216 protein-coding genes, 3 tRNA genes and 1 other RNA gene (2 of these 220 running past the window's edge) are annotated in these 227602 nt (G+C 57.2%); 100 read left to right on the forward strand and 120 right to left on the reverse strand.

Annotated elements, in window-relative coordinates; translation table 11 throughout:
• Positions 1–579 carry the 3' end of a glycoside hydrolase family 28 protein gene (locus IEX44_RS02205; RefSeq protein ID WP_188688262.1) on the forward strand. It extends 1218 nt beyond the left edge of the window, so the window shows 579 of its 1797 coding nt (coding positions 1219–1797); the start codon falls outside the window, past its left edge; it ends in the stop codon at positions 577–579.
• A 328-nt stretch (positions 580–907) separates the two neighbouring features.
• Positions 908–1636 (forward strand): helix-turn-helix domain-containing protein, encoded by a 729-nt coding sequence (locus IEX44_RS02210; protein ID WP_229678690.1) that lies wholly within the window; start codon positions 908–910, stop codon positions 1634–1636.
• Between the two features lie 118 nt (positions 1637–1754).
• On the opposite strand, the gene IEX44_RS02215 is transcribed toward IEX44_RS02210, so the two are convergent.
• From IEX44_RS02215 to IEX44_RS02275, 13 genes are all read right to left on the reverse strand, one after another.
• Positions 1755–3371, reverse strand: a complete 1617-nt coding sequence (locus IEX44_RS02215) for a methyl-accepting chemotaxis protein (protein WP_229678691.1) — start codon at positions 3369–3371, stop codon at positions 1755–1757.
• A gap of 40 nt (positions 3372–3411) precedes the next feature.
• Positions 3412–4203 (reverse strand): GntR family transcriptional regulator, encoded by a 792-nt coding sequence (locus IEX44_RS02220; protein WP_188688266.1) that lies wholly within the window; start codon positions 4201–4203, stop codon positions 3412–3414.
• A gap of 41 nt (positions 4204–4244) precedes the next feature.
• Complete coding sequence (kdgK, locus tag IEX44_RS02225; protein ID WP_188688268.1) at positions 4245–5183, reverse strand: 2-dehydro-3-deoxygluconokinase; 939 nt, start codon at positions 5181–5183, stop codon at positions 4245–4247.
• Positions 5183–6232 carry a class II fructose-bisphosphate aldolase gene (gene fba / locus IEX44_RS02230; RefSeq protein ID WP_188688270.1) on the reverse strand — a complete coding sequence of 350 codons (1050 nt, stop codon included), beginning with the start codon at positions 6230–6232 and terminating at the stop codon, positions 5183–5185. The genes kdgK and fba overlap by 1 nt, the downstream gene beginning before the upstream one ends.
• 49 nt (positions 6233–6281) lie before the next feature.
• The gene (locus IEX44_RS02235; protein WP_188688272.1) at positions 6282–7337 is read right to left on the reverse strand and encodes a class 1 fructose-bisphosphatase; all 1056 of its coding nucleotides are present in this window, start codon (positions 7335–7337) and stop codon (positions 6282–6284) included.
• A 30-nt stretch (positions 7338–7367) separates the two neighbouring features.
• Positions 7368–8192, reverse strand: coding sequence for a triose-phosphate isomerase (gene tpiA, locus IEX44_RS02240; protein WP_229678692.1), 825 nt, complete (start codon positions 8190–8192; stop codon positions 7368–7370).
• A gap of 204 nt (positions 8193–8396) precedes the next feature.
• On the reverse strand, positions 8397–10718 hold the full coding sequence (locus tag IEX44_RS02245; RefSeq protein WP_229678693.1) for a glycoside hydrolase family 28 protein: 2322 nt from the start codon (positions 10716–10718) through the stop codon (positions 8397–8399).
• Between the two features lie 170 nt (positions 10719–10888).
• Entirely contained in the window at positions 10889–12172 is a 1284-nt protein-coding gene (locus tag IEX44_RS02250) for a porin (protein WP_188688275.1), read from the reverse strand.
• Positions 12173–12413: 241 nt separating this feature from the next.
• Positions 12414–13703 (reverse strand): MFS transporter, encoded by a 1290-nt coding sequence (locus IEX44_RS02255; RefSeq protein ID WP_188688277.1) that lies wholly within the window; start codon positions 13701–13703, stop codon positions 12414–12416.
• A 622-nt stretch (positions 13704–14325) separates the two neighbouring features.
• A complete protein-coding gene (gene glcF / locus IEX44_RS02260) occupies positions 14326–15564 on the reverse strand; it encodes a glycolate oxidase subunit GlcF (protein ID WP_188688278.1) in 1239 nt (412 codons plus the stop codon).
• Positions 15565–15582: 18 nt separating this feature from the next.
• The gene (gene glcE / locus IEX44_RS02265; protein ID WP_188688280.1) at positions 15583–16695 is read right to left on the reverse strand and encodes a glycolate oxidase subunit GlcE; all 1113 of its coding nucleotides are present in this window, start codon (positions 16693–16695) and stop codon (positions 15583–15585) included.
• On the reverse strand, positions 16695–18197 hold the full coding sequence (locus IEX44_RS02270) for an FAD-linked oxidase C-terminal domain-containing protein (RefSeq protein ID WP_188690349.1): 1503 nt from the start codon (positions 18195–18197) through the stop codon (positions 16695–16697). The genes glcE and IEX44_RS02270 overlap by 1 nt, the downstream gene beginning before the upstream one ends.
• 18 nt (positions 18198–18215) lie before the next feature.
• Positions 18216–18797, reverse strand: coding sequence for a DJ-1/PfpI family protein (locus tag IEX44_RS02275; protein WP_188688282.1), 582 nt, complete (start codon positions 18795–18797; stop codon positions 18216–18218).
• Between the two features lie 263 nt (positions 18798–19060).
• Here IEX44_RS02275 and IEX44_RS02280 point away from each other — a divergent pair, with 263 nt between their 5' ends.
• The 7 genes from IEX44_RS02280 to IEX44_RS02310 all read left to right on the forward strand — a co-directional run bounded on the left by IEX44_RS02280 (position 19061) and on the right by IEX44_RS02310 (position 23925).
• Entirely contained in the window at positions 19061–20200 is a 1140-nt protein-coding gene (locus IEX44_RS02280) for a metallophosphoesterase (RefSeq protein WP_188688284.1), read from the forward strand.
• Positions 20201–20463: 263 nt separating this feature from the next.
• Positions 20464–21258: a transporter substrate-binding domain-containing protein gene (locus tag IEX44_RS02285; protein WP_188688285.1), complete on the forward strand. Its 795-nt coding sequence runs from the start codon at positions 20464–20466 to the stop codon at positions 21256–21258.
• A gap of 145 nt (positions 21259–21403) precedes the next feature.
• Positions 21404–21823, forward strand: a complete 420-nt coding sequence (locus tag IEX44_RS02290) for a DUF805 domain-containing protein (RefSeq protein ID WP_188688287.1) — start codon at positions 21404–21406, stop codon at positions 21821–21823.
• Between the two features lie 108 nt (positions 21824–21931).
• Positions 21932–22246 (forward strand): ArsR/SmtB family transcription factor, encoded by a 315-nt coding sequence (locus IEX44_RS02295; protein WP_188688289.1) that lies wholly within the window; start codon positions 21932–21934, stop codon positions 22244–22246.
• Between the two features lie 15 nt (positions 22247–22261).
• Positions 22262–22696 (forward strand): YeeE/YedE family protein, encoded by a 435-nt coding sequence (locus IEX44_RS02300; RefSeq protein ID WP_188688291.1) that lies wholly within the window; start codon positions 22262–22264, stop codon positions 22694–22696.
• A gap of 15 nt (positions 22697–22711) precedes the next feature.
• Positions 22712–23134: a DUF6691 family protein gene (locus tag IEX44_RS02305; protein ID WP_188688293.1), complete on the forward strand. Its 423-nt coding sequence runs from the start codon at positions 22712–22714 to the stop codon at positions 23132–23134.
• Positions 23131–23925: a sulfite exporter TauE/SafE family protein gene (locus tag IEX44_RS02310; RefSeq protein ID WP_188688295.1), complete on the forward strand. Its 795-nt coding sequence runs from the start codon at positions 23131–23133 to the stop codon at positions 23923–23925. The genes IEX44_RS02305 and IEX44_RS02310 overlap by 4 nt, the downstream gene beginning before the upstream one ends.
• 14 nt (positions 23926–23939) lie before the next feature.
• On the opposite strand, the gene IEX44_RS02315 is transcribed toward IEX44_RS02310, so the two are convergent.
• Together IEX44_RS02315 and IEX44_RS02320 are read right to left on the reverse strand one after the other, a co-directional pair.
• Positions 23940–24509 (reverse strand): lipid-binding SYLF domain-containing protein, encoded by a 570-nt coding sequence (locus IEX44_RS02315; protein ID WP_229678694.1) that lies wholly within the window; start codon positions 24507–24509, stop codon positions 23940–23942.
• Positions 24510–24605: 96 nt separating this feature from the next.
• Complete coding sequence (locus IEX44_RS02320) at positions 24606–25193, reverse strand: hypothetical protein (RefSeq protein ID WP_188688299.1); 588 nt, start codon at positions 25191–25193, stop codon at positions 24606–24608.
• A 457-nt stretch (positions 25194–25650) separates the two neighbouring features.
• Between IEX44_RS02320 and IEX44_RS02325 the strand changes: the two genes are divergently transcribed.
• Complete coding sequence (locus tag IEX44_RS02325; RefSeq protein WP_188688300.1) at positions 25651–26229, forward strand: GNAT family N-acetyltransferase; 579 nt, start codon at positions 25651–25653, stop codon at positions 26227–26229.
• Positions 26230–26312: 83 nt separating this feature from the next.
• Here IEX44_RS02325 and IEX44_RS02330 read toward each other — a convergent pair whose 3' ends face one another.
• Positions 26313–27116: a MipA/OmpV family protein gene (locus IEX44_RS02330; protein ID WP_229678695.1), complete on the reverse strand. Its 804-nt coding sequence runs from the start codon at positions 27114–27116 to the stop codon at positions 26313–26315.
• 158 nt (positions 27117–27274) lie between these two features.
• Between IEX44_RS02330 and IEX44_RS02335 the strand changes: the two genes are divergently transcribed.
• A complete protein-coding gene (locus IEX44_RS02335) occupies positions 27275–28552 on the forward strand; it encodes a DUF1615 domain-containing protein (protein WP_229678696.1) in 1278 nt (425 codons plus the stop codon).
• Between the two features lie 11 nt (positions 28553–28563).
• Here the strand turns inward: IEX44_RS02335 and IEX44_RS02340 are convergent, their stop codons facing one another.
• Positions 28564–29802, reverse strand: a complete 1239-nt coding sequence (locus IEX44_RS02340) for a D-amino acid dehydrogenase (protein ID WP_229678697.1) — start codon at positions 29800–29802, stop codon at positions 28564–28566.
• Between the two features lie 281 nt (positions 29803–30083).
• On the opposite strand from IEX44_RS02340, the gene recA reads away from it, so the two are divergent.
• Together recA and recX are read left to right on the forward strand one after the other, a co-directional pair.
• Positions 30084–31136, forward strand: coding sequence for a recombinase RecA (gene recA / locus IEX44_RS02345; RefSeq protein ID WP_188688306.1), 1053 nt, complete (start codon positions 30084–30086; stop codon positions 31134–31136).
• Positions 31137–31160: 24 nt separating this feature from the next.
• Positions 31161–31688, forward strand: a complete 528-nt coding sequence (gene recX / locus IEX44_RS02350) for a recombination regulator RecX (protein WP_188688308.1) — start codon at positions 31161–31163, stop codon at positions 31686–31688.
• Here recX and IEX44_RS02355 read toward each other — a convergent pair.
• Positions 31685–32605, reverse strand: a complete 921-nt coding sequence (locus tag IEX44_RS02355) for a LysR family transcriptional regulator (RefSeq protein WP_188688309.1) — start codon at positions 32603–32605, stop codon at positions 31685–31687. The two genes, recX and IEX44_RS02355, sit on opposite strands and share 4 nt — an antisense overlap.
• Before the next feature lie 105 nt (positions 32606–32710).
• On the opposite strand from IEX44_RS02355, the gene IEX44_RS02360 reads away from it, so the two are divergent.
• Together IEX44_RS02360 and IEX44_RS02365 are read left to right on the forward strand one after the other, a co-directional pair.
• The gene (locus tag IEX44_RS02360) at positions 32711–33361 is read left to right on the forward strand and encodes a DsbA family protein (RefSeq protein ID WP_188688311.1); all 651 of its coding nucleotides are present in this window, start codon (positions 32711–32713) and stop codon (positions 33359–33361) included.
• Between the two features lie 45 nt (positions 33362–33406).
• Positions 33407–34051, forward strand: a complete 645-nt coding sequence (locus tag IEX44_RS02365; protein WP_188688313.1) for an NAD(P)-dependent oxidoreductase — start codon at positions 33407–33409, stop codon at positions 34049–34051.
• A 48-nt stretch (positions 34052–34099) separates the two neighbouring features.
• Here the strand turns inward: IEX44_RS02365 and IEX44_RS02370 are convergent, their stop codons facing one another.
• The gene (locus IEX44_RS02370) at positions 34100–35050 is read right to left on the reverse strand and encodes a LysR family transcriptional regulator (protein ID WP_188688315.1); all 951 of its coding nucleotides are present in this window, start codon (positions 35048–35050) and stop codon (positions 34100–34102) included.
• Positions 35051–35291: 241 nt separating this feature from the next.
• On the opposite strand from IEX44_RS02370, the gene IEX44_RS02375 reads away from it, so the two are divergent.
• The 5 genes from IEX44_RS02375 (at position 35292) to IEX44_RS02395 (ending at position 41678) form a co-directional block, all read left to right on the forward strand.
• A complete protein-coding gene (locus tag IEX44_RS02375; protein ID WP_188688317.1) occupies positions 35292–36491 on the forward strand; it encodes a Bcr/CflA family multidrug efflux MFS transporter in 1200 nt (399 codons plus the stop codon).
• Between the two features lie 80 nt (positions 36492–36571).
• Complete coding sequence (alaS, locus tag IEX44_RS02380; protein ID WP_188688319.1) at positions 36572–39199, forward strand: alanine--tRNA ligase; 2628 nt, start codon at positions 36572–36574, stop codon at positions 39197–39199.
• A 137-nt stretch (positions 39200–39336) separates the two neighbouring features.
• The gene (locus IEX44_RS02385; protein WP_188688321.1) at positions 39337–39723 is read left to right on the forward strand and encodes a hypothetical protein; all 387 of its coding nucleotides are present in this window, start codon (positions 39337–39339) and stop codon (positions 39721–39723) included.
• A 113-nt stretch (positions 39724–39836) separates the two neighbouring features.
• A complete protein-coding gene (lysA, locus tag IEX44_RS02390) occupies positions 39837–41078 on the forward strand; it encodes a diaminopimelate decarboxylase (RefSeq protein ID WP_188688323.1) in 1242 nt (413 codons plus the stop codon).
• 105 nt (positions 41079–41183) lie between these two features.
• Positions 41184–41678 carry a GNAT family N-acetyltransferase gene (locus IEX44_RS02395; RefSeq protein WP_188688325.1) on the forward strand — a complete coding sequence of 165 codons (495 nt, stop codon included), beginning with the start codon at positions 41184–41186 and terminating at the stop codon, positions 41676–41678.
• 40 nt (positions 41679–41718) lie between these two features.
• On the opposite strand, the gene IEX44_RS02400 is transcribed toward IEX44_RS02395, so the two are convergent.
• Entirely contained in the window at positions 41719–42675 is a 957-nt protein-coding gene (locus IEX44_RS02400; protein WP_188688326.1) for a D-2-hydroxyacid dehydrogenase, read from the reverse strand.
• A gap of 89 nt (positions 42676–42764) precedes the next feature.
• Between IEX44_RS02400 and mdtD the strand changes: the two genes are divergently transcribed.
• Together mdtD and IEX44_RS02410 are read left to right on the forward strand one after the other, a co-directional pair.
• Positions 42765–44192 carry a multidrug transporter subunit MdtD gene (gene mdtD, locus IEX44_RS02405; RefSeq protein ID WP_188688328.1) on the forward strand — a complete coding sequence of 476 codons (1428 nt, stop codon included), beginning with the start codon at positions 42765–42767 and terminating at the stop codon, positions 44190–44192.
• Positions 44193–44223: 31 nt separating this feature from the next.
• Entirely contained in the window at positions 44224–44778 is a 555-nt protein-coding gene (locus IEX44_RS02410; protein ID WP_188688330.1) for a DJ-1 family glyoxalase III, read from the forward strand.
• 3 nt (positions 44779–44781) lie between these two features.
• Here the strand turns inward: IEX44_RS02410 and IEX44_RS02415 are convergent, their stop codons facing one another.
• The 5 genes from IEX44_RS02415 to IEX44_RS02435 form a co-directional block, all read right to left on the reverse strand.
• The gene (locus tag IEX44_RS02415) at positions 44782–45648 is read right to left on the reverse strand and encodes a CheR family methyltransferase (RefSeq protein WP_188688332.1); all 867 of its coding nucleotides are present in this window, start codon (positions 45646–45648) and stop codon (positions 44782–44784) included.
• A gap of 35 nt (positions 45649–45683) precedes the next feature.
• Positions 45684–46049 carry a DnaJ family domain-containing protein gene (locus IEX44_RS02420; RefSeq protein ID WP_188688334.1) on the reverse strand — a complete coding sequence of 122 codons (366 nt, stop codon included), beginning with the start codon at positions 46047–46049 and terminating at the stop codon, positions 45684–45686.
• Positions 46050–46086: 37 nt separating this feature from the next.
• On the reverse strand, positions 46087–47571 hold the full coding sequence (gene ubiD / locus IEX44_RS02425) for a 4-hydroxy-3-polyprenylbenzoate decarboxylase (RefSeq protein WP_188688336.1): 1485 nt from the start codon (positions 47569–47571) through the stop codon (positions 46087–46089).
• Between the two features lie 85 nt (positions 47572–47656).
• Positions 47657–48565 (reverse strand): D-hexose-6-phosphate mutarotase, encoded by a 909-nt coding sequence (locus IEX44_RS02430; protein WP_188688338.1) that lies wholly within the window; start codon positions 48563–48565, stop codon positions 47657–47659.
• Between the two features lie 185 nt (positions 48566–48750).
• Positions 48751–49647 carry a dienelactone hydrolase family protein gene (locus tag IEX44_RS02435; protein WP_229678698.1) on the reverse strand — a complete coding sequence of 299 codons (897 nt, stop codon included), beginning with the start codon at positions 49645–49647 and terminating at the stop codon, positions 48751–48753.
• A gap of 280 nt (positions 49648–49927) precedes the next feature.
• Between IEX44_RS02435 and IEX44_RS02440 the strand changes: the two genes are divergently transcribed.
• On the forward strand, positions 49928–50725 hold the full coding sequence (locus IEX44_RS02440) for an enoyl-CoA hydratase-related protein (RefSeq protein ID WP_188688342.1): 798 nt from the start codon (positions 49928–49930) through the stop codon (positions 50723–50725).
• Positions 50726–50751: 26 nt separating this feature from the next.
• On the opposite strand, the gene IEX44_RS02445 is transcribed toward IEX44_RS02440, so the two are convergent.
• The 10 genes from IEX44_RS02445 to IEX44_RS02490 form a co-directional block, all read right to left on the reverse strand.
• Complete coding sequence (locus IEX44_RS02445; RefSeq protein WP_188688344.1) at positions 50752–50949, reverse strand: hypothetical protein; 198 nt, start codon at positions 50947–50949, stop codon at positions 50752–50754.
• Positions 50950–51225: 276 nt separating this feature from the next.
• Positions 51226–53076: a peptidylprolyl isomerase gene (locus IEX44_RS02450; RefSeq protein WP_188688346.1), complete on the reverse strand. Its 1851-nt coding sequence runs from the start codon at positions 53074–53076 to the stop codon at positions 51226–51228.
• Between the two features lie 139 nt (positions 53077–53215).
• Positions 53216–53292: transfer RNA gene (locus IEX44_RS02455), tRNA-Asp, on the reverse strand.
• 64 nt (positions 53293–53356) lie between these two features.
• A tRNA-Val gene (locus tag IEX44_RS02460) sits at positions 53357–53433 on the reverse strand.
• A 45-nt stretch (positions 53434–53478) separates the two neighbouring features.
• Positions 53479–53751, reverse strand: coding sequence for an HU family DNA-binding protein (locus IEX44_RS02465; RefSeq protein WP_184097309.1), 273 nt, complete (start codon positions 53749–53751; stop codon positions 53479–53481).
• An 85-nt stretch (positions 53752–53836) separates the two neighbouring features.
• The gene (lon, locus tag IEX44_RS02470; protein ID WP_188688347.1) at positions 53837–56266 is read right to left on the reverse strand and encodes an endopeptidase La; all 2430 of its coding nucleotides are present in this window, start codon (positions 56264–56266) and stop codon (positions 53837–53839) included.
• 223 nt (positions 56267–56489) lie between these two features.
• Entirely contained in the window at positions 56490–57785 is a 1296-nt protein-coding gene (gene clpX, locus IEX44_RS02475) for an ATP-dependent Clp protease ATP-binding subunit ClpX (protein WP_188688349.1), read from the reverse strand.
• A gap of 84 nt (positions 57786–57869) precedes the next feature.
• A complete protein-coding gene (gene clpP, locus IEX44_RS02480; RefSeq protein ID WP_188688351.1) occupies positions 57870–58496 on the reverse strand; it encodes an ATP-dependent Clp endopeptidase proteolytic subunit ClpP in 627 nt (208 codons plus the stop codon).
• A gap of 67 nt (positions 58497–58563) precedes the next feature.
• Complete coding sequence (gene tig, locus IEX44_RS02485; RefSeq protein WP_188688353.1) at positions 58564–59877, reverse strand: trigger factor; 1314 nt, start codon at positions 59875–59877, stop codon at positions 58564–58566.
• A 99-nt stretch (positions 59878–59976) separates the two neighbouring features.
• A tRNA-Leu gene (locus tag IEX44_RS02490) sits at positions 59977–60061 on the reverse strand.
• A 261-nt stretch (positions 60062–60322) separates the two neighbouring features.
• On the opposite strand from IEX44_RS02490, the gene gspL reads away from it, so the two are divergent.
• The 4 genes from gspL (at position 60323) to IEX44_RS02510 (ending at position 63020) form a co-directional block, all read left to right on the forward strand.
• On the forward strand, positions 60323–61414 hold the full coding sequence (gene gspL, locus IEX44_RS02495; RefSeq protein WP_188688355.1) for a type II secretion system protein GspL: 1092 nt from the start codon (positions 60323–60325) through the stop codon (positions 61412–61414).
• Entirely contained in the window at positions 61411–61884 is a 474-nt protein-coding gene (locus IEX44_RS02500) for a type II secretion system protein M (RefSeq protein WP_188688357.1), read from the forward strand. Before gspL ends, IEX44_RS02500 begins: the two co-directional genes overlap by 4 nt.
• On the forward strand, positions 61881–62600 hold the full coding sequence (gspN, locus tag IEX44_RS02505; RefSeq protein ID WP_188688360.1) for a type II secretion system protein N: 720 nt from the start codon (positions 61881–61883) through the stop codon (positions 62598–62600). Before IEX44_RS02500 ends, gspN begins: the two co-directional genes overlap by 4 nt.
• Before the next feature lie 81 nt (positions 62601–62681).
• Positions 62682–63020: a P-II family nitrogen regulator gene (locus IEX44_RS02510; RefSeq protein WP_184097295.1), complete on the forward strand. Its 339-nt coding sequence runs from the start codon at positions 62682–62684 to the stop codon at positions 63018–63020.
• A gap of 68 nt (positions 63021–63088) precedes the next feature.
• On the opposite strand, the gene IEX44_RS02515 is transcribed toward IEX44_RS02510, so the two are convergent.
• The 4 genes from IEX44_RS02515 to IEX44_RS02530 form a co-directional block, all read right to left on the reverse strand.
• Positions 63089–65275 (reverse strand): primosomal protein N', encoded by a 2187-nt coding sequence (locus IEX44_RS02515; RefSeq protein ID WP_188688361.1) that lies wholly within the window; start codon positions 65273–65275, stop codon positions 63089–63091.
• Positions 65276–65599: 324 nt separating this feature from the next.
• Positions 65600–66667 (reverse strand): uroporphyrinogen decarboxylase, encoded by a 1068-nt coding sequence (gene hemE / locus IEX44_RS02520; RefSeq protein ID WP_188688363.1) that lies wholly within the window; start codon positions 66665–66667, stop codon positions 65600–65602.
• A 218-nt stretch (positions 66668–66885) separates the two neighbouring features.
• Positions 66886–67368, reverse strand: coding sequence for a hypothetical protein (locus tag IEX44_RS02525; protein WP_188688365.1), 483 nt, complete (start codon positions 67366–67368; stop codon positions 66886–66888).
• Positions 67369–67499: 131 nt separating this feature from the next.
• Positions 67500–69188 carry a glutamine--tRNA ligase/YqeY domain fusion protein gene (locus IEX44_RS02530; RefSeq protein WP_188688368.1) on the reverse strand — a complete coding sequence of 563 codons (1689 nt, stop codon included), beginning with the start codon at positions 69186–69188 and terminating at the stop codon, positions 67500–67502.
• 243 nt (positions 69189–69431) lie between these two features.
• On the opposite strand from IEX44_RS02530, the gene IEX44_RS02535 reads away from it, so the two are divergent.
• From IEX44_RS02535 to IEX44_RS02545, 3 genes are all read left to right on the forward strand, one after another.
• Positions 69432–70004, forward strand: a complete 573-nt coding sequence (locus IEX44_RS02535; protein ID WP_229678699.1) for a Yip1 family protein — start codon at positions 69432–69434, stop codon at positions 70002–70004.
• An 87-nt stretch (positions 70005–70091) separates the two neighbouring features.
• A complete protein-coding gene (locus IEX44_RS02540) occupies positions 70092–71009 on the forward strand; it encodes a LysR family transcriptional regulator (RefSeq protein WP_188688371.1) in 918 nt (305 codons plus the stop codon).
• Between the two features lie 97 nt (positions 71010–71106).
• Positions 71107–71889, forward strand: a complete 783-nt coding sequence (locus IEX44_RS02545) for a class I SAM-dependent methyltransferase (RefSeq protein WP_188688373.1) — start codon at positions 71107–71109, stop codon at positions 71887–71889.
• Positions 71890–72565: 676 nt separating this feature from the next.
• Here the strand turns inward: IEX44_RS02545 and IEX44_RS02550 are convergent.
• A complete protein-coding gene (locus IEX44_RS02550) occupies positions 72566–72976 on the reverse strand; it encodes a bleomycin resistance protein (protein WP_188688375.1) in 411 nt (136 codons plus the stop codon).
• A 180-nt stretch (positions 72977–73156) separates the two neighbouring features.
• On the opposite strand from IEX44_RS02550, the gene IEX44_RS02555 reads away from it, so the two are divergent.
• The 6 genes from IEX44_RS02555 to IEX44_RS02580 all read left to right on the forward strand — a co-directional run bounded on the left by IEX44_RS02555 (position 73157) and on the right by IEX44_RS02580 (position 78618).
• Positions 73157–73894: a dienelactone hydrolase family protein gene (locus IEX44_RS02555; protein ID WP_188688377.1), complete on the forward strand. Its 738-nt coding sequence runs from the start codon at positions 73157–73159 to the stop codon at positions 73892–73894.
• Positions 73895–74031: 137 nt separating this feature from the next.
• Positions 74032–74910: a ZIP family metal transporter gene (locus IEX44_RS02560; RefSeq protein WP_188688379.1), complete on the forward strand. Its 879-nt coding sequence runs from the start codon at positions 74032–74034 to the stop codon at positions 74908–74910.
• Positions 74911–75172: 262 nt separating this feature from the next.
• Complete coding sequence (locus IEX44_RS02565; protein WP_188688381.1) at positions 75173–75784, forward strand: paraquat-inducible protein A; 612 nt, start codon at positions 75173–75175, stop codon at positions 75782–75784.
• The gene (locus IEX44_RS02570) at positions 75781–76410 is read left to right on the forward strand and encodes a paraquat-inducible protein A (RefSeq protein ID WP_188688383.1); all 630 of its coding nucleotides are present in this window, start codon (positions 75781–75783) and stop codon (positions 76408–76410) included. The genes IEX44_RS02565 and IEX44_RS02570 overlap by 4 nt, the downstream gene beginning before the upstream one ends.
• On the forward strand, positions 76403–78046 hold the full coding sequence (locus tag IEX44_RS02575; protein ID WP_188688385.1) for a PqiB family protein: 1644 nt from the start codon (positions 76403–76405) through the stop codon (positions 78044–78046). Before IEX44_RS02570 ends, IEX44_RS02575 begins: the two co-directional genes overlap by 8 nt.
• Positions 78043–78618, forward strand: a complete 576-nt coding sequence (locus tag IEX44_RS02580) for a PqiC family protein (protein ID WP_188688387.1) — start codon at positions 78043–78045, stop codon at positions 78616–78618. The genes IEX44_RS02575 and IEX44_RS02580 overlap by 4 nt, the downstream gene beginning before the upstream one ends.
• Positions 78619–78751: 133 nt before the next feature.
• On the opposite strand, the gene IEX44_RS02585 is transcribed toward IEX44_RS02580, so the two are convergent.
• Positions 78752–79357, reverse strand: coding sequence for a hypothetical protein (locus IEX44_RS02585; protein WP_188688388.1), 606 nt, complete (start codon positions 79355–79357; stop codon positions 78752–78754).
• A gap of 105 nt (positions 79358–79462) precedes the next feature.
• Positions 79463–81733, reverse strand: a complete 2271-nt coding sequence (locus IEX44_RS02590) for a mechanosensitive ion channel family protein (RefSeq protein ID WP_188688390.1) — start codon at positions 81731–81733, stop codon at positions 79463–79465.
• A 258-nt stretch (positions 81734–81991) separates the two neighbouring features.
• Here IEX44_RS02590 and IEX44_RS02595 point away from each other — a divergent pair, with 258 nt between their 5' ends.
• Both IEX44_RS02595 and IEX44_RS02600 read left to right on the forward strand, forming a co-directional pair.
• Positions 81992–82870: a tetratricopeptide repeat protein gene (locus tag IEX44_RS02595; RefSeq protein WP_188688392.1), complete on the forward strand. Its 879-nt coding sequence runs from the start codon at positions 81992–81994 to the stop codon at positions 82868–82870.
• A 180-nt stretch (positions 82871–83050) separates the two neighbouring features.
• The gene (locus tag IEX44_RS02600; protein WP_188688394.1) at positions 83051–83554 is read left to right on the forward strand and encodes a GNAT family N-acetyltransferase; all 504 of its coding nucleotides are present in this window, start codon (positions 83051–83053) and stop codon (positions 83552–83554) included.
• Between the two features lie 205 nt (positions 83555–83759).
• On the opposite strand, the gene IEX44_RS02605 is transcribed toward IEX44_RS02600, so the two are convergent.
• Genes IEX44_RS02605 through IEX44_RS02615 form a run of 3 tightly spaced genes read right to left on the reverse strand, consistent with a single transcriptional unit; the run spans position 83760 to position 86502 of the window.
• Entirely contained in the window at positions 83760–84347 is a 588-nt protein-coding gene (locus IEX44_RS02605; protein ID WP_188688396.1) for a LutC/YkgG family protein, read from the reverse strand.
• Positions 84344–85756 (reverse strand): lactate utilization protein B, encoded by a 1413-nt coding sequence (locus IEX44_RS02610; RefSeq protein WP_188688398.1) that lies wholly within the window; start codon positions 85754–85756, stop codon positions 84344–84346. Before IEX44_RS02610 ends, IEX44_RS02605 begins: the two co-directional genes overlap by 4 nt.
• A gap of 2 nt (positions 85757–85758) precedes the next feature.
• Positions 85759–86502, reverse strand: coding sequence for a (Fe-S)-binding protein (locus IEX44_RS02615; protein ID WP_188688400.1), 744 nt, complete (start codon positions 86500–86502; stop codon positions 85759–85761).
• 155 nt (positions 86503–86657) lie between these two features.
• Here IEX44_RS02615 and IEX44_RS02620 point away from each other — a divergent pair, with 155 nt between their 5' ends.
• Positions 86658–87446, forward strand: a complete 789-nt coding sequence (locus IEX44_RS02620) for a mechanosensitive ion channel family protein (protein ID WP_188688403.1) — start codon at positions 86658–86660, stop codon at positions 87444–87446.
• Positions 87447–87528: 82 nt separating this feature from the next.
• Here the strand turns inward: IEX44_RS02620 and rhaS are convergent, their stop codons facing one another.
• The 10 genes from rhaS to IEX44_RS02670 form a co-directional block, all read right to left on the reverse strand.
• Complete coding sequence (rhaS, locus tag IEX44_RS02625; RefSeq protein WP_188688405.1) at positions 87529–88530, reverse strand: rhamnose ABC transporter substrate-binding protein; 1002 nt, start codon at positions 88528–88530, stop codon at positions 87529–87531.
• Positions 88531–88632: 102 nt separating this feature from the next.
• Complete coding sequence (locus IEX44_RS02630) at positions 88633–89634, reverse strand: ABC transporter permease (protein WP_188688407.1); 1002 nt, start codon at positions 89632–89634, stop codon at positions 88633–88635.
• Between the two features lie 67 nt (positions 89635–89701).
• Positions 89702–90757, reverse strand: a complete 1056-nt coding sequence (locus IEX44_RS02635) for an ABC transporter permease (protein ID WP_229678700.1) — start codon at positions 90755–90757, stop codon at positions 89702–89704.
• A complete protein-coding gene (locus IEX44_RS02640) occupies positions 90754–92280 on the reverse strand; it encodes a sugar ABC transporter ATP-binding protein (RefSeq protein WP_188688408.1) in 1527 nt (508 codons plus the stop codon). The genes IEX44_RS02635 and IEX44_RS02640 overlap by 4 nt, the downstream gene beginning before the upstream one ends.
• 28 nt (positions 92281–92308) lie before the next feature.
• Entirely contained in the window at positions 92309–93202 is an 894-nt protein-coding gene (locus IEX44_RS02645) for an amidohydrolase family protein (protein ID WP_229678701.1), read from the reverse strand.
• A gap of 9 nt (positions 93203–93211) precedes the next feature.
• Positions 93212–93526: an L-rhamnose mutarotase gene (gene rhaM / locus IEX44_RS02650; protein WP_188688410.1), complete on the reverse strand. Its 315-nt coding sequence runs from the start codon at positions 93524–93526 to the stop codon at positions 93212–93214.
• A 21-nt stretch (positions 93527–93547) separates the two neighbouring features.
• The gene (gene lra1 / locus IEX44_RS02655) at positions 93548–94300 is read right to left on the reverse strand and encodes an L-rhamnose 1-dehydrogenase Lra1 (protein ID WP_188688412.1); all 753 of its coding nucleotides are present in this window, start codon (positions 94298–94300) and stop codon (positions 93548–93550) included.
• Between the two features lie 32 nt (positions 94301–94332).
• Complete coding sequence (gene rhmD, locus IEX44_RS02660; RefSeq protein ID WP_188688414.1) at positions 94333–95517, reverse strand: L-rhamnonate dehydratase; 1185 nt, start codon at positions 95515–95517, stop codon at positions 94333–94335.
• A 16-nt stretch (positions 95518–95533) separates the two neighbouring features.
• Positions 95534–96286 (reverse strand): SDR family NAD(P)-dependent oxidoreductase, encoded by a 753-nt coding sequence (locus IEX44_RS02665; protein WP_188688416.1) that lies wholly within the window; start codon positions 96284–96286, stop codon positions 95534–95536.
• An 18-nt stretch (positions 96287–96304) separates the two neighbouring features.
• The gene (locus tag IEX44_RS02670; protein ID WP_188688418.1) at positions 96305–97162 is read right to left on the reverse strand and encodes a fumarylacetoacetate hydrolase family protein; all 858 of its coding nucleotides are present in this window, start codon (positions 97160–97162) and stop codon (positions 96305–96307) included.
• Between the two features lie 229 nt (positions 97163–97391).
• On the opposite strand from IEX44_RS02670, the gene IEX44_RS02675 reads away from it, so the two are divergent.
• Complete coding sequence (locus tag IEX44_RS02675; RefSeq protein ID WP_188688420.1) at positions 97392–98345, forward strand: LysR family transcriptional regulator; 954 nt, start codon at positions 97392–97394, stop codon at positions 98343–98345.
• A gap of 33 nt (positions 98346–98378) precedes the next feature.
• Here the strand turns inward: IEX44_RS02675 and IEX44_RS02680 are convergent, their stop codons facing one another.
• From IEX44_RS02680 to IEX44_RS02690, 3 genes are all read right to left on the reverse strand, one after another.
• Positions 98379–98837: a DUF2214 family protein gene (locus tag IEX44_RS02680; protein ID WP_188688422.1), complete on the reverse strand. Its 459-nt coding sequence runs from the start codon at positions 98835–98837 to the stop codon at positions 98379–98381.
• Positions 98838–98903: 66 nt separating this feature from the next.
• Positions 98904–99803: an alpha/beta hydrolase gene (locus IEX44_RS02685; protein ID WP_188688424.1), complete on the reverse strand. Its 900-nt coding sequence runs from the start codon at positions 99801–99803 to the stop codon at positions 98904–98906.
• A 46-nt stretch (positions 99804–99849) separates the two neighbouring features.
• On the reverse strand, positions 99850–100467 hold the full coding sequence (locus IEX44_RS02690) for a TetR/AcrR family transcriptional regulator (RefSeq protein ID WP_188688426.1): 618 nt from the start codon (positions 100465–100467) through the stop codon (positions 99850–99852).
• Between the two features lie 196 nt (positions 100468–100663).
• On the opposite strand from IEX44_RS02690, the gene IEX44_RS02695 reads away from it, so the two are divergent.
• Positions 100664–101509: a DMT family transporter gene (locus tag IEX44_RS02695; RefSeq protein ID WP_188688428.1), complete on the forward strand. Its 846-nt coding sequence runs from the start codon at positions 100664–100666 to the stop codon at positions 101507–101509.
• 3 nt (positions 101510–101512) lie between these two features.
• On the opposite strand, the gene IEX44_RS02700 is transcribed toward IEX44_RS02695, so the two are convergent.
• Complete coding sequence (locus IEX44_RS02700) at positions 101513–102427, reverse strand: LysR family transcriptional regulator (RefSeq protein WP_188688430.1); 915 nt, start codon at positions 102425–102427, stop codon at positions 101513–101515.
• Positions 102428–102547: 120 nt separating this feature from the next.
• Here IEX44_RS02700 and IEX44_RS02705 point away from each other — a divergent pair, with 120 nt between their 5' ends.
• Positions 102548–103660: an aldo/keto reductase gene (locus IEX44_RS02705; protein ID WP_188688432.1), complete on the forward strand. Its 1113-nt coding sequence runs from the start codon at positions 102548–102550 to the stop codon at positions 103658–103660.
• 164 nt (positions 103661–103824) lie between these two features.
• Here IEX44_RS02705 and IEX44_RS02710 read toward each other — a convergent pair whose 3' ends face one another.
• Positions 103825–104625 (reverse strand): anti-sigma factor family protein, encoded by an 801-nt coding sequence (locus IEX44_RS02710; protein WP_188688435.1) that lies wholly within the window; start codon positions 104623–104625, stop codon positions 103825–103827.
• Entirely contained in the window at positions 104622–105158 is a 537-nt protein-coding gene (locus tag IEX44_RS02715; RefSeq protein WP_229678702.1) for a sigma-70 family RNA polymerase sigma factor, read from the reverse strand. Before IEX44_RS02715 ends, IEX44_RS02710 begins: the two co-directional genes overlap by 4 nt.
• Positions 105159–105275: 117 nt before the next feature.
• Here IEX44_RS02715 and IEX44_RS02720 point away from each other — a divergent pair, with 117 nt between their 5' ends.
• Entirely contained in the window at positions 105276–106175 is a 900-nt protein-coding gene (locus IEX44_RS02720; RefSeq protein ID WP_188688441.1) for a metallophosphoesterase family protein, read from the forward strand.
• Positions 106172–106528, forward strand: coding sequence for a cupredoxin domain-containing protein (locus IEX44_RS02725; protein WP_188688444.1), 357 nt, complete (start codon positions 106172–106174; stop codon positions 106526–106528). The genes IEX44_RS02720 and IEX44_RS02725 overlap by 4 nt, the downstream gene beginning before the upstream one ends.
• A 109-nt stretch (positions 106529–106637) precedes the next feature.
• Here the strand turns inward: IEX44_RS02725 and IEX44_RS02730 are convergent, their stop codons facing one another.
• From IEX44_RS02730 to acpA, 8 genes are all read right to left on the reverse strand, one after another.
• The gene (locus IEX44_RS02730) at positions 106638–108005 is read right to left on the reverse strand and encodes an efflux transporter outer membrane subunit (RefSeq protein ID WP_229678703.1); all 1368 of its coding nucleotides are present in this window, start codon (positions 108003–108005) and stop codon (positions 106638–106640) included.
• 20 nt (positions 108006–108025) lie between these two features.
• Positions 108026–109996 carry a macrolide ABC transporter ATP-binding protein/permease MacB gene (gene macB, locus IEX44_RS02735; protein WP_188688446.1) on the reverse strand — a complete coding sequence of 657 codons (1971 nt, stop codon included), beginning with the start codon at positions 109994–109996 and terminating at the stop codon, positions 108026–108028.
• 2 nt (positions 109997–109998) lie between these two features.
• A complete protein-coding gene (locus tag IEX44_RS02740) occupies positions 109999–111192 on the reverse strand; it encodes an efflux RND transporter periplasmic adaptor subunit (protein ID WP_188688450.1) in 1194 nt (397 codons plus the stop codon).
• A gap of 160 nt (positions 111193–111352) precedes the next feature.
• Positions 111353–111745, reverse strand: coding sequence for an SRPBCC family protein (locus tag IEX44_RS02745; protein WP_188688453.1), 393 nt, complete (start codon positions 111743–111745; stop codon positions 111353–111355).
• A gap of 19 nt (positions 111746–111764) precedes the next feature.
• The gene (gene yfcF / locus IEX44_RS02750) at positions 111765–112400 is read right to left on the reverse strand and encodes a glutathione transferase (RefSeq protein WP_188688456.1); all 636 of its coding nucleotides are present in this window, start codon (positions 112398–112400) and stop codon (positions 111765–111767) included.
• A gap of 27 nt (positions 112401–112427) precedes the next feature.
• Positions 112428–112880 carry a GNAT family N-acetyltransferase gene (locus tag IEX44_RS02755; RefSeq protein ID WP_188688459.1) on the reverse strand — a complete coding sequence of 151 codons (453 nt, stop codon included), beginning with the start codon at positions 112878–112880 and terminating at the stop codon, positions 112428–112430.
• Between the two features lie 5 nt (positions 112881–112885).
• Entirely contained in the window at positions 112886–113263 is a 378-nt protein-coding gene (locus IEX44_RS02760; RefSeq protein ID WP_188688462.1) for a 50S ribosome-binding protein YggL, read from the reverse strand.
• Between the two features lie 133 nt (positions 113264–113396).
• Positions 113397–115529, reverse strand: a complete 2133-nt coding sequence (gene acpA / locus IEX44_RS02765) for an acid phosphatase (protein ID WP_188688465.1) — start codon at positions 115527–115529, stop codon at positions 113397–113399.
• 233 nt (positions 115530–115762) lie between these two features.
• Between acpA and IEX44_RS02770 the strand changes: the two genes are divergently transcribed.
• The 3 genes from IEX44_RS02770 to IEX44_RS02780 all read left to right on the forward strand — a co-directional run bounded on the left by IEX44_RS02770 (position 115763) and on the right by IEX44_RS02780 (position 119138).
• Positions 115763–117121: a cytochrome-c peroxidase gene (locus IEX44_RS02770; protein ID WP_188688468.1), complete on the forward strand. Its 1359-nt coding sequence runs from the start codon at positions 115763–115765 to the stop codon at positions 117119–117121.
• A 278-nt stretch (positions 117122–117399) separates the two neighbouring features.
• Positions 117400–117825 carry an ANTAR domain-containing response regulator gene (locus tag IEX44_RS02775; protein ID WP_188688471.1) on the forward strand — a complete coding sequence of 142 codons (426 nt, stop codon included), beginning with the start codon at positions 117400–117402 and terminating at the stop codon, positions 117823–117825.
• 134 nt (positions 117826–117959) lie between these two features.
• Positions 117960–119138, forward strand: a complete 1179-nt coding sequence (locus tag IEX44_RS02780) for a CmpA/NrtA family ABC transporter substrate-binding protein (RefSeq protein WP_188688473.1) — start codon at positions 117960–117962, stop codon at positions 119136–119138.
• Here IEX44_RS02780 and IEX44_RS02785 read toward each other — a convergent pair whose 3' ends face one another.
• The 3 genes from IEX44_RS02785 to IEX44_RS02795 form a co-directional block, all read right to left on the reverse strand.
• A complete protein-coding gene (locus IEX44_RS02785) occupies positions 119139–120134 on the reverse strand; it encodes a 2-hydroxyacid dehydrogenase (protein ID WP_188688476.1) in 996 nt (331 codons plus the stop codon). It abuts the gene before it with no gap.
• Positions 120135–120260: 126 nt separating this feature from the next.
• On the reverse strand, positions 120261–121184 hold the full coding sequence (locus tag IEX44_RS02790; protein ID WP_188688480.1) for a 2-hydroxyacid dehydrogenase: 924 nt from the start codon (positions 121182–121184) through the stop codon (positions 120261–120263).
• Positions 121185–121371: 187 nt separating this feature from the next.
• Positions 121372–123969, reverse strand: a complete 2598-nt coding sequence (locus IEX44_RS02795) for a hypothetical protein (protein ID WP_188688482.1) — start codon at positions 123967–123969, stop codon at positions 121372–121374.
• Between the two features lie 331 nt (positions 123970–124300).
• Between IEX44_RS02795 and IEX44_RS02800 the strand changes: the two genes are divergently transcribed.
• Both IEX44_RS02800 and IEX44_RS21270 read left to right on the forward strand, forming a co-directional pair.
• Entirely contained in the window at positions 124301–124993 is a 693-nt protein-coding gene (locus IEX44_RS02800; protein WP_229678704.1) for a PadR family transcriptional regulator, read from the forward strand.
• A gap of 188 nt (positions 124994–125181) precedes the next feature.
• Positions 125182–125475 carry a helix-turn-helix domain-containing protein gene (locus IEX44_RS21270; protein WP_373287766.1) on the forward strand — a complete coding sequence of 98 codons (294 nt, stop codon included), beginning with the start codon at positions 125182–125184 and terminating at the stop codon, positions 125473–125475.
• Positions 125476–125834: 359 nt separating this feature from the next.
• Here IEX44_RS21270 and IEX44_RS02810 read toward each other — a convergent pair whose 3' ends face one another.
• Positions 125835–126599: an SDR family oxidoreductase gene (locus IEX44_RS02810; RefSeq protein ID WP_188688488.1), complete on the reverse strand. Its 765-nt coding sequence runs from the start codon at positions 126597–126599 to the stop codon at positions 125835–125837.
• 162 nt (positions 126600–126761) lie between these two features.
• Here IEX44_RS02810 and IEX44_RS02815 point away from each other — a divergent pair, with 162 nt between their 5' ends.
• Complete coding sequence (locus tag IEX44_RS02815) at positions 126762–127679, forward strand: LysR family transcriptional regulator (protein ID WP_229678705.1); 918 nt, start codon at positions 126762–126764, stop codon at positions 127677–127679.
• A 125-nt stretch (positions 127680–127804) separates the two neighbouring features.
• On the opposite strand, the gene IEX44_RS02820 is transcribed toward IEX44_RS02815, so the two are convergent.
• Positions 127805–128503 (reverse strand): siderophore-interacting protein, encoded by a 699-nt coding sequence (locus tag IEX44_RS02820; RefSeq protein ID WP_188688491.1) that lies wholly within the window; start codon positions 128501–128503, stop codon positions 127805–127807.
• 316 nt (positions 128504–128819) lie between these two features.
• Here IEX44_RS02820 and IEX44_RS02825 point away from each other — a divergent pair, with 316 nt between their 5' ends.
• Positions 128820–129494 (forward strand): TetR/AcrR family transcriptional regulator, encoded by a 675-nt coding sequence (locus IEX44_RS02825; protein ID WP_188688496.1) that lies wholly within the window; start codon positions 128820–128822, stop codon positions 129492–129494.
• 115 nt (positions 129495–129609) lie between these two features.
• On the forward strand, positions 129610–130224 hold the full coding sequence (locus IEX44_RS02830; protein WP_188688499.1) for an NAD(P)-dependent oxidoreductase: 615 nt from the start codon (positions 129610–129612) through the stop codon (positions 130222–130224).
• 65 nt (positions 130225–130289) lie between these two features.
• Here IEX44_RS02830 and IEX44_RS02835 read toward each other — a convergent pair whose 3' ends face one another.
• From IEX44_RS02835 to imuA, 9 genes are all read right to left on the reverse strand, one after another.
• Positions 130290–132428, reverse strand: coding sequence for a TonB-dependent siderophore receptor (locus IEX44_RS02835; protein ID WP_188688501.1), 2139 nt, complete (start codon positions 132426–132428; stop codon positions 130290–130292).
• A gap of 117 nt (positions 132429–132545) precedes the next feature.
• Positions 132546–134147 (reverse strand): PepSY-associated TM helix domain-containing protein, encoded by a 1602-nt coding sequence (locus IEX44_RS02840; protein WP_188688504.1) that lies wholly within the window; start codon positions 134145–134147, stop codon positions 132546–132548.
• Positions 134134–134391: a hypothetical protein gene (locus IEX44_RS02845; protein WP_188688507.1), complete on the reverse strand. Its 258-nt coding sequence runs from the start codon at positions 134389–134391 to the stop codon at positions 134134–134136. The genes IEX44_RS02840 and IEX44_RS02845 overlap by 14 nt, the downstream gene beginning before the upstream one ends.
• On the reverse strand, positions 134391–134663 hold the full coding sequence (locus tag IEX44_RS02850) for a hypothetical protein (RefSeq protein WP_188688509.1): 273 nt from the start codon (positions 134661–134663) through the stop codon (positions 134391–134393). Before IEX44_RS02850 ends, IEX44_RS02845 begins: the two co-directional genes overlap by 1 nt.
• A gap of 443 nt (positions 134664–135106) precedes the next feature.
• Positions 135107–136348 carry a uracil-xanthine permease family protein gene (locus IEX44_RS02855; protein ID WP_188688512.1) on the reverse strand — a complete coding sequence of 414 codons (1242 nt, stop codon included), beginning with the start codon at positions 136346–136348 and terminating at the stop codon, positions 135107–135109.
• Between the two features lie 123 nt (positions 136349–136471).
• Positions 136472–137107 (reverse strand): uracil phosphoribosyltransferase, encoded by a 636-nt coding sequence (gene upp / locus IEX44_RS02860; RefSeq protein WP_188688514.1) that lies wholly within the window; start codon positions 137105–137107, stop codon positions 136472–136474.
• Positions 137108–137265: 158 nt separating this feature from the next.
• The gene (locus IEX44_RS02865) at positions 137266–140397 is read right to left on the reverse strand and encodes an error-prone DNA polymerase (protein WP_229678706.1); all 3132 of its coding nucleotides are present in this window, start codon (positions 140395–140397) and stop codon (positions 137266–137268) included.
• Entirely contained in the window at positions 140384–141835 is a 1452-nt protein-coding gene (locus IEX44_RS02870; RefSeq protein ID WP_188688517.1) for a Y-family DNA polymerase, read from the reverse strand. The genes IEX44_RS02865 and IEX44_RS02870 overlap by 14 nt, the downstream gene beginning before the upstream one ends.
• Positions 141759–142466 carry a translesion DNA synthesis-associated protein ImuA gene (imuA, locus tag IEX44_RS02875; protein ID WP_188688519.1) on the reverse strand — a complete coding sequence of 236 codons (708 nt, stop codon included), beginning with the start codon at positions 142464–142466 and terminating at the stop codon, positions 141759–141761. Before imuA ends, IEX44_RS02870 begins: the two co-directional genes overlap by 77 nt.
• Positions 142467–142814: 348 nt before the next feature.
• Between imuA and IEX44_RS02880 the strand changes: the two genes are divergently transcribed.
• Both IEX44_RS02880 and IEX44_RS02885 read left to right on the forward strand, forming a co-directional pair.
• Positions 142815–143885 carry a nuclear transport factor 2 family protein gene (locus tag IEX44_RS02880; protein WP_229678707.1) on the forward strand — a complete coding sequence of 357 codons (1071 nt, stop codon included), beginning with the start codon at positions 142815–142817 and terminating at the stop codon, positions 143883–143885.
• A gap of 13 nt (positions 143886–143898) precedes the next feature.
• Positions 143899–145173: a L,D-transpeptidase family protein gene (locus IEX44_RS02885; protein ID WP_188688525.1), complete on the forward strand. Its 1275-nt coding sequence runs from the start codon at positions 143899–143901 to the stop codon at positions 145171–145173.
• A 68-nt stretch (positions 145174–145241) separates the two neighbouring features.
• On the opposite strand, the gene fabG is transcribed toward IEX44_RS02885, so the two are convergent.
• A complete protein-coding gene (fabG, locus tag IEX44_RS02890) occupies positions 145242–145982 on the reverse strand; it encodes a 3-oxoacyl-ACP reductase FabG (RefSeq protein ID WP_188688530.1) in 741 nt (246 codons plus the stop codon).
• Between the two features lie 178 nt (positions 145983–146160).
• Positions 146161–146490 (reverse strand): DUF3579 domain-containing protein, encoded by a 330-nt coding sequence (locus IEX44_RS02895; RefSeq protein WP_188688533.1) that lies wholly within the window; start codon positions 146488–146490, stop codon positions 146161–146163.
• Between the two features lie 376 nt (positions 146491–146866).
• Between IEX44_RS02895 and argF the strand changes: the two genes are divergently transcribed.
• The 9 genes from argF (at position 146867) to IEX44_RS02940 (ending at position 152390) form a co-directional block, all read left to right on the forward strand.
• Positions 146867–147781, forward strand: coding sequence for an ornithine carbamoyltransferase (argF, locus tag IEX44_RS02900; RefSeq protein WP_188688536.1), 915 nt, complete (start codon positions 146867–146869; stop codon positions 147779–147781).
• A 2-nt stretch (positions 147782–147783) separates the two neighbouring features.
• Positions 147784–148407 (forward strand): leucine efflux protein LeuE, encoded by a 624-nt coding sequence (gene leuE / locus IEX44_RS02905; protein ID WP_188688538.1) that lies wholly within the window; start codon positions 147784–147786, stop codon positions 148405–148407.
• Positions 148408–148521: 114 nt separating this feature from the next.
• Positions 148522–149739: an argininosuccinate synthase gene (locus IEX44_RS02910; RefSeq protein ID WP_188688540.1), complete on the forward strand. Its 1218-nt coding sequence runs from the start codon at positions 148522–148524 to the stop codon at positions 149737–149739.
• An 85-nt stretch (positions 149740–149824) separates the two neighbouring features.
• Complete coding sequence (locus tag IEX44_RS02915) at positions 149825–150052, forward strand: DUF2788 domain-containing protein (protein WP_229678708.1); 228 nt, start codon at positions 149825–149827, stop codon at positions 150050–150052.
• Positions 150053–150085: 33 nt separating this feature from the next.
• The gene (gene ppnP, locus IEX44_RS02920; RefSeq protein WP_188688543.1) at positions 150086–150400 is read left to right on the forward strand and encodes a pyrimidine/purine nucleoside phosphorylase; all 315 of its coding nucleotides are present in this window, start codon (positions 150086–150088) and stop codon (positions 150398–150400) included.
• A gap of 73 nt (positions 150401–150473) precedes the next feature.
• Entirely contained in the window at positions 150474–151001 is a 528-nt protein-coding gene (locus IEX44_RS02925; protein WP_188688547.1) for a metal-dependent hydrolase, read from the forward strand.
• Between the two features lie 33 nt (positions 151002–151034).
• Positions 151035–151553, forward strand: a complete 519-nt coding sequence (locus tag IEX44_RS02930; protein ID WP_188688550.1) for a DinB family protein — start codon at positions 151035–151037, stop codon at positions 151551–151553.
• A 40-nt stretch (positions 151554–151593) separates the two neighbouring features.
• A complete protein-coding gene (locus IEX44_RS02935; RefSeq protein WP_188688554.1) occupies positions 151594–152079 on the forward strand; it encodes a YajQ family cyclic di-GMP-binding protein in 486 nt (161 codons plus the stop codon).
• Positions 152080–152207: 128 nt separating this feature from the next.
• A complete protein-coding gene (locus IEX44_RS02940) occupies positions 152208–152390 on the forward strand; it encodes a DUF3149 domain-containing protein (RefSeq protein ID WP_188688557.1) in 183 nt (60 codons plus the stop codon).
• A gap of 66 nt (positions 152391–152456) precedes the next feature.
• On the opposite strand, the gene IEX44_RS02945 is transcribed toward IEX44_RS02940, so the two are convergent.
• The 16 genes from IEX44_RS02945 to flgB form a co-directional block, all read right to left on the reverse strand.
• Positions 152457–154106: an ArnT family glycosyltransferase gene (locus tag IEX44_RS02945; RefSeq protein ID WP_188688560.1), complete on the reverse strand. Its 1650-nt coding sequence runs from the start codon at positions 154104–154106 to the stop codon at positions 152457–152459.
• 97 nt (positions 154107–154203) lie between these two features.
• Positions 154204–154470: a type B 50S ribosomal protein L31 gene (locus IEX44_RS02950; RefSeq protein WP_188688563.1), complete on the reverse strand. Its 267-nt coding sequence runs from the start codon at positions 154468–154470 to the stop codon at positions 154204–154206.
• A 256-nt stretch (positions 154471–154726) separates the two neighbouring features.
• Complete coding sequence (gene rho, locus IEX44_RS02955) at positions 154727–155983, reverse strand: transcription termination factor Rho (protein ID WP_188688566.1); 1257 nt, start codon at positions 155981–155983, stop codon at positions 154727–154729.
• Positions 155984–156217: 234 nt separating this feature from the next.
• The gene (gene trxA / locus IEX44_RS02960; RefSeq protein WP_188688569.1) at positions 156218–156544 is read right to left on the reverse strand and encodes a thioredoxin TrxA; all 327 of its coding nucleotides are present in this window, start codon (positions 156542–156544) and stop codon (positions 156218–156220) included.
• A gap of 213 nt (positions 156545–156757) precedes the next feature.
• The gene (radA, locus tag IEX44_RS02965) at positions 156758–158110 is read right to left on the reverse strand and encodes a DNA repair protein RadA (protein WP_188688573.1); all 1353 of its coding nucleotides are present in this window, start codon (positions 158108–158110) and stop codon (positions 156758–156760) included.
• 115 nt (positions 158111–158225) lie between these two features.
• The gene (gene flgL, locus IEX44_RS02970; protein WP_188688575.1) at positions 158226–159605 is read right to left on the reverse strand and encodes a flagellar hook-associated protein FlgL; all 1380 of its coding nucleotides are present in this window, start codon (positions 159603–159605) and stop codon (positions 158226–158228) included.
• 136 nt (positions 159606–159741) lie between these two features.
• The gene (gene flgK, locus IEX44_RS02975) at positions 159742–161934 is read right to left on the reverse strand and encodes a flagellar hook-associated protein FlgK (RefSeq protein WP_188688578.1); all 2193 of its coding nucleotides are present in this window, start codon (positions 161932–161934) and stop codon (positions 159742–159744) included.
• Between the two features lie 134 nt (positions 161935–162068).
• Positions 162069–162950 (reverse strand): flagellar assembly peptidoglycan hydrolase FlgJ, encoded by an 882-nt coding sequence (gene flgJ, locus IEX44_RS02980; protein WP_229678709.1) that lies wholly within the window; start codon positions 162948–162950, stop codon positions 162069–162071.
• A 328-nt stretch (positions 162951–163278) separates the two neighbouring features.
• Positions 163279–164388 carry a flagellar basal body P-ring protein FlgI gene (locus IEX44_RS02985; RefSeq protein ID WP_188688584.1) on the reverse strand — a complete coding sequence of 370 codons (1110 nt, stop codon included), beginning with the start codon at positions 164386–164388 and terminating at the stop codon, positions 163279–163281.
• A 16-nt stretch (positions 164389–164404) separates the two neighbouring features.
• Positions 164405–165097 carry a flagellar basal body L-ring protein FlgH gene (locus IEX44_RS02990; RefSeq protein WP_188688589.1) on the reverse strand — a complete coding sequence of 231 codons (693 nt, stop codon included), beginning with the start codon at positions 165095–165097 and terminating at the stop codon, positions 164405–164407.
• Between the two features lie 93 nt (positions 165098–165190).
• On the reverse strand, positions 165191–165976 hold the full coding sequence (gene flgG / locus IEX44_RS02995; protein WP_188688593.1) for a flagellar basal-body rod protein FlgG: 786 nt from the start codon (positions 165974–165976) through the stop codon (positions 165191–165193).
• An 82-nt stretch (positions 165977–166058) separates the two neighbouring features.
• Positions 166059–166796, reverse strand: a complete 738-nt coding sequence (gene flgF, locus IEX44_RS03000) for a flagellar basal-body rod protein FlgF (RefSeq protein WP_188688597.1) — start codon at positions 166794–166796, stop codon at positions 166059–166061.
• Positions 166797–166852: 56 nt separating this feature from the next.
• Positions 166853–168181 carry a flagellar hook protein FlgE gene (flgE, locus tag IEX44_RS03005; RefSeq protein ID WP_188688601.1) on the reverse strand — a complete coding sequence of 443 codons (1329 nt, stop codon included), beginning with the start codon at positions 168179–168181 and terminating at the stop codon, positions 166853–166855.
• A 106-nt stretch (positions 168182–168287) separates the two neighbouring features.
• Positions 168288–169007 carry a flagellar hook assembly protein FlgD gene (locus tag IEX44_RS03010; RefSeq protein ID WP_188688604.1) on the reverse strand — a complete coding sequence of 240 codons (720 nt, stop codon included), beginning with the start codon at positions 169005–169007 and terminating at the stop codon, positions 168288–168290.
• A gap of 29 nt (positions 169008–169036) precedes the next feature.
• Complete coding sequence (gene flgC / locus IEX44_RS03015; RefSeq protein ID WP_188688607.1) at positions 169037–169444, reverse strand: flagellar basal body rod protein FlgC; 408 nt, start codon at positions 169442–169444, stop codon at positions 169037–169039.
• A gap of 18 nt (positions 169445–169462) precedes the next feature.
• Positions 169463–169885, reverse strand: a complete 423-nt coding sequence (flgB, locus tag IEX44_RS03020) for a flagellar basal body rod protein FlgB (RefSeq protein ID WP_229678710.1) — start codon at positions 169883–169885, stop codon at positions 169463–169465.
• Between the two features lie 24 nt (positions 169886–169909).
• Here flgB and IEX44_RS03025 point away from each other — a divergent pair, with 24 nt between their 5' ends.
• Positions 169910–170278, forward strand: coding sequence for a hypothetical protein (locus IEX44_RS03025; RefSeq protein ID WP_188688613.1), 369 nt, complete (start codon positions 169910–169912; stop codon positions 170276–170278).
• 24 nt (positions 170279–170302) lie between these two features.
• A complete protein-coding gene (locus IEX44_RS03030; protein ID WP_188688616.1) occupies positions 170303–170893 on the forward strand; it encodes a bactofilin family protein in 591 nt (196 codons plus the stop codon).
• A gap of 206 nt (positions 170894–171099) precedes the next feature.
• On the opposite strand, the gene IEX44_RS03035 is transcribed toward IEX44_RS03030, so the two are convergent.
• From IEX44_RS03035 to IEX44_RS03055, 5 genes are all read right to left on the reverse strand, one after another.
• Positions 171100–171789 carry a DUF1345 domain-containing protein gene (locus IEX44_RS03035; RefSeq protein ID WP_229678711.1) on the reverse strand — a complete coding sequence of 230 codons (690 nt, stop codon included), beginning with the start codon at positions 171787–171789 and terminating at the stop codon, positions 171100–171102.
• 38 nt (positions 171790–171827) lie between these two features.
• Positions 171828–172160 carry a DUF2185 domain-containing protein gene (locus IEX44_RS03040; protein ID WP_188688621.1) on the reverse strand — a complete coding sequence of 111 codons (333 nt, stop codon included), beginning with the start codon at positions 172158–172160 and terminating at the stop codon, positions 171828–171830.
• Positions 172161–172228: 68 nt separating this feature from the next.
• Positions 172229–172876 (reverse strand): DUF4142 domain-containing protein, encoded by a 648-nt coding sequence (locus tag IEX44_RS03045; RefSeq protein WP_188688624.1) that lies wholly within the window; start codon positions 172874–172876, stop codon positions 172229–172231.
• Positions 172877–172887: 11 nt separating this feature from the next.
• On the reverse strand, positions 172888–173193 hold the full coding sequence (locus IEX44_RS20860; protein ID WP_229678796.1) for a hypothetical protein: 306 nt from the start codon (positions 173191–173193) through the stop codon (positions 172888–172890).
• Positions 173194–173279: 86 nt separating this feature from the next.
• The gene (locus IEX44_RS03055) at positions 173280–174494 is read right to left on the reverse strand and encodes an ROK family transcriptional regulator (protein ID WP_188688626.1); all 1215 of its coding nucleotides are present in this window, start codon (positions 174492–174494) and stop codon (positions 173280–173282) included.
• 178 nt (positions 174495–174672) lie between these two features.
• Here IEX44_RS03055 and IEX44_RS03060 point away from each other — a divergent pair, with 178 nt between their 5' ends.
• The 4 genes from IEX44_RS03060 to IEX44_RS03075 all read left to right on the forward strand — a co-directional run bounded on the left by IEX44_RS03060 (position 174673) and on the right by IEX44_RS03075 (position 177646).
• On the forward strand, positions 174673–175554 hold the full coding sequence (locus IEX44_RS03060) for a sugar phosphate isomerase/epimerase family protein (RefSeq protein ID WP_188688629.1): 882 nt from the start codon (positions 174673–174675) through the stop codon (positions 175552–175554).
• Positions 175555–175593: 39 nt separating this feature from the next.
• Complete coding sequence (locus IEX44_RS03065) at positions 175594–176256, forward strand: nucleoside/nucleotide kinase family protein (RefSeq protein WP_268238857.1); 663 nt, start codon at positions 175594–175596, stop codon at positions 176254–176256.
• Between the two features lie 230 nt (positions 176257–176486).
• A complete protein-coding gene (locus tag IEX44_RS03070; protein WP_188688635.1) occupies positions 176487–177098 on the forward strand; it encodes a hypothetical protein in 612 nt (203 codons plus the stop codon).
• 143 nt (positions 177099–177241) lie between these two features.
• A complete protein-coding gene (locus IEX44_RS03075; protein WP_188688637.1) occupies positions 177242–177646 on the forward strand; it encodes a DUF3224 domain-containing protein in 405 nt (134 codons plus the stop codon).
• Here IEX44_RS03075 and IEX44_RS03080 read toward each other — a convergent pair.
• Positions 177640–178860: an ROK family transcriptional regulator gene (locus tag IEX44_RS03080; protein WP_188688640.1), complete on the reverse strand. Its 1221-nt coding sequence runs from the start codon at positions 178858–178860 to the stop codon at positions 177640–177642. The two genes, IEX44_RS03075 and IEX44_RS03080, sit on opposite strands and share 7 nt — an antisense overlap.
• Positions 178861–179156: 296 nt before the next feature.
• Here IEX44_RS03080 and IEX44_RS03085 point away from each other — a divergent pair, with 296 nt between their 5' ends.
• The 8 genes from IEX44_RS03085 (at position 179157) to IEX44_RS03120 (ending at position 187942) form a co-directional block, all read left to right on the forward strand.
• Complete coding sequence (locus IEX44_RS03085; RefSeq protein ID WP_229678712.1) at positions 179157–180284, forward strand: Gfo/Idh/MocA family protein; 1128 nt, start codon at positions 179157–179159, stop codon at positions 180282–180284.
• A gap of 126 nt (positions 180285–180410) precedes the next feature.
• Positions 180411–181355 carry a D-allose transporter substrate-binding protein gene (alsB, locus tag IEX44_RS03090; protein ID WP_188688643.1) on the forward strand — a complete coding sequence of 315 codons (945 nt, stop codon included), beginning with the start codon at positions 180411–180413 and terminating at the stop codon, positions 181353–181355.
• A 74-nt stretch (positions 181356–181429) separates the two neighbouring features.
• Entirely contained in the window at positions 181430–182938 is a 1509-nt protein-coding gene (locus IEX44_RS03095) for a sugar ABC transporter ATP-binding protein (protein WP_188688646.1), read from the forward strand.
• A 63-nt stretch (positions 182939–183001) separates the two neighbouring features.
• Positions 183002–183997, forward strand: a complete 996-nt coding sequence (gene alsC, locus IEX44_RS03100; protein ID WP_188688649.1) for a D-allose ABC transporter permease — start codon at positions 183002–183004, stop codon at positions 183995–183997.
• A 90-nt stretch (positions 183998–184087) separates the two neighbouring features.
• Positions 184088–184711: an HAD family hydrolase gene (locus tag IEX44_RS03105; protein ID WP_188688653.1), complete on the forward strand. Its 624-nt coding sequence runs from the start codon at positions 184088–184090 to the stop codon at positions 184709–184711.
• Between the two features lie 54 nt (positions 184712–184765).
• Positions 184766–185797, forward strand: a complete 1032-nt coding sequence (locus tag IEX44_RS03110; protein ID WP_188688656.1) for a hydroxyacid dehydrogenase — start codon at positions 184766–184768, stop codon at positions 185795–185797.
• Positions 185798–186035: 238 nt separating this feature from the next.
• Complete coding sequence (locus IEX44_RS03115) at positions 186036–186962, forward strand: hypothetical protein (protein WP_188688659.1); 927 nt, start codon at positions 186036–186038, stop codon at positions 186960–186962.
• The gene (locus IEX44_RS03120; RefSeq protein ID WP_188688662.1) at positions 186950–187942 is read left to right on the forward strand and encodes an aldose epimerase family protein; all 993 of its coding nucleotides are present in this window, start codon (positions 186950–186952) and stop codon (positions 187940–187942) included. Before IEX44_RS03115 ends, IEX44_RS03120 begins: the two co-directional genes overlap by 13 nt.
• A gap of 89 nt (positions 187943–188031) precedes the next feature.
• Here IEX44_RS03120 and IEX44_RS03125 read toward each other — a convergent pair whose 3' ends face one another.
• Entirely contained in the window at positions 188032–188817 is a 786-nt protein-coding gene (locus IEX44_RS03125) for a hypothetical protein (RefSeq protein ID WP_188688665.1), read from the reverse strand.
• A 239-nt stretch (positions 188818–189056) separates the two neighbouring features.
• Positions 189057–190943, reverse strand: a complete 1887-nt coding sequence (gene pepF, locus IEX44_RS03130; protein WP_188688667.1) for an oligoendopeptidase F — start codon at positions 190941–190943, stop codon at positions 189057–189059.
• Between the two features lie 319 nt (positions 190944–191262).
• On the opposite strand from pepF, the gene IEX44_RS03135 reads away from it, so the two are divergent.
• From IEX44_RS03135 to IEX44_RS03150, 4 genes are all read left to right on the forward strand, one after another.
• Positions 191263–191694: a hypothetical protein gene (locus IEX44_RS03135; protein ID WP_229678713.1), complete on the forward strand. Its 432-nt coding sequence runs from the start codon at positions 191263–191265 to the stop codon at positions 191692–191694.
• Positions 191695–191815: 121 nt separating this feature from the next.
• Positions 191816–193033 (forward strand): exonuclease subunit SbcD, encoded by a 1218-nt coding sequence (sbcD, locus tag IEX44_RS03140; RefSeq protein WP_188688671.1) that lies wholly within the window; start codon positions 191816–191818, stop codon positions 193031–193033.
• A complete protein-coding gene (locus IEX44_RS03145) occupies positions 193030–196458 on the forward strand; it encodes an AAA family ATPase (protein WP_188688673.1) in 3429 nt (1142 codons plus the stop codon). Before sbcD ends, IEX44_RS03145 begins: the two co-directional genes overlap by 4 nt.
• Before the next feature lie 64 nt (positions 196459–196522).
• On the forward strand, positions 196523–196849 hold the full coding sequence (locus IEX44_RS03150; protein WP_188688677.1) for a hypothetical protein: 327 nt from the start codon (positions 196523–196525) through the stop codon (positions 196847–196849).
• A 14-nt stretch (positions 196850–196863) separates the two neighbouring features.
• Here the strand turns inward: IEX44_RS03150 and IEX44_RS03155 are convergent, their stop codons facing one another.
• A complete protein-coding gene (locus IEX44_RS03155; protein WP_188688679.1) occupies positions 196864–197229 on the reverse strand; it encodes a hypothetical protein in 366 nt (121 codons plus the stop codon).
• 176 nt (positions 197230–197405) lie between these two features.
• On the opposite strand from IEX44_RS03155, the gene IEX44_RS03160 reads away from it, so the two are divergent.
• Entirely contained in the window at positions 197406–198035 is a 630-nt protein-coding gene (locus tag IEX44_RS03160; RefSeq protein ID WP_188688682.1) for a hypothetical protein, read from the forward strand.
• A gap of 194 nt (positions 198036–198229) precedes the next feature.
• Here IEX44_RS03160 and IEX44_RS03165 read toward each other — a convergent pair whose 3' ends face one another.
• From IEX44_RS03165 to IEX44_RS03185, 5 genes are all read right to left on the reverse strand, one after another.
• On the reverse strand, positions 198230–199342 hold the full coding sequence (locus IEX44_RS03165) for a ribonucleotide-diphosphate reductase subunit beta (RefSeq protein ID WP_188688684.1): 1113 nt from the start codon (positions 199340–199342) through the stop codon (positions 198230–198232).
• Between the two features lie 113 nt (positions 199343–199455).
• Positions 199456–200040 carry a hypothetical protein gene (locus tag IEX44_RS03170; protein WP_188688687.1) on the reverse strand — a complete coding sequence of 195 codons (585 nt, stop codon included), beginning with the start codon at positions 200038–200040 and terminating at the stop codon, positions 199456–199458.
• 120 nt (positions 200041–200160) lie between these two features.
• Positions 200161–203055: a ribonucleoside-diphosphate reductase subunit alpha gene (locus IEX44_RS03175; protein ID WP_229678714.1), complete on the reverse strand. Its 2895-nt coding sequence runs from the start codon at positions 203053–203055 to the stop codon at positions 200161–200163.
• A gap of 620 nt (positions 203056–203675) precedes the next feature.
• Entirely contained in the window at positions 203676–204155 is a 480-nt protein-coding gene (locus tag IEX44_RS03180) for an FKBP-type peptidyl-prolyl cis-trans isomerase (RefSeq protein WP_188688694.1), read from the reverse strand.
• Between the two features lie 5 nt (positions 204156–204160).
• Positions 204161–204628 carry a peroxiredoxin gene (locus IEX44_RS03185; protein ID WP_188688697.1) on the reverse strand — a complete coding sequence of 156 codons (468 nt, stop codon included), beginning with the start codon at positions 204626–204628 and terminating at the stop codon, positions 204161–204163.
• A gap of 62 nt (positions 204629–204690) precedes the next feature.
• Between IEX44_RS03185 and IEX44_RS03190 the strand changes: the two genes are divergently transcribed.
• The 6 genes from IEX44_RS03190 to IEX44_RS03215 all read left to right on the forward strand — a co-directional run bounded on the left by IEX44_RS03190 (position 204691) and on the right by IEX44_RS03215 (position 209621).
• Entirely contained in the window at positions 204691–205812 is a 1122-nt protein-coding gene (locus IEX44_RS03190) for a cupin domain-containing protein (protein ID WP_188688699.1), read from the forward strand.
• Positions 205796–206266 carry a DUF7931 domain-containing protein gene (locus IEX44_RS03195; protein WP_229678715.1) on the forward strand — a complete coding sequence of 157 codons (471 nt, stop codon included), beginning with the start codon at positions 205796–205798 and terminating at the stop codon, positions 206264–206266. The genes IEX44_RS03190 and IEX44_RS03195 overlap by 17 nt, the downstream gene beginning before the upstream one ends.
• Positions 206267–206474: 208 nt before the next feature.
• Positions 206475–206705 (forward strand): hypothetical protein, encoded by a 231-nt coding sequence (locus tag IEX44_RS03200; protein ID WP_188688704.1) that lies wholly within the window; start codon positions 206475–206477, stop codon positions 206703–206705.
• A gap of 157 nt (positions 206706–206862) precedes the next feature.
• Positions 206863–208179, forward strand: coding sequence for a TRZ/ATZ family hydrolase (locus tag IEX44_RS03205; protein ID WP_188688706.1), 1317 nt, complete (start codon positions 206863–206865; stop codon positions 208177–208179).
• On the forward strand, positions 208176–208922 hold the full coding sequence (gene ubiG / locus IEX44_RS03210) for a bifunctional 2-polyprenyl-6-hydroxyphenol methylase/3-demethylubiquinol 3-O-methyltransferase UbiG (protein WP_188688710.1): 747 nt from the start codon (positions 208176–208178) through the stop codon (positions 208920–208922). The genes IEX44_RS03205 and ubiG overlap by 4 nt, the downstream gene beginning before the upstream one ends.
• Positions 208923–208955: 33 nt before the next feature.
• Positions 208956–209621: an HAD family hydrolase gene (locus IEX44_RS03215; protein ID WP_188688713.1), complete on the forward strand. Its 666-nt coding sequence runs from the start codon at positions 208956–208958 to the stop codon at positions 209619–209621.
• Between the two features lie 82 nt (positions 209622–209703).
• On the opposite strand, the gene acuI is transcribed toward IEX44_RS03215, so the two are convergent.
• Positions 209704–210687, reverse strand: coding sequence for an acrylyl-CoA reductase (NADPH) (acuI, locus tag IEX44_RS03220; protein WP_188688716.1), 984 nt, complete (start codon positions 210685–210687; stop codon positions 209704–209706).
• Between the two features lie 186 nt (positions 210688–210873).
• Here acuI and IEX44_RS03225 point away from each other — a divergent pair, with 186 nt between their 5' ends.
• The 9 genes from IEX44_RS03225 (at position 210874) to IEX44_RS03265 (ending at position 218763) form a co-directional block, all read left to right on the forward strand.
• Complete coding sequence (locus IEX44_RS03225; RefSeq protein WP_188688719.1) at positions 210874–211392, forward strand: acyl-CoA thioesterase; 519 nt, start codon at positions 210874–210876, stop codon at positions 211390–211392.
• 58 nt (positions 211393–211450) lie between these two features.
• Positions 211451–211810, forward strand: a transfer-messenger RNA (tmRNA) gene (ssrA, locus tag IEX44_RS03230).
• A 171-nt stretch (positions 211811–211981) separates the two neighbouring features.
• The gene (locus IEX44_RS03235; RefSeq protein ID WP_188688722.1) at positions 211982–213217 is read left to right on the forward strand and encodes a tyrosine-type recombinase/integrase; all 1236 of its coding nucleotides are present in this window, start codon (positions 211982–211984) and stop codon (positions 213215–213217) included.
• Positions 213218–213300: 83 nt separating this feature from the next.
• Positions 213301–213930 carry a hypothetical protein gene (locus IEX44_RS03240; RefSeq protein ID WP_188688724.1) on the forward strand — a complete coding sequence of 210 codons (630 nt, stop codon included), beginning with the start codon at positions 213301–213303 and terminating at the stop codon, positions 213928–213930.
• Between the two features lie 102 nt (positions 213931–214032).
• Complete coding sequence (locus IEX44_RS03245; protein ID WP_188688727.1) at positions 214033–214296, forward strand: helix-turn-helix transcriptional regulator; 264 nt, start codon at positions 214033–214035, stop codon at positions 214294–214296.
• Positions 214297–214307: 11 nt separating this feature from the next.
• Positions 214308–215789, forward strand: coding sequence for a DUF3631 domain-containing protein (locus IEX44_RS03250; RefSeq protein WP_188688730.1), 1482 nt, complete (start codon positions 214308–214310; stop codon positions 215787–215789).
• Positions 215786–216211 carry a hypothetical protein gene (locus tag IEX44_RS03255; RefSeq protein ID WP_188688734.1) on the forward strand — a complete coding sequence of 142 codons (426 nt, stop codon included), beginning with the start codon at positions 215786–215788 and terminating at the stop codon, positions 216209–216211. The genes IEX44_RS03250 and IEX44_RS03255 overlap by 4 nt, the downstream gene beginning before the upstream one ends.
• 219 nt (positions 216212–216430) lie before the next feature.
• On the forward strand, positions 216431–218050 hold the full coding sequence (locus IEX44_RS03260; protein ID WP_188688737.1) for a P-loop ATPase, Sll1717 family: 1620 nt from the start codon (positions 216431–216433) through the stop codon (positions 218048–218050).
• A 149-nt stretch (positions 218051–218199) separates the two neighbouring features.
• A complete protein-coding gene (locus IEX44_RS03265) occupies positions 218200–218763 on the forward strand; it encodes a hypothetical protein (RefSeq protein WP_188688739.1) in 564 nt (187 codons plus the stop codon).
• A 722-nt stretch (positions 218764–219485) separates the two neighbouring features.
• Here the strand turns inward: IEX44_RS03265 and IEX44_RS03270 are convergent.
• Together IEX44_RS03270 and IEX44_RS03275 are read right to left on the reverse strand one after the other, a co-directional pair.
• Positions 219486–220136 (reverse strand): hypothetical protein, encoded by a 651-nt coding sequence (locus IEX44_RS03270; RefSeq protein ID WP_188688742.1) that lies wholly within the window; start codon positions 220134–220136, stop codon positions 219486–219488.
• Between the two features lie 294 nt (positions 220137–220430).
• On the reverse strand, positions 220431–221084 hold the full coding sequence (locus IEX44_RS03275; RefSeq protein ID WP_229678716.1) for a PEP-CTERM sorting domain-containing protein: 654 nt from the start codon (positions 221082–221084) through the stop codon (positions 220431–220433).
• Positions 221085–221668: 584 nt separating this feature from the next.
• Between IEX44_RS03275 and IEX44_RS03280 the strand changes: the two genes are divergently transcribed.
• A complete protein-coding gene (locus IEX44_RS03280; RefSeq protein WP_188688748.1) occupies positions 221669–222808 on the forward strand; it encodes a helix-turn-helix transcriptional regulator in 1140 nt (379 codons plus the stop codon).
• A gap of 222 nt (positions 222809–223030) precedes the next feature.
• Positions 223031–223558, forward strand: a complete 528-nt coding sequence (locus IEX44_RS03285; RefSeq protein ID WP_188688751.1) for a hypothetical protein — start codon at positions 223031–223033, stop codon at positions 223556–223558.
• A 146-nt stretch (positions 223559–223704) separates the two neighbouring features.
• Here IEX44_RS03285 and IEX44_RS03290 read toward each other — a convergent pair whose 3' ends face one another.
• The gene (locus tag IEX44_RS03290; protein ID WP_188688754.1) at positions 223705–224622 is read right to left on the reverse strand and encodes a LysR family transcriptional regulator; all 918 of its coding nucleotides are present in this window, start codon (positions 224620–224622) and stop codon (positions 223705–223707) included.
• A 119-nt stretch (positions 224623–224741) separates the two neighbouring features.
• On the opposite strand from IEX44_RS03290, the gene IEX44_RS03295 reads away from it, so the two are divergent.
• Positions 224742–225491 carry an SDR family NAD(P)-dependent oxidoreductase gene (locus IEX44_RS03295; RefSeq protein WP_188688757.1) on the forward strand — a complete coding sequence of 250 codons (750 nt, stop codon included), beginning with the start codon at positions 224742–224744 and terminating at the stop codon, positions 225489–225491.
• Positions 225492–225561: 70 nt separating this feature from the next.
• On the opposite strand, the gene IEX44_RS03300 is transcribed toward IEX44_RS03295, so the two are convergent.
• Positions 225562–227602, reverse strand: partial view of a beta-glucosidase family protein gene (locus IEX44_RS03300; protein ID WP_188688762.1) — the 3' portion only. It continues 233 nt past the right edge of the window; 2041 of the gene's 2274 nt are visible here — the last part of the coding sequence; its start codon lies beyond the right edge, outside the window; it ends in the stop codon at positions 225562–225564.

Consider the following 227602-nt stretch of genomic DNA (forward strand, 5'->3'; position numbering starts at 1 on the left):
GTCAACAACGTCACGATCAGTGACTTGACGGTTGATGGTTACGATGTGGGCGCCACCAGCGGCTTCCGCATCAAGACCGATGACAGCCGCGGTGGCGAGGTCAAGAACGTTACGGTCAACGGTGTATGCGTACGGCGCGTCGCGCAACCACTGGCCATCGACACCTACTATGGTGATGCCTATGGCTCCAGCAATGCGCTCTACCCTAACGTACATGACATCACGGTGCGCAATTTCCGCTATCTGGATACCACCGGTTCTAGCCGTAACGGGACCAACGCGGCCATTGACCTGCGCGGATATCAGTCGCTTGGCCAAACGTTGCCGGCGTCCAACATCACGCTTGATAACGTGGTTTTCGACAGCACGCCGTCCTGGGTCACCACGAAGACGTCTTATGCCATTCCTTCTTATGCCAGCGTCATCATGGGGCCGGGTCCGGTTTCGTTTGCCAGCATGCTGACCAGCGCTTCAGGCATCAACAACTTCAGCGTGATAGATAACCGCAGTACCAGCGCGACTGCCTACGATTGCAGCGCGGCATTTGTGAGTTTCCCATCCAGCAACTCGCCGATCTAAGGGACTTTTCTGCAGGTAAAAAGAGCCACGAAAGTGGCTCTTTTTTTTGGCAACAACCGTTCATCCGCCCTGATACAAATCAGGCTGTAGTATTCAGGCCACTTGCTACAAATTACTTGCCATTCAATGTTTTATGCCGTCATAATTCTGATATATCAGAATGAAAACAGAATACGGGCCGCTTTACTGGTCAGGCTATTTATTGCCACTGTTTTCTGAAGCCGGCGCATGTTTTGATTGACCTCGGATGCGCCATTTGCAATACCAGACCGACACAGGCAGGATAAGTCAGATGGTTACTGCGATCAGCATACCCGTTAAAAGAACATTGCCTCAGCGGCAATGCACCAATTGCAATGTGCGTGATATTTGCCTGCTGGCCAATGTCGCTCAACAACGCAACGAATCCACCGATACCACACAACCGGTATTAAACATGCGGACCATTTCCATCCGCCGTGGAGACCGTCTCTTTTCACAAGGCCAAACCGGGGCAATCTATGCGGTTAGGCTCGGTTTTTTCAAAACCCGTATCCTTAACTCTCACCTGCGTGAGCAAGTCACCGGGTTTTATATGCCGGGCGCCCTGATGGGTGCGGATGCGCTTGCACTAGGCCAGCACGGAGATGACGCCGTTGCTCTGGAAGATGGCGAAGCCTGTGAGATATCCTGCAATACACTGGTCGGCCAGGCCCAGAAAAACGGTGAGGCCCGCCAGCAATTGCAACGAATCCTGGGGCAAGAGATCAGCCGTTTACATCACACCACGCAGCGCCTGCGCGATACGGTCGCGGTACAGCGCGTGGTGGGGTTGTTGCTTGATTTGTCTGATGCCTTTGCCCTGCGTGGTTACTCTGCGCGCAGCTTTCTGCTGCGCATGACCCGGAATGAAATGGCCAGTTATCTGGGACTATCCATTGAAACGGTCAGTCGCATATTATCGCGGTTGCAAAATCATGGTCTTTTGCAGATTCAAGGAAAACTGGTCAATTTGACTGATACAAAAGCTTTGCATGGGATTCTGGAACAAACAGGCAATACGGTAGAGCTTGAATAAAGATATTGATACAAATCAAGCGTAAATAAAAAAGGCGAATTTCCGAAAGAATTCGCCTTTTTTTCAATCAATGATTAACGTTTCATAAATAAGTAATCGCTAATTATTGGCCCAATACTTACAACTGAAAACGTGAAACGGATTGGCGCAGTCCAGTGGCCAATTGCTGCAATTCTTGCACGTTCTGCGTTGCAATCTGAACTGATGCAGCAGAGCCTTCCACCATCTGCGAAATTCGCTCTACATTCACCGCAACACTATTACTGGCCATGCTTTGTTCTGATGCCGCATTTGCCACATCGCGCACGCGTTCCAGGTTGGCATTGGCATCAGCACTGATCGCTTGCAATGCGTGTGCGGCCTCCCCCGCCATATGCACACTACCAGATACACGCGGCGTCACCGCATGCATGCTGTTAACCACCTCGTCCGTATCCGTCCGGATCGCATCGACCATCTGCCCGATGCGGCCAGTCGCCTGGGAAGTCCGCTCTGCCAGTTTACGAACCTCATCGGCCACCACCGCAAAACCGCGGCCATGTTCACCTGCACGCGCAGCTTCAATGGCTGCATTCAACGCCAGCAAGTTGGTCTGATCTGCAATCTCTTTGATCTCTCCCGATACACCGCCAATTTCGCGTGAGCGCTCGACCAGTCCGGCGATGAGATCAGAGGCGGCATTCACCTCAGTCAGCAGACCATTGATTTCCATCGACACCTTGCCAACCAGTTCCTCACCCTCGCCGGCCAGTACCGTTGTACGGGTAGAGTTTTTTTCCGTTTCGCGCGCGGAATGGGATATCTGGTCGATGCTGACTGACATCTGCTCAATCGCGGCCGCCGTTGAGGCCGTTGCATCGGAGGATTGCCGGGACGCATTGCGGATTTGTTCAATCTGGTTGGTCAGGTTGCCCGCTGCCTGAGCCAAAGCCTGAGCACCTTGCTGAATGCCTTCGATCATGCCCCGTAGACTTTGCTGCATGGTCGCCATGGAACCCAGCAATGAGTCGGGGCGGCTACGGCTGAACTGGCCCAGCGAACGGGTCAGATCACCCGCTGCGATCGCTCGGGCGACTTGCGCGGCATAGTCTGGCTCACCACCCAACTGACGATAAATATGCCGCGACATCACAAAAGCCAGCGCGCTCACCACCAGCAGCCCCAGTACACCAATCAATACAAAATGCCAGACCAGCTGCCAGTAAGCGTGCTCGATGTCATCCACAAACACGCCAAAACCAACCAGCCAGTTCCAGCCGTCAATGCGGGTCACCCCATTGATTTTTGGTACCAGCACATCAGTACCCGGGCGCTTGGTCATGTCATCAAAAAACGCGTAGTCGGTATCACGCAGACGAAAGAGGTATTCCTCGAAATTACTGCGGCCACTGGCTACTTTGGCCCCCCAGTCCACTTTGCCAATCACCGCCGGATTGGGGTGAACCAGACCGAGGGCATCCGTGGTGCGTGCCCAAAGATAGTTCTTGCCATCCCGCAGCCCGGAGAGTGCGGCGATCGCCTGATCTTGCGCGGTTTTATGGTCCAGCTTGCCGCTTTGTTCCAGCGACTGGTAATACGCCACCTGATGCCGCGCCAGGCTAAGCACTGTCTGGATCTCGTCGCGACGGTCGGCCAGCATGTTGGCATGCAAGGTATGCAAAGCCACAAAAGCCACGACAATCAGGCCAAGGATGGCGCTGGCCACAATCAATCCCAGCCGGGTGGAAAGTTTCACGATAACAGCTCCATGAGTGGATAAAATCTGGCCTGGTGTCTTACCAGTACGGGCCTGCCTGCTGGTTGTCGGGCAAGTGCGCGATGAAATATTCGGGGCGATGGGTACGGGCGATTTCCAGCACCGGCAGTACTTGATCCAGGTGCTCTCGCATGGCTGCAGCCGCTTGTTCGATCTCTCCGGCTTCCAGCATGGCCACAACCTGACCGTGTTCAGCGACGACCACTTCCATACGGCCGGGCATGGGCAAAGTAAGCCGGCGGTACCGGTCAATCTGCGTCTTGGCTTGCTGAATCATCCGCCACACGCCGGGAAACCCGGCGATCTCCGCCAGCGCTTCGTGAAACTCTTCGTCTGCCCGGTGAAATCCGACGATATCTGAAGCCGCAATACAGGCCAGTTGCCCGGATAACAGGCGCCGCAAGCAGGCAATATCTTCGGCCTTGATCCGCATGGCTGCACGTTGTACGACAGCGACTTCCAGCGCAGTGCGTACCAGCATCGCCTCGCCGAGCCTATCGAGCGGAATACGTGAGACATAGGTGCCCACGCGTTGCGTCACCTCAACCAGACCTTCCTCCGCCAGACGTCGTACTGCTTCATGCACGGGCGTTCGGCTGGTGCCGTGGGTAAAGGCGATTTCCTTCTCGTTAATCCGTGCGCCGGGCAACATCACCATATCAACAATTTGCTGGCGCAAGCTGAGATAAACCCGCAAGGCCGCACTGGGCCGATTTGCATCAGGCGCGCCACTGGCCGCCTGAAACAAGCTAACACTGATGTCCTCGGCCGCTTCAGTTTGCAGAGCCGAGCCGGTTTGCGCTTCGTGCATGGGATATTCCCGTTATTTTTATTGGGTTTCGTGCGGGTCGATTACGGCATGGCGCTGGCGGGAATGATCGCCCCGCGGTGCTGAATCACCGCACCGGCCAGTTTGTGCGCAGTTTGCATGGCAGCGCCGGGCCCTTGCCCGGTGAGCCGCGCAGCCAGATAACCCGCGGCAAACGAATCGCCCGCTGCCGTGGTATCGACAACAGGCGTTACCGGTACGGGTGCCACTTCCAGCCGCAAGGCATCGGTCGCGACCACGCTGGCTGAACCACCCCGCTTGATCACGACTTCAGCCACACCCAGCGCGCGGGTCCGAGCGATCACGGTCTCGACGTCAGCCTCGCCGTATAACGCTACTTCGTCATCCAGCGTCAGCAGTGCCAGACTTGAGAGCGACAGCATGCGTCGATAACACGCCGCGGCCACCGCCTGACTTTCCCATAAGCGCGCCCGATAGTTGTTATCGAACACGATCATGCCGCCACGTGCCTTGCACTGAGTCAGCGCATCAAACAGGGTGTTGCGATCGTCCGGCGTCAAAATAGCCAGAGAGATACCAGACAAATACACGACGTCTGTACGTGCCAATGCGACCAGCACGCGTTGTGTATCCGGCCCATGAAGCCAGTAGCGCGCGGCGGCGTCTTTACGCCAGTAATGAAAAGTGCGCTCACCAGCCTCGTCCGTTTCGATCAGGTAAATGCCGGGCAACCGATCCGCCAGACGTTGAACCCAGCGCGTCACAATGCCTTCAGCTTGCCAACTGGCAATCATTTCTTCCGAGAGACTATCGGTGCCCAATGCACTGACATAGGCCACCTCGAACGGCGCCTGTTTGAGTTGTCGTGCCAGATACACGGCGGTATTGAGCGTATCACCGCCAAAGCGGTACGCCAGCCCGCCCGTTTGGCGTTGTAGTTCAACCATGCACTCACCAATCACGGCAATGGTGCGTTGCGCGTCAGAGCGGGCGGCGTTCATCAGACGTTTCCTTTTGCGTAGCGGGCGGCCATGGCATCCAGACTTACCGGTTTGATCCGGCTGGCCTTCCCTGCGGCGCCGAACGCTTCATAACGCGCAATACAAATATCGCGCATCGCGTCTGTCGCCTTGCCCAGATATTTACGCGGGTCGAACTCATCACGATGCGTGGCAAAGGCACGGCGGATAGCGCCCGTGGCAGCCAGACGCAAGTCTGTGTCGATATTGATCTTGCGCACACCATGGCGAATGCCCTCAACGATTTCCGGCACCGGCACACCCCAGGTTTCTGCGATATCGCCGCCGTGATCATTGATGGTTTTCAGCCAGTCCTGGGGTACTGAGGAACTGCCGTGCATCACCAGGTGTGTATTGGGTAAACGTGCGTGAATCTGCCGGATACGATCAATGGCCAGCGTGTCCCCGGTGGGTGGTTTGCTGAATTTATAGGCGCCGTGGCTGGTACCAATGGCAATGGCCAAAGCATCAACGCCCGTGGCCGCGACAAAGGCAGCGGCTTCTTCCGGATCGGTCAACATCTGGCTGTGATCAAGCGTACCTTCAGCGCCGACCCCATCTTCCTCACCGGCAGATCCAGTCTCCAGGCTGCCAAGGCACCCCAGTTCACCCTCAACCGAAACACCACATGCGTGGGCAAAATCCGTCACGGTACGGGTGACATGCACGTTGTAGTCGTAATCAGCTGGCGTCTTGCCGTTATCCAGCAAAGAGCCATCCATCATCACTGAGGAAAAACCCAGCTGGATAGCGCGTTGGCAGACTGCTGGGCTCGTACCATGGTCCTGATGCATGACAATAGGTAAATGCGGGAATTCTTCGATCGCAGCCAGAATCAGGTGGCGCAGGAACGGTGCCCCGGCATAGGCACGTGCGCCGGCGGAAGCTTGCACAATCACCGGGCTATCGGTGCGGTCTGCGGCGAGCATGATGGCGCGCATCTGCTCCAGATTATTGACGTTGAAGGCCGGCAAACCGTATTGGTAATCCGCGGCATGATCCAGCAACTGGCGCATGGATACGAGAGGCATGACAAAACTCCTTATGTCCGGCTGCGCGTGGCAACCGGGGCAAATCTGATCAGTATTCGGTCCAGAGATTACGCAGCGCGTCAACAAGATCTGGCAGTGGGCGGCGTGCGTGCTGGTGGTAGTTTTCAAGGCGCTCCACTTCGTCACGCGAGCCCAGCATGACGGGCGTGCGCTGATGCAGCGTGTGCGGCTGAATATCCATGACACGCTCGTGGCCGGTACTGCTTTTGCCACCGGCTTGTTCCACCAGCATGGACATAGGGTTGGCTTCATACAGCAGGCGCAACTTGCCAAAACGACTGACTTCCCGCCCGTCTTGCGGGTACAGGAACACGCCGCCGCGCAATAGAATCCGGTGAACGTCAGCGACCATGGCGGCTACCCAGCGCATGTTGAAATCCTGCTGGCGCGGGCCATGTGTGCCGGCCATGCATTCCTGCACGTAGCGCTTGACCGGGCTCTCCCAATGACGGGTGTTGGCGGTGTTGATGGCAAATTCGCGCGTCTGGCACGGGATAGACATGCGCGGATGCGTGAGGATGAATTCACCACTCCCCCGCTCGAGGGTAAAACCATGCGTGCCCTCGCCCGTGGTCAGTACCAGCATGGTGGCCGGGCCATAAATGGCGTAACCGGCGCAAACTTGTTCAGAACCAGGCTGAAGGAAGTCTGCCTCTGTGGCCGGAACACGCGCGCCAGGGCATCTGAGGATCGAAAAAATGGTCCCGACCGGGGCATTGATATCGACGTTGGATGAGCCATCCAGCGGATCAAACAGCAGCAGATATTGCCCGGCGGTGCGTTCCTGGCTGGTGCGGCTGATGCGCGCCATTTCTTCGGAAGCCAGGGCTGCCAGCGCAGCATGCTCGCGCGTCCCCTCCAGCAAAATATCGTTGGCGATAATGTCGAGCTTTTTCTGTTCTTCGCCCTGAACGTTATCAACACCGGCGCTGCCGGTGGTACCGGCCAGTGCACTGCGATCCACTGCCGCGGCAATGGTGCGGCAGCACATGGCGACCTGATGGATCAACTGATAAAGCGCAACTGGATGACGATCATCCGATGCACATTCAGTTGCGATGAAAGTAGATAGATTAATACTCATGATTCACCTGTCTGACATGACCATCCGCGCTCAAGAGCGCACTGCGGCTTTGTAAATCCTCGACAGCGCTTGCGGCGAGAGCGAGGCGCGCCCCACCAGGGCACCATCGACATCCGGCATCGCAAACAGCGCTGCGGCGTTGTGCTCGCTGACGCTGCCGCCGTACAGCACGCTGATGTCGCCAGCTGCCACGGGGTCAGTTTCTGCGAGGCAAGCCCGGATAAACGCGTGTGCTGCCTGGGCCTCATCCGGCGTCGCGGCCGTACCGGTACCAATGGCCCAAACCGGCTCATAAGCCACCACCACATCACGCCAGCCCGGTATCTGAACCAGATGCCGCAATTGCCGGGAGAGAATGTGTTCGGTCAGTTGGTTGTCACGCTCTAGCCGGCTTTCACCAATGCACACTACCGGCGTGATACCGGCATCCAGGCATGCTTGCGCCTTGGCCGCCGTTAACTGATCGCATTCCAGATGATGCCGGCGCCGTTCTGAATGCCCGACGATGGCATAAGAACAACCGATCTCCGCCAGCATGCGTGCGGACCATTCGCCCGTCCGTTCGCCACCAGAAAGTTCGGCCACGTTCTGTGCACTCGTCGCCAGCTGCGTACCTTGTGCAAGTCGCCGTATTTCCCCGAGATAAGGCGCGGGTGGGCACAACACCAGCGCAACCTGAGGCACTACGACATCCGCCAGCACACTGACTGTTTCCAGACATAAATCCAGATCGCCATGCATCTTCCAGTTACCGACAACCAGCCGCTGGCGTGCGGGCTGGACCGGTAGCACATTGGCCGCCTTGTTCGGGCTTCTTGTGAAAGCCGACAGCGGTCCTTTTTTCATTTCAGCCATTTCCCTGTCCTGTTAGGGCCGTTAAAACGCTGCAAATGTCTATGCGATTGGCATACAAGCCAGCATCGCTGACCGGATCAGGCTGACGGTTGCGCAGGCAAACCGGATCGGGTCAACAAGCTGTAGTCGGGAAGAACAACCTCCCGGCCAGGCCGGGAGGTTGGGAGTGCGCCACCGCCACGGGGCAGCGCGAGTCGCTCTGAATTACTGGGAAGCCCAGGTAGAGCCGAACAGGTTGGATTGACCAATTGCCGGGAAGTCAACGAACGCGTTGCTGCAATCGACAACCTTGGATGGATCAACAGCCTGTGTAACCTGGCCATTCACCGTCACGTTGCTGGAGGTGCTGCCAAAGATCGGCAGGTTGACACCCTTGATGGTCAGGTTGGCATCCGACATGGCGCTCATGGTGACGGCCGTTGCATTGTCAGCGACCACGTTGTTCAACGTCATGGTCAGCGGCAGTTGTGCGTTGCCCGAGCCACCGGTGTTAGCGGCAAAACCTTGCAGCTTGGCGTTCGAGGTACCCATGATGCGCACGTTGTTCAGTGTGATGTCATGGAAGTTCGGGTCAAGGTACTTGGTGTACGTCACGCCATTCTGCAAGATGGTTGGCAGTGCCTTGGTGCTGTAGTACGGGGTAAACAGCAAGGCGTTTTGCGCGTTCTTGATACAAATATTGGTGTAGGTGATGTTGCTGACCTCACCGCCACGTGCATAGTCGGACTTGATACGCAGACCTTCTTCAGAACCCTCGAACGAGTTGTCATACACCTGTACGTTGGTTACGCCGGAGTTGGTTTCACTACCGATCGAAATGCCGTGACCCCAGTAGATGTGGTTGTGGGCGATGATGATGCCCCACTTGCGATCAGAACGAACGTCACGGTTACCATCGATGGCAAACAGGCTGTTACCCAGCGGGCCAACGTAAGTCGAACCTGGCGTCGGGTTGTTGCTGCCCTTCAGTGCAATGTCATCGTCGCCGGTGCTGACGTGGTTGAACACAAACACAAAGTTCTTCAGGTAGCCGTCAAAAGAGATCTTGCCGGTGCTGGAGGATGTGGCGGTCGAGGCGATGGTCGACGTGCCGCCACCGGTCGGTGTGGTCACCGTGTTGCTGCCGCCAGTCACCAGAGCGACTTGCGTTGCCTTGCTGGCCGAACCCGGATCAAACGCGTCGGTGTTCTTGACGTTGTCTTCAGTAAAGGTGGCACCGGTATACAGCGGGTTACCGTTACCAGCCGGGTTGGCAAAAGCAGCCAGCGTCGGGGTTTGTACCTTCACGCCCCAGATGGTCAGACCATCAATACCGCTCGGTACCACGTGGAAGTTGGCGCTGTTGTTCAGGGTAATGCGATACAGCGTCAGGTTCTTGGCGTAGTTGAACACCATCATGCGGAAGTTGGACTGCGAGCCCGCACCGGTCGTGCCGTTTTGCACCATGTTGCCGAGGTAAGCCAGATCCCACCAGGTCATGTTGCGGGCGGAGGACTTGGAATCCACGACCGTGCCGCCATTATCGCAAGAAGTGCCATCAACAGCCTGGCCGCCGGTGGCGTACTTGGCGTAGGTGTTGGAACACGTCATGTCTACTTTCATCAGCGGGTAAAGCTTGTTGGACGTGACGATTTCCGAGTAAGCACGACTATCAATACGACCATCACCCATCACGGCGGAGTTCACCATGTTGTTGCCGTTGATCAGGGCCAGACAGTTGCTGGAGCTACCGGCCTTGGTCGCGCTGACTGCGGTGTTGGCGCAATAGGTGCTCGTGCCGCCCAGATAGGTCATGACATCGCGTGAGGCGTAGAGCGTCACACCCTTGTCAATCCACAAGGTCACGCCCGACGGCAGAGTCAGCGGGCCGCTGATAAAGCCATTGGAGCCATCAGCCCCCTGGCTGACCACGAGGCGCACAGCAAACTTGGAAGCCTTGTAGGTCGGTTTGGCCAGTTCTTCACCGCTCGCACCGGCAATGTTCTGTGCCATTTGCGTGGTGGTATAGGCTTGCTTGGCGTAATCGTACTGACGCAGGGTCACTTGCGCATTGGCCAGGGTTTGCGCTGCAGTCGCTGCTGCATCGGCGGCCTGGATCTTGGCACCGACTTCTGCATCAACCGAGGCACCGCAAGCATTCAGTGCCGCCTGAATACGCGCCTGGTCAGGGTTGGAAGTAGTCGTTGCAACGCCAGCGCCCGAGCTGGACGGATCTGCTTCGGGTGGCAGCGAGCCATCAGGACGGCTGACAACCGGCACCTGCGCGGTACCCACGGTATTGGGCTGAGCGTACAACGTGGCACACACCTGGGCATCTGTCGGGAGCGTAGGCTCTGCCGGCAGATTGGCGTCATAGCTGACTGTGCCGACCTGGAACGGCTTGTCGGACGAATAGCTGTTGGCGTTGGCGTTATCACTGCCGCCACCACACGCGGTCATGGCAATAGCGGCCGCGGCCATTGCACAAGTCAGGGCCGCCGCCCCTTTCCAGCGCTGCATCAGCGCTCTGGATGCGTTCATTTTCATGATTTGACTTCTCCGGAACCGGGCTTTCGCTATCCGCAAATGCCCGTGGTTTCATCGTTGTTTTGGCCAAACACCGGCTGGCGAGCGGCAAGCCGCTCCCTGCGGTACGGAAAAACCGTACCGAGGGGTGTGCCACGGTGATTGCTTTCTGGCGCGTATGCGCCGGGAAATCAGAAGTGCGCGATCAGGCCGATACCAAATGCGCGCGGGCTATCACCCGGAGCCAGAAATGCGCTGGATGTACCCGAGTTATTGCTGTAAATCGGCGCCTGCCCCAGATTCACGCTTTGTTGGGATTTGTTATTGATATCGGTGTAATAAACGTAAGTGGACAAGTAATCATTAAACTTGTACATCGCACCCACCGACCATTGCGTGGCTTCGTAATCTTCCGGATTGGCAAAAGTGGCGTCATCCAGCTTGCCCAGCTTTGCGTAGCCAGCCATGAAAGAAATGTTTTCGCCAATATCCTGCGCAGCGGAAATCATCCAGCCATTCTGCTTCATTTTTCCAACGGTGGTGGACGGATACAGATTGGTGCCACTGGCCGGAGTGAATTGCGAATAACCATAATTGGCTACTTCATAGCCAACACCCACATAGGTTTTGGTCGGGAATTTGTATGAAGCAACAACTTTATAAAAATAGGTATCGGCGTTATTTACGGCACCGGTCTGAAAACCATAACCTGCGCTCAGATTATCCGTCAGCACACCAGTATTGGCCTGGCGATCATAACCCGCGCCAATTTCAAAACCGCCAATGCCGTATTTGGCCGCCAGCGAGTAGCGACCACGATTGCCACCACTGCTTTCGTTCTCGTCAAACCCGTACGATGCGGCAGCCTGAAAACCTGCCCACACTGGTGTGGTGTAATGCACAGAGTTCTTGTAACGGGCTTCGCCACGACTGAAGATACTGTTAGCGTTACCGGTCATCTGGGCTGAAGTATTGTTCAGCACATCAAGCCCGTGCGCGGTCAAACCCAGATTACCACCCAGTTCACCACCAGAGCCGACAAGGCTGCGATACGCCGAATCATTGTTACCGGCAATGAAACGACCAAAACGGGTGTCATCAATACCAACAAATGTATTGCGGGATTCCAGCGTAGCAGAGCTACCCTGGTCATTCACGCCACCATTTTCGAAGTTATTCAGACCGCCTTCCAGTTGCCAAATCCCCCTGGCGTATTGGTTAATACCAATGGACCCGGAAAATCCAAGACGGGAATTACCATCTGAAACACGACCGCGAGAGGAATAAGGTGTAACGCCACCTTCTGCCTGAACCGATTCAACCTGTCCATTCAAAAAACCATAAATCGTAGTTTGAATATCCAGATCTTTCATTGCCTGGCTCACATCGGCAAATGCCGGAGCACAGATGCAACTGAAAACCGATGCGCCAGCCAGCAGCATGGCTTTCATTCTGAAATTGCCACTTCTTTCCATAGTGAGACTCCCCGTTTTAAAACGCCGACTTGTTCGGCCTTGTAGTACTGCAATTCATCTGCAATTGTTTTTATCTGATTGCAGAATGCGGGCGAAAAAGGTCCCCTTCCGCCACGTTGGCGGAAAAAAGCAATACCAGGTATTCGTTTGGTTCAGACAGTCAGGCGCTTGGCTTATTACCTGCTTTCTGTCTACCGGGCCACGGGGCGACACCACCCGGACCCGGCTTCTGGCAAATCAATCAGGCAGTGGCGACGGCCCCAACCGGAGACTGCGTCACAATCACACGTTCGCGGGCCAGCAAGCAGACAATGATGGCTGCAACGATGTCAAAGAACGCCAACACCACAAACAGCGGGCTATAACCGATTTGCGTTACCAGCACACCAAACACCAGGGTGAACAATGTGGCACCGAGGTAACCGAACATGCCGCCCAGACCGGTCGCCGTAGCCACTTCGTTCTTGCCAAATACGTCAGAGGTAATGGCATACAGCGCGCCCGACAGAGTCTGGTGAGCAAAACCGCCAACACACAGCAGCGCGATCGCTGCGTAAGGACTGGCAACCAGGCCCACACAAGCCGGCCCGACCATGCACAGTGAGCCAGTCACCATGACCATCTTGCGGGAGGTGAACAGCGAAACTTTGCAGTACTTGTGATAGAGCGGGCTCAGATAACCACCCAGCACGCAGCCAATGTCAGCAGCCAGGAACGGCAGCCAGGCAAACAGGGCAATTTCTTTCAGGTTCATGTGGCGCTCAGTGGCCATGTACAGCGGAATCCAGGCATTGAAGGTTTGCCATGCCGGTTCAGACAGGAAACGCGGGATACCAATGGACCAGAAGTCACGGTTGCGCAGGATTTCTTTCCACGATGCCTTTTTGGTGCTGGCTTCGTTGTATTTGGCTTCCTGGCCGGCCAGGATGTAATCGCGCTCTTCGCCAGACAGCTTGTTCTGGTCTTTGGGGTGCTTGTACAGCCACATCCACAGACCAGTCCACACGAGGCCCAGACCACCGACGATCAGAAAGCCCCACTCCCAGCTACCGTGCAGGATGGACCAGACCACCAGCGGCGGCGCACACAATGCACCAATGGAAGAACCAATGTTGAACCAGCCAATGGCAACCGAGCGCTCTTTGGCCGGGAACCATTCCGTGGTGGCTTTGACGCCGGCAGGAATACCGGCCGCTTCACTTAGCCCCAACAGGCCACGCATGAAAGCCAGGCTTTGCCAGCCGGTAGCCATGGCAGCGCCAGCGCAGGCAACAGACCAGGCCAGAGCAAAAATGGCGAAGCCCATTTTTGTGCCGATGGTATCGAGCACGTAACCAGCAACCGGCTGCATGAAGGCATAACAGATCTGCCAGGAAACCACGATCCAGGAGTATTCCTTGGCGGTGAAATGCATCTCCTCCATCATGGTTGGCGCAGCAACGGAAAGCGTATTGCGCGCCAGGTAATTCACGATCAGCCCCGCGGTGACCAGACCCACCATCCACCAGCGCATGCCTTTGATTTTATTCATGACGTATCCTTCAACCACTTGATTGATAAGCCAGCCACTCCGTTCTGGCTTAATGGCCAGTTCCGGACTCCAGCGCGGCTGGATTTAACCGGGTCGTTCGGGTGATGACGTTCTGCCGCCAAAACCATCGACCTCTGCAAATTGAATTCAAACCATCAACATCAGATACGGCAGTATTTACTGCCCGTATACACCAACCATTCAAGATGAACTTGCCCCTTTGTATTGCAATCCGGGTTGGGTCCTGTCAGCGCATGGCACTGTTCTTTCACGGCTTTTTTGTGCAACGCACCAGATTCGTGCGGTTTTGCACTGCATTGGTGATATATCAGAATGCTGCGCCTAATATATCAGTGTGACAAGCGCTTTGTAGGTACCCTGGATCAAACTACATTTACCCTGAAAGTGGCTAAAAATGGGGAAACCCAAGGCGGATGCGGGTCTGCAGGAAGAAATTGCCAAGTGAGCTGTTACAGTTTTTTTGCGATATATCAAAAAATGGACTGCAACCTTTAGGCGACACCCCAGTCGACCAGACGGCCGGCTATACGGTGGTAGACGGTCGGCATTTGAAGCCGTTGCGGGCGGCTCAATCATGCTAAAACGGATGCAGCACAGCGCTTTATATTGCGGTGCCGCAAATCATGCTGTCGATGATCTCAATCCAGTGCACAACGGGTATTGCCGTACCGTTCTGCAAGTGCGTCAGACAGCCAATATTGGCCGTGGCGACACAAGCTGCACCGGTTTTGACGAGCGCACGACATTTATCGTCACGCAGCGTACGAGCCAGCTCAGGTTGAAACAGGGAGTACGTCCCCGCTGAGCCACAACACAAATGCGCGTCCGCGGGCTGCCTGGCACTGATGCCAAATGCAGCCAGAATGCCCTCCACCTTGCCGCGAAGTTGAAGCCCATGTTGTAGCGTGCAGGGCGGATGAAACGCCACGCTGGCAGGGGGCGGATAGTGCGCATCCCTTGCCAGACGCTGGGCCAGCGGTTCAATCACTTCAGAAATATCCAGGCTCAGGGCAGAGACACGCTCAGCTTTTTGCGCATACCGCACGTCACTGCGCAAACGATGCCCGTATTCTTTCAGTGCCACGCCACAGCCGGAGGCGTTGCTGACTATGGCTTCTGCGCCCTCTTCAATCAGTGGCCACCAGGCGTCAATATTGCGGCGCGCATCATCCAGCGATAGTGCGTCAAAATCCATGTGCTGCCGCAGCGCTCCGCAGCAACGTGCGCCAGACGAGCGCATGGTCTGAATGCCTGCTTTATCCAGCACGCGCGCCGTGGCCCGATTGATATTGGGTGCCAGGGCCGGTTGCACACAGCCTTGCAACAGAATGATCTTGCGGGGATGCCGGGTACGCGGCCATACCCCGCCGGCGGGACGCCGGGCCGGAATATGATCAGCCAATGCTGCCGGCAGCGCGGGCTGCAAGGCCTGCCCCAGACGCAGCACAGGTGTAAACAGAATACCGTTGTGCAAAAACGCGGCTAGCGCCCTGCGCATTGCGTGCTCTGTCAACGTACGTGGATTGCGCTTGAGCACCATGCGCCGTCCGGTTTCCAGCAAACGCCCGTATTGCACGCCTGCCGGGCAGGTGGTCTCGCAATTGCGGCAAGTTAAACAGCGATCCAGATGCGTGCGGGTATCTGCGCTGGTAGCGTGACCTTCCAGCATTTGTTTGATCAGATAGATGCGTCCGCGCGGGCCATCCAGTTCGTCCCCCAAGATTTGATAGGTGGGGCATGTAGCATTGCAAAAGCCGCAATGCACACATTTGCGCAAAATGGCCTCGGCTTCCTCGCCTTCTGGCGTATCGCGCACGATTTGTTGCAGACGAGTTTGCATGATGGGCGAGTGTTCCCGTCAGCACCGGGGATCAATGCGGTGTGGGTTAAAGATGCCGGAGGGATCGAACACCGCTTTAAGCCGCCGCTGCAGTGTGGCCATCGGGCCAGGGAGTGACGAAAAGGCACACACGCCCTCTTCTGCGTCTACCGCATGCCGGAACAACGTGGCATGCCCGCCAGCCAGATCGGCGATCCGGCGGATCTCGGTTGCTGGCTCGTGTGTTCGCCACCAGCGCTGGCCGCCACCCCATTCCAGCCATTGCGCCCCTTCCAGCGCCAGCGCCGGCGTCGTTGGGGGAACAGCGACACGCCAAAGCGCGGCACCGTACTCATCCTGGGTTTGTGACGTAAAGAAAGCATGCGTGTGCTCTCGCAGGGCGTGCCAATAAGCTTGCGCCGTATCGTCTGCGACAAAATCGCCCCCCAGTTGCGCCACGGCCGCTTCAACACCCGCATGACTACCGGACAACCGCAACATCAGTTCGCCCTCGTGCCAGGCAGAGGCACTCATCGGAATCGCTTTTCCGGCCCAGTGATTCAGTGTTTCGATGGCCTGGTTTTCATCCATCACAAAACGTAGTGAGCGCGTGGTCACTGCCACGGGCAGCAAGCGCAACGAGACCTCCAGCACCAGCCCCAGAGTACCGAGGGAACCGGCCATCAAGCGCGCCACATCGTAACCGGCTACATTCTTCATGACCTGGCCACCAAAACGCATGATTTCGCCGCGCCCGTTCATCACCGTGACACCCAGTACAAAATCGCGGATCGCCCCCGCATACGCGCGGCGTGGCCCGGCTAGCCCAGCTACCACACAGCCACCCAGTGTCGCATCGGGGCCAAAATGCGGCGGTTCGAAAGGCAGCATCTGCCCGCATTCCGCTACCGTGGACTCAATTTCGGCCAACGGCGTACCGCAACAGGCAGTGATAACCAGCTCCGCTGGATCGTAAGCCACCACGCCTGCATATTCACGGGTATCCAGCACCTGCCCGGCTACAGGATTGCCATACCAGCTTTTGGTATCGCCGCCGCGGATGCGCAACGCCGTGCCACTGGCAGCGGACATCAAAACCTGATCACGCAGGCGGTCAAGGACAGGCGTGGATGGCGCCGGATTTACCCCCATCAGAACCTCTCGATCCCGGGAAACGGCAAACGCCCGCCGCTGACGTGCATGTGGCCATATTCTGCGCAGCGCGCATGCGTCGGAATGCCCTTGTCGGCATTCAGCAAACCAGCAGGGTCAAAAGCGCGCTTGATCGCGAGAAATGTATCCCGTTCAGCTGGCGTGAATTGCACACACATTGAATCCAGCTTCTCAATACCTACGCCATGTTCGCCGGTAATGGTGCCGCCAAGCTCCACACAGCGCTCCAGAATATCGGCACCAAAGTCCTCAGCACGGTGAAATTGCTCGGGATCATTCCCGTCAAACAAGATCAGCGGGTGCAGGTTGCCATCGCCGGCATGAAATACATTCAGGCATTGCAGGCCGTAGACGTCTTCCATGCCCTGAATGCGTTTGAGCAGCTTGCCAATGGCCCGGCGCGGAATACTGCCATCCATGCAAAAGTAATCTGGTGCAAGCCGCCCCGCCGCTGGCAAAGCATTCTTGCGCCCCGACCACCACTTGAGTCGCTCGGCTTCGTTGGCAGACACCCGGACATCACGAACGTCATGCTGCTGCAGCACAGTGCAGATACGTGCCACCTCTTCGGCAACTTCCTCACGGTTACCATCCGCCTCACACAGCAGGATGGCGGCAGCCTCAAGATCATAGCCAGCGTGGACAAACGACTCGACCGCAGCAATAGCTGCTTTGTCCATCATCTCCAGCCCGGCTGGAATAATGCCCTCGCCGATGATGGCCGCGACCGCATCGCCAGCGGTTTCGACATCGTCAAACGAAGCCAGCACCAGTCGTGCCATGGCTGGTTTTGGAATCAACCGCACAGTAATTTCGGTCACGACGGCAAACATGCCCTCACTGCCGATCAGTAGCGCCAGCAAATCCAGCCCGGGCATATCTGGCGCCAGCGACCCGAACTCCAGCATTTCGCCGTCCATACTCAGCGCACGCACCCGCTGGATGTTGTGCACGGTCAGCCCGTATTTCAGGCAATGCAACCCGCCCGCGTTTTCAGCGACGTTGCCACCGATAGTGCAGGCAATTTGCGAAGATGGGTCAGGCGCATAGCACAAATCAAACGGTGCAGCCGCTTCTGAAATGCGGATATTGCGCACACCGGGCTGCACCGTGGCTGTACGCGCCAGCGGATCAATGTTGATGATCTGGTTCAATCGTGCCAGTGATAGCACCAGGCTGTTGGGCATGGGCGTCGCCCCTCCGGACAAACTGGTGCCGCCACCGCGCGGCACCACCGGTACGCCGAGACGGCGGCACACGCGTAACACGCCTTGAACCTGCGACGCGTCCACAGGCAATGCCACCACCAGCGGCAATTGCCGGTATACCGGCAGCGCGTCTGTTTCATAAGGCGCCAGACTCTCATCGCTGGTCAGTAGCTGACACGCAGGCACAGCAGCGCGCAGCGCTTCAATAAGGCGCTCTTTTAACTGCCCGCTCGCCGTAGTGGGCGTGCCGTCGTGCTTGCCACTTTCCAACATCACAAGGCCGCTTGATAGTTAGAGCGTAATACGCGTACCCAGGACATCCAGAAACTGCGCCAGCCACGCAGGGTGTGCAGGCCAGGCGGGCGCGGTTACAAGGTTGCGATCCCGGTGCGCAGCCGTGATCTCGACCTCTTCATATTTGCCCCCCGCCAGCCGTACTTCAGGTGCGCAGGCCGGATACGCAGAACAGCTGCGTCCTTCGAGTACCCCGGCTGCGGCCAGCAGTTGTGCGCCGTGGCAGATTGCCGCGATGGGTTTGTCGGTTTTGGCAAAATGGCGCACGGCCTCCAGCACCGCCTGATTCAGCCGGATATATTCGGGCGCGCGCCCACCGGGAATCAACAAGGCATCATACGAAGCCGCATTGATTTCACTGAAAGTGGCGTTGAGGGTGAAATTGTGACCCCGCTTCTCGCTGTATGTCTGATCACCTTCAAAATCATGGATAGCGGTACGGATCTGCTCGCCGGATTTCTTGCCCGGGCATACCACGTCAAGCGTGTGACCCACCATCGATAGCGCTTGAAATGGCACCATCAGCTCATAGTCTTCAACGTAGTCGCCCGCCAGAACCAGAATCTTTTTTGCACCCATGATGACTCTCCGCAGAATCGCACCGACGGCAAACGCCGCTGCTCTGGCTTCAAGCTAGTACACAAACCGCGCCCTCGCCGCATGGCCGCTTTTTGCCCAGTCTGGTTATCAGAACCGGATAAAAACGGGCTCCTGCCCAAGCCCCTCCTCACACACTTCCTTCAACCAGCAAGCATGACGCTTGAATCTGCCTCTCTACCCCTCCATCTACAACAGATACGGCAAGTTCGGCTTGTCAGTGCTGACGTTTACGGAGTGAATTCATGCGTCGTCGTTTGCTGTTTGCAAGTAGTGTGGTTGCACTGCTGCATATCTATATTGGTTTGCGCTTGCTGCCGGCTTTGCCGTTTGGGCCGGCAGTCATCACGGCCGGCGTTGTCTGGTTGGTGCTCTCCACCTTGTTACTGCCGCTAGGACTGATTGCGCGCGGTATTTCCAGCCAGCCGCTCTCTGATCGGCTGGCATGGGTCGGCCTCCTGGCCATGGGCCTGTTCTCGTCGTTGTTTGTGCTCACGCTCCTGCGTGAACCGGTGTTATTGATTGGCTATCTGGCATTGCCGCTTACGCAGTTTGCTGCGCTGAAAAGCGCATCTGCGGTGGTTGTCCCGGTACTGGCCTTACTGGCCAGCGCGATTGGCTTCGCCAATGCCCGCCGCCGCGCCCGCGTGGTTCACGTAGATGTACCGCTGGATAACCTGCCTGCCGCACTTAACGGGTTCACGATTGTGCAGATCAGCGATATCCACGTTGGCCCAACCATTAAACGTCGCTATCTGGATGCCATCGTCAACAAAGTGAACGCGCTCCAGCCCGATGTCATTGCGGTAACCGGTGATCTGGTCGATGGGAGCGTCGCGGATCTCTCCCCCCACACGGCGCCGCTGGCCCGCTTGCAAGCACGCTATGGTGCTTACTTTGTGACCGGCAATCATGAGTATTACTCGGGCGCAGATGAGTGGACCGCTGAGCTGCGGCGTCTGGGCATCAACGTGTTGATCAACGAACACGTGGTGCTGGATCACGACGGTGCACCACTGGTACTGGCAGGGGTCACCGACTACACGGCGCATCATTTCAATGCTGATCAGCGCAGCGATCCACAAGCTGCGCTGGCCGGCGCGCCAGAGAATGCCGGCGCGCGCGTATTACTGGCGCATCAGCCCCGGTCAGCCGTCGCTGCGGATGAAGCCGGGTTCGACCTCCAATTGTCCGGTCACACACACGGCGGGCAATTCTGGCCGTGGAATCTGTTTGTGCGCTTTCAACAACCCTTTACAGCGGGCCTGAACCGCTTGAACCGGTTATGGGTCTATACCAGCCGTGGCACGGGTTACTGGGGCCCACCCAAGCGTTTTGGCGCCCCATCCGAGATCACACGGGTGCGACTGGTATCGGCAACCTGAAGCTGTTTGAAGACGTATGACTGTGCAGTGGCCACCTCCGGGTGGCCACATGCATTTATGGCCATCCGTCTGCTGACTTTCATGCAATTTGACCGTTTTTCAGGGCGTTCTGGCCCTTGGGGACAAACGGTCTTGCGATGCGGTATCACTCCTGCCAGAGTAGCGCCCCCATGCGATTTGCATAGAAAAATAACCAGATCGAACCCATCCGGTTCAGATCCTTCCAGCTCAATTTGAATTACGCGTACCAGACGGAGAGACACATGAAGGTGCACAAGTCACTTGTGCTTGCACTCCTGCTCGCCTGCGGCAGCAGCATGGTGATGGCGGCCAAGGGGCCGGCCATCCGCATTGGCATCGACACGGCCTACCCGCCGTTTGCTTCCAAGAATGCAGCCGGCAAGCTGCAGGGTCTGGATATCGATATCCTCAACGCAGTCTGCAAAAAGCTTGATGCCCAGTGCAGCTGGGTAGAAACCCCTTTCGACAAACTGATCAGCGGTCTGTTGACGGCACGCTTTGATCTGATTGGTTCTTCGCTCAACATTACCGAAGAACGGGCCAAAAGCATTACGTTTACAGACCCGATGTACAGCGTGCCGGTCCAGCTGGTAGCAGCCAGGGGCAGTAACCTGCAACCCACTCCTGCGGCCTTGAAGGCCAAACGCGTGGGCGTGCTGAAGGATTCGGTGTCAGATGCCTGGGCCAAAGCCCATCTTGAACCGTATGGCGTGACGCTGGTGCAGTATCCAACCCAGGACAAGGTTTACCTGGATTTGATCTCTGGCAAGATCGATGCCTCGTTACAGGATTCTCAGGCGGCTTATACCGGCTTTCTGAAAACGGCGTTCGGAAACGGCTATAGCTTTGCCGGCGGCCCGCTGCAGGATAACGCGCTGTTCGGCACCGGCATGGGTCTGGGTTTGCGCAAGAGCGACACCGCCCTGCATCAGCAGATCAACGACGCGCTCAAGGCACTCAAGGCTGACGGCACGCTGGATCGCATTGCGCATCAATATACCCAGATCACCGTTATCAAGACTGCAACAGCCAGGTAAACCGGCATCGTTTGCAGTACACGGTGCGGGTCAGTTGCCCGCACCGTTTTCATTGCTTTTCTTCTCTGTGCTTCGGTTTCTTTTCTAGCTGATATTCCTGGCAATCTTTGGCTATAAAACCTGAAGATGCACAGGAGACACCAGCATGAACTGGTATGTAGCCGTATTACAGAACTACACCGGCTTTACCGGGCGCGCCCGGCGCAAGGAATTCTGGATGTTTGCGCTGTGCAATCTGATCATCAACCTGATCTTGCGCGTAGCGGACCATTTGTTTGGTTTTTTCATCCTCACGCCTGAGGGCAGTATCGGCATCCTCGGCACCATCTACGGGTTGGCTGTATTGATCCCGTCTCTGGCCGTGGCCGTCAGGCGCCTGCACGACGGCGACCATACCGGCTGGTGGCTATTCATGGTGTTGCTGCCGATTGTGGGCAGCATTATCTTGCTGGTTTTCATGCTGCAACAAAGTTCACCGGGCACCAATCGTTTCGGCCCCTCCCCCCGGCTGGACTTTGATGAACCAGAACCGCCAATCCCGCCATTTCATCATCATCAACATTAATCGGGTGCGATCCATGATTGTTGATTGCCGCACTCTTTGCGTCTTATATTATATTTTTTTATATAATATAATTTTACATATTGAAGATAACCTGAACAACATGCCGGCATGACCCCACCCTCTCACGAGGCCATGCGCAAGGGCGCGCTGGCCGCTACGGCCACGCTGCGCGCGCTGGCAAACCCTGATCGTCTACTGTTGCTGTGCATGCTCAGCCAGGGCGAAAAATCCGTCAGCGAACTGGAAAGCCTGCTCGACCTGCATCAGCCTTCGCTCTCGCAACAGCTGGGCGTATTGCGGCAGGAAAACCTGGTCAGCACCCGACGGGAAGGCAAGCAGATGTACTACAGCGTCGCGGACGACCGCGTTCTCACCTTGCTAGGCACGCTCTATACCCTTTACTGCCCTACTACGATGGATTGAACGAGTACTCACAACATGACCATAGACTGGCTTCATTTTTCACCATGGTCTGCCCTTGCGGGCGGTGCATTGATCGGGCTGGCTGCGGGCGGATTATTCTTGCTCAATGGCCGAATCGCAGGCATTAGCGGCATCCTTGGCGGGATGTTCTTTAACAAACCGGAACGCACCAATACCTGGCGCTGGGCCTTTGTTGCCGGATTGATTCTGGCACCGTGGTTATGGCGCGGATTCGGGGTACTGCCGGGAATCCAGATCAATGCATCAAGCGTCTTGCTGGTCATAGCAGGATTGCTGGTCGGACTGGGCACGCGGCTGGGTTCAGGCTGTACCAGTGGGCATGGCGTATGCGGGTTGTCGCGTTTGTCTGCCCGCTCGCTCGTGGCCACGCTCGTTTTCATGGCCGTCGGTTTCGTGACCGTCTGGTTGTTCCAGCATGGATTGCATTAAGCGCGGAGAAACATCATGAGCATTTTGTTTGCCGCGCTAAGCGGACTGGTTTTCGGGCTAGGGCTGATTTTGTCCGGTATGGCCAACCCGGCCAAGGTGACCGGGTTTCTTGATCTGGCGGGCTTGTGGGATCCATCCCTCGCGTTGGTCATGGGAGGCGCAATTGCCGTCGCGTTGCCCTTGTTCCGGCTGGCCCGCAAGCGAACGCAGGCCGTTACGGGTGATCCATTCCAGTGGCCCCGGAAAACCCACATCGACAAGCCACTACTATTGGGCGCGTTGATCTTTGGTGCGGGCTGGGGATTAGCGGGCATTTGTCCGGGACCTGCACTGGTTCTGGTGGGGGCAGGTATCCCCCAGGGCATCGCGTTTACTGTCGCGATGCTGGCCGGCATGTCTTTGTATGAGCTCTTTGCCCACCGGATTACCCGGACATGACGCTGGCCTTGATCCTGGGCGTGCTGGTCGGTGCCGTGCTGGGGCTGACCGGTGCCGGTGGCGGCATTCTGGCGGTGCCAGCCCTTGTGAACGGTCTCGGCTGGACAGTTCATGAAGCTGCGCCGGTGGCCCTCATTGCGGTGGCCAGTGGTGCCACGGTGGGTGCGCTGGAAGGGTTCCGGCATGGGTTGGTGCGCTACCGGGCAGCACTACTGATTGCGCTTTGCGCCATGCCCATGACTTTTGTCGGTAGCTGGCTGGCGGTGCGCGTATCCGCACATTGGCTGGCAGGTCTATTTGGTTGCGTAATGCTGATCGTCGCGTGGCGTGCCTGGAGCAATGCATCCCGCCAACGGGATCAACCGCAGCATGCTGCTCGCTGCCAGGTCGACCCGGTGACGGGACGACTGATCTGGACCCCGCTCACCCTGTTGCTAGTGGCGCAGGTTGGCGTGCTGACGGGCTTGCTCACGGGGCTTTTGGGCGTGGGCGGCGGCTTTGTCATCGTCCCCGCGTTGCGGCGGCTTACCAACCTGCCGCTGCAGTCGATTGTCGCGACCTCCCTGCTCGTGATTGCACTGACTGGCATCTCCGGGGTGCTTTCAACGCTGATACACGGCGGCCAACTGCCAACGGCCGTGTTATGGCCCTTTCTGGGCGCACTGGTTCTGGGCATGGTACCAGGGAGGATTCTTGCGGCGCGGCTGTCCGGATGGATGATCCAGCGCGGCTTTGCATTGATGGTCTTGCTGGTGGCCGGCAGCATGCTCTGGCGTGCCACCGGCCTGTGAACGCGTCAAACTGTTCAGTTCAATTCTTGGTCCAGATAGAACTTCACGCCTTTACCGGTGAGTTCCGGCGCCAGGTTGCCCTTGGCATCCAGTTGATACATCCACACACCCGGCATGACTTCCGCTTCGGCCTTGCCCGCGCTCTTTGAGGCATCCACTGCGAACTGGCTCAACACGTAGCCACGCGCGAGAAAGCTATCCAGGCCTTCCTGGGTCTCAAAGACAAATATCACGCTGTAGGTTTTGATGCCCAAACCCCAACCGGAGGGTGAGTGGAACATGCGCATGTAGGTTCTCTTGTCAGAACCGGGTTTTTGCACCACGCCTGTACCAAAACCGCCCGGCAGCAAAATGCCCATCCCGCCATTGGTAAACGCGGCATAACCCGCGCTCTGGTCAATCTTTGCTTTTGCATCTGGATCGGCTTTCTCAAGCTTGTCGATCAAATCACGTGCGTTCAGATCCACAGTGTGGCGCTTTTCGAGCACATTTGATCCCGTCGTAGCCTGCGCCGGGCCTGACAAACCCAGCGCGACCAGCAGCACGGCAACCCAGCGCACACATCCCGACATCCTGCTTTTCATCCCTTACTCCCAGCCCTCGGGCCATGCAATCAAGGTTCAATCACGCAGACCGGCCTGAGACAGCCGGTCCGCGTTGACTCAAGACACTGCTTGCCGTTACTTGGCAGCTGGCGTCACAGAGATCGCCAGGGCGTCGGTGACCACGGCGACCACCTGATCACCTTTCTTCACTTGGTGCATGACATCCGGATCGTCCACCTCTACATCCACTACGCGACCTTTCGGACCCTTGACGCGGATCGTGTTGTGTTTCTTGTCCACGCTGATCACGTTGGCCACGATGGTCTGACGACGAGCCACTGCCCCGCCCGGTTGTTCACCCTTGGCCGCAGAGGTCGACGCGGTGCTTTCGACGTCCGCGCGAATACCTGCTCCACCTTTCTTGAGCGCCAACGCGATAGCACGACGGTATTCAGCGTTGACGCGGTCGCCCACTTTCAGCGCATCAAAGTTTTTGGCATCAGGGCCAACCGTCAGATCAAACACATTGCCACGGTCGCCCTTGATGGTCACGACACGGTTTTCCTTGTCGATGGCGGTAATCGTGCCCGAACCATGAATCGAGGCTTCACCGGCCTTGACCGCTTTGATCTCAGGCTGGGATGCGGTATCGGCTGCATAAACGCCGAAGCTCAGGGTCATTGTGGCCAGCGCCACGGCGGTCAGGAGCATACGTTTTTTCATGAAAGACAATCTCCGGAAAACAAGTTTGAGTTATGACGTGGCGGTTACGGTAATCCCCACCTGCACACCGACTGCCAGGTACAGGGTGGTACTGGCATGCTCCATCATAGAAAACGCTGACGTATTCGCGACTATTACTTTCAACTGTTTTTCCAGAAATTGACCAAGACCTGGAGACCAGATATCTCCGTTTTGGCTGGAACGCTACTCAAAACGGCCCGTCGCGCCGAGTCGACCCGCCGGTTTGTCCGCCCGAGACGCAGGCGCAGAGACCTTGTTACTTGTTGCCGCGTTCATCGCACCGCTCACGCAAGATGCGCTCCCTCTGGGGAGAAGGCATCGTCTTGTCAGACACCCGCTGCCAGCGCTGTCACGCCGCACAAGCTGTTACCCGGCCCGTACGCTAAACAGGTGCGGGGCATGGCATAGTGATCTGCCCAACCACAGAGTTGCGCCCATGGAATTTCCCCAGCTGAAGACCGATCGCTTGCTGTTGCGCCCGTTCGTAGCCAGCGACGCCGCCGAACTGTTTGCCATCCACAGCGATGCGCAAGCCATGCGCTGGTTTGGTTCCAACCCTGCCCAGTGCCTGGACGATGCAGAGAAAATCCTGCAAGCCTTCATGACTGCGCCACAACAAGCCGTCCCCGGGATGCGCTGGGCCATCGTGCGACAAAGTGATCAGCGTCTACTGGGGTCATGCGGTTTCTTCAAATGGGACAGGGGCTGGCGTAACTGCCAGATTGGCTACGAACTGGCGCGCGATGCCTGGCAACAAGGCTATATGCGCGAAGCCCTCGCTGCCATGCTGGGCTGGCTGTTTGCCAACCTTGGCTTGAACCGGATCGAAGCGCGAGTGCATCCGCACAATGCCAGCTCGCTCAAGGTGCTGGACAAACTGGGCTTCGTGATTGAAGGTCAGCAGCGCGAAGCCGGTTACTGGAACAACCAGTATCACCCATTGGTCCTGCTGAGTTTGCTGGCTGCAGAATTCAACCCGTCCGCAATCAGCACTGCCTCCGTGCAGCAGGCATAAGGCGCCATCAAAAAGCCAGCCGTATCAGGCTGGCTTTTTTATTTACTGACCGGTAGAAGGTCGATATGGAGTGCTATCCCCCACTACCACATATATCCCACGCCCACGCCATAGGTGAGTTGGCTAGCCGTACCACGCTCGGTGACGATGGGTGAATTCCCTGCCGATCCAATCAAGTACTGATCAATCACCGCGGCACCGACTGCCCAGTGATTGTCGATTTTATAAATACCGCCCAACCAACCGTACACCTGCTGATTACCGCGATGCGCTGTGAACATGGGCAATCCGGATGCTTGCGAGGCCGCCTCATCAATCCCGTAATACGTATTCATGAAACTCTGGCTGGCCCAGGCATAACCCGCACCGCCGCCCAGCAGCAAACGCTGTGACGCCGGCACCCAGACAGAACTGAAGAACGCACCCCGTACGCCGTCATACACCTGACCGGCATTGGTCAACACATTGGCGTACAAGCGTACGCGGTAAGGAATATCGCCAGACTGATAAAGCTCGTAGCCGACAAAAGCGCCGCCTTCCAGGGTGGTGTTGATTTCCGGCAGGCGCTTAAGCACCGGGTCGTCCAGATCGCTGCGACCCAGTTTGACCGACAGCGCCGGGCCCCAGCGGAAATGTGATCCCGGCTCACCGAAATCAATCTGCGCATACGGCCCATACCACTCCAGCAGCCAACCATTGCCGTGATACTCCACGCCCGGCACGGCCCCCACCATCGTGTCTTTGCAGCCACTGCACTGCGTGGTTATCCCCACCCCCACGCCCACCATATTGGGCATTTGCGGTAAATCAAACGCCCGCGCAAACGTGGCCAACATCAATAGAGACAAACTCACCAACAGGATTTTCCAGCCGGCCAGACTGCGCATCGAAGCGTGCTCCAGATAAGGGATGACACTGTATTGAAGACGCGAAATGCCTAACTCACAAACCAAACAATATGATTTCGCTGAAATAGACCCCGATCATGGTTGATTGCAGACAAGTTTGGTACGCTTCGCTTCTTTGATTTTTGTCTGACCGCACCGTGCGAACCGCTTTGCTCTGGCTTGCTGCCACCCTGATTACACCCCGCGTGCTGGCGGCCGATGAACCTGTCATGGCTATCGAGCCCGTGCCGGAGCCCGTTGAGGCCTCTGTCCCGCAAGCGGCGTCAGCGGTCATGCCCGCGCCTGTACCCGCATCGCTCCCCGCTGTTGCGCCGCAAGCCTCTGCCCCGTCAGCGATGACGCCCGTGCCAACCCCTGCGCCACTGCAACCCAATCAGGCCGTCGCTGGTGATGCGGCCGGCCGCACATTGCTCAATACGCTGTTGCCAACCGGTATTCCGGATCGTGCAGGTTGGTCGACTGACATCTTCACCGCGTTCAGCACGCTGAAGATTCCCTATTCGCCCTCGTATTTCTGCGCTTCCATCGCCGTGATCGCGCAGGAATCGAGTTTCCAGAGTGACCCGGTGGTGCCTGGCCTCAATGAGATTGTCTGGAAAGAAATCGACAAGCGCATTCACAAATTCGGAGTGCCGCGTCTGGTTGTGCAGGCGGCCTTTGCCAAAACCTCGCCAGACGGCCGTAGCTACAACGAACGCATTGATGCCCTTAGAACCGAGCGGCAAATGAATGCGCTGTTCGAAGACATGATCACCGAGTTACCGTTTGGCCCCAAATTGTTTGCCGATGACAACCCCATCCGTACGGGTGGGCCAATGCAAGTCGGGGTCGATTTTGCCAAGGGGCACGTGCAAGTCTGGCCTTATCCATACAAAATACAGCGCAGCCTGCGTGATGAAGTGTTTACGCGGCGCGGCAGCGTCTATTTTGGCACTGCGCATTTGTTGCAATACCCGACCAGTTACCCGGAAATGATCTACCGCTTTGCCGACTACAACGCAGGTCGTTACGCCAGTCGCAGTGCAGCGATGCAACTGGCACTGGCGAAGATCACCGGCCAGAAGCTCACGCCGGATGGCTATCTGATGAGCTACAACGGCGCCGTGCCAACCAACACGGTGACTGACAGCCAGCGCGCACTGTTTTCGCTCTCTGGCAAACTGGGCTTGTCGCGCCAGCAAATGCTGGCCGATATCCGCCAGGAACGTTACGCCGCATTTGAAAAGACGGCGACTTACACGCGGGTCTTTGCGCTAGCCGACAAAACTGCCGGCAAACCGTTGCCGCGGGCTGCGCTGCCGCAAATCCGGCTGATCAGCCCCAAGATCACACGTAAACTCACGACGGCCTGGTTCGCCCAGCGGGTGGACGGCCGCTATCAGGATTGTCTGGGGCGTCTGGACAACGCTCGATGAACGACAACAGCTTATAAGCCGCTGCAGAACGGGTAGTTGAGGTCCGGTACCCGGCCGCTGATGATCTGCGCAACGGCATGGCCCGCGCCCGCGCCTTCAGTCCAACCCAGGGTGCCATGTCCGGTATTCACAAACAGATTGGGGAACCGCGTACGGCCTATGTATGGCAGGTTGCCCGGTGTCGCGGGACGTAATCCAGCCCAGAAACTGGCGTTGGCATAGTCGCCTGCATGCGGAAAAATCTCTCGCGTACGTTTTAATAACGCGGCGCAACGAACAGGATTCAGGCTCAGATCATAACCATTCAGCTCTGCCGTACCCGCCGCGCGGAAACGATCGCCCAACCTTGAGAACACCAGCTTGTGGCCATCGTCGGTCAGGCTGACCTCAGGTGCATGATCACCGGCGCGAACCGGAATGGTCATCGAATAGCCTTTAACCGGGTACACATCCAGCGTAATACCCACCGACTTGAGCAAGTGCGGACTGTAACTGCCCATGCAAACAAGGTACGCATCCGCTTTGATGCGACTCGTCTGCCAGAGGCCATCTTCATCCTGCCAACGTAACTGCGCGCCCTTCACCTCACAGCTTTCTTCGCTATCCAGGTGCAGTACTTGCGTGCCATATCTGAACGTCACGCCCTTGGCTGCGGCACGCTCGGCTAGCGCCAGAGTGAATTTGTGGGCATCGCCAGATTCGTCACTGGGTGTATAGGTACCACCGACAATGGTTTTACGGGCGTAGGCCAGTGCGGGTTCGATCTCGATACATTGCGCCGCAGACTTGATCTGCCGATCCAGGCCTGTTTCCCGCATATGTGCTGCAGCCGGCATGGCAGCGGCAAACTCACGCTCATCGGTGTAGTAATGGAGGATGCCGCGAGTCAACGCGTCATAGATCAGACCGGTGTCGGCACGCAGGCTTTGCAACTGTGCGCGGCTATACAAGCCAAGGCGGACCAGATTCTTCAGATTGGCCCGCGCCCGCGCCGGTGTGCATTCACGCAAAAACCGCAGCCCCCAGCGCCATTGGTCAAGATCAGCTTTGGGGCGCCACAGCAGCGGCGCATCTTCTTCCGCCAGCCATTTGAGGATTTTCCAGGGCGCTTTGGGATTGGCCCAGGGTTCGGCGTGGCACACGGAAATCTGGCCGCCGTTGGCAAAGCTGGTCTGCAGACCGGGGCCGGGCTCGCGTTCAATGACCGTCACCTCGTGTCCGGCTTGCGCCAGAAACCACGCGGAGCTCACGCCTGCTATGCCTGCCCCCAACACGACCACCCGCATCCGCCCCGCCCTCCTGCGTCAAAGGCGCAATTATGCATGTATCCTGGCGTTGGGCGTCGACCGGTTACAATCACACTTGATCCCGGCCAGGCCGCAGCGCAATCAGGCTTGACGCGGTCATAGCGCATTTGCAGCGTTTTTTTCAAAGATGTAAATGCACACCGGCTATCCCCGACGCTTTTCTTCTGTAGAACAATTGTTCTATAATCCGCCCACCACATATTTCTCTCTACAGGTCGATCGTCATGGATGACAACAAGAGCAAGGCGCTTGCCGCAGCACTGGCACAAATCGAGCGGCAGTTCGGCAAGGGCGCCATCATGAAGATGGGCGATAACCAGATCGAAAACGATCTGCAGGTTGTCTCCACGGGCTCTTTGGGCCTGGATCTGGGCCTGGGGGTGGGCGGTTTGCCGCGTGGCCGTATTGTTGAAATCTTCGGGCCGGAATCCTCCGGTAAAACCACGCTGTGCCTGCACGTGGTCGCAGAAATCCAGAAACTTGGTGGCACTGCCGCGTATATCGATGCTGAAAATGCACTGGATCCGATCTACGCGCAAAAACTGGGCGTCAATGTTTCCGACATGCTGATTTCCCAGCCGGACACCGGCGAACAGGCACTGGAAATCGCTGACATGCTCGTGCGCTCCGGCGGCGTGGATATCATCGTGGTCGACTCGGTAGCAGCATTGGTCCCCAAGGCTGAAATTGAAGGCGAAATGGGCGATACGCACGTTGGCCTGCAAGCCCGTCTGATGAGCCAGGCCCTGCGCAAGCTGACCGGCAACATCAAGCGCACCAACACGCTGGTGATCTTTATTAACCAGCTGCGTATGAAGATCGGTGCCATGATGCCTGGCCAGAGCCCGGAAACCACGACGGGTGGTAACGCGCTCAAGTTCTACGCTTCCATCCGTCTGGACATCCGCCGTATTGGCGCGGTGAAAAAGGGTGAAGAAGTGATTGGTAACCAGACCAAGGTCAAGGTTGCCAAGAACAAAGTGGCGCCTCCCTTCCGCGTCATTACCTTCGATATTCTGTATGGCGAAGGCATCAGCCGCGAAGGCGAAATTGTCGAGCATGGCGTGACCCACAAGATTGTGGAGAAATCTGGCGCCTGGTACAGCTACAACGGCAACAAGATCGGCCAGGGTCTGGAAAATTCTCGCCAGTATCTGAAAGACAATCCGGAAGTGGCTGAGGAAATCGTCGCCAAAATCCGCGAGAAGATTGGCCTGTCCAGCGCCCAGATCGAAATGGGCGGCAATCAGGATAACGAGATCGAACTCGAAATCTGATTACGCTGACCGCTCTATACGCTGATGCACATTGATGACGATGTGTTTGAAGAATCCGACAGCGCCGATCGTGAAAACGACGGCGCTGCGGTGTTTGACGCGGCACGTTTTCGCAACCGTGCATTGGCATTGCTGTCCCGTCGCGAGTATTCACGCGCAGAACTCCGCGCCAAACTGCGCCCGCACTGCCCCGATGCACAAATACTGGATGAATTGCTGGATGACTTCCAGCAACGCAAGTGGCTCTCTGATGAGCGCTTTGCCGAGCAATGGGCGCATTACCGATCCCAGCGCTATGGCACGCGCCGCCTGGTCGCCGAATTGCGACAGAAAGGCGTATCCAGCGACATCATCAGCAATACACTGGAAAACCTGGAAACCGACGAATTCACGACCGCTCGTGCGCTATGGCTGCGCAAGTTTGGCCAGCCTCCGCAAGACGCCAAAGAGCGCGCCAAACAACTACGCTTCCTGGCTGCACGCGGTTTCAGCACCGGGGTGATTTACCGCGTCGTTGGCGGTGAAGATGATTCTGATCACTTCGACGATTAAGTGGCCCGCTCCGGGCGCTTGCCCGCCAGCCACTCCCGAAAGAACGCAATAAATACCCTGACCTTGGCCGGTACATGCCTGCTGTCCGGGTAAACGGCATACATGCCGCCCGCCGGCAATGTCCATTCAGGCAAAAGCCGCACCAGCCGCCCATCCGTTAAGAGCGGCGTTACCGTCCCCTCATCCAGCACCACCACCCCCGCACCATGCTGTGCCAGTACCAGAGCCGTGGTTGGCGTGCTTGTACGCATGGCGGGCTGAACACGAATCGTGCAGTTCTCGCCTTCCGGGTGCACAAAAGTCCAGGTCAGCGGCGCGGACAACAAACTCAATACCAGCCAGCGCTCCCCGACCAGATCGCGCGGGTGTTGCGGCTTCAACCCGGAACGCGCGAGGTAATCGGGAGAGGCCACCGCAAATTGCTCAAACCGCCCCAGTTGCGTAGCGCGCAAGCTGGAATCACGCAGCCAGCCCATGCGAATCGCCACGTCTACCCGCTCCCGGACCAGGTCTAGCACCTCATCTGTTGCCAACAAATCAATCTGTAAATCCGGGTAAAGATCGCCAAATGCTGCCAAAGCCGGAGCCAGCAAACTGGCGGCATGATCCGCTGGCGCGGTGATACGCAGCGTACCGGTCGGCACAGCAACCTCGCCGTTCAAGCGCGCCACACTGTCATGCAAAGACTGGAGCAGTGGCGCGGTATCTCGCAGCAAGGTCTCACCCGCTTCCGTCAGCGTTACCCGGCGCGTAGTACGCACAAACAGGGCTGTACCCAGTTGCGCTTCCAGCCGCGCAATCTGTTGGCTTAGCCCCGCCTTGGTCATCCCCAGGCGCTCTGCGGCAGCCGTAAAACCACCGGCCTCGGCCACTGCGGCAAAGAGTTCAATCCGGTTCAGATTCAGCGGTTCAGCCATATATTTGTAAACAAAAAGTGAACAGTTAATTATCAACCAGCTGCTTTATCCGATCAATCCAATTGCCGACAATGTCCGCCATACCGATTGATCTGGAACCCGCCAGTGCAACCTGCCCTGACCTTACTGTTCGACCCTTTGTGTGGCTGGTGCTACGCCGCCCACCCCGTGCTGGAAAAACTGTCTGCTGCACTGGCTGGGGACGTGCAATGGCAACTGTTGCCAACCGGCCTGTTTGCTGGCGAAGGCGGCCAGGCGATGACTGCGCAAAAACGGGATTACTTCTGGCAAAACGACCAGCGCATTGCCGAGATGACCGGTCAACCGTTTACTCAGGCTTATTACGATCAAGTGCTGTGTGACTTCGATAGCCGGTTTGATTCAGCGCTGGCCACCAAGGCATGGTTTCTGATTGCCCAGGCAAAGCCAGCGCAAGCATTGGCGGCGCTGCAGGACATCCAGCGGGTGCGTTATATCCATGGTCATGGTAGCTCCGACCTGGAAGCACTGACCGCCGTGGCCACGCAATATGGGCTGGATGGCAATACGTTCAGCGCAGCCATGCGGGATGAAACACCCGCCGAGCTTGCTGCGGCCATCACACAGGCTAGCCAGATGATGAGCAGCTTTGGGGTGTCTGGCGTCCCTTCACTGATTTTGCACACCCCCAAAGGCAGTGGCGTCGTGCCCGGCGGCGCGCTGTACCAGAACCCTGAGCAACTGATCGCGATGATCCGTAATGCGCTCTCGGCCTGATCAACAAACACAACACCCACAGCAAGACCAACAAGGAGAAACACCATGAATATCGCCCTGATCGGCGCGACCGGCTTTATCGGTTCTGCCCTGCTGCAAGAAGCCCTGCAACGGGGTCACAAGGTGACCGCCCTGGTACGTGACACCAGCAAGCTGCCGGCACATGCCAACCTGACCGCAATCGCCGCGGATGTGAACGACGTTGCGGCTCTGGCCAGCGCCCTCAAAGGTAACGATGCAGTGATCAGCGCGTTGAGCGGCCACGCACAAGGCAATGACACCATGCGGGCTTATTTTGTGGCCGGTTACCACAGCATTCTGACCGCGATCAAAACCGCCGGTATCAAGCGCATTCTGGTCGTCGGCGGCGCGGGTAGTCTGGAAATCGCACCGGGCGTGCAACTGGTTGATACCCCCAACTTCCCGGATGCGTACAAACAATCTGCGCTAGGTGCGCGTGACGTGCTCAACCTGCTGCGTGAGGAAACGACGCTGGACTGGACCCTGCTGAGCCCCGCAGCCATGATCAAACCAGGCCCACGCACTGGCCAGTTCCGTCTGGGTAGCGATCAACTGGTGACGGACGCCCAAGGCAATAGCGAGATTTCGGTCGCAGATTACGCCGTCGCCATGCTGGATGAAGCCGAGCAAGGCAAGCATATCCAGCGCCGCTTTACCCTGGCGTACTAGCCAACAACAAAAAGGCCCGCATTAGCGGGCTTTTTTGTTGGGGCAGATTCATTTCGCAGTAGTGGGGAAATCGGTTGACTGCGATCCCTGCATCCAGCAATCCCAAGGCGGTGTCTCTCCCCATTTTTGCTGCAGGTACTCCACCAGCGATCGCACCTTGGCCGAAAGATGCCGGCGGCTGGGATAGATAGCCTGCAACGACATCTCGGGCAGGGTGTAGCCCGGTAAAATCTGTACCAACCGTCCCGCCCGCAAATCTTCTCCAACCAGAAACGTGGGCTGAATAATAACGCCCTCGCCCGCCTTGGCCGCCTCAGTCAGGATGTCGCCATTGTTGGCACGGAATACCGGCTTGATCTGCACCGGCACCTTGCGCTCTTGGGCATCTTCAAAATTCCAGGTGTCTCCCTCGGCAAAGTAGGAATAAGACAACGTGCGATGGTTTTTCAGATCAGCAGGCACCTTGGGCGTGCCGTGGCGCACCAGATAACCTGGCGCGGCACAGGCGACGATACGGATCGGCGCGATGCGTCGTGCCACATATGAACCAGGTAATTGCGCAGCAATGCGCAACCCCATATCCAGGCCCTCTTCGACCAGATCCACTGCGCGATCGGATAGCGAGACATCCAGGTGCACTTGTGGAAACTGCGCGCAATAACCTGGTAAGACATCGGCCAGATGCCGTGTCCCCAGTGACAACGGCGCGGTAAAACGCAACCAGCCAGACGGTTGCGAGGCCTCGCTGCCCACATCGGCCTCGGCTTCGTCTACATCAGACAAGATCTGCAACGTCCGCTCGTAATAGGCGCGGCCGGCATCAGTGAGGCTGAGTCGGCGTGTGGTCCGCTGCAACAAACGGGCATTAAGGTGAGATTCCAGATCCGCCACCAGTCGCGACACTGCGGAGGTGGACATATCCATTTTTTCCGCTGCGCGCACAAAGCTGCCCGTTTCCACCACCCGGGCAAACGTCTGCATGGCGAGTAAGCGATCCATTCCAAACACCTTTTATTGCGTTAACTGAGATAGTCTCGGACCAAACAGCAGATTTATCACAAGAAACAGGCATGATCAAAGCGAATTACGTGCCGATACGCTGCCATTCGCAAAAATAGGTGATAATGACAACCAATTTTGATTTGCGCCTGTCCCTTACCACCGGCCAGGCATTTTGTTCAGCCCGCTGATCAAACCCGTCTGGCATCACACCCCGGGCCAGACTGCACCCGGTTCTACCATGCAAAACACCCAGAAAACACCGCTTTCGCTCGGCGCTATCATCCTGCTAGGCACACTCACCGCGATCGGGCCTATGTCGATCGACATGTATCTGCCCAGTTTTCCGTCCATTCAGCAAAGCCTGCATACGGAAGCCGGCATGGTGCAATGGACGCTCGCCAGTTTCTTCATTGGCCTGGCGCTGGGCCAATTGTTTTATGGCCCGATTTCTGACCGCTTTGGTCGCAAGCCGCCTCTGTATTTCGGCATGCTGTTGTACGCCGCCGCCAGCGCCGGCTGCATGGTGGCGCCCAATATCGAGACCCTGATTGCCTGCCGCTTTTTACAAGCGCTGGGCGGCTGTACGGGTATGGTAATTTGCCGTGCCATCGTGCGGGATCGTTGTGAGCCGCAAGCCGCTGCCAGGATTTTCAGCATGCTGATGCTGGTGATGGGTCTGGCCCCCATTCTGGCGCCATTGTTAGGCGGCTGGCTGGCGGTGCACGCCAGTTGGCGCGTGCTGTTTGGTATTCAAGTGGCGTTTGGTCTGATCTGCGTGACCGGGATTCACTTTGGCCTGACCGAAACGATTGACCGCCACAAGGCCGCGCCGTTGCATCTGGGCAGCGTATTGCAAGGCTACGGCCTACTGCTACGCGACCGCTGGTTTCTGGGCTACACACTCTGCTCCGGCCTGGCTAGCGCCGGCATGTTTGCCTACATCACTGGCTCGCCGTTTGTGCTGATCAATCTGCACGGCATTCCAGCCGAGCACTTTGGCTGGGTGTTTGGCAGCAATGCATTCGGGCTGATTCTGGCTTCGCAACTCAATACCCGTTTTCTCAAAGCCAACGACATCGACACGCTGTTGCGCCGCGCACTGTGGTCGCCGTTTCTGGCAGGTCTGTTGCTGCTGATTACCACCTGGTTGCATATCGATGCGTTGTATGTGCTGCTGCCCTGCCTCTTTTTCTTTGTGGCTGCCATTGGCTTTATCGGCCCGAATGCATCCGCCGCCGCACTCAAACATCACGGCGCACGCGCTGGCCTGGCTTCTGCCCTGATGGGTAGCCTGCAATTTACGCTGGCCACGCTGGTTGGCTTTCTGATGGGTGCCTGGCAAGACCCTAGCGCCCGTCCGCTGGCCACCTTGATGTGCTTGTGCGGCGTATGCGCCTGGCTGGTTCACCGCACCCTGGTGATGCGCCAGTCGCAATAGCATGCGCGCTGCCTGTTCGCTGGCGGCGCTTTTGTTTACAATCGAATGTTTCCCATCTAGCCACGAACACGTCCACGACTATGACATCAGCTGAAATCCGGCAGAAGTTTCTTGATTTCTTCGCCTCGAAGGGCCACCAGATTGTGGCTTCCTCGTCGCTGATCCCGGCCAACGATCCGACCCTGCTGTTCACCAATGCGGGCATGAACCAGTTCAAGGACGTGTTCCTGGGCTTTGACAAGCGCCCCTACACCCGCGCTACCACCTCGCAGAAAGTTGTACGCGCTGGCGGCAAGCACAACGATCTGGAAAACGTCGGTTACACGGCGCGTCACCACACGTTCTTTGAAATGCTGGGCAATTTCAGCTTTGGCGACTATTTCAAAGAAGACGCCATCAAGTACGCGTGGGAGTTTTTGACCAGCAAAGAATGGCTGGCCCTGCCCACCGAAAAACTGTGGGTCACCGTCTACGCTGAAGACGACGAAGCCTATGACATCTGGCACAAGCAAGTGGGCGTGCCGGCTGAGCGCATGATCCGCATTGGCGACAACAAAGGCGCCAAATACGCGTCTGACAACTTCTGGACCATGGGCGATACCGGCCCGTGTGGCCCGTGTACCGAAATTTTCTTTGATCACGGCGCTGACATCTGGGGTGGCCCTCCGGGGTCGCCGGAAGAAGACGGCGACCGCTACATCGAAATCTGGAACAACGTGTTCATGCAGTTCAACCGGGATGAATCCGGTGTGCTGCACAAACTGCCCAAGCCCTCGGTTGACACCGGCATGGGTCTGGAGCGCATCTCGGCTGTCATGCAGCACGTGCACTCCAACTATGAAATTGACCTGTTCCAGGCCCTGATTGCCGAAGCGCAAAAGGTTACTGGCGCAGAAGACATCAACAGCCCGTCGCTCAAAGTCATTGCGGATCACATCCGTTCCTGCGCGTTCCTGGTTGCCGATGGCGCCCTGCCCGCTAACGATGGCCGTGGCTACGTACTGCGCCGGATTATCCGTCGCGCCATCCGCCATGGTTACAAGCTGGGCCAGAAGGGTTTCTTCTTCCACAAGCTCGTCGCCAAACTGGCCGAACTGATGGGCGATGCCTATCCGGAACTGCGTCAGCGCCAGACGCAAATTGAAGATGCGCTCAAGCAAGAAGAAGAAGTGTTCGGTCGTACGCTGGAAAACGGCATGACGCTACTGGAATCCGCCCTCGCTGGCGGCAAGACCGTGCTGGATGGCGCCACCGCCTTCAAGCTGGCCGATACTTTTGGCTTCCCGATCGACCTGACCGCTGACGTTTGCCGCGAACGCAATCTGACCGTGGACATGGAAGGCTTCGAGAAAGCGCTGGAAATCCAGCGCCAGCAATCCAAGGCAGCAGGTCAGTTCAAGATGGCTGCAGGCCTGGCTTATGACGGCGATGCAAGCAGTTTCCATGGCTACACCGAAAACAGCCGCGATGCCAAAGTGATCGCGCTGTATCGCGGTAACGAGCCGGTGCAAGCACTCGCAGCGGGCGATGATGGCGTGGTCGTGCTCGATCACACCCCGTTCTACGCGGAATCTGGCGGCCAGGTCGGCGATACCGGCGAGATTTCCGCTGCTGGCGGCATTAACGCCCTGTTTGACGTGACAGATACCCAGAAGGTCAAGGCCGATGTATTCGGTCATCAAGGCCGTCTGGTGCGTGGTTCGCTCAAGGTTGGTGATGCGGTAACTGCAACCATCGACCAGCACAAGCGTAGCGCCACTGCGCGTAACCATTCCGCGACCCACTTGCTGCACGCAGCTTTGCGTGAGGTACTGGGCAAGCACGTCGAACAAAAGGGTTCGCTGGTCAACAGCGACCGTACCCGTTTTGACTTCAGCCACCCCAAGCCGGTGACCGCTGAAGAACTGGCGCGCATTGAATCGCTGGTGAACCATGTGGTCATGCAGAACTACGCGGTTGATACCGCCAACATGAGCTACGACGACGCCATCAAGGCGGGCGCCATGGCGCTGTTTGGCGAGAAGTACGGCGATGAAGTGCGCGTGTTGAAGATGGGCGATTTCTCTACCGAACTGTGTGGTGGCACGCACGTGCACCGCACCGGCGACATCGGCTTCTTCAAGATTCTGGCCGAAGGCGGCGTTGCTGCCGGCGTACGTCGTGTTGAAGCCACCACGGGTGAAGGCGCCGTCGCCGTCGCGCAAGGTCTGGATCGCGAACTCAAGCAAGCCGCCGCGTTGGTTCAAGCCCAGCCGGGCGAACTGATTGCCAAGCTGGAGAAGCTGCAAGACAACGCCAAGTCGCTGGAAAAAGAACTGGCCAAGCTCAAAGGTCAGCTGGCTGCCAGCAAGGGTGATGAACTGGCGAACGAAGCCATTGCCATTGGCACTGCCAAGGTACTGGCTGTTGAGTTGCCGGGTGCGGACAACACGGCCCTGCGCGAGACACTGGACAAGCTCAAGGACAAGCTCGGCTCCGCCGCCATCGTTCTGGGTTCGGCTGCAGAGGGCAAGGTGACATTGGTCGCTGGTGTAACCGCCGATCTGACCAGCAAGGTCAAAGCGGGTGAGCTCGTCAACTTTGTTGCCCAGCAAGTGGGTGGCAAAGGCGGTGGCCGTCCGGACATGGCACAGGCTGGCGGCACGCAGCCAGAAAACCTGGCTGGCGCGCTGGCTGGTGTGAAGGACTGGGTTGCAGGCAAGCTGTAATTCGCCACCGCGCTTGAGTCAGACAAAAACGGGCATCTTTTGATGCCCGTTTTTTTTGGCCTGCGTTGCCGGCACAACGCGGAAGTGCCAGGCTGTGGTCACAGACCAATGCTGGTTCGCCCCATAAGGAGTTTTTCGTGCCATTTAACTGGCTCGCCGCCGTCCAGGCCATTCCCTGGGGACAAGTCATCGACAATACCCCCAAGCTGATCGAAGCAACTCGCAAGCTGTTCACGCGTTCCAGCCAGCCTTTGCCGCCAGAACCAGTGCCACCAAGCGGCCTTTCCGTTAGCGACAAGGAAGCCTGGTTAGAACAACAACTGGCACAAACCCGTGCCGAGCTGGCCGATCTGCAGCACGATCTGCAAGAATCAGTACGCTTGATCAATGGTCTGGCAGAACAAAATGCGCAGATGGTGCTGGCCATTGAGCGTTTGCGCATTCGTACCCGCTGGTTCGGCTTGATGGCCGCCTCGGCGTTGGCCGGTGTGCTCGGTCTGGCTCTGTTTGGTCGTCTGCACTGATCCAGCGCAAAGCGCACCGGTTTGATGATCTGTTACAGCAAGCCCGATGTAAAAGCACGCAGGGCATGTAGAATAAGGGTTTTCCAGCACACAAAAGAACGGACACCGGATTCATGAAGCCTGCCAACGGCCCTCAGCTTGCCCGTATCGCCGAACAATTCGGCACGCCCTGCTATGTGTATGACGCCGCAGTCATTCGCGAGCGTATTGAGCAATTGCGCTTTTTTGATGTGGTGCGCTATGCCCAAAAAGCCAATTCCAACGTGCATCTGCTCAAACTGATGCGCGAACAGGGTGTGCTGGTCGATTCGGTTTCTCTGGGTGAAATGGAGCGTGCGCTGGCGGCGGGTTATCAAGTGGGTGATGAGCCGTGCCCCATGGTGCTGACAGCTGACATTCTGGATCGTGCCACGCTGGATCGTGTGGTCGAGCTCAAAGTGCCGGTTAACGCGGGTTCGCCGCAAATGCTGGAACAGCTGGGTGAGCGCAGCCCTGGTCATCGTGTCTGGTTGCGGATCAACCCGGGTTTCGGTCATGGCCACAGCCGCAAGACCAACACCGGTGGTGAGTCATCCAAACACGGCATCTGGTACGAACATATTGGTGAGGCTATTGAACTGATCAAGCGCTACAAGCTTGATCTGGTTGGCTTGCACATGCACATCGGTTCTGGTGTGGATTACACCCACCTGCAGCGCGTGTGCGATGCCATGGTGGAACAGGTCAAAACCTCGGGCCATGACGTTCGTGCAATCTCGGCCGGTGGGGGTCTGTCGATCCCCTATCGCGCGGATCAAACCGCAACGCGCGTGGATACCGAGCACTATTTCAGCATCTGGGACAAGGCGCGCAAGCAGATCGAGGCGCATCTGGGCCATCCGGTGCATCTGGAAATCGAACCCGGTCGCTTCCTTGTCGCTGAATCGGGCAAGCTGATCGCCGAAGTGCGCGCCAGAAAGGATGTGGGCAGCAATCACTTTGTACTGGTCGACGCCGGCTTCAACGACCTGACCCGTCCAGCCATGTATGGCTCTTATCATGAGATCAGCATTGTCGGCGCTGATGGCGTGGAAAAACGCAACCCGACCCGCCCAACCGTCGTGGCGGGCCCGCTGTGCGAATCGGGTGATGTCTTCACGGTTGAGGATGGTGGCATCGTTGCGCCACGCGCGTTACCGGATGCCGAGATTGGCGATCTACTGGTCTTCCACGACGCCGGTGCATATGGCGCCAGCATGTCGTCTAATTACAATTCCCGCCCGCTCGTTCCAGAAGTACTGGTCGATGGCGACAAGATCACGCTGATCCGTCGCCGCCAGACCATCACCGAGTTACTGGCGCTGGAAGACATCTAACTCCTCCAGGGCATAGCTGGAATTTGTACTCATTGATCGAAAAAAGCCCCGGCAGCGGGGCTTTTTTGTTGTGCCCCGAGCCACACATAGCAAGAGGTGCCTGCCATGATCCGCCCAGCTAACGTTGCAGATGCACCCGCGATCGCCGCGATCCATATTGCGGCGTGGCAAGCAGCGTACAAACAGATCATTGAACCAGGATTTCTGGCATCCATGAACCTGGAAGCGCGCATACAGCGCTGGCAACACAATCTCACGTGTGGCTCAGGGTATCTGGTTTCGACACTGGATCATGAACTGACAGGCTGGGTTGGTTACGGCGCAGATAACGAGGTACCGCCCGATTGCGGTGCCATCCGCGGTTTGTATATCGCACCGGCACACTGGCGGGATGGTCACGGCCAGGCGTTACTTGCCGCAGCATTGCAAGCATTACGACAGCAAGGCTGGCGTCACGCGGGGCTGGTTGTACTGCAGGCCAACCAGATGGCCCGTGCCTTCTATGAGAAGCATGGCTTTGTCACAGACGGCATCACCCAGGCACATCAGGTTGGAGAACAGACCTTACCCGTCTTGCTATACCGTCGTGCACTGGATTAAGCGCAGCAGATGTGGGCTACCCGGGTTTTGACCTGCAGGGCTAGACCACCACGTTGCGCGGCTCACCGCGCAAGTACGCATCGATATTGTCAATCAACTGCCCGGCCAGTACAGACATGGTTTCGATGCTGGCCCATGCCACGTGAGGCGTAATGATGAGGTTGGGCAGGTTGACATCCAGCAAGGGGTTGCCGTTGCGTGGCGGTTCTTCAATCAGCACATCCAGCCCGGCCCCGCCTAACCGACCATTTTGCAGGGCAACCAGCAACGCGGCTTCATCCACGAGGCCCCCGCGTGCCGTGTTGATCAGCACACAACCAGGCTTCAGAAGCATCAGTTCTCGGGCGCCAATCGCGTTGCGGGTCTGCTCATTGAGCGGGCAATGCAGACTGAGCACGTCCGCCTGCGCCAGCGCCTCGTCAAATGCTACGTACCCATCCCGGACCTGCGTCGTCCCCTTGCGCTCGGCATAGACAATGCGCATACCAAATGCGTCGGCCAGACGAGCCGTGGCCTTGGCCAATGTGCCGGAGCCCAGCAAAACCAGGGTAGCACCGGCCAGATCGTGCATTGGTGCGCCAAAAACGCAAAAACCAGATGCGCGTTGCCATTCCCCGGCGGCCACAGCATTGCGGTAGGCGGGCAACTGGCGTTTGAGCGCCAACATCAGCATGAGAGCGTGTTCCGCTACACCGGCAATGGCGTAATCACGAATATTGCATACGGTCACGCCATGCTGTTTTGCAGCCGAAAGATCGATCTGGTTATAACCCGTTGCAGCGACTGCGATCAATTTAAGCGCCGGTAATGCAGCGATGCTGGCAGAATTCAGCGGCACCTTGTTGGTAATGGCCACCTGCGCGTCAGCAAGGCGCGCTACGACATCCGCTGGAGCCGTTTGCGGGTATGACACCCATTCATGCGGCACGCTCACAGCACGCACGGGAACCGGCAAAGTTTCGCGATCAAGAAAAACAATGCGGGGTGGCACAGGCATGTCCTTGAAAATCATAAAGGACAGAGATTAATCCATCTGCTGTCTAGAATCAGTAGCAATCCCTAAACCAGCCAAAACAAGAAGCCACCATGCCGCCCGTTCTGGACCCGCGCACCGCCAAACTTTTGCCATGGATCGTCGCCATTGCGTTTTTCATGCAGATGCTGGACGGCACGATTCTTAACACTGCGCTGCCCTCAATGGCAGCCAGCCTGAATGAAAGCCCCTTGCGAATGCAATCCGTGGTGATTGCGTATCTGCTGACGGTTGCATTGTTGATTCCTGCATCTGGCTGGATCGCAGACCGCTTTGGAACACGGCGCGTGTTCTTCACTGCCATTTTGCTGTTCAGCATCGGTTCATTGCTATGTGCCGAATCCCCCACGCTGGCGTTCCTCGTCGCCTCCCGGATACTGCAAGGGGTGGGTGGTGCGCTGATGGTGCCGGTGGGTCGGTTAGTGGTACTGCGAGCGTATCCGCGCTCGGAGCTTGTGGATGTGCTGAGTTTTGTCACCCTGCCGGGTATGGTCGGACCGCTGATTGGTCCTACACTGGGTGGCTGGCTGGTGGAATACGCCTCGTGGCACTGGATTTTCCTGATCAACATTCCAGTCGGCATCCTGGGGTGTATTGCCACACTGAAATACCTGCCAGACCTGCGCGGTCCAGAACGGGTCCGGTTTGATGTGACAGGCTTCTTGTTGTTTGGTACTGCCATGGTGCTGGTATCTGTCGCGCTGGAAGGACTGGGAGAGTTGCATCTGGCCCATGCCCGCGTCATGCTGCTGCTACTGGCGGGGCTGGCCAGTCTGGCGGCGTACTGGCTGCATGCCGCCAGGCACGAAAAACCTATTTTCAGCCTCACGCTGTTTCGCACTCACACCTATGCTGTCGGGATTCTCGGCAACGTGTTTGCCCGCCTTGGTAGCGGTGCCATGCCGTTCCTGATGCCATTGTTGCTGCAAGTGGGGCTTGGGTTCTCCCCCTCCAGAGCCGGTATGACCATGATCCCGACCGCCGTGTTTGCCATGTTTGCCAAAGCCATCGCGCGGCGTCTGATCGAACATCTGGGCTATCGCCGCCTGTTGAGCATCAATACCTTGTTACTGGGTGCCTTGATTGCCAGCTTTGCAACGGTCACCGCCGCCACTCCCTACCCCTTGCTGCTGGTACAACTCGCGATCTTCGGCGCGGTCAACTCTTTGCAATTCACGGCCATGAACACGGTGACGCTGATTGATCTTTCAGAAGGCGACACGAGCAGCGGTAACAGTTTGCTGTCAGTGGTCATGCAATTGTCGGTCAGCCTGGGGGTGGCCGCTGCAGCCGCGTTGCTGCAGGGGTTTATTTCAGAGTACGTACATCCGGCCGAGAGCCAGGTGCTCGAATCGTTTCACTATACTTTTCTGTGTGTGGGCGGGATGTCAGTACTGGCTGCGGCCATCTTCCTGCAACTCTCGCCTGATGCTGGCCGAACCGCAACCATCGTGGAACACCACGCGGCTGGCGAAATGTAGAACCCGCTACGCCCGGTTCTGGAGGAAACACATGACCACTGCGCATGTTTATGTCGCCCCCGGGTTTGAAGAAGTCGAGATGATCACGATCGTCGATGTGCTGCGCCGCGCGGGGATCGAAACGACAATGATTGCCCTGACCAGCAGTCGCGCCGTGACTGGGTCACACGGTATCACCGTGCAGACTGATATAGCGTTCGATGGGGCGGAAGGCATCATCGCCGATGCCATCATCCTGCCCGGCGGCGGCCCTGGCACAGCGGCACTTCAGCAAAAAGCGGAATTGACGCCCCGTCTGCTTGCGCACCTGAACGCCGGCAAACTGGTTGCCGCACTGTGTGCTGCACCAACTGTGCTCGCGCGCGCTGGCATTCTGGCAGAACGCAAGGCCACCTGTTTTCCTGGCTGTGAAGCGGTTTTGCAGGAAGGCGGCGCCCATGTCACCGCCGCCAACGTCGTCAATGATGGACAAGTGACAACGTCACGCGGGGCCGGTACCGCCGGATTGTTCGCACTGGATCTAGCGCGCCAGTTAGCTGGCGAAGACATCGCCCGCGACGTTGGACGCGCCATGTTGTATCTCTGACGCTTAGCGCAACCCGCTGCGCAAAGGGCTGGTGGATGTCGCCGCCGCGCCACCCTGCACACGCTCGTAGACCGTCTTGCTGCGCAGCTTGAAAATATCGGCGGCGTGATACAGGTTTTCCGAATGACCGACAAACAACAAACCGTCGGGCTTCAGGAGCGGCGCAAAACGCTGCAGCACCTTCAGCTGCGTCGGTTTGTCGAAATAAATCATTACGTTGCGGCAAAAAATGGCATCCAGCGGGCCACGAATCGGCCAGTTGGGCTCCATCAAATTGACACGACGATAGACGATGAGGTCGCGCAATTCCTGCTTGGCACGATAACGGCCATCCGGCTGGCGATCAAAAAAGCGTCGAGCCCGATTGTTTTCCAGTTTCTCGACTTCATCAGCGCTATATACGCCCTGGCGGGCTGTCTCAAGCACACCGGTATCCAGATCGGTGGCAATGATATGCACCGGTGGGCGTAGCGTATCAAAGGCTTCACACGCGGTAATTGCCATCGAATAGGGTTCTTCACCCGTACTGGAGGCAGAACACCAGAGGTTGAGCACACCACTGCCACGCGCGGCTTTGAGGTGATCGGCCAGCATCGGAAAGTGGTGGGATTCGCGGAAAAAAGAAGTCAGATTGGTCGTCAGTGAGTTGGTAAAAAGCTCAAACTCTTTACTGTCGCCACGTTCCAGCACTTGCAGATATTCATTGAAGGTGCGCAAACCCAGCGCGCGCAATCGTCGCGCCAGTCGCCCGTACACCATGTCATGCTTAGCGGGTGTCAGCGCAATGCCAGCGTAGTTGTAAATCATCACCCGGACTTTTTCGAAGTCCTGTTCGGTGAAGGCAAATTCGCGAGGGGTATTGGTGAGCATGGGCGTTGCTTTCAAAAGTTATGGTTTGCGGGTCATCAACGGCGGATGAGTCTGGCCTCGATTCTGGCCAGATACTCGGCTGGCACCTTGAGTGCAGCATGCCCGGTATGGCTTAGCCAGGCATTCAATTGTTCCAGCCGCGCCAGTTGTTCTGCCGTTATTTCTGTATCGCTTGTGGCCAGCTGCAATGCAAGTTCTACCGCCTCTTTGTGCATTTCAAGTTCAGGCGGCAAAAAACCGCTGTTCTTAAGCACTCTGAACGCCAACCGCTGATGCTCCGGCACCAGCGGGTCCATCTCATCATCAGGCAACGGTTTGCCGGCACCGGGCAAGTTATCCAGATCCCCCTGATCCCGTGCCTCGGCAATCCGCCGTTCTGCCAGTTCTGTCAAAAACCACATGCGCCCTCCTTGCTACCGGGCTAACAACAAACGCGGCTTACAGGCCCAGCTCTGACCACATGGCATCCACGCGCGCCACAATGGCAGGGTCTCTTTCGATTGGACGCCCCCACTCCCGGGTAGTCTCGCCCGGCCATTTGTTGGTGGCATCCAGCCCCATCTTGCCGCCCAACCCGCTGATGGGCGAGGCAAAATCCAGATAGTCGATCGGGGTGTGTTCGACCAGCGTGGTATCGCGTACCGGGTCCATGCGCGTGGTGATGGCCCAGATCACTTCCTTCCAGTCACGCGCATCGACGTCTTCATCGACCACGACAATGAACTTGGTGTACATGAACTGCCGCAGGAATGACCATACCCCAAACAGAATGCGTTTGGCATGCCCCGGATATTGTTTGCGGATGGATACGATCGCCATGCGGTAGCTGCAGCCTTCTGGCGGCAGGTAAAAGTCGACGATTTCCGGAAACTGTTTTTGCAGGATCGGCACGAAAACTTCGTTGAGCGCGACACCCAGAACAGCTGGCTCATCAGGCGGTTTGCCGGTGTAAGTGCTGTGGTAGATCGGGTTCTGCCGCTGGGTAATGCGGTCTACGGTGAACACCGGGAACCAGTCTTGCTCGTTGTAATAGCCCGTGTGGTCACCATAAGGGCCTTCCAGCGCATGCTCGTAGCCAGAAGCGTGCCCTGCATCCGGGTAAATGTGCCCTTCCAGGATGATCTCTGCCGTCGCTGGCACTTGCAAATCACTACCCAGACATTGCACAACTTCAGTTTTGGAACCGCGCAGCAAACCGGCAAACTGGTACTCGCTCAGCGTATCAGGCACCGGCGTGACCGCGCCCAGAATCGTCGCCGGATCACATCCCAGCACGACAGCCACCGGAAAAGGCTTGCCCGGATTGGCCTTGGCGAATTCACGAAAATCCAGCGCGCCGCCGCGGTGGGCCAGCCAGCGCATGATGACCTTGTTGCGGCCGATCACCTGCTGGCGGTAAATGCCCAGATTCTGGCGCTTCTTGTGTGGCCCGCGCGTGACCACAAGACCCCAGGTAATCAGCGGCGCCACATCGCCTGGCCAGCAGTGTTGCACCGGAATACGCGCCAGATCGACATCAGGCCCTTCAATGACGGTTTCCTGGCATAGGCCTCGACGTACTTCTTTGGGCGCCATGTTGAGCACCTGTTTGAGCAGCGGCAGCTTGTCCCAGGCATCACGCAGCCCACGCGGTGGCTCGGGCTCTTTGAGGTAAGCCAGCGTCTTGCCGATTTCTCGCAGCGCACCGACATCATCCGCCCCCATGCCCAGTGCCACCCGGCGCGGCGTGCCAAAGAGGTTGCCCAACACCGGCATGTCACTACCTGGCACGTTCTCGAACAAAATGGCCGGACCTGCGGCGCGCAAGGTGCGATCGCAGATTTCGGTCATTTCCAGCACGGGCGAGACCGGCGCGGTAACGCGCTTGAGTTCACCTTGTTTTTCAAGTTGCGCCATAAAGTCGCGCAAGTCGCTGTATTTCATGTGGCTCCACTGCAAAACAGACGGGCCGCACTACGGCGGCCCGACGGATTAATCGCACGTTGCGACTATTTTACAGGTTTACAGATTACTCGACAGAAAGCGTCATCGTGGCGTGATGAATCTGCCCTGGTTGCAGCGTCGGAGAAAACTCCCACGCATCGCCGCGTTCCACGCACAGGTAACCCACGTAATTGCCCGGACCAATATCGGCAATCTTGTCCGCATTGGTCCAGGCGTTCCAGACAATCGCACAATGCGTATCAACGCTGTCAATCTTGATGGACCGCGCTGGCGTATTGATATGCTGGGTACGGGGTACATCCAGATAAACACGATCAGTCGGGCCAACCAGCTGAACATCGCCTTCTTGCTTGTGGCGCGGCTTTTCTTTGGGGATCGTATCAATGAAAGTCGTGCCAGCCAGACCGGTGATCACCGCATCGGTGACCTTGCCAACATTGAAATAGGTGTGCAGAGCCAGCGAGTGCAATTGTGGGGCATCGCCCTTGTGCTCAATAGCGAGATCCAGATGCAGTACCTTGCCGACGCTGATCTCGAGGCGGTACACAAATGCATGTGGCCACAACGCGCGCGTTGCATCGTTGTCGCGCAGTTCCAGGGTTACGCGGGTCACATCGGTGGCAGTCTGACTGGCTTCGACCAGCGTCCAGATTTCATTGCGGGCAAAGCCATGCTTGGGCTTGTCTTCATCTTGCGGGTGCGGACCAAACCACGGCAGGCACAAAGGAATACCACCGCGGATGGCTTCGCCCGGGGTGAACTGCGAGTTCGGTGAGATCCACATGACATCTTCACCACTACGCGGGACAAATGACACCACATGCGCGCCCTGCAAGGCGATGGTGGCCTGGCCGCCTGCGTTCTCGACGGTCAGCAGATCCAGCCCTGCGCCGGCGTAGGTACCCGTCGAAGAGACGACGGCAAGACCGGGGACACTGGCCAGGATTTGTTGTTCTGTTTGGCTAAGACTCATTACGCTGACTCCTGCATGGCGCACTTGTATCGACCCTGGCACGGGCCGCGTTGACAATGGCGCAAGAAAAAATCTGAAACCGGCGGCGCGCTCGGTGTGCGCCACCCCGGGACGTGATCATCACTCACACTTTGCCCGGCTGGCAATGCATCAACCTTGATTAAAGCAAGGCCGGCAACATCAAATCATTGCTTTTTGACGGGTGTTGGCGTGGGTGCACGCGATGTGCGCTGTTCATACGGGTAAGTATGGAATGGATCCAGCCAGCGTGAGCACCATTTGAAAACCCGGCGATAGGCATCGTCGGTCGCGGCTTGATTGTAGCCCACCGTCACACCCTGCCCCGGGTGCTGCTCATTGGGGATGTCCTTGCGCACATGTACATCCACACCCGGATCATCGAAGTCGTGAAAGACCTCCGGGTAACTGACAAGGCGGAAGGTATCCATACCAGAGTGCGAAACCAGATCTCGGCAGGGCTCAACCGGCGTCCAGTCATCCGCCTCACCAGCCAGCACCAATGTAGGCGCGGCAGGTTGATAACGTTGGGATAATTTGAGGAACGGTGCGCAGGATGGATAAAACGCCACTGCGGCACGTACGCCCGGGTTATCCGAATTCATCAGAGACAACACGGTGGTTGCGCCTTGCGACCAGCCCAGTACCGCAATCCGGCTGCTGTCGATTTCCTTGCGGGCCTTGAGCCAGTTGATCGCACGTTGTGCATCTTCTGCGCGGCGCTGCACATTAACCGGCCGATCATGACTAGGCGTGGTGCACACTTCATGTACGCCACGCGGGCCAAAACTGTCGACCATCAAGACGCCATAACCCAGTTCTTGCAGCAAGCCGGCCATACGCGCTGGCCTTGCCGCCATAACACCAGGTTTGACCCACAGCCCGCTGCAGTCATGCAAAAGGAGCATGCCAGGTGCGTTGACATTGCCGGAAGGGGGCGGTGTGTATTCAGCGGTGAGTGTTACCCCGCCAACGCCCGGGATTTCGACACGATTTGCCCTTGCAGGTTGTGCCAACAGCACGAAGCCGGACACGAGCACCAGCAACACGGGGGAAAACCACAACCTCATTCGATCAGTCACAAAGCGGATACGCAAAATGTTTGTTGTCGCAACGGCCATTGCGCCGTGCCCATGGAATGCGCCGAGCGCAATCACACGTGCACCGCAATCGGGCATGCCGGGATTTAGCGGCGAACTTTATCACAACGGCTCTTGTAACTGAATGTGTGTTTATGCCAACGGATTGTCCAGTGTGACCCAATCAACTGGAAATCCCATCTTTTATACGCTAAATCAATGAGGTAAGCCCCATCGGGCTGTGGCATTCAGCAAGGACAACGGCATGAGCGATACTCTCCGTCTTGAAATGGATCCTGCCGGGGTAGCCACCATCACCTTCAGCCGGCCCGAAACCAGCAATTCGGTCGATGACATTCTGGTTGCGGAATTGACCGCTTCTTTGGCTGCGCTGGCCCAAAACCCGCATCTACGCGCACTTGTCTTGCGCTCGGATGGCGATACCTTCTGCTCTGGCAACGATGTGCGCTGGCTGGCGCACATGAGCAATGAAGAACAGCACGATAATTTTGAGCAGGCGCTGCGTCTTGCCCGCATGATGCAAGCGCTTGATCGCCTGCCGGCCCCCGTCCTCGCGCAAATCAATGGACCTGCGATGGGTGTGGGTGTAGGGATTATCGCCTGTTGCGACATGGTTGTTGCCACCAGCCAGGCCTGGTTCTGCCTGCCCGAAACCCGGATTGGTCTGGTGCCGGCCATTATTGCTCCGTATATCGTGGGCAAAATCGGCACCAGCGCAGCGCGACGCTATTTTTTGACCGCCGAGCGCTTCGGCCCGGGCGCAGCCGCGCATTGCGGATTGATTCACGAAGTGATGGAAGATGAAACCGACGCTGCCCGCCAGATCAAAGACTGGCTGGATCACTTGCTACTTAACGGTCCTCACGCGGTCGGCGCGGCCAAACGCCTGATTGCCACGGTGGCGTGGCGGGCGATTGATGATTCGTTGCTGTCGGATACGGCGCATCGGATTGCGCACATGCGCACGCGGGAAGAGGCCAGGGAAGGTATTGCTGCGCTGAGTGAAAACAGGGCACCCTGGTGGGTGCCCCATATAGACTGACCGGCCGCAACCGGCTCCACTTGAGTTCAAGCGTATGGATGGTATTGCGGCGACGCATGGCGCGCCGATTCAGTCGCTTTAGCTTCTTCTACGGTCATCAAACGCAAAGCCACTTGTGGCTGGCGATTGAACTGGAGGTCTGTTGCAGACTGCGAAAAATCGGCCTCGTATTGCGCCGGCTCGATCATGCTCGCACCCGATTCCATGTCAAAGATTGCCATCATGGTTATTAACCTCCGTCAGCGGGTATAAGAAATCAATTGATCTCTCACCTCGATATATCCGCCCCTTTACCAAAAAATTCAATGGTCTTTTGACCCAAATCACACTTTGTTGCGCTTTTGCTGCCACAAATCCGACCGGTAGCAGTTCAATCTGTAAAAATTTTCACAAGCCTTATAAAAACCACCACAAAAACTGACAAAAAGGCAAAAACAAACAAAAAAAGCGGGCCGAAGCCCGCTTTCCATGCTTTCTGAAATGCTTTCAGACAGCTTTGCTTACTGAGTATCCTTGGCCTTGGCGGCGCGCATTTCAATCTTGGCGCCATCCTGCAAGCTCTTCAGATAATTCGCCAGCGCTTCTTCACCATAAGCACCCTCAATCTGGCGCGTCAGCTGCGCACGCATCGCTGGGGAAATTTCCTGCTGCGGCAATACCTTGTTGACCTTGTACAGGATGTAGCCGCCCGTTGGGGCATCATCACCCCCCACATAAGCCGGCAGCTTGTTGGCAGGAGCGGCAAACAGCGCGGACATACGATCAGGAGAGATCGACGGATCACCACTCATGCGGGCTACTTCCTTGGTCTGGGCATCCCAGGCCACGTTGACGCTTTCGCCCTTCTGCAATGCAGCCAGCTTTTTGGCGCCATCTGCCGAAACCAGCTTGGCCGCCTTCTCATTCTTCAAACGACCCTGGATATCCGGCGCAACAGTAGCCAGCGGAGGGACCTGAGCGTCTTTATGCTCGACCACACGCGCAGACACCAGCGTGCCCGGCGAAACTTCTACCGCTTCTGAGTTGTGCTTTTTCTTGAGCACATCATCACTGAAAATGGCGTCAGACAGCTTGGCATTGTTCAGCACAGCGTCCTGAGCACCCTTGCGAGTAATCCAGCCACTTTGCTGTACGCTCAATTTGAACTGATCCGCTGCGGGCTTAAGGCTGTCGGCCTGCTGGTAAACCACTTCATTGAACTTGTCAGCCTGAGTCTGATACAGGCTCTGCGCCTTATCATTCTTGAGCTTCTCTACAATTTGCGGCTTCAGATCAGCCAGCGAATTCCCGCGCACGCCATCAAGTTTGATGATGTGATAGCCGAACTCGGTTTCAACCACGTTGCTGATTTCACCCGGCTGGAGCGAGAACACGGTGTCGTCAAAAGCTTTGACCATGCGACCACGGCTGTTCCAGCCCAGATCCCCACCCTTGTCCTTAGAGCCAGGATCATCCGAATTCGACTTGGCCAGTTCAGCAAAACGTGACGGATTGGCCTTTACTTCCTTCAGGATGTTTTCGGCCTTCGCTTTGGCCGCAGCGCGGTCGGCAGCCGGGGCAGTCTTTGGCGACTGAATCAGAATATGGGAGGCTTCGCGCTCTTCGCTTTGCGTCAGCTCGCTCTTGTGTGCATCAAAATACTTTTGCACATCATCATCAGACACGGTCTGTTGGGCAGCCAGTTGCGCCCTGGACAGGACAACATACTCGACACGCACCATTTCCGGCGCTTTCAGATCAGCCTGGTGCTGGTCATAGAATTGCTTGACCTCGGCATCGCTCACGGTCACCTGACTCATATAGTCTTGCGGCTTGAGTACTGCCACGGCGATCTCGCGTTTTTCCGTGAGCAGTGCAATCAGATGATCCACCGTTGTTCTGGAAGCGATGGACGCTTGAGCGAACGGCAATACCAATTGCTGAGAGGCCAGATCATTCGCCACTTCCTGCTGGAAGCCTTCCGGCGTTCTTTGGGTAGAAGCCAGCATTTCCTGGTAACGTTTCGGACTGAATTGTCCGTTCTCCTGGAAAGCCGGGATGGCAGCAATCGCGTCACGGAGTTGCGCGGCGGATGGCGTCAGACGCAGCGATTGCGCCTGATTCAGAATCAATTGACGGCGGATAAGGTTTTGCACCACTTCGGGCTTCTGGTCATCCGAAATGAACTGGCCGCGCGTAGCCATCGCGACATCGGCCTCAGTGATTGTTTTGCCACCCACTTTGGCTAGCCAGTTAGGGCCACCTTCCATGGCGGTATAGCTGGACAAACCAAAACCGATGATCAGGCCCAACGAGACAACACCCAGAATGAGCTGTGCAGCCGTTTTATTTTTTTGCACCAGATCAAACATGAACACAACGCTCCAAAAGAGATTCGCGCCGTATGATGCCAGAACGCGGACGATGCGTCTCGGTTCGTTGTGACAAAAGAGTGACTTGTGGGGCAGAAAACAAAAAAGCCAAGCTTTCGCTTGGCTTTTTTGATTCATCTGGCGGAGCGGACGGGACTCGAACCCGCGACCCCCGGCGTGACAGGCCGGTATTCTAACCAACTGAACTACCGCTCCAGAAGAGACAGCGATTATAGCATGCTTTTTGTATTTTGCAACAACTTTCATGCATCGCTTTTTTTGGTGGGTAGTAGTGGATTCGAACCACCGACCTCCTGCGTGTGAAGCAGGCGCTCTAACCAACTGAGCTAACCACCCCCGGTCTTATACTGCTTCGTTATTTACCCGAAGCAGCAAAGACAATCATTGTACTGCATCTTTCAGGGATTTACCAGCCCTAAATTTCGGTTGCTTTGCAGCAGCGATTTCGATGGTCTGGCCGGTGCGCGGATTGCGACCGTTACGTGCCTCACGTTCGGCAACGTAGAAAGTGCCAAAGCCAACCAGCGTTACTTCATCGCCGCCTTGCAGGGCTTTGGAAACAGCTTCGATGGTGGCATCAAGCGCCTTGCCAGCAGCAGCCTTGGACAGGCCTGCGGATTCGGCGATAGCGTCGATCAGTTCGGATTTATTCACTTATGTGTCCCCTTTCGTTCTGGTTGGATAGGTCCGGTCAGCCGATTGCTTGAGCTTTATAGCAAGCGGCAAAAACACGTGTCAACTAGTGTTTGGTGGGCTGTGTGCCCGTTTCCACGCTTGGGCGATCGCTGGCTTGCGCCACGATCTCTTCTGCGTTATCAGCTTTGCCAGTGGCCGATTCGGGCTGGCTTTCAAGTGCGTGTCCCAACACCTGGTCAAACCATTTGACCGGATGGATAGTGAGGCCACGCTTGACGTTGTCAGGAATCTCAATCAAATCCTTGACGTTACCTTCCGGGATCAACACATGCTTGATCCCGCCACGATGTGCCGCCAGCAGTTTTTCCTTCAGGCCGCCAATTGGCAAGACCTCGCCACGCAGGGTGATTTCACCCGTCATTGCCACATCGCAACGCACCGGCACATTGGTCATGATCGACGTCATGGCTGTTGCAATGGCGATACCGGCAGATGGGCCGTCCTTCGGAGTAGCGCCTTCTGGCAAGTGAATGTGGATGTCGTTCTTTTGATAAAACTCAGGATCTATGCCCAATTGCGCCGCCCGACTGCGGACTACCGACAGCGCGGCCTGGATTGATTCCTGCATCACTTCACCCAGTTTGCCGGTCTGGATTACCTTTCCCTTGCCCGGCAACTTCACGGCTTCAATGGTCAGCAATTCGCCGCCCACTTCAGTCCATGCCAGGCCAGTCACCTGGCCTACCTGATTTTGCTGCTCTGCCATACCGTAATCGAAACGGCGAACACCCAGGTATTTATCCAGATTCTTGGGGTTAACCTGTTGTTTCTTGTCAGACGGCTTGAGCAAAAGATTCTTCACAACCTTGCGGCAAATCTTGGCCACTTCGCGATCAAGGCTACGTACACCAGCCTCACGCGTGTAGTAACGCACGATATCGCGCACGGCGGCATCCTGAATCACCAACTCGCCTTCCTTCACGCCGTTGGCCTTCATTTGCTTGGGCACGAGGTATTTGAGCGCGATATTGACCTTTTCGTCCTCTGTATAACCAGACAAACGGATGACTTCCATCCGGTCCAGCAACGCAGGAGGAATGTTCAGGGTGTTGGCCGTAGCAACGAACATAACGTCCGAGAGATCGTAATCGACTTCCAGGTAGTGATCGCTGAACGAGTTGTTCTGTTCCGGATCGAGCACTTCCAGCAACGCCGACGAAGGATCTCCACGGAAATCCGCGCCCATCTTATCCACTTCATCCAGCAAGAACAGCGGATTCTTCACGCCGGCCTTGGTCATGGATTGCAGAATTTTACCCGGCATGGAACCGATATACGTGCGACGGTGGCCGCGAATCTCGGCTTCATCACGCATACCACCCAAGGCCATACGCACGAACTTGCGGTTCGTGGCACGGGCGATAGATTCGCCCAGAGAAGTCTTACCCACGCCAGGAGGGCCAACAAGGCACAGGATCGGGCCTTTAAGCTTCTCTACACGGCTTTGCACGGCGAGATACTCAAGAATGCGCTCTTTGACCTTCTCAAGGCCATAGTGCTCGGTATCGAGCACGTCTTCGGCAGCGGCCACATCTTTACTGATCTTGGTCTTTTTCTTCCAGGGCAAGGCCAGCATGGTATCGATGTAATTACGCACCACGGTCGCTTCAGCCGACATGGGTGACATCATGCGCAGCTTCTTCAGTTCGGCTTCAGCCTTCTCGCGCGCTTCTTTGCTCATGCCGGCACTCTTGATACGCTTTTCAAGCTCATCAAGATCCGCATTTTCGTCCAGCTCACCCAGTTCTTTCTGAATAGCTTTGACTTGCTCGTTGAGGTAGTACTCGCGCTGGCTCTTTTCCATCTGGCGCTTGACGCGGCCACGGATGCGCTTTTCTACCTGCAGGATGTCCAGCTCGGTTTCCAGTTGCTTGAGCAGGTGTTCCATCCGGCGCTTGACGTCACCCATTTCCAGAATGGCCTGCTTTTGCTCAAGCTTGAGCGGCAGGTGGGCTGCAATGGTATCTGCCAGGCGACCGGCAATCTCGATGCCAGACAAGGAAGTCAGCACCTCTGGCGGGATCTTCTTGTTCAGTTTGACGTATTGGTCGAACTGAGACAGCAAGGCACGGCGCATGGCCTCTGCCTCGTGGCCCTCATCTTCGCCCGGCTCATGCGGCAACGCTTCCGCACTAAAGTAGCCATCCTCGTCCTTGAGACTGAGCATATCGGCACGCTGCAGGCCTTCAACCAGCACCTTGACGGTACCGTCAGGCAGCTTCAACAATTGCAGGACCGTTGCGATCGTACCAACGGGGTAGATGTCTGCCATCGCAGGTTCATCTTTCTGCGCATTCTTTTGCGCGACCAACAGAATATGACGGCCAGCCTCCATGGCGGCTTCCAGCGCACGGATTGACTTGGGACGGCCCACAAACAGCGGAATCACCATGTGCGGAAAGACGACGACGTCTCTGAGCGGCAACATGGGGAAGCTGGCGACTTCAGCGGGCAATGCGTGGTTTTCTGACATTTTGAGAGCCCTGTGTTGAGTGGGAACTGGATCAATAATGTGGCTTGCAGCGCTGAAATTCAACGTTTGCCTGCCATTTAGCCAGAGAATCTGCCCGCCCTCCGGCTTTGGGCAAGCGTAAAAAGCAAAGTGCCAGACCGCTAAGGGTCTGGCAGCATTGAAGAAATGCTTGCGCACCTGCAGATGCGCAATCTTTTCAGAGCATCATTAAAAAATGATGAGATCAGGCAGCAGCTGGCTCAGCCGGCTCAGCAGGAATGCGTTGCGGTTGCGCACCTTCCAGAATCACCGAGTCATCAACCACCACACGCGCAACGCCTTCCAGCGCTGGCAGTTCGTACATGGTATCCAGCAAGGATGACTCCAGAATCGAGCGCAAACCACGCGCGCCAGTCTTGCGTTCCATTGCCTTGCGGGCAATGGCTTGAAGACCTTCCTGCGTGATATCCAGCTTTACATCTTCCATTTCAAACAGGCGCTGGTATTGCTTGACCAGGGCGTTTTTCGGCTCGGTCAGAATATTGACGAGGGCAGCCTCATCCAATTCATCCAGCGTTGCAATGACAGGTACGCGGCCAACGAATTCCGGGATCAGACCAAAGCGGATCAGATCATCCGGTTCTACGTCATGCAGCAACTTGCCGATCGTGGTCTGGTCCTCTTTGCTGGCAACCTCAGCACCAAAACCAATCCCGCCTTTTTCCGAACGATTGCGGATGATTTTGGCCAGGCCTTCAAACGCACCACCCACAATAAACAGGATGTTGGTGGTATCGACCTGCGGCATTTCGTGGTTCGGGTGCTTGCGGCCACCATGCGGCGGCACGGAGGCAACCGTCCCCTCGATCAGCTTGAGCAGCGCTTGCTGCACGCCTTCACCGGACACGTCACGCGTAATCGACGGGTTCTCGCTCTTGCGGGCGATCTTGTCGATTTCATCGATATACACAATACCGCGCTGGGCTTTTTCAATGTCGTAATCACACTGTTGCAGCAGCTTGGCGATGATGTGCTCGACGTCCTCGCCCACATAACCGGCTTCGGTCAGCGTTGTGGCATCGGCAATCACAAAGGGTACATCCAGCTTTTTGGCCATGGTTTGCGCCAGCAAGGTCTTGCCAGAGCCTGTCGGGCCAATCAGCAGGATGTTGGACTTGGACAGTTCAACATCACCACCCGCGGTCTTCTCACCTTTGGTAGAGAGCCGCTTGTAGTGGTTGTAAACCGCCACAGCCAGGATTTTCTTGGCACGCTCCTGACCGATGACATATTGATCCAGCGTATCGCGGATCTCTGTCGGCAGCGGCAGCCGCTTGCCAGTCGGAGTTTGCGGTTCAACCGCAGCGCCAATCTGGGCAGTGCCTTCTTCGGTGAGGATGTCGTTGCACAGTTCGATACACTCGTTGCAGATAAATACCTGCGGACCAGCGATCAGTTTGGTCACTTCATGCTGACTCTTGCCGCAAAACGAGCAATACAGCAGCTTTTCCTTGGATTTGTCTTTGGGCTTGTCAGTCATATCCCCCCCTCTTGGAAGAAGAGCGAGAAAAAAATAAAACCGCCAGCATGTATGACAGTCTGGCGGTCAGAATGGATTACCGGATCAGGCCGTGCCTGCCCGCTTCACCAGCACTTCGTCAATCAGACCATAGGATTTGGACTCTTCAGCACTCATGAAGTTGTCGCGATCCGTATCACGCTCGAGGGTTTCGAGCGACTGGCCAGTGTGGAACGCCATACGCTCGTTCAGTGTACGCTTGGTTTTCAAGAGTTCGCGAGCGTGAATTTCGATATCCGATGCCTGACCTTGCAAGCCGCCAATCAGCGGCTGGTGAATCATGATGCGGGAATGTGGCAAGGCAAAACGCTTGCCTTTCTCACCCGCAGTCAGCAGGAATGCCCCCATGCTCGCCGCCATGCCCACGCACAATGTGGAAACAGCAGGCTTGATGAACTGCATGGTGTCATAGATGGCGAGACCGGCTGTCACCGAACCGCCAGGAGAATTGATATACAGCGAGATGTCCTTGTCCGGGTTTTCCGATTCAAGGAACAAGAGCTGGGCAACCACCAGGTTGGCGGTCTGATCGTTCACCGGACCGACCAGAAACACCACCCGTTCTTTCAGCAGACGCGAATAAATGTCGTAAGAACGCTCACCGCGGCCGCTTTGCTCAACAACCATCGGAATATATCCGAGGCCTTGGGGTTCAAATTCCGGTCGTTGCATGGTTTTCCTCTTCAGTTTGGGTATCCGCCATCCTGGCCGGACACCCCAAACCGGGGATCCGGGCCGATCAAGCTTGTTGCTGTTGGCCCATCAGTTCTTCAAAGGAGACCGTCTTTTCGACAGTCTTGCCCTTCGATTGCACAAACGCGACCACGTTGTCTTCCAGCGCCATGGATTCCGGGCCAGCCAAACGGTCACGCTGCTCATAGTACCAGCCCACCACGTCGGCCGGGTCTTCGTAGTTCTGTGCCAGATCTTCGATGATGGCCTTGACCTGTTCCGGCTTGGCTTCAAGGCTGTTTGCCTTGACCACTTCTGCCAGTACGAGGCCCAGATGTACGCGACGACGAGCTTGCGCCTCGAACATTTGCGGGGAGAACGGTACCAATTTGGGATCAATACCGCGCTGTTTCAAGTCGGCTTGTGCAGCCTCTGCCAAACGACCGATTTCCATACCAACGAGCGCCTTGGGCAATTCGACCGGCGTAGCGTCGATCAGCGCGGACATCACGCTTTCCTTGGCACGGGCTTTCAAGCGGAAACGGACTTCGCGTTCCAGATTGGATTTAACTTCTTCACGCATCTTGGCGACGTCGCCGTCTTCAATACCCAGGCTCTTGGCGAAGTCAACGTTCACTTCCGGCAGAATGGCTTGCGCAACGTTCTTCACGGTGATGGCAAACACGGCTTTTTTACCAGCCACATCTTTACCGTGATAGTCGGCCGGGAAATTCACTTCCACGTCCTTGGTTTCATCTTCCTTCATGCCGCGAATACCGGCTTCGAACTCAGGCAACATCTGGCCCTTGCCCAGCAAGAACGCGTAATTGTCGGAAGAACCACCTTCAAACGGCTCACCGTCAATGGTGCCCTTGAAGTCGATAATGACACGGTCTTCGTCAGCAGCAACACGCTCGACACGCTCGTAACGGGTGCGCTGGCGGCGCAGGATATCCAGCGTCTTGTCGATTTCGGCATCGGACACATCCAGCACCGGCTTTTCGATTTCCACGCCATCGAGCTTGCCAACAACCACTTCCGGATAGATTTCGAAGGTCGCGACGAATTCGAAATCGCCTTCAGCGGTAGAACCTTCCTTCGGCTCGAAACGCGGGTAGCCAGCAACGCTCAGCTTTTGCTCTTGCACAGCTTCGCCGAACGAACGCTCAACGGTTTCGCCCATGACTTCTTCTTGAACGCGGAAGCCATATTGTTGCGAAACGATGCTCATCGGAGCCTTGCCCGGACGGAAACCGTCGACACGGGCAGTCTTGGCGACGCGCTTCAGGCGGGCGCTAACCTCTTGATTAATCAGGTCACGCGGTACGGAGAAGCTGAGGCGACGTTCGAGCGCACCCAGGGTTTCCAGTTGAGCTTGCATGTGTTGATCCATCCTTCACATTGATTCAGTGCGGCCAACAAGCACCGCTTGGGCCAGGGCGACCCGGGGAATCCGGGTCTCTCTAAAATAAAAACCTTGTGGTGCGAGCGGGGAGAATCGAACTCCCACGCCTTGCGGCGCTGGAACCTAAATCCAGTGCGTCTACCAATTCCGCCACGCTCGCTTTAGGGAACTGAACCTGCCAAACCGGCGCTTGCCGTTGGCAACCGATCGCAATGCGCCCAGCGCGTACGATCCGTAAATCCAGGTCAAACCGCGATTATAAAGGATATGTTGCACGAAAAACAAACACGCTCTGGGCGGTTTCGTTCGCTTTGGCGCTTTATGTCATACTTCTGCCCGGGTTATTCAGGTAAAAAGCACGCCTGAACCTCTCCCCGCCTGTCGCGGGGTACCCATTTGCCCTGGACAAGTGATCGTATCCGTGAGCCTTGCTTTTCCCGACCCCGTTTTGCTGCGCGTGATGATTTCAGGCGCGGCGTCTCTCGATACACGTCTGCACTGGTGCGGCATTGATGCAACAGGCAAGTTGTATTCCGGACAATCCAGCCTCTCTCACCTGCCTGCCGCGCCTGCCGTAGAACTGGTCTTGTTGCCGGCAGCGTACTCGTGGCATGTGCTGGAGCTACCCAAACAATCGCCGCAGCGCCTGCGCGCCCTGGTGCCGCACGCACTGGATGACCGCATGCTGGGCAGCCAGGTGCGTCATTTCGGCATCGGCGACACCAGCACCGGCCAGACGCGCGTCATTGCTTGCGATAAAGCCTGGCTACAGCAGTGGCTGGATTTATTCCGCGCGCAAGGCATTGTCGTGCGTGCCGCATGGGCGCTGGTCGATTTGTTACCGGCCGAAGATGAATGGCAACGCCTGGATACTGAAGAGGGTGTCCTGCTGGCTCGCCAGGATGAAAGCGTCTGGTTTGATGCCGCAGCGATCGCGGACCAGTGGCTGGCCGATCAGCCAGTAAAGCAAGCCCGGTGGCCCGATGTTTGCGGTGACAAGCCACGCCACGGCGCCATCAATTTGCTGCAAGGCGAACTAACACCCAGTTTTTCCCTGCCGTTTGATCCGAAAAGATTCAAGCGCACGGCAGGCATCCTCATTGCATTACTGGTTGTCATGACGGTCACCAGCGCATGGGACTGGTGGCAATTGCGCCAGCAAGCAACCGCGCTGCAACGTGAATTGCGCCAGACCTTCGCCGCCGCTTTTCCGGGCACGCCAATTGTTGATCCGGTTTTGCAACTGCAAAGCCAGTTGCAAGCCGCCGGGGTCGGCCAGGGCACTACAGCAACGGGCACTGACTTTACGGCCATGCTGCAGCGGATCGACGCCGTTGCCAGCGGCACGCAGTTGAAGCGACTGCAATTTGAAAACGGCCAGTTGCAAATGGAACTGGCGAGTAACGACGCCCCGGCACTCCAACAAAAACTCGCTGGCGCCGGCTTTAAGGTCGACTCACAACCGGGATCGGTCAACAATACCGTTCTGCGCATTCAAGGGGGCCAGAAATGAACCAGTATCTCGCCCGCGCGCAGCAGTTCTGGCTTGCCCGCAATGCCCGCGAACGCACCATGCTTAGCGCTTGCGCGGCGGTGATCACGTTTGCCATCCTCTATCTCGGGATATGGCAACCCCTGGTCACACAACGCGCCCAACTGGAAAAGCGTGTACCACAACTGCAATCCCAGTTGGCGCAAATGCAACACGATCTGCAACTTCTGAAAGGCGGGCCCACAGTTGCCCGTACCGATGATCTGCGCCAGGCTGTGTCTTCCAGTTTGCAGCAGCATGGCATCAAGGCCGACCTTCAGGCCCTGCCTGATAACAAGATCCGCATTGATGCACCGCAGGCTGAATTCGCGCAGGTGCTTGATTTACTGGGCGCCCTGCCCCGTGAGACCGGCGCGCATGTGGCGTCCTTTGATGCAAACGGCGCCCAGAACAATGGCATCGTGCATTTTTCTGCGGTGGTGCAACGATGAAAGCCCGTTTGAAACATCCCTTGTTGTGGCTCGGGATCGCCTTTTTTGTTGTGTTTGCCTTGTTCCGTCTACCGGTTGTTCTGCTCACCAGCGCGATACCGGCCCCGGTTAAAGCTGGTGATGTAACCGGCTCGTTATGGCAAGGCCGCGTCGGTCAATTGGGCTTGGGTGATCAGCTTTTGCTGCAAGATGTGCGCTGGAGATTGCAGCCCGCCGCCTTGTTACGCGGTCAACTAGCGTGGCAACTTGACACCAAAGATGGCAACGAACCCGGCCAGGCACGCGCTGTCTTGGGGCTTGGCGGCTGGAAGCTGGAGCAAGTTGCGCTGAACATGCCGGCGGCGCCGTTGTTTGCGCAGGTCAAGATGCTCTCCCCGTTCCGCCTGGGTGGTCGCCTGCAAGTGCGCGCGCCGCAAATCAGCGCCGCACATCTGGAACAGATCAACATGCAACTGACCGACGCGACTTCCATGGTGACGCCGCAAGCCAATCCGTTTGGCAACTATGTCATCACCATCAATCAGGCCGGCAACACGCCAAACTGGCAGATTTCGCCGCAGGGCGGTTTGTTGTCGATTTCTGGCAACGGGCAGATCACCAACAATGGGCCGACTGGCTCTCTGACATTCACCCCCACCAAGGGCAAAGAAGCGCTGTTCACCAGCCTTTTGGACCGGATGGGTAGTGGGCACACCATCAAGCTTGGCGGTCAGTGAGTACCACCTGCTAGAATTGGGCGGTGGCAAAGGCCACCTGACGACATCAACGTGGCGACACGACGCCATTCAGGAAAACCAATGAAAAAAATCGATGCGATCATCAAACCGTTCAAGCTGGACGACGTGCGCGAAGCGCTTTCTGATCTTGGCATTTCTGGCTTGACCGTCACTGAGGTGAAAGGCTTTGGCCGCCAGAAGGGCCACACGGAGTTGTATCGTGGTGCCGAGTATGTGGTTGATTTTCTGCCCAAAATCAAAATTGAAGTTGTCCTGAGCGATGACAAGCTGGATGCTGCACTTGAAGCCATCCAGAACGCAGCCCGTACCGGCAAGATTGGCGACGGTAAAATCTTTGTTTACACGGTCGAGCAAGCCATCCGCATTCGCACCGGCGAACACGACGAAGACGCGATCTAAGCCACTGACGTGGCATGTCGCCCAACTAAAAAGTCCCGCAAGCGGGACTTTTTAGTTTTCTGCTTCCGTTAAACATCTACCGGGTCAACATCAAGCGCCCAGCGTACGCCAGGGTGCTTTTCCGCACCCAGTTGCTCCAGCATTTCTCGCAATGCCGCTTGCAGGGCCGGTCTGCGCTGGGCAGAAATCAAGACCTGTGCGCGCTCCCAACCAGCCTTGCGCACCATCAAAGCGGGAACGGGCTGCGCCATATGCAGACCAGAGAAACCACGCCAGCGCTCCCGCACTTCCCGCAGAAAAGCCATGGCCCGCTGCAGATCTTTAGCTTCTGCCCGCAACATGGCCCAGGTGGAATACGGCGGTAAGGCGGTAGCTTTGCGTTCTTGCAATGTACGATCGGCGAACGCGGCATAATCCCCAGAGATCAGCATCGGGTAGAAAGGGTCATCATGGTAGCGGGTCTGGATCAATACTTTGCCCGGTTGCCCAGCCCGCCCGGCACGGCCAGCCACTTGTAGCAGCAAGGCGTAGAGCCTTTCCTGCGCGCGAAAATCCAGAGAAAACAATCCAGCATCGGCATTCAACACGACCACCAGTTGCAGATTGGCAAAGTCGTGCCCCTTGGCCATCATTTGCGTCCCCACCAGAAGCTGTGCTTCCCCTTTGTGGATTTGCTGCAACATGGCATCCAGACTCCCCTTGCGCCGCGTGTTGTCACGATCAATGCGCAATGGCGGCGTATCCGGAAACATCCCCGCCAACGTCTCTTCCAACCGCTGGGTACCAAAGCCAAGCGGCTGCAGATCGGCATTGCCACAATCTGGACAATGCGCCGGCGGTGAACTCTCCCAGCCGCAATGATGGCAACGCAAACGGCGATCTTCCCGATGCAGAACAAGTCGCGCTGTACAGCGTTTGCAACTGGCGATCCAGCCACATTCGTGACATGCCAGGACCGGCGCGTAACCACGCCGGTTGATAAATACCAGCACCTGGCCACCCTGCCCCAGGGTTTCTCGCATCGCGTTGATCGCGTTTTGGGTCAGACCATCAAACAGGCGCAGCTGTTGCGTAGATAACAACTGGATTTGCGGCGGCTTCGCGCCAGTTATCGCCCGCTGTGTGAGTGTCAGCAGTCTATAACGCGATTCGCGCATATTGCGCCAGCTCTCCATACTGGGTGTTGCACTTCCCAGAATGACCGGCACGCTGGCCTGATGCGCGCGATAAACTGCGACATCACGCGCCGAATAACGAAAACCCTCTTGCTGCCGATAAGACAAATCATGCTCTTCATCGACCACAATCAACGCCAGATCCGGCATGGGAGCAAACACGGCCAGTCGCGTTCCGAGAACAATACGCGCACGACCTTGCGCGGCCAGCAACCAATTTCGGGTGCGCTCCCCATCGGCCAGGCCGCTATGCAGCGAGACCATGAGCTCCTCAGGAAACCGCGCTTTAAAGCGCGCTTCGAGCTGCGGCGTCAGATTGATTTCGGGAATCAACACCAGCACCTGACCGCCTGCAGCCAGACGTTGCTCAATGGCACGCAGGTACACCTCCGTCTTACCGCTGCCAGTCACACCAAACAGCAAGAAAGGGGCAAAACCATCGGCAGCGTTCAACTGCTCGAGCACCACGCGCTGTTCATCGGTCAGCGCCGGTAACTCGGGCGTAACCGGCGCGCCATGGGCCGGCATGGGCGCGTCAACTTCAGTAACGAGCCCTTGCTCTTGCCAGGCTTTTAACCAGCCTGTGGCGCTCGCAGATAGCGCCCGGATTTCGTCAAGACTACGTGGTGCTGCGAGCAGATCAGCCAGCGCGCGCTGCCGATGTGCCCGGGCCGGAATCTGCTGAACCAGCGCCTGAGTATCGGTGGCGGCATACCAGGACAGCTCTTTTCCGCCTTGCCAAGGCTGAGGCTGGCGAAATGCACCTGGCAACGCCGCCGCGATCACTTGTCCCAAAGGCCAGGCATAGTAGTCAGAGCAAAAGCGGCACAACGCCAGCACATGCCGGGGCAACGGCGGCATGTCATGGAGCACTTGCTGCACCAGTTTGAGCTGCTCGACCTTCAGCCCGGCTGTACCCGCGAATTCCGAATTGACCTTGATAATCACGCCACACAGCAATTGGCGGCCAAATGGCACGATCACCCTGAGTCCAGGAATTGGCGATTCACCTTCCAGGCGATAATCGAATGTGCGCTGTAATGGCACATCCAGCGCAACTTGTAAGTAAACTTCGGGCATTCAGGCACCAAAATATGCCACGGAAAACTACCCACAGCTTCTGTGGATAACTTTGTGAAGAACTTGCGGGAAACTCTGTGAAACCCGCGTTACAACAAGATGTAGGCTGGATTGCCTATTTTTTAAACCAAAATAAAAATACGAATAAAATCAACAAGTTAGATTATTTGTATTGTTTTGACACTGGATTGTCATCAGGGCTTGACAAAGCGGTTTGATCCCTGTTTTTCCGTGTGCATAAGTAAATGCTACAGACATATTGCAAGCTTTTGCTTTCAAAGCCAGGTTCTTGATTTCAAGAGAAATCAGTAAATGCCAGCAGAATTACGAGTGATAGCTTTTTGAAAGCTTATGCACACTTTCTACCAAAATGCTTACATTATCAGGCGGGGTAAACTGACTAATTCCGTGGCCAAGATTAAAGATATGGCCAGTGCCTGAACCATACGAAGCCAGCAATCGCGCCACTTCACCCTCAATTGCATTGGGTGAGGCCATTAATGCCACCGGATCAAAGTTTCCTTGCAAGGCAACCTGACTGCCAACCCGCTGACGTGCAGCACCCAGGTCAACGGTCCAGTCCAGCCCCAAGCCATCACAGCCGGTCGCGGCCATGTCTTCCAGCCACAGGCCACCGCCCTTGGTAAACAGGATCACCGGCACACGGCGACCCTCCGCTTCACGCGTCAAACCCTGCACCACGCGTTGCATGTAAGCCAGAGAGAACTCCTGGTATTTGCCCGCAGCGAGCGAGCCACCCCAGGTGTCAAAAATCATCAGTGCCTGCGCGCCTGCGGCTACCTGCGCATTCAGGTAATCAATCACGGTCCGCGCATTCACGTCCAGGATGTGGTGCAGCAATTCCGGGCGGCTATACAACATGGTTTTGACGTTGCTGTAGCTGTCAGAACCGCTGCCTTCGATCATGTAACAGGCCAATGTAAACGGGCTACCGGAGAAACCAATCAGCGGTACGCGGCCATCAAGCGCCTTGCGAATCGAACTGACCGCATCGAACACATATTGCAGTTCCGCGCCGACATCAGGCACCGCCAGTTTGCGGATAGCACTTTCTTCACGCAGCGGGTGGGCAAAGCGCGGCCCTTCCCCTTCTGCAAACGACAGCCCCAAGCCCATGGCATCTGGCACCGTCAGGATGTCAGAAAACAGGATGGCGGCATCCAGCGGGAAACGCTCAAGCGGTTGCAACGTGACTTCCGTTGCCAGTTCTCTGGATTTGCACAGACTGAGGAACGAGCCCGCGCGAGCACGCGTGGCACGGTATTCCGGCAGATAGCGTCCGGCCTGGCGCATCAGCCACACCGGGGTGTACGGCACCGGCTCACGCATCAGGGCGCGCAGGAAAACGTCGTTCTTCAATTGTGCAGTCATGGCTCAACCTGTTGTGGTTCCGGCAACGGCCAGCAGACAACACCGGCGCCGTGCAGGATAACATCTTGTCGCACTGGCCCAAATGCCGGGCCGGCGAGCATGGTGATCTGAAAGCGCCGTCAAAAGCGCCAGCACGCGGGGGCACGGATCATACCGGGCCAGACCCGGCGTGCCAAGCACAAACCGGCATTGGCGCGCTGCTTTACTGTTGTATTGCTTTATTGTTCTTCGGGCTGCGGTGTAGCCATTTTGCATGGCCGCTGTGTCCAGCTTTTACCGCCGGCACATTGCCAGTCCTGGCGCGCGGCGGTAATAAACCAGGTTTTATCCGCATAGTCGAGCACCAGGTGGTAGCGCAGCGCACTGCGCGATGCTTCCAGCGCCCCGTTCATGGTGACATCCACCTCAGCGTGTTGCAGGGTTTTGCCACTGGCACGCTGGGTGAGTATGAGCTTGCTGTAGTCGAACAAACCAACTTCGTTGGAAGCGTGATCACCGAGAAAACCAAAAACAACCTGTACCGGCGCTTCGCCTACGCGGCCGCGATAAATGGACTTGGGCAAAGGCAGCTTTGCGCTGGCATCTGCCGGTGCTGCGGCGGCCTCATCCTGAGCATCGTCATTCGGCGCGATTATCACGTCAGCTGCATGTGCAGTCCAGGTACCGGCGGCCAGCAACAGCGCCGCCAAAGTGCGTTTCATGATCATCCCCTGCTCCATTCTTTTGATGGTTGGCTCTGCATAAACAAACTGCCGGGCCGGTTTCATATCACCGGCCCGGCAGTTTTCCTGAACACAACGCAGGCAAGCAGCCTGCTTGCAAATCCAGCAACTTACTCTTTGGCAGCCCAGGTATCACGCAGGGTGACGGTGCGGTTAAACACCGGTTTGCCGCCTGCAACATGATCCTTGCGATCGGTCACAAAATAACCCAGACGCTCAAACTGGTAACGGGTCTCTGGCGCTGCTTCGCGCACGGCCGGTTCGACGTAGCCAGTTATAACCTTGAGCGAATTCGGGTTAATGAACTGTTTGAAGTCCACATATTCGCCGTCTTCGCCGCGCACCGCATCCGGACGGGCTTCGGTGAACAGGCGGTCATACAAACGCACTTCAGCTTCAATGGCGTGATGTACGGCAATCCAGTGGATCACGCCCTTGACCTTGCGGCCGACCGGGTTCTGGCCCAGCGTTTCAGGGTCGATCGAGCACTTGAGCTCTATCACGTTGCCATCAGCGTCCTTGATCACTTCATCGCACTTGATCACGTAGGAGTAACGCAGGCGCACTTCGCCACCCAGCGTCAGGCGCTGCCACTTGGGCGGCGGCACTTCAGCAAAGTCTTCACGCTCGATGTACAGCTCGCGACCAATCGGGATTTCACGCTCACCCATGTTTTCATGATGCGGGTGGAAGGGTGCGCTCCGGCTGCCAGTCACGCCTTCTTCGAAGTTGGTCAGCGTAACCTTGATGGGATCAAGCACGGCGATCACGCGCGGGCTGGTTTCTTCCAGCGTTTCACGCACGGCGCCTTCCAGCGAGGAAAAATCAACCACGTTCGGGGTTTTGGATACACCAGCACGTTGTGCAAACAAGCGAATGCCTTCCGGGCTATAGCCACGGCGACGCATACCCGTGATGGTCGGCATGCGCGGGTCATCCCAGCCCGTCATCAGTTTTTCGTCGACCAGTTGCTTGAGCTTGCGCTTGGAGGTCACTACGCTCAGCAGCTCCAGGCGAGAGAATTCGATCTGTTGCGGGTGAGCCGGAATGGTGATGTTGTCCAGCACCCAGTCATACAACGGGCGGTGGTCTTCAAATTCCAGCGTACACAGCGAATGGGTAATGCCTTCCAGCGCATCAGAAATGCAATGGGTGTAGTCGTACATCGGGTAGATGCACCACTTGTCACCGGTCTGATGGTGAGTCGCACGGCGAATACGGTAGATCACCGGATCACGCAAATTGATGTTGCCAGAAGTCATGTCGATCTTCAGGCGTAGTGTCTTGCTGCCATCCGCGAACGCGCCGTCACGCATCTGGCGGAACAGCGTCAGGTTTTCTTCCGGCGTACGGCTGCGGTACGGGCTTTCTTTGCCCGGCTCGTTCAGATTGCCGCGATACTGACGCATTTCTTCCGGCGTCAGATCATCCACGTAGGCTTTGCCGGCGTTGATGAGTTCTTCGGCGTAGGCGTAAAGCTGGTCGAAGTAATTCGAGGCGTAGCGTACCTCGCCCTTCCACTCGTAGCCCAGCCAGCGCACATCTTCCTGGATGGCGTTGATGTATTCGTCTTCTTCCTTCTCCGGATTGGTGTCATCCATGCGCAGGTTGCATTCGCCCTGGTAATCCTGGGCAATGCCAAAGTTCAGACAGATCGACTTGGCATGACCCACATGGAGGTAGCCGTTGGGCTCTGGCGGGAAACGCGTCACTACAGAGGCACGTTTGCCGGAGGTGAGGTCGTGGTCGATGATGCTGCGGATGAAATTGCTCATAACCGGTGCGGCGTCGTTGCTCATGACAAATGCAATTCGTGAAGATCGAAAGGAAAGATTGTAGCCGAAAACCGCGCCAACGCCGGTCTTGCGCGAACACAATCAGCCACGGGCTTGCAACAGAATGTCCAGACCGGCCAACACAGCGCTACTGCTCATCGGATTTTTCCCACAAAAACAGTGGGTAACCAGATATTCCGTCGTCATGACATGTCCAACACATGCGCCGTTTTGCCCTGCGCAACTTGTGACACGTTGGAGGACATGATGAAAATCTCTGCGTATTCCCACATGCTGGTTTCCGATCATGCGGGCTGGGATGAACTACGAACCCGCCACCCCACCAGACGTGACACTTTTTTCAAACTGGTGTTACCGCTCTCTATCCTGCCAACATTGATGATTGGCTGGGCAGGCATGAGTCACGGCAGTTTTTATGCGCCAAGCGTCTCACTCAACTACTGGGTGATTACCGCATTGGTGTTCTTTGCAGCGGAACTGATCACCGTACGCGGCATGGCCTGGGTCATTGATTTGTTATCCCGCCCCTTGGTTGGACATTCAGATCAAGACAGCAGTTATTTGCTGGCCACATTGGCAGCGGTGCCGCTGTGGCTGTCTTCATTGACGCTGTTTGTACCGGTCGTGGCCTTTAATTTGCTGTGCGGTGTGCTAGGCCTTGCGATCGCCTGCATGCTCTTGTACCACGGCATTCCAGCCATGCTCGGGCACCCGCGTGATGAAGACACGCGTGACATGACCTGGCTGACGATGTGGATTGGCGCCGGCGCCTGGGCCATCCTGGGGGTGATTGCCGCGCTGCCAGTGATCATCCGCTGATGCATTTGGCGGGCCGGTACCGAACCTGATAGCCTGCGTTTCTCCTGTTTCCGGACTTCTTCCGGGCAGATTGACGCAGGCACAGGCATGTCTACCCGTTTCCCCATCCGCTTTGACTGGAAAGACCTTGAACTGATTCTGGCGCTGGCCGAAACCGGCAGCATTGCCGGCGCGGCTGAGCGCAACCATATGGTCGCATCGGCGGTCAGCAAGCGCTTGTCTGATCTGGAACAGCAATTCGGGGCTGCGCTGGTCGAACGCCATGCCCGCGGCGTGCGTCTGACGCCGGCTGGTGAAGCGCTGCGTGCCCGTGCGGGTCACTTGTTAGATGAGGCCCACCGCCTGCAAGGCGAGTTGCGCGACTATGCCAGCGGTGTCACCGGCCATGTACGGCTGTTTACCAATATTTCTGCCATTGTCGAATTCCTGCCGAGGGCATTGGCGGCTTTTCACCAGATCTATCCGGGTATCCGTGTAGAACTGCAAGAGCAGGTCAGCGCTGACGTTGCAGAAGCGGTCCGTGCCGGGGTGGCTGACCTGGGCATTGTCAGCGAGTTACCGCACATGCCGGATCTGGCGTTTACGCCGTTCCGGCAAGATGAATTGCAACTGGTGGTGCCCGCTGGCCATCCACTGGCAACACGGGAGCAACTCTGTTTCTCTGAGGCACTGGGCTACCCGTTGGTTGGCCTGCATACCAACAGCACCCTGCACGGCCGGCTTACGCGTGAGGCCGCGCAGGCAGGGCACGAATTGCGCCCGCTTGTGCAAGTCACCAGTTTTGATGCGGTCTGCGCCATGGTCGCAGCGGGCCTTGGCGTTGGCGTAGTGCCACGTGGCGCGACCACGCCGTATGTTCAATCACTGGGGCTGATCGGCCTGACACTGAACGACGACTGGGCGCAACGCCAGCTGTGTCTGTGCACGCGCGCAAATGCCGTTGGATCGCCGGCCATGCAAATGCTGTTTGCCCATTTGCGCGGCACATCTGAAGCAGCAACCTGAAAGACATCACTTTTTGTGATGCATGCATCACCACGCATCAATTTTCGAGAATTTCTACCTGCGGCATAGTGACTCCATCATTCAAGGAGCACTACCTATGGCACGCTGGAACCCGCAAGACTATGCCCGCAATTCGTCCGGCCAGGAGCGCTGGGCCGTTGAATTGATCGCCCAGCTTGGGCTCAAGCCAGATGACACCGTACTGGATGTCGGCTGTGGTGATGGCCGCCATACCGCTGCCATTGCCGCTCACGTGCCCCAAGGCAAAGTGCTGGGCACGGATTACTCCCCCGACATGATCATTCACGCACAGGTCGAACATGGCCCGGAACGCTACCCCAATCTGGCCTTTGAAGTTGCCGATGCGGCTGCGTTGCCGTATCACGAGCAGTTTTCAGTGGTGTTTTCCAACGCCGCCATTCACTGGGTACCAGGTGAACACGCTGGCGTGTTGCGTGGCGTTGCCAACGCACTCAAACCGGGTGGTCACGCCCTCTTGCAACTGGGTGGACACGGGAACGGCGCTACGGTGATCGCAGCATTTGATGAGGTGCGCTCGCAGCCACAATGGGCACCCTGGTTTGAACACTTTCGCTTTCCCTATGGTTTTCACACTGTCTCTGATTATCAGCGCTGGGCTCAAGCCGCAGGGTTGGAGGTCACCGACGCCAGGTTGATTCCCAAAACCATGGAATATCCGGATCGGGCGGCGCTGACAGGCTGGTTCCGCACGGCGTGGTTGCCATTCATTGAACCCGTGCCTGCAGACAAGCAGGCCGCGTATCTGGAAGAAGTTACAGATGCCTGGGTTGCGGCCAACCCCGGCGCATTTGATGTCGGCATGATGCGCCTGCAGGTCAGTCTGAAAAAACCGGCGTGACCCTGTTTTAACGTTCAGGACACCTGATGTTTCAAGGTTACCCACCACAAATCATCAAACTTTTAACCATCCGGAAATAGCTTTTTCAGCTCATGAACTAAGCTGGCCTCGCCTGGCTGAAGAAAACCGGCCAACCTGTTTTGACTTCCCTTCCCGGCAACCCAACGGCGCCGGGAAGGGAGTTACAACTCCAGGCGATCAGCCCGCGCTCACTTTTTTACCCGTGGCATCGTAAATGGTTTTGCACTGCTGGCATGCGCAGCCGCCCATGGGAACCCCCAGACGCCTGCGCTCAGCCAAAGAAATAAACCTGGGTAAATCTGCCTGGCATTCCTGGCATTTTTTGGCGGGCATGAGGAACATGAAAATGCCTCCCACAGCGGCCCCCACCAACGAAGCCCCCAAAGCGACCTCAACGTACCCCATTTTCAGTGCTCCTCTCACATTGAAGAGGAGGCATTTCAGCAGAGGGAAAACCAGTGCGATATAAGAAAATACTTAATTAAAACAATAAAATAACACCCAACCTCAGCATCCAGACAACAAAATACAGCTACCCGTTGCCCATTCATGAATCTGTGAGCAGGCCTGAAAAGGGCTGTGTGTTCAAGAAAAGGCCCTGCCGCTGCGCACAACCAGCCCCAACCCGCCTTTTCAGCACCTCGCCCACGCAGACTCAGCTCATTTTTGCCATAGCGCGTGCGCGCAGTGCTTGCGGCATGCGCGTGGCTGATCTGATCCGTGTCGGTTCGCCAAAGCGCAGCAAATTGCCGTGCGGATCGATCACGATCATTTCTTTCATGTGCCAGGGTTGCTGTACCGGCGTACGCACCGTCAGACCCCTGGCCTGAAAGGATTTGTGCAAGGCCCCGATGTCCTCAGTGTGCACATAGCAGGCCGTATGTTCTGCCACATAACGTTCGCTGCATAACCAGAAATGCAGCTCTACATCATCACGCCCGACGATGAGGTAGTCATCCGCCCAATGGAGCGGTTCAAAACCCAGTTTGTTGCAATAAAAATCAAGTGTGACTTCAAAATCGAGCGATGCCAGAATCGGCACCATGCTCTGGATTGTTGCGGTCATCGCATTCTCCCTCGATGCTCTGCGCGCCTGCCTTCATGTTGCCCAGGCAAGCCTGTAACAATCCCCCCAACAATAACCCGTGTCCGATAAGCCGATTCCGGTCTGGACAATTCATGGAATAATCCGTTTTGACGCTGACACGCCAGTTTTCTCTGGCGGCAAGAGACCAACGGAGACACCATGCTGATCCAGAACCAGACTGTAGACCTTGCCACGCCGACGGGCACCATGCGCACTTACGTGCACCGCCCCAACGCGGCAGGCCGTTTCCCGGCTATTCTTTTTTATTCGGAAATTTTCCAGCAAACCGCGCCCATTGAACGGGCGGCCCGCTATCTTGCGGGTCACGGCTATGCAGTACTGGTCCCCGAAGTATTCCACGAACTCAACCCGATTGGCACTGTTCTGGGGTACGACGATGATGGGAAAAATAAAGGTAATGCCGACAAGTCAGCCAAACCAGTGACTGATTACGACTCTGACAACCGCGCCATGATCGACTGGTTGCAGCAACAGGATTGGTTTAACGGGCACCTGGGCGCAATGGGTTTTTGCATAGGCGGTCATCTGGCGTTCCGGGCGGCAGTCCAGCCTGAAGTAAAAGCGACCGCCTGCTTCTATGCCACTGATCTGCATACGCAAACCATCCCCAATGTACCGGGTCAACACACCATGGAGCGGCTGGGTGACGTCAGGGGCGAGATGCTGATGATCTTCGGCAAGCAAGATCCGCATGTCCCGCCAACCGGCCGCGTGCAGATCTATAACGCCATGACCCAGGCCGGACTGTCTTTCACCTGGCATGAAGTCAACGGCCAGCACGCTTTCATGCGTGATGAGGGCGACCGTTTCGACCCGCAACTGGCCTCTTTGGGGTATCAGTTGGCGTTTGATTTGTTCCAGCGCAATCTGCGTTAAGCCACGATAGTTACACCAAGACATTCCGGTTATTTTCATAGATATATTCTATGAGTGAAGTTGGAATATTTCATTTCCATAAATGAGAATGATTCTTGATAATGAGTTCGTAGCATAACGCTGAACCAGGACTCATCATGACCGCACTCATTCTCAACCTTGGCGAACAACTCTCGGCCCCCAACCAGGGCCCGGCTCCGTTCAAAAAGCGCTATGCCGTGTTGGCACTCGCGGTGCTGGTTGCGGGTTCGGTCTTTTTCTGGTTCACCCGGCACAATCTTGAGGCTGGTTGGGTTGCCGGCGGTAGCGTGGCATTGGCCACCGCCCTCGGCGCCCTGCCCGTCGCCTTCGCCCGGCGCATGCCAGAAAACCTGGCCAGCAGTTTGATGATGATTGGCGGTGGCATCATGGCCACAGTCACTATCGGTAGTGTCTTGCCTGAAGCCCATGAGGGAATGACCAGAGGCATGTCATCAGGCGTGGCGCTTTCCAGCGTTCTGGTGATCACCGTGTTGGGGGCCTGGGGCTTCGCGACATGGCAAGCCAGTGCAAACAAGCTTGCTGCAAAGAGCGGCGCAGAAGCTGAGCGTTTTGGTTTGTTGTTGTTCGCCCTTGCCATGACTTTGCAAAACTTGCCCGAAGGCATCGCTGCGGGTGTCTCCATGGCCGGTTCCGCCCACGGCAGCGCCCTCACCTTCGGGATCAGTCTCCAGGACATTCCGGAAGGCTTTGCAGTGGCCACCGCCTTGTTACGCGCTGGCGCTTCGCCGACGAAGGCCGCACTGGGTGGCATGGCCAGCGGCCTGGTTGAATTGGTCGGTGCCCTGATCGGCGCCGCGGCGCTCAGCGTCTCTGCTGCTCTGTTACCCGTATTGCTGGCCTTGGCCGCTGGTGCCATGTTGTGGGTTATCGGCAAAGAAATGGGCCCGCGCCTTCTGGCCAGACCCGGCGTCCTGCAGGCGAGCTTTGCAACGGGTTTGTTGATTGCTGTTGGTTTCAATTTCTTGCCAGCATGACCGATCGGTGAGCCGAAAAACACTTGCAAATCAACCCGGTAACCAAGAGCACCTGCATGGTGCTCTTTTTTTTGACCCTTGCTGGCGTCAGACTGATTGCGCCAATGCCTTTCAACAGGTTACAAAGTTGCAAATCGAATTCTTAAAACAGGCGCTATATTGATTGAAAGCTGATATACCGCAACGTTACGAATATCAAAACAAATCATTTCAGGTTGTTATGCAGGGCACGTTGCCCCGTTAGACCCTGTTCGAGCCTCGTATGTCTCATGAGCATCTGATTGCGTGTCACGAGTGTGATCTCTTGTTGCGTCCACCAGAACTGGAGGCCGGTGGTGTCGCGCACTGCCCGCGCTGTGGGGCCACGTTGTACAAGTCGTCCTATCGCAGCCAGGAACGCGCCCTTGCCTTTACCGTCAGCGCCATCATCCTTTTGATGCTGGCTAATATGTTTCCAATTATGGGTTTGCAGATTGGCGGCAATCAGGTGTCATGCACGCTCTCAAGCGCCGCTCTGATGCTGTACCACGAAGGCATGCAAGAACTGGGCGTTCTGGTCCTCATCACCACCGTTATTGTGCCCACGGCACAAATGCTGATCATGTTGTACGTATTGTTGCCATTGTCGCTGGGCTATTTGCCTCCGCGTATCCCGGACATGTTGCGGATGCTGGATATGTTGCGGCCCTGGAGCATGGTCGAAGTCTTCATGTTGGGCATTCTGGTTTCTCTTACCAAGCTAACCGCAATGGCCACGGTCATTCCGGGCATTGCGCTGTGGTCTTTCGCCGCATTGATGGTGTTGATCACGGCGGCCATGTCCAGCTTTAATCCGCGCCAGATCTGGCTGCAACTACCCGTGGAACCCCGATGAGTCCGCGCCCTGTTTCTGCTGCCGAGGCAGGTCTGCTCAACTGTCACAGCTGCGGTCTGCTGAGCAAGAACGTGCCCGATGCAAATGATCGTTGCCCACGATGCGGCGCCCATTTGCATATGCGCAAGCCGGATAGCCTGGCCCGTACCTGGGCTCTGTTGATTGCCGCTTTTCTGCTGTACATCCCGGCAAATATTCTGCCTGTGATGCATACCGCCTCCATTATTTATGAGGAGGACGACACCATCATGAGCGGCGTGGTGTATCTGTGGACCTCGGGCTCCTGGCCATTGGCCATCCTTGTGTTTTGCGCCAGTGTGACCGTGCCCCTGGCCAAGTTGATTGCCCTGTCTACCCTTGCCTGGACAGCGCAACACAAGTCTACCTGGCGCCAGCAAGAGCGCACCAGGCTCTACCGGTTGGTCGAGCTCGTTGGACGTTGGTCGATGCTGGATATTTTTGTGGTGACGCTGATGGTCGGGCTGGTTCACTTCCAGTCTCTGGCGACGATTTCCGCCGGGCCGGGCGCGGTCGCTTTCGCTTCTGTTGTTGTGCTTACCATGTTTGCCGCCATGTCTTTTGATCCACGCCTGATTTGGGACCCTGAGCAAAAACAAGATGACTGATCAGACACACACTCCTGCTCCACAAGATGACGATATCCCCACCGCCAAGGCCTTACCCAAGCGACGCTTGCCGTCTTTGATCTGGCTGATCCCCATCGTGGCGGCACTGGCGGGCGGCTGGATTGCCGTCCATGCCATCATGCAACGCGGCCCGACGATCACCATCCGTTTTGATACAGCAGAAGGCATTGAGGCTGGCAAAACCAAAATCAAATACAAAGATGTGGATATCGGCAATGTCACCGGCGTGGTGCTCACTGAAGATCGCCAGCACATCAAAGTTACCGCACAGCTGGCCCATGCCACGGATGATTTGCTGGGCGACAAAACCCAATTCTGGGTTGTCCGTCCACGCGTGGCTGGCGGAACGGTGAGTGGTTTGTCGACATTGCTGTCCGGTGCTTTTATCGGGATCGATCCTGCCCGTAAAGCGACCGACAAGCGCGATTTTGTCGGGCTGGAACAGGCCCCTATCGTCACCGCACGCCAGGCCGGGCGCGAGTTTGTGCTCAAAGCGCAAGACATGGGGTCGATTGATGTCGGTACACCGCTGTTCTTCCGGCGGGTTCAGGTGGGTGAAGTGTCTGCCTATACGCTCGACAAGGATGGCAAAGGCATCACCGTTAAAGCGTTTGTTCATGCGCCGTATGACCAGTACGTCACCAGCAACACCCGGTTCTGGCATGCCAGCGGTGTCGATGTCTCGCTTGATGCCAACGGCCTGAGGATTGAAACCCAGTCGCTGGCGTCCATTGCCATCGGCGGCATTGCTTTCCAGGCCCCACCCGATCAGCCTGTGGCCGAAGCCGCAGCGGCCGAAACCCAATTCACCCTGGCGGCTGACCGTAATAGCGCCATGAAAGAAGCCGACCGCGAACGTGCACCATTTGTGCTGTATTTCCGCGAATCGCTCCGTGGTTTGTCTATAGGCGCGCCTGTTGATTTCCGGGGCATTACCATTGGTGAGGTAAAAGCCATCAACTTCGAGTTCTCCAAAGAGAAACACGAAATCCTGATGCCAGTCACCATTGATCTGTATCCGGACCGCTTGCGTGGCCGCCTCAAGCAAGACGCCAAAGACGTAGACAGCCCTACGGAAAAAGTCCGCATTCTGAACGCCATGGTCGCCCACGGTTTGCGCGCCCAGTTGCGCACGGGCAATCTGATCACCGGCCAGTTGTATATTGCGCTTGATTTCATGCCGGGCGCCGGCAAGGCCGAGATCGACTGGAAACAGTTCCCGCCCTCCATGCCCACCATCGCCGGTAGCCTGACGCAGTTACAGGATACCGCGCTGTCCATCGCCAAAAAGCTGGATGCCCTGCCGATTGAGTCCATGGGCAAGAATGCCGATCAGGCGCTGCGCAACGTCAACAAGGTGCTGGATAACGCGGATGCTCTGGTGAGCAAGCTGAAAAACGAAGTGACGCCAGAAGCGCAAGCCACGCTCAAACAAGCGCAAGATGCCATTGACCAGGCCAGACAAACCCTCTCGCCCGATGCGCCGGTGCAGCAAAACATGAATGACACGCTGCAAGAGGTGTCCAAAGCCGCGCAAGCCTTCCGCGACCTCTCTGACTATCTCAGCCGCCATCCGGATGCCCTGCTCCGTGGCCAGAAGGAAGATGCCAAATGATCCGCTCCGCCCTCTCACTTGCCCTTGCAGCCACCGTGATCACGCTGGCCGGTTGTGGCTCGGCGCCGCCGGAACGCTACTACGCCCTCAACCCGGTGCCAGCGCCCGCGAACATACCCCCGTCCAACCTGGCTATTGCGGTGGCAGTCGTGAATATTCCACCAGCAGTTGATCGGCCGCAGTTTGTGATCAACCAGCCCGATAACAGCCTGACTTTGCTGGAACAGCAACGCTGGGCTGCGCCGCTGAAAAACCAGATACCGGCCACGTTGTCCGTTGATTTGTCACGCCTGCTGGGTACACCCAACGTCACGGCGTGGCCTCAATTGCCACTGCCAACCACGAGTTGGACGATCAGCGTGAATATCCAGCGCTTTGATTCCATACCGGACAAAATGGCGGTACAGGAGGCCACCTGGCAAATTCTGGACAAAACCAGCACGCCGGTGAAGAGCGGGCGCAGTGTGTTTGAAGAACCCGTGCAAGGCACCGGCTACGCGGCCATGGCGGCCGCGCATGAACGGGCATTGGGTAAACTGGCTGCGGATATCGCGGCAGCAATCCCTCGCTAGCCTGGCTGGATGCCCGTGAACAGACTGAAAGCCGATCAGAAATCAAGCTGATATTCTGGTCGGCTTTGGCTTTTTTGCCACTCTGAATAGTGGCTTTTTCACTCTCGATTGTTTTGAGTGTTATTCGTTCTATTCAGTTTGTTTTCTTGAATTTCTTTGCAGCCGCAACGCAATACAATGCATAGAAACTCAGGACTACTTCAATAAAAATAAAAACCTCTCCACCCATTTTCTGCCAGACCGGAAGAGTGCCAAGGTCATAAGCCTTCATCGTCAATACAACCTGCATTCCTGTCAAAACCAGACACACGCCCGACACAATGTAGCTGGCGGCTGACTGGATACTGAAAAGTCCGCCACTCACCGAAGGTGGAATATGTTTGCGCACCTGCCAGCGCACATATGCAGGATTGGTTTCCTTGAGAACGGACTTTCTCGTCTCTTGCAAAATATTTCCGTAGACCCAGACAATATGGCCAATCCGGTAAATATTCGCCCACACGGCCAAAGAAAAAACAAACAGCAGCAAAGTAAAAATGGAGAGAGGAAAAAACAGATGGGGGGTAACAATATCCCGCTCATCTTTTGCCAGATTTACAAAGAAACCGGCTGAAGCAATGATTACCGTCGAATAAAACGACAGATATTTCGTCCGCATTTCTTCCATATGGCGGTAATGCGTCCAGGCCTGAGAAATTTCAGCCGTTATATATGAGTCCTTGCGCTCATCACGCAACATGCTTTCCCCCTGGTTGATGGTTTGTCCTGGCGCAGACTATTAATTGGCACCGGTCAGTATGGGCTTTCTGGATTTCGGCGAAATCCGGGCGGCCATCATGCCACATCAGGGCGGCGGCGATGATAAATCCGGCTTTTGCGGGCCCTCCAGCGACGGGGCCTGTTCTGCCCGTTCGGGTAAATCCAGCTTGCCGTTGACGCGAATATCCATCTGCGGGAATGGCATGCTGATGCCGGCTTTGTCGAAATTCTTTTTCAGCCGCAAGTTGAACGCGCGCGCCACGTCCCACTGTTGCAGCGGGCGCGTCCGGAAGCGGGCGCGGATGACCAGCGCGCTGGCATCAAACCGGTCCAGCCCCTGGACTTCCAGCGGCGCGAGCAACAAATGCCGCCATGAGACATCGTGGCTCATTTCGTGCCCGGTATCACGCATCACTTGCAAGACCTTGTCGATGTCCGTTTCATAGGGGACATTAATATCAAAAACAGCGTAGGCAAAATCGCGCCCCATGTTTTTGATGACCTTGATCTGGCTGAAAGGTACGGAATGCACCGCGCCTTGCACGTCGCGAATACGCACGGTGCGGATCGTCAGCCCCTCAACCGTGCCGACATGGCCGCCCGCATCGATGGTATCGCCAACGGCGATGGTGTCTTCCACCAGAATAAACACGCCGGTGATCAGATCCTGCACCAGGGCCTGCGCACCAAAACCCACCGCCAGACCGATCACACCGGCACCTGCCAGCAACGGGTTCACGTTGATACCCAGATTGGCCAATGACAAGATCACCGCAATAATCAGCATGATGACCAGCAAGGCATTGCGAAACAAAGGCAGCAAAGTGCGCGCGCGATTTGAGGTATGACCGCCACCGCGCCGGAAACTGCTTTTGCCAGCGATCCGCTCTTCCATGATGGCATCCAGCACGATCCACACCAGCCACATGACAAACAGCGTGGTTGCGATACTGAAGAACACCTGATCCATGCGCCGACCGGCCACGGTGAGTTTCGCGACGTCTGCCAGCGAGTGATGCCAGGTATGCAATATCAGCTCAAAGAACAGAAACCAGCTCGCGATATTGAGGAGCAAAAAGGTAAATTGCAGCATCCGCCGCACGTAGGCTGAACGCCGCGCCGCGTAACCCGGATGCTGCAAGCGCGCCTGATAGCGCCGGTGAATCAGCATGCTCACAAACGCCGCCATCACCAGCCACACCACCGTGCGCACCGCTTGATCCGTCAACGCACCATTGCGCCCCGCACTACCCCAGATGCCCACGCCCGCGACAACGGCAATCATCAGTACCGGCCACTGCCAGACCATGGAAGCAAACTGCAAGATCTCGCTGACCGTTTTGTGCTTTTGCCGGAATGGATAGGGGTTGTTGCGAATCAAATGCGCCACGGGCCGCCGGAAGCGAATGGCAAACGCCGCCAGCAACACGACGTTAACCAGGTGACTGATGGTGATGATCAAAAAACAGAAATTCATGCCCAACGCCAGTTGGGTGCGGTAATCCCCCGCGGCATCATTCAACGCGGCCATGGCGCCAAACAAAATGAGCCAGCGCGAGCACCCATGCAGCAAGACCCGCACAGCCGGGCGGCGGTGCCCTTTGGCACATAACGAGAACAGCGCCAGCGCCAGTGATGCAAAAACGGCACCGCAAAGCACACACCAGGCCAGCAAAAAGGCAAACGCACCGCCGACCGAATGCGACCAGTCGCTGGTGAAATACACCGTCAGCACCAGCCCGAGCGCCCAGGGAGCGATCGTCCGTGCCGCATAAATCAGCAAGGTAAAGGTGCTGGGGTCTGCCGGCATATCCAGCGCCAGACCATACCGGCGCAGGATCCGCAGCGCGATCTCCCGGATCGCGAACGCAGTCACTGCCCACACCGCCAGCCCCCCCAGAAACCCCAGCGCCACCCGCGCGCCCTGGCCTGGCGTCTCTTGCACGTGCACCGTGAAGTCATACGCGGCATTACGCAGCAACTGTGTCCAGGCAATCTGATTGGTCAGGATCAGGTCGGTCTGCACCCCCATCCAGCGAGCCATACCTGTGACCTGCCCCAGCAAGCCACCGCCCTGCTGCGCTTGTGCGTCTTGGGCCACCGCACTGGCGACTGTCCGCATGCGCTTGAGCTCTGACACGAGTGCGGTGCGGCGCTGATCGTCCTCCAGCGTGTTGATGACGTTATCCAGCGAGGCCGCAAACGCCACCGCCGAGGCAGCACTGGCTTGAGAGGCCGAGGGCTTGGGCAAACCTGGCAAGGTCACCGCCCAGACCGGGCTCAGCAGAAACAGGCCGAGCAGCATCCATAACAACCGGCTACGCCAGCGGGCCAGCATGAAAGCGACAGACGTCAAGGCAGAACCTCGAAAAAGAGTGGCATAGCCCCGACATGAGCATTGACGAGGCGCAATAGGTGCAGGATAGCCTGGGGATGGCGATCAAGCTGACCACCAACCCAGTGAACCGGCACACAGGTCAGATGATGACGCTGTCTGGTTAAGTCCTGTTTAAGCAGCCCCGCCGATACTGCGAATGAGAAAACCCGGACTCGTGGCGCTACGGCGTTACTTTGAAACGGGATTGGCATCATTGCCGAACAAGGAGAAACACCCATGCGCTGGATAGCAAGTCTGATTTTTGCAGTCGCCACCACCCTGGCTTTTGCGCTGCCGACCGAGCAAGACGTTCAGGCGGCCGTCAAGCAAGGCAACTTTGCGCAAGCCCAAACCATGATGGCGGAAGTCATCGCCGCCAAGCCCGATAGCGCCAAGGCGCATTACATCTACGCTGAAATCCTGGCGCACAACGGCCAGTTTGCCGATGCCACCAACGAGGCCCTCAAAGCCAAAACGATCGACCCACAAATCCACTTCACTAACCCGGACAAGTTCCGCAAGTTTGAAGCGCAATTGCTGAACTCAGCGCAACCCGCCGCAACCTCAGGCGGCAGCCGTGCGGTAACCACGCAAGCTGTTGCCCCGCCAGCGGTGCCGGCGGAACGCAGCAGTGGCTTTGGCTGGACAGGCATCATCATCCTGGTTGTGGCCGGATTTGGCATGCTGATCTGGCTGACTACCCGCCGCCGCGAACCCGCGGTGTTCACCGGCAACGGTGGCCCGGCACAACCCTACGGTGTACCTGGTGGTTACAACAACGGCATGCCAGTCGGCAATGGCCCGGTGGTGGTCAATCAAGGCGGTAGCGGTCTCGGCGCCGGGTTGATGGGTGCCGCGGGCGGTTTTGCTGCAGGCATGCTGGTTGAAGAAATGCTGGATCATCGCAATGGAGGCATGGGTGGACGACCCGAAGTTGTCGAGAACAACACCTACATTTACGAGAACGGGGCCGGCGCTGGCAATGTTGACCAGCAACTGGAAAGCCAACCCATTGATTTTGGCAACGGCAGCAGTTGGGACAACAACAGTGGCAATACGGGCGGCTTTTCTGACAGCGCACTCGACATTGGCAGTGGTGACGACAACAACTGGTAACACCGTTGGCGTGATCCTGGAAAAAAGCCGGTCTCCTGACCGGCTTTTTTCATTCCAGAGCACCGCAACGGTGCGTCTGGCGGCCAAGAGGTGGCATTCCCACCCGCGTATGTGGCGCTCTATGTGTACCTTGAAGGTAAGACCAGGGCACAATTACCTATCGCTTATACGGGACCACTGATGTACATCCGCCGTCTGACCCCCGCCGACGCCCAGCTTTATCGTGCCCTGCGCCTGGCCGCGCTGGCCGATTCCCCCACCTCGTTCATGCCCACGGTGGAGGAAGAAATCATCACGCTCACGCCGCTGGAGCTGGAAAAACGCCTCGCGCCAGATGGCCATAACCAGGTGCTGGGCGCGTTTGAGGACGAGGAACTGGTCGGCATCATTGGTCTGCTGCAAGACCCGCGCCGCAAACTGGCGCACAAGGTGATTCTGGTTGGTGTTTTCGTCAACGCCGCCGCGCGGGGCAAGGGCTATGCCACGGCGCTGATGAAAGCCGGCATCAATACCGCGCGGGAGTGGGATGGCGTGCGGCAGGTGCTGTTAAACGTGCGATCTGACAACGCGCGCGCGAAGGGTTTGTATACAAAGCTTGGGTTCAAGCTGTACGGGCGGGAGCCAGATGCGATTCTGGTAGACGGTACGTTTTACGATGAAGAGTTGATGATTTTGATGCTCTGAGATGGATTTGGGCGGAAGTCATCATCCATCGAAGGCACCCCGCCAGGCGGTTGACTGGTTTCGGGCTCAAGACCGGAATGACGAGTTTGTGAAAGAGCAACCGCCCCATCCTTGTGAACAGATGGTGTGCGAAGTTGGAGTTGGGGTTGTTTTTGACGAACATCCCCTTGACCCCGCCGTCAGGCGCTAACCGCGGTTCAGTTTCTCAAACTCGTTGGCCCAGGCCAACAACCGTCAACGTCCTCACCCCCTGCGCCCCGCGGATCAACACCCCCTCAATATCCGCCGTCGCTGAAGGCCCTGTGACCAGCGCACAGTATCGGGCCTCGGCAAACGCGGGCTGCCGGTACGCATGATGCAGATTCGGCAAGATCGCAGAGGCGTCCAGCAGCACGACCAGATGCTGTGCCAGATACCCCAGTGAATTGACGCCATACTCGGCCTCTGACAACCACACTGACCCCGTCTCTGCCACCGCAAAGCGCGCGCGCACGATGCCCACATCCACGTTCTCCAGCGCGCGCGGGTCGGTCACCGTTTCTACCCGCAACGTACCGGCCATCTCTGGCACCGCGCTGCAGATCACTTTGGCATCCGGGAAACGCGTGCCAAGCCAGGCGTCCAGCCCCTCAGCCGGCGTATCGAGCCACTGCCCGCCCATCCGCGCCAGCGTGGTTTTGAATTGGTCCAGCGCCGGTGGCAAACCCGCGTCGAACAGCGGGACTTCCGGCAAGGGTTCCGGTACCCGGCCAGCGCTGCGCAATTTGCTCAGGATATCGTCGCGGCTGCTCATGCTTCGTTCTCTTGTTTGCGGTTGGCGGCGTACCATTGATGGAAGGTTTGTTTGGGCGGCTCGGGCAACTCGCGTTGTTTGCCCCAGGCGTTGAAAGGGTTGTACAAGAATGCCCGTGGCAAACTGGCAAGCGCTTTGCCAGCGCCGCTACTCCACGCCCGATAGCGTTTCGGGTCCGCCAGCAGCTTGCCCGCCAGCTTCATGCTTTCTTTCTTCACAAACGACACCTGACCCTGCTCCACCACAATCTGCCGCCATTTGTAGATCTGCTCGTGGATATTGATCTTCACCGGGCAGACATTGCTGCAACTGCCATTAAGCGTGCTGGCAAAAGGCAGCGCACTGTATTTTTTCAGGTCAAACGTCGGGTTGATGATGGCCCCGATCGGGCCCGCGTACACACCGCCATAGCTCAAGCCACCGCTGCGCCGATAGACCGGGCAGGTGTTCATGCACGCGCCGCAGCGAATACATTTGAGCGAATACCAGAAATCATCCATCGCCAGCCGGTCGCTACGGCCGTTATCCACCAGGATGAAGTGCGACTCGCCGCCTGCCCTCGGCGCACGAAAATGCGAGGTGTATTGCGTGATCGGCGAGCCCAGTGCGCTCCGCGACAGCATGCGGATGAACACACCGAGGTGTTCCATTTTCGGGATCAGTTTTTCAATGCCGATGCTGGCGATATACAGCGGCGGCACATTGCCTGATAGATCTGCGTTGCCTTCGTTGGTACAGGTCACCACGGTGCCGGTTTCCGCCACGGCAAAGTTGCAGCCGGTCATCCCCGCACCCGCCTTGATAAAGTACGGACGCGTGTCCTGGCGCATGCCTTCGGCAAGGTAATGCGGATCGGCGTTGTTGCGATCCGTACCGATAGTGTCGGCAAAGGTTTGCGCCACATCGGTTGCCAGCTTGTGCACGGCCGGTACCACGATATGCGACGGCGGTTCGTCATCAAGTTGCTGGATGCGTTCGCCCAGGTCGGTCTCGACCACCGTGATGCCGCGCTCCTCCAGGTAAGGGCGCATATTGCATTCTTCGGTCAGCATCGACTTGGACTTGACCAGCGTATCCACGCCCCGCGCTGCCAGGATCTCGTGCACGATGCGGTTGTGCTCTACCGCGTCTTTGGCCCAGTGCACAGTCACGCCATTGGCGGTGGCATTGCGCTCAAACTCTTCCAGGTAATCGGCCAGGTGTGTGAGCGTATGGCTTTTGATGGCCGAGGCCAGTTCACGCAGTTGCTCCCATTCGGCAATGCCATGCGCCTCTTTGTCACGTAGCTCACGCAGTGTCCACAAACGTTTGTCATGGAAAGCAATGTGCGGCTCATCCGCAATGAACTGGCGTGAGCCTTTAACGTGATCGACTTTCTTGTCGCTGAAAATGTCGTTGCTCTTTCCCATGATCAACCCCGCGCCCCATTCAGAATCTGCGCAATGTGGATGAACTTGAGCGGCATTCCAAGTCGCTCTGCACAGCCCTTCTGATGCATCAGACAGGACATATCCGCAGACACGATGTACTGCGCCCCGGCCCCGGCGTGATCACGCACTTTGTCATACCCCATGCGCGCCGATACAGGCTCTTCGGTCACGCAGAATGTCCCGCCAAAACCACAGCATTCATCCGGTCTTTTGGGTGTGACGAACTCGATCCCCTTTACCCCGCGCAATAAATCCAGCGGCTTGGACCAGGGTGTGACATTGAGCTCACTGGTGCTGGCATGCCCCAGTCGGCGCAAGGTACCGCAGCTGTTGTGCAGGCCCACTTTGTGTGGGAACTCTGCCCACGGAAAATCCGTGATCTTGAGCACATCGTGCAGGAACTCGACGAGTTCGTACGTCGAAGCGCGAACTTTGCGTGTGGCGCTGTCTTGCTCTACCGCGGTGAGATGATCGCGCACATGGTGCACGCAACTGCCACTGGGCGAGACCACGTAGTCGTAGTCGGCAAAGTTCTGCACGAACAGCGCCTCGGTGCCACGGGCGTCAGTCTCGCAACCGCTGTTACCCATGGGTTGGCCACAGCAGGTCTGGTTGAACGGGTACACCACCGTGCAACCGGTTTTCTCCAGCAACTCCAGTGTGGCGATGCCGACTTCCGGGAAGAAGGCATCGATAAAACAGGGGATGAACAAAGCAACTTGCATCTGTGAGTCCCGCGAGCGTTTCAGGCTGTCGCCATGTCAGCGAAAACCGGATTTTGGCCATTTGCCGGAACACACATTGCCCCAGCAAGTCGTACCAAGGTTAAGAGTATCTACATTACGGCGAGTGCAGCCGCCAGAGAACAAGGAGAAACCCCATGCCCACCACGCAATACACCTGGAACTGGGTGGTACAACACACGCTGGATTTCGGCCTCGATACCGTGCTGGCGGCGGTCATTCTGATCGTCGGCTGGTGGTTGTCCAACCGCATCAGCGCACTGGTGATGCGTTCTTTGAACAAGACCAGCGCCGACGTCACTATCCGGCCGATACTGGCCAGCATCATTGAATGGTCGGTACGCCTGTTGGCCCTCACCGCCGCGCTGGACCGCTTTGGCGTACGCACGACCAGCATTGTGGCGGCGCTGGGCGCGGCAGGTCTGGCCATCGGCCTGGCTTTGCAGGGTACGCTGCAGAATATCGCCGCGGGTTTCATGATCTTGCTGCTGCGCCCCTTCAAGGTGGGTGACTACATCGAAGGTAGCGGAACCATCGCCGGTACGGTCAAGGAAATCAGTCTGTTTTACACGCGCCTCAACAAGGCGGATGGCCAAGGCATGTTTGTACCCAACAGTCAGTTGTGGAGCAGCGCCATCACCAATTACAGCGCCAACACGACTCGGCGGATTGAAGCGCACCTTGTGGTGCCGCATACCGAAGTCGCCAACGCCATTGCACACCTGCGCATGTTGATTGATTCGGATAACCGCATTCTCACCGACCCCGCACCCAACGTGGTGGTCTCTGACTTTACCGATGTCGGCACGCGCATCACTGTGTATGCGTGGACGCAAAATGCTGATTTCCTGAGTGTAAAGAGTGAGTTGCTGGGGCAGGTGCCACCGGAACTCAAAAAAACCGTGACCATTACGCAACGCGCGTAGCGCCTTATCGCCGGCATGACGCAGCCCAGGTGGCGTCATGCCGGCACGTAATGGCCCGGCGGATCAAGCCATCAAACGGCCATCAGAAGTTGAAGTTGTCGATGTTGGAGGCATCAAAGGTGGTCGGTGGTCCAAGGATGACCTCGCCGCTCTTGCCCACGGTGCGCTTGCCCAGCTTGCCGGCTTCAAAGGTCTCGCCTTCCTTGCCGGTGATGTTGCCCGAAGCCAGGTTAGCCGCAGCGTAGGCTGCCAGATAACCCAGTGCACCCGGATCCCACAACTGGAACGCCTTCACCGTGCCGTTCTTCACAAAGGCGCGCATCTGGTTCGGCGTACCCAGGCCGGTCACCACAAAGGTGCCCTTTTTCGGGGATGTCGAGATATAACGCGCGGCAGCAGAGATCCCGACGGTAGTCGGGGCGACGATGGCCTTCAGGTTCGGGTACGCTTGCAGCAGACCTTGTGTTTCCACAAAGGATTTCTGGTCATCGTCGTTGCCGTAAGCCACTTTCACCAGCTTGATCTTGGCGTATTCCGGCTTCTTCAATTCTTCTTCCATCCACTTGATCCAGGTGTTCTGGTTCGTGGCGTTCGGCGTGGCCGATAGCACCGCAAATTCACCTTCGCCACCGATCAATTTGGACAGCAACTGGATCTGGCCACGGCCAATGGATTCGCTATCTGCCTGGTTGATGAACAACGCACGACCTTCCGGAGCAGTATCCGAGTCAAACGTCACCACCTTGATCCCCTGCGCCTGCGCCTTCTTGAGGTAAGGCACCACAGCATTGGCATCGTTGGCAGCAATCACGATGGCGTTCTGCTTTTGCGTGATCAGCGTGTTGATGTACGACACCTGCGACGATGCGCCAGCATCCGACGGGCCCACCACCTTGCCTACGCCGCCCATTTCCTTGATGGCTTCCAGACCGCCGTTGTCGGCGATCACTTCATAGGGGTTGTTGATCTGTTTTGGCAAAAACGCGATCTTCAGGTCTTTCTTGATCCCCGCGCCCATTGCTGTGGCAGACAGCAGCGCCGCAAGCAGTACCGGCATGGCCAGTAACTTGATGTTTCTGTGCATGAGTCGACTCCTCGTCAATGTATCTGGTCGGTGGTTTGACCATGGTTTTTGGGTACCGCTTAAGCCGGCTCTTGTGGAGCCGGGATGTCGTAATGAATTTGCCTAGCGCGCAGCAACGGCCTTGGCCGCCATCACCCGCTTGATCCGCGCTGCCCGCAAGCGCTCAGCCATGTTGGGCACCAGTACCGACGACAACAGCAACAGACCGGTCACAATCGTCAGCACTTCGCTGGACACGTCGTAGAGCGTGAGTGCGTTTTTCAGCACGCCAATAATCAGCAGGGACAGCAACACGCCCACCAGCGAGCCCTTGCCGCCAAAAATGCTCACCCCGCCAAACAACACCGCCGCGACGACAGAGAGTTCGAACCCCTCACCGTTATCACCCCGGGCGCTGGAAAAACGCAGGGTGTAGATGATCCCCGCCAGGGCGCTCATGAATCCGGACATCACAAACAGCTTGATCTTGGTGCGGGCCACATCAATGCCAGAGAAATGCGCAGCAGTCTGGTTGCTGCCAATGGCGTACAGGCTGCGACCAAACGCCGTGGATTGCAGGAGTACGGTGAAGCCCACGGCGGCAATGATCACCAGGATAAAAGGCTGCGGCAGAAAGCTGTCGCCCACAGTGCTGATACCAAAGGTGGTCCAGCTGGCCGGAAAGTCGGCAATCGCCTGATCGCCCAGCAACAAGTACGAAAACCCGCGAAACATGGCCAGGGTACCGATGGTGATGGCCAGCGAAGGCAAACCCAGCCGTACGATCACAAGGCCATTAAAGAGGCCTGCCAGAATGCCGGCGGCCAGCACCAGGACCACCACCAGCGGCATGGACAAACCCATATGCCAGAGCACGCCCATCAAGGCGCTGGACATGCCCATGACCGAGGCCACGGAGAGATCGATCTCGGCGGCGACAATGATCAGCGTCATCGGCAAAGCCATCAGCGCGATTTCAGTGAAGTCTGCCAACAGGTTGGAGACGTTGGCCGTGCCGAGGAACTCGGCCGACAACCCGCGCCCCAGCCCTAGCGACATGACCAGCACGACGCAGAGCATGGCTTCCCAGGAGAAGCGCAGATTCAGTTTTTGGGTTGTCGCCATGAGTGTTTCCTTTTTTCCTGAAGCTCAGAATCCATTGAAGTCGGGCAGATCAGCCTGGCAAACCGGCTCAACCCAGTTCCCGCTTCTTCATCGACCACTTGGCAATACGGCGGGACAACAGCGTGTCACTGACAATCGCCAGCACAATCAGCGCGCCCTGGATGGCCAGTTGCCAGAAAGACGACACCCGTAGCACCACCAGCGAGATATTGATCACACCCAGCAACAGCGCACCCAGCGTGGCACCCCATACGTTGCCGACACCGCCGGTAATGGCGACGCTACCGACCACCGCTGCAGCCACAACCTGCAGTTCAATACCCTTGCCGGTGCTCGCATCGACCGTGCCAAAACGCGCCAGCCACAACACGCCAGCCAGGCCTGCCAAAGCGCCGGACAACAAGAAGCCCACAAACACGCGGCGATTAACGCGGATACCTGCCAGCGTGGCTGCTTCCGGGTTAGAACCAATGGCATAAAACTCGCGGCCGCCACGGAAGAACTTGAGGTAGTAACCGACGCCAGCCAGCACGACAGCGGCAATCACCACCAGAATCGGCAAGCCCAGAACATTGCCCGTCGCAATGTGCGAGAACGCATCCGGCAAACTGGTGGCGTTGATCTGGCCCCCGTGCACCCAGGCGTAGTCGATACCGCGGAAGATGTAGAGCGTGGAAAGCGTGGCCACCAGGGACGGCACGCGGCCGAAGGTCACCAGCGCACCATTGACACAACCCGCCGCCACGCCAATCAGTACACCGGCGACAATGGCCAGGGGCACGGGCATGCCGGGGATCGCGATAAACAAACTACCCACGGCATAGGCAGTGACGCCCAGCGTCGAACTCACGGAGAGATCGATATGCCGCATCAGCATCACCACCGTCATCCCGGCAGTCAGGATGGCCGTGATCGCCACATTAAGGAGAACGTCCCGCGCGTTATGCCAGGAAAGGAACGCCGGTTCTGCCAGACCCGTGCCGACGATCAGCAGCAGCAAGACGACCAGCAATGTGCTTTCCCGGTTGCGCGCCAGAACAAGAAACCAGCGTTGACGCTCAGGCGTGGGGTTGGCGACAGGCGCAAGGCTTTGGCTGTGTTGGCTCATGAACGTGGTACTCATGCTGCTTTCCTGGAGGCGGGATCAGTCTGGCCCAGCGCAGCGGCCATGATGCGTTCTTCATTGGCCTCGTCACGCGGGATATCCGCCGTGATGCGGCCTTCGTGCATGACCAGCACGCGATCAGCCATGCCAAGTACCTCGGGCAACTCGCTGGAGATCATCAGTACGGCCATGCCTTCTTTCACCAGGTCTGCCATGGTCTGGTAGACCTCGGCCTTGGCACCGACGTCGATCCCGCGGGTGGGTTCATCGATGATCAGAACGCGCGGATGCGTAGCCAGCCATTTACCCAGCACCACCTTTTGCTGATTGCCGCCGGACAGTGTGCCGGCCGGCGCATCAACCGTATGCGCCTTGAGTTTGAGTTTGCTGCCCCACTCCGTCGCCAGTGCACGTTCTGCCTTGCCAGAGATCAAGCCAAAATGAACCAGTTTGTTGAGCACGGTGAGCGAGGTATTGCGGGCAATCGGCATATCCAGCGCCAGGCCTTGCTGGCGGCGGTCTTCAGGCACGAGTGCCACGCCCGCGCGCACGGTGGTGGCAGGTTTGCCCAGTTTGAGCTTCTGGCCCATGACGTAGACTTCCCCACTATCCACCGGATCAACCCCGAAAATGGCACGGGCGACTTCACTGCGCCCAGCACCTACGAGGCCGGACAGCGCCACAATTTCACCTTTGCGCACGTCAAAAGAGATATCCCGAAACACACCGGTACGCGACAGACGCCGTACTGACAAACCGACTTCTCCCGGCGTGACATCCGCTTTGGGGTAGTAGGTAGACAGATCACGCCCCACCATGCGGGCGACAATACTGTCGTGATCCATCTCGGCGGTCATGGCGAAATGGACCGCCGCACCCTCACGCATGATGGTGACGCGTTGGGTCAGACGAAACACTTCTTCCAGCCGGTGCGTAATGAACAGGATGGCGACGTTGGCTGCGCGCAAACGCTCGGCAATGGCAAACAAGCGCTCTACTTCTGGTCGCGACAATGCGGCGGTCGGTTCATCCATGATCAGCACATTGGCGTTCAGCGAGAGCGCTTTGGCGATCTCCACCACTTGCTGATCGGCAATCGACAGTCCGCGCACCAGTTGCGTCGCTTTCAGTTGCACGCCCAGCGACTGCAGTATCTCTTGTGTCCAGCGGTTCATCTCGTCGTAACGAATGCGACCCAGGCGATCAAGCGGCTGTCGCCCCATATAGATGTTCTCGGCAATCGAGAGATCAGCAAACAGCGTCGGCTCCTGATAGATAACGGCAATGCCGGCCTCCAGCGCATCAGAGGGTCGGGCGAAGTGGCGTTGCACGCCATTAATCACCAAAGTGCCGGTATCCGGCTTGTGTACGCCAGCGAGGATTTTCACCAGCGTGGACTTGCCCGCGCCGTTCTCACCCAGCAAGGCATGAACCTCGCCGGGGTACAGGGACAAGCAGCCGTTGAGCAGCGCCTGGACTTCACCAAAGGCTTTGCTCGCACCGCGCAGTTCCAGCCGCGGCTGGGTGGGTTGATCGCTCATTGCATGGTCCTTGTTGCTGAAACTGTGTCTACAACCGGTAAACCCGTTCCGCATTCATGCGAAACAACTGCGCTTTTTCAGAATCACTCGCCCCGCCCACAATCTGCGCAAAGGCCTGCCACACCGCCGGATAATTGCTGTAGAGCTTGTCGACGGGGAAGTTGGAAGCAAACATGCAGCGATCAGCGCCAAACGTGTCAATCACCTGCAAGACATAAGGGCGCAGACTTTCCACTGTCCAGTGATGGTCAAACATGCCCAGCCCGCTGATCTTCACCGTCATGTTGGGTAGCGTGGCCAGGAGGGCCAGACCATCACGCCAGGCCGCCCAGCCGCCAACTTGATCACGGTCGACAAACATGCCGGCGTGGTTGAGCACAAAGCTCACATCCGGGTTATCACGCGCCAGGACAGCGGCGGCATGCATTTGTGAGGGGTACAACTGCATGTCGAAACTCAGGCCGTATTGACTCAGCAGCTTGAAGTTGCGCCGCCAGGTCACGTCATCCATGTAGTGGCGGCCAACATAGTCATACAACGGGTTGGCATGCACGTTCAGAATCTGGCGGATGCCGCGCGTGGCACGACTCTCGCACTGTGCAGCCAGCAAAGTTTCGACATCCGGCCGGGTAAAATCGGCATAGCCGACGATGCCGATCTTCAGCACATCCTGAGCGTCGGCCTGTTCTTGCACCCAGCGGGTTTCAGCCAGCGGATCTGCGGCGATGGCTTCGATATGTACTGCCTTGAGGACTTGCACGGTGTCGCCCGCGTCGGCCAGCAAATCTGCCGGCGCATACCGTTTCTTCACCGGCGTCACATCGCCGTTAAAACCGACGGCGTCGCTTTCCATCCATGGGTAGCGCAGCGTGCCTGGAGCCCATAGGTGAACGTGCGGATCAACTACCTGAAGCATCGTCATGTCCTGGCCCTACTCCATGTAAAACACGGGCACCAGCGCCCATTGCTGCGGTTTGTGATCAGGCTCTGTCGCCATGATGTCGGCCATGTAATCCCACCAGCGGCGCATGACCGGCAGTTGCGGCAGGTCTGCCATGCGGTGGTTATCCGTGGCTTTGAGCACCGCAAACAGCGCGTTGGTTTCCTGATCCAGGAAGATGCGGTAGTCGCTGATCCCGGCGTCTTTGAGTGCCATGACCAGTTCTGGCCAGATTTCATCATGCCGGCGCGCGTATTCAGCGGCCTGGCCGGGGTTGAGCTGCATGCGAAAAGCGTGGGTTTGCATGATCACGACGCCGTGTGTGCGTTACTGCAGGTTGACGAATAAACCACCATCAACCAGCAAGGATGCGCCCGTGACATAGGCCGCCATATCAGATGCCAGGAACACCACCGCGCCGCCAATGTCTTCGGGCTGGCCCATACGGCCCAACGGAATGCGCTTGTTGAAATACGCCACTTTTTCCGGGTCAGACAGGTCGTCTTTGTTAATGTCGGTCAGGATGGTGCCGGGCATCACCGAGTTACAGCGGATGCCATATTTGCCCAGCGCAATGGCGGTCGATTGCATGAGCGAATGCACACCGGCTTTGGTCGGCGTGTAATGGGTTTGATACTCGCCACCCACCAGGGCGCTGATCGAACTGATAGCGATGATGGCACCGCCTCGTCCCTGATCCTTCATGCGGTTGGCTACGGCTTGCGTCACATAAAACGCGCCATGCAAGTTCACTTCCATGGTGCGCTGGAAGGTTTCCAGCGGCATATCCAGAAAACCATGGAACGGGCAGATGCCGGCATTGCTGACCAGCACGTCGACACCACCAAAATTTTCCACGGCCGCCTGCACCAGCAACTGCGCGGTTTGCGGATCGGCCACATCGCCCTTCACCGCCACCACGCCACGGCCCAGGGCCTGGATGTCGGCAATGGTTTCATCCGCATGGCTGTGATGGCTGACCACCACGTTGGCGCCATGCTGCGCACAAGCCACTGCCACGGCGCGACCAATCCCGCGGGAACCCCCGGTGACGATGACGGTTTTGTCTTTTAGAAGCATGTGTTTCTCCAGCTCTCTCATCGCCAGTCAGATCAGTGCTCGTACGGCCGCACCAGCTTGCATTCCGGGTTCAAGCGCACGCCAAAGCCCGGTTTATCCAGCGCTGAAGCAGAAATCCGCCCGTTCACCGGCACCGGTTCATCCAGCAGCAGCGGGTTGAACATCGGCACCACCTGGTCGGCCTTGGGCGCCATCATCAAAAACTCTGCAAACGGACTGTTATGGCGAGTGATCACAAAGTGGTAGCTGTACACAGATGAACCGTGCGGCACGACCAGCACGTTATGGGCGTCGGCCAGCGCGGAAATCTTGATCAGTTCAGTGACACCACCGCACCAGCCCACATCGGGCTGGATGATGTCGCAGCAGCCCATTTCCATGAGCAGGCGGAAACCCCAGCGCGTCGATTCGTGTTCACCCGTGGTCACCAGCATGCCTTTAGGGACATTGCGGCGTAGCTCCGCATAGCCCCAGTAGTCATCTGGCGGCAGCGCTTCTTCAATCCATTTCAGGCCGTATTGATGGGCCCTGGTGGCCAGTTTGGTGGCGTAATTGGTGTCCAGACTCATCCAGCAATCGAGCATCAGCCAGAAGTCATCGCCCACGCGATTGCGCATGTCTTCAATCATGGCCAGGTTCTTTTTCAGACCCTCTTCACCTTCAGCCGGGCCATGATGCAGCGGCATCTTGCCGCCGATAAAACCCATCTCTTTGGCCAGATCCGGCCGTGCGCCAGTGGCGTAGAACTGCAGTTGATCGCGCACCGGGCCACCCAGCAACTGGTGCACCGGTTCACCACGCACTTTGGCCAGCAGATCCCACAGCGCCAGATCCACGCCGCTGATGGTGTTGATCACCACGCCTTTGCGGCCGTAGTACAGCGTGGCATTGAACATCTGATCCCACATCTTTTCGATGTCGGTGACTTTCTGGCCTTCAATGAACCGGGCCAGGTGTTTCTCCACGATGTACGCACCAATCTCACCCGCCGTGGTCACCGCAAAGCCGACCGTGCCATCGCTGGCTTCCACCTCGACGACCAGGGTACCTAGCACGTTGATGCCGAATGACTGGCGGCTCTGGCGATATTGCTCGTATTTGGACATCGGCGTGGCGATGTGGTCATCAATCCAGTGACCGCCGCCCTGATCGTGGTAATCCGCCCCGCCGCCGCGCACGGTGTAGGCGCGGATTTGCTTGATGGTTGGCATGCTCATTGCACAAATCCCCTGCTCAATACGTGGCGCGGCCACCGGAAATATCTATCACACCGCCCGTGGTAAACGAGCAATCTTCAGAGCACAGCCAGCCAATCAACGCGGCGACTTCATCCACCTGCAAGAAGCGCCCCATCGGGATTTTGCTGAGCATGTAATCAATGTGCTGCTGGCTCATCTGATCAAAAATTTCGGTTTTGGCCGCCGCGGGGGTAATGCAGTTGACGATCACGTTTTTGGTCGCCAGTTCTTTACCCAAAGACTTGGTCAACCCGATCAACCCAGCCTTGGAAGCGCTATAGTGCGAGGCGGTCGGGTTGCCTTCCTTACCCGCTACAGAAGCCACATTGACGATGCGGCCGTAGCCGTTTTCCAGCATTTTCGGGATCACCGCGTGGCACACCAGGAACGGCGCCACCAGATTGACTTCAATCACCCGCGCCCAGCCTTTCGGATCCAGCTCCCAAGTCAGGCCGTTGCCGCCGGTAATGCCCGCGTTGTTGACCAGGATGTCTACCTTGCCATGAGCAGCGACGGTGGCACCCGCCGCTGCGTTCACCGCTGCTGCATCCGTCAGATCCAGCGCATGCACGCTGACCTGGCCGTGTCTGGCGAGTTCTGCGGCGGATTGGTCCAGCCGGGCTGCGTCGATATCCCACAGCGCCACGCTGGCGCCCGATTGCAACATGCGCTCAGCCGCTGCGTAGCCAATGCCGCGCGCGCCGCCGGTGATGATGGCCACACGGCCCTTCAAATCGAGTTGGTTCATGGTGTCGATCCCGATGATTTACGCCGCCGGGCCTTTGGCCGGGACAGTCAGTTGTTGCTGTTCGCCCAGGCCTTCAATGCCCAGCTTCATGGTCTGACCGGCATGCAGATACACCGGCGGTTTCTGGCCCAGACCAACGCCCGGCGGTGTACCGGTAGCAATCACATCACCCGGTTGCAGGGTCATGAACTGGCTGATGTAAGACACCAGTGTCGCGACATCAAAAATCATGGTGCGGGTACTGCCGTTCTGGTAACGGTGGCCATCCACTTCCAGCCACATGGCCAGGTTTTGCGGGTCAGCCACTTCATCGGCAGTGACCAGCCACGGGCCAATCGGCGCAAAAGTGTCATGCCCCTTGCCTTTGTCCCACTGGCCGCCGCGCTCAAGCTGGAAGGCGCGTTCAGAGACATCATTGACCACGCAGTAGCCAGCCACGTAATCCAGTGCAGATTCTTTGCTGACGTATTTGGCCGTCTTGCCGATCACCACACCCAGTTCGACTTCCCAGTCTGTTTTCTCGGCACCACGCGGGATTTCCACATGGTCGTTCGGACCGCAGATAGAACTGGTCGGCTTCATGAACAGGATCGGCTCAGTCGGGATAGCCATGTTTGATTCTTTGGCGTGATCGCTGTAGTTCAGGCCCACGCAAATCACCTTGCCTACGCCAGCCACACACGGGCCGATCCGTGCGCCGGCCGGTGCCGTCGGCAACACGTCAGTTTTAACTTCACGCAGCTTGGCCAGATTGGCGGGCAGCAATGTGGCACCGCTAATGTCATCCACCACGGAAGACAGATCACGAATCACGCCAGAGGCATCGACAAGGCCCGGTTTTTCATGGCCGGCAGGGCCAAAACGCAGCAGTTTCATGTACTTCTCCTGTTCCGCAAACAGCGCCCTGAACAAGCGCATGTGTGTAGTCGTTTTGCAATGGCTACATTTTTATCGCGCTCAGAAATACCTGACTAATGCAAATCTGGTTATATTCAATAACTACAAGTTATCGATAATGACATTTGTGCGATTGCAACAATGAAATCAACCAACTGATTTCAATCATATTTATCAAACAGAAACGTTTCCGTATTGGTGCACCGCAATGCTCAAACAATATTTTTATCAATCGTTGCTTCACCGTTTGCGCTACAAACATTTGTTCCTTTTGGTCGCCCTGGCGGACCATGGCAACTTGCATCAGGCCGCAGAGACCCTGGCCATGTCGCAACCTGCGGCGACACGCATGCTGCAAGAGGTGGAAGCGTTTCTGGACTGCACCCTGTTTGAACGTCAGGCCCGCGGCGTAAAACCAACGGAAGTCGGGGAGGAGATCATCCGCTTTGCCCGCACCACTCTGGGTGGCCTGCAACGCACTGCAGACAGCCTGCAGCTATGGCAGCAAGGCGGTTTTGGGCAATTGATCATCGGCACCATCATGGGTGCTGCACCTGATCTGGTCGCGCAATCCGTGGCTGAGCTGAAAACCCGCAAGCCGCTCTTGCGCATCCGCATCAAGGGGGAAACCAGCGATCAACTGGTCGAACTGCTGGAGCAAGGCAAGGTCGATTTCGCCATTGGCCGCTTTTCTGAGCTAAGCCAGCACAACTGGCTGGACTTCGAGCCGCTGGGCAATGAAGTGATGAAAGTGGTGGTCCGCAGCGGCCACGCGCTGGCCGGGCGCGAGTCTGTCACGCTGGCGGAACTGGCCAACTGGCCATGGGTGCTGCAGCCGCTGGCCAGCCCGGCGCGACAGGTGCTGGAGCGCGAGTTTGAACACAACCACAGTGCCACACCGCTGAACACGGTGGAGTGCGACTCCATCTTTGCCACCCTGCAGTTAGTACAGCGCAGTGATGCCGTCACCGCATTGGCAGAGCCGGTGTTGCGGGATCATTTGTCGGCGAAGTTATTGACTGCGTTGCCGCTAACGATCGGGCAGAACCTGGCGCCGTATGGCTTGCTGACGCGCAAGGGGGAGACGTTGTCGGGGATTGGCCTGGAGTTTGTAGAAATCGTACGCAGGATGGCGTTGCATGCGCGGGTACAGGGGGTTTGAGATGGGTGATGGCGCTTTTCCAGACGGCTGCAATCACCCCTGCAACGTGATACCCCGCGCCATCGCCGCCGCACACAACACCATGGGCACCAGCAAAAACAGCTGTAGATAACTGATCTGGGATAGTTTTCTTGCCAGCATCAGATTCGGTGTGGCGTCGCCTTTGCGCCCGCCAATCCGCCAGCGCAATAAAGTGAGCATGGGGTAGATTTCCAGCAGGAATATCGCCACCAGACAGGCCATCTTGATATGGAAAAACGGCTGGTGGCCGTAGTACAAGGTGCCTTTTTCAAAACCACCGAATGCGCGCGTCAGGCCAGTCAGCACCAGCACCAGGGCGCTGATCCCCCACAAAGAATCGGCCAGAAAAATCTCAGGCAGGTCGATCCGCGCCAACGGCCTGCCCAATACACGGGCCCGGCTGTAAATGGCCGCAAACGCCAGGCAGACACCCAGCAAATGAATGACAGCAAGCACCCAGCTTGAAACCATGGTTCTCATCCCCGACCTGGATGTCATGAATGGTAGACCACTTTGGCCCGCAGTCCCGGCCGTGGTTCAAGGTCTTGCCAGAAATGCGACAGCGGCATTCACGCTGGCTGCGTCTTTCAGGATTTTCAGGTGGCCCAGTTGTGAGCTCGTACGCAATGCGGCGCCGGGCCAGCGGGCAACCAGCGCTTCGCCTTGCGCGACAGAGACTTTATCGTCGTCCAGGTCGTGCAAAACCAGTAGCGGCGTGGTGAGTGTTCCGGCCAGGGCAACCGGTTCCACTTCATCAAATCCCAGACAAAACCGGGCTTCCATGCGGGTGATCATGCGCTGAATCAAGCTACGTGGCACGCCAGTACGGCTGCGTACGGCATCCCATAGCGCGCCAAATTGCGTCATGGGCCCCACGAACACCGCCCGCGGAATTTTCAAACCACGCGAGAGCGCGTAGGTCGTCCCTGCTGCGCCAAATGAATGCGCAATGACGCCATGAACCTGATCGCGCCCGGCACGCTGGGCCATGTCTTCCAGCGCTTCATGAAAATGCGGCAAGGCCACTTTGGCGCGCGGCGAGTTGCCATGACCAGGGACATCCACGGCCAGTACCCGATAACCTGCGGCAAGCAATGGTGCGACCATGGCGCTCATATGGCCGGCGTGCCCACCCCAGCCATGCAGCAGCAAAACCGCTGGCGCATGCGCGTCACCCCATTCATAACCAGACATCAGCTCACCGCGTACCCGACTCTGCCATCGTTGCGCAGTGGCAAGTACGGCGCGCTCTTCAGGCCGCATGGCCACACGGGGTGGCGTAGTGAAGAGGTGTTGTAACAACCCCGCTGCGGCTTGAGGCGCCACCGCGTTGAGCGCAGACAAGCTGGTTTTTACCCATTTCGGCGCTGGCGGCTCATAAGAACGACCGGTCGTGCTTTTTTGGCGATTCGCAATGGCGACATCAGGCTGATTCATGATCAAGCTCCGGGTAGTGGAATTGCTGGGTAGGTGTTGTATCTGGTTATGCGGGACGAACCGCCAGCACTTCTGGTTGGCGGTAGGAGCGCAGCAAGCGCTTGAAGGCCTGGCGGGCGCGGGCTTCTGCTTGTGCTTCGCCCATCAGTTTATGGGCATGCTGAAACACCATCACGATGCCGACAAATTCAAAAGCAAACTGACCCGGATCACAGTCTGGCCGGAACTCGCCCTCAGTAATGGCAGTGGCGGCAACGCGTGCAATAGAGCCGCCAAATTCGCGCCAGCAATTCACCAGCACATCGCGGATTTCACCGGGTCGATCATCGTATTCATGCGCCAGCGCCATGAAAATACAAGAGCCCTGACTGGCCTGGCCACGAATCCATGCGAGGTATCGGTCGAACAAACCATTCAGGCGTGCCAGGCCACGCGGCAATGCCACGGCAGGCACCATGACTTCCGCCACAAAGCGCTCGCGCGCCAGTTCCAGCACGGCCAGTTGCAGCGCTTCTTTGGATTTGAAATGCGCAAACAGCCCGCTTTTGGAGATCTCCATACTGGTGGCAAGGCCGCCCAGGCTCAAGCCTTCAAGGCCCACCTGCCCCGCCAGCATGAGCGCGTGCTCAATAATGTCTTGCCGTTTCTGTTCGCCTTTTCCCATGCGCTAAAAATTAGCACGATCGGTCGTTTTATACAAACTGCATAAATCAGCGAGGTGCCAGACGGTCGGCCAACCTGGCGCGCCACTTTTTACGACACACAAAAAAACCGGCTTTTATGACATACAGATCACTGCCAGAATGCACGTACAACGCTGTGCACATTCCAACAATACGATTCTGCGAGTGACCTGTTACATGTCCCCTGCCCGGGTGTTTGCATTCACGCTGTTTGCCATGGTGGCCTTTGCCGGCAATTCCATCCTGTGTCGGCTGGCCCTGAAAAATACCCCGATCGATCCGGCCAGCTTCACGATGATCCGGATCGTGTCTGGCGCAGCGGTATTGGCCTTGCTGGTTTCTTTGCGCAAGCAGCAACCACGGTTCAAAGGTAACGTGGCTTCGTCCTGGGCGTTATTCATTTACGCTGCCGGTTTTTCATACGCCTATGTCAATTTACCGGCGGCTGCGGGCGCGCTGATTCTGTTCGGGGCCGTGCAAATCAGCATGATTGGCTACGGCTTGTGGCGCGGTGAACGGCTCGCGCCGATCCAGTGGCTCGGTGTATTGCTCGCAGCCGCTGGCGTGATCGGGCTGATGTTGCCGGGACTGTCTGCGCCACCGCTGTTGTCGTCCATCCTGATGATTGCAGCTGGTGTAGCCTGGGGCGTGTATTCATTGCGCGGGCGCGGTGCGGGTGATCCAACTGCGGTCACTGCCGGCAACTTTTTGCTGGCCATTCCAGCTGCCGTGGGGTGCTGGATCATCGTCCTGCAACACACGCATATGGATGCAGTCGGCGTGATGTACGCCCTGGCATCCGGCGTCATCACTTCTGGTCTGGGTTATGCGTTGTGGTACCGCGTGCTACCCGCGCTGGCCGCAACCAGCGCGGCCATTGTGCAGCTATCGGTGCCTGCCATTGCGGCCATCGGCGCTGTGCTATTCCTCAATGAACCCTTGGGGTTACGCTTGATTCTGGCTTCAGTGGCAATCCTGGGCGGCATTGTGCTGGTGATCCTCAACCGCCGTGCTGCCGCTTGAGCGCTAGCGGTTGGCCTGCTGAAACCAGTCGATAAACACCCGCAGCTTGCGGGGCATCCACGCGCGGTTCGGGTAGTACATAAAAAAGCCATCGAACGGCGTGCACCAGTCGTCCAGCACGCGCTCCAGCACGCCACTGGCCAGATCGTCCTTGATCACGTCTTCAGTGATATGAACAATACCCAGCCCAAGACGAGCGGCGTCGACCATGTCGTAAATGTCGTTGTACACCAGCCGCCCTTCCAGCCCGATTTCAAACTCACGCCCGTCTCGCGTGAATTCCCATGCATACAGGCGGCCACTGCTGATAAAGCGGTAACGCAGGCAGTTGTGATGAAACAGATCTTCCGGGACCTGAGGCCGGCCGTGGCGATCCAGGTAATCCGGCGTGGCCGCAACGGCAATCCGCCGGTTACCGCCAATTTTTGACGCCACCATATCCCGCGCCACGCATTCGCCAAAACGGATACCGGCGTCAAAGCCCTCGCCCACGATATCGCTCAGGCCTTCGTCCAGCCGGAACTCCACATGCAGGTCCGGATAGGCCGCCATAAACCCGGCCAGATGCGGCGCGATGATGATGCGGTACGCCAGGCGCGGCAGGTTGATGCGCAAAGTGCCGGCGGGCTGTTCGCGCAGGTCTTCCAGATCAATCAAGGCCGCTTCAATCTGCGCCAGACCCGGCGTCACGCCCGATAAAAGGCGCATACCCGCCTCTGTGACATTGACCCGCCGCGTCGTGCGGTTCAGCAAATGGATCCCGGTACGGGCTTCCAGGTTGCGGATGGTCTGGGATAACGCGGATGGGGACACCCCCATTTCATCCGCCGCCTTGCTGAAATTGCCATGGCGCGCTACCCGCTCAAATGCCAGCAGGGCCGGTAACTGGGCCGGATCAATCTTTAAGTTTTGCTTCATGGTTCATCCATCCAGAAGGTATTTTTCTTCACAATAAAGCAGACCAGAATGGGTTCCGTCAACACCCGATACCCCCGGCGGCACCACCGCTACCGGGACCACTTTCTGGAGGATCTGATCATGAGCAACGCTAGCTATCATCTGTTGGGCCGTTCTGGTTTGCGCGTCAGCCCGTTCTCTTTGGGTACCATGACGTTTGGCACCGAATGGGGCTGGGGCACGGAACGCGACATCGCCAAAAACCTGTTTGATGTGTACCTGGAACACGGCGGCAATTTCTTCGACACCGCAGACATGTACACCAACGGCACCAGCGAAATCTGGACTGGCGAATTCATTGCGGACCGTGGCGTGCGTGATCGCGTGGTCATCGCCACCAAGTACAGCTACAACGCCGAACCAGGCAACCCCAACGCGGGCGGGAATCACCGCAAGAACCTGATGCGCGCACTGGAAGGCTCGCTCAAGCGCCTGAATACCGATTACATCGATCTGTATTACCTGCACACCTGGGATCGCGTTACGCCGGTGGAAGAAGTCATGCGCACCATGGATGACGCCGTGCGCGCCGGCAAGATTCGCTATGTGGGGCTGTCTGATACGCCGGCCTGGTATGCCGCCAAGGCGCAAACGCTGGCGCAGTGGCGCGGCTATGAACCAGTTGCCGCGATGCAGCTGGAGTACTCCATGATCGAGCGCAATGCCGAACTGGAGTTCTCGGATCTGGCTGCGGAGAGCGGCATGGGTCTGGTGGCGTGGAGCCCGCTCGCCATGGGCCTGTTAAGTGGCAAGTACAAGCCCAGCCAGGGCGGCCAGTTTGGCGATGGCCGCTTGCAGACAACCTCTGGCAGCGGCCACGCCGCACCGGGCTTTGACAAGCTGACCGCCCGCAACTTTGCAATCGTCGCCGAACTGGAACGCGTGGCGCAGGACATCGACCGCCCGATGGCGCAAGTGGCGCTCAACTGGCTATATCACCGCAAAGGTATGAGCAGCGTGATTGTTGGTGCGACCAAACCGGAACAGCTACAGCAAACCATGCGTTCGCTGGAATTCACCATTCCGGCTGAACAACTGGCGCGGCTCAACGCGATCAGTGAGCCGGCCCGCCCTTTCCCGTATTACATGTTTGCCGACAATCACCAGCATCGCATTCACGGCAATGTGCCGGTGAACAGCCAGCCAGCCGCGTTTGCACCCGTGACCCACATTCCGGTTGCAGCAGCAGAGTAAGCCACACAGGGCGCCAGCCAGTGACTGGCGCCCACTCATCACACAGAGAACTGCATGGCGCAGGCCAACTGGAACTATCAGGGCAAAACCGCGTTGATCGTTGGTGCAATCAGCGGCATCAGGCGCGCGGCGGCGCTGGCCATGGATGGCGGTTTTCTGGCGCATCAGGCCGGGCGCTGGCCTGCACCGCCAGCGGCCTTGAGCAATTGGGCAAAACGCTGCAGATCTGCGCCATTCAGATCAGACACCGCCCACATGTTCATCCCCTCTTGCTGCCAGCCAAGAATCTGGTACCCCTGGCGCGTTTGCAGCGTCTGGCCCGCTGCTGTTTTACCCGCCACCGGCCAGGCGTATACCTCAATCACATGCAGGCGATAACGATAGTTGAGCACCGCCACAGGCCGCTGTTGCAGGTAATCAAGGCGGCCACCCGCCAGCGGAAAACCATCCGCCACGAGGTCATGTACCGGCGGGGAGAAATCCAGCTTGCCAGCAAACCACGGCTTGACGGTGTGCTGATCAGTGCTGATCACATCAGACAAATGATCAACCTGCAACGCCCGGATATGCCCTGCCAGCAGATCTTGTGTGAGCAAATCAGACTGCGGCTGCCACAGCGGCAACAACGCAAACATCAATGCTGCGCCCGCCAGCAAACCACCCAGCCCGGTCAGACCCGGCCAGAACCAGGTACGCGTTTTACCTGGTCCAGTTGCCGGTTTGACGTTCTGCATCGGAATCGCCGCAACAGGTTTCAGGCTGGCGGTTAACTGCGCTGCCAGCGCCGGCGGCATGGGCATCACCGCGTCACGCTGTATCCAGGTGCCCATGGCCAGCATGGCGGCATAGGCCTCACGGCACTCCATGCAGTCGTTCAGATGCGCACGCAGCGCCTGAGCTTCATCGGCCGGTAATTCGTCATCAATCAGCGCGGACAAACGCGTCTGGATTTCATCGTGGTTCATCGCGTTGTTCCTGGTTGGGCCGCGCCCAGCAATTGGGCCAGCTGGATGCGAGCGCGAGAGAGTCGTGACATCACCGTGCCAGCCGGCAAACCGGTGAGCGCCGCAATTTCCTCATAGGAGCACTCCGCCAGTTCGCGCAGTACGATCATCTCCCGATACGCCACCGGCAGTTGCCGCAAAGCTTGCTCCAGTACGCGGCGGGCATCGGCCCGGGCAGCGAGGATTTCCGGGTTAAAGCGCCAGTCCACCGCCTCCGGGCCGGCTTCATCGAGCGGTTCGGTGTCTGGCCGCGCCGCCACGCTGTCGTAAAAAGCGTTACGAACAATGGCCAACAGCCACGCCCTGGCATCCTCGGTGCTGCCAGAGAACCCATCGAAATAACGCCAGGCGCGCAGCCAGGCCTCCTGCACCACCTCTTGCGCCTGCGCGTCGTTACGCGCCAGCCAGCGCGCTAATTGCCAGGCACGATTCAAGTGAGGCAAGGCCAATTGCTCGAAGCGAGTCTTTTTATCGGGGGGCATGGGGGCGTTCATGCTGTGTTAACTGCCAGGTGGGCAGTTTTATTTCACCAGACGCGGAATATTCTTTTCGCGCCGCCGGTTACTGCAAACAAGAGCGATGGGCTCTGCTCAGAAGCAAAGGTGAAAAACATGGAAAACGCAATCAACCGGCGCAGTTTTCTCAAACTCGCCGGTATGGGAAGTGTGGTGTTGGTGACTGGCTGTGCCGGTATGAGCAAGGCCGGCCAGCAAGCCAGCAGCGACTTTTACTTTGTGCAGTTGTCCGACACCCACTGGGGCTTCAAAGGTCCGGCCGTGAACCCGGACAACACCGGCACGTTGCCCAAGGCCATCGCTGCGGTGAACGCCCTCAACCCACCCCCGGATTTTGTGGTGTTTACAGGCGACCTGACCCACATCAGTGAAGACCCCGCCATGCGCCGCCAGCGCATGCAGGAGTTCAAACAGCTCGCCGCGCAGATCACCGTGCCCGTGGTGCATTACATGCCCGGCGAGCACGATGCCTCACTGGATAACGGTGCAGTGTTCCAGGAATACTTTGGCGCCACCCACTACACCTTTGATCACAAAGGTGTGCATTTCATCGTGCTGGATAACGTGAGCGACCCGCACGCCAAAGTGGGCGATGCGCAACTGCAATGGCTGGCGGCAGACCTCACCAGACAGCCGCACGATGCCCGCATCATTGTCTTCACCCACCGCCCGCTGTTTGACCTCTACCCACGCTGGGACTGGGCCACCACGGATGGCGAACAAGTCCTTGCGCTCCTGCAACCGTACGACAACGTAACTGTGTTCTACGGCCATATCCACCAGGAACACCATCATCTGACCGGCAACATCAGCCACCACGCAGGCCAGGGGTTGATGTTTGCCCTGCCTGCGCCGGGCTCACAACCGCAACGCACCCCTGTACCCTGGAACGCGGCTGCGCCCTATCACGGGTTGGGTTTCAGAGAGGTGACCGAGCCCGCTGCCGCCGTCATGCCAGTGCTCCATGAACTGCCGGTACAAGGAGCGCAAACATGACAACACGGCGCCAGTTTTTGCGCGGCAGCCTTGCCGCTGTGTCGGCCGGAGCGCTGACCACACTGGTAGCCGCGGCCGAGCCCAAAGTGGTCCGGATCAGTGCCAAACGCTTTGTCTATACGCCCGCGACGGTGGCCATTCCGGCAGGTCAGCCGGTGGTACTGGAAGTGACCGTAAGCGACGTGGTCATGGGGTTTTCTTTGCCGGATCTGAAACTGCGGACTGATCTGGTGCCAGGGCAAACAGCGCGGTTGAACTTGCCAGCCTTACCGCCAGGAGAGGTGGTGTTTTTGTGTGATGTGTTCTGCGGGAGCGGGCATGAGGACATGAGCGGGGTTTTGAAGGTGGGGTGAGCAGGCCTGGCGCCATCGGGCGCTAACACCAGGCTCTACAGTGGCAAGGGTGGGTTGTCGCCACCGTCCCGGCTCCACCCTGCCCCTTGCTCCTAACCCCGGATGCTGGCTATAGCGCTGCAGCCTCTCCACCCAGCGCCTTGTACAACGTCATCAAATTAACCAGCTGGTTATAACGGTTCTCATCCAGACTAATCTGCGCACTCCGCCGGGTCTCTTGCTGATCCAGCCAGTCCTTTACCCCGGTCTGCCCGGCCCTGTACCGCGTCTCGGCCAGTTTTTCTGCTTTCACCGCTGCATCGTATGCAATCTGCCGTTGTTCACCTTCAGCCCTATATTGCGTGCGGGCAGACAGTGCGTTTTCTACATCAGACAACGCGGAATACAAGGTCTGGCGGAAATTGACCACGGCTTCTTCATACTGCGTCTGCGAGACCTTGATCGTCAGTTGTGTGGTGTTCCACTGGATGAAAGGCAAGGTCAAACCCGCGCCCAGCGTGCCGATCGGGTTCTTGAGTACATCCACCAGCGTGGTAGTTGAGGTGCCAACGCTGCCAGTCAGACTGAAGGTCGGATAGAAACTCGCTTTGGTAGCATCCACATTGGCCAGGCTTTCGCGCAACCGTGCCTCCGCCGCGCGCAGGTCCGGACGCCGGCCGAGTACATCAGCGGGCACGCCAGCCGGTACTTCCGGGAGCGGGCCAACCGGTAGGGCATCACGCTCGGTCTCACGGTTTTCCGGGGCCTGATTGAACAGGATGGCGAGTGCGTTACGCGCCTCTTCGCGCTGTTGCAGCAAGGAGGTCAGCGCGGCTTTCTGGCTGGCCAGGTTCTGTACGGATTGCGCTTCATCCAGCCCGCTCGATTGCCCGGCATTGTGCTGGACGCGCACGAGGTCCAGCGTGCGCTGGGCGTAATCAATGCTTTGCTGTGCCGACACCACGCGCTGGTTGAGGTAACCAATCTGCCAGTACAACTGTGCCGTGGTGCCAATCAGGGCGAGCGCGGTGTTCTGCCGATCCAGTTCAGTGGCTTTGGCTTCCCAGGCAGAGACATCACGCAGTGCAGACAAATGTCCCCAGAGGTCCACTTCATAGCTCAAGGAGACCGTAGCGCCGACCGTTCGGGTGCTCGGGCCACCGCGTTGCAGGTCTTTGGAGGTGCTGGCGTTCAGGCCGGCGGTCACTGCCGGCGTGAGATTGGTGTCGGTCAGGTTGGCCTGCAGTTGCGCGGCGCGGACTTTGAGCGTCGCAGCGGCCAGATCATTGTTGGTGCGCAGCGCCTTGTCGATCAGCGCATTGAGTTGCGGATCATTAAAGCTGTGCCACCACGGGTCTTGCGCAGCGACTGCGCTGCCGGTAGTGACCGGGCCAACCCATTGGGCAGGGACAGTGGTTTGCGGTGTGTTGTAGTCGCTACGCAGCGCGGTGCCGCAACCCGCAAGGCCCAGTGCCAGAGTGAGTGCGGTCAGTCTCATTATGTGTTTTGTGGTTTTCATCATTCGCGCGCCAGGGCTTCAATCGGATCCAGCCGCGCCGCATTGCGGGCGGGCATGAAACCAAAGATCACGCCGATCAACGTAGAACACACGCAGGCCGCCACAATGGAGCCCACGGAGAATTTCATCGCCATTGCCGAAACAAACAGCGAGAACACAAAGCCGATACCAAAACTCAGCAGTACGCCAATGACGCCCCCCATCAAGCACACCAGCACGGCTTCAATCAAAAATTGCTGCAGGATGTCGTGCTGGCGTGCGCCGACGGCCATACGAATGCCGATCTCATGCGTCCGTTCAGTTACCGACACCAGCATGATATTCATCACGCCAATCCCGCCCACGATCAGTGAAATTACCGCAATCGCAGAGATCAGCAACGTCAGCGTGCCTGTGGTTTTTTCCACCGTTTTCAGGATGCTGTCAGATGAATTGGTGAAGAAATCCTGCGTGCCATGACGCAACGTCAGTACCTTGGTCAGGCTGGCCTCGGCAAGGTCATTGGGCATGCTATCGCGCACCCGTACCGTGATGCTGTTGAAGTACTGCTGCCCCAGCAAACGGCCCATGGCCGTGGTGTACGGGATAAACACCTGCAGGCTGGAGTTGCTGCCAAAGGCGCTCTCTTTTTTCTCTGCCACGGCCACGACTGTGCAGGGCAAGGAGCCAACCAGAATGACCTTGCCAACCGGGTCTTCCCAGGATTTGAACAGCTTGTTGCGCGTGTTGTCGTCAATCACCGCCGTTTGGGCCTGACGCGTGACTTCAGCCGCGCCAAAAGCCTGACCACTGGCCATTTTCATGTCGCGCACGCGGAAATACTGCTCGCCCACCCCGCTGACAGAAGACGTTGCTGTGACGTTGCCGTAACGCAGCGTTTCGCTACCAGAGACCGACGGCGTGACGCTGTCGATAAAGAATTGCGATTGCAGCACCGCCAGATCACTGGGTGTCAGTGTCTGGATGGCGCTGGCCTTGTCGTCGCCCCAGCCTTTGCCGGGGTATACATCGATGGTGTTGGTTCCAATGGAACTGATGTCATCAATCACCTTTTGCCGTGCGCCCTGCCCCAGCGCCACCACAGACACCACAGACGTGATCCCGATGATGATGCCCAGCATGGTCAGCAACGTGCGCATGCGGTGCGTCATCATGGCAATCCACGCCATCTTGAACGCCTCGCCAAAACGGCCCCAGTTGGCGTGCAGCAGGTTCTGCTTGTGCGCCAGTGGTTTATCCAGCGTCTCGCGCGGCAGGCTGTGTTCGTCACGCACATTAGGGCGGTCGTCAATCACTTCGCCATCACGCAGTTCAATGATGCGTTCAGCGTTGTTGGCCACGTTCATATCGTGCGTGACCAGAATGACGGTATGCCCGCGCTGGTGCAGTTCACGCAGAATGTTCATGACTTCTTCGCCGCTGCGGCTATCGAGCGCCCCAGTCGGTTCATCGGCCAGAATCACATCGCCACCGTTCATCAGCGCACGAGCGATACTCACGCGCTGTTGCTGGCCGCCAGAAAGCTGACTGGGCCGGTGCAACGTGCGATCACTCAGCCCCAGTCGCGACAACAAGGCGCGCGCGCGTTCTCGTCGCTGGTGCTTGTCAGTACCAGCGTAAACGGCGGGAATCTCGACGTTCTCTTCAGCAGAAAGATGCGGCAACAAGTGATAGCGCTGGAAGATAAAGCCGAAATACTCGCGTCGCAGCGTCGCCAGTTCGTCGGTTTCCAGTTCGCGGGTTTCTCGCCCCGCCACCTGATAACTGCCACTGGAAGGCCGATCAAGGCACCCCAGGATGTTCATCAGCGTGGATTTACCCGAACCGGACTGCCCGACAATCGCCACCATTTCACCGGCGTTGATCGTCAGGTTGATGTCCTTGAGCACGGTGACTTCTTCTTCCCCGGCCGGGAAACGCCGCTCCAGATGCGCCAGTTGCAGGAGCGGTCGACCTTGTGTCGTGCTCATGGTCAGTGCCCCGGCGGCGGGCCGCGGTGATCGTCGTTGCTGGCCGTTTTGAGCATGCTGGTATCGCCAACGATGACCTTCTCGCCCTCGTTGAGGCCACTCAAGACTTGCACGTTCACGTTATTGTTGAGCCCCGCCTTGATATGGCGTACTTCTGGCATCTCGTTCTTGCCCAGCACGCGTACTTCATACGTGCCATCGGGTGCCTTCTTGCCCAGGGCGGTCACCGGAATCGCCAGCGCATGTTTGGCTTCACCCTGCACAATCGAGACCTGCGCCGTCATGTTGGTCTTGAGCACGTGACCGGGGTTGGCCACATCAAACAGACCGTTGTAGTACACCGCACTGGTGGACGTTGTACTGGTGCTGGTGGTGGTGCTTTCAGAACTGATGGACTCGGGTGCGGGTTCAATCGCACGCAGCTTGCTTTCAAACTTCTTGTCTTGCGCGCCCAGAATGGTGAAATACACCGGCTGGCCCGGTTTGACGCGTACGACGTCTGCTTCGGAAATCTGCGACTTGATGGTCATGGTGTCGAGGTTTGCCATGATCAGGATGGTCGGTGCGCTCTGCGCAGACACCACGGTCTGGCCTTCTTGCGTGACGATGGAAATGATCTCGCCGTCCATGGGCGCGGTAATGCGCGTGTAGCCCAGGTTGGCTTTGGCGGTATCGACATCCACTGCGGATTGTTTGATCTGGGCATCCAGCGCGGCCAGATCGGCCCTGGTGGAGTCCACCTGCGCCTGGGCGCTTTCCAGATCGGCGCGCGCGCTGGCGTCATTGGCGATCATGGTTTGCTGACGTTGCAGGGCAAGTTCGTATTGCTTGAGCAGCGCCTGTTTAGACACCTTTTGCGCGATCACGTTATTGAGCCCGGCTTCGGCTTTACGCAGATCGTTCTGTTGCAGCACAGGGTCGATCTCGGCCAGCAACTGACCTTTGGTCACGCGCTCGCCCAGTACCACCTTGAGCGACTTCAACTGACCATTCACCTGCGCACCCACACTTACCTGTTTGATAGGCTTGATGGTGCCGCTGGCCAGCACGCTGTCTTCCAGATCCATGCGGCTCACGGGGGTGGTCAGAAATTGCGGTTTGGGCGGTTTGAACAACACGCGGCTGAGCGCAAACAGAGCGACAAGCACGATCAGCCCGATCACGATGATACGGGTGGTTTTTCTGGAAAGTTTCATGTTCTTTTGAGTTGGCTCAGGGCCAGTCGGTTGACTGCGGCATGATACCCGTCCGCAGCACACTCTGGCTGTGGCGGCGTGCGGTGAAATGTACCGCTACGGCGTTGATACAAATGAATCAGATACAAGCCTGGCTGCGACAAATGGATTGCTCACTGGTTCAGCGTGTCAGCACAGCTTGCAGTTGCGTGAGGTCTTTGCGCACCCAGTTCTGGTCGCGTGGCCAGATTTCATCCGTCATGCCGGGCTGGCGGAACAGCGTAATCAGCACCTCTGCGCCATCGACATTGGCAATGACACGCATGGGCACATGGACTGGAGACTGGCCGGGCGGGATCACGGTGTGGTCGAGCACACCGTAATCATTACGAGGTGAGAAATCGACGGCCAGTTCGCCAGAGGGGCTTTGCACATACCAGACACCGTTGGCTTGCCGGATTCCGCTCGCCAGGCCCGTAGCCCATTGCGGCCAGTTATTGGGGTCTGCAAGGAAGGCGTAGACCTCGATAGCTGAACGGTTGATACAAACGGAAAACGTGAGTGCTGGGAGCATGTGCGCGGCCTCGATGGACTTAATTGGTACGCAAATTCAACCACTTGCGCACAGATGGACGCTCCCACTGCGCCATGGCAAAGCGCCGCAATTTTTCAGGGACTTCATCGCCATTACGTACGAGGCGATTGAGCATCAACGCCAGATCGGTGTCGGCAATGCACCAGGTATCAAACAAGCTGGTTGTACCGTCAGGGATCAGTTTGTCGGCAACATCAAACAATTTTTCGACGGCGTCGGTTGCTTCAAACGAAAGCGGTGTGAGGTTGGGCTGGATGAATACCACTTCTGTCGAGCGCTCGTAGCGCAATGGCAGCAAGTCACTGCGTAGCCAGGCTTGCACTTGTCGGGCGCGGGCGCGTTCCAGCGGGTGCCGGGGCAACAATGGGGCGAAGTCTGGCGCGGGAAAGGTGTCTTCCAGAAATTCAATAATCGCCGAGGACTCAGACAACGTGAAGTCACCCGCCTGCAACATCGGCACCCGGGCAGTCAACGAGCTGGTGCGATAAGTCGGCGCATAATGCGCGCCTTTGTCCAGATCAACGCTGACCAGCGAGAACGGCAGGCCTTTCTCATGCAATCCGACAAACACGCTCATGGCGTAGGGGCTGAGGAAAGCCGCGTCGGTGTACAGGGTGATGGGGGCTTCAGACATGACAAGGTTCCTGGCAAGTCAACAAGATCAAGATTGCAAGACGGCGGCAGCACGTTGGTAGAACAGATCCACGCCATCCTGGCGCAATTGCACAAAACCATGACGCTCGTAAAAGCGGGCGGCATCACTTTCGATCAGCACTTCCAGACGCACCGGCAAACCGCTGGCATCGGCTTGATCCAGAATCTGGCGCAAAACAGCAGCACCCAGCCCCTGACCACTCATACCCGGCACCAGGTAGAGGTTTTGCAGATAAAAACCGCCCTCTTCCCGGATCACGCAGAAGAACCCCGCGCGCTGGCCGTTGACCAGAATCAGCTGTGTATCAGCCGGTCTGAACTGGTCACGCAAACGCTGGCGCGCACGGGTGTCATCAAAGCGGCCAATGCGCTCCAGGCTGGGCCGCATGGCCAGCACGCGGATTTCACACAAGTCCTCCAGATCAGCCGGGCTGACCGCCTGCGTGGCAAAGGCCGGCATGGTGATCAGGCCAGCCAGCCGTGCCAGACATCAACAAGGCCTTCAGCGCGGGCATCGGCCACATCGCTGCGCGTCTTGAGCCAGGCCACCAGCGCATCACGGTCGGCGTCACCCAGCGAGCCCGGTGCGGCTTTACAGACGAAAGCAGAGGTCTCGGTCAAGGGCAAATGTCCGCCCAGACCACCCAGCGTCCATCCTTGTTTTTCCACATGATCAAACAAGTCTTCAGCGAAGCCCGTTAAACCAGCGTCATCCAGTGCGGATTTGAAAGCGATGTGAATGTCAAAACCCAGTTCCTGGAATTCGGCGACGTGCAGCTTTTTGCGCTGACGGGTGTTGAGCTTGCTGATGCGGCGGCGTGATACGGCGTCGAGTGCGGACACGAGTGAAACCTCTGAGGATGAATCGACAAATCAGAACAATAGCAGTGTGGCAGCGCTTGTTGCAGATGGCATAACAAAAAAGGCGGGCCCGCAGGCCCGCCTTGTTCACTGAACACTGAGCGAAGGTCAGCGCTTACTGCTTTTGCGTGAAGTCCAGCGCGTTGGACAGATCACCCATTGGCTTGGCGCCGTTGGCCACCAGTGCGGTATCACGATCCTTCAGACCTTGCAGTTCCGGCAGGCCGAAACGGTTGGTCAGGAAGCGCAGGATAGACGCGGTGTCATATTGGGTGTGATCCACGTAACCCTTCTTGGCGTATGGCGAAACAATGATCGCCGGGATACGGGTACCCGGACCCCAACGGTCAGCCTTCGGCACTTGAGCGTGGTCATAGAAGCCGCCGTTTTCGTCATAAGTGACGACGATCAGCATGTTCTTCCATTGCGGGGAGTTCTGCAGCGTGGTGATCAGATCAGCAATGTGCTGGTCGCCATCAGTGACGTTGGCGTAGCCGTTATGCTGGTTCAGGTTACCTTGCGGCTTGTAGAACGACACGGTCGGCAGCGTACCGGCGGTTGCATCGGCCACAAAGCGGCTATCGAAGTCACGCAGGTGCTCTGCACGCTCAGCGGCGCCGGTCGTGGTACCCGGATCAAAGCGCTGATAGTAGTTGAACGGATGATGGTGGAACTGGAAGTTCGGTGTCGGCGAGCCAAAAGAACGCGAACCTTGTGCAGCCGCCAGCGTGGTGTTCCAGGCGCCGGCATACCAGGCCCAGGTAATCCCCTTGCTGGTCAGCAAGTCACCAATGTTGGTCTGTGTTTGAACCGGCAAGGTGTTGTTCTTGGTCGGATCAGCATACAGCTTGGCGGTATCGGTGCTGGCCGGGGCATTGCTGGACGGCTGATACGGCGGCTGCATGGTGTTCACAGCGTAGAACATGCCGTTCTTGTCCTTCGGCGTGATATTGCCATCTGCCTGGTAAGTGGCAGCCGCATTCAGCACGGTGGTCGAAGCAGTCGAAGCCGGTGTCAGACGCAGGAAGTTGCCATTGGCATCGGTGTCGATCGCCGAGATGGTCGGGTGAGCAGAAGCGGTGTCTGCATTCGGGTAGGTCGGCGCGCAGGCGCAGATCAGGTATTGGTGGTTCAGGAAAGAACCGCCAAATGCACCCTGGAAGAAGTTGTCAGCCAGCACGTAGTTTTTGGCGACATTCCACATCTTCATCTTGCTACCGTCGAAGTAACCCATGGTCAGGGCACCCGCGTCGGTGTAAGCGGCGTACTTGTCGTTCTTGCCACCGTTGATCTGCATCTGGTTTTCATAGAAGCGGTGAACCAGATCGCGCGTGATGACAGACTGGCTGATGACAGCGCCGGTGCCCTGAACGCCAGCGGGATCATCCACCTGGAACATGCTATTGGCCCAACCCGTGGCTTGCGCCTGGGTCACGGTCACCGATTGGCCGGAAGCAGTCAGACCGCCCCAGACCGGTGGCAATGTCGGCAGTTCGCTGCCGTCAAAGTCAACCTGCTTGGCAATGGTGCCCGTTGCAGTCGGGTTCTTGCCCGGAATACCGTTAGCGCCCGGGAACAAACCATACAGGTTATCGAAGCCGCGGTTTTCGGCGTAGATCACGACCACGGTCTTGATCTGGTCCAGCGACAGTTCAGTGTTCAGTGCAGAAATCGGATCAGTACCCGTTGCCACAGCGTTGGCAATCAGCGGCAGTACACGATCGGTTTCAGCTTGCAGCAGCGCCTTGATGCCGGCATCGCTTTCTTTGTTGTGGTCTTCAACCAGCTTCGAGACGGACACACCCAGGCGAGTCGCCAGCGTAGCAGCAGCGGCCTTCAGATCACCCCCATTCTGACTCATCAGAGCGACCAGCTCGGTGCTGATCGGAGACAGAATGTTGATGCCAGACGGGGTGCGGAATACGAGCGCACTGGTCACCGGCGTAGCCGTGCCGGTAGCCGGGTCATAACGGGTTGCATCGGTACCGATCTCAGCAAGCACAGTACCCTGGCCATTGACGGTATATGCACCGTTATCATCGGTGTAGGCAAAAGGCTCGCCGGTATCGCACTTGCCATTGTTGTTGGTATCTACACACACCTTGGCGTGACGGAAGTAGCTGCCGACTACGACACCAGTGCTGGTTTTGGCTGACGTTGCCGGGGTGTCACTGCTTCCGCCGCCACAGGCGGTCAGAGCAGAAAGTACGGCGACAGCGGCGGGCAATTGGATTAATGCGCGCTTCATTTTTGTACATCTCCTTGAAAGAAGAGCGCGCATTATGCGTATCGCAATGTTTCACCCTGATTAGATAAATATTGCAACGTCACTAAACATTTTTTTGAAGTCCCGCCGTCAGACACAAAGTTGTCACTGATCCGTAACGAACCCGTCTTAGACTCCCTGCCTGCCTGTTTGAGAACCATTCGCAACCGGTTCCACCAGTCCCATACACATACAAGTCAACCGCAGGGCTGTCCATGTTCAGCAAATTCAGTCTTCCTCCGATCCGGCGCCGACGCACCGGCCTGCACTATCCGCTGTTTGTCGCAGCCGCGGTGCTCACGCTGGGTGCGCTTTATGGCTGCAAGGACAGTGTTGCCAGCCAGACGCCTGCGGCCAAATCCGCTGCGGCATCACAACCCGCGTGGAAAAAAGCCGATTACGCACCCACGCTGAAAACCCAGCCCAAAGTGGCGGACATGACCGCGCTGGGCAAGCTGATGTTTTACGATGTATCGCTCTCCGGCTCTGGCAAAGTCTCTTGCGCTACCTGTCACAGTGCCGATCACGCCTACGGGCCGCCCAATAACCTGCCGGTGCAAATGGGCGGCAAGGATGGCAATCTGGCCGGCACGCGCGCGGTCCCTTCGCTGCGCTATCTGCAAACCGTGCCAAATTTTTCCGAACACTTTTTTGATGACGATGGCGATGACAGTGTCGACGCCGGCCCAACCGGTGGGCACAACTGGGATGGCCGTGCCCGCACGGTGCATGATCAGGCACGTATTCCGCTATTGGCCGTCAACGAAATGGCCAATGCATCTGCGGCAGATGTCGCCGCCAAAGTAGCCAAAGCACCTTACGCGGGCCAGTTCAGGAAAGTGTTCGGCGAGGACATCTTCAAAGACCCGGACACCGCCTTCAAATGGGCGACGATGGCACTGGAAGTTTTCCAGGAAACGCCAACCGAGTTCTACCCGTACAGCAGCAAGTACGATGCTTACCTGCGCCACCAGATCAAACTCTCGCCCCAGGAAATGCGCGGCCTGCAAGTATTCAACGATGAAGACAAAGGCAATTGCGCCAGCTGCCACATCAGCGCAGTGGCCGAGAATGGCGCCTTCCCCAATTTCAGCGATTTCGGTTTGATCGCACTGGGCGTGCCGCGCAACATGAAGATCCCTGCCAATGTCGATCCGGCGCATTTCGATATGGGGGCATGCGGACCGGACCGGACCGATCTGAAAGGACGCGGCGAGTTCTGCGGTTTGTTCCGCACGCCGTCACTGCGTAACGTCGCCACCCGGAAGGTCTTCATGCACAACGGCGAATTCACCAGTCTGGAACAGGTTGTGCGCTTTTATAACGAACGCGATACCAATCCGGCCAAGTGGTACCCGCGTGGCAAGGATGGCAAGGTCATTGCCCATAACGACCTGCCCGACCAGTACAAAGATAACCTGAATCAGGACCCGCCATTTGGTCGTAAACCAGGCCAGAAACCGGCCATGAGTGAAGCAGACATCCGTGATGTCGTGGCCTTCATGAAGACGCTGACCGATGGCTACACCGACCCGGTGCAAGAAGGCGGCAAACTCAGGACCGCTCACAAATAAACCACATTGCCGTCCGGCCCGGCTGGATGGCAAACCCGCTGGCGCCGGCCTGCAGAATGCAGCCAGGCGCCATTTTCTTGCCGGTTATCGGGCCTGGATACCCGCCAGCGCCCCCAAACGGCGCAGATTGCGCCATAAAGGGGCATGAAACCTCATCAGGTGTTTTACTGATTAGCAAAATGCCTTACTTATCAACACCCTGCCGCTTATGTTGCAATGCCACATAGCCGGCATGCTTCTTGCATTTGCCTGATTGTCCCTTTGATGAAGCCAAAGCCATGCTACGTATTCTCCTGGTTACCGATACAGAGAAAGCACTGGGCGAGCTACGCCAGTCCTTGGGTAAACGCGGTCACACACTGCTGCCCGATGCGGCCACTGCCCCTGCCCTCGCCCGCCTTGTAGAAGGTCAGTCACCCGATCTGGTGCTGGTCGACGCCAATTCACCCCTGCGCGATACACTGGAGCAAATGGCGGTGATGAACCGCAACGCGCCCCGCACTGTGCATCTGGACGGGTCCGAAGCCGATCTGCGCCTGCTGGAAGCGGCGCAAGATCTGGGTGTGTCGGTATACGGCTCGCACAACGCAACAACCGCAGCGATCGTGCCGGTGTTGGCGCTCATTGTGGCGCGTCTTACCACGCGTCCTGCGGTGCACCTGATCAGCAACAATGAACGGGTAGTGCACGCGGGCGCGCGCTAACCCCGACAGCACCGACAGTACAGCTGGCATAAAGCGGCGCTTACAATCTGCAGTACCTGACGTACCTGTTTTACTTTTTCTATCAAGAACACATTGTTGCAAACCCGCTTCGTAAAGCCCCGCATAGGCCATCCATGCCAGCCACTGCCAGCGCCGGGCGTCTGACGCCGTCTTTTTCTCGTACGCATTTGCGGCTGGGCTACGTTGCTCAGGCTGAATGCGCACCGCTGGTGATCGCCCAGCGTTTGCGCCTGGGCGAACAATACGGCATCACGCTGGAGCTATGCCGCCAGCCCTCATGGTCTGCCCTGCGTGACAAACTATTGAGTGGCGAACTGGATGCCGCGCAGATGTTGCATGGCATGGCTTATGGCATCCACCTGGGTTTGGGTGGCCAACGCGCGGAAATGGCCGTGCTGATGACACTTAGCCAGAACGGGCAGGCCATTACCCTGTCCAACGCGCTGGCCGAGGCCGTCACCGGTGGCGGCTCACTACGCATGAAGCTGGCCGACACACCGCGCCGGCGCGTGTTTGCGCACACCTTCCCGACAGGCACCCATGCACTCTGGCTGTTTTACTGGTTGGCCGCGCAAGGCATTCATCCGCTCAATGATGTGCGTAGCGTGACCATACCGCCCGCACAGATGGCAGAGTCCCTGGCCAACGGCGAACTGGATGGCTATTGTGCTGGCGAGCCGTGGAGCATGTTGGCCAGTAGTGCTCACAATGGCATGACCGTTGTCACCAGCAGCGAAATCTGGCCGGATCACCCGGAAAAAGCGTTGGTATGCCGGTTAGATTTTGCGCAGCGCCACCCCGATACCGCCCGAGCGCTCATCCGGATCATGCTCGAGGCCTGCCAATGGCTGGATGACCCGGCGCTACGCCCGCAAGCCGCGCCGTGGCTGGCAACGCCAGACGTGATCAATCAACCAGAGCATCTGATTCTGGCTCGCTTGCTGGGCGACTATGGCAAAGCACCCTTGCGCAAACCCGCGCGGCCCATCCGCTTTTTTGGTGGCGGTGAGGTCAACTTCCCGTGGTTATCAGATGGCTTGTGGTTTCTGTCGCAGTTCAAGCGCTGGGGGATGACGCAGGAGCCAGCCAGCAATGTCACCGTCGTCAAGGCGGTCAACCAGATTGCGCTCTATTCAGAAGCAGCCAGTGAAGCCGGCATACCCGTGCCGGCAGACCCTTTCAGAACCAGTATTCTGATGGATGGCCAACCCTGGACTGGCATCAACCCGGAAGGTTATGCCAGTTCGTTCTCTGTTCGTGAGCGCAGCCCGGTCGCCGGGCCGCGCGCCTGATCAACCCGCACGGCTCCGTTCCAGCACGACCGGGTTGACCGCATTTTTCAGATCAGGATTACCCGCCAGCGCGCGCAGCAGGTTCTGCGCCGCACTCACCGCCATCGCGTGACGGGTCTCGACGGTGGCTGAGCCAATATGTGGCAAGGCCACGACATTAGGTAGTTTCAGCAAAGGGTTGTCTGCCGGAGTAGGTTCAGTCTCGAAGACATCCAGCCCCGCACCTGCCAGGTGTCCTGCCTTGAGCGCCGCAGCCAGCGCGGTTTCATCCACAATGCCGCCCCGCGCAATGTTCACCAGCACCGCGTTCGGTTTCATGCTGGCGATTTGTTCAGCGCCAATCAGATTGCGGGTTTGCGGCGTGAGCGGCACCGTCACGCAGACAAAGTCAGACTCGGTGAGCAGTGCATGTAAATCACACTGGCGCGCGCCATAAGCTTGTTCGGCCTGGCGATTGGGCGTGCGTTTGGTGTACAGCACGCGCATGCCAAAACCCAACGCGCCGCGGCGGGCGACTTCAGCACCAATGCTGCCCATGCCGATAATACCCAGCGTTTTGCCTTGCACATCAACGCCAAAGTGCTCCGGTCCAAGCCCCTTTTGCCACTGCCCCGCCCGCACCCAGCCATCCAGTTCAACCACCCGGCGCGCGACCGCCAGCATCAGCGCCAGCGCCGTATCTGCGGTGGTACCCGCCAGCGCGCCTGAGGTATTGAACAACGCCACGTTGCGTGCCGTCAGATCATCGACCTTGATGGTGTCGTAACCGGCTGAAATGGTGGAGACCACCCGCAGTTGCGGTGCATGCGTCAGGAACTGGGCGTCGATCTTCATGCCGGCGCCAATCAACCCTTGCGCATCCACCAGCGCGCCGTGAAACGCCGCAAGATCCGCTTTGGCGCGTGGGGCATCAAAACGTCTCAACTCGCACTGTTCTTCCAGGTGGTGCAACACCTCTTCGGGAACGGGGCTGGCAAGCACAACAACGGGTTTCATGGGGCACTCCTGTGAAATCAGCGGGATGGATTGCGCGGTGCGCGGGTGGGGTTTGCGTTACCTGGTTTCAAACGAAACTATCACGAAGAAACACCAGACGTCATCTCGCAATCCATCAATAGTCCGTCAATAAGAACGGTCCCGATTCACCAGGCCTTCTGTGACCTCACCCACCTGCAAGGCTTTGATGCGTGCGGCAATCTGCGCCACTGAGGGCTCAATCAGTGTATTGGCCGCGACATGCGGGGTGATGAAGACCGCAGGATGCTGCCAGGCGCGGTGGTTGTCAGGTAATGGCTCTTCCGGAAAAACATCCAGCTGCGCGCCTTGCAGATGGCCGCTATCAAGCAACGCCAGCATGGCATCCAGATCGATCAAATCGCCACGACCGGCATTGATAATGGCAGCCCCGGCGGGCAACAGTGTCAGCCGGGACTCATCCAGCAATTGATGTGTTTCAGGTGTGGCAGGCAACAAACAAACCAGCACATCGGTATTTCGCAAGAGATCATCGAGTTGAGAAACGCCGTGTGCGCAGGGAACGTTGTCGATGGCCTTGGGCGTACGGCTCCAGCCCGTTACCGGGTAACCCAGCCTGACCAGCGTCTGCGCCACCTGCGCGCCCAGTTCACCCATGCCCAGCACACTGATACGGACATCGGCTGCCGCCCGCTGCGGCAACGGACGCCAGAGGACCTCTCGTTGCTGGCGCAAATAGCCATCCATATTGCGCTGGAACCGCAGCACGCCGAACAACACGTATTCGATCATCTGTTGCGCCATGCCGGCATCGGTCAGGCGGTAAAGCTGCACGTGGGCGGGCAGATCGGGGCGAGTCAGGAAGCGGTCTATCCCTGCACCGAGCGCGAAAACGTGCCGCAACGCTGGAAAGCGCACAAACAAGCCCTCGGGCGGGCGCCAGGTCATCAAGATGGTGACGTTAGATTCATCCACCGGTTGCGGAAAAGCGGCTATTTCATGATCAGGCAAGGCTTTCTGGAAACGGTCGAGCCAGACATCGCCATCGGTGGGGGTATGGATATAGATCATCAGGAAATGAAACCAGGGCAGAAGGCAGACAATATAACCACTATGCCATGCTCATTTGATGGCGGCGAAAAAAAGCCCGCACCAGCGTGCGGGCTTCAACATGACGTCTCGTTGCCGAGACGAACCAGGATTACAAGTCATCCAACCCCTGCAACGGAACCACTGAACAAATCTTGTTCAGCAGCGCTTAACGGAAGCGGCGAAAGCCGCCCATATGCCCCTGAAAACCGCCGCCGTAGCTGCCACGGTCAAAGCTGCGGAAATTCTGGGCCCGTCCTGCATTCTGGTTCGGCGTTCGCTCACCCGCACCCTGTACATTCTGACGGGTAGCACCGGATAAATTGCCGCTTTGCGCTCCCGGTGTGGCACCGCTGCGATCAATCGTGCGCTCCGTACCGCGCTGCCGTGCGAGCTGGTCCGTAGTCACACCCGATTCTGCCGGCGGTTTGGCGACGTTTTTGAATTGACCATCAGGTTGCACTTGCTGCCAGCCTTGCCCTTGTTCATAGCGATACACGTTGCCATCCTTGCCGGCGTAGACGTTGCCACCCGAGTTGACCACGCCACCATGGGTCACCTGGCCCGTGCTGGCATCGTAATGCACATACCCTTTCCCGCTGACATCACCGCCCGCGCCCTTGCTGTTAAAGCCGCCGGCAGCAGTCGCCCCCTGATCGGTGCGTGTCGCAACACCTGCACTGGTGGTCGCGCGACCGGTATTGGTGTTGACGGAGGCATTGTGTCCGCCGGCAATCGCATTCCCCGTATTGGAGTTGTATGCTGCCCCGCCCTGACCGGCCACAGCGCGGCCGGTTTCGGGGTTGTAACGCACACCCCCAGCCGCGCCGGACGTCACACCGGTGTACTGGTTGTAATTGCGGGCTGCATAGCCATAACCGTGGCCACCGGTGGCTTCGTTATAAAAACTGCCGCGCACGCCGGTGCCACTGTTGCCGGTCCATGGGTTGTACCAGTCAGCCCGCACGCCCTGTGCCACCGTATTGCCCCAGCGGCCATAAACATTCCCAACCGCGACGGATGGCCCCCAATACCATGGATACGGGCCATACCAGCCATACCATGGCCCCCAGTACGGGCCATACCAGGCCGAAGCCCACGCCCAGCCGGCGACAAAGCCAAAGGTCCATCCGGCATAGGCGTCATAACCAAAAGCCACGTTATAGCCATAGGTGGCCGGGCAGGCATACCAGACATCGCCCACCCATGCGTTGCAGGCGTAGCCCGTGCCATAAACCACAACGCCGTTGGTCACCACCGTGCCGTAATAGCCGGGCGTGTACCCCACATAGACGACGGTATCGGTATGGCCGTAAACGTGCACGTAGGTCACATAATGCAGCGGCGAATTGGCCGGGATGCTGTAAATCACCGGCGGCACCAGCGTAGCGACGGCCCACGGTCCCACCGGAGCCGCTGCGCTGAACCAGACCCCGTTTTGTACCGCGTAATACTGCGTCGGTGTGACCTGGATGACGGGCGTTGCGGTGTTCCAGGCGTAGTTGAGCACTGTGCCGTCAATTGGCTTGAACTGCGGTTGGTTGCCGTCGTAATGCACGCTCAGGCTGGCTTGCTTGACCTGGACGGTGGCCGTCTGCGGAATGGAATTGGCGATCAGCGACTCACGGGCTTCCGGTGTACCCGGAATCGAGGCCAGCACGGCACTCTTGGGGCTGTCAGAGGGGATTTTGGCAAAGTCCGCCGGGAGTTTATCGCCAGGGACATAAGTCCACGGCCCTTTGGTCGATGCTGCGCTGAACCAGCGGCCAGAAAGCAACACATACCAGGTGTTATCTGCATGTGCATCGACGAACACATCACCCGCGGTATTCACCACGTAGGCCAGATCCGTACCCGCCAGCGGCGCAAATTGCGGCTCACCATCCACCATGATCAATTCAGTCGGACCGGTCGCGGTATAAATGGCCGGATACTTCCCTGCCGCCAGCGCCTTTTTCATTTCGTCGCTGGGCTTGTCCATCACATCAACCTGCTTGGCAGCGACGGCCTCCTGCATGGCTTTGTCCAGCCCGGAGGGCACCCCATTGGCCTGCGACCACGGCCCGGGCAGCGCTGGGGCTTTCATCCATTTTCCGGCAAAACGCAGATACCAGGTGCCATCATCAATCAGCAGCAAAGAGCGTGTATTGATGACCCGGCTCACCCCGTTGGCAGAGGTTGGCTTGACCGCTGGCGAACCATCGACCAACACCAGCAATGCAGGCTCGAACGAGAAAATAATCTGCGGCGGATCGTTGTTCACTGCCTGGCTGGCCTGCGCGGCATCTGCATGATTAATGGCCAGCGTTGCTTCCAGTTGATCAAGACTGGCCACAAACGGTTTTTGCGGTAACGCCTTGCGCGCCAGCGCCAGGTAATGACCCTGGTTAGTGGTGTCGGTCGGGAAATTGACTTTATCCAGCGTGACACTGCGCAACGTCACGGTGCGGGCTTGTTTGTCGGTTTCAGTCCGGGCGGTAAACCAGCCCACGCCGTAGGCCAGGATGTCCTGTTTTTTGCCATCTTTGTTCGTGGCCGTGCCCTTCTTGACGGAAATGGCCAGGCGCCCGCTCAGGGTGTCGCCACTCCAGCTATCGAGTTGCGGCTGATAGAACGTCACCGGTGTGCCATCGACCGTGAAATGGTGCGGCCACGGTGCATTCGAAGTGGTATTGCCTGTACTGCTGGTGGCGGCCAGCGCCGCCGCACTGACGGCGAACAGCATCGCCACCAGCAACACAACAAATCGCCATGGGTTCTGGAGCATGTCCCATCCTTTTGGGAAAGATTGTTCCGGACAAGCAGCCCTGCGGGGTGGACTGCAGACACTGCTTTTTGCAGGTTCATAGCACTGGTTTTAGTGCATGCGTGATCGTCACACCAGGCGGGTGGCATAACTCAGGCTTTTTTTGCGGGGAAAAAACGATCACCCACATCGGTGAACAAGGCGTAAGCACTCTGCCGTTTGTCGATCACGTGCTTGACTTGTTGTTTCGTAAAATATATCTTAAGACACATATCGTAAGATATAAAACAGTCCAGAGCGACTGTGATCATTAATAAAAACAAGCACCAACACAATCTACAAAGGAAACCTCATGCGACACTTTTTTGACAAACTACGCGAACGGCACGAACACCATCACGCATGCCGTGAAGAAATGATGATGCACATGATCGGTCGTCGCGGACACGCTCATGGCCGTGGCTTTGGCCGCTTTGGCGGTGCAGATGACGAAGGTGGTGGCCGCGATTTTCGCGCTGGCCGCAAGCTGTCTTCCGGTGACCTGCAACTCATCATTCTGAGCCTGCTGGAAGAAAAACCCTGCCACGGTTATGAAGTCATCAAGGCACTCGAAGAACGCACCAACGGCTTTTATGCCCCAAGCCCCGGCATGGTCTACCCTGCCCTGACGTATCTGGAAGAAGTCGGCCAGGCCAGCGTGGTGCAGGATGGCAACAAGAAGCAGTACAACATCACCAATGAAGGCCGCGCCTGGCTGAACGAAAACCGTGACCGCGTTGAAGCAATCCTTGATCGCCTGACCGCCATTGGCGACAAAATGGACCGCATCCGCGAGGTATTCGGCGAGAAGCTGGATCGCCATGCCAGCCGTTTTGGCATGAGTGTGGAAGATGACGGTGGCCGCTTTATCAAAGAGCTGAACCAGTCCCGGAATGCATTGAAAGCCGCCATTCGCAGCCATGCTGGCGCGGGGGAAGAAGAACAACGCCGCATCGCCGCCATTCTGGCCGAGGCCGCGCGCCAGATTGAAGCTGGCAACAAGTAAACCAGCCGTGTTTCTTCACGAAAAAGCCACCATTGCGGTGGCTTTTTTTATTGGATCAGTCCTACCGTTGTTCCGGCGCAATACCTGTAATCGGCTCTGCAAATTGTGCATGAACCAGCGGGTTCACCGGCTTGTAGCGGCGCACCGTACTGGCCGGGTCGTTGCCCAAATAGTTGTTGTCTTTCCAGTTGTGCGCTGGCCGCACCGCATCAGGTGCAGGACTTCTCTCTGATCAACCGGCGTTCGATCAATCTTATGAGGTACTTGCGAGCCGTTTCGCAGTCAGTTACCGGCATCTGGCGCGCTTGTTTCAGCAAGCTTGCGGGGTTGGGCTCAAGCAGTACCATCAGTCACTGCGGCTGGATCTGGCACGGCGATTACTCAAAGACGGCCACTGGTCCGTAGAACGCGTGGCAGAGCGCTGTGGCTTTGCCAGCCCGCAGGCGTTTCGGATCGCATGGCGGCAAACAGAAAGTTTGTAGCCTTCGCTTTGGCGGCAGCAGATGGCACGGCGGTGAAATAGAAAAACACGAACAGTGGCAACAATGCCAATAGGTACAAGACCGACACTCGCCGTGTCAAAATAGCGGCACCGGTTTGCGCTACCCGTAAACCAATCCCTGCTTATCTGGATCGCCGCTGATATGTTGTCGCTGATGTTTGTCTGTCGCATCGTTGCCCTGCTCGCCTGGCTGGAAGGTTTATCGCTGGCGTCGGTGCGATGTGATCCGCGCTTTCTCGGGAAAACACCGCCCCCACAGTGACGGCCACGCATGCGCATCTCATAAACAAACGGCCCGGAGATCATCCGGGCCGTTTTGTTTTTACGCAGGCATGCGCATCAGGTGCGGTTGATCGACAACCCGCCGTCGATCAAAGACGCTGTACCGGATACAAAGCTGGAGTCATCCGATGCGAAATACAGCACCGAACGGGCCAGTTCTTCAGGCTTGGCGACACGCTTGAGCGCATGCAGTTGCGTTACAAACGCGGTCTTTTCCGGGTTGTCGTTCATTTCACGATACATATCGGTATCTACCGCGCCTGGCAGGATCGCGTTCACACGGACGTTGCTCGGGCCAAATTCAGCGGCCAGGGTTTGGGTCAGGCCGATCAGACCAGACTTGCTGGCTGCATAAGCCGCCACACCCGGGAAGGCTGCGCTGTAACCCACAAAGGTCGAAGTGAAGATCACCGAACCGCCGCCGTTTTTCAGCATCTGCGCAATCTGGTGCTTGGCGCCAAGGAACGAGCCGGTCAGGTTGATGGCAACGGCATCGGCAAAGCCAGCTTCGCTCACGCCGGTGCTGGGGCCAGCTTCGCCGAGGGTGCCCGCGTTATTGAAGGCGACGTCCAGGCGGCCATAGGCTTCAACGGCGGTGGCAACCAAGGCCTTGGCGTAGTCTTCCGAGCGCACATCGCCCGCCAGGCTGACCGCTTCGCCGCCCGCAGCCCGGATTTCGGCAACCAGTTTGGCCAGCTCGTCTTCACGGCGTGCACCAATCACCACCCTGGCGCCTTCTGCCGCAAACAGTTTGGCTGTTTCACGGCCAATGCCAGAGCTGGCACCCACAATCAGTGCCACTTTGTTTTGCAAACGTCCCATGATGTTTCTCCTTGAATGCGTTATGTCAGATGTCTTGATAAATGGACCTCGACCGCTTCATGTTCACGTCTCGTTCGAGGTAGTGACTGCAGTATGGTCTTGCTTTATCTGCCGGAGTAGCCTTCAATTTCCGCATCTGCTTTCCGGAAAAACCGAACAATCATGAAGCTTGATGGCATTGCAACCTTCGTCACTGTAGTTGAATGCAAGTCGCTCAGTGAGGCCGCACTCAAGCTGCGCATCTCTCGCTCTGTGGTCAGTGAACGCATTGTGGAACTGGAAAAAGAACTGGGCACCAGCCTGTTGCAGCGGACCACGCGCAAAATCACGGTGACTGAAGACGGTATGGAGTTCCTGCAGCACGCCATCCGCATCGTGCGCGAGGTTGAAGAGGCAACGGCGGTGATCTCGGAACGTCGCGGCACGCTAACCGGGCCTTTGCGTATCTCTGCCCCGGTGACGTTCGGGCGCATGCATCTGGGGCCGGCACTCTACCCTTTTCTGGCACAACACCCGGATATACAACTCACGCTTGATTTGAACGATCGCCGTGTTGATCCGTTCTCTGATGGTTTTGACGCCATCATCCGCCACGGTGCAATCCAGGATTCCCGCCTTATCGCCTGGACACTGGCGACCAGCCAGCGCGTGCTGGTGGCCTCTCCGGACTATCTGGCCCGCCACGGTACGCCATCCAGCCCTGAAGACCTGGAGAAGCATCGCGGCATCTTTTATCTGAACCGGGGCGGTGAGGACTGGCGTTTTGTACATGCAGGCAAAACAACGGTGATCCGGGGGCAACCGGCGCTGGTCATCAACAACGGGGACATGAGCCGTGACGCGGCAGTTGCTGGCGTGGGTATTGCCCTGCTCCCTCAATTCATCGTCCACGATGCGCTTGCCGACGGGACGCTGGTCGGTCTTGATATCGGGATCGAACCGGAACAAGAGTTCATCTATATTGCGCATCGCGAAGGTCAGCGGGCCTCGGCCAAACTACGCGCACTGGCAGACTGGTTGCGTGGGGCGTTTGGCAACCCGCCGTATTGGGAGACAGCGCGCACTGCGGTAAAAGATTGACCGGTCACGTGCCGAACGCGGTCGCTGCCCAAAAAAGACGCCGCCAGGAATTCTCCTTGGCGGCAGGGGTTTATCAGAACTGTCCAAAGACTTATCCACAAATTCTGTGGGCAATTCTTGATGGTTTAGCGGCGACGCTCGCCCCAGAAATTCTTGCGGCGAATCCAGCCTGTTTCAAAGCCACGTTCAACCAGCAACACGCTCTGCACGTCACGGACGGTGCTGGCTGCGCCAGCCACATAGATGGTCGTCGGCACAGGCAGATCTAGTGTGCGGGCAATGCCGGACTGCCGCGATGAACCGTTGCGTTTGTCTACCTGCAAAAACGGGAGTTGCAACGCTTCAATCACCCGGCCAATACGGTCATCGCCATCAATCACCCCTTCACATGGGCCATTGGCCGCAGCGGCGATAGCGGCAAATGGCGCCAGCGTGGTGGCATCGCCAAAGAACCAGTGCGCCTGCGCGCTGCGGTCCACGGTAATGCGGCCAGAAAAACCGCGGAACCAGATATTGTCGCCCCGCTCCAGCAACCTGGCCCACGCACTGCCCGGGCCCTGGCCGTGCAAGTGAATCAACAGTTCGATTTCACCTTTTTGCGGATCAAACCGGTACACCGAATATTTGCGCCGTACTTGCATGGACTGGCCGTCGACGAATACCGAGATCTCCATACCCGGTTCATAGCCCGTCATCTTGCGGATGCCATCACCGGCAATGACGACGTGGCGGATGACGCCTTCCAGCGTGCTGGCACGCAGAACGGTAGCGCGTTCAATGCGTTCGCCCTTGATCATGGCCTTGATGCTTTCAATCACACTCATGCGAAACCTCCGGCTGATAAGGTGTTGCTGCGTCTCATGATTTTTCCTTTGCAGATCTTGTTGTGATGTTTTGATGTTGTGATGCTGCTGTTTTCAGATGAGCCTCTACGGGCTTTTTGTATCTTAAGATATAGGTCTTAAGATATATCTAAAGAAATGCCAATGACAAGTGGAAGACGCTGGAAAACAGGTCGTTGTGACAAACCCGCAGACGGACGGCATCAACGCCGGCCCATGAATACGAGTATTTACTCGTATAATTTGCGACATTCTATGAGCAATTACTCGCGTTTCATACTCGCATCCTGGACCCGCCATGCAGACCACGCCAAACCCAAGAAAATCGCCACGTCAGGCCCGATCACAGCTGATGGTAGAGACCATTTTGCAAGCCACTGCTCGCGTTTTAAGTGAGCGCGGTCTTGCCGGTACCAACACCAATGCGGTCGCGGAAATCGCCGGGGTGAGCGTGGGTTCGGTCTACCAGTATTTCCCCAACAAAGACGCGCTGATCAATGCCCTGCATGAACGCCACGTTTTGCAGATGGAAACGCTGATCCTGGATTCCCTGGACCAACTGGCTGGCAAAACGCTGCTTGAAGCGGTGGAATGCATGATTGAAGCCGTGCACGAGGCGCACTTGCTGGAGCCCGCCTTGCACCGTGCGCTGGAAAGTGGCGATTTACTGTGTGACCCGAATGAAGACGACGACGGCTACCGCGCGGTGATGGTGGCGGTGCGGCAGTTGTTTGAAGTACACCGCGCCGTGATCACGGTTCCTGATCTGGATCTGGCGGTCTGGAGCGTCATGAAAATTGTGGAAATCATGGTGCACAGCGCGGTGCTCTCGCCGCCGCCCAACTTTACGCAATGCCAATTGCGCTGCGCCATTGTCGATGCGGTGATGGGATATCTGGTTTACCCCTCTTCCGTTCCACCGCATCACGCGCCGCCGCGTACGGCCAGTGAGCTGATCGAAGTCAAAATGTAAGGAGCAAGACAGCGAAATGCGTAGGGCGTGCATATACTGAGTGGAGCATAATCAGCCCGGCGGGCCACAAGTCACGCCGGGTTTTTCATCCACTCGCAAAAAGGGAAACCCGCTCATGAAAATAGCGATTATTGGTGTCACCGGTCGCGCTGGCTCACGCATTGCCGAAGAAGCCTGCCGCCGGGGTCATAGCGTAACCGGCATCGTGCGCAACCCGCAGGAAGCGCCAACGCCCGAAGGTTGCGTCTCTCTGGCCAAAGGCGATGCCACGCAGCCTGAACAACTGGCACCGTTACTCAAAGGGCATGACGTGGTGATCAGCGCCGCGCATTTTCGCACGCTCAAAGCCGCACCGCTGCTGCAGGCGGTTAAAGATGCTGGCGTGCCGCGTCTGATCGTCGTGGGTGGTGCAGCCAGCCTGGAAGTAGCACCGGGCAAGATCGTGCTGGATGATCCGAATTTTCCGGAGGCCTATAAGGTCGAAGCCGTACCGGGCAAGCAGTTTCTGGACGACCTGCGCGAAGAAAAAGGCGTGTTGTGGACGTTCATGTCGCCGCCCGCCGAATTCGCCCCCGGACAGCGCACCGGCAAGTTCCGCGTTGGCAAGGATCAGTTGATGGTCGATGCCAATGGTCGCAGCCATATTTCAATGGAAGACTATGCGATCGCGCTGGTGGATGAGCTGGAAAACCCGCAACACACGCAAACTCGCTTTACCGTGGGATATTGATTGCGGCGCGAGCCAACAAAAAGCCCGGCGACATGCCGGGCTTTTTGTTGGTGCGGTTTGTGTGATCAGAAATCAAACTGCGCAGAGGCCTTCACCGTACGCGGCTCGCCCTGGTTCAGGATGAAACCCCAACTGGTTAGCCAGTATTTCTCGTTGGTGAGGTTATCCAGATTCAGACGCAGCGTGACCTTCGTGTTGTTCCACGCCGTCACATAACGTGCACCAAGGTCGTACAACGCGTAAGACGGTGCAATGTTGCTGTTATCGGCTTCCAGCGCGCGGTCACCCACGTACTGGGCGCCGGCCAGCAGGGTCAGCTTGTCGATTTGCGGTACGGCGTATTCCACATTGGCGCTGGCCTGGAAGCGCGGCGCGCCGTAGGCACGCTTGCCATCAATATCAGCAGACGCTTCGACATTCTTGGCGTCCAGCCACATGGTGCTGCCGTTCAGGGTCCAGTTTTTGGCCAGGTTCACTGAGCCATTCAGTTCCAGACCCTGATAACGGGTCTGCCCATCCTGCACAAACGTGCCTGATGTGTTCACGAACTCCAGACCGCGATTGATGCGGAACACGGCTGCAGAGCCACCCCAGTTCTGGTATTCCGCCTTCACGCCCGCTTCATACTGCTTGCTCTTGAGCGGTGCCAGGCTCTCATTGGCGTTGGTCGCGTAGATCGGCGCAGTGCCGCCTTGCTCCAGCGATTCCACATAGCTGCCATAGATCGATACTTGCTGAACCGGCTTGTAGATCAGCGCGATGGTCGGGGTGACTGGCGAGCGATCATAAGTGGACGACGTTGCCCCGGTGGTGTCGTAGTTGTCCTGATCGTATTTGTTGTAGCGCAGGCCCAGGATGGTCGACCAATGATCATTGAACTTGATCGTATCGCTACCAAACAGCGACTTTTGCACCGTGCGGCTCGCCAGATACGTGCTGCTGGAATAATCGGTATTCGGGTTGGCGAACACCGTCATGTTGTAGATGTTGCCAGAACCCAGCGTGGTGGAGCCCGCGCTGTCGCTCTGGTTCGGGTAGTTGGAGTCCTGCTGTTGCCAGGCCACGCCCAGTACCAGTTCATGCTTGATGCTGCCGGTCTCCAGATGACCATTCAGCAACGCCTGCGCGGTCTGGTACTTGTAGATGGAGTAACCACCCCACTGCAGTTCGGTATAACCACCGCTGTTATCAGTCAGGAAAATGGCGCTGTCGCGGTTGGTCCGATCTTGCCAGGAATAACGGTAGTCAAGGCGGGCATCCCATTGCGGGCTGATCGACCACGCCAGGTTCGTACCGGCCACGCGATAGCTGGTTTCGTAATAAGTAAACGGCGAACCCAGCCCCTTGCTGCCATCCAGTGCCGACGGAATCTTGACCGGCTCGGCCACGTCCAGGCCATAGTCCTGCCCCAGGATCACGCCATAGTAAGCGCCATCAACATGGCGTTTGTTATACATGGCGTCCACCGACCACACGAGATCCGGCGTAATGCGCATATCTGCAGCAACCGATGCGGTCGTGCGTTTGACGTAACCGTTATCGACCGCGGTATCGCCCTGCTCCTGCACGGCATTCACGCGGTAACCAAAACGGTTGTCGTCAAAGCGACCGCCGATATCCACAGCGCCTTTCAGGACACCATCACTTTCATAACCCAGGGTCACGCTACGATACGGTGTATTGGTCGGGCGCTTGAGCACGTAATTGATAATGCCGCCCGGCGAGCCAAAGCCATACATAAAGCCGGACAAGCCTTTCAACAGTTCAACCTGGTCAAACACTTCCAGCGGCAAGTCGCTACCCCATACCGGTGCGGCCAGGCCATCAATCTTCACACCGTTGAGCAAATCAACCTGCAGGCCACGGATGCTGATCCCGCTGGACTCGCCCGCATAGGCGTTACCAAAGGCAGTCACTGAGGCGTCGTTCTTGAACACTTCAGAAATCTGGTTCGATTGCTGATCCGCAATTTGTCTGGCGGTCACCGCCGTTTCAGAGAACGGCGTATCCAGGATGGAACGATCACCCAGCGCACCATTGCTGGTGGACGGCACACGGTAGCTCTGCAGCGTGGATTGCGAATCGGCTGTTGCTGTCACATCGACATTGGAGAGCGTGTTTTCTTCAGCAAACACGTGCGGGGCAGCACATAAAATGGCAACAGCAAACGCCGTCGGCCGCAGGCGGTGAGAACGGTATGACATGGCAATTTCCCTGAGTGCAAAGTAAAGGTGTGCCTGACCTGTAGGCGGCCGGGCCTGTTTTTGAAGCTGATGCCGGCTTCTACGGCCGACGTATTTCCTGGGGGATGGTGTTGTGCGCTATGCGGTGTTGGCAGCCACCGCGCGGCGCGGCGGCGCGGCCTGCATGGCCCAGACACTGTTGGGCTGGCCGTTGCGCTGGCGTTGTTTGACCAGATAGGCCAGATAAAGGAAGCCGGCACCCAGCAGCGTGGCAACGGCATCGACGCCGAAGACCTGCCACTGGCCACGCCACGGCGTCAGCAGCATTTGATCGCCCGTCAGCACACCATTGGCCAGGGGCACGCACCAGGTCACCACGGCGGTGGCAATCAGCAAACGGGTTGCGGCCACAATCGGCGGCAGCCAGAAGCTGACACCCAGTGCCACGAAGAACAATGTGTAGCAGACAAGGCGTTCAAACATCGGGACATCCAGGCCCAGCGCCGCGCCCAGTTGTGCACCGACAAATGCGCCAGAAATGCCCATGCATGTCCCCAGGCACACGCCAACGGTGGCCTGTGCCATGTGATACGGCGCCCGACCCTGCTCTGCTGCGCGATGTTTGCGGCGCGATTCAATCCACAGCAAATTGCCAGAATAAAACAGGAACGCACCCATCAAACCCAGTACGAAATACAGCCATTTCACGGCGTAATGCCCAAATGTGCCGAAATGCATGCTGTACGCGCCGCTCATGGTCGCGTGATTAATATCGCGATCACCCGCGATCTGGGTATTGGTGATACGACCATCGACCAGGTGCACGCCGATATTGCCGTAGGGTGCCAGCGAGCGCTCAGAGTTACCGTGCACGGCGGCTTCAGCATTGGCATCGCCGTAGTTAAACAGGCTCAGCGCGGTGGCATCAAAGTCAGGTTGTTGGGCTTTGGTGCGCGCCAGAATCTCTGGCAAGGGCAACATGGCGGCCGGTTTGCCAGCGGCGGGTGTGCCGCTGACCACGTCCAGCGCATTATTCATCTTACCCATCAACTGACCGTCATACGCCAGAGCGTTAAACCCCATCAAGATGGTGCCGTACAGACATAAGGTGGCGCCGGTAATGGCGAAAATCATGTGGAACGGCAAGCTGATCACGCCAATCAGATTGTGCGCGTCTTGCCATAACCGTTTGAGGTTCTTGCCTGCGCGCAGGGCCAGCAAATCCTTGGCCAGACGTGGCAGATGGATCAGCAACCCCGACACCAGTGCCAGGCCATACAACACGCTGACCACGCCCATGAAATAGATCCCGCCCACTGGAATACCCAGCGAGTAATGGATGGCGTTAATAAAGATGGTCAAATCAGAAGACGGTTTGGCGCTGCCTTCCAGATGCGCCAGCGTGGCGTTCTGCCAGTCATTTTTGGCGGTATCAAACCACCAGGCCACGTAATGCGCACCGGTTTCTTCCGGCAATTGCAGGCTGAGCCGCGCTTTTGCATCGGGATGGGCCGCGATGACCTTTTCAATCAGACGCTGGCCATCGGCCGGGGTTTCCATCTGGCTGCCGCGATTGGCCGCGTTTTGCCAGATCGCCACGTCATCCTGGAACACGGTGATCGCACCGGCATAAAACGCGACAAACAACGCCAACCCGGCACACAGGCCAGTCCAGGTATGCAGGGTGGTATAAAGCCGCAGCGTGGCGGCAGACACGGACGGTACTTTAAGCCAGCGCATGGCGGGCCCCCCACAGCAACAAAACAGTCAGCACATTGAGGCCCGCCAGGATCAGCCATGCCCGTTTGGCAGAACGGAACATGACACAACCCGCCATAATGCCCACCCACGCGGGCATGAACAGCAGTAATACCGGCACGATGACCTGATCCCAACCCGCCACCCACAAGTGGCTGACAAAGCCGGTCGACAGAAACGCCAGCGGCAAACCCAATACCGCTCCGGCTGAAAAACGCGCCCACATCAGCGAGCCCCTGCCACAGTCTTGAACACGGGCAGCAAGGCCAGGAATGGCAACGCAATCCAGCTCAGCATCAAGGTCACGAATGCGCCAAACACGCCCGCTCCAGCGCCGAGCGCTTCGATCCAGCAGCACAAAGACAGCAGGACAATGCCCCACCCGGCCTGTCGCACCGTGGCACCGGCGCGTTGCGGCAGCATGCTTTGGTTGCCAGCGGTGACGTACACCGTGGCCGCACCGGCTGCGGTGAGCAAAATGGCTAGAACGATCAACATGTTGGAGAACCGACCCTGCAGTTGGCTGTGGGTGCGCTGGATCGCAGCGCCCGCTATTGTGGTTTTATCTGGTCGCCATATTAATGATAAACGTTCTCATTTGCAATATGTTGATATATGAGATGGAATGAGGGGTGACTGCGGTGAGCATCCCAGCAACCCATGAGAAATTCGGCGGGTACCGTCCCGACCCGAAGGGCGTTGTCGCTGTGGCCGCCTTTTCTTTGGGCCCGCCGAGGGTAGCGATCCAAATAGAAATGCTGTTCAAGGTTTGCAACTACGGCCAGCAAAGGCCACCTGCGGCAACCCGCTGGATTCCGGCTCAGGCCGGGATGACAAACCAGAGAAGCAAGCCATCCATGCTTGCGCGCGTTCCCCTTCAAAAACAAAAAGCCCGGCTATCAAGCCAGGCTTTTTGTTTTAACAACAGCGATCAGACAAGATCAAACATCCTGCCCTTCGGCAATCCCGTCTCTCTGCTTATCCTGCGGCAGGATCAGGTTGAGGATAATCGCCAGAATACTCACCAGGCCGACACCTGCCAGATTCAGCGCGCCCAGCTTGAGCGTCAGACCACCAATCCCGCAGGTCAGAATCACCGCCACAATCACCAGGTTGCGCGGCGACATCAGATCCACCTTGGCATCGATCAGCGTCTTCAGACCAATGCTGGCAATGGTGCCGAACAACAGCACCATAATGCCGCCCATGACCGGCAGCGGAATCGATTGCAGGATGGCGTTGAACTTGCCAAAGAAGGCCAGAATGATCGCCAGCACAGCCGCCCAGGTCATGATGACCGGATTGAAGTTGCGGGTAATCATCAGCGCGCCAGTCACTTCGGAATACGTGGTAATCGGAGGACCGCCAATCAGGCCGGCAAAACACACACCCAGACCATCACCCGTCAGCGTGCGATGCAGACCCGGCTTGGCCGTGTAGTCGTTGCCGGTCACCTTGCCGACCGCCATAACAGCGCCGATGTGCTCAATCGTCGGCGCAATTGCGACCGGCAGCATGAAGACAGCCGCAGCCCAGTTCACTTCCGGATGCACAAAGTGCGGCATGGCAAACCATGGTGCAGCGATCACACCCGCAAAGTTCACCTCGCCCATGAAGGCGGCAACAATGTAACCGACGATCACGCCAGACAAAATCGGCACCAGGCGCAGCATACCGCCCGCGAACACGGCCACGATGATGGTCGTGGCCAGCGAGACAGCCGCCAGGAAGATGGATGGACCGTATTCAACCAGTTGCTTGCCACCACCCTGCCCCATTGCCATGCCGGAAGCCGCTACGGCAACCGACAGACCGATCACCATGATCACCGGGCCAATCACCACCGGCGGCAGCAGGCGCTCAATCAGCGACATACCGCGCCACTTCACAACGGCGGCGATCACGAAATACATGAAACCGGCGAAAAAGAGACCAAATTGTGTCGCGCCCTGGCCCCAGGTTTGCATGGCGAAAATGATCGGGCCAATGAACGAGAACGAAGAACCCAGAAAAATCGGTACTTTGCGGCCAGTCAGCACCTGGAACATCAACGTGCCTACGCCCGCGCCCAGCAGGGCCATGGCCGGATTCAGGCCAGTGAGCAACGGCACCAGCACCAACGCGCCAAACGCGACAAACAGAATCTGCGCGCCTGATATGAATTGCTTGATCCCTGAAAACATGTAATCCCCTTCCTGATTTAATTGATTTTGGGGTTTCCCGAAACGGTGGCCGTGGATAACGGCCCCGAACAAAACAATGCCGGGAAGTCTCCCGGCCTTGTCATCTCTCTGTTACTGGCTGCCTTACGGCTTGTTCACAGTACCGAAAATCTTGTCTCCGGCATCGCCCAGCCCAGGAATGATATAGCCATGCTCGTTGAGGTGGCTATCGAGCGCCGCAGCATAAATCTGTACATCCGGGTGCGCCTCGTTGACCAGCTTTACACCTTCTGGTGCAGCGACCATCACCACGGCCTTGATTTCTTTACAGCCCTTGCGCTTGAGCATCTCGATGGTGGCCACCAGCGAGCCACCTGTTGCCAGCATCGGGTCGATGATGATGGCCAGACGATCATGCAGATCGCCGACAAATTTTTCGAAATACGGCTCAGGTTGCAGGGTTTCTTCGTTACGGGCCAGACCCACCACGCTGATCTTGGCCGAGGGCACCAGATCCAGTACACCATTCAGCATGCCAATACCGGCACGCAAGATCGGCACCACGGTCAGTTTCTTGCCCTTGATTTGTTTGACCTCAATCTGGCCACACCAACCCTGGATGGTCTTGGGTTCCAGCGCCAGATCTCGTGTGGCTTCATAGGCCAGCAAACGGGCCAGTTCTTCGGTCAGCAGCCGGAATTTATTGGTGCTCGTATCCTCCGCACGCAGGAGGGACAGTTTGTGTTGCACCAGCGGGTGGTCAACGACGGTGAGTTGCATGGCGTGCTCCGGCTTCAGTTCCATAGTAATGCGCGCATTTTACTTGCTGAACGCGTCCTTGCCATTAGCAAAAGTGAGCATATGCGATATATGGAGAACGAGCGTGCTTCCAGACGCGGAACCCCTGATGAAGGGCCAACCATCCAGTCACCCGCAAATCAATGAAAATCCCGGCTCCGTGTAAACAGGCCGCCCAACAACGCAGTCCGGTCTTCCAGCTTGCGGGCGACCACATGCAACACCCCTTCGACATGTTGTACCTCGCCATGCACCACCATCAGCCGTGACCCCAGCAACGCTTTGCGCCAGGTGGCTGCAATCTTCTCCCACACCACCACATTGATATTGCCGGTTTCGTCTTCCAGCGTGACAAACACGACGCCATTGGCCGTTCCTGGCCGCTGCCGGCCAACCACAATGCCGCAGACTTTCACGTTGCGGCCATTGGGCGCGCGCTTGAGCTCGGCCGCGTTAATGAGTTTTTCCCGCCGCAAACGTTCGCGCAGTAACGAGAGCGGATGCCCGCGCAACGACAGCCGCAAGCTGCGGTAATCGGCAGAAATATCCTGCCCCAGAGAGGCCGCAGGTAAATCCGGGAACAGACCATCAGTTTCAGACCAGGCCAGATCATGCTCGGTATCAATGGCAGCCGCTTGCCACCATACTTGCCGGCGATGTCCGGCCAGTGTTTCAAATGCCCCACCCTCTGTCAGCGCGGTCATGTCACGCGTATCCAGCCGCAACAACTTTTGCACTTGCGCCACGGACTCAAACCCGCCGGGCGGGCGCAAACGGGCCAGATCAACCACCGCGGCTTCATTAAGACCTTTAATTTGTCGCATTCCAAGCCGCACCACCGGTTGTGGACGCGCCAACTCTTCCAGAGTGCAATCCCAATCACTGTGCTGGACATCTACCGGCCGTACCTCAATGCCGTGACGCTGGGCATCCTGAATGAGCTGTGAGGCGCTATAAAAACCCATCGGCAATGAATTGAGCATGCTGCACAAAAAGGCCGCAGGTTCGTGATACTTGAGCCAGGCGCTGGCGTAGACCAGCAAGGCGAAACTGGCAGCGTGGGATTCGGGAAAGCCATATTCAGAAAAACCTTTGATCTGACTGTAAAGGCGCGTCGCAAACTCTTCGGAATAGCCATTCTTTTTCAGCCCTTCTTTGAGTTTTTCTTCGTATAACTGCAACTTGCCGGTTCGGCGCCAGGCCGCCATCGCGCGGCGCAGTCCGTCGGCCTCATTAGCTGTGAAATCAGCCGCCACCTGCGCCAGTTTCATCACCTGTTCCTGAAAAATGGGCACACCAAAGGTACGGCCCAGTACTTTTTCTACTTCAGGCGTCATGGGCTCGATCTTTTCCTGGCCATTTCTGCGCTTGAGATACGGGTGGACCATCCCGCCCTGGATGGGGCCCGGCCGCACAATCGCGACTTCAATCACCAGGTCATAAAACGCTTTGGGCTTCAGCCGCGGCAACATGGACATCTGCGCCCGCGATTCAATCTGGAAGACGCCAATGGTGTCCGCCCGACTCATCATTTCGTAAACTTTCGGATCTTCCTTGGGCATGTTGGCCAGCGTCAGTTGCGAGCCACCCCGCAAAGCGGTCACCAGGTTCATGGATCGCCGCAAGGCACTGAGCATGCCCAGTGCCAGCACATCCACCTTCAATAACCCCATGGCATCCAGGTCATCTTTGTCCCACTGAATGACGGTGCGGTCTTTCATGCTGGCGTTTTCTACTGGCACAAGGCGGCTGACTGGCCCACGCGTGATGACAAACCCGCCCACGTGTTGCGACAAATGACGTGGAAAACCCAGCAAGGTTTCAGTGAGTGTGAGCATCAGCTGGACTGGTTTGCTCTCCGGGTCCAGCCCTGCTTCAACCAGCCGCAAAGGCAACTCTTTACGCTGATCCCACCAGGATAAATTACGCGACAAGCGATCAAGCTGGTCTGTTGCCAGCCCCAGCGCCCGGCCCAGATCACGCAAGGTGGATTTGGGGCGATAAGTAATCACGGTGGCGGCCAGGGCCGCCCGCTCCCGAGAGTATTTGTCATACAAATGCTGGATGACCTCTTCGCGCCGGTCGTGCTCAAAATCCACATCAATGTCCGGTGGTTCATCCCGTTCTTTGGAAATAAACCGTTCAAACAAGGTATCCGCCAACGCGGGATCAACAGCGGTGATTTCCAGCGCATAACAGACGGCGGAATTGGCCGCTGAACCGCGCCCCTGGCACAGAATGCCTTTACTACGCGCAAACTGGACAATCTCGTGCACGGTCAAAAAATAGGGTTCGTATTGCTTGAAGCTGATGATGTCCAGTTCATGTTCAATCAACCCACGAACTTTCTCCGGCACGCCTTGCGGATAACGCTTGTGCAAGCCCGCCTCAGTCAGCTCCGCCAGATGTTCTGCCGCAGTTTTCCCCTCTGGCACCAGTTCATCCGGGTATTCATATCTCAGTTCTTTCAGATCAAACGAGCAGCGTTCCGCTACCCGCAGCGTTTCTGCCAGCAAATCTGCCGGATAGAGCATGCCCAGCCGCTGGCGAGGCCGCAGATGACGCTCGCCATTGGGGAACAAGGCATGGCCGCATTCCGCCACCGGTTTATGCAAGCGCAGGGCCGTCATCACGTCTTGCAAGGCGCGGCGGGACCGCGTGTGCATGTGGACATCGCCCGCGGCCACGCATGGCAGGCCGGTCTGCCCGGAGAGCCACCGGAGTTGCGCCATCCGCCCCGCATCATCCGGCCCTTGTAACAGTTCTACTGCGATCCAGGCGCGGTCTTCAAATACACTCTGGCACCAGAAGGCATCGTGGATGTCGGGTTGCTCAGGGGGAATCCACAATGCCAGCAGGCCACGCGCATAGTCCGCCACATCGTCACGGGAAAGCTTGTATTCGCCCTTGACCGCAGCGCGACGACCCAGCGTAATCAGGGCGGACAAATCGCCGTAGGCATTGCGGTCCGGCGCCAGCAATACCAGCTTGAGGCCGTCATCCAGCGTGAACTCAGCCCCGACAATCAGCTTGAGCGGATCTCCCTTCATACTTGTGATGGCCTGCCAGGCCCGCACGATCCCGGCCAGCGAGCACTCATCGGTGATGGCTAGCGCGGTGTAACCCAGTTCCCGGGCTTTCTCGACCAGCTCCTGAGCGTGCGAAGCACCACGCTGGAACGAAAAATTAGAAAGGCAATGCAACTCGGCATAGGCCGGCACTGAGGTCAGCGACTGCATTGGGCGGGTCACCTGATCATCAGAAAATGCCATGCAACCACCATGAGTTCTGAAAATGGTCGTACAAGATCCAGTAACGGCGGCCGGAAACCCCTTGTGCGATGTAGTAATCCCGCACAACAGGATGTTCATCCCACCAGCCTGATTCGATCCGCTCTGGCCGCCCTTGTAGCGTCAGGACTTCGCCATACCAGGGCTGTTCATTGCGCAGGCTAAGCGCTTGCGGTTGCGCCATCAGCCAGCCCGGGCGCGCCCCAACCGGAAGCGCTTCGCTTTTGTCACCGGGACTGGCCAGCCGCCAGGCCCGTTCGGGGCGGTGGTCCGATACCGTGGCAACGGCACGCACGGCATCTTCACCCAGGCGGGCAGACAGGCGCGCCAGTAGCAACTGGAAATTGGCATCCCCCGCGGCATGCCCAAAGAGGCCCAGCGGCATGCCATCAAGCTGATGCAATTGATCGGCAATCAAGGTAATGGTGGCTGCAGGCGCGGCCAGTTCATAGCGCTCCAGCCGTTCTTGCAATACCGACATGAATTCGGCTGCGCGCCGACCAGGCATGCCAAAACGTACAGTCAGCTCACTGGCGGGGATATCTTCATGTTTAAGCCGCAAGGTGACTTCCTGGACGCCCAGCCCCCGGCCAGAGAGAAAAGTCTCCAGCGCATCGAACAACCATTGCCCGACCTTGGCAAACGCATCCAGGCTGTCAACGGGGTAATCCAGGTCAACACCGTATTCAAAGCGGTCTGGCGGTGTAAACGGGTCACGGGGATCGGCGGCCAGGCCCAATGCCTGATCCAGCAAGTTGGGCAAGGCCACGCCAAAGCGGCGCTTGAGACCAGCACGCGGCAAATCCAGCAAAGCCCCCAGATTTTGCAAACCCAGTTGTGCCAAACCTTCCAGCGTCGCGTTATCCACCGGCAAGACCGCCAGCGGCAGATCGGCCAAGGCCCAGGCAATGTCTTTGTCAGCCATGACTGCCCTGGTGCGCTCACAGGCCGCTCGCCAGCCGGCAGCCAAAAGAGTGGGCGCCACCCCTGTCGTCACCGTCAGGCCAAACGCGCGTAACCCTTCACAGACCAGGTCACGCAGATGCGGTAGCCCGCCAAAATATTTAAGGCAGCCGCCAATCTCCAGCAGCAGCGTGTTGCTTGTGCCAATGACCACGGTTGGCGTGAATTGCAATGCCCAGGCAGCCAGCACGGACATCTTCTGTGCCTCGGCTTCAGGCTTGCGCACAAAGATGTCCAGCTCGTTAGCCAGCGCAAACGCGGCAGACAGCTTCATGCCTGGCCGAATGCCAAGTTGGGTCGCCAGGGTATCGGCCAGCATGACCCGCTCGCCACTGCCCTGCGCGATCACAACCAACCGTGGACGCATTGTGGCGTCTTCTTCAGTGAGAGAGCCTTGGTGCCGCGGCGGAAAGACTTCCAGCGGCAACAAAGGCAGATGGATGGCCAGCCAGAGCATGCCGGGCCTCCTCATGCGTCAGATTCAGCGGTGTCGTCAAAGGCAAGCCGCGTCGCTTCAAAATATGAATTTGCCAACCCTGCGGCGTTGTCGCGACAGACAAGCGCAACGGCAAGGGAGATGACGCGCCATGACCACGCCCGGCCCGCAGCAAAAAACCATAGCCCTGCCCGGCCCGCGCAGCCAGTTGTAAACGGCGGCAAGCCCGATCATCAATAAACCCTTGAATCCACCCCAGCACTGCGCCACAGGCTGGCTCACGTAATGCTTGTTCCATCGCCCAGAGAGATTCAGTGACGGATGAGGGTTGTAACCAGAGTGTCCGGCCCGGATCAACCCCGGCTTGCTGCCATGCGGGTGCATAGGGCACGTGGGGCGGTGCAATCAGGACAACCTCTCGCGCCCGGGCAATCCGGCCCAGGGCTGGCCATAGCAAGGACAGTTCGCCGCTGCCAGCACCATTGGCCAGCAAGATCTCCGTCACGCTGCCCACGGCCCAGCCCCCTCCTGGCAACTGGGCATCCAGCACACCATATGAGGATGGCATGGTGGTGGGCAGTACCGGCGTGCGGCCATCACCCAGCCAGACCGCGGGGTGTTGCAAGACGCTGGCAAGGCTTGCGTGGTTCATGATCAAAATCCTGCGGGGCTGATAATTCAGGCTCGATCATATAGAACGATCGTTCTATTTTCAAACCAGGCAGATGAACGTTCCATCCCCTGGCTGTCGTTCACAGACAACACCCCGCCAGTGCGCGCCGAGTTGCAGTTTGCCTGTCAGTACGCCATCAGCGCCCCCGAAACTGCGTCAACTGCTGTTTCTGCCAGGCCTTTGCGCATCCAGCACGCGTGTCCATCAGAAGAAAACTGAAAACGCACGGCGTACACTAAGGACAGCAAGTACATGGGCAGCGACCAGCTGGTTTTGCTAGAATCCGCAAGCTTCGGTATTTACTCGCCTTTTCGGGACCCCTACACAATGAGCCTGCGACACATCGCTCTCTCTCTGATTTTCTGCATGATGGCCGGCCACGCACTCGCCGGTGACTTCGAAGATATCCAGCAACTGCTTAAGGCCCGCCAGTACAAATCGGTGATTGATCGCGCCGATAGTTACCTGGCCAAGAACCCCAAAGACGCGCAGATCCGCTTCTTGCGCGCCATTGCATTGACCGAGCTGGGTCGCAATGATGAAGCCATCAAGGCCTTTACCTCACTGACCGAGGACTACCCGCAACTGCCAGAGCCCTATAACAATCTGGCCGTGCTGTATGCGCAGCAAAACCAGCTGGACAAGGCTCGCACAGCACTGATGATGGCTATCCAGACCAATCCGTCATACGCCATTGCACATGAGAACCTGGGTGATCTGTATGCCCGCATGGCTTCGCAAGCTTATGACAAGGCCTTGCAGCTGGAAGGCGGTAACCAGAATGTACAAAGCAAGCTGACCCTGGTGCGTGAGTTGTTCAGCAGCAATCCAGGCATTGCGCCGCATGCCACACCGTCTGCCGCCGGCACCAAACTGGCACAGAACGCCCCGGCCAAGGCCACCCCAGCACCGACACCTGTTGCCACACCGCGTCCGACACCGACACCGCAACCGACGCCAAATCCGACCCCCAAGCCGACGGCAACGCCGGCGCCTACACCGGCCCCGACGCCTGCACCAACACCTGCACCGGAAAAAGCGTCTGCACCGCGCAACGCTGAACAAGATGCGGTGATCGCTGCGGTCAACGGCTGGGCGGCGGCATGGTCACGTCAGAACGTTAATGGTTACCTCGCCGCTTATAGCCGTAATTTCAAGGCACCGGGCGGTCAGTCCTATGCGGAATGGGCAAAAGAACGTCGTGATCGCATCAGCTCACCCAAGTCAATCGACGTGAGTGTCTCAAATATCAAAATCGAATTTACCGACAGTGATACAGCCAGGGTAAAATTCCGCCAGTCTTACAAGTCGGATCGCCTGTCGGCGCGTTCCACGGGTAAAACACTGATTATGGAAAAGAGCGGCGGCCACTGGCTGATCGTCGAAGAGCGTACCTGAGCGATTTAACTGAATGACCCGTACCATCAACTGGAGCAAGCTGATCCTCAGCTTGCTGGCTTTGCTGCTACTTGCGCCCGCAGCACAACCACGCATGCCGATTGTCGCTCCTTACCAGTTGCATCCGCTGCAGGATCTCAAAGGTAATGCCACCCAAGGCTCACCAGAGCAAATGATCGTCGCCGCCATCGACGCCATCCGCGACAACCGGATGGCCGATGCGCGTGCAACGGTTGATGCCCTGCTCGCCAAGGAACCCAACTACCACCTGGCTTATTTGCTCTCCGCAGACTTGTACGCCATGCAGGCTGGTCAGCTAGATACCATGGGTGGCGCCGCGCCAGCCGGTACGGCCGACAAACTGGAAGACTTGCGTCGTGAGGCACTGGTACGCATTCGCCGTGAAGCCAGTCCGCCACCCGTCACCTTGTTACCAGCGCAACTGGTGTCGTTCTCTGACAAGCAAAAATACGCCATCCTCGTCGATGCTGCTGCATCCCGGCTGTTTGTATTCCAGAACAACAACGGCATTCCCAAATATGTCACCGATCACTACGTGACCGTTGGCAAACTGGGGACAGAAAAAGTCCGTGAAGGCGATCAGCGCACGCCGCTGGGCGTTTACTTTGTGGACAGCCACATGTCCCGCCCGCAACTGGACAAAACCTTCGGTGCCCAGGCAGATCTGTACGGTGTGGGAGCCTGGCCGATTTCCTACCCCAATGAACTGGATCGCCGCGAAGGCAAAACCGGTCACGGGATCTGGCTGCACGGCAGCCCGGCGGCAACCTACTCGCGCCCACCACAGGCCTCGAATGGCTGTGTGGTACTCACCAACCCGGAACTGGCCAGCGTGCAGGACTATCTGCAGATTGATGTCACGCCAGTGGTTATCGTGCCAAAAATTGACTGGCTGACAACAGAACAATGGCAGCAACGCCATACTGCCGCCCTGAATTTGATCGACCACTGGCGCCAGTCATGGCAAGCACTCAACCTGCCGAACTACCTGAACTATTACAGCAAAGGATTCAGCAATAGCGACGGCCAGAACATTAGCAGCTGGACTCGCCAGAAAACTGCGCTGGCGCAGGCGCGTAACGATGCACAGATTCAGTTGTCCAACATCAGCCTGTTTACCGGCGGCAAAGATGGCATGCTGGTGGCTACGTTTGACCAGGACTACCGCAGCAAAGCGCTGGATAATCGCATGCGTAAAAGGCTGTACTGGCGTAATGAAGATGGGGCCTGGCGCATTGTCTGGGAAGGCGCCGCTGCCAACGGCTAAGCTCACCGGGTCATAGACAACAAAAAAACCTCGCCACGGCGAGGTTTTTTGTTTGTGCGCCAACCGCGTTACAGGGTCAGGCCACCTGTGACTTCAATCGCAGCACCATTGATATAGCTCGCCTCATCACTCGCAAGGAAGGCATACACGCTGGCAATTTCTTCCGGACGCGCCATACGCTTCATCGGCACCTTGTCTTCCATGGCCTGAATAACTTTCTCTGGCATGGCATTGAGAATCGGCGTTGCCACAAAGCCCGGGCAAACGGCGTTGGCACGAATGCCCTTCTTGCCCAGCTCCTTGGCCCAGGTCTTCACAAAACCGATCACGCCAAACTTGGAAGCCGCGTAGTTGGTCTGCCCAAAATTGCCATAAACACCCACGACCGACGAGGCATTCAGGATTACGCCCTGACCTTGTTCGATCATGGTATCGATCACGGCCTTGGTGCAGTTGTACACGCCCTTGAGGTTGATATCGATCACGCGGTCAAACTGCTCTTCAGTCATCTTGAACAGTTGCGCATCCGCCACGATACCAGCGTTGTTGACAAGGATATCAATGCGGCCAAAACGGGATTTCACACCAGCAACCATTTCGGCAATCGTTGTCTTGTCGGTCACATCCACCTGGAACCCGGCAGCTTCAGTTCCCAGAGCCACCAGCTCGGACACGACCTGGTCCACGCCTGCACGGTTCAGGTCACAGACCACAACTTTCGCACCTTCCTGCGCAAACTTGAGCGCGGTAGCCTGACCGATCCCGCTGGCGCTACCGGTAATAATGGCAACTTTATCCTTCAGTTTCATCGAGTTACTCCTGCTGACGATAAGGTGCTGCAAGCCCGGCGACCAGCAAAGTCCCGCGCAGCAGTGGGCGCGCCCATGCACGCCCGTGACAAGGCGTAGCATAGCGTGCGTTGTGCGTCGCAACAATAAAAAACCGATGAAAACGGGACCGAACGGCCCCGGAAGGATACAGCGGGACTTAGCCGGCCTTGCGCTCGGCGTCCTGGGCGGCTGCTTGCTGCTGTTCAACCAGATCGCGGCAATCTACAACCTTGAGGTCGTTATCACGGGCAAACGCCATGATGAACTGGAATACGCGGGGGTCGAGTTTTTCCAGTTGCTTGTCTACGGCTACGCAACGCACATTATCCATCACCATGGGACGAACATAGGGAGCGTAAGAGAGCTTCTGGTCAAAACCGAAGGTGGACAGGATACCGGAGAGGCGTTCTGCCCAGTCACTCGGGCGGAATTGACGCCCGTCGCTGGTGAGCCCCTGGATGACGATTTCGTATGGATTACAGATCATGTTGTGTGTATATCAGGGATTAATCTACGTGGCTCGTTTCAAACGTGAGTATACCGGTATTTTAATTGCAGCGCATTGTCACAACACAAATAACCCGTACTTTTACTACATAACTGATAGTCCCCATCATATCACTTTGATCCGGACGTGCCGATCAGCAATCGCCCTCACTCATGGGGCCATGCCCACGTAACAATTGCGCAAAATCAAGTTTCTACAGTCTACGCGGGGACAGCCCGCCACTCCGAGTTTGAGCCGACAGACGAGCACTTTCAGGGCAGCAAGCCCGCAGTACTTGCCACTTGGCCGCTTCACGCACAATAATGGTTGTTTTTTCAATCAATTGCCGGCCCTCCGGTCAGCAACAGCGTGCCCTATGCGACACTATCTGCAGTTCAAGGATTTCTCCCTCGACGAATACAAGTATCTGTTCAAGCGCGCTACTGTGCTCAAGCAGAAACTGCGCGCTGGCGAGTTGTACCAGCCGCTGATTGGCCGCGTATTGGCCATGATTTTTGAAAAGTCGTCGACCCGTACCCGCGTTTCTTTTGAAGCCGGTATGGCGCAACTGGGCGGTCACGCCATGTTCATGGCATCCAAGGACACGCAACTGGGCCGCGGTGAGCCGATTGAAGACGTCGCTCAGGTCATCAGCCGCATGACCGATATCGTCATGGTGCGTACCTTTGAACAAAGCATTATTGAACGCTTTGCCGAAAACTCTCGCGTTCCGGTTATCAACGGTCTGACCAACGAATACCACCCCTGCCAGATCATGGCCGATATCTTCACCTATGAAGAACGCCATGGCTCGATCGAAGGCAAGACCGTGACCTGGATTGGTGACAGCAACAACGTCAGCCGCACCTGGCTACAAGCTGCGAAAATCTTCAATTTCAAGCTCAAACTCGCCTGCCCTGCCGGTTATGAAATGACCGTGCTGGATGGCCTTGAGTATGGCAAGGATATTTTTGAGCAGTATCGCAACCCGTTCGAAGCCGCCCACGGCGCCGACATTGTGACCACGGACGTGAGCGTATCCATGGGGTACGAGCGCGAAACCCTGCAGCGCAAGAAAGATTTCCTGAACTATCGCGTGACCGAAAAGTTGATGGCCGAAGCTGCCAAAGATGCTGTGTTCCTGCATTGCCTGCCGGCGCACCGTGGCGAGGAAGTCGATCCGGAAGTCATTGATGGCCCGCAATCGCTGGTCTGGGACGAAGCTGAAAACCGCATGCATACCCAAAAGGCGGTGATTGAGTACCTGCTGCTGGGCGAGATCAAGGACTGAAGTTGTTAGGGATAACTGACCCCCTCACCTACCTGGCCGGCGCAACAGCCATTATTCTGATGCCCGGCCCCAATTCGCTGTTCGCGCTCTCCGTGGCATCACGTCGCGGAGTGCGGGCGGGTTTTGCCGCCGCCGCTGGTATTTTCACCGGTGATCTGGTCTTGATGCTCGCCGCTGCGCTGGGTGTGGCATCATTAATGCATGCTTATCCGGTGGCGTTCGATATCGTACGTTACGCCGGAGCCGCATATCTGGCCTTTTTGGGGATCAAGCTCCTCCTGACCAGAAGTAACAAGCGGGAACAGGAAGTCCAGCTGGACATCCCGGCCCGTCATATTTATCGCCAGGCGATGTCGATCTCGCTGGTGAATGTTAAAGCCATCATTTTTTTCATGGCTTTCTTTCCCCAGTTTGTCGATCCATCGTACCCGCACATCTGGCTGACCTTCGGTGCCCTCGGCATCACTGTGCAAATCCTGAGTTTGTCGTATCTCAGTTTTCTGATTCTGGCCGGCGCCAATATCGCCAGGAAGCTTTCTGGCCGAGCGTGGATTGCCACGATATTGAAGAAGTTGACCGGCACGCTGTTTTTAAGCTTTGGCGCACGTCTTGCGCTCAGCCGATGATCGGGCCAGCCCTGTCATCCGGTTTGCGGTCGTGCGCATTGTACCGGTCGGAAAAATGAATCCGGGATCGACATCAACCCATGTTCCAACCTTGCCTCATCAAGGATCTACCCCATGTCTGACGTAAAGAAAGTGGTGCTTGCCTACTCTGGCGGTCTTGATACATCGGTCATTCTCAAATGGCTGCAAGACACTTATCAATGTGAAGTGGTGACATTCACCGCCGATCTTGGCCAAGGCGAGGAGCTGGAACCCGCTCGGCAAAAAGCGCTGAAGTTTGGCATCAAGCCTGAGCACATCTTTATTGATGACCTGCGCGAAGAATTTACACGTGATTTCGTCTTCCCGATGTTCCGCGCCAATGCGCTGTACGAAGGCGAATACCTGCTGGGCACATCGATTGCCCGTCCGCTGATTGCCAAGCGCCAGATCGAAATCGCCAATGCGGTAGGCGCCGATGCCGTAAGCCATGGCGCTACAGGCAAGGGCAACGATCAGGTGCGTTTTGAACTGGGCTATTACGCGCTCAAACCTGGCGTCAAAGTCGTCGCGCCCTGGCGTGAGTGGGACTTGTTGTCTCGTGAAAAACTGCTGACTTATGCCGAGACCAATGGCATTCCGGTCGACATGAAGCACAAGAACGGCGGCGCTCCTTACTCCATGGATGCCAACCTGCTGCACATCTCGTTCGAAGGCCGCCACCTCGAAGACCCGAAGGCTGAAGCCGAAGAAAGCATGTGGCGCTGGACCGTCAGCCCGGAAGCTGCGCCAGATGCGGCTGAATTCGTGGATCTGGAATACGAAAAGGGTGACGTGGTTGCCATCAACGGCGTACGCCTGACACCGGCGCAGGTGCTGACCAAGCTGAACGAACTGGGTGGCAAACATGGTATCGGCCGTCTGGATCTGGTCGAAAACCGTTATGTCGGCATGAAGAGCCGCGGTTGCTACGAAACACCTGGCGGCACCATTCTGTTGAAGGCACACCGTGGTATTGAATCCATCACGCTGGACCGCGAAGTAGCCCATCTGAAGGACGATCTGATGCCGCGTTACGCCAGCCTGGTCTACAACGGCTACTGGTGGAGCCCGGAGCGCAAAGCATTGCAAGTACTGATCGACCACACCCAGGAGCGCGTGAATGGCTGGGTGCGCGTCAAACTGTACAAGGGCAGCGTTTCAGTCGTCTCGCGTGACTCTAAAGACACGCTGTTTGACCAGACCATCGCGACCTTTGACGATGATGGCGGCGCTTACAATCAGGCGGACGCAGGCGGCTTCATCAAGCTCAATGCGCTGCGCATGCGCATTGCAGCGAGGAAAGGCCGGTAATCCACAACCGGTAACGGGCAGTGGCATTCAGCCCTGCCCGTTTTGATGGTTTAACCGTTTCACTTACCGTTAACACCAGCTCACCATGTCCGTCATTGATTCCTTTCTGAATATGCCCGAGGACACGTTCGATACGTTGTCCGTGTCCATTCTGGTCACCGGTCTCATTATCTACATGGGGTTTGTGATTTACCGTATGGCAAAGGATTCAAACGCGGGCAAGTTCGGCACCATCATCCTTTTTTTCGTACTGGGTTTTGGCATGCTGGGTTTCATCATCAAAACCATTTTGACTGAAGTACTGCAAAAGTAAGTTGCAGTACGTTTTATCCATTGGAGCCTTTTCATGAGCCAGCAGTTCGATAACGTATCCGTAGTCAAACAAGGCAATGTGTATTTTGATGGCAAGTGCGTTTCCCACACCGTCATTCTGGCCGATGGCACCCGCAAGAGCGTGGGCGTAATCCTGCCATCCAAGTTGGTCTTCAACACTGGCGCACCGGAAATCATGGAATTGATCGCCGGTAAATGCGTGGTGAAACTGGCCGGTGCAAGCGAATCCCAAACCTACACCGGCGGTCAGTCGTTCAACGTACCGGGCAACAGCAGCTTTGATATCGAAACACTGGAAACCCTGCACTACGTTTGCCACTTTGGCTAAGCGCTGACGGTTACCGCTGCGCCCGGTCTGCCATGCAGTGCCGGGCGTTTGTGCTTCTATAGCCGGAGAAACAATGACCACCGTCGTGACTCATGCCATCGTCGCTGCAACCCTGGTGCGATTTCTCCCCCGACCCTGGCGTTCACCTGCTCTCTACGTGCTGGCCATGCTGGGTAGCATGGCACCGGATCTTGACACGATCGGTCTCAAGTTTGGCATTGCATATGACAGCCCCTACGGCCATCGTGGCGCCACGCATTCGCTGCTGTTTGCCGCTGTGCTGGGTGGCGTGATGGCATGGTGGCTGGCTCGCAAACAAGGCGCACTTGCGCGTCACTGGATGATCCTTACTGCTTGCGTATTCACGCATCCGGTCATGGATGCCCTCACCAACGGCGGTCGCGGGGTAGCGTTTCTCTGGCCACTTAGCGATGATCGCTTTTTCTTCCCACTGCATCCCATCCTGGTTTCGCCAATCGGTGCGCGTTTCTTCTCTGAACGCGGGGTGATGACACTGGAAAGCGAGTTAGTCTGGGTGTGGGCACCCTGCATTGTTGTATGGCTGGTTTTAGCGCTTTGGTCAGCCCGCAAACGCCGTTAAAATCCAGTATCCAACCCAACATCTCGCCGACGCATGATGACCAACGCCGCAGTCCGTCTTCTGGCGCAATACAATCGCTGGATGAATGAACGCCTGTATGCCGCAGCAGAGGTGCTGGGCGAGGAATTGCGCACCGCAGACCGGGGTGCGTTTTTTGGTTCTGTGCATGGCACGCTGGATCATCTGGTGCGCGGTGACATGAACTGGCTAGCGCGCTTTGAGAACCAGCCCTTACCCGATTTCGGACCTGGGCCATTGGTTTGCCCGACATGGGAAGCGCTCGTTGCCTTGCGTCAGCAAACCGACAACCGCATTGATGCCTGGGCTGCCCACGTGAGCGATGAGTGGCTCGCAGCCCCTTTTAGCTGGTACAGCGCCATGTACAACCAACAGATGAACATGCCGGCGTGGATTGCTGTCAGTCATTTTTTTAATCACCAGACGCATCATCGAGGCCAGGTCACCACCTTGCTCTCGCAACTGGGCATGGATATTGGTATCACCGACCTACCCATGATGCCGTCTCTCAACAACAACGTTGCACCGGCCTGAAGCCCGTTGCCACCTACATTGAAAACCGCAGGAGTACCACATGCCCTCTTTCGATATTGTTTCTGAAGTCAACGACGTGGAAGTGCGCAATGCACTGGATCAGACCAACAAGGAAGTCGGCACACGCTTTGATTTCAAAGGCTCTGACGCCCGTGTCGAGCAAGCCGAAAAAGTCCTGACCATTTTTGCCGACAATGATTTCCAACTGGAACAGGTCAAAGACATCCTGACCGCCAAACTGACCAAACGCGGTGTCGATATCCGCTGCCTGGATGAGGCCAAGAGTGAGAAAGTCTCTGGCAACAAGGTCAAGCAAGCCATTACCGTGCGCACCGGCATCAGCGGTGACGAGGCCAAGAAAATCGTCAAGCTGATCAAAGACTCCAAGCTCAAGGTGCAAGCCGCCATCCAGGGTGATGAGGTCCGTGTCTCTGGCACCAAGCGCGATACGCTGCAAGAAGCGATCGCGGTGATCCGCAAACAAGTGACCGACTACCCGGTACAGTTTCAGAACTTTCGCGATTGAATGTGGTTGGGCAGCAATGCTGCCAAACCAATGCGCATTACCGCAATTGATTGATTAGCATCAAGATTCCGGATGCGACTCCGCGCCATGATCATGTCATTACATTCAAGCATGGCAGGAGTCACATCATGGAAAACTCCCCCTGGGAAGCCTTGTTCTTTTCTGATATTGGCCTGTTGAGCCTGTTCACTATTGGCTTTGTGCTGGTCATGGCGGTGTATATTTTTCTGTTTGTTCGTCGCAATGTGATGAATGCTGTTGACCCGGAAACCATCCAGCAAAAAGATAAGCACACCCCGCTTCACTCATGATGCGTAGCACGCAAACAAAAAGACCGGCCTCAAGCCGGTCTTTTTGTTTGCGCATCTCCCCAACACCTAGCGGGCAGCGACAGAACGCGTTTTGTCGAGCAAATAAAAATGTTCGTGCCGCTCACCTGGCCGTGCGCCATCCCACAGCACCATCGACCCCGGCGGTGGATCACCCGCCACCAACTGCAGTCGGCAATTGGTCACGTCACGCCGTTGCAATGGCATATGCGAAAAATAATCTACCGATGCGGCCATGGAGTCTGACACCAACGAGCCATCAATACACCCAGCCGGCTGTTTGTTCACAGCCATCTGCAGACTCTCGACGACAGTACGGTAGCTCTTGGAGGCATCCAGCCAGGGCTGCCACAAGCCCATCAGCGCGCCCCACAGCAATGTGACACCACAAGCCCAGTTGGTGATAGCCAATCGACCAAGCGGCCGTTTGCGCAGCAGTACCCAGCACCAGGTGGCAGAGATCGCCAGCGTGAACAGCACACCGCCCCAGACCACATGCGGGTGCCACGACGGGCTCGCCTCTGCCAGCGTCCTGGCCCACGTCGCTGGAGCCCCCGACGTCAACACAATCCACGCGCACCACAAGAGGAAGGTCCCCACCCCGAACGTCATGATGCCAAACCAGTTCAGCGCGGCCGCCGCGCCACGTTGCAAGCGGTCGATACCGCTCGTGGTCAGCAAGGATAACGTGGGCAACACCAGCAGCAATGCCGACTCGCCAATCAAGTCACCGGCCAGCGATAACCAGATCGAATTGAGCACCAGCACCACAATCGGCAAGGTAAGTTTAGGGTGAGCCAGTTGTGAACGATTGGACCAAATCCCCCAAACACCCAGAGGCAACACTGGCCAGGCAAACCACAGCACGATGGAAAAGTAGAACCCAAACGAATGAAAAGGCTGCCAGGACGCCAGGCCACCAAAGGCACCAAATGCGTAGTAATCCAGCCAGATACGGAAAGCTTCCGGATTGGTGTGATAGAGATCACCCACCCACATCAACCCGAGTGGCACTGCAGTCACCAAAGCAGTGAGCAACGTCGCCAGATACCAGGCCCTGCGCCAAGGCCTGAACCCAAGCAAGGCCACGGCAGTGACAAAACTCAGCAAGAACTCGCCCCAGGAGGCTCCCAACAGCAACATCAGCCAAGAGAGACCCAGCAACAGCCCACCCTGTACCGGCTGCCGCAATGCCCATGCCAGCGCGTAGAGCTGCCAGCTAAAGCCAGCCAGCACGATCACCTGTGGTGCCAGATGGTGGCCCCAGATAATGAGCCCAATGCTGCCTATCAGCGCCATGACGGCCACGCGCCCCTGGCGACGCCCATACAGTTCACGTCCCGCCAGCCCGAGGCCCCACATCGCCAACGCCATCCACGCACCAGTAGCCAGACGTGCCGCATCATGCACCGCCATACCCAGGTGAGACAAAGGCCACGCAAACAGGCAGGCAGACCAGTAATACAAGGGACCGTACAAGAGGTAAGGATTGTCGCCCCACCATGGCAGGGCCCAATGCTGCCCTTCCACGTAGTGCTTGATCACCGCAGCGGTTTCAAGCTCCGCAGGCTTCCACGGATCATGCCCGATCAAGCCTGGCAGCAGCCATACAAGACAAAGCAACAGCAACATCCAGGGGCGCTGACCCGGTGGGAGTGGCGGCTGCTCGCGTTCGGTTTCTGGGACGTAGGTAAGCATGCGGGGATTTTAACTGGCAAAGCGCGGGGAGGACAGAAACAAAAAAGGCAGCCTCGAAAGCTGCCTTTTTTGCGATACACACAACAGCAGAGCCAGATTAGCCCTTGTTGCTGGTGTACATGCCGTACTTCTGACGGAATTTCTCGACGCGACCAGCGGTGTCCAGCACCTTTTGCTTGCCGGTGTAGAACGGGTGCGATTCGGACGACACGTCCAGACGCACAACCGGATATTCCTTGCCGTCAGTCCACTTCATGGTTTCGCCGCCACGAGCGGTCATGGTGGAACGGGTCAGAAACTTGAAATCAACGCTGGCGTCGAAGAAGATAACTTGCTTGTAATCGGGATGGATACCGTCTTTCATTTCGCTTTTCCTTTGCATGAGCGCGTCGGGGTTGTGCCGACGCAAAACGCGCATTATGTCAGTACCGCCCGCCCACCGCAAGGAAAACCACGGTAAAACAGGCAGAAAAAGAGACCAAATGCGCAAATGACTCAACGCTTTGGCGGTCAAACCACAAAAACCACCCCATGACACACCAGAAACGACAAACCGGCGCCGCAGCGCCGGTTTGGACAAGACAATCAAAACACTTTGATCCTCTTCAACTGCATGGTCATTAACGACGCATGGAGTCAAAGAAATTGGAGTTGTTTTTGGTTGCCTTGATCTTGTCTTGCAGGAATTCCATCGCCTCCAGATCATCCATCGGATACAGCAACTTGCGCAGTACCCAGATCTTTTGCAGTTGTTCCGACGGAATCAGCAATTCTTCACGGCGGGTACTGGAACGATTGATGTTAATCGCCGGGAACAGACGTTTTTCTGCCATGCGACGATCAAGGTGGATTTCCATGTTACCGGTACCCTTGAATTCTTCGTAGATCACGTCATCCATACGAGAACCGGTGTCGATCAATGCGGTGGCGATAATGGTCAGGCTACCGCCTTCCTCAATATTGCGGGCCGCGCCAAAGAAACGCTTGGGGCGTTGCAGGGCATTGGCGTCCACACCACCCGTCAGCACCTTGCCAGAAGCCGGCACGACGGTGTTGTAGGCACGGGCCAGACGTGTGATGGAGTCCAGCAAAATCACGACGTCTTTCTTGTGTTCAACCAGGCGCTTGGCCTTTTCGATCACCATTTCGGCCACTTGCACATGGCGAGTGGCTGGTTCGTCAAAGGTAGAGGAAACAACCTCACCCTTCACCGACCGCAGCATTTCGGTCACTTCTTCCGGACGCTCATCAATCAACAGTACGATCAGCATCACATCCGGGTGGTTGGCGGTGATCGCGTGCGCAATATTCTGCAGCATCACGGTCTTGCCGGATTTCGGAGGGGCCACCAGCAACGCGCGCTGGCCACAGCCGATCGGGGCAATCAGATCAATGATACGACCAGTAACATTCTCTTCACCCTTGATGTCGCGCTCCAGCTGCAGGCGGCGCGTGGGGAACAGCGGTGTCAGGTTTTCAAACAGAATCTTGTGCTTGGCGTTTTCCGGCGGTTCGCCGTTGACTTTGTCGACCTTCACAAGCGCAAAGTAACGTTCACCATCTTTGGGTGTACGGATCTCGCCTTCGACGGTATCGCCAGTGTGCAGATTAAAGCGACGAATTTGCGATGGGCTGACATAAATGTCATCCGGGCCGGCCAGATAAGAAGTATCCGGGCTACGCAGGAAACCAAAGCCGTCAGGCAGCACTTCAAGCGTGCCATCGCCAAAAATACTTTCGCCCTTTCTCCCCTGGTTTTTCAGCAGCGCAAAGATCAGGTCCTGCTTGCGCAAGCGGCTAGCGCCTTCAATTTCGTTGGCGATTGCCATCTCGACAAGTTCTGAGACGTGGTGATGTTTTAGATCGGACAAATGCATGCGATTGGGCCGTTGCTATGTAGCAATTAAGAAAAATATATAAAGGGGAATAAGAAGAGACGTACTGATATATACGAATGGCGCAATGGCAGAAGGACTCTGGCATGCGCAGTAAACGCCGTAAGGGTATATGGCGCAAACTTGCACTGTCAAGCAACCAGCGACACAAGGTGGTCGCTGGTGTTGCGTGTTCAATACGCAATGGGCCGGTAAATACCCCGGCCCGGCAACAACTTACAGGTTGCTGTCAAGGAAAGCGGTCAGTTGGGACTTGGACAGTGCACCAACCTTGGTCGCCTTCACTTCACCATTCTGGAACAACATCAGCGTCGGGATGCCGCGGATACCATACTTCGGCGGGGTGCCCTGATTTTCATCAATATTAAGCTTGGCAACCTTGAGCTTGCCTGCGTATTCGCCGGCCACTTCGTCCAGGATCGGGGCGATCATCTTGCACGGACCACACCATTCGGCCCAGTAATCGACCAGAACGGGGGTTTGCGATTTCAACACTTCAGCGTCAAACGACGCGTCGGTTACGTAAGAGATGTGCTCGCTCATAAGATTCTCCAGGCAATGCGGGTAACGGTGCGATATCTAAAAAACGGACTACCGGCCGCAAAGCAACCGGTTCATTGGCGACTATGCTAACGGATGCTGTCACAAAATCCCAATCAATTTGACCGGTCCGCTCGATACAAAAATACTATGGGGCCGCAATGGACGATTTCAAGCGCCCTTCCCGGCCACTTCGCTGTCACATTTTTCACAACTCTACAGCGCGGCACCTACCGCGTCTGACAAACGCTCCACTGCTGTCACTGTCATCCCCTCTATGGGCTGACGCGGCCGGTTGGCATGCGGCACGATGGCGTGCGTGAAGCCCAGCTTGGCGGCTTCCCGCAAGCGCTCTTGCCCACGCTGGACCGGGCGCACTTCACCCGCCAGACCCACCTCCCCAAAAATCACCAGCTTTTCGGGCAGCGGGCGGTCTTTCAGTGACGACACAATCGCCAGCAAAATAGCCAGATCCGCAGCGGGCTCGTTGATCCGCACACCACCCACGGCGTTAATGAATACATCCTGGTCAAAGACGGCAATGCCGGCATGCCGATGTAACACCGCCAGCAACAAAGCCAGCCGGTTCTGTTCAATCCCGACGCCAAGGCGTTTGGGTTGCGGCGCGTGGGTATCGTCGACCAGCGCCTGGATTTCCACCAGCATGGGCCGTGTGCCTTCCTGCGTGACCAATACACAAGAACCCGGCACCGGCTCACGATGCTGACTCAAGAACAAGGCGGAGGGATTGGTCACCTCTTTCAGGCCTCGATCAGTCATGGCAAAGACACCCAGTTCATTCACCGCGCCAAAACGGTTTTTGATCGCCCGGATCAACCGGAAGCTGGAATGGGTATCGCCCTCAAAATACAGCACGGCGTCGACAATATGTTCCAGCACACGCGGGCCCGCCAACGCGCCCTCTTTGGTCACGTGCCCGACCAGCAAGATGCTGATCCCGCTGCGTTTGGCGGCGCGGGTTAATTGCGCCGAGCACTCCCGCACTTGCGCTACGCTCCCTGGCGCAGAGCTCAGCGCTTCTGAATACAGCGTCTGAATCGAGTCAATCACCACGACTTGTGGTTTTTCCCGCTCCAGCGTAACCAGGATTTTTTCCAGATTGATTTCTGGCAGCAACCCCACCGGCGCGTTGGCCAACTGCAACCGGCGTGCCCGCAATGCAATCTGCTCGGCCGACTCTTCACCACTTACGTACAGCACACGCACGCCTGCAGACATTTGCGTAAGCGCTTGCAGCAACAAGGTGGATTTGCCAATCCCGGGGTCGCCCCCGATCAACACCACGCCACCAGGAACCAGACCGCCACCCAGCACACGATCCAGTTCAGCCAGCGTGGTCGGCGTGCGCGGCAACTCAACGGCGTCGACATCCGACAATTGCCGGATGGCACCATCCGCAGCCAGCGATTGAAAACGCGCCGGTGCCGACGATTGCGCAACGGCTTCGGTCAGTGAATTCCAGTCGCCGCAATGCGGGCACTGACCCTGCCATTTGGGAGATGTACCGCCACAGGACTGACAGACGTATTGGGATTTGATTTTGCTCATGGACGTATTAGAACATGCCGCCCGGCAGGGCCGCAGGTACAAAAACAAAAACGGGTCCCGAAGAACCCGTTTTTCCCTTGTACGCCCTCTGGGTGATCAGAGGGTTCCTGGGTGATCAGGAAATGTACTGGAACAGACTCAACCCGGCCACTTTGGAGTACGTCTGCCGCGCAGCCTCCAAGGTGGTCTGATTTTGCGTAAAGTCGCTGATTGTCTTGGCATAATCCAGACCGTTCAAATCAGAAATCGTTGAGCTATACGCAAGGTTAAGGTTGGAATTGGTCGATTGTTGCTGGGTCGATTCTTTTTGCCATGCACCAATGCTGGCATTCACTGTCACCACATTGTTCAGTGAGTTGCTCAGCGCTGAAATCACGCTGTTAAGCTGGTTCTGGAACGCAGCCTGCGCGGTGCCGGAGGTATCGGTCGCGTAGTTGGTCAACGCGCTCGAGAAATTCTTGATCGTGGTAAACAAGTCTTGATTGGTGCTGGCTGCTACATTAAAACTGTCGCCGGCCTTGGGCGTACCCGTCATATTGATGCTGGCACCGAAGTTCCAGTTGGCGATCAGCGGCGTGGCCGGGTCGCCAGGTTGCTGCGACAACTGGATGTCACCGCCATCGTTGTACGTGCGCGGGTAGGCGCCGGTACGCGCACCAGACGCGGTGTAGTCGTAACCATCCAGCAAAGACTTGTTGTAGTTCGGGTTGGCCGTGCCGTTGGGCAGCGTCTGCAGGTTGTCGACGATGTCATACGTCACCGTAGGCGGCCCCGACGGGTCGGTCGTGTTGGGCTGCGTCTGGAAAACGATATTGAAATTCTGATCGTTGGTGGTGGAGTTCCACTGCGCCTTGTTCAGCACGGTACCCGCACCAATCAGACCGGTACCGGTATTGGTCGTGGCTGCGGTGTCGTTAAACGTGCCATTGCCGTTTTTGATCTGCTGGAACACTTGTGAGCCAGCCAGCGAGGTCGGCAAATCACGCGAGGCAGAAATCTGCACCTGCCGCTGACCCTGGTCACCGTTGTAAACCACATTACCGAAACTGCTTTCGGTAAACGGTTTGACGTCACCTTTATAGCCAGAGAACAAATACTGCCCGCTCCCGTCAGTGGCATTGGCCAGCCCCAGCAATTGCTGGTAATTCCCCAGCAACTGCGAGTTGATGGCCGATTTGTCAGAACCGGTTTGCGAAGCATTCCCCGCCTCAATGGCCAGCGACTGGATATTCTGGATAGCGGTAATGATGGAGCTGATGTTCGAGCCTTGCAGCTGCAAAGCCGAATCCGCCGACTGGGCATTGGTGTTGTATTGCGTTGTCAAATCCTGCGCCTGAGTCACATTCAACAGGCGTGCGGAACCCACCGGATCATCCGCAGGCGTCAGGATTTTCCGACCCGTCGACAGCATTTGCTGCAGCTGGTTTTGCTGATAGGTCAGGTTATCCAGATTCTGGGTGTTCAGATTGTAGATGGTGCTGGTTGCAATACGCATGTTTCTAACCCCTGGCGCGGCGGGCCGGTGAATACACGACGGCCCGTCTTTTTGCGACAACTGGTGCTGGCGGTAAGTTCTGCGCGCCGGCCATTACCGGCGCATCACTTCAGATATCGGCACGAATCGCCAAAACTTAACTGATATTCACGATCGACTGGAATGCCTCTTGCGCGATCTGGATCACCTTGCTGGCAGCCTGATAGGCCTGCTGGTAACGCAACAGATTGGCCGCTTCCTCATCCAGATTCACGCCTGCCAGCGAGTCACGCGCAGTCTGGGCGTTGGTCAGCACCGTCGTCTGGGCTTGCGACATCACTTTAATCTGGTTGGTCTCGGTACCAATGTTGGACACCATATTGCTATAGGCATCCTGATACGTCACTGAGCCATTCAACAACAATTTACTGGTCTGCAACTTGCCCAGGGCCAGTGCGTTCCGGTTATCAGACGTCCCAGCCACGGTCGGGCCAACCGCAATGGTATCGCCCGTGGCCGGCGTGCCATTGAGCACCATATTCCAGCCGTTGTAGCTCACCGTCATGCCGGCGGTATAAGTTTGCGCCGCAGTGGTCACGCCCGTTGTGCTATCCGTCAGCGTGAACGTGGTCGGGGAGGTAAATGTCAATGTCACCGGATTCTTCACTGCCGGATTGAGCGAGCCGCTGGTCGTCGACGTCGGCGGCGTATCAACCGTTGGCTGGGTCAGCGTGACCGTCCCCGTGTTGTTGATATTGGCAGTGGCCGTCATCGGTGCGGCAGCCGCCACGAGCGACGGATCGGTCGTGGCCACCGACAGATTGGCGATCACGTTGGCGACAGGCTGGATATTGAAGCTATCACCCGTGTTCATGGTGCCACTGCCAATGTTGACCAGGAAACCATCCGTACCCACCGGACCTGCCGCCACCTGGGCCGCAGTGAACGTGGTCTGCGTGTTGTCAGACAAACGCGTCAGCGTGTAATTGGTACCGTCATAGCTGAACTTGTAATTACTGGTGGTCAGCTTGGTGGCATCGCTGATATAGCCAGACAACTGTGCATTGCCAGTGTTCAGCGAGTTGGCATTCACCGAGCCTAAAGCCGGCGGGAAGGTAAACGTGCCGGTACCCGATGCGGCGGGTGTACTGCCTGATTGCAGTGTCACGCCCAGCGCGGTGAAGCCAGCGGTCATCTGGGCTCCAGTAATCGTCGCGGTCGAGTTATCGGTCATCCGGGTCAGCGTGTAATTGCCGGTCGCACTGTCGTAAGCCAGGGAAAAATCAGACTGCGGCGTGGGCGACGATGCAGTTGGCAGGCTCACATTGACGTTCACGCCGTTGACGTTGGCCGTGAAGCTGGATGCCGCCTGATAAGAGAAAATGTTTTGTCCGATATTGCCGTTCAGATCCTGCCCTGCTTTTTGCTGGGCGTTAAAGGTCTGGGCCAGGCCAATGGCGGTCAGGTTGAGCGTGTTCTGCGCCAGCGTCAGCGAGTTATTACGAAAATCCAGCAAGCCTTGCAGGCTGCCGCCAGCCAGCGAGTTATCCGGCAGGTAAACGGTCGTGTTGTTGAGCTTGTAGGCCACCGAAGTGTTTTGCGGGTTAGACGGCGACTGCACCGCTGCCAACTGGAATGCCGTGCCGTTCACCACGACGTTCTGACCATTACCGATGTACACATTCATGGTGCCATCGCTATTGGTCACCGTCGTCGCTTTCACGTACTGGTTCAGGTTCTGGACCAGTTCGTCACGTTGATCCATCAGATCATTGGGCGGTTGGCCAGAGTTACCCAGAACGGAGATCTGCGTATTCAGATTGGCAATCTGCGACGTAATGGCGTTGATATTGCTCACCGTATCGCCGATCTGGCCATTGGTCGTAGATAACTCTTGCTGCAATTCGGTGTTGAACGTCTGAAAACGCGACACCAGGGTCTGCGCCGAAGTCAGCATGGCCGTGCGCGATGGCGAATCAGAGGGATTGCTCGACACCCCTTGCACCGACGTGAAGAAATCCTGCAACGCGGGCGATACACCCGCAGTCGGGTCAGCAACGATATTGTCGATGTCCTGCAACTGCGACAGGTACGACGTCAGATAGCTATTCTGCGAAGTCGCCGATTGGAGATTTTTGGTCAGGAACTGGTCGTATGCGCGCTTGATGGTATCGACCTGAACGCCCATGCCCACGAAACCGCTACCCGTTTGCTGCGGGTAGACGGCGCTTTGCACGATGCTCTGGCGCGAATAGCCGGGCGTGCTGGCGTTGGCGATATTGTGACCAGTGGTCACCAGCCCAAGGTTCGCCGCGTTCAGACCCGATACGCCGATACTGAAAACACTCATTGTCCTGCTCCGTTACTTGTTCGCGGCCGCCGGTTTACCCACAACCACCGCTTTTCACCTATATCGGCCATCTGGCCTGGTTCTTGACCACTTGGGACGGGGACACACACCCGCTGCCATCACCCACCACCGCTTCAGGCGTCGCCTGAACCGGCCATCTGTTTTTGCACCCGTGCCGCCACCAGAGCCAGCTTGCCTGCGTAAGACGGATCAGTTGCATAACCTTTGGACTGCAACGCCGTGCCATAACTTTTGGCGTCACTACCAGATCCGACGGCATCACTGAACCGCTTTTTGATGATGCTGGCGTAATCACTCATGGCATCTGCATAAGAGTCATAAGCGCGAAATGTTTCTGTTTTCTTTTGCGGCACGCCATTCACATATTCCGTGGTGGTGACATCTGCCGTCTTGCCTTGCCAATCCTTGCCGGCCTTTACGCCAAACAAGTTATGCGTGTCTTGCCCGGCCGCATCGGTCAGCGGTTTTCTACCCCAACCGGTTTCCAGCGCGGCCTGTGCGACCAGCACATGCGGCGACACCCCCAGCGCAGCGCTGGCCGATTTGGCCGCGTTGCCAATCCTGTCGATGAACGACGAGGTATTGCCGCCGTCACCGGCATCTTTTGCCGCCCCGCTTGCCGCCGTTGCCGCTTTGGTTGTCAGCGTGCTCTTGCCAAACAGGCTGGGCGGTGTGTGCCAGGGCTGCTTCAACAGCGATGGATCTTGCTGAATGCTGATCTGCCGCACGATCGCATCAGCAAGGCCGACCCCGCCATGAGCCGACATGTTCGACGCGATCTGCTCGTCGTACATGCTGCGGAACATGCTGGATGCCGGCGAACTGGAAAGCGTGTCGTACTGCGGCGTCGCATCGCGCATGGACTTGAGCATCTGCTGCATCAACAGCGCTTCAAACTGCTGCGCCACCGCTTTGACACCGGCCTGCGAATTGGTGTTGGCGGTCTGGCGCAATGCAGTGATGCTGTTCGGATCAGAGGCTAAGGCTTGCGCCATGTTGCTACGGCTGGCCGGGCTGTCTAACGTCATGTGGCTCGATTCGGCTAAGGGTCTTTAGACCTATTGAAGCAAGCACTGTGCCAACGGGGTAAATGGTTGATGGCATTGCAGCTTTGCATCGCCAGCGCGGCGTTTTTTCCTGCACGCCAGTGCTCCATCGAAGCCCGGTAAAAGTCCGTTGGCAAGGCGTACGAGCGCAGGCAGTACAATCAAATACAACCAGAGAGAACAACGCCGTCCAGCAGGCTTTTGCCAGACTTCCGGGGAAAAAAAACCCGACCCCGGGGGTGGGTCGGGCCCGATGGACGCGGCGGGGGGAGCCGCGTCAGATCACCTCAAGGTCAGCCTTGAGGCTGCCGGCCGCTTTCATGGCTTGCAAAATGGCCAGCAAATCCTGAGGGGTGGCACCCACGGCATTGAGCGCGCGAACGACATCACGCAGGTTGGATGCCTTGGGCAAACGCACGATATTGCCCTTGTCTGCTTCGATCTGGATATCCGCATTCTGTACACGCGCCGTGCGGCCACCCGCCAGCGCCTGCGGCTGCACGACCGTATTCATGGCAGCAATCGTCACCGTCAGATTGCCATGCGCAACCGCACATGGATCAACCTGGACGGCCTGGTTCATCACGATGGAACCAGTACGCGCATTGATGATAACTTTGGCAGCCACATCCGCCGGCGTGACATCCAGCCCTTCCAGACGGGACAAAAATGCCACGCGCTGGTTGGCGTCTTCCGGCGCACGCACCTGGATAACCCGGCCATCTTGCGCCGAGGCAATCGGACCGAACTGGTTGTTGATGGCATTTACCATATTGCTGGCGGTCGTGAAGTCGGTACGCAGCAACTCCAGTTGCACGAAGTCGCCCTGCCCGACACCACCCGGCACTGACCGCTCGACCGTCGCGCCATCCGGAATCCGCCCTGTAGCCAGCTGGTTGATCTGCGTACTGGAACCGCCCGCTGAAGCGCCTGCACCAGCAACGACCACATTACCTTGCGCCATGGCATAGATCTGGCCATCCACGCCTTTGAGCGGCGTCAGCACCAACGTACCGCCACGCAATGACTTGGCATTACCGATCGACGACACGGTGACATCCAGCGGCTGGCCAGGGCGGGAAAACGCCGGCAAGTTGGTCGTTACCGTTACGGCAGCGACGTTCTTCAGTTGCAGATTGCCGCCAGTGGGCACCTGCACACCGAGGTTATTGAGCATGTTGATCACGGACTGCACCGTGAAAGGCGTTTGCGTGGTCTGGTCACCACTGCCATCCAGACCCACCACCAGGCCGTAACCCACCAACTGGTTGGGGCGCACACCTGCAATGCTGGCCAGATCGCGCACCTTGTCGGCCCGCGCGACGCCTGCAGCCAGCAACAACATGGCACACAGGGCAAAGCGCTTGAAGATGTTCATCGTATTCATGATTTCACGCGCACTCTCAGTAAGGCATCACGCTCAGGAAGAAGCGCTGCAGCCAGCCCATTGTGGTGGCATCCGCCAGTGCGCCCACGCCCAGTTGCTCGATACGCGCGTCAGCCACCTTGGAGGATGGAATGGTATTGCCGGCCTGGATGTCGGTCGGGTTGATCACGCCGGTCAGGCGCAGGGTATTCACATGACCATTGATAGCGATCTGTTTTTCGCCACCAATCTGCAGGTTGCCATTGGGTAAGACTTCAATCACGGTGGCTGAGAGAGAACCGGTAAAGGTGTTGGTATTGTCCGTCGAACCATTACCGGCAAACTTGTTTTCGTTGCTGGTGTTCATGGTGGCGCCCATGAACTCACGCAGGTAGCCAGGCATACCTGGCAGAGAGCCACTACCACTCAATGTCAGCGTACCCTTGCGGTCAGTTGAGGTATCCACCTTGTTGGTCGCAGACAGATTTTCGGCAATGGTAATGGTCAACACATCGCCCAGGCGTTTGGCGGTGCGTTCTTCAAACAGCTGGCGCGAATTGGCAGTCTGGAAGATGGAACCCTGGTTGTAGTTCGACTGCAGCGCAGGCTCAGGCCGGATCGTGGTCGGCGCGGTCACAATCGACTTGGGTTGAACCACGGCGCAGGCGCCCAGCGACAACGTTACCGCTGCCAATGCCAGTCGTACCCAACGCGATCTCTTCACTGCCATGTTCATGCCCTTCTCTCGCGACCGCTCTCGGCGGCCGTCATGCATCAATCGTCTTGCCCGCAACGGCCGGGGTGGCCGTTGCGCTTGCCTCAATTACATCGACTCGAGCTTTTGCAGCATCTGATCGGATGTGGTCACTGCGCGCGAGTTGATTTCATAGGCACGCTGCGCCTGGATCATGTTGACCAGTTCTTCGGTCACGTTCACGTTGGATGTTTCCACATAACCCTGGTCAATTGCACCCAGACCATTCGTGCCCGGCTGTCCCGCTGTCGGAGCGCCAGAGGCATTGGTTTCCAGGAAAAGATTGTCGCCAATGGCTTGCAGACCGGCCGGGTTGATAAACGTGGCCAGCTGGATCACGCCCAACGTGACCGGCGCGCTCGCTACATTGTTCACAATGGCCGTCACCGTGCCATCTTTGGCAACCGTGACAGAAGTCGTTCCGGCGGGCACTTGCAGGCCCGGGTTCAGAGCCTCACCGCCGGCGGTGACGACGTTACCCTGGTTATCCAGCTGGAACGAACCATCACGCGTATACGCCGTCGTGCCATCCGGCTGGGTAATCTGGAAGAAACCCACGCCGTTAATGGCCAGATCAAGCTGGCCTTCGGTGTTCTGCAGACTGCCCTGCTCAAAAATCCGGGCGGTGGCAACGGTACGCACACCGGTACCCAATTGCAAACCCGTCGGCAGGCTCGTGGTCTGGCTGGTCGCGCCACCTGGCTGACGCAGGTTCTGGTACAGCAAATCTTCAAAGATCGGCCGTTCGCGCTTGTAGCCGTTGGTAGCCACGTTGGCCAGGTTGTGAGAGATCACGTCGACGTTGTTCTGCATGGCATCCATGCCCGTCTTGGCGATCCACAGTGAACGCATCATGGTGTGTTCTTCCTTGTTTTATCTTGCGCGAGCGCGGTATTACATCGGTACAGCCCGGCATCATTTCAGCCGGCGATCGTCATTAGCTGGTGAACTGGATGACTGAAGCCACCGAGCGTGCATTGGTATCAGCGGTCTGGATCAACTGCACCTGCATGTCGTAATGGCGCTGCGAGCCAATCATGTTGACCAGTTCATCGACCGTGTTGACGTTGCTGTTTTCCAGCGCGTCCGACGCGACTTCCACGTTGTCATCGGGCTGGGCCGTGGAGCCATCGCGCATGCGGAACAGGCCGTCCATGCCTTTGTACAGATCAGTGCCCGCCGGATTAACCAGTTTCAGACGGCCCAGATCGGTAGTGGCCGACGGATTGTCCAGCGGCGTGCCACTGATGGTGCCGTCAGAGCCAAACGAGATACGCGTGTTGTCCGGCACGGTGATTGGGCCGTTTTCACCCATAACCACGAGGCCAGAACGGGTCTTCAACAGACCGGAGGCATCAATCTCAAAACCGCCGTTACGGGTATAAGCCTCACCCGAACCAGTCTGCACGGTAAACCAGCCATCGCCGTTGATCGCGGCATCCATATCCCGGCCAGTACTCTGGATCACGCCAGGAGACAGATCCGCGCCCGTGGTTTGCGCCACCACGAAAGCGCGGGTCTGAGCGCCCTCGCCCAGCACGGGCACAGCGCGAAACGCATCCAGATCAGCCCGGAAACCCGGGGTCGCGGCATTGGCAAGGTTGCTGGAGACGGTGGCCTGCCGTTGCATGGATTGCTTGGCGCCGGTCATGGCCACGTATATCAGTCTGTCCATTAAGCTGGGTTACCCGTGTTCTGCTGCAGTGACGAGATCAAAAAGCCAGACCCGGATTAACCCAGGTTCACGATGGTTTGCAGGATCGTGTCCTGCGCCTTGATCGTTTGTGCGTTGGCCTGATAGTTGCGCTGGGCGGTAATCAGATTCACCAGCTCTGAAGTCAGATCAACGTTGGAGTCTTCCTGCGCGGAGGATTGCAGCGAACCCAGGCTACCAGTGCCCGGATTACCAATCACAGGCTGGCCCGAAGCAAAACTCTGCGCCCAACGGTTGTCGCCCAGCGGCTGCAGACCCTGCACGTTGGTGAAGTTGGCCAGCACAATCTGACCAACAGTCTTGGTCTGACCGTTGGAGTAACTCCCCTGGATCACACCATCCTTGCTGATGCTCATGCCCGTCAATGTGCCGTCGGCATAGCCATCGTTACCCAGAGATCCTACCGAGAACGGGCTGCCGTATTGAGTCGAAGTCGGAAACGAAACATTGAAAGCAAACGGGCTGGTTGCGCCATTCGGCGCAGTCAGCGTGGTGCTAAAGGTGAAACCAGAGACGTTAGATGCGGCTGTACCGGTCAGCGGATCAGTCGGCACCGTGGTGGCATCAAGCGTACCGGTACCGGTGTACATCAAATAACCGTTGGTACCCGCCGGGGAACCAGTGGTAGTCGGCGTACCACCGTCAAACGAGGTCTGCACTTCCCACTGGTTGGTCGCCACTTTGGTGAAATAGAACGACAGGTTGTGCGACACGCCCTGCGCGTCATACACCTGAGCGGTCGTGGAGCTGGTAAAGGTAGTCGGATCAGTCACGTTCAACGGGCCCACGCCGGTCGGCGGTGCAGCACGGTTGATAATGGGTGCGGATGCGTTCAGGTTCATCGAATTTAACTGCAGACCGGCGTTGGATGTACCGGAAGAGCCGGTCGCACGGGCACCGATGTTACCGACCGTGATCTGCAGTGGCACCGGGTTCCCGCCAGTAAGCAACTGACCGGAGTTCGGATCAACACCCCAACCGGTCAGGCGCTGGCCGTCGTTAACGATATAACCCTGGTTATCCAGCTGGAACTGACCATTACGGGTGTAAGAGATGGTGCCTGCGGTATCTGACATGCGGAAAAAACCGTTCCCGGTAATTGCCACATCCAGCGGGTTGCTGGTGGTCTCGACGTTGCCCTGGCCAAATTGCTGCGCGATATCCATCACACGGGTACCGATACCGGCCACGTTGGACGATGACGCAAAGGTGGACGCGTAAATATCAGCGAACTCGGCACGCGACTGTTTAAACCCGACGGTGTTGGCGTTGGCAATGTTATTGCCGATCACGTCCAGGTTCTTGGATGCTGCATTCAGACCGCTCAGACCTTGCTGGAAACCCATGTTTACCCTCCCGGCAATCCTTGCCGCCCCTGCGGCAATTCATGCCTGCCCTCCCCGGGCAGTATGTTTCGTTAGTTCGTTAATCTTGCTGAACGACGTGTGCCGGTCAGGTAGAAGACGTTGAAGCCGCTGCGCTTACTTGCTTGATATCGCTCAGGTTCACGGTCGAGCCATTCGCCAGTACCACCTGCACGTTGCTGCCATTCAGGATCACGCTGGAAGCGGTCTGCCAGCCATCCACCGTCATCGGAGACGAGTTACCGGATGAATCAATCCCCTGAGCCACGATGGCATAGTTACCGGCTGGCGCCTTGGTGCCATCAGCCAGCGTGCCATCCCAGTTGATCGGGTTGGTCTGGCCTGCGGTTGGCGTCGCGGTCATCTGGTCGACAATCTTGCCCGTCGACAGCGAGACCACAGACACCTGCATCTGCGTGGTGCCCGTTGGCACATCCACCGAAGCCTGCAGATTATTGGTGCCGTCGTAAGCCCAGGAACTCGTCGGTGCCATCACTTGCTTACCAATCAGCGACGCCGATTGCAGCGCCTGGCTTGAATTGAACAGCGACGACATGGTGTTCATGGTGGAATTCAATTGCTGCAACCCGCTCACCGTGCTGATCTGCGCCAATTGCGAAGTCATCTGGGAGTTATCCATCGGGTTGGTCGGATCCTGGTTCTGCAACTGCGCGACCAGCAGTTTCATGAACTGGTCCTGCATCGCCTGTGCCGAACCCGACGCGCCGCTGCTGCTGGACGTACCGCTCATGGCGGAGTTCAGCGCGCTGAAGTTGATCCCGGTACCGTTGTTTACTGTAGTGGCCATGGTGCGATTCCCTCAATCCGGGTTATCAATCAGCTCGACCCGAGTTGCAACGTGCGCTGCATCAGGGTCTTGGCAGTATTCATCACGTCGGCATTGGTCTGGTAAGACCGTGACGCCGACAACATATTGGTCATTTCTTCCACGACATCCACATTGGGCATGGCCACATAACCATTGGCATCCGCCACCGGATTACGCGGGTCATACACCAGCTTGGGCGGAGCTTGATCCTCAACCACTTGAGTGACCTTCACACCCACGCCACCTTCCGGACCGACCGGTGTCGCCTGGAACACCACCTGCTTGGCGCGATACGGCTGGCCATTGGAACTGGTGGTCGATTCGGCATTGGCCAGGTTACTGGCCACTGCATTCAGGCGCATGGACTGCGCCTGCATGGCCGAAGCCGAAATATCAAAAGTGCTGAACAGAGACATCGTCAGGCTGCTCCGTTATCAGGACGAAGTGGAACTCAGGGCAGTCCGGTAGGTGGTCATCCGGTTCTGCATGAACGTAATGGCTGCTTCATAGCGCAGCGTGTTGTCGGCGAAGTCGCGCATTTCTGCAGTCATGTCCACCGTGTTGCCATCAATGGACGGCTGTACTTCGCCGCGATATTGCAATTTGGGGGAGAGCGCATCAGCCGCACTGGCACCCACAGGCTGCATGTGGCGGTTATCTGTGGTCTTGAGCGCGCCGCTATTGCCGGATTGCTGCGCAGCCAGTGCGTTATTGAACGCAGAGGTGAAATCAAAATCGCGCGCTTTGTATTGCGGCGTATCGGCGTTGGCAATATTGGACGACAACACTTCCTGACGGTAATCGCGCAAGCGCATTGCCGTTTGCTGTGTCTGGAAGTAGCTATCAAGTGCGCTCATCATGATCTTCGGGCTTCCCCATCTGTGACTGCAATCACAAAAGCAGGAAGCGTGCCAGATTGCAAACCGTTGATTTTCAACGACTTTATAATTCTGACAAATATGCATACGGCAAGTTTTGCCGGTCCGGCCAACGGCAATCGACCGGCGTTTATGCCCATTGCCGCCGCCACCCGTCGCCCGTCGGCGACAGGCGGAAAACCACGGTATGACTGGTTATTCCTGATACTGGCCCGCAGGCATGACGCCACACGGCGACACGGCTTGTCACAAAATTGCAGCCCTACCTTACAAAAAACAAATAACCATTTGTTTTTTAATGACTTTCATTGCATGGCACAACAATTGCAACAATGGGCCGAACGCGGAAACACTGATATTTCGCGTATTTGATGACGTCATTCCCAAGGAGTACCCATGTTCTCGTCCAAACAGCAAACCCCCATCCTGAACCGTAACCAGGGCATTCTGGGCAATCGCAACAACCAGCCCTCACCCGCCCATGCCGATCCGGCAGGCCAGAACAGCCATGCCACGGCGGCGGATGGCCTGCGGGCAGAACATGTTCCCAGCAGCGTTCAGGCCGAGCCTAAAGCCCCTGCGGCTGCGCCGGCAGACAGTGGGGGCAACCGCCTCATTGTTGGCCCGGATGTAAAACTGCGTGGTGCAGAAATTCTGGATTGCGATACCCTGGTCGTCGAAGGTCGCGTCGAAGCCACCATGGATAGCCGGGTCATCCGTATTGCCGAGGGCGGCTCGTTCTCTGGCAAAGTGAGCATCGACGTTGCCGAAGTCCACGGCACTTTCGACGGCGAACTGACCGCGCGCGAGCAACTGATCATCCACGCCACTGGCCGCGTCAAAGGCACCATTCGCTATGGCAAGTTGTTGATCGAATCGGGTGGCACAATTTCTGGCGAAATTGAATCCATCGCTGATGCCCGCCGGCCCGGTCTGGAGGATAAATCCACCACATCCAACATTACCCGGCTGGCAGCGGCGGGCTAAGGATTCTGGATTTTTCTGGATGAGAAGATGAAAAACCGGCCTGTGTGATACATGGGCCGGTTTTTCAGGTGGCGCGACGCTGTACAGATTGCAGTTGGAAGCGCCCGCGCAGTGTCGCCGTTCGCAGTCGGTCGCTCATTGGACTCCAGCCACCAAGCCAGAATGACGCAGTAATAGCGCGAACGCGCCGAATTCCTCTTTCGGGCTTAACTCAACAGCCCTGCAGCCACGTTAATCGACAAACCCAAGACGCTCAGGTTGAACACAAACGCCAAGACCGATTGCGCCAGCACAATCTTGCGCGTGCTGCTGTCGCCCACCGCGACGTCTGCGGTCTGACACGCCACGGCAATGGTGAAAGAGAAATACAGAAAGTCCCAATACACGGGTTCTTCCGGTTTATCCGGAAACAAGAGCGGTTTGCACTTGCCCTGCGAGGTATAAAACTGGTGCGCGTAGTGAATGGCAAATGAGGTCGGTAGCATCAGCCATGCGCCCACCAGGGTGATAGCGGTAAAACTGATATGCGCCAGTTGATGAAGACCAGACGTCCCTTTGGCCGAGGCCAGTTCGACCAGGATGGTAGCCAGGCTGACCACACACGCAGTGCAAACCAGCGCAAGGACGATCTCCGCGTTTTCATCCTGCGCCTTTGCAATCTGCCTGATCTGATCTGGTCGGGCACGCACCAGCAGCCACCAGACCGTAATCAGGTACACCCACACCGTGATGTTCCAGCAGGTGAGCGCCCTGCCCGCCAGCGAGCCATGCAGCGGCAACGCGAAGAAACAGATCACACCAATCACCAGCGCCACCGTAAGACGTGGGCGAGCGGTCATCAAACCAGGCAAACGATACATGCGGGTCTCGCCATTGTAATGGTCTGCAATTGACATAAAAAAAGGCCGGTCAACGCCGGCCTCTGGATCACAGGTCAGTCGTCTTCACTCACGTCGTAGAACACGCCCTCGTGCTTGTCGAACGCTGCACCAACTGGCGCATCCAGATATTCAACAATGCCCGGATCACAATTGGCGACCAGGTTGACATCGACCAGATTGAAATGTTTGGGGTTATCCAGATAACGGTCGTCTTCAGCGCCGCTGAAAAAACGCCAGCCACTGTCTTCCTTGTCTTCCGGCTCTTCACGCACCATGTAACCCACTGGCTGGCCTTCAACCAGGATCAAGTCTGTGACCATGCACAGACCTTTATCGGAAGCCAGCGGCTCCAGCTTGCGGGGATCGACAACGTATTGCTTTTGCATGACGGCACTCGTGAAACAGATAAAAGAAACCGTCAGCATACCCGCTTCGCGCGGTGTCGCGTGTGCCGTCAGCTGCGGCCGGATGGCAGTTTCTGCAGGTAGTCCAGATGCGCCTTGATCACAGGGAGCGTTTGTTTTGCCAGGGCAACGACTTGCGGATCGCTGCCGTTGGCGACTTCTTGCGACCACGCCACCATCGCATCCTGGCTGGCTTTGGTCTGGATCTTGATCCACTCGGCTTCGAATTTCTCGCCCTGCAATCCGTATAGATGCTCTATCTCCTGCTGCTGCGCGGCATCAGGCACAGACGCGTCCTGTCGCTGCTTTTGCTGGGAGAGCGCCTTGAGTTTGAGCGCAATGACACCGTGATCTTCAAACAGCTTGCTCGCCAGCGCCTTGATCGCCGGTGCCTGCGCTTGCTGCATGGCCATATGGGCTAGATCCTGGCCGGAGGTGGTCGCCCGTGCGGCCTCGGCAAGAAATGAAGCGTCCTGCTGCGAAAGCTTGGCCTGCGGCGCGTTACCGGCAGGCGCAGTATTGGTGGACTGCGGCGCAGCACCAGGCTGGCTTTGGGCCGCATCGGCCAGGGTCGTGGCCGCCATAAGAGATAGCGCTAATGCCGGCGTCAGCACGCACCCGGCGGCATAGGCATGAATGTCATCGCGCAGGGTATGCGTGTTGTTCAAAAGATTCAGCCTGAGCTTGCTGGTGAACATGCGCCGCCCCTTCATTGCACGCCAGGGCGATCACCAAAATAGGGTGTATCGCGCTTGGGTTCATCTGGAGCACGTGGCGGCTCTTTGATCGGGCCGGGGTGTTCTTCAGGCGGCACGGGATCGTGGATCGGCTGCGGCGCAAATGGCCGGTCTGGCGGCACCGGCAAAGGTGGAATCTGTTCTGGCGGGTTAGGCTGCGGAAAATCCGGGTCATCCGGCTCTGGCGAAGGGGGCTGCCCCGGCACGGCTGGCGGCATGGCCTGCGGCGTGATCAGCCAGCGTGTTGCCGGCACTGGCCTGGATTGCGATATCGACATGATGATCTCCGGCGGATGAGCTTGGTGTCATCATGCGTGCAAAAGCGGGATATCACTGTCAGCCAGCGCCCGATACCGGCGTGAGACTAGCCCGCGTTGCCCAATAACGCAGCATCAACGGCCTGCGGCGCGAACACGGCATCAGCAACCAGGTGCGCGCAGCCAATCAATGCAGCGTCTTGCGCCAGTTCACTGCCGAGAATTTGCAAATTACGCGTAGCCAGCGGCAAAGAGCGCCGGTAAACCATTTCACGCACGCCAGCCAGCAAATGATCTTGCGAATCCGCCAGCACACCCCCCAGCACCACCAGCGACGGGTTCAACAGGCTCACCGCCTGTGCCAGCGCTTCGCCCACAAGGCGACCCGATTGCAGCAACATGGCAACGACATCCGCATCCCCCTGACGGGCCAGCGCGGCGACATCCTGAGCCATATGCACGGGGTAGCCGCGCGCTTCCAGCTGGCGGGTCAAGGACCAGCCCGCCGCATAAGCCTCCAGACAACCCGCGTTGCCACAGCGGCAAATGGGTAACTCGCCACCACCAGCAGATCCTGCGTGGCCCATGAACAAATGCCCCAGGTCACCGGCCCCACCCTGCGCGCCACGTTGCGGATGACCATCCATGATCAAGCCCGCGCCAATGCCGGTGCCCACAGTGACATACATCATGTGCGCCACATCCGGCCACACAGCGCGGTGTTCGCCCAGTGCCATCAGGTTGACGTCTTTATCCACCCGCACCGGACAGTTGAAATGGGGTGCAAAAAAACCGGGTACCACATAACCATCCCAGCCCGTCATGATTGGCGGGCGCACTACACGACCTTCAGCGAATTCGACCGGGCCCGGCACACCCACGCCAATGCCTTTGACCTCCGCGGCGGTACGCTGCGCCATCGCCAACAGGTTTTCGAACTGATGCAGCACGCGCGTCAGCGTGGTCTGCGGCCCGCTGGCGATATCGTTGATTTCTGCGCTACGAGCCAGCGTATTCCCATGCATGTCAGTCAGCGCCAGCCGCATTTTGTCGGCGCCAATATCAGCCAGCAGCATCACACCAAACTCGGGGTTGATGCGTAGCGAGGCCTGCGGGCGACCACCGGTCGACGCTGTGGTTTCCCCATGTTCCAGATAACCCGCCGCCAGCAAGGTTTCCAGGCGCTGCCCCACGGTGGATCGCGACAAGCCCGTCACCTGCATGATGCGCGCGCGCGTGGTCGCCACGCCGCTGCGGATCAGCGCAAGAATGGCGCCGCTACTGTCGGCGGCCGGCAAAACAGGGGTGGTGAGGTCGTTCATGAATAGCCTGTGGGTCTGTGTGCGCATTGTAGGGCCGGATGGCTTTCTTGCGAGAAGTTTCCCACATCATAAAACCACTTTTGTATTTTTTTAACGCAAAAGTTGTTTTTTCAAAATCAAAAGGTGTAGCATGCGCTTCATGCACTACCAACCAACAACCCTTCGCAGGAGCAACACCATGAATCCTCTTGGCATCCACGCACTGGTCTGGGCGGGCGATGTATCCCCGGCATCGGTAAAGAAGATCATCAGCAGCAGTAAAGAAGCTGGCTTTGACTTGATCGAGTTTTCTTTGCACGAACCCAAGCCGCTGGATTTTGGCTATACGCGTGAACTGCTGAAAGAATTCAACATCAAGCCCGCGTTCTCTCGCGGTCTGGCCTTCAATGCCGATGTCTCCAGCGATGACCCCGCCGTGGTTGCCCGCGGCGTAGCCCTGCTGACCGAAGCCATCAACATCACCCAACAACTGGGCGGTGATTACTTTGGCGGCGTGCCGTACAGCGCGCTGGGCAAGTACAACCATCCGATCACCGCGCAAGGCCGCAAGCATGTGGTCGAAACATTGCGTCGTATCTCTGGTGAAGCCGCCGACAAAGGCGTGAAGATTGGCCTCGAAGTGGTCAATCGCTACGAGAGCAACGTGATCAATACCGCCCGCCAGGCGCTAGAGCTGATTGACGAAGTGGGTACCGGCAACCTGTGCGTGCACCTGGATACCTACCACATGAATATCGAGGAAGTGGATTTCGTCCGCCCGGTGCTCGAATGCGGCGACAAGCTGGGTTATGTGCACATTGGTGAAAGCCATCGCGGGTACCTGGGTTCAGGCACGGTTGATTTCACCGCGTTTTTCCATGCGCTGGCGCAGATTGGCTATACCGGCCCGATCACGTTCGAGAGCTTCTCTTCCACGGTCGTGGCAGAGGGTCTTTCCAATGATCTGGCGGTCTGGCGCAATTTGTGGAATAACGGCATGGATCTGGCCACCCACGCGCACGCGTTCATCAGCGCACAAGCCAAGGGTGCCGGCCTGGGCATTACTGACCGCCCGTATTGATCACCACCGGCCAGACCGTCCTCATGGTCTGGCCGTCCATTGACACGCATCAGGACTCAGGAACACCGGAACATGGTTCCCGATATTTATCTGCAACGCGCACTGGCACTGCTGGAAAGTGGTCAGCGCAAGATTCTTGGTATTGCCGGGGCACCGGGCTCGGGCAAATCGACCGTCGCTGAAGCCCTGGTCAAAGCACTGGGTCCGCGCGCCATGGTTGTCCCCATGGATGGCTATCACCTCGCGAATGTCGAACTGGCCCGCCTGGGTCGCGCTGGCCGCAAAGGCGCGCCGGACACGTTTGATGTGTGGGGTTATGTGTCGTTACTGGAACGCATCAAACACGCAAAGCCGGGCGAAACGGTCTATGCGCCCGTGTTCCGCCGCGAGATCGAAGAGCCCATTGCCGGGGCAATCCCCATCAGCGCAGACACGCAACTCATCATCACGGAAGGCAACTATCTGTTGATGGAAGACGCAGGCTGGAACAATGTCCGCCCCTTGCTGGATGAAGCCTGGTATGTCGGCGTGAATGACAACCTGCGTCGCCAGCGCCTTGTTGCACGTCACATGTTCTTCGGCCGCACCGAACAAGCCGCCAAAGACTGGGTACAGAACACGGATGAACCGAACGCCGTGCGCATTGCCGCCAGCCGGCATCGCGCTGATCTGACTGTGGAATGGCCTGAAATCACGGGTTGACCCACGTCCTGCCAAGCATGACACCCGACCCCGGATGACCCCATCCGGGGCGGGCCTGCTGGTAACGTGGCAGGCCCCGCTATCAGGTACGTGACTGCGGGCAGCTTGCCCGACAACTTCCTTGCAACAGTCTCCTGCGCATTGCTCCCTGACGTCATATCCGGAAATGGAAACGAGGCATAATCGGTTACTTTGCTGCCTTTTTACCTTTCGAGTTGACCGGGGATTACATGCGTTTCACTTTGCCTTTGTTGTGCGCCAGTTTGTTGGCCGCCTCCGCCGCAGCCTGGAGTGCAGACCCGCTACACGCCATTACTGAAGATGGTCGCAAGGTCTTGCTGGCCCCCAATGGCACCTGGACATTTGATCCCAGCCTTGCCAGCAATACACCTGCCGAGGCCACCGGGTCTCCGTATATTCCGGCGGTGAAGAGATTTAGCGTGACCTACGATGCGAACAACTGGACGCAAGGCCCGCCCAAAGAAGGCGACTCCCCCGCCAAGCGTCTGTTCATGCACAAAACGCTGCCGCTTTACGCCATGGTGATTTCCGATCAGATCCCGGCGAACAATACCGTGGTACGGGAAGTCATCTTGCATAACGTACAAGCCGCTGGTGCCACACCGACCATCATTCTGGAGAAAAAACCGGTGATCAATGGCAAGGAAGCCGGCATGATCCGGCTGGTCGCCAATGTGAAGGGGCTGGATCTCGTCTTCACCACCAATTATTACGGCGATGAAAACGGCAACATTCAGGTGACCTGTTACACCGGCCAGTCGCTGTTTTACAAATATGAAGCGGAGTGCCAGAAGTTTATTGACGGGCTTTCCATCAAATAATACCGCCCCGTCTGTCAGCCCCCTGCCGGGCAGCGCCCTGATGGCGTTTGCCCGGTATTGCCTTTCCTGATCTCAGCCCTGGCATTCGCTTCCCGGGCATCTACCATGACCGTGTCGAGAATTTTCTTTTCCCGGAGAACGTCATGCCGCAGGTCACAGGTAAATTCAATGTCACGATCACGCGACTGGAACCCGCCGAGCCGGATGAAGAAGCCGCGCTGGGCCGCATGGGTCTGGACAAGCGCTTTGAGGGGCCGCTGACGGGGAGCAGCAAGGGTCAGATGCTGAGTGCAGCCACCAACACGGTAGGTTCGGCCGGTTATGTGGCCATGGAGAAAGTCACCGGCACACTCGATGGTCTGCACGGTGGTTTTATTTTGCAGCATGCCGGCTCCATGAATCGCGGCACGCCATCGCTGACAGTCACCGTCGTGCCAGACTCTGGCTCCGGTGAGCTCACCGGTTTGATCGGCCGAATGGGCATCCGCATTGAAAACGGCCAGCACTTTTACGATTTCAGCTACACCCTGCCCGGCCCGGATCAATAATTCTGCAGCAGTTCCTGAATGCCGCGCGGCGACAGCACTTTGTCGATGCCCAACGCAATGCCGCCGACAAGGCCCGCATCGCGACCCAGTTGCGAGTTCTCGATCGACAATCGCCGTGTCGCCAATGGCAAGGCGCGGCGATAGACGACGGCGCGGATGCCGGCCAACAAATCGTCACTCATATGTGCCATCTTGCCGCCCAGGATGATCGACGCCGGGTTGTACATATGCACCAGCATGGCGACGATCTCGCCAATCTCTGCCGCCGCCGTACGCAATAACCGCACGGCGTGCGGATCGCCGCTCGTAATCAGGCCGGATAGCTCAGCCGTGGTCTGGATCTGCGCGCCCTTCAAGTCCTGCAGCTGACGCATTACCGCGCTGGCGGAGGCGATGGCCTCAAGACAGCCGATATTGCCGCAGCGGCAGATGACCTCGTCATGCAACGGCACGCGGATATGCCCGATATCGCCCGCGGCACCATCCGCGCCCCGGTGTAGTTCGCCATCTTTGGTGACGATGCCGCAGCCAATACCGCTGGCCACCTTGATAAACAACAGTGGCGATTGTGCCGTCGGGCGAGACCGCGCCTCACCCAGCGCCATCAGGTTCACGTCGTTATCCAGCATCACGGGCACGCCCATGCGGCGACGCACCCAGTCTGCAACGGCAAAACCATCCCAGCCGGGCATGATGGGCGGCCGCACCGGCATGCCGCGCTCAAAATCCACCGGGCTGGGAATACCGATCACCACACCCCGGATCGGCCGGTCACGCGCAGTGGATGACTGCAACAGTTTTTCGAACCGTTCGACGATTTCGCTCAGTAATAGCTCTGGGCCAATGGTCAGATCGGGCATGAAAGCTTCTTCTGCCAGACGGTGTTGTCCCAAATCTGCAACAACAAGCCGCCCGTGAGTGACCCCGATGTCGGCTACCAGGATCACGCCCGCCTTCATATTCAGCGACAAACCAGTCGATGGCCGCCCGCGCCCGGCATAACTGCCGCGCTGTTCGCTGACCAGGCCGCAATCGAGCAGTGGCTGCAAATACTCGGCCACGGTGGAGCGCGCCATACCGGTCATACGCGCCATATCAGCGCGGCTGATGCCGTTATCCAGCGCGATCAAGCGCGCCATCTGGCTCTGGATTTCGTGTTGCCCCAGCCGGAACGGTACGTCATCGGTGGGGTTATGTCGGGCTATCTCATACATAAAAGTACTTACGTCGGAATATGCATTAAATCGAGCATAAGAGTGATTTTGTATGCTTTCAAGCGCAATTACATGCCGATAGCGAAAATCATTATGTCGAAAATCGACATAAATAATACAAAATTTGCCGTGTAGTAGTGCAGATGAATACTACATCGCACCAAAGAGAGCCGCTTACGCCGACCGATGCACTGATACGGGTAAAGCGCGCAAAACAAAGACTGTACCTGCGGGTACGGCAAGCGAGCATCACGCAGCCAGCGCGGCTGTGTTTGTAGCGAAAAACGGAGAGTGTCGTGAATAAAGCATTGGGCATTGCGATTATCGGTACAGGCATGATTGGTGCAGTACACCGTCGTGCTGCAGCGTTGAGCGGTGGTGTATTGCGTGGGGTGGTGGCTTCCAGCCTGGAACGTTCACGCGTTGTTGCCCAACAATGGCAGTGTGAAGCCTATGCAGATGCTGATGCCGTATTCGCAGATAAAGCCATTGATGTCGTTCACATCTGTACACCCAACGCCACGCACCATGATCTGGCACGCCGCGCGCTACTCGCGGGCAAACATGTAATTTGCGAAAAACCACTGGCCACCTCGCTGGCGGATGCCACCGAACTGGCCACACTGGCACGTGATAGCGGCCTTGTGACTGCCGTCCCGTTTGTTTATCGCTATCACCCCATGGTGCGCGAGGCCCGTGCCCGCATCGCCAATGGCGAACTGGGTGCGCTGAACCTGATTCATGGCAACTACCTGCAAGACTGGTTGCTAGGCGCCAATGACACCAACTGGCGCGTCGATGCAGTCAAAGGCGGTGCCTCGCGCGCGTTTGCCGATATTGGTTCGCACTGGTGCGATCTGATGGAATGGGTGACCGGCGAGCGTTTTGTCGAAACCGTCAGCTCGCTGCGCACCGTGCTGGCCGAACGCCCTGCCGCCACCCGCGCTACGTTCTCGGGGTCGGCGGACGCCAATGACGCAAAAATGGCAGTGACCACCGAAGACATTGCCGGCGCCCTCCTTCGTACCGATAAAGGCACGCTGGCCACGCTGACCATCAGCCAGGTGTCCGCCGGTCGCAAAAATCACCTGTGGTTTGAGATCGACGGCATGAATGAAAGCCTGACCTTCAACCAGGAAGAGCCCGAACGCCTGTGGGTGGGCCAGCGCGATGCCATGCAGTTGTTCGTCAAAGACCCTTCGCAAGGGTCGGCCGAACAGCGTCGCCTTGCCACCCTGCCCGCTGGTCATGCTCAGGGTTATGCCGATTGCTTTGAGGCCTTTGTGGCCGATACGTATTCACAGATTCGTGGGGAGCCCCGTGAAGGTCTGCCAACCTTCGCTGACGGTGCGCGCTCCGCGCAGATTGTCGATGCCATCCTGGCTTCGGCGAAACAACGGGCCTGGACGTCCATCCCGGTCTGATGCAGTGCGGCGGATGCAGCCCTTCCTGTCTGGCTTGCGGAACGCTTAGAACGATGACTTTTTTTGTGCAGTGAACCCGACTTTCACACCCTATAAAAAGACGCCCTAGGGCGTCGAGGAGTCACCATGAACATCAAGCAACTGACCCTGGCTATCGCTGGCGCCGCCGCATTCACGCTGGGCCCGGTGCAATCTGCTTTCGCCGCCGATTACGCCGTAGTACTGAAAACACTGGCCAGCCCGTACTGGGTTGCCATGAAAGATGGCGTGCTGGCTGAAGCCAAAAAGCAAGGCGTCCAGGTCGACATCTTTGCCGCCAATTCTGAAGACGACATCACCGGCCAGCAACGCCTGCTGGAAGACGTGGTGAACAAGAACTACAGGGCCATCGGCGTGGCACCGATCTCGCCGGTGAACGTGGTGCAGGCCATCGCCGCAGCCAACAAAAAAGGCATCTATGTTGTGAACATGGATGAGAAGGTGGACATGAGCCAGCTCAAAGCCGCGGGCGGCAGTGTGGTGGCGTTCCTCGCGACTGACAACGCAGCGCTGGGCGAGAAAGCCGGCAAGTACATTGTCAGCAAGCTGGGTAGCGCGGGCGGCAAGGTGGCCATTATCGAAGGCAAGGCCGGCAATTCATCCGGTGATGCCCGTCGTGATGGCGTGAAGAAGGCTTTTGCTGCCGCACCAAATGTGAAAGTCGTGGCCAGCCTGCCAGCCGACTGGGATCGCTCCCGCGCGCTGGATGTAGCCACCAACATTTTGCAACGCAATCCGGATCTGAAGGCCATCTATGCCGCCAATGACACCATGGCGCTGGGCGCAGTCCAGGCCGTGAAGAATGCCGGCAAGCTGGGCAAGGTGCTGGTGATGGGTACGGACGGCGTACCGGAAGCCATTGACTCGGTGAAGCGTGGCGAGCTGACCGCGACCGCAGCACAAGACACCGCCACCCTGGGTGCCAAGTCGCTGGATATCCTGGTCCAGAGCGTGAAGAACAAGCCGGCTATCAAGCCAGATAACGCCCCGCAGTTTGTTGCGATTGATTCGAAGATTGTGACCAAAGAGTAAGCCGTGACGTGACGAGAAAAGGCCGGCTGCAACCGCGCCTTTTCTCCGGTTTCACCCATCACATGGATACACCAATGAGTACGCTTGTCGCAGTACGTAACGTGGTCAAACGCTTTCCCGGCACCGTGGCCCTGCAAGACGTCAGCTTTGATATCAACGCGGGCGAAGTGCATGCCCTGTTGGGGGAAAACGGCGCGGGAAAATCCACGCTGATGAAAATCCTCAGCGGGATTTACGAACCCACTTCCGGCACGATCGAACTGGCCGATGCCAGCTATGAGCGGCTGACTCCGTCGATTTCCAAGGCCTTTGGCATCAGGTTGATCTATCAGGAACTCTCCGTGATTGATCACCTGAGCATTGAGGAAAACCTGTTTGTCGGCAGCCTGCCGACCATTCGCAAGTTTGGTGTGCCGGTCGTGGATAGCGCCCGCATCCGCCAGACCGCGCTCTCAGTGCTGGCGCGCGTGGGCCTCAAACGCCATCCGGCTACGCTGGTCAGCGACTTGTCGATCTCTGAAAAACAGCAGGTGGAAATTGCCAAAGCGCTGGCCAGCGACGCGCGCATCATCATCATGGATGAACCGACCTCGTCGCTGACGGATGAAGAAGTCCACCACCTCTTTACCGTGATCCGCGAACTCAAGGGTCAGGGTATTGGCATTGTGTATATCTCGCACAAGCTCAAAGAGATTCCCATCATTGCGGATCGCGTATCGGTCCTCAAAGACGGTCGTTACGTCGGCACGTTTGATGCCAAAACCACGCCGCCGCAAAAGCTGGTGGCCTCGATGGTGGGCCGCGAGATCGAACACGCTCGCCCGGATGGCGCCCGCGTGGATCAAGACAAAGTGGTGTTTGCGGTAGAGCACCTCTCCTCCCGTGATGGCCGCGTCAAAGACGTGAGCTTTGAGTTGCACAAAGGCGAGATTCTGGGCTTTGCCGGGCTGATTGGTTCTGGCCGCAGCGAGTTGATGGAAGTCATCTTTGGTGCGCGGGCGCGTTCAGAAGGCCAGATCGAACTCAACGGCAAAGTGGTGTCCATCCCCTCGCCCTATCACGCGGTGAAAGCGGGGCTGGCGTTTGTCACGGAAGACCGCCGCAACACCGGGTTTTTCCATAATTTCTCGATTGCCGAGAACATTTCCATCCTGCCGTTTGTAAAAAACACGCGCCACCAGGTGTCGCTGGAACGGCTGGATTTTGCCGAGGAAAAAGCCTTCGGTACGCAATACAAAGACAAGCTGCGCATTCGTTGTGCTTCGCCGCAGCAAAACATCACGGAACTCTCTGGCGGCAATCAGCAAAAGGCCATCATCGCCAAATGGCTGGCGGCCGAGAGCGACCTGTTCATTTTTGACGAACCCACCCGCGGGATCGATATCGGCGCCAAGACCGAGATTTACCAGATCATGCGGCAACTGGCCGACGCCGGTAAGGGCATCTTGATGGTGTCCTCCGAGCTGCCGGAACTCTTGTCCGTGTGCGACCGCATTGCCGTCTACAAGGAAGGCAGCATTGCCGCCGTCTTGCCCAATAGCGAGGCGACGGAAGAAAACATCATGCATATCGCGACGGCTTGACCCAACACGATATCTGGCAGCAAGCCCATCCACAGGGGCAGTATGAATATGGAGAAAGACGATATGACGACGCAAGCCAATGCCGCCACACTGAGCGCGGGCACGGAGCAAAAGGCGAAGCTGGGCCTGGGTTCCATCTGGCAAAAATACGGCACGCTGGGCATTTTGATTCTGCTGGTGGTGATCTCCAGCGCACTCTCGCCCCAGTTCTTTCTGACGCGTGACAACCTGGTGCAGGTATTGCTGCAAAGCTCGGTAATGATCTTGCTGGCTTGTGGTGTGTTTTTCACCATCCTGATCGCCGGGATCGACCTCTCCGTCGGTTCCATGCTGGCGTTGACCGGCATGGTCTCGGCCCAGTTGACGGTCGCCGGCATGCCGTTCTGGCTGGCTATCTTGCTGGGTGGCGTGCTGCTGGGTGCCATGCTGGGCGCGATCAACGGCGTCCTGGTCAATGTCACACAACTGCACCCTTTCATCATCACCCTGGGCACCATGGCCATTTACCGTGGCCTGACGTTGATCATCTCTGATGCGCGTTCGGTGTTCGGTTTTGATCCGCGCTTCTCTGACATCGTCGCTGGCCACATTCTGGGTATTCCGGTACCGGTGCTGATTGCGGTGGTCGTCTCGGGCTTCCTGTATTTCCTGGCACGTTTCACCAAGCTGGGCCGCAATATCTACGCCTTGGGCGGCAACGCACAAGCGGCATGGTTCTCTGGCATCAATATCAAGCTGCACACGCTGATGGTGTTCATCATCTCTGGCGTCTGTGCCGGCGTGGCAGGCGTGGTCACCGTGGCGCGTACTGGCGCGGCAGAACCGAACGCCGGCACCGGTTTTGAGACCTTCGCCATTGCCTCTGCCATTATCGGCGGCACCAGTTTCTTTGGTGGCCGTGGTGCGGTGACAGGTGTGGTCGTCGGCGGCCTGATCATTGGCGTGATCAACAACATCCTGAACATCATGAATGTGCAGTCCTATTACCAGCAGATTGTCATGGGCGCCCTGATCATTGGCGCGGTGACGGCTGACAAGCTGTTCGGGCGCAAGAAGTAAGTTTCCTCCTCAGGCTCATGCTGTGCCTGATTCTGCCGGACTGGCAGTCCCTCACTGCCAGTCCTTTTTTTTATTCCGCTGGAAAACAACATGGCCATCAAAGCCGTTGTGTTCGATCTGGGTGGTGTGCTGTTCGATTGGGATGCCGATTACGTCTACCGTGAACTGATCCCGGACGAAGTTGCGCGCAAACACTTTCTGGGCCACATCTGCAATGGCGCCTGGCGCCTGAAACAAGACGCTGGCCAGAGCCTGCAAGCCGGTACCGATGAACTGGCCGCAGCTCACCCGCAGCACGAAATGCTGATCCGCCTCTTTTACCGCCGCTGGCCAGAAATGCTGCGTGGCACACTGCCCGAAGGCATGGCGATTTTCGACGCGCTACGCCATGCCGATATCCCTGTTTATGCCCTGACCAACTGGGCCGCAGACACCTGGCCCTACACGCTCAGCCATTACCCGTTTTTGCAAGGTTTCAGGCGCATTGTCGTGTCTGGTCTGGAGGGCATGGTCAAGCCGCAGTTGCCGCTTTATCACCTGACCCATGAGCGCATCGGGATGGATCTGCCAGACATTTCACCGGCAGAAATCGCATTCATTGACGACACACAGATCAACGCCGAAGCCGCCCGCACTTTTGGCTGGCACGGCATTCACCACATTGCCGCCACAGAGACCGCTCGCCAGTTGCGTGAGCTGGGTCTGCCTGTGTGATGAGCTGCCCGCATACAACACCAACATCACGGCCATCGTGCCGAGGAGTTCGATATGTCTAACCAGAAAACCATCCTGCTCGTCCCCTCGCCCCGCAAGGTGGCTGACATTTTTGATGCAGACGATCTGGCCCGCCTGAAAGCGTTAGGCGAACTGGTCATCTTTAATGATCCGGCCGAACTGACCGATGCCCGTTTTGCCGACCTGGCACCGAATATCGAGATCATCATCGGCCAGATCAACCTGCCCAAAGAACGGCTGGAAAGCACCCCGCAATTGCGCGCCGTGGTCAATGTGGAAGGCAATTTCCTGCCCAATATCGACTACGACTACGCCATGAGCCGTGGCATTCGCGTACTGAACGTCAGCCCGGTATTTGCCGAACCCGTGGCTGAAGCGGCGTTGGGCATGGCCATCGATCTGGCTCGAGGCATCAGCCGGTCTGACCGCTATTTCCGTAACAACACCGAAAAATACGGTCTGGATGCCAATCGCGATGCGTATTCGCTGCATCGCCAGAACATCGGCTTTGTCGGGTTTGGTGATCTTGGCCGTGCCATCGTGCCGTTGCTGGCCCCGTTCAACCCGACCATCCGTGCCTTCGACCCATGGCTGCCCGCCGATTACATTGCCAGTTTCGGCTGCCAGGCAGCAACGCTGGATGAAGTCCTGCAGACCTCGCAAATCACCTTTGTGGTCGCCGGCGTGACATCGCAAAACCAGGGTTTCCTGGGTGCCGATGCGTTTGCCAGTATGCCCAAAGGCGCATCACTGATTCTGGTGAGCCGAGCTGGCGTAGTGGACTTTGATGCGATGCTGGAGGCCGCAGAAAGCGGCCATATCCGCGTGGCGACAGATGTATTCCCGGAAGAACCTGTTCCTACCAATCACCGCGCCCGCCACGGCGACAACGTGCTGTTGTCACCCCATCAAGCCGGGGCGATGGATGAAGCATTGCGGCAGATCGGCAAGCGTACCGTGGCAGATGCCGAGTTGATTGCACGCGGGTTGCCACCGATCATGTGCAAAGTGGCGCAGCCAGAGACGGTGGCCATGTTCCGCAGCAAGCCGGTGAGCAAGAGCTGATAGCGACAGCGTGGCACCTTCGTTAATCCAGCGGGACCGGAATCCAGCGGCAATGCGCGCAAGGTTGCGAAAACCTGAAGTGCTGTTAGCGCCTCCGTCGCTGTGATTTGATACCGGGGGAGCCTGGAGCACGGTACTGTCATGTGGGTCGCCAAATTGCCGTCGGGCAACCCTCGACTTCTGACACACTCGCGCCCAAAGCGCTAACACAACCCCTCGCCCAAACAGGACACCAACTGTGATTAAAGGCCACCGACAACTGATCCAGACCGAGTTTGAAGGCTGGTCTGCCTGGCTGCTGGAACAAGGACCGCTCAAGCTGCACGTCGTGCCGCAAGTGGGGGGGCGACTGATGGGTATCAGCGTCAACGACGTGCAACTGGCCTACATCAACCCTGCACTGGCCGGCAAAGTGCCGGATTTCACGCCGCAGCGCTGGGCGGCATTGTGCGTGGATTGGGATTTCCCGCTTTGGGGTGGTGGCAAGACCTGGATCGCGCCGGAAACACGCTGGCCGCAAGGTAAACCCCACCGCGATCTGGATAGCGGCAACTGGGTGGTGACGCACACCTGGCTCGATGACACCAGCATGGGCATCGAAATGCAAAGCCCGGTGGATCAGGCCAGCGGTTTGCAGTTGACCCGCCGCATCACCCTGCCGGCTGGCGGCAGTACATGGCAGATCGATCACGCCATGGTCAATATGGGTGAACACACTTTGCACTGCGGGTTGTGGGATGTGCTGATGCTGCTGCGCCCGGCTACTGTCTCGGTGCCGCGTCCGGCCTCTAGCCGTCACGAGCGTGATGGCGTGCACCTGATGCCGGATAAAGGCCCGGTGGCCGATCTCTGGTCGCACGGTGTCTTGTTGCCAGCGGATCGGCGTACGGAAATCATCTGCGACGAAGCACTGCAGTTCAAGGTCGGCTTTGACAGCGACAACGGCGAAATGTGGGCAGACATCAGCTTGCCCCAAGGGCAGTTCTGCTATCAACGCAATTCAGTCATTCCCGCGCATGCCAGTTGGGCTCACGGCCACCCGCTGGAAGTCTTCAACGCGCAGCATGCGCCGTATCTGGAAATTGAAACGCACGCCCCGCTGGCCCATCTGAACCCGGGTGAGCGCGCGGATTACACGATTGAGGAAGCCGCATGGGCAATCTGAACAACCCCGGCTGGACCATTGACTGGGCGTGGGGTGAAGCCACTGTCCAGGCGCTGGGCGGCATGCTGGCCCCGGTCACCTTTGAGCTGGCCAACGGTCAGCGCATTCAGCCCATGCAGATCGCACCATGGGGCGATCCACCAGACCCGCAATGGCCCGGCGTATTGCGTCAGTTGCGAGGCGAATGGCCCTGTGTACCGTTTGGCATGGCAAACGCGCCCAAAAACACCGATCCGGCCTGGCCCAAAGCCAACGACGCCAACCCGCACGATCACGGCTACGGCGCGAATCATGAATGGCAACTGGTGCATCAAACCAGCGATGCCTTACTGGTGGCCATTAACTATCCGGCCGGTGATCCGGTCGCCCGGCTAGAGCGCGAAATCCGCCCCGACCCGGATAGCCCTGCACTGACGGTGACGTTGACCATCCATGTGCGCCAGCCCATCCGCTTGCCGGTCGCGCTACACCCTACGTTTGCCGTCCCGCAAAGCGGCCTGGAGGTGATCGCCTGCCCGGTTGAAAGCATCCACACCTACCCGGAACCGACCGAGGCCGGGGTATCCCGACTGTTACCGGATCGCAGCGCCAGCAGCCTCAAGGCCCTGCCCGCCACCACCGGTACGCTGGACGTCACCCGGCTACCGCTACCCTTTGCCACTGAAGAACTGTTGCAACTGCGGGGCTGCAAACCACCATTTGTATTGCGTTACCCCGGCTGGAAAGCGCAAGTGGAACTGGACTGGGACACAAGCCAGTTGCCCGACGCGCTGATCTGGGTCAGCAACGGTGGTCGCGCCTTTGCACCATGGTCCGGTCGTCATTACGCGCTGGGCGTAGAACCGCTCAATAGCTTTTTTGACCTTGCCCGCGTACTCACACCGCCGGCCAGCCACCCGCTGGCAGATCGGGCAGGATTGCTGATTCATCCAGGGCAACCGGCAATGATTCGGTATACGTTGAAGGCATCAAACCTGTAAAACCTGAAAGCAGGTGCAACCTGTTCGCCAAATTTGAGGGAGTGCCTGAATCAGGCACCCTCCCTTCACTCCTTGCAATGCATACCCCCTCAGCCTGGGACCCCACCTGACGGGTTGTTGAGAAATCCCGAGGCATCGCCGATGATGTTTTTTGCTAGGGCAGCATTTTGTTCAGCAACGTGTTGTTCTAGATGCCGGTGCTTTTGCTGGAGCGAGAAGAAAGCTTCGAAATGATCTCTGGCATTTCTCTCCATTTTCACGCCCACCACCCAGCCAGTCAGGCAAAAGAAAACAAAATAGAAAATTGCCGGAAAAAAATAAACACCCAGTGTATTGAACGCAGCTTCCTGAACAATCAAGGCTGCAAACAGCGCGGATATAAAAACCCGCAGTGGCCCCGTTTGTAAATTGGCAATACCGAATACAAAAGAGATAACCAGCATCACTCCTACGAAATAATATTCATAGTTAAGCGGCGCAGGCGTTATTACCATCATGGCCATAATGCCAAAGCCACTCAGGATGCTGATAGTCAGCAAGATTAGGCTTGCTGTTTTTTCATGACGAAAATGACTGGTCCAGGAAAAGACAAGCGCGGCAAGTAAAACAGGTACGGCCAGAAAACGAATCAGCAATACGGACTGAAATATATTTTCAGTAAATACAGTCGGGTAATGCTTTCTTACATAAAAGTCCCAATATGCAAATGCTGTCCAGGTTGCAAGTGCAATCAGCAGACCCGCTCTACGACCCCATAAATGAGTGGCCGCGTACTCCGCCATAAAACTTTTTTCTTTATCTTCAGAAAACGGTTCGGGTTTGGCAAAGGTAATCGCCAAAGCGTTAGCCAGTCGCGCAAAATGTGAAGTGCTCATGGGAGATCTCCTGCAGTTTTGACATTGAATCAAAGCGTTTGCAGTCATCGCGACATCCGTCTTGAGGCACGGTGTCGCGTTAAAACAGCAAACCAGCGCGGGAGATCAAAAAGGAACCGGCTTGGGTCCGGTTCTTTTTCTTGTTGGTGCTTGGGTGATAGCCGACTGAAAAATGATTGCCAAGAACAAATAGTCCCGGCGAGGGGACACCCAGACGAGCGGATGCCCCCAGCCCTGATTTACTGCGCAGTCAGCGCCTCAATCTCGTCCATCGCGTGGTTCATGCGGCGAATCACCGCGCGATAGGGCTCCGGTGAAGCCAGATCCACGCCAGCGCGCTTGACGATCTCGTACGGATCGGCCGATCCGCCAGACTTGAGCATGGTGAAGTAACGATCGCGAAGCGCCAGATCACCCTTCTCGATTCCTTCAGCAAAGTACGCCGCTGCGCTGATGGACGTCGCGTACTGGTACACATAGAAGTCGTTATAGAAGTGCGGGACAAACTCCCACTCCGAGCCATACAGATCATCAATGTGCATCGCGCCTTGCGCATCGCCCTGGTAACGTTTCAAAAGGTCCAGGTAGATCTTGCTGAAATCAGAGCCAGACAGTGCCTTGTCTTGTTCCAGTGCCTCGTGTGCTTTGTATTCGAACTCGGCAAACATGGCCTGGCGGAAGAACGTTGCACGCAGCAACTCCAGTTCCTGGTTCAGCGCAAACACCTTCTCTGCCCTGGTTTTGGCATTGGCGGCAACGTAATCGGCCAGCAGCATTTCGTTGGTGGTCGACGGAATTTCCGCGACAAAAAGCGAATAATCCGCCGTCGGGAACGGCTGCGCGGCATTGGCCAGCACCGAGTGCATGGCGTGCCCCCATTCATGCGCAACGGTCGACATGCTTTCGTAGTCGCCATTGAAAGTCATCAGCACAAACGGATGTACGTCATACGCAGCGCCATTCATATATGCGCCAGAGCGCTTGCCACGTTGCGGCTGGGCGTGCATCCAGCTTTTGCCAAATGAGGTCGCCAGCGTATTCACGTAGTCCTGCCCCAGCGGGGCCACAGCCTTGAGCGTCGTGGCTTCGGCCTGGGCCAGCGTGTAGCTCGGTGACTTGCTGGTCAGCGGCACATACACATCCGGGTACCCGGCTTGCTTTAGTCCCAGCAAACGCGTGCGCAGTTTAAAGTAACGATGCAGCGTCGGCAGGCCAGCATTGGTTTCAGCAATCAGCGTTTTGTAGACGGCATCCGGCGTGTTTTCGCTGGCCAGCTTCATGTCCAGCACGCTGGAGTAATGACGGGCGTTGGCCTTGAAGATTTCACCGCGGATATGCGCAGCGTAGCTGGCGCCGAGCGTGCGCTCGTACGCCTTGAACAAGGTCCAGAACACTTTGAAAACTTGCTGGCGAACCTTGGGATCCTTATCAGTGCGCAGCAGGGTGTAGGTTTCCTGATCCAGCGTCCAGGTCTTGCCACGCACGGTGATCTTCGGGAATGGCATGTCTGCGTTGGTCAGCAGGTTGAACACATCGTGCGGGCCTTCCAGCGGGCGTTGGGCAGCGGCCAGCAAGGCTTCTGAGCTGGCATCCAGCGTATGCGATGTCAGGCGCAATACATTGCGGATGAAGTACGAAAACTGGCCCAAAGCAGGCTCTTGCGTGAGCCATGCGTTGATCTTCTCTGCGCCAATGGCAGAGATTTCCGGATTGATAAACGAAGTGGTCTCATCCATCTGCGCATCCACCGAAAACGCCTGTTGTGCGTGCGACTGGGCGACGTCATCCAGGGTATTGGCATCGGCTTGCAGGCTGGCGTAGATCTCCATGCGCCACAAACGACGACGCAGGTCGAACATCTCTTGCAGTGCGGCAGCAAGGCTTTGCGGGTCTTTACCCAGCGTGCCCTGACGGGCTTTGAGCTTTGGGAATTCGGCCACAATGGCCAGGCGTTCGGCGTCCCACGCGGCAGTGGTCGGGTACAGCGGGGTCAGATCCCACACAGCGGGCGGGTTGGTCGGGGCGGCGGCTGCTGCGGTTTGCGTGCTGGAAGTTGCAGCAGCTGAGGCAAAAGCGGTGGAAAGCAACGCCACAGCCAGCGTGGCGGCAAGAACGGTCATCTTCATAAGTGGACGGACTCTGGATAAGGGTCGGAACTTGCAGCAACACCGGGTGCGGTGCCGTGCGGCAAAAAGCCGGTCGATTTTGCCTGAGCCTGCTGCAATGCACTCACTTGCCGGTCATGAGCGTGTCATATTCGTCATACGGCGATTGCCGGTGGAATAAAACATCCGCGCCGGACGTTGCACAGTCACCGTCTGGTAAAGCCTGGTCTCGTCTGCCAGGCTTGAGAGGCCGTCAAAAATACAATCGTCCGCTGCGCAAATCTGCCGGCCCGCCTACCCGGCTGACCAGTCTTGCCACATACACAAGAGGACACGGGCCATGATCCCGAATGCTCGTCGCTTAAGCCAATTTTCCACGCAACCCCTGCTTCGCCTGCTGACTGGCGTAACGCTCCTTGCCCTTGTTGCGGGCTGCGCCTCCGTCACCGCCAACAGCACCCAGTACGTCGGCGCCCCACGGCCCCCTGCAACAGACCCGGCCAATGTGCAGATTCTGCGCGCCGAACCCACGCGCTCCTTTGATCGTCTCGGTGAAATCAATATCGAAGCTTCGACCGATCCTGCTCCACCCGTACAGGACATTGAAGCCAGGGTACGCACGGAAGGTGCCCGGCTGGGTGCTGACGCCGTGGTGGTCGTCCTGGATCGCATTGAACCCACCGGCGTGTGGGTGTCCGGCCCGTGGTGGGGGCGCAGCATCGACACCATTACCGGTCGCAAATTGATTGGTGTGGCCATCAAATACCAATGAAAACCCACGGGTGGATGCATGCAAGCATCCACCCGCTACCAACGCCCTCCCCATCCCACGCTAACCCACGTAAAATCACCTTCATACCCCGCCCTTTTCCCGGATAAGGCACTCACCGCGCATGCGGATACTGCACACCTCAGACTGGCATCTTGGCCAGCACTTCATGGGCAAGACCCGCCAGACAGAACACCAGGCATTGATCGACTGGTTACTGGCGCAGGTGACCGAACACCAGATCGACGCCGTCCTGATTGCTGGCGACATATTTGATACCGGCGCACCGCCCAGTTACGCGCGTGAGTTGTATAGCAGTCTGATCGTGCGCCTTCATGATCTGGACGCACATCTGGTGATCCTGGCGGGCAACCATGACTCCGTCGCCACCCTGGCAGAAAGCAAAACCCTGCTGGCGCGACTGGGTACAAGTGTGGTGCCGGGTGTGGCAGACCATCTGGATGATCAGGTGCTGGTGCTGCGCCAGCGTGATGGCACACCGGGCGCGCTCGTCTGCGCCATCCCGTACATCCGCCCGCGTGAGGTACTGCAAAGCCAGGCTGGCCAGAGTGCCGATGAAAAGCAACAAAACCTGCAGGACGCCATCCACCAGTTGTATCGGCAAACATACGATCAAGCCGTGCAAACGCGCGCAGCGCTGGGCAAGGCGTTGCCCATTGTGGCTACCGGTCACCTGGCCGTCATTGGTGCCAGTGCCTCTGAATCTGTACGGGAAATCTATGTGGGCAGCCTGAAGGCTTACCCGGCTGATGCGTTCCCGCCTGCCGACTACATTGCCCTGGGCCATATCCACCGCCCGCAAGATTGTGGCCAGCCACATATTCGTTATTGCGGATCGCCCATCCCGCTGAGTTTTGACGAAGCCGGCCAGGCTAAACAGATGCTACTGGTTGATCTGGATGAAACCGGTCTGCGCCAGATTACGCCGCTGGCCATTCCCTGTTTCCAGCCGCTGGCCAGCGTACGCGGCAACCTGGCGGACCTGCCCGGTGTGATTGCCAAAGCGGCTGTGGCAGGCAGCACCGAAACCCCGGTCTGGCTTGAAGTCGTGATCACCGCAGACGACTACCTGAGCGACCTGCAGGCCCGCGTAGAAGAAATCTGCGCCGGTTTGCCGGTAGAAGTCTTGCGATTACGGCGGGAACGTAGCCAGAACGCGGCCAGTTTGCAAACCAGCGCGAAAGAAACGCTGGATGAACTCAGCCCGGATGACGTGTTTTCCCAGCGTATTTCAACGGAAACCCTGGAAGAACCGCTGCAGCAGCAATTGAGAACCCGTTACCAGCAAGTGCTGGCCGAATTGACGGGGCCTGACGCATGAAAATCCTCACGCTGCGGCTGAAAAACCTGAACTCGCTCAAGGGCGAATTCAAGATCGACTTCACCGATGAACCGTTCCGCCACAACGGACTATTTGCCATTACCGGCCCCACCGGCGCGGGTAAAACCACACTCCTTGATGCGTTGTGTCTGGCGTTGTACCACCAGACACCACGCATGGATGTCATCTCTGCCAAGACCAACGAGGTCATGACTCGCCACACCGCCGATTGCCTGGCCGAGGTGGAGTTTGAAGTCAAAGGCAAACGTTACCGCGCGTTCTGGAGCCAGCGCCGCTCCCGCGATAAACCTGACGGTGCACTCCAGGCGCCGGTGGTAGAGCTGGCCGATGCAGACGGCAACATCCTGGCCACGCGGATCAACGACAAACTGAAACTGACCGAGAGCATCACCGGCCTGGATTTTGGCCGCTTTACCAAATCCATGTTGCTGGCCCAGGGTGGTTTTGCCGCGTTTTTGCAAGCCGACGCCAATGAACGGGCCGCCCTGCTAGAGCAACTCACCGGCACAGAAGTCTATGGCTTGATCTCGCAACGCGTGTTTGAACACACGCGAGATGCACGCGTGGCGCTGGAACAACTCAAAGCCCGGGCCGAAGGCGTGGAACTGCTGAGCGATGCCGATCGGGAGCAACTGGCCGCCCGCGCTGCAGAACTGGCTGCGCAAGAACACACCTTCAACCAGCAGCGCGATCAGATTCATCTCCAGCGCCAATGGCTGGATCAGGTCCAGCAAGCCACTCAGCAACAAGCCAGTGCGCATCAGGCTCAGCAAGATGCGGAAACCGCGTTATATGACGCGCGTGAAGACCTGGCTCGCCTTGCCGCCGCAGCACCTGCATTCAACCTGCGCCCGATGCATATGGCGTTGACCGGTGCCACGCAGACCCTGGCCCAGACTACGCAAACCTTGCAGACCACCACCCTGGCGCATGCCGATACGGTGATCGAGCAACACACTTGGCGCTGGCACGCGACGCAACGTGCAGCGCAGCTGGCACGTGCCAGTCAGGCGGCACTCACCAGCATCGAGCAACAACACGCTGCGCTGGCAGCAGACCAGGCGCAGCATCCGCAGCACGTGCAACTGGTTGCACACCTGACGGGTTGGCACGCACAACTGGCCCATCGCCAGCAATTGCGCACAGAGATCACAGAACAGGAAACGCGGCTGCAAAGATTTGTCACCACTTTGCAGGGGCTGGAACAAGAACTGCAACAGCGCAGCCAGGCATCTGCAGCCGCCCAGGTAGAACACACACAACTGGCCGACGGGCTGCAGCAAACCCAGGATGCGCTGGCGACATGCCTTGCGGGCCAGACAGAGCCCGCGTTGCGCCAGCAGTGGCAGCAACTGGAAAACCTGCGCGCGCACGCAGAGCGGCTGGAGCAACTGGCCGCCAATCGCGCCAGATTGCAGGGTGAGACAGCCCGCATCGATGAAACACAAGTCCGGCTGACCGAACAAACCCAAACACTGACCCAGCAACGTGATGGGCTGCGCACCCGCTTTCTGGACATCAAACAGCAAGTTGGCGACAAACAAAAACTGCTGGAACAAGAACAGCGGATTCAAGACCTGACCGCCCTGCGCGCGCAATTGCAACCGGGCGAAGCCTGCCCCTTGTGTGGTGCCACGGAGCACCCCGCGGTGGCGCACTACGCCGCACTGGATGTCTCTGCCACACGCCAGGCACTGAGCGACAAGCAGGCCGAACAGGAACAGATTGAAGAACAAGGCCGCAGGCTCTCTACTGACCTTGCCACGCTGGCCGAACGCAGCACTCAGGCCAGCGCGCGCCGGGAAGCCATCGCACAGGAAACCGCACAGCTGGATGCAGAATGGCAACGCAGTGCCAGCCGGTTTGTCCCACTGCCTGCAGATAGCAGCGCTCTGCCCGTACTGAAGGCGGACTTGACCCAGCAACTGGCACAGATCAGCCAGCGTCTGGCCCAGTTTGACCAATTGAATACGCAACTGGGTGCGCAACGAGATGCACTCGCCCGGCATGATCAGTCAGCACAGGCACTAGCGCAGCACATCGCTGTTTTGCAGCAGCGCGTACAAAACGGTCAGGCCCAGATCAAAGAGGCTCAGGCTGGCCTGGAAACGCTGCTGTTCCGTCTGGGCGAAACCGAAACGACATTCCAGCAACAGCTGTCCGCACTGGGGTATGACTTACCTGCCGTTGAAGACACCGCAAACTGGCTGAGCGCGCGTGAAGAGGAATCAACCCGGTGGCAAAACGCCGCCGCCCGGCTACAAGCGCTGGAACGGGAGCAACTGGCTGCCCGCAGCCGCTTGCAGCACGCACTGGCCGAAGCCACACAATGGCAACAAAGTTGGGACGACAGTCAGCAACCCGCGCAAGCCGACTTGCCCGATGCGCCAGACCCGCAAGCTGAACTGGCCGCCGCCGCACAGCAACTGGATCAATCCCGCCAGCGTGCCAACGCGCTGGCCGGCCAGATAGAGACGCTGACGGCCCAGCAAAACGCGCAAACGTCAGCCCAGACGCAAGCCAGGGCAGACTGGCAGCAAGCGCTCGCGGCCAGCCCGTTTACCGATGACGCCGCCTGGCAAGCTGCCGTACTGGATGACGCCACCCACCAACGGCTGCAAACACTGAAACAACAACTGGACAAAACACTCACCGAAGCCGCCGCACTCTATACCAGCGCCGCCCGCCAGTTGGCCCAACTGAACGCTCAGCCGCAAACCACGCTCAGTGCCGTTGAACTGGAAAACCATTGGCAAAACGTGCTGGCGCAAATCAAGCTGCTGGCGCAGCAACAAGGCGAAATCCACGCGCAACTGCAGGGTGACGCCCAGCGACGGCAGAATCAGCAGGCATTGTTTGGACAGATCAGCGCGCAACAGACTGAATATGACGTCTGGCAACATCTCAATGGTTTGATCGGTTCTGCAGATGGCGCAAAGTATCGCCGCTTTGCCCAAGGCCTGACGCTAGATCACCTGATCCACCTGGCTAATCGCCAACTGGCTCGATTGCACGGGCGTTATCAACTGGTGCGCAAACCGGGTGGCGAACTGGAAATGGCCATCATCGATAGCTGGCAAGGCGATGTCGTACGCGATACCCGCACGCTCTCGGGTGGCGAAAGTTTCCTCGTTAGCCTGGCGCTAGCCCTCGCGCTCTCTGACCTCGTTAGCCACAAGACGTCCATTGACTCGCTCTTCCTGGATGAAGGCTTTGGCACGCTGGATGGCGAAACACTGGACATGGCACTCGATGCCCTCGACAGCCTGAACGCCACCGGCAAAATGATTGGTGTCATCAGCCACGTCGAAGCGCTTAAAGAGCGTATTCCGGTTCAGATCCGTATTGGCAAAGGCCATGGCTTTGGCTATTCGGGTATCGAGACAGGCTTGTATCGGCGTTAGGCATGATCTGGCCGCGGGCGGATATATAATCGTCATATCGCCGCTCTGCGCCAGGAGGCGTGGCATGCCACACGACACCCCCGGTGCCCCCAGAAAACAGCTGTCGCCGCATATTCTGCCGACAGCGTGCACCATGATTGGCGTTTGCACGACGCTGATTGGTCTGGTGAAAGTGGCAGAAGGCCATATCGGGCCCAGCCAGGTCGATGAATACACCTCGCTGGATATGCTGCTGTTTCTGGCCAGCGCCATGCTGTCTTATTGTTCCATTCGCCGGTCTGACACTTCCCGCCTGGGCGCACGGCTCGAACGCTGGGCAGATCAATGCTTTATGGCCGGCCTGATCGGTCTGGCGCTGATCGCCCTCTTCTTTGCTTATGAACTGATCTAACCACATGAGCCAGATTAGTTGGCCATTAGCCGATAAGTACTCTGCTGGTTAACCACTCGCCGCTTCACTTGTTTGATCTCGGCCAGCATGACTTTCAACTGATCCATAGCCAATTGTTCGTCCTCATTGAGCTTGAGTTGCGGCTCAAGGTGCTTGATCAGCACTTCAAGCGCATCGCCCATGCGCCCAAGCTGCTTGCCATAACTGGCCACGTCTTCCAGCACCGTAGCTTCTACCTGCGGGTTGGATGAATTACCCAGGTTGATATTCACCAATCCAAACTGACCACCCATGACCTTCAAATACGCATTCCACGGGTTGATTGCCTGCGTCACCGCGCCAGAAAACGGCAAATTGAGCGGCAGATTGAATGTTGCCATGTTGATCTCCATTTAAATTGGTCCAGACTGATCCAACATAGCCGCTTGCCCCTGCTGCCGCGCCCGAACGCAACCGTGCGCAAGCCAGGCGGCAAAACTACCGGCCCACTCCTGGTCAACGCTACACACCACCGGGCCGTTACCTTTTCACAGCCTTGCCATCAAAAGTGATCGCCATGAAGTTTGCCTTTGCCATCCTGCCCGCGTTGTTGTTCTGTACCCTGTGCTACGCCGCAGACAATGACGCACCCAATATTCAGGTTGGCGACACTTGGCAGTACCAGGACACCACCGAAACCGCCAGCGGCAGCAATCAGACAACCAAGCAGATCACCGTCACCCGCGTGGCAGCCGGCAACATCGAATACACCCTGCAGCAGAACAACACCACCCAGACTCGCACCGCACAAGCCGACTGGGGACGCATACAAACCGTGAACGGCCAGGACCGCGTAATAGACCGCCCACTGTTCTTCCCGGTTGAACACGGCCAAAGCTGGAACCTGCACTCCGCTGGCCCGGTTTCAGATAAAGGCACCGCCATAGAAGTACGGGACGAACAATACAACGTGGATGGCGTAGAAATGGTCAACGTCCCCGCAGGCCGCTTCAAGACATTCCGCGTCGAAGCCCAAGCCCAATGGACCATTGAGCCGGGCCACATTCAAGGCCACAGCACCCGCACGCTCTGGTACGCGCCAGATGCCAAACGCTGGGTAAAAGCGGAAGAAACCACCTATGACGCCAAGGATTTGCAACGGGCGCATGTAACTGAAGAGTTGATGTCGCTAAAAGTGGCGCCGTGACCAGACCACGCCAGCATCTGCGACAAAAAAGCCGCCTTGCTGGGCGGCTTTTTCGTTGTGGATCAAACAAGCTGGACTGGTCCGATTTGGCACCTGGTTTATGCCGGATGGGCGGGTTCGGTTGAAACGACACGGCACATGAGGAGAAAAAGAAAAAGCCGCATAAAGCGGCTTTTTCTTTTAAACGCAAATCATCAATCCCAGCTCAGCGCCCCACCCGTTTGATATTCCGTCACGCGGGTTTCGAAGAAGTTCTTTTCCTTCTTCAGGTCGATCATCTCGCTCATCCACGGGAACGGGTTGTTCACGCCCGGGAACATGGCTTCCAGACCAATCTGTTGCAGACGACGGTTGGCGATAAAGCGCAGGTATTCCTTGAATTGCGATGCGTTCAGGCCCAGCACGCCGCGCGGCATGGTGTCTTCGGCGTAGGCGTATTCCAGTTCAACGGCTTGCTTGAAGAGGTCATAGATTTCGTTTTTGAAATCTTCAGTCCACAGTTGCGGATTTTCTTGCTTGATGGTGTTGATCAGGTCGATGCCGAAATTGCAGTGCATGGACTCGTCACGCAGGATGTACTGGTACTGTTCTGCGGCACCGGTCATTTTGTTCTGGCGGCCCAGCGCCAGAATTTGCACAAAGCCAACGTAGAAGAACAGGCCTTCCATGATGCAGGCAAAGACGATGATGGAGCGCAGCAGTTGCTGGTCGGTCAGTTGGGTGCCGGTTTTGAATTCCGGGTCAGTCAGGACATCAATGAACGGGATCAGGAATTGATCCTTGTCACGGATGGATTTGATTTCCTGATAGGCGTTGAAGACTTCGCCTTCTTCCAGGCCCAGGCTTTCCACGATGTATTGGTAGGCGTGGGTGTGAATGGCTTCATCAAAGGCCTGGCGCAGCAAGAACTGGCGGCATTCCGGGCTGGTGATCTGACGGTACGTACCCAGTACGATGTTGTTGGCCGCGAGCGAGTCTGCGGTCACAAAGAAGCCGAGGTTACGCTTGACGATGCGGCGCTCATCTTCGGTCAGGCCGTTGGGGCTCTTCCACAGTTCGATGTCGCGCTGCATGTTCACTTCTTGCGGCATCCAGTGGTTGGCACATTGGGCCAGATACTTTTCCCAAGCCCACTTGTGCTTGAACGGGACCAGCTGGTTGACGTCGGTGGTGCCGTTGATCACGCGCTTGTCCGCAGCCCGAACACGGTTGCTGGTGGCAGCAGCCGGAGCAGCGGCGCCTTGTGCTGCAGGAGCGGCCGATTGGGCGGGCTTGGGGGTGATGATGTCGTCGTCAAAACTCAGCATGGGTCTGCTTTCCTCTTTTACAAATTTTCAAAAATGTTTCTGTTGCAGCCGGCAAGCCGGTTGCGCCTTCGGGGCCTGACACAAGTCAGGCGCTTATGCCAGATCGTGCAGGGTTACTGTGGCTGCACGGCCTGAGATGCCGAAGCGTCCAGCGGCTGCGGCAAACGGATCTGGATATTGCTGGTGTCTGGTACACCCCACATCACCTTGATGTGGTTGAAGTCTCGCTGGTGCGCGTCTTTCAATGTGGCGGTCGGTTGAAAGTTCACTTCAACATGTACGTCGCCGAGGTACACCACATCACCGGCTTTCACGTCAAAACCCTGGTTCAGCGGCAGGCGGCCAATACGGCGGCTCATGTCCATGCCCGGGTTGCCCCAGCGCGTCCATGTATCCGTCATGGTGTAGTGGCCCGGCGGCAGGGTCAGCAGTTGTAGCTGGCCAGTGGTATCCGGCATGTCGCCTGCATCACGGATGTAGTTGTTAGTACTGGCAAAAAACTCTTTACGGCCCCACGGCCCTTCCACCACAACGCTGGTCACCGTGGTGTCGTGATCCAGGCTGTTGAAGGTCACGGCCAGGATGCCATAGGCCTGACCTGGCGGCGGAATCATTGCCCCGGCGGTGGTCAGTTGCGGCCTTGCCGCACAAGCACTCAACAGCCCGATACAACACAGCAACATGAAGCGCTGGAGCATGGCATGGCCTCTGGGCATACCTGTGACAGGTATTGGACTCTTGTTCTGGTGGATTGTTGCCCCGTCTGGCTTATGGACCAACAGCCCGGCCTGACGGCCGGGCTGTGACGGGTATTACTGTTACTGGCAAGCCTCGCACTCTTCAAAGCCAGGATCACCCGGACGCAGGTAGCATGCGGCGCCTTCGGCTTCTGGCATGGCGGCTACTGCGGCGGCGGCAGTCGACGCAGCGGGTGCAGCGCTGCCTGCCATCGATGCGGCAGACAAGCCACCATCAACCGGCACAGCGTTCAACTCGCCACCACGGCCGGTGGACTTTTCTGCACTGGTTGCAGCCAGCGTACGCAGATAGTAGGTGGTCTTCAGGCCACGCAGCCATGCGTGCTTGTACAGTTCATCCAGCTTCTTGCCCGATGCGCCGGCCATGTAGATGTTCAGGCTTTGGGCCTGGTCAATCCACTTCTGACGGCGGCTGGCGGCTTCAACCAGCCACTTCGGGTCCATTTCGAACGCAGTGGCGTATTGTTCACGCAGGTCGGCCGGAATACGGTCGATGCGGGAAACCGAGCCATCGAAGTACTTGAGGTCGGAGATCATGACTTCATCCCACAGGCCGCGTTCTTTCAGGTCGTGCACCAGGTGTTCGTTGATAACGGTGAACTCGCCAGACAGGTTCGATTTCACGAACAGGTTCTGGTAGGTCGGCTCGATCGAGGCATCCACGCCAACAATGTTGGAAATAGTTGCGGTCGGCGCGATCGCCAGGCAGTTGCTGTTACGCATGCCGTAGGTCGCGATACGCTCACGCAGCGGTGCCCAATCCAGCTTGCTGCTGGTATCGACTTCCAGATAGCCACCGCGCTCTTCGGCCAGCAAAGCGTTGGAGTCTTGCGGCAGGATGCCACGATCCCACAGGCTGCCCTTGTAGCTTGGGTAGGTGCCACGCTCTTGCGCCAGTTCGGTCGAGGCCCAGTAGGCGTGATAAGCGATGACTTCCATCGATTCATCAGCAAATTGCACGGCTGCATCAGATGCGTACGGAATACGCAGCATGTGCAGCGCGTCCTGGAACGCCATCAAGCCCATGCCCACCGGGCGATGCTTCAGGTTGGATGTGCGTGCCTTGCGTACGGCGTAGTAGTTGATGTCGATCACGTTATCGAGCATGCGCATGGCGGTCTTGACCGTACGACCAATCTTGTCGGCATCCAGCTTGCCGTCCTTGATATGGTTGATCAGGTTCACCGAGCCCAGGTTACATACGGCGATTTCGTTATCGTTGGTGTTCAGCGTGATTTCGGTACACAGGTTAGAACTGTGAACGACGCCAACATGGTTCTGCGGGCTGCGGATGTTGCTCGGATCCTTGAAGGTCACCCATGGGTGGCCGGTTTCGAACAGCATGGTCAACATCTTGCGCCACAGGGTCAGCGCCGGCAGCTTCTTGGCCACGCGCATTTCGCCACGGGCCGCTTTCTCTTCGTAACGGGTGTAGGCCTCTTCGAACTTCTTGCCGTACAGATCGTGCAGGTCCGGTGCTTCAGACGGGCTGAAGAGGGTCCAGTCAGCACCTTCCATCACGCGCTTCATGAACAGGTCAGGAATCCAGTTGGCGGTGTTCATGTCGTGGGTACGACGACGATCATCACCCGTGTTCTTGCGCAGTTCCAGGAATTCTTCGATGTCGGCGTGCCAGGTTTCCAGGTACGCGCAGACGGCGCCCTTGCGCTTGCCACCCTGGTTCACGGCCACAGCGGTATCGTTGACCACTTTCAGGAACGGCACCACGCCTTGCGACTTGCCGTTGGTGCCCTTGATGTGGCTGCCCAGCGAACGCACCGGCGTCCAGTCATTGCCCAGACCGCCCGCAAACTTGGACAGCAACGCGTTTTCTTTCAGGGCTTCGTAGATGCCATCCAGATCATCGGCCACGGTGGTCAGGTAGCAGCTGGAGAGCTGGCTGCGACGGGTACCGGAGTTAAACAGCGTCGGGGTGCTGGACATGAAGTCAAACGTCGACAGCACGTTGTAGAACTCGATGGCGCGGGCTTCGCGATCCACTTCATTCAGCGACAAGCCCATGGCCACGCGCATGAAGAACACCTGCGGCAGTTCAATGCGGGTGCCATGCACGTGCAGGAAATAACGGTCGTACAGGGTTTGCAGACCCAGATAACCAAACTGGTAGTCACGCTCATGCTTGAGCGCAGCGCCCAGGCGGGCCAGATCGAACTGGCCGAGTTTTTCGTCCAGCAGTTCGTTCTCGATGCCCTTCTTGATCAGCATCGGGAAGGCTTCGGCGTAACGGGTCGCCATTTCTTCGTGGCTGGCTTCTTCACCCAGCACTTCACGACGGGCTACATCCAGCAACAGACGGGCCGTCACAAAGCTGTAGGCCGGGTCGATTTCAATGCGGCCACGGGCGGCCAGAATGGCGGACTTGTGGACTTCAGCGACCGGCACGCCGTCGTACAGGTTCTTCAGCGTTTCAGCGAGGATGGTCTCCTGGCTGGTGATCTTCTCGAAGCCCTGGCAAGACGAAGCAATCAGCGCTTTCAGGCGCGCGACATCCAGTGCGCGGCGGCTGCCGTCTTCCAGCGTGACGTTCACAACGGCGTGCTGTTGCTGTGTGACTTCGTGGCTTTCAGTATGGGAAGCACGCTCTGCCTTGCGCTGTTCGCGGTACAGCACGTAAGCACGGGCGATGTCATGTTCGCCAGAACGCATCAGGGCCAGTTCAACCTGATCCTGAATGTCTTCAATATGAATAGCGCCACCTTCGGGCTTGCGACGCATCAGCGCGCTGACCACTTGCTCGGTCAGGGCTTCCACGCGCTCACGCACAGCAGCGCTAGCCGCGGCCTGATTCCCGTGAACAGCGATGTACGCCTTGGTCACGGCAACCGTGATCTTGGACGGCTCGAACGGCACCACACCACCATTACGGCGGATGGTTTTATACAGTTCGTATCGGCTCTGTTCGTTGTTGATCGGGGTATCTACGGCTTCGGTCATGCGGCTTCCTGTGGTGCTATCCAGTGTGGCGTACATTTGGGTGTGTTCCCTCTGGCCAGGTGTTAAATCTGGCCGCATTTCTTCACAAATCAAGGACTTGAAAAGACAGGCGGCCGAATGTGGATAAGTCTGTGAATAAATTGTGAAGAACCACTACATCTTGTGGTCCTTAGGTGGGTTCGGCACAAATACTAGGGGAAGGTGGGCCGCTAGCGCAACCGGAAAAAGATGTGTTAAGGACGACGAACGGACACAAAAATGTCATGGTTTTCGCGCAAGCCTTTATTCATGCGGCATAGCGGGGAGGTGTACTTCGTTGCAATTTGAGGACAGTCTGACGAAAGTCACCATATGATGTTGTAAATGGGTATCTGCCTGACTGAAAAACACAAGATGTTGTGTTGCGACATGGTGCAATGCACCAGCGATTTGCCCCATTTTGTACCAGGTGATGGGTTTACTCTTTGATCGACTGCGTCAGCGTAAAACCGAAGAAATAGCAGCGAAAATTACGCAGACAAAAAAAGCGGACCGAAGTCCGCTTTTTTTCAATTGTGAATACCCCCGCCCTGCCACCACCGTGGGAGCCAGACCCGGGGAAGATCACATCTGATTAATGCTTAGTGATGATGGCCGTGTTCGCCATGCACATGGCCGTGGGCAACTTCTTCATCGCTGGCTTCGCGCACGTCGGTCACCTTGCCCACAAAGCGGATGGTCACGCCAGCGAACGGGTGGTTAGCGTCAACGGTAACTTCGTTGCCGTTGATTTCGGTCACGCGGAACAACATGACATCACCAGTGGCAGGATCATCGGCTTCAAACATCATGCCGGCTTCCACTTCCATCGGGAATACGTCTTTGGTTTCTTTGCGCACCAGTTCCGGCTCGTACTCACCAAAGGCGTCGTCCGGTGCCATGGTCACGTCAATGGAATCACCGGTGGTCTTGCCATGCAGCGCTTCTTCTACCAGCGGCAGAATGTTGTCGTAACCGCCGTGCAGGTAAACGATGGGGTGTTCGGTTTTGTCGAGCAGCTTGCCTTCGGTATCGAACATCTCATAGTTCAGCGTTACAACCGTATCTTTGGCGATTTGCATCGGGTTTATCCTAACTGTTTAACAAGTGAAAGTATTTCCGCCGCGTGCCCTTTGGGCAGCACGTGGTAGAACGCGTGACGGATTACGCCCTGCCTGTCGATCACGAAGGTAGAGCGTTCAATGGCATATTTTATCATGCCCGCCGCCATGGTTTCTTTTAAAACATGGTAAAGACGGCTGACTTCACCTTCGGCATCAGATAACAGTCCGAACTCAATGCCGTGTTCATCCTGAAATGCCTCGTGCGAGAGGCAATCATCCAGGCTTACGCCCAGCACAACGGTCCCCAGTGCCCTGAACGTTTCCGCCCGGTCTGAAAACTCCACTGCTTCTGTAATGCCGCCTGGCGAGTGGTCTCTGCTAAAGAAATAGAGCACCACATGATGCCGCCCGTGGTAATCCGATAACCGGATCTGCTGCATGCTGGCATCGTGTAAAGCAAAGTCAGGCGCAATTTCCCCGTTTTTGAGCATGCCGGCTCCTTCGCATGGTGGGATAATAAAGGCCGTGTTTTTCTACTGTTATAGCCAAGTCAATGAACAAACAACTCCTCGGTGGACTGACCGCTGCGCAATTTCTGGCCGAATACTGGCAAAAACAGCCATTGCTGATCCGTAATGCCTGGCAAGATTTTCCGGAGCTGATCGATCTACCCAGGTTGATTGGTCTGGCGCAACAAGACGACGTGGAATCGCGCCTGATCGAATACCGCAACGATCGCTGGAAGCTTGAGCGTGGTCCTTTCCGCCCCAGCCGGTTCGAGCGCCTGCCCGAAACCGACTGGACCATGCTGGTCCAGAACGTCAATCATCACGTCCCCCATATTGCTGATCTCTTGTATGAGTTCAACTTTCTGCCCTACACGCGCCTGGATGATCTGATGATCTCTTATGCGCCGCCAGGCGGTACGGTCGGTCCGCACTACGACTCTTATGACGTGTTTTTGTTGCAGGTTGGCGGAAAAAAACGCTGGCAGATTTCCAGCGATGATGCCGGCAACTTTGTCGAAGACGCGCCCATCCGCGTACTGAAAGATTTCAACTCGGAACAAGAGTGGATTCTGGATCACGGCGACATGCTCTATCTACCGCCCAAATACGCCCATTACGGCGTGGCGCTAGAGCCAGGCATGACTTATTCAATTGGTTTCAGGGCGCCGACAGAACAGGAAATCGTCGGTAAATTCCTGGAATACCTGCAGGACGAATTGCGCTTGTCAGGCATTTACGGTGACCCCGAACGCGCGCCGACGGATCGCCCTGGCGAAATTGATCTGGCATTTGTGGGCAAGATTGAAACCATGCTCAAGCAATTGACATGGACCGAGGGCGATGTGCGCAAATTCATCGGTCGTTATTTCACCGAACCCAAAGCGCATGTGTTTTATACCCCGCCTGATGACCCCATGGACTTCGAAGACTTTGCCGAACAAGTGGCTGAGCACGGTGTCCACCTGGACCTGAAATCGCAAATGTTGTACGAGGGGAATCAGGTTTTTATCAACGGCGAAGAGCTGGAAGTCACCCCTGCAGCGCTGGAAACCCTGCGCCAACTGGCCGATGTGCGCCGTTTGCCCGCAGCCAGCTATGATGACGACATTCTCGAAGCCCTTTATACCTGCTACGACTACGGGTACCTGCATGCCGGCAAAATTTGATACGTACAAAGATTATCGGGAGCAAACACTCATGCTGCTGCAAAGTGCGCGTGAGGGCCTGATCATGTACGAACACGACTTCAGTGCCTGCGGTTTTTCAGACCGCGCGGTAGCTCAGGCACTGAATGACTTGCTGGTCCGCAACCCTGCCGCGCAGGTGCGCCTGCTGGCGCGTTCAGCGGATTACATCGCCGCACAATGCCCACTGCTACTGCAATTAGCTAATGTGCAGAGCCAAAGATTCACCCTTCATTTAGCCAATACGGATATGCCAACGTTGTTAACGCCATTTATTCTGGCTGATATGCAACGATTTGTAAGACGTTGTCACTTTGATTGGGCGAAAGGCGAGACGGATGATGACGCACAGGAGGTAACACGCCTGCGTCAAGCCTTTGATCTTGCATGGGAATGTTCTATACCGTCATCAGACTGGCGCAGGCTTGATTTATAAGGATTTGACGATTGTTGTAAAAATCTCTACGTGCCGCAGTTTGGTGCGCCAGGGACGCTACCCTTTTATTCAAATCGTGCTAGAATTCCGCCCGTCGGTCGTCAGTGATGTAACTGGTTTCCAAATAGCCATCGATCAACGGTCGATAGCCAAACAACTGCTGTATTGAAATTTACTTGTCCAACCCATTCTGCTAAAGGTAAGAAGAATGAAACAGTCTCTGCTCGTTGCTGCCCTGCTGGCCCTGGCCCTCACCGCTTGCGGCAAGAAAGATGAAGCCCCTGCTGCTGACGCTTCCGCTCCGGCTGCTGAAGCTTCCGCTCCGGCCGCTTCCGACGCTGCTGCTGCTCCGGCTTCCGACGCTGCTGCCGCTTCTGACGCTGCTGCTGCTCCGGCTGCTTCCGATGCTGCTGCTTCGGACGCTTCCGCTGCCAAGTAATTCTCGGCGCGCAAGCAAAAAAGCCGACCGCAAGGTCGGCTTTTTGTTTTTCTGCCGTCCACAATCGTCAGCCTCAGCCTGACGTGAGCGTCCTGTCATCCACCTGGTTGCTTTGGCAAAAACCGGCAACCCGGATATTGTTCCCGCCAGATATTGCATGACCACACAAATCATCATTCCCCGCTGGATTATCCCGGTTGAACCGCAAGCCACGGTGCTGACTGACCACGCGCTGGTACTCCAGAATCAAAAGATCAAAGCCGTCCTGCCCGTATCCCAAGCCTTGCAACAGCACCCGGATGCCGAGCGCCGCCACTTGCCACAACATGCGTTGCTGCCTGGCCTGATCAATCTGCACGCGCATTCCGCCATGACCTTGCTGCGCGGCTACGCGGATGATCTGGCCCTGATGACCTGGCTGAACGACCACATCTGGCCCGCTGAAGGCAAGTTCGTCTCTGACGAATTTGTCTTTGATGGCACGCAATTGGCGATTGCTGAAATGATCGCTGGTGGTACCACCTGCGCCAACGATATGTATTTCCACCATGGCGCAGTAGCTCGTGCTGCTCTGGGCAGCGAATTTCGCATGATGGTGGGCTGCTCCATTCTGGAGTTTCCTACACCGTATGCCAGCGATGCCGACGACTACACCCGCAAAGCCATTGCCTGCATGGACGAATTTACGGGCGAGCAACTCGTCGGCTTTACCCTTGCGCCGCACGCCCCGTACACCGTCAGCGACGAGACGTTCAGCAAGATCATCGTGCTGGCCAACCAACTCGATGTGGGCATTCATTGCCACATCCACGAGACCCAGGACGAGATCGCCAGCAGCCTCAAAGAACATGGCGTACGTCCGCTGGAACGCCTGGCGCGACTGGGTTTACTGAGTAACCAGTTGATTGCGGCACATATGGTGCATACCACTACGGAAGAGATCGCCCTGCTGGCCAGGCATGGTGTCAACGTCTCGCACAACCCCGCCTCCAATCTGAAACTGGCATCAGGCCTGGCGCGGATTGCCGATCAGGTGGCCGGCGGCATCAACGTCGGCATTGGCACCGATGGCGCCGCCAGCAATAACAAACTCGATATGTTTGCCGAGATGCGTCTTGCCGCCCTGCTGGCCAAGGGCCAGAGCGGCAATCCGGAGGCGCTGCCCGCTTGGCAGGCCCTGGAAATGGCTACACTCAATGGTGCAAAGGCACTGGGCTGGCAGGATCGAATCGGGAGCCTGGTGGCGGGTAAAGAGGCGGACATGATCGCGGTGGATCTCTCTCTCGCCGGCACACAGCCGTGCTACGATCCGGTATCCCATCTGGTTTACGCAGCGGATCGCAATCAAGTCAGCCATGTCTGGATTGCCGGCCGCGAAGTCTATACCCAAGGCCACCACGCCAGTCTTGATCATCAGGAAGTGCTGACCCGCGCCCGCCGCTGGCAAGCACGCATGCAAGGACAAACAGCATGACCGAACACCAGGCCCAACCGGATCACGCCCCCGAGCACGAACATGTGCTGAATGCGGATGCTGCCGAGATCGCCAAATTTTCCGCCCTGGCCCACAAATGGTGGGACAAAACCAGCGAGTTCAAACCGCTGCACGATATCAATCCGTTGCGCCTGGGTTTCATAGAAGAAAACGCGGGACTGACTGGCAAGCGCGTCCTGGATGTCGGGTGCGGTGGCGGTATTCTGGCCGAAGGCATGGCCGCCAGCGGTGCGCAAGTGACCGGCATTGACCTGGCGGACAAATCACTCAAGATCGCCAAGCTGCATTTACACGAATCCGGCCTGTCTGTTGAATACCGCAAGGTGCCCGTCGAAGATCTGGCCGCTGAAGCACCGGCTTCGTTCGATGTCGTGACGTGCATGGAAATGCTGGAGCACGTGCCCTCGCCTGCCAGCGTCATTGAAGCCTGCGCACGCCTCGTCAAACCGGGCGGTTGGGTGTTTTTCTCTACGCTGAACCGTAATGCCAAGAGCTACGCGCTGGCCGTACTGGGTGCGGAGTACATCATGGGCATGCTGCCGCGCGGTACCCATGACTACGCCAAGTTCATCAAACCCTCAGAACTCGGCCGCATGACCCGCACCAGCGGGCTGGATACCGTGAGCCTGACCGGTATGACGTATAACCCGCTCAGCAAGGTGTACAAGCTAGGCCAGGATACCGATGTGAACTACATGGTGGCCTGCCGCAAACCGCTGTAACCAGCGATACCTCTCAATCCGAACCTTGACGACATGACCGAACCTGCACGCGCCGTTTTGTTTGATCTGGATGGCACCCTTGCCGATACCGCACTGGACCTGGGCGCAGCACTCAACCTGCTGCTGGCTGAAGAGGGCATGCCGCCACAGCCCTATCAGGCCATCCGGCCAATTGCATCACATGGTGCCCGCGGCTTGATTGGTCTTGGTTTTGGTATCACCCCACAGCAGCCGGATCAGTTCACCGCCCTGCGCGATCGTTTTCTGGCCCACTACGCACTCCATCTGGCCGATAGCACCGTCTTGTTTGATGGGGTTAGTCCACTGATTGAGGCGATCGTCCAGCGCGGCTGGCGCTGGGGCATTGTTACCAACAAACCTGCGCGGTTTACCGACCCACTGGTCGCCCGCTTGCCATTACCGTTTACACCTGGCGTGGTGGTCTCGGGGGACACGGTGGGCGTCCCCAAGCCAGACCCCAAGCCGATGTACCACGCTGCGGAAGCCTTGGGCGTTGACCCCGCTCACTGCATTTACGTGGGCGATGCAGAGCGCGATATTGAGGCTGGCCGCCGCGTAGGCATGACGACGGTATTGGCCAGCTATGGCTATATCGCCGATTCGGATCAGCCTGACACATGGGGCGCCGATCTAACCATCAGCCACCCACTCGACTTGCTGGCACATCTGCCTGCATAAAATGCCTGGGTATCCAGAAACAAGCAAAAAGCCCGGACACTATGCCGGGCTTTTTGATGTCCTTTCATTCGTGCCTGCCCGGTCAGACATTCACATCAACCACATAACGCCCTTGATGCTTGCCGGCCAGAATAGTCGCCGCCGCATGCTGGCAGTCTGTCAGACCAATCTTTGTCGTCACAAGGTCCAGCGTAGAGACATCCACGTCTGCCGCCAGCCTCGCCCACGCGGCGAGGCGCTTCGCCTTCGGCGCCATGACGCTATCGACCCCATACAACGCCACACCGCGCAAAATAAATGGCGCAACGGTGGATGGAAAATCCATGCCTTGCGCCAACCCACATGCAGCAACCGCCCCACCATAACGGACTTGTGCGCAGGCGTTAGCCAGCGTATGGCTACCCGCTGAATCAATCACGCCTGCCCAGATTTCTTTTTGCAGTGGCTTACCAGTTGCGGCAAATGCCTGACGGTCCAGCACATCGCTCGCGCCTAAATGTTTTAGATAATCCGCAGCTTCCGGCTTGCCGGTCAGCGCAGTCACCTGATACCCGGCCCGCGCCAGCAAGGACACCGCAAACGAACCCACGCCGCCCGTTGCACCCGTCACCAGAACCGGGCCATCAGCCGGCCGGAGACCATGCTGCTCCAGCGCCAGCACACACAGCGCTGCGGTATACCCCGCCGTCCCAATCGACATCGCCTGTTCCGAACTAAAAACAGCGGGCAATGGAATCAACCAGTCACCATTCAGTCGCGCCTTTTGCGACAGGCACCCCCAGTGTTTTTCACCAACGCCCCAACCATTGAGCACAACCCGATCACCCAGCTTGAAATCCGGATGAGCCGACGCCGTCACCACACCTGCACCATCCACACCGGGCACCATAGGCCACTGCCTGACAATCGGACTGGCATTGGCAATCGCCAGCGCGTCCTTGTAATTAAGCGTAGAAAATTCGACATCAAGCTCGACATCCCCTGCCGGCAACGTCAAAGGATCCAGTTCTGTCACCTTTGCGGAAAAAACCTCAGCCTCTTTACTCAACAACAGCGCTTTAAACATGCATCCTCCGGTTTTGCCGTATTGGCCCATATCAACGGTTGCACCACAGTAAGCGCCGTCGAATACCAGCCGCGTGGCAAGCAGTTTGCGCGCCCGCCCTGTTTAGCTCAATGTCATTTATGCGTGACCCGGCCACACGCTTGACCCGCATCAACATCACAAACCCGGCCCGCAACGGATCACATCATGAATCTTTACCTGCGTCTGCTCTGGCTGATGCTGTTCGGCCGCCACCGCAGCCCCTGCAACACCCTTGGCCCCTGCCGCACTCCATTTCGGGTCTACCCCAACGATCTGGACGTATTCCGCCATGTGAACAACGGTCGGTATTTCACCATGCTGGATCTGGCGCGTGTCGACCTGATGCAACGTTCCGGCCTTGCCGACAAAGTCGCGGCCGCTGGCTGGTTCCCCGTCGTCGCCATGGAAACCATGCACTTCAGAAAGGCCCTCAAACTGTGGCAACGCTTTGAAGTGCAAACTACCGTCGTTGGCTGGGATGAAAAATCCATTTATCTGGAACACCGCATTGAGCGCAACGGCGAAACCATGGGCATCGCCTACATCCGCGCCCGCTTTTTACGCAAAACAGGTGGTTCGGTCACCACGCAAGAACTGATGGCGCTGGGCGGCATCCCTCACGACAGCCCACCCCTGCCCGACTGGCTGTCCAACTGGGGCAATGCACTCACTGAAGTGGCGTAACCCAAAAACAGGGCTGACCTGAACGGACGTTCCAGGTTATACTGACCCTTCTTCATCTGGGGCCGCCATGGTTTCGACGGGGGTTACAAAGCGGATGGGGGCATGCCGGGATCTCAGTTCCCCGTAAAACACTGAACCAAGATAGTCGCAAACGACGAAACTTACGCTCTGGCTGCTTAATTGCGCCGGACTCTGCACTGCTTCTCCCCTCGGGTAGACCGGGCAACCGGTAGCAGAGTCATTTAGAGGGGATCGCGCTGCATCGGGTCACTTGATGTAGTGTCAAACTAAGGTGACTCGCCCGAGACAAGCCCGCCCGCCGGCTCGTTGAAGGTTAAATCCAGTTGGCACGGCTAAGCATGTAGAACTCTTCGTAGAGGACTTCCGGACGCGGGTTCGACTCCCGCCGGCTCCACCAAATAGTCGTTTCATGACACTTCATGAAATATCAAAACCCCTGTAAAGCCCTGCTTTCAGGGGTTTTTTCTTGTCTTGTCACTTCAGACCGTCTCTTGACGACTCAAAGTTATCGGTACACGCTTAAGTACATCAATCACCGATGTACCCTTTTTCTCAAGGCTGTGTACTTATGGCTCGTCCCGTCAAACCACTTACCGATACAGACTGCAAGAACGCCAAGCCCATGGACAAGGAATATCCAAAGTTCGACGGCGGCGGTCTGTATCTGCTGGTGAAGCCGAACGGAAGCAAGCTCTGGCGCTTCAAGTACACCCGCCCCAATGGCAAACCTGGTCATATGTCGTTCGGAGCATACCCAGAAGTAAAGCTGGCGGCAGCCCGCTTGCAACGCGACAACGCACGCAGCCTTCTAGCCCAGGGAACAGACCCGCAGATAGACCGCAATCAAGCCAAAGCGGCGCAGGCAACCACCTTGAGCAACACCTTCGAGGTAGTTGCCCGCCAATGGTTTGATAAGAACATGGGCGGCAAGTCAGAAAGCCACCGGGAACGGACGATTAACCGGCTTGAAACGGATATTTTCCCTTGGCTGGGTAAACGGCCCATTTCCGACATCACGGCTAAGGAACTACTGGCTTGCCTGAGTCGTATCGAAGAGCGCGGCGCGATTGAAACAGCCCACCGCGTTCGCTGGTCATGCAGCAAAGTGTTTCGTTATGCCATTGCTTCTGGCCTGGCAGACAACGACCCCGCCGACATTGTCAAAGAAGCGCTGGCACGCCCCAACCCCCAAGCATTTCCGACCATCACGGACCCCGTGAAAATCGCGGCCCTATTACGTGCCATTGATGGGCTAGAAGCATCGTTAATTGTTCGCTGTGCTACTCGCCTGGCACCACTTGTATTTGTTAGACCTGGCGAACTGCGGCAAGCCGAGTGGAAAGAAATCGACCTGGAAAAAGCAGAGTGGCGCATTCCAGCGGAAAAGATGAAAAGCCGCGCAATCCATGTCGTGCCCCTATCGCACCAGTCTATGGCAATTTTGCAGGAGCTCCACCCGCTGACGGGTAGCGGCAAATATGTGTTTCCAGGCGAACGTAGCCGCGAACGCCCAATGAGCGAAAACACCGTTAATGCTGCGTTGCGCCGGTTGGGGTACAGCAAAGAGGAATTTACCGGGCATAGTTTCCGCAAAATCGCGTCCACACTGCTTAACGAATCGCATGAATTTCACCCCGATGCAATTGAACGCCAGCTTGCCCACGGGGAGCGCGACGAAGTACGTGCTGCGTACAACTATGCAGAGTACCTGCCGGAGCGCATCAGGATGATGCAGTGGTGGGCCAACCATCTCGACGAATTGAAAACCGGGGCAAGAGTTGTTCAGTTTCGTGAAACCGGGTAATTGGACCAGCTTCTGTGGCTGGCCCAGTCTCTCCACGACTTGAGACCGAACGTCTAGTTAACAGTCAACGAGAAAGGGCGCACATGCTATTTGAAAACCCCGATTGGGAAAAATGGGCACTGATACCGAAAGCCAAGCTGGGTGCTGCGGTATGGCTTTCCTTGAATGTGGAACCCTACCCGTACGTTGAGGACATCCTTTTTCCTGGTGCCCTACGGCGGCAATACAAAGAGCGGCTGGCTATCGCAAACGGTAACCTGGCTGCCACTGGCCCTCTTATTCCGATAACGGCCTCAATCACAGAGGGTGAAAGCGAAGTCTCGCTTGCCGCATTCTTTGTCTGGACTCATTCAATGGGCTGGCGACTGCCTGAAGAAGCGCTTGCATTGCAGGCAGGGGTCAGTGCATCTAGCACACCAAATGCGGCCGAGCGTGAAGATTCGCTGGCAAAACAGTATGCACTGCTGTTGAAAAAACTCGCATCGTTGGAAAAAAAGCATGACCTCCTATACAAACAGCTGGGTTTGTTAGCACTTACGCTCTACGAATGTAAAAGCAGTTTTCAGCATGGGGGCAAGGTGAACTGCAAGCAGGTAGGCATCGCCGCACATGAGCTAGCAGTAAAAGTAAAAGACAATCGCAATATTAAGGGCTTAGGGGTTTCAAGCCTCCGGGCGAGCATTCAGGAAGGTATCGACCGCTTGGATTTGTAAAATAAAAGCCAGCTGGAGAAAGTAAAAGCCAGCTGGCTCTTCCCCGAAAAAAAAGCTGCCAAGCTGCATGACATCACACTCCATCTCTCAGGAGCTCATGTCATGACAAGCACCGTTCCCGACCTTGCGGACCTTCCAGCCAATGGATATGTCCGCCAGTCTTACCTTGTCGGTCCTGCTGGCCGTAAAGCCGTCCTTGCGGGCACGCAACAACACATCGCTTCCGGCATCCTGCCTTTCTCATCGGCAACACTCTGGCGCTTAATCAAGGCTCAGAAATTCCCTGCCCCGGTAAAACTGTCTGCGCGCGTAACTGCTTGGCGTGTTGAAGATATTCGCGCCTGGCTGATGGCACAGTCCAAGTAAGGCGCAACGACATGGACAAACTGGAACATCTGCTTGCCGCTTTACCTGATGTCGCAGACGAAGAACCATTTCTTCAGCATCTGGCAACGCTATCCAAGCTGGACTACAGCCGCATTAGAGGCTCGGCAGCAAAGATGCTCGGTGTAAAGTTGTCCATGCTAGATGAAACAGTAGCGGACTACAGAAAACAGTCTGCGACCCCGACCAAGGATGCGCAGGGCCAGACCTATGTCCCGAAAGACGTAGCACCCTGGTCGGACACGGTGGATGGCACTGTCTTACTGGATTCAGTTTTGGCAACACTGCACCGCTATGTCGTCGCAGATGTGGAAACCTTATGGGCCGCAACCCTATGGCTGGTACTGACTTGGCTGGCCGACTACGCAACGGTATTGCCGCTGGCGCTGATTACCGCACCTGAAAAAGGCTGTGGCAAAACGACGCTACTTTCCGTCTTCTTAAAGCTGGCCCGCCGCGCCGTTCCAGCAGCCAACATCACACCTGCCGCACTTTTCTGGGTAGTCGATACCTGCCAGCCGACGTTACTCATAGACGAAGCGGATACCTTCATGAAGGGCCTTCCTGACCTCGTCGGCATTATCAATAGCGGCCACACGCGAGATACGTCATTCATCCTCCGGGTCCTTCGAGTAGACGGCGACAATTTTGGTCTTCGCCACTTTTGTACTTTCGGACCCAAGGCCATCAGCGGAATTGGCGCACATCGTGTCGCAGACAGTTTGACCAGCCGGTCAATTCTGCTTCCATTGCGCCGCAAACTGCCCGATGAACAATGCGAGAACATACGTCATGCCGACACGGCGGGCTTCAACGAACTCAAACGCAAGCTCGCACGCTGGGCGCAGGATAACGGCCCAACATTTGGCACCCTGCATCCCAGCTTTGGACATAATCGTACCAATGACAACTGGGAGCCATTACTTGCAATTGCAGAACTGGCTGGTCCAGCATGGAAGCGGCGGGCTCATCAGGCCGCAATCAAACTCACCGATTCCGCCGAGAACACCGCCAGCATCAATCAACAACTTCTGGCCGACATCCAGTCGATTTTTGTGCATACGAAAGCTGACCGCATCCACACCGTCACGCTGCGCAAGGCGCTGTGCGAAGTGGATGGCCCATGGTCAATCTATAACAGCGGCCAACCTATAACCGCGCACCAATTGGGCACGCACCTTCGTGAATTTGGGATTACATCGAATACGGTGCGGGTTGGGGACTTGACCTTGAAGGGCTATAAGCGCGAACAGTTTGACGACGCGTTCAAGCGGTATTTGCCGGTGGTCCCGCCCTCGCCCGTCACACCGTCACAAACGGCAGCAAACAAGGCTTCCAACACCTTAGTCAACCGTCACACCGAAACCAATGTGACGGAGGAAAAACCGCTGAATACCAGTGACCACGCGGGTTGTGACGTTGTGACGTCAGCACATCCCGGGGACGAAAATAATGACTGGAGCGTCGTCATATGAATGCTGCCCAGTTGATTGACTATGCGTCATCACATGGCCTGATTTTGTCGGTATGGAACGGCAATATCAGAATGACGGGCAATCGCCAGGCCGCCAATGACAAGCTGATTAATGACCTGCGCCAGCATAAATCAGAGGTAATTGACCTTCTGACTTATTCCGCACCCTCGGTCATGGTCCCGTTTGCGTTGTTAAAAGGTGGTGGGGGCCAGATGTTCGACCGCCAAGGCATCGTGTCCGCGATTACCAAACTGATTGAACACTACGGTTCGCGCCTAGACCTGCTTGCGCTGCTTCTGTGGTTGGAGCAGCGAAAAACAACAGTGTGGCCGGCAAGTAGGCCATTGGACCTGAAACAGGACGTGCTGGCGCTGGACGTTGCACTCCAAGCGATTGCAAAAGCCCAGATAAAAATGCGCTAAATGCAGGCCAGTAGCATGACCGCTTTGCTCAGAAAATAGCCTACGAAATAAATACTTTATGGTTGCAACAGTAAGTTAGCTGTACGCGTAGGTCGGTTCTTCAACCAACCCCATGTTACTTGCAAAATTCCAACATCAGATGTCAATGGTCAAGTAGCGCCAACCCGAAGTTGGTAACATTGAGCAGCATAGTCAACCAAACCAACAACGAGAAGAACGATGGCGGATAGCGGCATTCCCTTTCGATTTACCAGGCACGCTCGTATCGGAGAAGCTGGTGCCGAGCAAGACGACGAATTTCTATTCAACAATTTTGAGGATGTAGGTGACTACGAAGAACTTCAAAGCCTCAGAAGCGTAAAGCGCATTGTTTTAGGACGAACAGGCAGCGGCAAAACTGCGCTGCTTCGGTACTTATTACACCGTGAAGACCATGTCATTCCTCTTGAGCCCGAACAACTGTCGCTCGATTATATTGCCAATAATCATGTCATCAGATTTTTTGAAGATTTAGGCGTAAAGCTGGACCTTTTCTATGGACTACTCTGGAAGCATGTTCTTGTTGTTGAATTGCTAAAGCATAAATTCAGCTTAAATACTGAAGAAAAAACCCAAAGCTGGGTCAGTAGTATCAGCGAAAACCTCAGAAAGAAGGACCAAGGCAAACTTCGAGCCTTTCAATACATTAAGGATTGGGGTGATAAGTTCTGGATAGAAACAGAATCCCGCGTCAAAGAACTAACCACGAAGCTTTCGGGAGAACTGGAAGCAAAAGGTGGCGTACCTGTCTTTAGTGCCGGTGCATCAGCTCAGATGAGCGAGGAAAAGAAAATAGAATACGTTGAAAGGGGTCAACGTATTGTTAGTGAAATACAAATCAAAGAATTGGATGATGTTATCAAATTCTTGGATGAAGACGTATTTACAGACCCACAAAAGCCGTACTACATCACAATCGACAAGCTTGATGAAGACTGGGTCGATGAAAGCATTCGCTATAAATTAATCCGTTCTCTAATTGAAACAGTAAAGAAATTTCAGCGCATAAAGAATGTAAAAATAATTATGGCGTTGCGTTTTGACCTGTACGAAAAAGTAATCAAGGAAACGACCGACGCAGGTTTTCAATCGGAAAAATACGATGCTTTGCTGCTTTCACTGCGATGGAACTCCAAGCAAATCGTGTCTTTGCTGGACAAGCGAGTTGGTTCGCTCGTGAAGGAACAGTACACGGCTAGACCTGTATCCTTGATTGACCTTTTCCCAGAGCGTGTAGGGAACGTCAAATTCGTCGAATATTTGATGGCGCGCACGGCACTCCGACCAAGAGATGCAATTGTATTCGTTAATGATTGCATTCAATTATCTGAGGACACCAATCGCGTAACAGCGGGAACGGTAACAGAAGCTGAGAAGAAATATTCTACGGGACGCCGCCGTGCTCTCCTGGATGAATGGAAAAACTTATACCCGTCCCTCGCCACCTGTCTTCCTTTAATTGAAGGCCGAGATATTGAATTTAAATTATCGAGCATCGATAAAGAAAAAATTGAGCTTTTCGCATTAGAAATAACGGAAAATGATGACAATTCTGGCAAGGCCGCAAGCGATTACTACGCAGGCAAGGTTACGGACTACCACATCATCACTGCAAATATCTTCCGAATGTTCTTTGACATAGGGTTAGTAGGATTCAAACTTGAAGGAAGAGGCCAGACAATTTGGCCTTCCAGTGATGTGACGCCTGATGTTAGTTTTATTAAAACAAACACCAAGGCAGTCGTTCACCCCATGTTTTATCAGGCTTTTAACATAAAATTCAAGGATGAAGTGGAATAAACCCGCCTTCTAAATAGCTGAACATTAGCCAAATGGGTGGGGCTTAAGTAGCATTGAAGTGAATGCGGGCTGGCGCTGGTTTACGGGTGTCGAACAAATAAACCACGCACCGAATCTCGAATTAGTGGCGTTACTGAAGGAAATGCGATATGCGCTCGCACATGCCATCCGCCAGCTCGCAACAAGAAATAACCTGCGCAACTCTGCAAGTACCATTGAGCCCCGGGCAAACTGACGAACAAGCACTGGCCGCGCAAGCCCTTTCTGCAATCCTCCCCAGCGCCATAACGGCCCGCTTCTTTGCGGCTCCATCATTTGGCGCGTTGGACATCAACTCATCTGTCCAGACCCTACGTGACGCTTGTCATCGCGCTATGTCGGGCAACCTTTCCGACATGGAAACGATGCTCGCAGCACAAGCTTATGCGCTGAATAACATTTTCGGTGAACTGGCGCGAATGGCACTTGTGAACATCGGGCAGAACTCAAGCGTATTCGACGGGCTGATGCGGCTGGCTTTCAAAGCTCAAGCCCAGTGCCGATGCACTACACTGGCGCTGGCAGAAATCCAGCATCCACGGTCTACGTCTTTCGTGAAACAGACGAACATCGCCCAAGGTCACCAGCAAGTGAACAACTGCCCATACGAATCTGTATCAGGCGAGCCCCCCTCAGAAAATCCAGAAAACCCGACCAAACGAACTATTGGATGATGCACAACGATGCGTAACGGCTGGACATCGGAAAGGCGCGCGAAACAGGCTGTGATGATTTATTCCTGGCAGCCTTGGGCACATGCAACAGGCCCTCGGAGCCCTGAAGGAAAAGCAACGTCTAGCCAGAACGCGCGGCGGGGCAACGTTCGTGGAATGATGCGAGAAGTATCCCGTTTGCTGCACGAACAGCACACTGAGATGAAAAAGATAGTCAGTTCCATGACGACCTAAGCCCCCCAATAACTAACGATTGCCCACTATCCGAAAAGCTATCAGCCGATAAAGCGGCGGATTTAAACTTCGTTGCAAAACGATATGGGTAATTTTTCGCAGACGACAGGTACTCATCCCCCGCCCATGCAGCCCGAAAAAATAGGTACACGAATTAGTACACGAGTGCGCACCAACATCCTAAAAACATAACAAAAAAGCGGGATACAGACGTATTTTCGACTCCCGCCGGCCCACCAGTCACAAAGATTAAAGCCCTGATTTTTCAGGGCTTTTTCTTTTTCTGATCGCGAAAACTCCACACACCCTACGTTTGCGCTTTGCTCCCCGTGGGAGCCGGTGAGACATGGAGGGGGATTTGCAACCCTCATGTACATGAGGTGCTCTCTCGGCCTGGCGCGTCACCCTCTTTGAGCAAATGGTGCAATGCTGGCTCACTGATTCTCAGACGGCGGGCAAAAGCAGCGCTTTCACCCCCATCAAGTCGGCTAAACGACTCCCGCAGCCCTATCCCTAATGCTTGCTCGGCGATTGTGCGATTTCTTCCGATAAGTCGGGTATAGAGCAACCAAACCCATCATCGTCAGCACATAGGTTTCTGGCTCAGGAACCGGGGACACCTCTGTCACCTTCCAGGACGATGGCTCAGCTATTTGGTCCGACACATGAAAGCCACCAGCGCCAAAAAGTGAAAACACATCTACGCCTTGTCCATAGGCGTCATCAGTCGCTTCGTTACCGTAGCTAGTGAAGGCGTAGCCGTGCACCGGCGCAGGGCCGCCCAAGGAATCATCCCAGTCAAATATGAATTGATTGTGATGCCCACTGAAAGAAAGTACGTCGGGGATTAATCCGAAAGAAGGGCCCGCATATGGAAAAATTGGCTCTTTATCTATGAGAACATTGCCGTTATTGTCCTTCACGGAAAGAAATACGTCCGACAGGTTTGTAATCAAATCCCCGTTGGCAGTGCCCAAAAAAGTACCATATACGGTGTAAGCGGTTCCGACAACGCTGCGCGGGCTATCTGCGTTTGGTGCTGGGTCGGCGAATGTATATGAATACTCGTATTTAGCGCTTGCATTAGCTGTTGAAAAAATAAAACCCAAAACAATCCCTAATGCTGCAAGTAGCCTCATGATCATCTCCGGTAATGAATTTAATGATAATAGTGCGCCATGCCAATTTCACTATCGCCGTAAATTACGGCGCAATAGTTTTTGGTTGAAACTACAGGCAATCTGGGCTTCAACAAATCCTATTTTTGTCCGGGTTGTCACCTTTGCACCTCATCTAGATGGAGGACCTACCCATTCCATTCATCGGACGAAAGTATCCGGGTGTTGATTTCACCTGATTAAAATAGTGCCCCATCCCTTCGGGGCACTGATTAACCATGAGCCTAAAGAATTTAAAAACGTACGTCGGTGGGACTAGCCCGCCATGGCCGGCATAGTCGATCCTGAAAGGAACGCCCTGATTTTCTTGCGTCTGGTAATGCACAGAACCAGTAGCCCCAAGCTCATGAATGCATAGGTCTCCGGTTCTGGCACCGGGGATACAGCAGACACGGCGCGCACAGACCATGAGTTGGGTTCAGTGACTTCGTCCACGTAATAATAGGGGGTACCGGAAGTCGAGCCGAAAAGGTTAGCTTGATAAACGTCAACACCGGGACCGTAGGCGTCGCCGGTTACAGAAGCGCCATAAGAACCAAAGTAAAAATATCCGAAAGACAGGTTGGATGTAATATAAAAATTATTGTTGGCTCCGCTGAATGACATGACTGGTTCGGGCCCTGAGAACCACTGTGTTAACGAGGGCGCCATATTGCTTAGTACTAAAACTCCATTTTCTGTTTCGGAGACTGATATGTCAGAAATACCTGTAATCAGGTCCCCATTGGCCGTGCCGAAGAAAGTTCCAAATACTGTGTAGTAATCCGGCGAGTTGCCGTGCCAACTATTTTCATTGGGAGCATTCGGGCCATATGTGTAGGAATACTCAAATTGGGTGCTTGCAAATGTAGGGACGCTTATCAGGCCCGCCATGAGCAAAGCCGCAGTCATAAATGTTTTCATATTCACCTCGCAATATTGGTAAATGGACGACATATATAGAGAGCAAGTATTCAATAACCACAAATGCACGCCAACAGCTCGCTAAACCCCAAAGCAGTACCTGTCATGGTCTCAACACCGGTTTGTCACGAAGCAATGCAGCCGAATCAATTTCGGTGGACTTCCTGGCACCGCGCTATCCCGCAAAAAACTGATGAGAACCCATCGGGCTTAAGCAGCCAAAGACGGAACAAAACCGGATTAGAGCGCCTTGTATTCTGGTCGTTGGCTGCTGTCGCCACCTCATCCATATAAATGACCACTACTAGCCGTTGGTCGGGGTGGGCGCAGTACTAGCAAGACCTGATTTTGAGGGTGGAGATGTGACCACCGGGTGAGACACACGGCGTTTTCACGCCAACGCTGATACGGAAGGTCAAATGAGCCGCCTTTTTCCGATAGCCTGCGACCCAACCAAACATAAATAATGCTTGCTTTGGTCAAATACATTGATAGTCTTCGAAACATGCACGATTGCTGCAGTGCACGCTTCAGTCTTGCAGCTTTCTGTGGCGGAACACATTCCTGCGGCGATTTTGAGGGGATTGCGTATGACTCAAGGTGTAAGTGAAGTCATCGACTCGATTTACGCGTCAGTTGAGGACCCCTCTCGAATCCCTGATTCCGTAGGCAAGATTGCGCTGCTGGGTGGAGGGTATGTTGGGCAGTACATCAAGATGGATGTGCCAAGCCGCCAGGTCATCAGTTCTTCTGTTAGCGACTCGTCGTTCATAGAATCACAGTGGGCCTATTCAAATTACTTTGCAGCGATTGACCCTCGTATCGCCTGGTTTGTGTCAGGCCAAATTGGAGATTGGCGCCCCGACCAATTCCAGTTTGATGAGCAGTTCGTAAAAAGAAGCGAACTGTATAACGAGTTCCTCAAACCTTATGGGGCTAAACGCGTTGCGGTGAATTGCATCCGCCGAAGCGGCAATATTTATGAAGCCATTACAATAGCTCGACTGCATGACGCCGGTGACTATGAAGAAAGCAACCTTCAAGTCTTGGCCAGCCTCTCAAACCATCTAGTCCGTGCAGCTACCCTGCGCGCACGCCTTGCCGAGCTGGAAGAGCAACACCAGGCCGCCGAGGAAACCCTGAAATGTTTACCGTATGGCGCGGTATGGCTAGACGCCAGGCAACGCATTGTCTGGATGAGCCCACCCGTTGCAACCTACCTCGCTCTGTCTGACGGTATTAAAGTGGCAGGGCAACGCCTGCTGGGCACCGATGCTAAATCCTCCGGCCGTTTAGACATCGCGTTAAAAAGAGCAACTAACCCCTACGGGCGTGAGGGGAGCTGGTTTACCATTTCACGGTCAAAACAAAATACGCCGTGGCTTGTTTCGGTCATTCCTTCCACCGAGCCCCCTGAATGCTGCCACGGTCATCGAGGCCCCTACGCCCTTGTCATCCTTCAGGATGGGGCCGGGCCCGATTTACCTCATGCCAGACAATTACAGTTGATGTACGGACTCACCGCCGCTGAATCTCGACTCGCATTGGGTTTATTGCAGAACGCCACCGTGGAAAGCTATGCGGAGCAGCATCAGATAAGTAGTTCGACAGTACGAACGCATCTCAGGCAACTCTTTGCTAAAACCTGGACGCATCGGCAAGCGGAGTTATTGCGCGTGCTCGGCTTACCGCTTGCCATGAGGGCTCCAGAAAGCACTCCCCGCCATTGATTCAGGTCTGTGCCTCCATTTTCCAGGCCTCTCCCGGCTGACAAACGCTAGAGGTTCCTCCTTCAAACAGATGAGGCGCAACCGACCTTGCCGGTAGACAGTTCTTCCTCAGAAAGCTCGTGTTTTGTCGAGCAATTCAAAGGGGGAACCGGGATGTGTTTGATAACACGCTTTGGTCGCCGTTGTGCGGGCGCCATCTCGTTGGTTCTCACGGTCTGGAACATGCCAGCCTTGGCAGTGACGCCCGCAGACAATACCAACATCGTTTTCATTGATCCTTTAGACCGGTATCAGCCAGATAAATGGCTTCATGGCAAGCCAGGCGGACGTCAAGGAGAATATGGATTAGCTCTAACAGGAAAAAGCCCTGGTCCGGGCTTTCATGCGACAGACCACGGCAAGAATTTCTATAGCTCCAGGATATTCCCTCCTGGGCATTACCGTCTTTATTATCGTTATCTTGCCAAAGGCTGCCCCGGCAATAACGTATGCAACGGTGGAATTAATCTGGTAAGTAGCGATTTCGAAAAAATCGACTCAATGAAATGGCCTTATGATTTTCCCGCGAGCAGTGGTTACACGAAGACTCATTTTGATAACCGCATTGAAGGCACCGGGCACTGGCAAAAGGTCAGAGCTAATTTTATGGTCTATGAGCCATTCCGGATTGCAATTGAATATGACCTGCACCCTCAGAACAAAGCTGGCCGCGTGTATTTCAATCACCTTGTAATGCAAACCATTCCATAGCAAATCAGGGCACCGTGAGGAAAGCCCCCCAGCCAACATACTATGGCCTGATTTGCAATCGCCGCGGAATGGCCAGGCCCGCTATTTAGGCCAGGCAAACATTGGCGTAGCGGCAACACCACGAAGGGAGTCAGTCAAGTTGTGGGCTAACTCTGAAGAGACTCCGCGACAAAATCCCCGAAAGCTCTCACTCGAGCCGCGTGCCGTCGTTCAGGCGGGCTGACCAGGTGAATGGGGGACGTGGGTGGGTGCCAGTCGGTCATCAGGCGGACCACCTCACCACTTTGCAACTCTGCACTGATAAGCCAGTCTGGTACGTAGCCAATGCCCATGCCGGAAAGGATGGCAAAGCGCATGACCTCGCTGCTGTTGGTTTGCAAGCTGCCTTGCACGGTGACGGATTGGTTGGTGCCCTGGGGTACCGTTGCGCCCGCTGCAGCGGTAAAACGCCAGAGGTTGCGGGTGGCCAGGCCCGTGTAAATCAGGCAGTTGTGCTCACCCAGATCTGCCGGGCGGGTTGGCATGGCAAGGCCCTGTGGCAATTGCCTGATGTACTCCCGATGCGCGACCAGCAAGCGATGCGACGTGCCAATGCGTCGGGCCACAAGGCCGCTATCTGCCAGTTCACCGATACGGATGGAGACATCAATCCCCTGCTCGACGAGATCGATAAACCCGTCATGCAGTTGCAGGTCGACCTTCACGCCAGGGTTTTTCGCCATAAACGTTTGCACCAATGGCATCAATTTGAGGCGGCCAAAACCTACCGGCGCGGCAATGCGAATCAACCCTTGTATCTGGCCTGTGCCCTGACGCAGCGTTTGTTCAGCCCCTTCAATTTCTAGTACCAGCCGTCGTACTTGCTCGAAATAACGCAGCCCTTCTTCTGTCAGTGAGAGCGAGCGTGTGGTGCGGCTGAAAAGGCGCGCACCGAGGTCACGTTCCAGCGCGGCCACTTGTTTGCTCACCGCACTCTGGGTCATGCCGGCCTCACTGGCTACGGCCGAGAAACTGCCCGCCTCCGCCACGCGCACAAAGGTGTTCATCGCAGCTAGCTTGTCCAATCTGGCACTCCATTTATTCCTTATTGGAATGATTTATACAACCATGGCGTATCTAGTTCAAATCTTTGGAATCAATCAAAGTAGGTCCCGTTGCAAGACCTCACCCAAAGGAGAACAACATGACGACGCAAACCGTTCTGATTACTGGCGCACTGACCGGCATTGGCCGCGCTACCGCCCTGGCATTTGGCAAGCTGGGCCTGAACATTGTTGTGAGTGGCCGGCGGCCGGAAGCCGGCCAGGCGCTGGCGGCAGAATTGCGCGCCCTGGGCGCACAAGCAGAATTCATCAAGGCGGATGTAACGCAAGAAGCAGAAGTGCGTGCGCTGGTTGAAGGCACCGTCGCCCGTTTCGGCCGCCTTGATGTGGCGGTCAACAACGCTGGTGTGGAAGGCCAGAATGGGCCGGTGACTGAGCAGACCGAACAGAACTACCGCGATACGTTTGAAACCAACGTGTTGGGCGCGCTGTTGTCCATCAAACATGAAATGCGCGTGATGCAGCTGCAAGGCGCTGGCGCGATCGTCAATCTGTCGTCGATTGCTGGCCAGGTGGGCATGGCGGGAGCCTCGGTTTATGTAGCCAGCAAGCACGCTGTCGAAGGCCTTACCCGTAGTGCCGCGCTGGAAGGCGCACCGGTTGGTGTACGCGTGAACGCCGTAGCGCCCGGGCCCGTGCAGACAGATATGCTGGACCGTTTTTTGGGGCGCGATGAAGCACTCAAGAATGGCTTTCTGGCCGGCATCCCTGCCCGGCGCGCAGCGACCCCGGAGGAAATCGCCGAAACCATCGTGTGGCTGGCGTCTGACAAAGCACGTTATCTGACGGGCCAGTCTGTGGCTGTAGATGGCGCCTATACCGCCCAGTAGAACTTGCCAGCGCCAAGGCAGTGAAACCCGCCACGGCCGGCAACTCGGCCGGTGGCGGGTTCAAACTGGTTTAGTGCGTCAGAGGCAACACCTTGTCAGCCAGTGCCTGCGTGCTGGTCAGCATGTTGGTATCCCGTGAGGAAGCACCGGCATACAGCGTGAAAGTACCCGCCGGAACATGCCATTGATGCAGCGTGGTATCCCAGATCGCCATGCGTTCTGGAGGAACCGCCATGGTGATCTGCTTGCTGCCACCCGCCGGGAGCTGAACTTTCTGCCAGCTAACCAGCCTGCGCGGTGGTTCGCCTGCTGCGGCAGGCAATGCCACGTAAAGCTGCGCGACCTCTGCACCCGCCACCTTGCCGGTATTTTTAAGCGTGAATGTCACGCTCACATTGCCGGAGGCATCGGCCTTGGAACTCATCGCCGAGTACTGGAAGGTCGTGTACGACAAGCCATGACCAAACGGGAACAGCGGCTGGATATTCTGGGCGTCGTACCAGCGGTAGCCCATCTGCAATCCTTCGCTGTACACCACATTCAGATCGGTACTTGAGATGGCCTTTTGCGGCTGGTCGGTATCGTTCACCGGGAAGGTAATCGGCAGTTTGCCAGATGGATTCACCGTGCCAAACAGGATGTCCGCAATGGCCGGCCCACCTTGCAAGCCTGGGTACCAGGCTTCCAGCACGGCATGAACGTTGTTCACCCAGGGCATGGTCACGGCAGTACCGCTTTCCAGCACTACAATGCTGCGTTTGGCGCTGGCAGCCACTGCACTGATCAGTGCGTTCTGGTCGTAAGCCTGGTTGGCCGGATCTGCCGCATTGTCGGGCAGGCTGAGCGAAGCCAGATCGCCGCCTTCCGTTTCGAACTGCGTACCAAACACGATCGCCACGTCCGCTGCTGCCGCCGCGTTGGCAGCAGCGGCTGCATCTGAGCCATCGAAGTAGGTCACCGTCGCGTTCGGGGCCTTGGCCTTGATCGCATCCAGTGGAGACGACTTGTAATACGTCGCGCAACTGGTCACGCCAGCCACGGCGGCATTCGGTTGCAGGCAGGTCACCGCGTTGCCATCTCTTGGCGGCGTCAACGCCGAACCGCCACCGGCCATGACGCCCACATCGGCGTGGCCGCCAATGACCACAATCGAGTGGATGGCCGAGCTATCCAGAGGCAGTGCTGCGGTGGTACTGCCAGCAGGCGTGGCATTCTTCAGCAAGACCATCGATTGCACGGCCGCGTCATGGGATGCCTTGTCGCCCGCAGCCTGGTCAATGGTCCCGCCCAGCGTGGCAGGCGAATCCATGATGCCAAGGCGGTAGAGAGTACGCAGCCTGCGGAACACCATGTCATCCAGCCGGGATTGCGGAACCGAGCCAGCTGCCACCGCAGTGGCCAACTTCTGGTTGAAGTACGTTTTGATGCCATAAAAGCCGAGGCTATCATCCGTCGAGCCGGCTTCTTCTTCGTCCAGGCCGGCGTTGGCAGCCAGCACCGTATCGGTGACGGCCATGAACCAGTCCGACTGGACCTTGCCTTTGTAGCCCCACTCATTCTTCAGCACGTCGGTCAGCAAATAGCTGTTCTGGCACGACTTGGCACCGTTCACCATGTTGTAGGCACACATGACGTTGCCAGGCTTACCTGCTTTGACGCCGATTTCAAACGAAAGCAGGTGGAGTTCGCGCAAAGTGCGTTCATCAATCACCGAGTTGGAAACGAACCGGTTCGTCTCCTGGTCATTGGCGGCAAAGTGCTTGATGGTCGCGATCACCTTTTGTTCCTGGGTGCCCTGGGTCCGCGCGGCAATCATGTAACCGGCCAGCACCGGGTCTTCGCCCATGTACTCAAAAGTCCGGCCGTTACGCAGCTCACGCGCCAGGTCGATACCGCCGCCGAGGCCTTCGGTGTAGCCAATCGTGCGCAACTCTTTGGCGATTTGTGCTCCGTAGTCATGTGCCAGCGTGATATCCCAACTCGCGGCCAGCGCCAGTGGCGACGGCATGGCGGTGGCGCCATTGGCCACGACCGTGCCGTTGATGGCCTGATACACGCCCGTGGCCGAGTCTGCTGTGTAGAAGTCAGGAATGCCCAGGCGCGGGATACCG

This window comes from Silvimonas amylolytica (assembly GCF_014645555.1).
Classification (GTDB): domain Bacteria; phylum Pseudomonadota; class Gammaproteobacteria; order Burkholderiales; family Chitinibacteraceae; genus Silvimonas; species Silvimonas amylolytica.

What these genes read in the sequence shown, in the direction of transcription:
- IEX44_RS02220 (WP_188688266.1), bottom strand. Translation starts at nt 4,203, where the DNA reads ATGCACGAAGCGCAAACCGGCTCGGCTCTGCAAACTGAAGCGGCCGAG.
- kdgK (WP_188688268.1), bottom strand. Translation starts at nt 5,183, where the DNA reads ATGAACGCCGCCCGCTCTGACGCGCAACGCACCATTGCCGTGATTGGT.
- fba (WP_188688270.1), bottom strand. Translation starts at nt 6,232, where the DNA reads ATGCCTCTCGTATCCATGCGCCAGTTGCTGGATCATGCCGCGGATTAC.
- IEX44_RS02235 (WP_188688272.1), bottom strand. Translation starts at nt 7,337, where the DNA reads ATGAGTATTAATCTATCTACTTTCATCGCAACTGAATGTGCATCGGAT.
- tpiA (WP_229678692.1), bottom strand. Translation starts at nt 8,192, where the DNA reads ATGGCTGAAATGAAAAAAGGACCGCTGTCGGCTTTCACAAGAAGCCCG.
- IEX44_RS02245 (WP_229678693.1), bottom strand. Translation starts at nt 10,718, where the DNA reads ATGAAAATGAACGCATCCAGAGCGCTGATGCAGCGCTGGAAAGGGGCG.
- IEX44_RS02250 (WP_188688275.1), bottom strand. Translation starts at nt 12,172, where the DNA reads ATGGAAAGAAGTGGCAATTTCAGAATGAAAGCCATGCTGCTGGCTGGC.
- IEX44_RS02255 (WP_188688277.1), bottom strand. Translation starts at nt 13,703, where the DNA reads ATGAATAAAATCAAAGGCATGCGCTGGTGGATGGTGGGTCTGGTCACC.
- glcF (WP_188688278.1), bottom strand. Translation starts at nt 15,564, where the DNA reads ATGCAAACTCGTCTGCAACAAATCGTGCGCGATACGCCAGAAGGCGAG.
- glcE (WP_188688280.1), bottom strand. Translation starts at nt 16,695, where the DNA reads ATGGGGGTAAATCCGGCGCCATCCACGCCTGTCCTTGACCGCCTGCGT.
- IEX44_RS02270 (WP_188690349.1), bottom strand. Translation starts at nt 18,197, where the DNA reads ATGTTGGAAAGTGGCAAGCACGACGGCACGCCCACTACGGCGAGCGGG.
- IEX44_RS02275 (WP_188688282.1), bottom strand. Translation starts at nt 18,797, where the DNA reads ATGGGTGCAAAAAAGATTCTGGTTCTGGCGGGCGACTACGTTGAAGAC.
- IEX44_RS02280 (WP_188688284.1), top strand. Translation starts at nt 19,061, where the DNA reads ATGCGTCGTCGTTTGCTGTTTGCAAGTAGTGTGGTTGCACTGCTGCAT.
- IEX44_RS02285 (WP_188688285.1), top strand. Translation starts at nt 20,464, where the DNA reads ATGAAGGTGCACAAGTCACTTGTGCTTGCACTCCTGCTCGCCTGCGGC.
- IEX44_RS02290 (WP_188688287.1), top strand. Translation starts at nt 21,404, where the DNA reads ATGAACTGGTATGTAGCCGTATTACAGAACTACACCGGCTTTACCGGG.
- IEX44_RS02295 (WP_188688289.1), top strand. Translation starts at nt 21,932, where the DNA reads ATGACCCCACCCTCTCACGAGGCCATGCGCAAGGGCGCGCTGGCCGCT.
- IEX44_RS02300 (WP_188688291.1), top strand. Translation starts at nt 22,262, where the DNA reads ATGACCATAGACTGGCTTCATTTTTCACCATGGTCTGCCCTTGCGGGC.
- IEX44_RS02305 (WP_188688293.1), top strand. Translation starts at nt 22,712, where the DNA reads ATGAGCATTTTGTTTGCCGCGCTAAGCGGACTGGTTTTCGGGCTAGGG.
- IEX44_RS02310 (WP_188688295.1), top strand. Translation starts at nt 23,131, where the DNA reads ATGACGCTGGCCTTGATCCTGGGCGTGCTGGTCGGTGCCGTGCTGGGG.
- IEX44_RS02315 (WP_229678694.1), bottom strand. Translation starts at nt 24,509, where the DNA reads ATGAAAAGCAGGATGTCGGGATGTGTGCGCTGGGTTGCCGTGCTGCTG.
- IEX44_RS02320 (WP_188688299.1), bottom strand. Translation starts at nt 25,193, where the DNA reads ATGAAAAAACGTATGCTCCTGACCGCCGTGGCGCTGGCCACAATGACC.
- IEX44_RS02325 (WP_188688300.1), top strand. Translation starts at nt 25,651, where the DNA reads ATGGAATTTCCCCAGCTGAAGACCGATCGCTTGCTGTTGCGCCCGTTC.
- IEX44_RS02330 (WP_229678695.1), bottom strand. Translation starts at nt 27,116, where the DNA reads ATGCGCAGTCTGGCCGGCTGGAAAATCCTGTTGGTGAGTTTGTCTCTA.
- recA (WP_188688306.1), top strand. Translation starts at nt 30,084, where the DNA reads ATGGATGACAACAAGAGCAAGGCGCTTGCCGCAGCACTGGCACAAATC.
- recX (WP_188688308.1), top strand. Translation starts at nt 31,161, where the DNA reads ATGCACATTGATGACGATGTGTTTGAAGAATCCGACAGCGCCGATCGT.
- IEX44_RS02355 (WP_188688309.1), bottom strand. Translation starts at nt 32,605, where the DNA reads ATGGCTGAACCGCTGAATCTGAACCGGATTGAACTCTTTGCCGCAGTG.
- IEX44_RS02365 (WP_188688313.1), top strand. Translation starts at nt 33,407, where the DNA reads ATGAATATCGCCCTGATCGGCGCGACCGGCTTTATCGGTTCTGCCCTG.
- IEX44_RS02370 (WP_188688315.1), bottom strand. Translation starts at nt 35,050, where the DNA reads ATGGATCGCTTACTCGCCATGCAGACGTTTGCCCGGGTGGTGGAAACG.
- IEX44_RS02375 (WP_188688317.1), top strand. Translation starts at nt 35,292, where the DNA reads ATGCAAAACACCCAGAAAACACCGCTTTCGCTCGGCGCTATCATCCTG.
- alaS (WP_188688319.1), top strand. Translation starts at nt 36,572, where the DNA reads ATGACATCAGCTGAAATCCGGCAGAAGTTTCTTGATTTCTTCGCCTCG.
- lysA (WP_188688323.1), top strand. Translation starts at nt 39,837, where the DNA reads ATGAAGCCTGCCAACGGCCCTCAGCTTGCCCGTATCGCCGAACAATTC.
- IEX44_RS02395 (WP_188688325.1), top strand. Translation starts at nt 41,184, where the DNA reads ATGATCCGCCCAGCTAACGTTGCAGATGCACCCGCGATCGCCGCGATC.
- IEX44_RS02400 (WP_188688326.1), bottom strand. Translation starts at nt 42,675, where the DNA reads ATGCCTGTGCCACCCCGCATTGTTTTTCTTGATCGCGAAACTTTGCCG.
- mdtD (WP_188688328.1), top strand. Translation starts at nt 42,765, where the DNA reads ATGCCGCCCGTTCTGGACCCGCGCACCGCCAAACTTTTGCCATGGATC.
- IEX44_RS02410 (WP_188688330.1), top strand. Translation starts at nt 44,224, where the DNA reads ATGACCACTGCGCATGTTTATGTCGCCCCCGGGTTTGAAGAAGTCGAG.
- IEX44_RS02415 (WP_188688332.1), bottom strand. Translation starts at nt 45,648, where the DNA reads ATGCTCACCAATACCCCTCGCGAATTTGCCTTCACCGAACAGGACTTC.
- IEX44_RS02420 (WP_188688334.1), bottom strand. Translation starts at nt 46,049, where the DNA reads ATGTGGTTTTTGACAGAACTGGCAGAACGGCGGATTGCCGAGGCACGG.
- ubiD (WP_188688336.1), bottom strand. Translation starts at nt 47,571, where the DNA reads ATGAAATACAGCGACTTGCGCGACTTTATGGCGCAACTTGAAAAACAA.
- IEX44_RS02430 (WP_188688338.1), bottom strand. Translation starts at nt 48,565, where the DNA reads ATGAGTCTTAGCCAAACAGAACAACAAATCCTGGCCAGTGTCCCCGGT.
- IEX44_RS02440 (WP_188688342.1), top strand. Translation starts at nt 49,928, where the DNA reads ATGAGCGATACTCTCCGTCTTGAAATGGATCCTGCCGGGGTAGCCACC.
- IEX44_RS02445 (WP_188688344.1), bottom strand. Translation starts at nt 50,949, where the DNA reads ATGATGGCAATCTTTGACATGGAATCGGGTGCGAGCATGATCGAGCCG.
- IEX44_RS02450 (WP_188688346.1), bottom strand. Translation starts at nt 53,076, where the DNA reads ATGTTTGATCTGGTGCAAAAAAATAAAACGGCTGCACAGCTCATTCTG.
- lon (WP_188688347.1), bottom strand. Translation starts at nt 56,266, where the DNA reads ATGTCAGAAAACCACGCATTGCCCGCTGAAGTCGCCAGCTTCCCCATG.
- clpX (WP_188688349.1), bottom strand. Translation starts at nt 57,785, where the DNA reads ATGACTGACAAGCCCAAAGACAAATCCAAGGAAAAGCTGCTGTATTGC.
- clpP (WP_188688351.1), bottom strand. Translation starts at nt 58,496, where the DNA reads ATGCAACGACCGGAATTTGAACCCCAAGGCCTCGGATATATTCCGATG.
- tig (WP_188688353.1), bottom strand. Translation starts at nt 59,877, where the DNA reads ATGCAAGCTCAACTGGAAACCCTGGGTGCGCTCGAACGTCGCCTCAGC.
- IEX44_RS02500 (WP_188688357.1), top strand. Translation starts at nt 61,411, where the DNA reads ATGAACCAGTATCTCGCCCGCGCGCAGCAGTTCTGGCTTGCCCGCAAT.
- gspN (WP_188688360.1), top strand. Translation starts at nt 61,881, where the DNA reads ATGAAAGCCCGTTTGAAACATCCCTTGTTGTGGCTCGGGATCGCCTTT.
- IEX44_RS02510 (WP_184097295.1), top strand. Translation starts at nt 62,682, where the DNA reads ATGAAAAAAATCGATGCGATCATCAAACCGTTCAAGCTGGACGACGTG.
- IEX44_RS02515 (WP_188688361.1), bottom strand. Translation starts at nt 65,275, where the DNA reads ATGCCCGAAGTTTACTTACAAGTTGCGCTGGATGTGCCATTACAGCGC.
- hemE (WP_188688363.1), bottom strand. Translation starts at nt 66,667, where the DNA reads ATGACTGCACAATTGAAGAACGACGTTTTCCTGCGCGCCCTGATGCGT.
- IEX44_RS02525 (WP_188688365.1), bottom strand. Translation starts at nt 67,368, where the DNA reads ATGAAACGCACTTTGGCGGCGCTGTTGCTGGCCGCCGGTACCTGGACT.
- IEX44_RS02530 (WP_188688368.1), bottom strand. Translation starts at nt 69,188, where the DNA reads ATGAGCAACGACGCCGCACCGGTTATGAGCAATTTCATCCGCAGCATC.
- IEX44_RS02535 (WP_229678699.1), top strand. Translation starts at nt 69,432, where the DNA reads ATGAAAATCTCTGCGTATTCCCACATGCTGGTTTCCGATCATGCGGGC.
- IEX44_RS02540 (WP_188688371.1), top strand. Translation starts at nt 70,092, where the DNA reads ATGTCTACCCGTTTCCCCATCCGCTTTGACTGGAAAGACCTTGAACTG.
- IEX44_RS02545 (WP_188688373.1), top strand. Translation starts at nt 71,107, where the DNA reads ATGGCACGCTGGAACCCGCAAGACTATGCCCGCAATTCGTCCGGCCAG.
- IEX44_RS02550 (WP_188688375.1), bottom strand. Translation starts at nt 72,976, where the DNA reads ATGACCGCAACAATCCAGAGCATGGTGCCGATTCTGGCATCGCTCGAT.
- IEX44_RS02555 (WP_188688377.1), top strand. Translation starts at nt 73,157, where the DNA reads ATGCTGATCCAGAACCAGACTGTAGACCTTGCCACGCCGACGGGCACC.
- IEX44_RS02560 (WP_188688379.1), top strand. Translation starts at nt 74,032, where the DNA reads ATGACCGCACTCATTCTCAACCTTGGCGAACAACTCTCGGCCCCCAAC.
- IEX44_RS02565 (WP_188688381.1), top strand. Translation starts at nt 75,173, where the DNA reads ATGTCTCATGAGCATCTGATTGCGTGTCACGAGTGTGATCTCTTGTTG.
- IEX44_RS02570 (WP_188688383.1), top strand. Translation starts at nt 75,781, where the DNA reads ATGAGTCCGCGCCCTGTTTCTGCTGCCGAGGCAGGTCTGCTCAACTGT.
- IEX44_RS02575 (WP_188688385.1), top strand. Translation starts at nt 76,403, where the DNA reads ATGACTGATCAGACACACACTCCTGCTCCACAAGATGACGATATCCCC.
- IEX44_RS02580 (WP_188688387.1), top strand. Translation starts at nt 78,043, where the DNA reads ATGATCCGCTCCGCCCTCTCACTTGCCCTTGCAGCCACCGTGATCACG.
- IEX44_RS02585 (WP_188688388.1), bottom strand. Translation starts at nt 79,357, where the DNA reads ATGTTGCGTGATGAGCGCAAGGACTCATATATAACGGCTGAAATTTCT.
- IEX44_RS02595 (WP_188688392.1), top strand. Translation starts at nt 81,992, where the DNA reads ATGCGCTGGATAGCAAGTCTGATTTTTGCAGTCGCCACCACCCTGGCT.
- IEX44_RS02600 (WP_188688394.1), top strand. Translation starts at nt 83,051, where the DNA reads ATGTACATCCGCCGTCTGACCCCCGCCGACGCCCAGCTTTATCGTGCC.
- IEX44_RS02605 (WP_188688396.1), bottom strand. Translation starts at nt 84,347, where the DNA reads ATGAGCAGCCGCGACGATATCCTGAGCAAATTGCGCAGCGCTGGCCGG.
- IEX44_RS02610 (WP_188688398.1), bottom strand. Translation starts at nt 85,756, where the DNA reads ATGGGAAAGAGCAACGACATTTTCAGCGACAAGAAAGTCGATCACGTT.
- IEX44_RS02615 (WP_188688400.1), bottom strand. Translation starts at nt 86,502, where the DNA reads ATGCAAGTTGCTTTGTTCATCCCCTGTTTTATCGATGCCTTCTTCCCG.
- IEX44_RS02620 (WP_188688403.1), top strand. Translation starts at nt 86,658, where the DNA reads ATGCCCACCACGCAATACACCTGGAACTGGGTGGTACAACACACGCTG.
- rhaS (WP_188688405.1), bottom strand. Translation starts at nt 88,530, where the DNA reads ATGCACAGAAACATCAAGTTACTGGCCATGCCGGTACTGCTTGCGGCG.
- IEX44_RS02630 (WP_188688407.1), bottom strand. Translation starts at nt 89,634, where the DNA reads ATGGCGACAACCCAAAAACTGAATCTGCGCTTCTCCTGGGAAGCCATG.
- IEX44_RS02635 (WP_229678700.1), bottom strand. Translation starts at nt 90,757, where the DNA reads ATGAGTACCACGTTCATGAGCCAACACAGCCAAAGCCTTGCGCCTGTC.
- IEX44_RS02640 (WP_188688408.1), bottom strand. Translation starts at nt 92,280, where the DNA reads ATGAGCGATCAACCCACCCAGCCGCGGCTGGAACTGCGCGGTGCGAGC.
- IEX44_RS02645 (WP_229678701.1), bottom strand. Translation starts at nt 93,202, where the DNA reads ATGACGATGCTTCAGGTAGTTGATCCGCACGTTCACCTATGGGCTCCA.
- rhaM (WP_188688410.1), bottom strand. Translation starts at nt 93,526, where the DNA reads ATGCAAACCCACGCTTTTCGCATGCAGCTCAACCCCGGCCAGGCCGCT.
- lra1 (WP_188688412.1), bottom strand. Translation starts at nt 94,300, where the DNA reads ATGCTTCTAAAAGACAAAACCGTCATCGTCACCGGGGGTTCCCGCGGG.
- rhmD (WP_188688414.1), bottom strand. Translation starts at nt 95,517, where the DNA reads ATGAGCATGCCAACCATCAAGCAAATCCGCGCCTACACCGTGCGCGGC.
- IEX44_RS02665 (WP_188688416.1), bottom strand. Translation starts at nt 96,286, where the DNA reads ATGAACCAACTCGATTTGAAGGGCCGTGTGGCCATCATCACCGGCGGC.
- IEX44_RS02670 (WP_188688418.1), bottom strand. Translation starts at nt 97,162, where the DNA reads ATGAAACTGCTGCGTTTTGGCCCTGCCGGCCATGAAAAACCGGGCCTT.
- IEX44_RS02675 (WP_188688420.1), top strand. Translation starts at nt 97,392, where the DNA reads ATGCTCAAACAATATTTTTATCAATCGTTGCTTCACCGTTTGCGCTAC.
- IEX44_RS02680 (WP_188688422.1), bottom strand. Translation starts at nt 98,837, where the DNA reads ATGGTTTCAAGCTGGGTGCTTGCTGTCATTCATTTGCTGGGTGTCTGC.
- IEX44_RS02685 (WP_188688424.1), bottom strand. Translation starts at nt 99,803, where the DNA reads ATGAATCAGCCTGATGTCGCCATTGCGAATCGCCAAAAAAGCACGACC.
- IEX44_RS02690 (WP_188688426.1), bottom strand. Translation starts at nt 100,467, where the DNA reads ATGGGAAAAGGCGAACAGAAACGGCAAGACATTATTGAGCACGCGCTC.
- IEX44_RS02695 (WP_188688428.1), top strand. Translation starts at nt 100,664, where the DNA reads ATGTCCCCTGCCCGGGTGTTTGCATTCACGCTGTTTGCCATGGTGGCC.
- IEX44_RS02700 (WP_188688430.1), bottom strand. Translation starts at nt 102,427, where the DNA reads ATGAAGCAAAACTTAAAGATTGATCCGGCCCAGTTACCGGCCCTGCTG.
- IEX44_RS02705 (WP_188688432.1), top strand. Translation starts at nt 102,548, where the DNA reads ATGAGCAACGCTAGCTATCATCTGTTGGGCCGTTCTGGTTTGCGCGTC.
- IEX44_RS02710 (WP_188688435.1), bottom strand. Translation starts at nt 104,625, where the DNA reads ATGAACCACGATGAAATCCAGACGCGTTTGTCCGCGCTGATTGATGAC.
- IEX44_RS02715 (WP_229678702.1), bottom strand. Translation starts at nt 105,158, where the DNA reads ATGAACGCCCCCATGCCCCCCGATAAAAAGACTCGCTTCGAGCAATTG.
- IEX44_RS02720 (WP_188688441.1), top strand. Translation starts at nt 105,276, where the DNA reads ATGGAAAACGCAATCAACCGGCGCAGTTTTCTCAAACTCGCCGGTATG.
- IEX44_RS02725 (WP_188688444.1), top strand. Translation starts at nt 106,172, where the DNA reads ATGACAACACGGCGCCAGTTTTTGCGCGGCAGCCTTGCCGCTGTGTCG.
- IEX44_RS02730 (WP_229678703.1), bottom strand. Translation starts at nt 108,005, where the DNA reads ATGAGACTGACCGCACTCACTCTGGCACTGGGCCTTGCGGGTTGCGGC.
- macB (WP_188688446.1), bottom strand. Translation starts at nt 109,996, where the DNA reads ATGAGCACGACACAAGGTCGACCGCTCCTGCAACTGGCGCATCTGGAG.
- IEX44_RS02740 (WP_188688450.1), bottom strand. Translation starts at nt 111,192, where the DNA reads ATGAAACTTTCCAGAAAAACCACCCGTATCATCGTGATCGGGCTGATC.
- IEX44_RS02745 (WP_188688453.1), bottom strand. Translation starts at nt 111,745, where the DNA reads ATGCTCCCAGCACTCACGTTTTCCGTTTGTATCAACCGTTCAGCTATC.
- yfcF (WP_188688456.1), bottom strand. Translation starts at nt 112,400, where the DNA reads ATGTCTGAAGCCCCCATCACCCTGTACACCGACGCGGCTTTCCTCAGC.
- IEX44_RS02755 (WP_188688459.1), bottom strand. Translation starts at nt 112,880, where the DNA reads ATGCCGGCCTTTGCCACGCAGGCGGTCAGCCCGGCTGATCTGGAGGAC.
- acpA (WP_188688465.1), bottom strand. Translation starts at nt 115,529, where the DNA reads ATGAAGCGCGCATTAATCCAATTGCCCGCCGCTGTCGCCGTACTTTCT.
- IEX44_RS02770 (WP_188688468.1), top strand. Translation starts at nt 115,763, where the DNA reads ATGTTCAGCAAATTCAGTCTTCCTCCGATCCGGCGCCGACGCACCGGC.
- IEX44_RS02775 (WP_188688471.1), top strand. Translation starts at nt 117,400, where the DNA reads ATGCTACGTATTCTCCTGGTTACCGATACAGAGAAAGCACTGGGCGAG.
- IEX44_RS02780 (WP_188688473.1), top strand. Translation starts at nt 117,960, where the DNA reads ATGCCAGCCACTGCCAGCGCCGGGCGTCTGACGCCGTCTTTTTCTCGT.
- IEX44_RS02785 (WP_188688476.1), bottom strand. Translation starts at nt 120,134, where the DNA reads ATGAAACCCGTTGTTGTGCTTGCCAGCCCCGTTCCCGAAGAGGTGTTG.
- IEX44_RS02790 (WP_188688480.1), bottom strand. Translation starts at nt 121,184, where the DNA reads ATGATCTATATCCATACCCCCACCGATGGCGATGTCTGGCTCGACCGT.
- IEX44_RS02795 (WP_188688482.1), bottom strand. Translation starts at nt 123,969, where the DNA reads ATGCTCCAGAACCCATGGCGATTTGTTGTGTTGCTGGTGGCGATGCTG.
- IEX44_RS02800 (WP_229678704.1), top strand. Translation starts at nt 124,301, where the DNA reads ATGCGACACTTTTTTGACAAACTACGCGAACGGCACGAACACCATCAC.
- IEX44_RS02810 (WP_188688488.1), bottom strand. Translation starts at nt 126,599, where the DNA reads ATGGGACGTTTGCAAAACAAAGTGGCACTGATTGTGGGTGCCAGCTCT.
- IEX44_RS02815 (WP_229678705.1), top strand. Translation starts at nt 126,762, where the DNA reads ATGAAGCTTGATGGCATTGCAACCTTCGTCACTGTAGTTGAATGCAAG.
- IEX44_RS02820 (WP_188688491.1), bottom strand. Translation starts at nt 128,503, where the DNA reads ATGAGTGTGATTGAAAGCATCAAGGCCATGATCAAGGGCGAACGCATT.
- IEX44_RS02825 (WP_188688496.1), top strand. Translation starts at nt 128,820, where the DNA reads ATGCAGACCACGCCAAACCCAAGAAAATCGCCACGTCAGGCCCGATCA.
- IEX44_RS02830 (WP_188688499.1), top strand. Translation starts at nt 129,610, where the DNA reads ATGAAAATAGCGATTATTGGTGTCACCGGTCGCGCTGGCTCACGCATT.
- IEX44_RS02835 (WP_188688501.1), bottom strand. Translation starts at nt 132,428, where the DNA reads ATGTCATACCGTTCTCACCGCCTGCGGCCGACGGCGTTTGCTGTTGCC.
- IEX44_RS02840 (WP_188688504.1), bottom strand. Translation starts at nt 134,147, where the DNA reads ATGCGCTGGCTTAAAGTACCGTCCGTGTCTGCCGCCACGCTGCGGCTT.
- IEX44_RS02845 (WP_188688507.1), bottom strand. Translation starts at nt 134,391, where the DNA reads ATGTGGGCGCGTTTTTCAGCCGGAGCGGTATTGGGTTTGCCGCTGGCG.
- IEX44_RS02850 (WP_188688509.1), bottom strand. Translation starts at nt 134,663, where the DNA reads ATGTTGATCGTTCTAGCCATTTTGCTCACCGCAGCCGGTGCGGCCACG.
- IEX44_RS02855 (WP_188688512.1), bottom strand. Translation starts at nt 136,348, where the DNA reads ATGTTTTCAGGGATCAAGCAATTCATATCAGGCGCGCAGATTCTGTTT.
- upp (WP_188688514.1), bottom strand. Translation starts at nt 137,107, where the DNA reads ATGCAACTCACCGTCGTTGACCACCCGCTGGTGCAACACAAACTGTCC.
- IEX44_RS02865 (WP_229678706.1), bottom strand. Translation starts at nt 140,397, where the DNA reads ATGGCATTTTCTGATGATCAGGTGACCCGCCCAATGCAGTCGCTGACC.
- IEX44_RS02870 (WP_188688517.1), bottom strand. Translation starts at nt 141,835, where the DNA reads ATGCTCTGGCTGGCCATCCATCTGCCTTTGTTGCCGCTGGAAGTCTTT.
- imuA (WP_188688519.1), bottom strand. Translation starts at nt 142,466, where the DNA reads ATGAACCACGCAAGCCTTGCCAGCGTCTTGCAACACCCCGCGGTCTGG.
- IEX44_RS02880 (WP_229678707.1), top strand. Translation starts at nt 142,815, where the DNA reads ATGAGCCTGCGACACATCGCTCTCTCTCTGATTTTCTGCATGATGGCC.
- IEX44_RS02885 (WP_188688525.1), top strand. Translation starts at nt 143,899, where the DNA reads ATGACCCGTACCATCAACTGGAGCAAGCTGATCCTCAGCTTGCTGGCT.
- fabG (WP_188688530.1), bottom strand. Translation starts at nt 145,982, where the DNA reads ATGAAACTGAAGGATAAAGTTGCCATTATTACCGGTAGCGCCAGCGGG.
- IEX44_RS02895 (WP_188688533.1), bottom strand. Translation starts at nt 146,490, where the DNA reads ATGATCTGTAATCCATACGAAATCGTCATCCAGGGGCTCACCAGCGAC.
- argF (WP_188688536.1), top strand. Translation starts at nt 146,867, where the DNA reads ATGCGACACTATCTGCAGTTCAAGGATTTCTCCCTCGACGAATACAAG.
- IEX44_RS02910 (WP_188688540.1), top strand. Translation starts at nt 148,522, where the DNA reads ATGTCTGACGTAAAGAAAGTGGTGCTTGCCTACTCTGGCGGTCTTGAT.
- IEX44_RS02915 (WP_229678708.1), top strand. Translation starts at nt 149,825, where the DNA reads ATGTCCGTCATTGATTCCTTTCTGAATATGCCCGAGGACACGTTCGAT.
- ppnP (WP_188688543.1), top strand. Translation starts at nt 150,086, where the DNA reads ATGAGCCAGCAGTTCGATAACGTATCCGTAGTCAAACAAGGCAATGTG.
- IEX44_RS02925 (WP_188688547.1), top strand. Translation starts at nt 150,474, where the DNA reads ATGACCACCGTCGTGACTCATGCCATCGTCGCTGCAACCCTGGTGCGA.
- IEX44_RS02930 (WP_188688550.1), top strand. Translation starts at nt 151,035, where the DNA reads ATGATGACCAACGCCGCAGTCCGTCTTCTGGCGCAATACAATCGCTGG.
- IEX44_RS02935 (WP_188688554.1), top strand. Translation starts at nt 151,594, where the DNA reads ATGCCCTCTTTCGATATTGTTTCTGAAGTCAACGACGTGGAAGTGCGC.
- IEX44_RS02940 (WP_188688557.1), top strand. Translation starts at nt 152,208, where the DNA reads ATGGAAAACTCCCCCTGGGAAGCCTTGTTCTTTTCTGATATTGGCCTG.
- IEX44_RS02945 (WP_188688560.1), bottom strand. Translation starts at nt 154,106, where the DNA reads ATGCTTACCTACGTCCCAGAAACCGAACGCGAGCAGCCGCCACTCCCA.
- IEX44_RS02950 (WP_188688563.1), bottom strand. Translation starts at nt 154,470, where the DNA reads ATGAAAGACGGTATCCATCCCGATTACAAGCAAGTTATCTTCTTCGAC.
- rho (WP_188688566.1), bottom strand. Translation starts at nt 155,983, where the DNA reads ATGCATTTGTCCGATCTAAAACATCACCACGTCTCAGAACTTGTCGAG.
- trxA (WP_188688569.1), bottom strand. Translation starts at nt 156,544, where the DNA reads ATGAGCGAGCACATCTCTTACGTAACCGACGCGTCGTTTGACGCTGAA.
- radA (WP_188688573.1), bottom strand. Translation starts at nt 158,110, where the DNA reads ATGAGCAAAATCAAATCCCAATACGTCTGTCAGTCCTGTGGCGGTACA.
- flgL (WP_188688575.1), bottom strand. Translation starts at nt 159,605, where the DNA reads ATGCGTATTGCAACCAGCACCATCTACAATCTGAACACCCAGAATCTG.
- flgK (WP_188688578.1), bottom strand. Translation starts at nt 161,934, where the DNA reads ATGAGTGTTTTCAGTATCGGCGTATCGGGTCTGAACGCGGCGAACCTT.
- flgJ (WP_229678709.1), bottom strand. Translation starts at nt 162,950, where the DNA reads ATGGCGCAAGCCTTAGCCTCTGATCCGAACAGCATCACTGCATTGCGC.
- IEX44_RS02985 (WP_188688584.1), bottom strand. Translation starts at nt 164,388, where the DNA reads ATGAATACGATGAACATCTTCAAGCGCTTTGCCCTGTGTGCCATGTTG.
- IEX44_RS02990 (WP_188688589.1), bottom strand. Translation starts at nt 165,097, where the DNA reads ATGGCAGTGAAGAGATCGCGTTGGGTACGACTGGCATTGGCAGCGGTA.
- flgG (WP_188688593.1), bottom strand. Translation starts at nt 165,976, where the DNA reads ATGATGCGTTCACTGTGGATCGCCAAGACGGGCATGGATGCCATGCAG.
- flgF (WP_188688597.1), bottom strand. Translation starts at nt 166,796, where the DNA reads ATGGACAGACTGATATACGTGGCCATGACCGGCGCCAAGCAATCCATG.
- flgE (WP_188688601.1), bottom strand. Translation starts at nt 168,181, where the DNA reads ATGGGTTTCCAGCAAGGTCTGAGCGGTCTGAATGCAGCATCCAAGAAC.
- IEX44_RS03010 (WP_188688604.1), bottom strand. Translation starts at nt 169,007, where the DNA reads ATGGCCACTACAGTAAACAACGGTACCGGGATCAACTTCAGCGCGCTG.
- flgC (WP_188688607.1), bottom strand. Translation starts at nt 169,444, where the DNA reads ATGTCTCTGTTCAGCACTTTTGATATTTCGGCTTCGGCCATGCAGGCG.
- flgB (WP_229678710.1), bottom strand. Translation starts at nt 169,885, where the DNA reads ATGAGCGCACTTGATAGCTACTTCCAGACACAGCAAACGGCAATGCGC.
- IEX44_RS03030 (WP_188688616.1), top strand. Translation starts at nt 170,303, where the DNA reads ATGTTCTCGTCCAAACAGCAAACCCCCATCCTGAACCGTAACCAGGGC.
- IEX44_RS03035 (WP_229678711.1), bottom strand. Translation starts at nt 171,789, where the DNA reads ATGTCAATTGCAGACCATTACAATGGCGAGACCCGCATGTATCGTTTG.
- IEX44_RS03040 (WP_188688621.1), bottom strand. Translation starts at nt 172,160, where the DNA reads ATGCAAAAGCAATACGTTGTCGATCCCCGCAAGCTGGAGCCGCTGGCT.
- IEX44_RS03045 (WP_188688624.1), bottom strand. Translation starts at nt 172,876, where the DNA reads ATGTTCACCAGCAAGCTCAGGCTGAATCTTTTGAACAACACGCATACC.
- IEX44_RS20860 (WP_229678796.1), bottom strand. Translation starts at nt 173,193, where the DNA reads ATGTCGATATCGCAATCCAGGCCAGTGCCGGCAACACGCTGGCTGATC.
- IEX44_RS03055 (WP_188688626.1), bottom strand. Translation starts at nt 174,494, where the DNA reads ATGAACGACCTCACCACCCCTGTTTTGCCGGCCGCCGACAGTAGCGGC.
- IEX44_RS03060 (WP_188688629.1), top strand. Translation starts at nt 174,673, where the DNA reads ATGAATCCTCTTGGCATCCACGCACTGGTCTGGGCGGGCGATGTATCC.
- IEX44_RS03070 (WP_188688635.1), top strand. Translation starts at nt 176,487, where the DNA reads ATGCGTTTCACTTTGCCTTTGTTGTGCGCCAGTTTGTTGGCCGCCTCC.
- IEX44_RS03075 (WP_188688637.1), top strand. Translation starts at nt 177,242, where the DNA reads ATGCCGCAGGTCACAGGTAAATTCAATGTCACGATCACGCGACTGGAA.
- IEX44_RS03080 (WP_188688640.1), bottom strand. Translation starts at nt 178,860, where the DNA reads ATGTATGAGATAGCCCGACATAACCCCACCGATGACGTACCGTTCCGG.
- alsB (WP_188688643.1), top strand. Translation starts at nt 180,411, where the DNA reads ATGAACATCAAGCAACTGACCCTGGCTATCGCTGGCGCCGCCGCATTC.
- IEX44_RS03095 (WP_188688646.1), top strand. Translation starts at nt 181,430, where the DNA reads ATGAGTACGCTTGTCGCAGTACGTAACGTGGTCAAACGCTTTCCCGGC.
- alsC (WP_188688649.1), top strand. Translation starts at nt 183,002, where the DNA reads ATGACGACGCAAGCCAATGCCGCCACACTGAGCGCGGGCACGGAGCAA.
- IEX44_RS03105 (WP_188688653.1), top strand. Translation starts at nt 184,088, where the DNA reads ATGGCCATCAAAGCCGTTGTGTTCGATCTGGGTGGTGTGCTGTTCGAT.
- IEX44_RS03110 (WP_188688656.1), top strand. Translation starts at nt 184,766, where the DNA reads ATGTCTAACCAGAAAACCATCCTGCTCGTCCCCTCGCCCCGCAAGGTG.
- IEX44_RS03120 (WP_188688662.1), top strand. Translation starts at nt 186,950, where the DNA reads ATGGGCAATCTGAACAACCCCGGCTGGACCATTGACTGGGCGTGGGGT.
- IEX44_RS03125 (WP_188688665.1), bottom strand. Translation starts at nt 188,817, where the DNA reads ATGAGCACTTCACATTTTGCGCGACTGGCTAACGCTTTGGCGATTACC.
- pepF (WP_188688667.1), bottom strand. Translation starts at nt 190,943, where the DNA reads ATGAAGATGACCGTTCTTGCCGCCACGCTGGCTGTGGCGTTGCTTTCC.
- IEX44_RS03135 (WP_229678713.1), top strand. Translation starts at nt 191,263, where the DNA reads ATGATCCCGAATGCTCGTCGCTTAAGCCAATTTTCCACGCAACCCCTG.
- sbcD (WP_188688671.1), top strand. Translation starts at nt 191,816, where the DNA reads ATGCGGATACTGCACACCTCAGACTGGCATCTTGGCCAGCACTTCATG.
- IEX44_RS03145 (WP_188688673.1), top strand. Translation starts at nt 193,030, where the DNA reads ATGAAAATCCTCACGCTGCGGCTGAAAAACCTGAACTCGCTCAAGGGC.
- IEX44_RS03150 (WP_188688677.1), top strand. Translation starts at nt 196,523, where the DNA reads ATGCCACACGACACCCCCGGTGCCCCCAGAAAACAGCTGTCGCCGCAT.
- IEX44_RS03155 (WP_188688679.1), bottom strand. Translation starts at nt 197,229, where the DNA reads ATGGCAACATTCAATCTGCCGCTCAATTTGCCGTTTTCTGGCGCGGTG.
- IEX44_RS03160 (WP_188688682.1), top strand. Translation starts at nt 197,406, where the DNA reads ATGAAGTTTGCCTTTGCCATCCTGCCCGCGTTGTTGTTCTGTACCCTG.
- IEX44_RS03165 (WP_188688684.1), bottom strand. Translation starts at nt 199,342, where the DNA reads ATGCTGAGTTTTGACGACGACATCATCACCCCCAAGCCCGCCCAATCG.
- IEX44_RS03170 (WP_188688687.1), bottom strand. Translation starts at nt 200,040, where the DNA reads ATGCTCCAGCGCTTCATGTTGCTGTGTTGTATCGGGCTGTTGAGTGCT.
- IEX44_RS03175 (WP_229678714.1), bottom strand. Translation starts at nt 203,055, where the DNA reads ATGACCGAAGCCGTAGATACCCCGATCAACAACGAACAGAGCCGATAC.
- IEX44_RS03180 (WP_188688694.1), bottom strand. Translation starts at nt 204,155, where the DNA reads ATGCAAATCGCCAAAGATACGGTTGTAACGCTGAACTATGAGATGTTC.
- IEX44_RS03185 (WP_188688697.1), bottom strand. Translation starts at nt 204,628, where the DNA reads ATGCTCAAAAACGGGGAAATTGCGCCTGACTTTGCTTTACACGATGCC.
- IEX44_RS03190 (WP_188688699.1), top strand. Translation starts at nt 204,691, where the DNA reads ATGAACAAACAACTCCTCGGTGGACTGACCGCTGCGCAATTTCTGGCC.
- IEX44_RS03195 (WP_229678715.1), top strand. Translation starts at nt 205,796, where the DNA reads ATGCCGGCAAAATTTGATACGTACAAAGATTATCGGGAGCAAACACTC.
- IEX44_RS03200 (WP_188688704.1), top strand. Translation starts at nt 206,475, where the DNA reads ATGAAACAGTCTCTGCTCGTTGCTGCCCTGCTGGCCCTGGCCCTCACC.
- IEX44_RS03205 (WP_188688706.1), top strand. Translation starts at nt 206,863, where the DNA reads ATGACCACACAAATCATCATTCCCCGCTGGATTATCCCGGTTGAACCG.
- ubiG (WP_188688710.1), top strand. Translation starts at nt 208,176, where the DNA reads ATGACCGAACACCAGGCCCAACCGGATCACGCCCCCGAGCACGAACAT.
- IEX44_RS03215 (WP_188688713.1), top strand. Translation starts at nt 208,956, where the DNA reads ATGACCGAACCTGCACGCGCCGTTTTGTTTGATCTGGATGGCACCCTT.
- acuI (WP_188688716.1), bottom strand. Translation starts at nt 210,687, where the DNA reads ATGTTTAAAGCGCTGTTGTTGAGTAAAGAGGCTGAGGTTTTTTCCGCA.
- IEX44_RS03225 (WP_188688719.1), top strand. Translation starts at nt 210,874, where the DNA reads ATGAATCTTTACCTGCGTCTGCTCTGGCTGATGCTGTTCGGCCGCCAC.
- IEX44_RS03235 (WP_188688722.1), top strand. Translation starts at nt 211,982, where the DNA reads ATGGCTCGTCCCGTCAAACCACTTACCGATACAGACTGCAAGAACGCC.
- IEX44_RS03240 (WP_188688724.1), top strand. Translation starts at nt 213,301, where the DNA reads ATGCTATTTGAAAACCCCGATTGGGAAAAATGGGCACTGATACCGAAA.
- IEX44_RS03245 (WP_188688727.1), top strand. Translation starts at nt 214,033, where the DNA reads ATGACAAGCACCGTTCCCGACCTTGCGGACCTTCCAGCCAATGGATAT.
- IEX44_RS03250 (WP_188688730.1), top strand. Translation starts at nt 214,308, where the DNA reads ATGGACAAACTGGAACATCTGCTTGCCGCTTTACCTGATGTCGCAGAC.
- IEX44_RS03255 (WP_188688734.1), top strand. Translation starts at nt 215,786, where the DNA reads ATGAATGCTGCCCAGTTGATTGACTATGCGTCATCACATGGCCTGATT.
- IEX44_RS03260 (WP_188688737.1), top strand. Translation starts at nt 216,431, where the DNA reads ATGGCGGATAGCGGCATTCCCTTTCGATTTACCAGGCACGCTCGTATC.
- IEX44_RS03265 (WP_188688739.1), top strand. Translation starts at nt 218,200, where the DNA reads ATGCGCTCGCACATGCCATCCGCCAGCTCGCAACAAGAAATAACCTGC.
- IEX44_RS03270 (WP_188688742.1), bottom strand. Translation starts at nt 220,136, where the DNA reads ATGAGGCTACTTGCAGCATTAGGGATTGTTTTGGGTTTTATTTTTTCA.
- IEX44_RS03280 (WP_188688748.1), top strand. Translation starts at nt 221,669, where the DNA reads ATGACTCAAGGTGTAAGTGAAGTCATCGACTCGATTTACGCGTCAGTT.
- IEX44_RS03285 (WP_188688751.1), top strand. Translation starts at nt 223,031, where the DNA reads ATGCCAGCCTTGGCAGTGACGCCCGCAGACAATACCAACATCGTTTTC.
- IEX44_RS03295 (WP_188688757.1), top strand. Translation starts at nt 224,742, where the DNA reads ATGACGACGCAAACCGTTCTGATTACTGGCGCACTGACCGGCATTGGC.